Below are 230,686 nucleotides of genomic sequence, written 5' to 3' on the forward strand. Positions count from 1 at the left end.
CCCAACATTTCGGACGGCTCATAAATGTTAATTTCATCTAGTAGCCATTCTTTCGAATCAGGCACAGAGGTCACATACAATTCACCTGTTGACAAGTCGCACGCCGCAAGAGCCAGCATCCCGTCCGTCTCTGTGACACATACCATGTAGTTGTTGGATTTATCACCCAGCACCTTGCCTTCCATTACTGTACCCGGGGTCACAACGCGGACAATATCCCGCCGCACCATCCCCTTCGTAGCTGAGGCTTCCTCCATTTGCTCACAGATGGCCACTTTATAACCTTTCTCAATGAGGCGCTGTATGTAATTTTCCGCTGAATGATAAGGCACGCCGCACATCGGAATTTTTTCCGTGGCGCCACCCTCACGACCCGTAAGTGTAATTTCCAGCTCCTTGGATGCAAGAATTGCATCATCGAAAAACATCTCGTAAAAATCTCCCAGACGGAAAAACAAAAATGCATCTTTAGCCTGCTCTTTTATGGATAAATACTGCTCAATCATCGGTGTATATTTAGACATACCGTTTACTAACCCCCACACTTTGTTCCGTTTAAACTTATAATTATCTCTCATTATATCAAAAATGACAGTCGATAACATGAAACCATTCCTGGTGTCGACACTTGATTTTACGTAAGCTTCCAAAAGGGGCGCAAATCCCGTGATTCATCCCACTGCTTCCCCTTGCGGAGGCTGTCCAGCAATGGCGCTACATAAGCTTCATATTGCGAGTATATTTCCAGTGAAACCATATCCAAAATAAGAGGTTCCATATACTCCTTAAGCACAAATTGATTTCCTTCATAAAAGGCTCTGTGAGCCTCCTCTTCACCCAGCGGCCTACGTTGCAAACGCGGATATTGAGTAGCAATGAGAAACGCCATACCAATCACACCTTTCGCTAGCTGTGGCGAGATAAGAAAACTGGGCAGTGTACGATATTCAAAGCCTCCATACGACTGACGTCGAAAATCACCCAAATTGCCATAATGCGGTCTGCGCCGGGCCGCACGCTTGTCTTCCAGTAGCGCCAAAGGCAGTGCCAAATAGTTATCCAGTGCCCGGAGCAAGGCACCGTTTAGCGCAACCCCGCTGAAATGCAGATGTCCGCCCAGTGGAAAACCCGGTTGCGGCATCCCCCCCGCCTGCCAGATGAGTGTGCGGTCGGTAATGCGCCGGGCTGCGGTTGCAAAAGCTTGACGCAGGTGCTTCAGCAGACGGTCCGGATCTCCACTCGGCGCTGGACGAAGCTCAGCGACTGGATACAGCGTTCGTCCTCGACGCGTAACAGCATCGCAGCCGGCTATGCCGAGACGCCCCAAATATCTTGAGGCCGGCACGACCCGTCCCTCTGGCATACGAATCAGCACAAATTCAGGGTCCATTCCGATGAGTAGTCGATCTCTCCCTCGTTGCGCTGAAAGATTCTCATCCTCAACATCCCCTTCGCGCGCAGCAATTTCATATAGCGTGGCCAAACGTCTATCGTTCAACCATGGCTGTGCCGAGACTTCGCGCACCTGACAGCTACGCTCCCCCAGCGGAGTCAGCGTCACCTCACCACTGTCCAAACCCAGTGTATACAACGCACGTACAGCTAGCCGCTCCATCCGGACATAGAGCGGTGAATGTTGATCCAGTTCAGACAGATCGTATGCGCGGACTTTGGAAGGGCCTTCGATGGCACGCCTACGAATCTCCAACACTCGCAGTTGATGGATTTGCACCGCGTAGCCTATCGCAAAATCTGCTATACTGCTATCCATCCACTGCACCGCTATGCCTGAACGCTCCAGTCTACGCTTTTTTTCATCATTTGGCATCTGCCTGAAGCGTATGAGCGCCTGTCCTGGCTGCTGCATTATATCCCCCCTACGAACTACGTACGGATTTCAATCCAATTTCAACCCGCAACAACAAAAAAGGAGGGCCTTTGCCCCCTGCGCAGAATCAGCCGGCGCAAGAGTAAAGCGGCCCTCTTTTTGGTTGCTTCTGTCAGAGCTCGTCGTCAATGAGGTCGGGGTCGAGCTCCTCATAGTCCCCCTCTTCCGCTCCAAAATCAAAGTCTTTGTCAAAATCATCGCTGCTGCCATTCGGGAATACTTCTACAACAATCTTCGTTTCCGCCACCAGCTCCACCGCAAATTCCCGCTCGACCCGGATCATTACGCTGCCACCTCCAGAAGACACACTGGCCTCGACGCAACTCGGCTCCTGTGTAGCTTCGGCGGATACTTCCACTGTAGACGCCCGGTGCTTCGGATCAAGATACGAGAGCGGCACATTTTCTACGTACGACACCGTTTCCTTGGCAACATCGGTCTGCGAGTTTTTATCGTATGAGTACCAAATATTGATATCATACGTCCCGACGACCTCAATGCCGTCCCCCGCCGCCACAGCTTCATACTGGTGGTTAATAATCCATGCCCCTAAAATGCTCGTCGGATTATTCGGCGGAGTTACGGTATGGGTTACGGTAGAGAATCTGCGACCTTTACCACAGATCGCTTTGGTAATAATCTCTCTACGATTTTTATGACTTAATGCCATTCTTGAACCTCCTCCATACAATCAATCATTCCATACATATGTATGCAGGTTGTGGGCGAATGTTGAGTGAATAGGCGAAAAGGAAAAAATATTATTTGTATAAGCATATGCCGTGATGGCTTGAACTCATGCACGCCAATGTGTTACATGCTGCTCAACGATCTGTAAAAATTCGCTAAGAGCCGGGGATTTCCACTTTTTCGTGTGATAAGCGACCTGAGTAGCCACCTGCTGTTCACTGTCATCCCAGGCTAAACGCGCCATTTTACCTTCTCGTAACTCATTTTGTACCGTTACTAGCGGGAGCAACGCAATACCCAGCCCAGTCATGACACACTGCTTGATGGCTTCAATACTCCAAAATTCCAGGCTAGGGTCTGAAAAAATACCGTGTTTATTCAAATACTGCTCAAAAAGGATACGGTACGTACATCCTGCCTCTGTATGCAAAATGGTTTCATCCTTCAAGTCAGCAGGCTCTACCTGGGTATAGGTAACCAGCGAATGCTCGAGTGGCGCAACCAAGGCCATCGGCTCGTGAATAAGCGTGGTGACATTTAGTTCTCTATCCTCTGTCTCGGGCTGAAGCAAAAAAGCCAAATCCAGCTCACCGGAACGGATCAAATCGCGTAATTCCCAGCATTCGCCGGGTTTGAGGACAATTTTAACCTTCGGATACCGCTCCCTGTACTCACGGATCAGACTCGGTAGACGAAAAGCGGCCAGAGACTCTGGTGCTCCTATTTTCAGCGTGCCTGCCAATTCCGTTTCTGAACGAAGCGCATCCTTAGCCATAGCATGCATCTTGGAAATTTCCTGCGCATAGGGCAGCAGACGTCGCCCGGCATCCGTCAGCATGATTTTCTTGCCAATGCGATCAAAAAGCGGCGTACCCAACTCAGTCTCCAGCGTTTGAATTTGAGCAGTGATACTCGACTGTGCATAATCCAGTATACGCGCTGCTCGCGTAAAACTGCCTGCCTCAACTACATTTAAAAAGGTAAACAAATGCCGCGATTCCATAATCCGCTCCTTCAATCGTTTTTTCCGATGCAAGCAATCGTTATATTCCGTTTTTCCGATAGATTGATTATCTGATAAGCTGGAGAAAATAACAATAGAAAGAAGGCTTTTCTGCATGACAAGTGAAAGTAAACTTCAATCCACCATTGGTCTTCCACAGGCCATTGCACTCTATATCGGAGCTGTACTGGGTTCGGGAATATTGATTGTGCCTGGTCTTGCCGCCCAAATGGCGGGACCGGCATCGCTGCTGGCATGGGGTTTTATGACCCTGCTCATCTTGCCAATGGCACTTTCTATGGGTCTTCTATCCGCCAAATTCCCGAATGCGGGTGGGGTATCACATTTTGTCACGTTGGCCTTTTCACCACGTGCCGGTGCTTATATCGGGTGGTTTTTTCTCATGTCAGTTCCGATTGGGGCACCTGTTGCCGCACTCACCGGAGCCGGCTATATGACCGCAGCCATGGGCTGGGGAGAGGAAAGCCGCATGATGTTAGCCGCTGCTATGCTGGCGGTGGGCCTGATCATCAATTGGATCGGCATGAAGGTTGCGGGACGTATTCAGATCGCAGTCGTCATAGCTATCGTTGCTGTCCTTATATTCGCCATTGCCGCAGCACTTCCTCAGATGAAAACAATCCACTTCACCCCGTTTGCTCCACATGGCTGGCTCTCCGTCGGTCAAGCGGCCGCGATTCTGTTTTGGTGCTTTATCGGTTGGGAGGCCGTGTCCCATATGTCAGAGGAATTCACTAATCCCCGGCGGGCGGCCGTTAGAGGTGTGACCATTGCAGCCGTCATTGTTGGTTTGCTTTATTTCTTAACAGCGCTGGCTACTGTGGGCACACAAAGTTACCTTGCAGGGGGTTCGGATGCTTCGCTCGTATGGGTGATTAGTCGGGCTATTGGGCCATGGGGCGCGATAATTGCAGGCTTGACGGGTATCTTTATTTGTACCGCTACTATTATTGCTTATGTGGGTGCCGCTTCACGTGTCGCTTATGCTTTATCCCGGCAAGGACAGGCCTTTCGCTGGATGGGCATGTTATCCCAACGATTCCACACCCCTATCGGAGGCATTGCTTTTCTTAGCGTCTGCTTCGTGATCATTATGGTGTTGTACGGTAGTGGTACTGTTTCACTCACTAACCTGATCCAGTTCCCGAACGCCACCTTTATTCTGACCTATCTCGGCGGTTGCGCAGCAGGAATTAAGCTTCTACGTGGTAGTCGCTGGGGCGTTGCCATTAGTTGGATATCGTTTATCTCTACAGCGGTCGTTTTCCCCTTTGTCGGATGGGCTATGCTGTATCCTTGCCTGATCACCGCTGTCTTATGGATCACAGACCGAATTCGGCACAAACGGACTTTAAACCATCCGGCTTCTACCGACACTGAACAAGAAAAGGCTACTGTCCGTCATGGATAGTAGCCGCTCAAGGCCTTTACTCTAATTTCTTACTGGAGTAGGGGCCTTGTCCTTTTTCGCAATTTTCAAATACTGATGAAGCTCATGTGTAAGCTGTAATAATGCCGAACGAATCTCAAATTCCTCCCGGGTTGCGGGAAGCTCCATGGCTTTAAATTCTTCACGAACCTGCTCCAGCAGCTTCTCGGTCTGTCCCGTATAATGTCCAGCCAAAACATCATTGCTAAGCTGGTCGAACAGCTCAGCCAGAAGCTTGGCCTGCGGCATATGCTGATACATTTGTGCGATCAACTGCATCATGTTTTGGATCGAATCCAGCTGTTCTTTTCGCATATAAAAATACACATTCCAGCCCTCTTGGGGACGAAGCATCTGATTTTCCAAGGAACGTCCCGCCTCAGTGACCCCTTTGGCTATCACGCTGTTCGCTTCAATAACTTCCTTGCCATCCCATATGTATGCTGGACTGCGCAGCGTATTGGCCATATTTCTGAATATAACAGAAAATGTCCGATCTACCTCCTGCCGAATTTGTTGCATGGTATTATCAGAACCCGGCATGTAGGCTAAATTGACAATCATCGCGGAACCCAGTCCAATCACTAGCAGACCTAGCTGGGTCAGCAGTACCTCCATATCAATCACGCCGCCGCTGAATACGCGAAAAACCACGACCGAACCGGTGACAATCCCTTCTTTAAAGCCCACCCGTACAATGACTGGAAACGCCGTTAAAATATATAATGCCAGTACCCAATCATGGAATCCGAATACCACAAACAAAACACAAGCAAAAAGAAGCCCCACGACGGATGCAAAAAATCTCGCCGAAATAGTACGGAGACTTCTCTTGCGTGTGACATCCACCCCCAAAATCGCTAAAAGCCCTGCTGAGGTAGCACCATGAATGCCAAAACCCTCCGCAATAAGTACGGCCATTAATGCGGCAATAGCCGTTTTAATCGTACGAAAGCCCATGAAAAAATTCTGTCCTCTCTGGATGAAATCTGTTTTAACATTTTCATAAATTTTAAGTATTTTCATTTTTCATGGTACTTTATTTTCACGTTTTACACAAATGTTCAGAACTTTTATTATTACCGATGAGGACGACCGGAAAGCAGACGATGCTCCACATACACGACCGCCTGATACATCAGAGTAGCTACGACAGCAATGATCAACAAACTGGACATAACCAGCGTGAAATTGAATACCTGAAAACCATAGATAATCAAATAGCCTAAGCCGTTTTTAGCCACCAGAAATTCACCAACAATCACGCCAACCCATGCCATACCCACATTCACTTTCAGTGTAGAGACAATTGCAGGAAAGGATGCAGGCAAAATCACCTTTTGAAACGTATCACGGCGTGATCCGCCAAACGTGCGAACCACTTTGATTAGATTCGAATCGACTTCCTGAAAGCTGTTGTATACGACTAGTGTCGTAATGATGACCGTAATGGAGAGGGTTGTCATTAGAATAGCAGTAAATCCCGCCCCAAACATAACGATAAAAATTGGACCTAGCGCCACCTTAGGCATACTGTTGAACACGACCATATAGGGGTCAAGCACCCTCGACAAAAACGGTGACCACCAAATAAGTACAGCCAGCAACGTACCTAACAGTGTACCGAGTAAAAACCCCGCCATCGTCTCTCCCACGGTGACACCTACATGTCCCCATAATTCACCACTGACCGCATCCTTACCGATCTGGGTGAAAATTTTGCTCGGATAGCTGAACAACAGTACATCAATCCACTTCAATCGACCTGCAATTTCCCATAATACAAACAAAAGCAGTAAAATAGCTGTCTGTACCCCTGTCACTAACCATCGTTGCGAACGCCTGCTGCGTAAATACGCCTGATGTAGTCCTTGAATCCAACGTTGCTCAAGCTGATCCGCTTCGTCCTTCATACGTTAACTCACTCCTTTGCTCCCGAAGCCTCCAGTTCACCCCATATTTCATGAAAAAGCTCATTAAAACCCGGCTGCTCGCGTGCATAAAAAGGCTGAGCTTCCCGGATGCAACCCGGAATCTCGAAGGTACGTCGGACATGACCAGGATTTCGACCCATCACTATAATCCGGTCACTGACCGCAATGGCTTCGGCCAAATCATGTGTGACTAAAATAGCCGTCTTCCTCCGCTCGCGCAAGGTTTCCGCAATCAGATCTTCCAGCTGTAGCTTGGTTTGATAATCCAGCGCGGAGAACGGCTCATCCAGCAGCAGCAATCCCGGATTGGTCGCCAGCGTCCGTACCAGCGCCACGCGCTGGCGCATTCCCCCAGACAACTGGGATGGATGCAGATGCTCCTTCCCTCCCAGACCCATGCCTTCCAGTAACAGCCTTGTCTGCTCACGTGCAGCTTCATCTACTCTGTTGGCTAGTTCCAGACCCAACAATGCGTTCTCCATGATCGTCCGCCACGGGAACAGATAATCCTGCTGCAGCATGTAACCGACTTCTGGACTCGGCCCACTTACCGGCTGACCTTGCAACATGACTTGGCCTGCCGCTGGACGCAGTAGCCCTGCGATCATGGACAGGATCGTCGTTTTGCCGCAGCCGCTTGGGCCGACCAAGCTGACAAACTCCCCTATCTCTATGGAAAAATCAATATTCTCAACCGCCAGCGAAGCTTCACGATCCGTTACATAGACATGCGTCACTTGCTCCAGTCTCACCATCGGGCTTGTCGCGTCCGAAGTTAGATCACTCCGTTCCTCCATCATGACGAACCTCCAGAATCGACACCTGCATCCGTAGATTCAGTTGTGCTCTTTTTGACAGGCGACTTAGTATTCCCGGTAGAATTTGACGAAATCGCCTGTTTTGCAAAGCTTGGGTTCACCAGCTTATCTAGTGCAACTGAATTTTTAAGCTCCCCTGCCGAGGTCATGACATCCTGTAAGTTCTTCCATTCCTTTTCCTCAATCATCGGGTTCAAAGCATAGGTGCTCTGTTCCTTATATCGCTTGATACTACTCGTCAAAATAGCTAAATCTGTATCTTTAAAAAAGGGCGTGATTGCTTCGGCAATCTGTTCAGGTGAATGCGTAGCAATCCACTGTTGTGCCCGATATACAGCATTTGTAAATTTCTGTGCAGCCTCGCTGTTTGCCTTCAGGTAGCTTTGCTTAGCCATATATACCGTATACGGCAATTCGCCGCTCTCCACACCGATAGAGGCAACTACCCGCCCACGACCTGCCTTTTCAAAAATAGATGCCTGTGGCTCAAATAGCTGTACATAATCCCCTGTACCCGAGCCGAAAGCAGAGGCAACATTAGCAAAATCAATATTTTGAATCAGCTTCAGATCCTTATGAGGATCAATGCCGTGTTTGCGAAGGGTAAATTCAAGTGACATTTGCGGCATTCCGCCCTTGCGTTGCCCCAAAAAATTTTGTCCTTTCAGCTTTTCCCATGCAAAGTTATCCTGCGTTTGACGGGCAAACAAAAAGGTTCCATCCTTCTGTGTCAGTTGGGCAAAATTAATGATAGGGTCCTCTGCTCCTTGCTGATACACATAAATAGATGTTTCCGCGCCGATGAGCGCGATATCCGCCTGGTTGGACAACAACGCCGTCATCGCCTTGTCCCCCCCGGGAATCGTTGCCAATTGGACATCCAGTCCCTCCTGAGCAAACATTCCCTGGCTCAAGGCTACATACTGCGGCGCATAAAAGACCGTACGGGCTACCTCGCCTAGTCTGATCTCAATTGTCTGCTCCCCCCCTTTGGGGGTGCACCCACTGAGCAACAGTAATCCGAGTAGTGCCGCAGCCACCACAGCTTTGAAACGAGCGCCGTTTTTCATCCTTATTCCCTCCCCACCTTTTTACATCCGTTGACTTCATATATTGTTATGCGGTTGTCGATATATTGGTTAATTGCACAAAAAAAAACCCACGTTCGCCCGGGAACGTGGGGGAGATGCTATATGATTTACAGCTTGTATATGGAGGTATATTTCTCTTCCAGATAGTCTGCGAGATAATCCGGGTTCAGATCCTCACCTGTAATGGCTACAATCAACTCGGAAGGCGTCCGGCTCTTGCCGTAACGGTAAATACGTTCGGTCAGCCATTGCTTGATCGGCTCAAGTTCTCCAGCAGCGATTAATTCATCTAGATTTGGTAACTCTTTGCGTAATGTTGCCAAAATTTGTGCTGCATACATATTGCCAAGCGAGTAGGAAGCAAAATAGCCAAAATCACCACCGGACCAGTGAACGTCTTGAAGTACGCCCAGTCCATCATCCGGTGGAAGTAACCCTAGGTATTCCTTATATTTCGCATTCCATACCTCAGGGAGACGCTTCACATCCAGCTTTTCATTAAACAACATTTTTTCAATTTCATAACGGATAATGATATGTAAATTATATGTTAGCTCATCCGCTTCAATACGAATCAGTGAATTTTCCACACGGTTGACTGCCCGATAGAATTGATCTGCCGTAACCTTTGCCAAGCGATCAGGAAAATGCTTCTGCAAATCATCGTAATACCGATCCCAGAAAGCACGACTGCGTCCGACTTTATTTTCCCACAAGCGGGACTGGGATTCATGAATCCCCATAGAGGTTCCTCCCGACAGTAGTGATCCTGCTAGCTCAGGAGCAATATTTTGTTCGTACAGCGCATGGCCTCCTTCATGCAACGAACTGAAAATAGCACTAGTTACATCATCTTGCAGATAATGTGTTGTTATACGCACATCACCTGGATTTAATCCTGTTGCGAAAGGATGTACGCTCTCATCCAAGCGACCTGCGTCAAAGTCATACCCCATCTGACCTAAAATGAACAGGCTGAACTTCTCCTGCTGCTTCACATCAAACACACCATCTAAAAAGCTCTTATCCGGCTGGTTCGGTGAAGCCTGAATTTTAGACAATAGTGGCACAAGGCGCTTTTTGAGACGATCAAACACAGCATCCAGTTTTTCAACCGTCATCCCCGGCTCATATTGATCCAAAAGCGTGTCATACTCTGTATCCTTAATCCCCCAGTAGCCGATAAATTCACGCTTCATGTCTACGATTTTAGACAAGTAGGGTTCAAATCCGACAAAATCGCTATGTTCCTTTGCGTCCTCCCACTTGCTCTCTGCCTGCGCTGCGAGAATGCTATAATCCCGGTATCGGTCTGCCGGAACCGAACGATTAAGGTCATAATTTTTACGGCATTCCTCCACCAATCTGCGATCATTGTCTTCCAGTTGCTCCAGCTTATCTACTGTGGCAAAAAATTGCAGCAATTGTCCCATTTCATCCGAGATCATCAGCTTGAACATTTCAGTGGACAGCATACCCAACGTCTCCGACCGAATGTCAACACCCTTGCGCGGAGCACCAGTTCGTAAATCCCAGTGCAGCAGACCTACTGCTTCGCCATAACTACTGATTTTGTGTGAAAGCTCCTTTAAAGCCGTCAATTGATCCAACGTCTGTTGCGCCATATTTGAGGTCACCTCTTTAACTTAAAATGGATAAAACTTTACAATACCTATACTTGATGATACTTATATTAAAAAGTATAATCAACTCACAACATGTACGACCAGCTCCTAAGACCTAAAATAAACGTTGGGCTGTACATATCAAACTTTAATAGAATCTGGAGGGAACAATCGTGAATCACATCAAAGAAATTTTAGAGTACAATCGTGTTTTCGTAGAAAACAAAGAATACGAGGCCTATAGAACAGGCAAGTTCCCCAATAAAAAAATGGTCATTATCACTTGTATGGATACACGGCTAACGGAGTTACTCCCGAAAGCCATGAACCTGCGCAACGGTGATGTGAAAATCATCAAAAATGCGGGTGCTATTATTTCACAGCCCTTTGGAAGTGTAATGCGCAGTGTGCTAGTCGCCCTGTATGAGCTGGGAGCAGACGAAGTCGTCGTTGTAGGTCATTATGAGTGCGGCATGGCTGCATTAAATGCAGACCACATGGTCAATGAAATGCTCGATCGCGGAATTTCTCAGGAAGTGCTGAATACATTAGAAAATTCAGGAATTAAGCTAAATAAATGGTTAAAAGGTTTTGACAACATTGAAGAAGGGGTAAGAACTACCGTGAAGCTTATTAAAAATCACCCGCTTCTCCCTCCTAATGCCCCCGTTCACGGCATGGTTATTCATCCAGATACAGGAGCGTTAACACTTCTCGTTGATGGAAATGAACAGTAAATAGGATACGCTTCGGCAGAAGGTACCAGGGTAGTTTAAGCTCGTACATACGAGCTTAAACTACCCTTTTTTATGAAAAAAAGCACATATACGTGGAGAATGACAAGAATCAATTTTGGCTAACCTGTGAACGACCTGACTGAAAGTTGTCAAACCATACAGTTTCAGTGTACACTTTTCATGAAGCTGCAGAATAGCTGCCACAGTGCTGTTACAACCGTTACTATGATGGATGAAGGAGATAAGATCTATGAATTTACTATCGTATGGTCTGTTGGGGCTTCTCGCAAGAGAGGAATCCTCCGGCTATGATCTGATGTTGCGTATCCAGCCTTTTTGGCAGGCCAAGCACAGTCAGATCTATCCGCTACTGGCCCGTATGGAGAGCAAGGAACTGCTAGCCTCCCGTTGGATTCAGCAGTCCGACAAGCCTGATAAGAAAATGTATACCATTACCGACAAGGGAATCCATATGCTTCAGCAATGGTCCCAGGAAGCGTTAGCTGCTCCGGTTACACGGGATGAATTAAGTCTTCGACTGTTCTGTCTTTGGTTAACGGACAAAAGTAGTGCCAATCGTATGCTGGAGGAACGCAAACGTCATTTTATTCAGAAAATCCAGCATCTTGAGGATATCCTGAACGATATTCCCGCAGAGAATTTACATTTTGGCAGTAAGAACTTTGGTGACTATATTTTAGTACAAAAAGGACTTTTGAATGCTAAAGCAGGTCTGGAATGGTGCCAAATGGTTCTGCGCATGCTGCTTGCCGGTGATGTCAGTGCTGACACTAATCCGTTTTCACTTAAGCCGCAAAGCTGAATGTTTTAGCCAATCCATGCATAGGATTTATGGGACGTTATTATTTAATTTTTTAAAAATTAAAATTCTTTGAAACCCTTTTCCATGCCATTCGTATTACTGGTAAGCGGTTGTTTGACCTATAAACAAATTTACTAAGGGGGATTATATTTACATGAAAAAAACATTCACTTTGAAAAATATGATGATGCTGATGATGGCTTTTACCCTACTCATTGCTATGATCGCACCATCTACAGCTGATGCAAGGCGAGGCGGCGGGTTTAAATCCGGACCTAAATCATACCAATCTACACCAAGCAAGGCGAATGACAGCAATGGCATTAATAAGTCAGATAGCGGAACCAAGTCAGGGGCAACTGCTGGTAATACAAGCAGAACTGGTGGATTCCTTGGCGGTGGCGGCGGATTTCTGAAAGGTATGATGCTGGGCGGTTTGGCAGGTATGCTCTTCGGCGGATTGTTCGGTAACATAGGCGCATTAGGCAGCTTGCTTGGCCTTGCCGTTAACGTTCTGGCCATTTACGTCCTGATCATGATCGGAGTAGGTATCTACCGTGCTATTAAAAATCGTCGCAGACCAGATGATTCCCGTGGAGGACGTTACTAAGCTATGATTTTGAGTATGGATGAGATTGTCAACGCTATTTGCTTGCATATGGCTGAACGTAAAGGTGTTCAGCCCACGGATGTGACAGTAGAACTAAGCTGGGAAGAGGATACAGGTTATTCAGCAGAAGTCCATGTACAGGGCCGCAGTCAATATCTGGTGGAAGCCAATATGATTGAAGCCATTCTGAGATACCTATATTCCGAATACAATATTCGTGCCTATCGCGAACAAATCAGATTGGATCTGGATGAAGAAATTACTGCTATCGTCCAAACTTGATTATTTCGCATAGAACAGTCTTATTGAGTCATTATAAAACAAATGAACCGACCTTTGCTTGATGGCAAGGGTCGGTTTTTTGTTGATCGTTTCTCTAATAGATCAAGGTGCTGTAGTATTACATTTAGAAGTCGGCAACCCTAGCTATATAGATTCATTATCTCTATGAATAGCCTGTCTGCTAAATGATGGAACCGGAGATACCTGTACTTGCGGCACTCTTTCGAGTAAGCTACTACCGTACATTTCCCGAAACGGCTGCTCTTCCATATGAATATAGCCGATATAGCAGCCGCATTCTTTCATCCGGCACGGACGTTTGCCACTCAGACCCTTAAGACCATCCCTATATAAGTGTCCAAGCACCCGTCGATCCTGATAGCAGTGTTTTACTCTTCCGTCACCCTGGACATAAAATACATCTTCACCGGCGCGACATGCCCGTCCCTGACTGCTATAATCCTTTAAATTCCATTGAAAATAGGGGTCGATCGCAGTTAATTCAGTGACTTCAGCATCTGTATAATAATGGGGTCGATCCTTGTAGGCATTGACCCACAAATAAACATCCCTTGGAAGTTGCGATCTTAAGGAACGAATAGCTGGGAAGGCTTGTCTTAACCCGACGGTACCGACACTATAGGAAATACCAAGTTCATATAACTTCATAGCCTGCGATATAAAAACTTGCTCTTTCGTCTCTCCAGGGTGATATGTAGCCCACAGCGCAGCAGTCTCCGGGTTCAGTTCTTTCGTCCAATCCAGCTTAGTCGAGAGATTCGTCTGTACCGCCACTTTTTCCACATGCACCATGTGGGAAAACTCAATCATGGTCTTGCGATACCAGGAATGAATCAAGGCTTCTCCATACGGATTAAAAAAAATAGAGAGACGATGCCCCAAAACGCCCTGTTCCCGTACCCAATCAGCAAAACGTTCCAACTGGGCCCGATCCTTGTTCAACGTTTCCCGACTATCAACGTTTTTACTGAACGGGCAATAAGGACAAGCATAATTACACGAGGTCAACGAACCACGATAATATAAGATCGCTCTCATGCTCCTACATATCCTTCCATGCGCTCACGTACTGACGTGGAGATCATCCAGTCCCCAATCGCATCGGAATAGGCCATTCCTTCCTCTGTAAGTCGCAGCGTACCCTCCTCGACGACAGCCATACCGGATTCCAGCAGCAACGACATTCCTGTAAAATCGTCCGACAGAGATACACCGAAGCGCTCTGCATAGGCTGATAGCTCCAAACCTTCCCGATGAAGAAGCGCCTTTAAGATAAAGCGTCGCTTACTCTCATCCACATTTAAAATAAAGCCGTAGTCAGCCAGATCATGACGTTCCGCAGCAACATAATTTGCGATAATGCTACGGGTAGCTGCTGCACTAACCCCATAACGGCTGGCATAGTGGACATTGCGTGTATAGGAGCGTGCACCACACCCCAGACCAGCCATACCTTCCTCCTGGCAACTGTAGGGCAAAAGCTCTTTGTTGGATATACCATCATTTTTAGCAAAACGGCGCATGGAGTATTGTACATATCCTGCTTGTTTGAGCCGTTCGCGCGCCACTTCATACAAGCTAAGGCGAATATCATGATCCAGCCCGGTATAGCCTGGCTTTAAAATCGTATTTTCTCGAATATATAACGGATAAAGAAATATTTCTCCTGGCGAGTAAGACAGGGCTTCCTCTAAAGAATACAGCCAGGTTTCCACCGTTTGACCAGGCAAGCCATAGATCAGATCTACGTTCAGCAAAGGAAAGTTGTATTCCACCAGCCGCTCAAGTGCTTCTCTAACAAGTTTGGGCTTCTGAGGTCGGTATATGGCGGCACTTTCTGATTCCACAAAGCTCTGAATTCCCATACTGACACGATCTGTCCCGCGGCGCTTGAGCACCTCCAACCTGTCCTCAGTCACAGTATCAGGAGAGGTCTCCACCGAAATAGAAGCTCGCTTAGGGTCCAGTCCCATAATATTTTCCGCAATGTCAAACAAGCGCTCCACCAAAGGAGCCTCCAGTAAGGTCGGTGTACCGCCGCCGATCGCAAAACGTGAAAAAGGTCGACGCCCCATAATGGGTGCCCATTGCTTGGCTTGTCTTTCTAGTGCATCCACATACTCCTTATGTACATCCAGACGCTTGTCCGGCAAAGTGAACAGGTTACAAAATCCACAGCGAGCCGCGCAAAATGGAATATGCATATACAAAAAATAGCTTTCTAACTCCTCCTTCTCCCACAACTCCTGTAATGAGAGTGGTGTATCAAACGGACGATAGGCCGTTTTATGCGGGTAAGAGTACAGATAGGAGCGGTAAGGAGCTTCACGGATTGTGCTTGCCCATTCAGCAGGAGTTTCAGGCCACTGAAACCTAGACGGTGCTAAGTTTGTGTCTATCTCCGGGGCTGGCGCATCCGCTGGATGCGAGTGATTCAGATTTATGGCTTTCATTTCTGCTCCTTCCTCACGCTGGATTGATTTCTTGATATTTTACCAGTGCAATCTATACTTCTATTTGCTCTATAAAATAAATTCGCGGTAAGGCACATTCCAGACTACCTCATGCGCCAGACGATGTCCTTCATAGCCGTCTTCCCCATAAGCTGTACCATGATCGGAAAAAACCATGCAAAACGTCTTGCCCCGATTTCGCAAAGCCTCAAACAAACGTCCAAGTTCACCATCCACATACCGCAAGGCTGCCCGTTGAGACTCCACTGAATCTTTGGCTGCGCCCTTCACAAAATAATGATTAGGCCCATGGATCGCTGATACATTCAGAAATAAAAACAAGCGCTGTGACGGGTCTGCATTTTCCAACAGTTTCAGAGCATGATTCACCTGATTCTCCGTCGAACGGGGGTTGGTAACACCAAAGTTCATACGCCAGTAGCTTTCTTGGAAATATCCAGGCAGCACCTTGGCAAGCTTATTTTTCTTTGTGAAAAAAATAACGCCGCCGATACAGATGGTCCGATAACCTTCACCCTCTAGCCCGGATACAATATCCGGGGCATCGAACAGCCACGTATGTGGATGCGTACGTAGTCCCGTATCCTTGGTGTGAAACAGACGGATATGTGAAGTCTTATCCGTATTCGCTGGAGTCGGCAAAAATCCGCCAAAAAAAGCATGATGTGCAGCATAGGTAAAGCTACCCGGTGTATGGCGCTTTTCCCACGACCCGGAGCCGCACAAATTCGGACAGTTCTCTTCCTCCAGCTTTGCTACATCATAACGCAGAGTATCAAGCGTAATCATGACAATATCATGAGAGCCAACAATTTGATTCATATCAGTCATATCTGTCTTTCCTTTCCGTACCCACGCTCCTATTAGCGAGGTGCAGCATTTCCCATTCATACGGGCTCCAACCCTGATGTTCAACCCGGTACAGCAAATCACCGAACGGATTAACATCCAACACATAGGGACGCCCCCCATGAGCCGGAACAAGTACATCCAGCCCAGCGACCATGGACGCCGGAAAAACACTCATAGCGGCTTTCGCAGTAAGCTGGACCGATTCCACCGTATTCTGTGGTAATCCGGCTTCCTTCAGCGAGAGCCGCTCATTACGCAAATGCAAATTGGTAATGGGGCTGTGGCTCAAACGTAAAACCGCATGGCAAGCTTCTGATCCGCACACGAGTTGGCGCACATCATAAACACGCCCATTCAGGGTCGCTTTGGGAATCCAGCGCTCCACATGTACCCCTTCCAGGCATAGCCAGTTAAGGATAGCATGAATGTCCTGCTTATCCGTATAACGACGCAATCGTCCGGCATTATAATACACGCGCTGTCCGTGTATGATTTCCGTTCCAATCGTGGTCACTGCCAGTTCCGCGTGTGTGTGGGGATGTACCTGATAGGCCATGACACCAGAAGCACCGGACCCACAAAATATTTTCACAAATACGCGATGAAACCCGCTCTCCTTCATTGCCGTGTGCAGATCGACAACATCACGAAATGCACCACCTGAAGATGCAAGCACTGGCGGAACCCTTATATCTGCCTTGCCTAAATCGGCGCTACAACGCCGTTTGTCGAACATCACGGCAACTTCCGCCGGGTCATTCATCCAGTGTGACGAGGGCCAGAGCAGAGCCACTTCATTCCGTAGCCAGGCCAGCAGACGGCAATAACCCCGGAACCATTGTGCCGGGTGCCAAATACGACCGTGCTGCTCCTGCAGACATCGCGCTTCTGCCGCCGATATACCTGTGCCTTGTGTCCATTCGGGCCATGGCAACAGAGAATCGTCTCCCTCACCATCCGAGGCACCCAGAGCAATCAACTCACGCTCTACCTCAAAGCTTTCGCCCGGTGCATCCAGACGAAGCAGCGGACCACTGTCCATCTGCCCCGCCAGTAACTGATCAATGCTCTCTTTCACATAGGCACTGCCATTCACGCTGTCTTGTGCAGCTATTCGCACCATCAGCTCGCTCAGACCTTGTTTCTGCCGAATAGCTTCCAGCACATTCTTATAGGAAACCTCCAGAGCGGGCGGAAGCATTAATCTGCTTCTCGCCTCCTGCAGCCCAGTAGTTCGACGATTTCCCGGATTACCGAACAAGATAAACGGCTCGCTGACATTACAGTCTGACATCCTAACCATAGAGCCGCCTCACTTTAGATCAATTTAATTTTGAAAACAGTCCGTTTTTAGAAATCCATTTGTACAAATTACTCAGTCAGTGATGGATAGCGCCAATCATCTTCCTCATCTGCTTCTTGTTGATCTTCCACGTTCACAGATAGACCCGAGCTTTTCCAACGTTGCATCATTTCACTAGACATATAATGATAGCTCAAATCCAGATGCTTCAGCCCTTTTATACTTTCACTAGCCAGTAGCGCTTCTGCACCTTTATCAGACAACGTACCTTGTGAGAGATCCAGCACTTCCAATTGTCCAATCACAGGGGCATTAGCTGCTGCAATAGCAATTTCATCCTGTATTTCACTATCTTTGAGTCCCAAGTATGTAAGTTTGGGAAAAGGATTGCTGTCTAAAAACGGCAAAATATCTTTCAGGCTACCGTCAAAGCCATAGTTCTCGACACCCAAATACAGTTCCAACTTGCGCAGTTCAGGCAGTTCGGCATTACGTATTTGCTGAAGAACGCTCACAGGCAGGCCACCACAGATAATAACCAATTCTTGAAGATGGTTATGACGAAGCGGCTCCAAGCTCAGGTCCTGGCTTCCTTTGATATGAAAGGACTCCAATGCTGGAAACGCTTCTAACAATGAGGATAGATTCGTCTGGTTAATCCATGAAACCTCACACTCATCGTATTCCATATCACCAATAAACAGTTTGCGTATCTTAGGGAATTGATCTTTGAGCTTCACTAACACTGGGATAAAATCCTCTGGTGAACTTTCATAGGCACCGCCCCAATCTCCAATGATGAGATCTGTAACTTGCGCGCTCTCCGGCTTGGCTGCCAGTTCCTCAATAGATTTAGCCATCGTTTGGCCATTCTCATAAGCTTCATAATCCACTACCAATTTCACTTCCATCTTACAATTCCTCCGATCGCTTGTCTGAGATCTCGTAAACTATCTATTTCCAATTTAGTCTATCCTATTCTACCAATGTTCGTCAAAAATAGCCCCATATCGACATTAATCCTATGTAAAATTTGCTGAATGAAATAAAAACAAGACAGCCCGCTAAGCAGGCTGTCTTTGCATATTCATAATAAACTTCTACTATTATATTGTACGTAAGTTTAGAACCTAATTATTGGCTAATTGTAATCGGTGAGTTATCGGACAGCAATGCCAGATTATTCACGATCACATTCTCCTCATTGCTCAAGCCACTGGTAACGAGTGTTTGTGAACCTGCCGTCTGAACAGTCTTCACTTCCTTACGTTTCGCATGGTCTCCGTTTACAACATATACATATTCTTTACCTTGATCCTTTTGCACTGCCGCAGTAGGAACAACGATGCCTTCTTGCGCATTGGCAGCGACAAAGCTGATATCAGCCAACATGCCGGATTTCAGTTTTGTGTCTGGATTCGCTACTGAGATTTTTACAGGATAGCCTTTTCCACTTGCATCCAACGGGCTTACATTTTTAACTGTACCTGTTGTTACAATGTTGGAAGCAGCAACACGAACCTGTACCTTGTCACCTGCTTTTACATTGTTAATCTGTTCCGCTGGAACATAGATCAATGTATTGACCGTACTCAGATTAGCGATGACCAGCGCAGGAGACTGAGCGGATACCATTTCGCCCACTTCTGCATTTTTCGTGCCCACAATACCATTGATCGGTGACGTTACAACAGTATCATCCAATGCGTCCTGAGCAATGTTCACATTCAGCTGAGCCTGCTTAAGAGATTGTTGGCTGGACTCGATAACCGCAGTATTTTGAGATACTTTGAGCTGATTTTGCGCATTACTGTAACCGCTATTTGCATTACTGTAGCTATTTTTTGCTGAATCATAGCTGTTGCGAGCTGTAGTTAGAGCCTTCTGCGCAGCTACCAGCTGATCTTGCGCGTTAGCCTGCGCATTTTGTGCATTATTGTAAGCCGCTTCCGCATTCACGACTGCTGTTTTGGCTTGTTCTAATTGAGCTTGGGTGCTCGCACCTGCATCAAATAGACTTTGTGTACGTGTTACATTCTTCTGTGCATCTGCCAAAGCTTGCTGTGTTTGTTTCACCGTATTGGCTGCCGAGGAGACACCATGTGTTGCTTGTTCTACGGCTGTAGTGGCTTGATTAATAGCTCCCTGTGCCTGATTGATTGCACTTTGGGATTGAATCACGCCACTCTTGGACTGCACTAAGCCCGAGTTTGCCTGAACCATCGTAGATTCGTGGGATGCTTGAGCGGTGCTTACTCCGGCTGCTGCCGCAGCTGCTGCGGCGCGGGCTTTCGCAACATTATTCCGCATATCCTTATCATCAAGCTTGAACAGTACTTGACCCTTTTTAACCTCGGAGCCAATATCCACAGGCAGCTCAACCACTTTACCGCCCACTTTAGGCACGATGTTCACCGTCTCCGAAGGTGTTACGGTTCCTGTATAAATATTTCCCTGTCCGATAATTCCCTGCTGTGCTTGGCTGATTTTAACCGGAACGACCATATCCTGAGCCGCCCCGCTATTACTGGAGCAGCCTGCCAGCACTGCGCCGCCGAGCACTAAAGCCGCTAATGTACTTTCTACTCTCAATATTTTCATGATAATTCCCTTTCTTTCTGTCCGTGGAAATAATGTAAGCCATCCAGTCGTATTTTATAGTTCTTTGATTAAGCTTCCGGCTGTGTCTTTGCTTTCTTCCTCTGAATAAACAAAAAGATTAGTGGAATCGTGCAAAACAGCGGTATGGATGAAATGAGGAACGTATCCCCAATCCCTCTTGATGTGGCATCTAGTGTGATTAAACTACTTATGGATGACATCCATGAGCTGCCCAATGTCGCTTGTAGCGTATGAGCCGAGTCTGGTGTAATGGACTCCGAAATTTGCTGGGCATGAGCAGCCGAACGGCTTTGCATAATGGCGGTTAGCACTGCAATCGCCATAGATGCAGCCACAGTACGTACCAGATTGGATGCTGTAGATGCATTGGCTACCTTGCTCGGATGAACGGCATTCATACCGACCGTGGACAATGGCATCATGCAAATACCAATTCCCAGACCCCGTAATGCCATTACGGTTTCCAACCAGGCATGCGAAGTATCTGGCGTAAGCTGGTGAAGATGATAGGTCATAAAGCTGGTTAGCGTCAGGCCCACAAGCCCCAAAGGCACAATTCCGAACTTATCGAACAGCTTCCCGGCAATAGGCATCATAGCCGCCATGGCAATGGCCTGTGGAATGAGGATAATACCAGTATCAATCGGTGACACCCGCTGGATATTTTGCAAAAACAACGGTGTTAGGAACGTTCCTCCGTACATCCCCATCATGACCAGACTAGAGGCAATAACACTAATCGTATACTTTGAATTCTTGAATAATGAGATTTCAATTACAGCATTATCCTTGCCGCTTTCTACATAGATCAGAAAAACAAGTGCCCAGAAAGCAATAAACAGCAGGGATACAATTCCAAAAGAAGTCCAGCCATCACGCTGGCCGTTTGTCAATGCGTACAAGAGCGTTCCAGCACAAGTCGCGGCCAGCAAAAAGCCCGGTAGATCAAACGGCTTCGGCTCTACTTTAGGCGGCTCTTTGATTAGAAGAATAACCATTAAAATTGCAAATAAAGCAACCGGCACACTGACAATAAACAAGAACCGCCAGTTAAACCACTCAATCAAATATCCGCTAAGCGTAGGTCCCACAGCCGGCGCTGCCATTGCGGCGATCCCCCAAATACCAAGGGACATACCGATTTGTTCACGCGGCATAATTTTGTAAATAATCGTCATACTCAGCGGCATAATAACACCACCGCCCAGACCAGCCAGCACCCGTGCTGCGATCAGGGAAGAATCACTCCATGCAAAAATACATATTCCCGTTCCCAGCGAAAATACGCTGAGCGCTAGAATCAAAAACTTTTTGTATCCGAGGCGCTGCTCCATATATCCGGTAATCGGTACGATTACACCAGATGCAAGCGTGTAACCTGTAATAACCCACTGAATACGTGTCGTCGTAGATCCTAAATCCGTCGTCAATCTAGGAATGGCGACATTGATCAGACTGTTGTTCAGAATGGCGACAAAGGCGCCTAAAACGATAGCGAAAAAGGCAAGCCAGCGTTCTTTGGAAGAATCTGTCGAAGGAGCAGCAGCAATTTCATTGGCAGCCACATGGACCCCTCCTTTTTAAGGTGTATGAATTTTTACTTCCACGTTCGTTCCAGGGATAAGCTTCATATCCTTCGGCTTGTTCACAGCAATCTCTACAGGCACACGCTGAGTCACCTTGTTAAAGTTACCACTTGTGTTGACTGCAGGAACGAGTGAGAACACGGCGTTGGAGGCTTCCCCCACTTTACGAACTTTACCCTGAATCACCTGGTTACCTGCTGCATCAAGCGTAATATCCACAAGCTGTCCTGGTTTAATACGGTTAATGTCAGTTTCTTCAATGTTCGTGGATACGTACAAGCTGTTCATATCCACCATAGTTGCAACAGCACTACCCGGCGATCCGATTTCATGCTCTTTGGAATAAATCTTAATGACGGTTCCGTTGATCGGCGCGCGCAGTACGGACTTGCTGATCATACTCGCATCCAGCCCCGATACATCCTGCTCGGCAATCGGTTCATTACGCTGAACAACATCTCCTTCTTCCACATCAATGTGGCTTATTTCTCCGGAGATTTGCGGCATTACCTTATATTGATCTGCTTGAATGCGCGCATCGTCACTTTTAACAAAGTGTGTTGCTTGATACCAATAATAGTAGCCAATAGCTCCACCGCTCAGAACGAGCAGTACAATGAGGATTGGCAATACAGTTTTCTTACTCACTTCTTCCACCCCTGTTGTCCAAAAAATTTTTATTATTCAACGCTAATATTTTAAAATTGAAATATTAGGCCATTAAACCAAATGGAGAACGTAAATAAACACATGGCAACGTGCCATGCAAAAGACAGGACTTATTTTATGTACATAGGACAAGCTAATCCATGCTCCACAAACCGTCTTTTTATATTTAAATATTTTCATATAACTATTGTACATTGAAATATTATAGATATATTTATCTATTCAGGCAACATAAATTTTCAGTTTTTTCATAATTTTTTTCATAAAAAAGAACCTTGTTTCCAAGGCTCTTTCACGAAAAGGGATAGTTTACAATTAAAGGGTTACACAATAACGTTAAGAGAAAGGCGTAGGTACAGCTAACCGTTGTTTGCAGTTTTTCGCCTCCTGCCCTTCCTTCGTGTTCTTATTCATTCTGTTTCCCTGAGAAACTTGCTCCCCTATGCACCCTCCGCAACGGCAGCGTTCTGTCGTCCCATGTACATCCTCTTTGGAATCCCGTAATAGCCGTACGTAATCCAGAGATTGCTGTAAAGAAGCAGGTCCCGGAATGAAACGGACCTTCTTGCCTTCCAGCAGGCAGTATACCTCAATAAGCTGAGGAAGAGCTCCAAATGCATAATAACAAAATACATTTGTCATATGTTGGAATGTACTAATAACGTTAGGATTATAGTCAACGATGTACTTTTGAATGAGCAGGGAATCTGTTTCTGCTGATAGTTGCCAAGCAGCCTGAACAATAAGTGAAATATTGACCTCTAACTCAGGCACGGACGTACAAAATTGTTCATACAGCATCACAGGCATCATCAAGTCATTATTTAAGCCACAAATTTTTGACAACTCACCTGACACTTTATTTTTGACATCCCAATAATGGAACAAAGATTCAAAGCTGTCTGACTGCTTGGGCCACCATTTCTCCAGCACATACTGGACAGGGACTTCCCGCCGTACCTTTACTTCCATTCCAAAGTATTCGTTGAGCGCATGCCCTACTGCATATTGAACCCGTTGCCGCCAATTCCAGCCCTCACGCCCTCTTTTCCTCTGTGATTGACGGATTGGCTGTGGAGTTCTCCACATCTCCTCCAGCTGATAGTCGTGCAGAAGAGGAAAGCCGCTTAAGCTATCGCTATTGCGCATACCTATCCCTCACTCTCTTCTCAGGACACCCCAATACCAGCCTGTGCAAATTGTCTTCCGTAAGCTCGGCAATTCTCCTTGTCATCATCCAATGGATTGAATTCAATCTTTAGACTCTCCTGAATGACCGATGCGCCGCGTTCTTTGACTTTTTCCTCTACCAAGTCCACTGCACCACAGAATTGCGTATAGGATGTATCTCCACTACCAAATACTGCCGTCTTTTTACCAGACAGATCAAGTTCGTCTAGTTCCTCGTAAAAATCCAAAAATTCATCAGGAAGCTCACCATCTCCCCATGTATATACACCCAGCAGGAACCCGTCATATGCGAGCAGTTCTTGCGCGCTGCAATCATACGAAGCCTTCAATTCAGCCTCATGTCCTGCCTGACGGACGCCCTCGGCGATCAATTCCGCAATTTCCTCTGTATTACCGGTCAAACTGGCATAAGTAATCATGATTTTACCCAAGTTCATCCCTCACCTTTATTTGAAATATGGGATGCTTTCACTCCCTGTTACTCAAATAATATTTGATAATGATTCTCATTGTCAAATGTTAATTTCAAAAACTAGGTTTAATCTTGGGGAAATATACGCAAAACAGCCACATGACATGCGGCTGCTGGCTGAAAACCTATGGATAAGCAAATTAATTAGAGGCCTGTTTAATGAAGTAGAATTTCAGCTGTGTTGATAAAAAAATATTATGTACGTACAATTCATTCCATTTTCATTATTATAATAAAAAACGGATGGTTGTACGTACAAGTGGGATTGGCTTCATTTTAATATGGAAGCGCTATAATTACAAGTACATCCGAGAAAAAATATTTTAGACCAAGTGACTACTTACTTATTTATGTAATCATTCGATTGTTGCTGTGGTTTGTTGTACAATAGACTCCATATGGGGATTTCTGTGCAGCTTGCTGCCTGAATCCTGAATTGACTGCTGAAGGATGGATTGTACATGTATGTAGCACAAGAATGGAAAGACTACGAAGTAATGGATACAGGCGGTGGTGAAAAACTGGAACGTTGGGGTGATATTGTCCTGCGTCGTCCCGATCCGCAAATCATATGGCCTTTGGCCCAAGAAACAGCCGAATGGCGTAATGTTCATGGGCATTATCACCGCAGTTCCTCCGGTGGCGGCAACTGGGATATGAAAAAACCTATCCCCGAGCGCTGGACCATTAGCTATGGACCGCTTAAATTCCACATTAAACCGACCAGCTTCAAGCATACTGGTCTTTTTCCGGAGCAAGCAGCAAACTGGAGCTGGATGATAGATAAAATCAAAGGCGCAGGCAGACCGATTTCCGTACTGAACCTGTTTGCATACACGGGAGGAGCCACTACTGCTGCTGCGTATGCAGGAGCCAGTGTAGTTCATGTGGATGCCGCCAAAGGCATGGTACAGTGGGCAAAGGAAAACGTTCAATTGTCCGGTCTGGCTGACCGTCCGGTACGCTTCATTACGGATGACGTATTCAAGTTCGTGCAACGGGAACAACGTCGGGGCAACCGTTATGATGCCATTATTATGGACCCTCCTTCATACGGACGCGGACCGAACGGGGAAACTTGGAAGCTTGAAGAAAGCTTATACCCGTTTCTCGAATCCTGCATGAGCATCATTTCGGATCAACCGCTGTTCATGTTGATTAACTCCTATACTACAGGTATTTCGCCTACTGTATTGCGTAACATGCTGAGCATGACAATGCAACAAAAGTACGGCGGCCAAATTAGCGCTGGTGAAATCGGATTGCCGATCACACGCTCGGGATTGAATTTGCCTTGTGGTATTCTCGGACGCTGGGAGGCTTAAATTCCTCTTATGACTCAAAATGAACTTACTCGGCATGAACATGCACAGTCGAACATCCCTGTCCTATATGAGGACAATCATGTTTTGGCGGTTGTAAAGCCTGTCAATGTTCCAACGCAAGAGGATGCCAGTGGTGATCCTGATCTGTTGTCTTTACTCAAGGAAGATTTAAAAATTAGACACAATAAGCCTGGTAACGTTTTTTTGGGTTTAGTTCACAGACTGGATCGGCCTGTAGGTGGAGCCATGATTTTTGCTAAGACGTCCAAAGCTGCTTCTCGCCTGTCAGAGTCGGTTCGAAGTCGTCATTTTCACAAACTGTATACAGCCGTTCTGAATGGCGTTCCTACGGCCCCACAAGGCCGTCTGACCCATTACCTGCTAAAGGATAGTCGAACCAACACGGTTCAAACGGTTCGGCCTGGCACGGCTGGTGCGAAGGAAGCCATTTTGGAGTATCGCGTAATCGGACAAACAGATGGACTCAGTCTCGTGCAGATTAAGTTGCACACCGGACGCTCACACCAAATTCGTGTGCAAATGCAGGCGATCGGCTGTCCCCTCTACGGTGACCAAAAATATGGGGGTCATCTGAGTCGGCCCGGTCAACAGCTGGCGCTTTGGTCCTTACTCGCTGGAGCACCGCATCCGGTTAGCAAGGACGATATGAGATTTCACTCGTTACCTCCTGTCCAATTTCCATGGAATGAATGGCCCAGGTCGCTTTACGAGAACATGATTACGTCTGAAATTTGAACCGAAAAGCCCTGCTCCATCTGGATATCTACATCCTCAATCCCCATTTGCACAAAGAACCTGCAATGCATGTTTGTTCACATGCGTTACAGGTTCTTTTTTGTAGAAAATTAAATTAATGCGTCATCTTATCCTTTTATGACGAGGAAGCCACGGACTGCCCCTTCTTGCTGTTTACCAGCTGTTGACGGGGATGGGCGTTTTTTGCATTCGTATTTTTGATAAAAAACGCTAAAATCAGAGCGGCCACACTCAACACTGTTGCAATGATAAAAGCAGAGTTAATCCCATAAATTGTAGCTTGATTGCCTGCAGCCAGCATCCCCGCTTTATCCGTCACGGTTAGTCCCTCAGATGTAACAATCGATGTCAAACGGTTGCTGCTTTGTGTGGACATCACCGTCACCAGAATTGCCGTCCCAATCGAGCCGGAAATCATTCGCAGCGTGTTACTCATCGCCGTACCATGTGCATTCAATCGTTGTGGAAGCTGATTCAACCCGGCCGTTTGGATCGGCATCATTAGCAAAGACATCCCGAACATCCGCACCGTATAATTAATTAATAGTGCCATATAGGTGGTTGTTTCGGTCAACCGTGTAAATTCCCAAGTTGTTATAGCCATGATCAGCAAACCAATTACAGACAACCAACGCGCTCCGATTCGGTCAAAAATAGCCCCCGTTACAGGAGACATGAGCCCCATCAGAATCGCTCCCGGTAACATTAGCATTCCGGACTGGAGCGGTGTAAAACCCCGAATATTTTGCAAATAAATCGGAAGCAATATCATACCGGCGTACAAAGCCATCGTCACAATCACATTAATGATTGTCGTCAAGCTGTACACATCGTATTTAAAGATACGGAACTCCAGCATAGGCTCATCTACCTTCAGCTGGCGGATAATAAACAAAATAAGCGAAATTGTCCCAACGATAAGCGTAGACAGGACCGGAATACTTCCCCAACCTGATGTTCCTGCATCACTAAAGCCGTATAACAGTCCACCGAAACCGAGCGTAGACAAAATGATGCCAGGAATGTCCAACTTAGGCTTGGACTGCTCCGTTACATTTTTCAGAAAAATAAATCCGATCACAATCGAAATCACTGAAATCGGTAGGATGATCCAAAACAATACCCGCCAGTCATAATGCTGTACTATATAACCGGATAAGGTTGGCCCAATGGCTGGAGCAAAACCCAGCGCAATCCCCAAGGTTCCCATCGCTCGGCCACGACGCTCTATTGGGTAGATGTTCAAGATAACGACCATCATTAATGGCATCATGATACCTGCTCCCGCGGCCTGAATAAGTCGACCGATCAGCAATATGCTGAAGCTTGGCGCTATAGCACATAACAGTGTGCCGATTGAAAAAATAGTCATCGCACTAATAAACAGTTTACGAGTAGAGAAACGGGCAATCAAGAACGCGGTCACCGGGATCAGTACCCCATTCACAAGCATAAAGCCCGTGCTAAGCCACTGAGCTATATTGGCATCTATATTCAGATCACTCATCATTTTCGGTAAAGCCACACTGATTAACGTCTGATTTAATATCGCTACAATCGCGCCAATCAACAGAGCGGCCACAATGGGTGCTCTGCGTACATTACCTGGTAGTGTCATTTGAGGACTGCTCAAGTTGATTCATTCCCTTCGGTGTTAATTTCATGATCATTTGTTTATGGATATCCAGGACCATCTCTAGCTGCTCCTTCGGGATGTCCAGAATGGGCAAGACGCGCTCCATCCACATGGCGTCTACCTTTTTCATGATATCTTTTCCTTCCGGTGTAAGCGTCAGCACTAAGGATCTACGGTCATGCTCATGCCGTCCGCGAGCAATATATCCTGCCTTGGTCAAGCGGTCAACCACCCCACTCATAGAGCTGCTTCCCACATGCGCTATGTCTGCCAACTCGGATAACCCGATGTTGGGGCGTTTATTCAGAATTGCCAAAGCCATATGCTGAATGGCCGTCAGATCCAAATGCTGCTCCTCATTCCAGAAGGCATAAAATATCGTTTTGTTAACCTCCCTTACCGATTGAATAATCCGGTACACCTCAAGTCTGTCTTCCTCTCTGTCACTCACTGAAACCATCCTTCTTTCTAATCCCCAATTCACAATCCATATACATAAACTAGCAACTATTTGCATACGAAATGTTATTTATTTATAACTATTATTTTATCATCTCTTATGTAAATGTCAACATTCACCCAAATACCACCTATACTTCAACACAAAAAAGGCGCGGTATGAATACCACGATAGGTATTTATATCCGCGCACTCCTACTTACCTTAAAATGATAACCTGCTGCGTACAGCTACTTTTCATGTAGCCACCATTCTAGTTATTCTGCTCGCTCTATTGGTTCCTTTACTCCCTCATTCTCACTTGCCGATACTGAAGTCTTCGCCTTCGTTGTAATTTTCCCCAACAAATAAACCAGCAAATTTTGATTGTGCTGAGAAATTCGGTTTAGTGCAGAACCCAGAAAATCATCCCGTATTCGTATTCCACGCTCTACTTCTTCTCTCCCTTGATCCGAAATGACAATCCATACAATTCTACGGTCCTTTACATCTCTGAAACGGGTGACCAGTCGATTCCGCTCCATCCGATCCAGCAGCATCGTAACCGCGGCTGGTGTGGTGGCGAGATATGGAATTAGTTGAGACGGTTTCATACGGCCGTATTCGTTCAAAACCTCCAGCACCGTAAGTTGAGCTTCGGTTAGTGATGGAGCCAGCTGCTGCTCCATATGAACCTTATAATCCTTAGCCATTCTGGACCAGATTTTCGCAAATTCGGTCGTTTGCATTTTGCCTCACTCCTTTAAATAACAGGGTCAGTAAAAGCATCAAAGTTACCGTATGGGCCACCGTCCGGATTGTATTTCATCACATTAAATTTTCGCCATTCAGCCCCGGTTTCCTGCCGTTTTTGGAGCATCAAATGAAAAGGGGAAGGAAGTCTCACCTCGGTTTTGAAGGCTGGTCAGAGTTCGACATCATGACGGCAAAAAGGTCCTCATTCGTGCCGGAATGGCACGAGAGGACCTCTCTTTTTCGAGCTAAAGAGCGCTTGACTTTCCTATTATTCTATGGACTGAGAAGCTTGCGGCTCACTACGCAGCAGCACATTCACAATTTCGTCCTTCTTCTCTACTGGAGCTAGCAGCTTGCCTGTATCCTTTCGGTCGGTCAAAGGAGCCTTTTCCGAAAGGAAGGACATCGTTTGTCCTTCTGCTGTGATTGCAAATAATTGAACAGCTTCACGGCAATAGAAAGCTGCCACGATTCGAGTTCCATTCGAACGTACTCGTTTGCCTTCCTTGAACTCAAAGGTGGTGATTCCTTTGCCGCCTCTTCCCTGTGTAGGATAATCCAGCAGAAGCGTACGCTTACCATAACCGGACTCGGTCAGCACCAACACTTCTCCTTCATCCTCATCTACCCATAACGCCGCGATAATTTCATCGCCTTCCGCCAGCTGTATACCTTTGACACCAGCCGAGACGCGGCCCATCGCATTAACCTCTTGCTCCTTGAAGCGTATACTCATACCCGCGCGGGTAATCAGCATAATATCCCGGGTACCCTCGCTTAACGTTACCGATAATACCTCATCGTCCCCTGCTACTTTGCAGGCGGCTACGGCACTAGAACGTTTTGTAGCATATTCTTTCAATTCTGTACGCTTTACTTGGCCCTTCTTTGTTACAAATACCAGACTTTTACCGATTTCCTCGATGTTTTTGAGCGGAATCACACTTACGATACGATCTTCCTTCGATAACGGAATGACGTTGACAATTGGAGTGCCCGGCTCTTTCCACTTATACTCTGGCACCTGATGTACAGGCAATAAAAAGTACTGTCCGCGCTGGGTGAAGACGAGCAATACATCGAGCGTATTCACATCAAGCAATTGGGTAACGTAATCCCCTTCTTTAACACCGGAACTTGAACGTTCCCCACCTGAACGAGTGAATGACAACATACTTGTACGTTTCACATAGCCATCTTTCGAGAGTGTCAGCAGTACATCCTCTGCTCCCACCATAACCTCCAGGTTCACCTTAATCTCTTCTACCTCGCCCTGGATATCTGAACGACGGTCAATGCCGTACTTTTCGCGAATTTCCAACAGTTCCTTGCGAATCAGGCTGATCAGCTTACGATCACTTTCCAGAATAGAACGATATTGCGCGATTTTTTTCTGGATGTCACCCAGTTCTTTTTCAAGCGTGGTGATTTCCAGATTGGTGAGACGGTACAACTGCAAAGTCAAAATAGAATCTGCCTGACGTTCGCTAAAACCAAACATCCATTGCAAATTATTTTGCGCGTCCTGGCGATTTTTGGAAGCTTTAATGGCTGCAATGACCTCATCCAGAATGTTCAGCGCCTTGACCAAACCTTCCAGCACATGGGCACGATCCTCTGCCTTTTCCAGTTCATACTGGATACGGTGAGTAACAACTTCGCGTTGATGAGCAATATACGCTTCCAAAATGGACTTTAGCCCAAGCTGATGTGGCGCTTTGTTCACAATGGCTACCATGTTGAAGTTATATGCCACCTGTAGATCGGTTTTTTTCAGTAAATATGCTAAAATCCCTTCCGCATCGGCTTCCTTCTTTAGCTCGACAACAATGCGCAAACCATTTCGTCCACTCTCGTCACGAACCTCGGCAATCCCTTCCACCTTTTTCTCCAAACGGATATTTTCCATGGCGGTTACGAGCCTTGATTTGACGATCTGGTATGGGATTTCGGTAATGACCAGTTGCTGCTTACCTCCGCGCAAAGACTGAATTTCCGTTTTGGAACGAATATAAATGCGTCCTTTTCCCGTGCGATAAGCGTCCTTGATACCTTCGCCACCCATAATGAGTCCGCCCGTCGGGAAATCAGGACCTTTAATAAAGGTCATAATCTCTTCCAACTCAATCTCCGGCTTTTCCATCACCGCAATACTGGCATCAATAACTTCGCGTAAACTATGCGTAGGGATCTCTGTCGCAAATCCCGCCGAGATCCCACTGGAACCGTTCACCAATAAATTTGGATAACGAGACGGCAATACAACAGGCTCTTTGGCCGAGTTATCAAAATTGTCCTTGAACAAAACCGTACGCTTTTCAATATCGCGCAGCATTTCCATTGCGATCGGAGACAAGCGAGCCTCCGTATAACGCATAGCTGCCGCCGGATCATCATCCTGGGAACCCCAGTTACCGTGACCGTCCACCAGCACGTGACTCATTTTCCAAGGCTGCGCCATCCGTACCATGCCGTCGTAAATCGACGAGTCACCGTGGGGGTGGTAATTACCCATAACGTCCCCAACGGTTTTGGCCGATTTACGATATGCTTTATCCGGCGTATTGCCCGAATCGTACATTGCATAAAGAATACGACGTTGCACGGGTTTTAATCCGTCCCTTACATCGGGTATCGCCCGATCCTGAATAATATATTTGGAATATCGGCCAAAGCGGTCACCGACCACTTCCTCCAGAAAAGCTGGCAAAAACTGCTCCGATAAGCTCATGTATACACCTCATTTGATAGCACTACTCTACGTATTCCGTGAAATCTACGTTTTCCACGATCCAGCGTTTGCGCGGATCCACCTTATCACCCATCAAAGTGGACACCCTACGTTCAGCCTTGGCTGCATCCTCTATCTGAACGCGTAACAAGGTGCGTGAATCGGGATTCATCGTTGTTTCCCATAACTGATCAGGGTTCATTTCCCCAAGTCCTTTATAGCGCTGAAGCTCAAAATTCCGTCCAAATTCTTTCAAATAATTATCAAGCTGCTCGTCAGTCCAAGCATAACGCACCGTTTCGAGCTTACCCGACTTTCGAGTTATTTTATACAATGGCGGTTGAGCAATAAATATGCGTCCTGCATCAATAAGCTCTTTCATGTACCGATAAAAGAACGTCAACAACAGCACTTGAATGTGCGCACCATCTGTATCTGCATCGGTCATAATGATGATTTTGGAATAATTGCTGTCTTCCAGCGAAAACTCTGTTCCTACCCCCGCACCAATAGCTGCTGTAATAGCACGGTACTCATCATTCTTCATAATATCCGCCAGTTTGGATTTTTCCGGATTCATCGGCTTACCCTTTAGCGGTAAGATGGCCTGAATTTTGGAATCCCGTCCCTGCTTGGCTGATCCTCCAGCCGAATCGCCTTCCACAATAAACAACTCATTACGTGTAAAATCCTTGGACTGCGCAGGCGACAGTTTACCATTCAAATTGGAACTTTCACTGCGCTTTTTACCGGAACGCATCTCATCCCGAGCTTTACGTGCAGCTTCACGCGCTCTGGATGCTTGAACTGCCTTCTTGATCAAAGTTTGTGCTATCTGGGGATTTTCTTCCAAAAAACGCTGCATCTGCTCAGATACGATGGCATCCACTGTACTCCGTGCCGAAGCGCTACCCAGTTGATCCTTTGTCTGACCGACAAATTCAACCTCAGCCATCTTGACACTGATTACAGCCATCATGCCCTCACGTAGATCGTTGCCCTCCAAGTTTTTATCCTTTTCTTTCAACATCACCGTTTTGCGCGCATAGTCGTTCATGACACGAGTGTAAGCAGTTTTGAATCCCGTTTCATGCGTACCTCCGCCACGTGTCGGAATGGAGTTAACGAACGAAGCAATCGTCTCTGTATAACCCGCATTGTACTGGATGGCAATCTCTACTTCAATGTCTTCTTTCTCGGCATTAAAGTGAATAACATCATGCAGCACATCCTTGCCCTCATTCAGAAAAGCAACAAACTGACTTGCGCCACCCTCATAAAAATACTCATCTGACTTTCCGCTGCGTTCGTCTTTAAGTTGAATACGAAGGCCCGAATTTAGAAAAGCAATCTCCTGAAGGCGTTCAGCCAACGTATCGTAGTTAAAATGAATGCCTGCCTGAAATACACGAATATCCGGTTTAAATGTAATTTTCGAGCCCGTCTTGTTAGTATTGCCCAGCACTTCAAGGCCTGTGGTCGGTTCCCCGACATGCTCCACGCCCTTCTTGTCCTGCCAATATTCAAACCGCTGACGGTGAATCTTGCCGTCCCGGTAAATTTCTACTTCAAGCCATTCCGAAAGAGCGTTCGTTACAGATGCACCTACACCGTGCAGACCCCCGGACTTTTTATATCCCGAACCGCCAAACTTGCCTCCGGCGTGCAAAATGGTGAATACAACCTGAGGCGTAGGAATTCCCGTTTTGTGCATTCCTGTAGGAATACCGCGCCCGTTGTCTGATACCGTAATGGAACCGTCCTTATGCATTGTAATATCAATGCGAGAGCAAAACTTGGCGAGATGTTCATCCACCGCGTTGTCTACAATTTCCCATACCAAATGATGCAGCCCCGAAGAACTGGTGCTCCCGATGTACATGCCCGGCCGTTTGCGAACTGCCACAAGCCCTTCGAGCACTTGAATGTCGTCCGCGCCATATTCTGAAGCTCCGCTTTGTGTGCCGGACGCTCCCGCAGACAAGTCGATTTTGTCGACCATTCATGCTCCCCCTTTGTCTAATCGTAACCGTGTTTTGCCTTATTCTTGATGATTTTCACCAAAAATGCAAACAGATGTTTTCTTTTACCTTGTCCATTTTAATTCAATATATCCCGTTTCGTAAAGACGGCGAATGAAACAATCAATGCCGCAGCCCCCCAAATGCCCAGTACAGCTAAAGAAAAGGGTAAAGTCATTCCCTCAATCGGGGCGGGGCTTCCAGATAAATAATCGGTTAATTGGAGGTTAACCATAAATAAATATTTAGCACTCTGCCAAGACGAAGCCATGTTTGTCAAAATAGTGCCCGAAATGAGTGCAGCCATCATGACCACGATACTTGCCGCCGTACTTCGTACCAGGACAGATACCATAAAGGCTAACGAAGCTACCACAAGACTGACAAACCAGATTAATCCGGCTTGCAGCATCAGATAATGCCATTGTGGAATCGCATGTACAGCAGACAAATCCACCGTCGATCCAACAATTTGAAATCCGGTAAATACCGGAACATTAAAACCGCGAAAACCAAAAAACAAGCCTGATATCAGATAGCTAATAACAAATACAGCCAAAATGATGAGCGAGACGAACATATACAATGTCAGCAGCTTACTCAGCAGTATTTTCCACCGCCTGACTGGGCGGGTCAGCAACATTTTTATCGTGCCTGTCGTCCGTTCTCCTGAAACCAAGTCGGAGGCAATAGCCATAATCAACAGCGGAACGAACAAATTTATCGAATTATCCATAAACTCTCTGGTAAAAGTGACACCACTCGGCTCATTCGGATTCACATCATTTTCCAAATAATATTGCATCTGCTGCACAAAGACCCGACGGTAGGTCTTCCATTCCTCGGGAACCCGGTCACTTCCCAGCGAGTTTTGATTATCGGTAATCGCCTGACGCAGTTCAAGCCGCCAATCATTGCCGAATTTTTCGCGATTGTTTTCTGCCACTTTCATCTGAGCGTACGTAAAAATTGGCACAAGCACAAGTAAAACTAGTAAAATGACATAAAATCGTTTCTTCTTGATAATTTTGAGTGTTTCATTTTGTACGAGCGGTAAAATGTTATTCAAGTATCTCACCTTCCGTCATTTTCAGGAATAGCTGCTCCAATGTAGGGTTGATTTTGGTTACACCTTTAACGGAAATACCGGAAGCCGTCATTTGTGTCACCAGCTCCGCAATATGCTCTTCATCCATTTCTGTAAAAATTGCATCGGCTCCGCTACCTGCAACAATACTGTCATCAATTAATTCATCGGCGTTCGTAATCATTTGCACATGCGGAGAATTTTGCAATATGGCAAGACCCTGATCACGAGGCTCCAGTTGCCATACGGCCATATGTGAGTGCGTCTCAACCAGTTCTCGTACACCACCTACAGCTAGCACCTTTCCCCGACTTATAATTGCCACCCGATCACATAGCAGCTGGATTTCGCTAAGCAAATGACTGGAAACAAATACAGCCATGCCTTCTGCCGCTAGCAAACGGATAAAAGCTCTCATTTCCTTGATCCCCTTGGGGTCTAACCCGTTCGTCGGTTCATCCAAAATCAGCAATTTCGGTCTACCGAGCAAGGCTTGGGCTATACCAAGACGCTGGCGCATTCCGAGAGAATACGTACTTACTTTATCATGGATACGGCGATCGAGCCGAACCAGCTCAACGACTTCGCGGATACGCTGTTCGTCTACACCAGGCTGCATACGGGCAAAATGCTCTAAATTCTCCCATCCTGTCAGATAGCTGTACACCTCTGGATTTTCCACAATAGAACCAATATGCCGTAAAGCCTGCTCAGGGTCACGATTTACATTATGTCCACAGACAGTAATCGTCCCTTCCGTAGGCTTAATTAAATCGACCAGCATACGAATAGTCGTCGTTTTCCCAGCCCCATTAGGGCCGAGAAATCCGAAAATTTCACCCGCACGAACGTCGAATGTGACATCATGAATGATCATTTTGCGTTTGATACGTTTCTTAACGTGCTGAACAGAGAGAACTGTTTCGTTATTGCTTCTGTCTCTGCCTGTGCTGCCAACCTGATTGGCGGAATGGAAACTGGACACTGCATCCCTTGAGGTCGAATTTTCGGTTATTCCAGTCCCGTTCTTGTCAGCAGATTGGATGCTCATTAGTTGTTCCCTCCCTTTTTAACTTCAGCAGGTTGGCTGCTTGTAGACTGTTGTTCATTATCCACTTTATCGGCATCCTTCGTGTTTGCAACTGCAAACCCTTGCGCGATACGTTCAGCGATTGCCTGATAGCCCTGTCCGTTTGGATGAAAATGATCGGATGATAAATAGACGGGCAAATTTTGCTGGAATAAATCGAAAGTTGGAACCAGAGTCATATTGCTGTTTTGGTTGGTAATTGCCATGGCAGCCAGATTCCATTCTGTTACCACAAGATTACCGGGAATTTTCATTTCCTGCAGATCACTGAATGGATTATATAATCCGACATAGATAATTTTAGCATTCGGATTAATTTTTCCTACCTTTGTCAGCACTTTTTGCAGACGTTTGGCGGCATCAGGCACAGCTTTACGCAAACCACTGAGTGTAGGCGGCTCTTTGCCGGTTTGGGCAGCCTGAGCCCCCTGAAATAAATCATTTCCGCCAATCGAGACCATAATAACGTTAGCCTTTTTCAACACATAAGAAACACCAGGCTCATCCAGCTTGGTCAATAGTCCTTGAGTCGTCAGTCCATTAATCCCCAGATTATTTATGAGCTGAGCCTTATGACCTTCCTGATTATTTAACAAGCTCACCGACCGACGCACAAAACCACTTCCGGAGTCATCCCCCGTGCCTTTGGCTAGCGAATCTCCAATGGCAGCTACCCGAAACTCTCCCGTCTGATTAGTAGCGGATGGCGCAGTTTGTGTCTGCGATGAACCGGAATGTACAGGTTGAGTGCTAACCATTGGCTCTGGAGCCGTGATACTTTGTACTGCTGTAATAAATCCGTACAATAATAGCAATGTGGCGGCAATGGAAACGGAACCGACAGACCGCCAAATCCATTTTGATGAATTCACTCGTGTTCCCTCCTGATAGCTTAGTGAAATAAACATAAAGCTTCTTATATCATTTTGCAAATAAACCGTTCGGAATAAAAGCGCAATAAATGCTTAGAGTCACATATAATTTCCCATGAACATGCAAAAAAAGGATGGCAAATGGCCACCCTTATATTATACTTTCTTGTGCGAACAGTTTATCCTCTCTTCTCTAATCAAACGAATCAAACTATTTGCTATCAGGGATGAAACTTTTGATCCATTGTCCAAAACTGCCCGGATTTCGACTTTGTATCAGTACCGTTCCTTCACCGCGAAAACGGCATACAAGCGCTTCTCCACTCGTTACGCTGGACAACCAGCCTTTTGATGCTTTTTCAATTTTATAATCCATATAATCCGGCCATGCCACCAGATGAGCATTATCAATAATACGCTCCTCTCCTGGCGCGATATAAATGGGATGAATGGCTCCATAAGAGGATAGGAATACCGTACCTCGACCACTGATTTCTACGATAAAAAAACCTTCACCGGAGAATAAACCTTTCATCAGGTTTTGCATTTTGGTGCTAACCTCAATGCCTTCTGTACAAGCTAGAAAACCGTCCTTTTGGACCATCAACCTATACGTGCCATCCAATTCCACCGCTTGTACATCACCTATACTGGCAGGGGCTAACAACACTTCAGCTGGCCCACGGGCTGCCCTCAGTTCTTGAAAAAAGAATTTTTCTCCGCTTAGCATTCTACCTAAACCACGTAACAGTCCACCGTCTACCGTCCCCTTTATATCTACACTGGAAGACATGGAAACCATTGCTCCCATTTCCGCTTTAATCATTTCCCCGGGGTTCAACTGCACCTTGAGCATAGCAAAGGCACCTTCATGCACGATTTCGTAGCTCATTTGTTCACCTAGCTTTCCATAAATAGTCTGCTATCCATTCAACTTGCTGCTATCATACTATAAATACGTCCCTTATGTCTTTTCTGGTATAAAGCAAGGGTTATGCCTGTGGAGGAATAAGAGACACCAAAAGACCCGCTGAACGTGTCAGCGGGTCTCCAGATTAACGTCATGCCACTATCTTTTCATAACAGCGGCATGACGTTTCGAACGTATTTACTATCATCTTAGTTACGTGTGAACTCTTGTACCCAATATCCATTGTAGTAAGCCACACCGATTTGCGTATATTCTGCCTTCAAAATATTCTCACGATGTCCCTGACTGTTCATCCAAGCTTTCATTACTTCTTGTGGTGTTTGTTGTCCCATAGCAATATTCTCACCCGCATACGTATAAGTTACACCGAACTTTTTCATCATATCAAAGGGTGAACCGTAGGTCGGAGATGTATGGGAAAAGTAATTGTTCGTGCTCATGTCCTTCGCCTTGGCTAAGGCTACTTCTGTAAGCTTCGCATTAGATGTAAGGGGCTTCAGACCTTTTTGGCTGCGCTCGTTGTTTACAAGCTTTACAACCTCAGCTGCAAATTGGGACTTGCTGAGTTGTGCATCAGACCCTGCAGACTGACCCGCGCCTGAATTTGTGTTTTGTTTTTGGGCCTGTTGCTTGTTACTAGACTGCGAAGCCTTTTGGCTACCTTGTTTGGTTGTTGTTTGCTTGCCGGATGAAGGATTTGCTGTTTTGTTTTTAGCCTTGTCCTTTTCAGATGCATCCTTAATTACGGTCTTTGTTATCGTAGTCGTCCCGTTGGACATATTGACGGTATATCCGTTATTTTGAAACCACTGTTGTAGTTGGGCAGTCAAATCGTCAGCTGGTGAAGCTGATGCCGGAACGATGAATCCTGCGGATAAAATGGCGCTTAGACTTCCCATCACAAGTGTTTTTTTCAACATATTCTTCATTTCGTCATCTCCTTGGTGTATAAATGCCTTGGTGTGAACGCGTCCGGTTACAACTTTGTAATCTTTACTCTAGCAGTATATCATGTTTTATAGCAGGATCAATGGTATAAAAGTTGGAAAAAAAATAGCCCCGCTCGGAATGAACCATGCGGAACTAAGTTAAAAGTAGTGAGGCTTTAAGTATTAGATTGTCTTGTTGTAGGCTGATTATCTAAGCTTTTTGCTGAAACGGTAGCCTTGCTTTTCAAAGCCGATTCGGTTGTAGAAAGCCCGGGCCTCTACTTGTTTGATGCGGTTATTCGCTCCAGTAATGAATAAATGATAGCATCCTTGCGCACGTCCCCACTCCTCACCACAAGCCACCAGGCGCTTGCCAATGCCCTCGCCGCGATACTCCCCGCTCACGACTAGCATGGTGATTTGTACGGCAGGATCAGGATAAGCCAAGCTTTGAGCCGTATGCATGCCGATAACTCCGACAACACGACCATCCATTTCTGCAACCATCATATTCGCTTGACTGTCCTCCCGCGTTGTTCCCATAACTTCTTTCATTACACCACAAGTCATCGGGTATCCGACTTCTCTTAGTAGTCCTGTTACGGCTTCGCAATCGCCAAGCTCTACGGAACGAATTGTCAGTACTGGAATCATCACATTGTTAGACATGATTTACCTCCACTTTCAGCATATTAGCAGCTTCTTTGGCCGTCTTCCGTGCTGTTTCCACATCTTCTGCAGCGCTAAGCGCTACAGCCATCCGGCGACCCGGCTTGGTTTCTGGCTTCCCGAACACTCGCACCTGTGTCCGGGGTAGCAATAATGCATCATGCAGACCGCTTATTACAAAATCCCGCGTAGCCACTTCTGCCTTCAAAGTAGCTGAGGCTCCTGGTGTAAGCAACGTGACAGATGGCACCGGGAATCCGAGGATGGCCCGCACGTGAAGTGCAAATTCCGACAAATCCTGCGTGATCATGGTCACCATTCCTGTATCATGCGGACGAGGGGATACTTCACTGAATATGACGTCATCAGCCGTTAAAAATAGCTCTACGCCAAACAATCCGTAACCACCCAGTTCATCCGTAATCGTACGGGCAATGTCTTCCGCCTCCGAAAGCTGCTTGTCCGTCATGCCATGGGGCTGCCAGGATTCGACATAATCCCCATCTTTCTGAATATGGCCAATCGGTGGGCAAAAAGTCGTACCCGAAACCGATCTGACGGTCAATAAGGTGATTTCGCTCTCAAACGGGACAAAAGCTTCAACAATGACACGTGTAGTTTTGGCACGCGCGCCTTCCAGCGCCGTATTCCAGCAGGATTCTGCATCTTCGATTGCCCGGCATACAGACTGCCCTTTACCCGACGAACTCATCAAGGGCTTGACCACGCATGGCGTGCCCAGCTCATGAACCGCCGACCGCAACTGCTCAAAGTTATCTGCAAAACGATAGGCAGCAGTCGGAAGCTGTAATTTCTCGGCAGCCAGCCTGCGGATACCTTCCCGGTCCATCGTAAGACGGGCGGCACGGGCCGTTGGTACTACGTGAAATCCTTCTTGCTCTAATTCTTCCAAAGCACCCGTAGCAATAGCTTCGATTTCAGGTACAATTATGTCGGGCTTTTCCTCACGAATTAGTGCCTTCAACCCCTCAGCATCCTGCATATCCAGACAGTGAGAGCGATGGGCTACCTGCATTGCTGGAGCCAGTTCATAGCGATCAACAGCAATACATTCCACGCCAAGCCGCTGAGCTTCAATAATGACTTCTTTTCCCAATTCGCCGCTACCCAGCAGCAGCATCTTCTTAGCCTTGGCAGAAAAAGGAGCACCCCACATCTTGAACTCTTCCCCCTCTGACGAAAATTGCTCTGATCTCTTTTCATCTTTATTTTCAGGGTTTAGCTCCAAGAATGCAATAGTGCTCGGCATTTAAATTTACAAAAAACGCGATTTTTTGATCTTTTTTTTACAAAAATTTGAACTGTGCTTCCACCAGCCCCCGATATATTCCATGTTTTTTCATCAATTGTTCATGATTACCACTTTCTTGGATTTCCCCATGATCCAGTACAACGATATGATCAGCATTTCGAATGGTAGACAAACGGTGAGCGACCATAAAAGAAGTTCTGCCTTCCAGTAAAACCTGAAGAGCCTCCTGAATTTTCAACTCCGTTTCTGTATCAATACTGGCTGTGGCCTCATCCAGAATAAGAATTCGCGGATTAGCCAGCAAGGCACGAGCAAAGGATAAGAGCTGTCGCTGGCCCATGGACAGCATTCCCCCCCGCTCCTCTACTTCTGTTTCATAGCCAGCTGGCAAGTGAACAATGAATTCATGAGCATTGACCGCCTTCGCAGCCGCTTCAATTTCCTCATCCGTCGCATCCAAACGGCCAAATCGGATATTATCGCGTATCGTCCCCGAAAAAATAAATGTATCCTGAAGCACGATGCTAATCTGGCTTCGCAAGCTCTCCACCGTGACATCACGCACATCTTGACCGTCAATCGTAAGCCGCCCTGACGTAATGTCATAAAAACGGCTGAGCAGATTAATAATTGTACTTTTACCTGAGCCGGTATGACCCACAAGCGCTATAGATTGACCCGCTTCGACGGAAAGACTAATACCTTTAAGCGCCTGACGTCCCTTCTCATATTCAAAAATGACCTTTTCAAATTGGATATCGCCCCGAATGGGCGGCAAGGCTATTGCTCCCGGTTTGTTTGCAATATTCGGCTGTTCATCCATAAACTCAAAAATTCGTTCTGACGAGGCCATCGCAACTAGTAACTGATTATACATTTGGCCCAGCCGATTAATCGGCTCCCAAAAGTTCCCAACATAGTTGGCAAACGCAACCAGCAGTCCCACTGTAAGCTGATCTGTCTGAATTAAATGCGCTCCAAACCAGAACAGCACAAGCGTACCAAAACCTCCGGTAATATCAATAAGTGGGCCAAAAACCTGATTCATGGCAGAAGCCTTATCCCACGATTTTTTGCTAGAGCTGTTCATGTCGTCGAAATAAGCCATGTTTTCCTGCTCCTGCGTATATGCTTGTGTCACACGAATCCCCTGAATAGACTCATTCAAATGAGAATTGATACGCGAGTTCTTCATACGCACTTCTTGCCAAGCGCGACGGATGCGAACGCGCAGCTTGGTCGAGATCAAAAACATGATCGGAACGGTCACAATTACTGCCAAACCGAGCTTCCAGTTAATAAGCAGCAAGATGACAATAATTCCGATAAGCTGTACGCAGTCAATCAGGACATTCACTGCACCGTTCGTAAAAAGATCCTGTAGCGAGTTAATGTCATTCGTCACGCGCACTAATACAGAACCTGCCGGTCTCTTATCAAAAAAGTTAAAGGATAGCTTTTGAATATGCTTGAACAAATCTTCACGCAAATCGTAAATAACCCGTTGACCGATAATATTGGTGAATTTAATGCGGTACGTGCTGGCTGCCCATTGAATTAAATATAACAAGAGCACGGCACCCGTGATGAGCAGCAGTAACTTTACGCTGGGTAGTGCAGGCCATGCGGGAGCAATTGCCTTATCAATGGCCAGACTGATCAAATAAGGAACCGTCAGTTTGGTAATGGTACCAAGAATCATCATGACCAGAAGGATCGGCAGAATCTGACGGGCATAGGGCTTCATGTATGCCAGCAAACGTTTGAATTCTGACCAGTTAAACGGTTTGTCAATGACATCATCATCTTGATAGACAAAGCGCTCATTCGTCGGTTTTTTTAACGGTTTGGCTTTTTCTGCGGGTATATTCATGGTCTCACCTGCCCTTCGGATACACCGTCTGGAGCCTGAGCTATGTAATCGGCGTATTGAATATGATACACATCCTGATATGGACCTGGAGTAGCAATAAGCTGTTCATGTGTTCCACGCTGGACGATTCGTCCTTCCTCAAGCACCACAATTTCATTGGCATGGCGAAGCGAAGAGATTCGATGAGCGATTATAAATGTTGTTCGACCACGCATAACCTCTTGAAAACCGGTCTGTATTTCATGCTCTGTTTCCATATCGACCGCACTGGTAGCATCATCCAGTACCAGAATTTTCGGATTTTTGAGTAGTGCGCGCGCGATGGCGATCCGTTGTTTCTGCCCTCCGGACAGTCCCAATCCACGTTCTCCAACGACAGTGTCATATCCCAGCGGTAGTTCAGTTATGAATTCATGCGCCTGAGCCAGTTTGGAAACGCGTATGATGTCATCCATACTGACATGGCTTAAACCATATGAAATATTATTACGTATAGAGGACGAAAACAAAAACGTCTCCTGAAACACAGAAGAAATTTGAGCACGCAAATCACGAATCTTCAAGTGACGTATATCCTTGCCATCCAACTTGATACTTCCTGCATTCACATTATAAGCACGCATGAGTAATTGAATAATGGTAGACTTCCCTGACCCCGTTCCTCCTAAAATTCCAATGACTGATCCTGGCGGTGCGTCTAAATTGATGTCAACAACAGCAGGAAGCTTATTTCCGTAAGCAAAGGTAACATGTTCAAACGTAACATGTCCTTCCACCTGATCGGCATCGAGTGTAAGTGCTCCGGCTTCATCGGTTACATCTATGGACTGATTTAGCAGTTCCAAGACCCTTTCACCAGAAGCTTTGGACTGCGTATAGTTATTGATATGAAAGCCAATGCTCCAGATGGGGCCGATAATATACCAAATTAAGCTAAAGAAAGCGACGAGCTGCCCCAAGGTCATTGACTTCTGAATGACCAGATACCCGCCCATGCCCAACAGAAGGACCACACTGACAGAAGCAATTAGTTCCATAGCAGGGAAGAACCGACTCCATAAGGAAGCAGCTTGAATTTGATTACTTTTGTATTGCTCATTACGTACTGAAAATTTCTCAACTTCATATGATTCGCGGGCAAAAGATTTGACGGTTCGCACACCTGTTATGTTTTCTTGGACCGCTGTCGTCAAGGCGCTAAGGGCAATCCGCATTTCCTGAAAGGTGGGATGAATCCGGGATTCAAACTTGAATGTGACGAAGAGCAGCAATGGCATGCTGATCATCGTAATGAGGGTGAGCTGCCAGTTAATATACAGCATCATCATAGAGCCGAATACGACCATCAGTAGCACATTGAGGAGTTGGGCAAAACCAAACCCAATAAAGTTACGAATTGCCTCCAAATCACCAGTCAGTCGGGACATGAGATCACCCGTTTTGGCCGTGTCATAATATCTAAAGGACAGAAATTGCAGCTTTTCGTAACAAGCATTGCGGAGGCGGTATGCCAGGTAGTTACCTAGCCGTCCACCAAAAAAACCATGTAAAAATTGCATGAACCCTTTGATGATGACTACTCCCAGCACAGTCAGAGCCAGCGCCGGAACTTTCCCGAAGTCACCGGGGATGATAGCGTTATCAATAAGCCTTTGGAGCAGGTTCGGATACACCAGTCCCAGAGCCGTCGCTATCGCAAGGCATAAAATAGAAAGAAACAGATAGTGTCTCCTCTCGCGAAAAAAAACTTGCAGTTGCCTGAGCACTTCCATGTCAATGTCCCTCCATTAGTTGCACGACGTTGTTATATGGCTTAGTGAAGTTTACCATTCGCGTTCCAAGGCGGCAAAGAGGATAACGAGCCGTATTCAGGCAGGTTATCAATTGGTGGCTGATTAGACAAATTAAATCGCTTTCTTATTATTGAATGTGGCTATTTACTCAGTATTGCTTTCTTTTTGGAGCATGCATAAAACACCGGGTTGTCCCACAACCCGGTGTCCTGATCTTTAATCATTGGTGAACATATTTATCTTTACTCCAAAGCCACAATCTTGCCAGCAAGTTCTTTCCAAACCTGTGGCTGCTCACCGCCCATAAGGGCATGCTCCATGCCACGAGTCGTCTCCAGCATTTGCTCTCGAAGCTGAGCTTTCTGCCACAATTGTTCCTCCTGCATGAGCGTAACGTAAAAAGCAGACATTCGTTCACGTTGCTGATCCACAGCTTCCCCGATTCGCTCGCGTAATATCGGCTCCAGTTTGGTTTGTAGATTCGCTCGACCAGTTCCTTCAAAAAATAGCTTTGGATTTTTAAAGCTATTCCAATAATCCTTCCAATGAATGGACTCCTGCAGGGAAATTTCCTTCAGCTCGGGAACAGTCCATTTTCTCGATTCAGGAATTGTGCAATCTAGTCCTGGCAACTGATGGTTCATGTGTTCTACGCACTGTTGTATAGCCTTGTGCACCAAAGTTTGTCCCGTTTTTTCCAGCCGTAGTGTGGTTGCCAGTAATTCCTGAGACAGCTCCAGTTCGATTAAACGCATCAGCTCACGACCACAAGATGCAAAAGCCGAACGAAGATCACCTACTCCTTCACGCAGAACAGATGGATGAAACGCCTCTGCCATAAATTCTCCAGTCCGATAGGACAGCCTTTGACGTACATGATACAGCAGTTCATCGGTCTCGTCCGATAACACAGATGCACCGTTGCTATCAGTCAGGCCTAGGAGCGTATGCTCCAATTCCCCACGGATGCGAGTTAATCGCTCTAATCGTATCTCCCGTTCTTCCACGCTATACCGGGCATCGGCTGCATGTTGCTCTATGCGGTTCCGCAGCCGGGCCAGTTCCTGCATAGCAGAAGCGATGGACAAACCTGCCAGCTCTTCGGCTGCAAATGCCGAGAAATCATCTTCAAATGCATCAAAACGTGAAGCTGAACGCAGCGAAGCCTCCCCCTGTTCGGTAGCTTCCAACGCCAGCATACTGGAAAGCGGATAAATACGTGGTTTTCGGATTCCATTTGCCTGTAGTTGTTCCTGTACATGCCGGGTAACAGAATGCAGTTCTTCTTCAGAAGAAGCCAGATCTGATGCATTAACAATAAAAAACGTCTGATCCAGTGCCATGGTCTCTTTAACTCGACCTAGTTGATTCAGGAACTGCCGGTCGCCTTGCGTAAACGCATGGTTATAATATGTGACAAATACAAGAGCATCCGCATGCTTCATATAGTTGAAGGTCACGCCTGTGTGCCGTGCATTCACAGAATCCGCTCCTGGCGTATCCACTAGCACGATGCCCTGACGGGTCAGAGCGCAATCATAATAAAGGTCAATATGCTCCACAAAGCATGATTTGTGCTCAGACGCGACAAAATCCCGATACTGCTCTAAATTCACCTGAAGCTGTTGTCCCAGCAAGCTTTCAGCTTCTTCCCATCCGGCTGCGGCAGCCTTTAAAAAACTATAATGAGGCCTGCCCGCAGGATGGATGCCTTCCGGAGATAAAGCATGAACGGCTTCTTGCCAGCCCGCTGCCCCTGGCTCTCCCAATCCTAATAACCGAAATGAGTATTTAAGATCTTCCCGCAACGCGTCCACTGATTTCATATGGACGTCAGCCGTGGCATGGCGCTCAGCACTTGCAGGCGGCATTATGCGGTTAATCGCCGCTGTCGTCGGATGCGGCGATACGGGCAACACAGCTTCACCCAACAAAGCGTTGGCGAAGCTGGATTTCCCAGCGCTGAACGCTCCGAACAGCGCCAGCGTAAACTGCCCGCCCTCCAGCGCAGCGGCGCGGGCATGTAAATCCCGTACCGCCGCTTGCATGGCAGGGTACGGACTTACGAGGGCAGCGGCAGCCTTCAATTGGGCCGCTGCTGCATCCAACCGCGTGCGGCGGCCTCCAGCGGCAGGCTGTGCTGCCGCCGTCCCTGCTAGCGGCTGTGCCGATGCGTTGCCCGGGCCAGCGATGCCAGGGCGCGCAACGCCCGTTGGCGCCGCAGCAGCGGCGGTATCGGACGCCGATGCAGGCGCGTCCGCACAGGGCAACCCGCTTGGCGCGGAAGCCTGCGGCAGCAAGCTGCGCAACAGGTTGGCGTACGAAGCCGAGGCCTGCACGCGGGTGCTATAGCGGCTCGCCGCCTCCGCCTGCGCCAACAGCGCAGTGCGCTTCTCTGCGAGAGCCGTGCGGCGGGCTTCGGCTCGCACTGCTAGCTGGGCCAGCAGGCGGTCTAGCAGCGTCAGCGCCTTGCGGCGGCAATCGGCGGTCACAGCAGCGCGTAGGTCCTTGCAATAGTTTAACGTATACTCTGGCGACAACGCATTTTCCTTCACCGTCTGCTCTACCAGTTGCCGGTCTATCACAGGACGGATGCCATCCAGCTCCTGCTCCATCGCAGCGGACCACAACCCCTGACCGTCACCCCAAGACCGCAGAAGCTCCCGTACATGAGGAAGCAATTGTCCCTCCACCTGATCAGTCAGCATTCCTGTCAGCCGTTCCAAACGGCTTTCCTTTTCTCGCTCAGTCTTTCCTCCTGCAAACCATAGTCCTGTTTTGAAGCCCGGCTTGCGGCTCTCTAAGTATTCGCCTGCGGCTTCACGTAGCTCCGCTGGCGTCAAATGTGCGTGTTCCAGTAGATGATCCAGCTCTTGACGCAGCCGTTTACGCTCCTGCTCGGGAAGCATCTTCCAGTGTTCGTCTTCTTGCTGCAAGGTTTTCTGCTCTATATCCAGCCGCAAAACGGCTTCTTCCCCACCCGCTTCTTTTAGCAGTGTGTTCAGTTCCTCTTCTTCAGCTGACTGCACAGTCTCTACATGTTGCTCTACCAAATGGTGCATAGAGGACACTAAACTGTATGCCAAAAGCTCTGTTTTTCGCTCCAGCAATTTCGGAATCAGGTGCGTCAACTGTTTCCACTGGTTCCATGGATGATTCTGCTCCTTCAAGGAAGTAAAAAGGATGTCCGTATAATGAACTTGCCAGGCGTGAAAGCTAGTCTCCACCTCATTACGATAACGTGTAAATGAAAGCTCCCGCTCCCGGTGTTTATCGATTTGATTGATGATCAAATATAACGGCTTGCCCCAATCCGATAAACTTTTGGCAAAGGACAAATTATTTTCAGATTGGACATGGTTGTAATCCATCACATAAAAAACAATATCTGCCCAATGTAAAGCAGAATGTGTCGCCAGCGCATGTCCGTGGTCTGTGGAATCGACGCCGGGTGTATCCAGCAGCACTCCTCCGCTAGATAATATGGGAACATCCTCCCACACTTGAACCGATTCATAGGCTCCACCATTTTTACAATACTCAGCAAGCTCGGACAGGGAGGCTTCCATGCTTTCCGGCTCTGGATTTTCCGCTGTTTGGGCTGGATGAATGAGTGCTCTCGGACGTCCATAACGGATGGACACTACATTAGCGCTCGTAGGCACCGGTCCAGATGGCAGGACGGTTTTACCACACAGGCTGTTAATCAAGCTCGATTTACCCGCTGAAAAATGTCCACAAAAGGCAATGGTCAGCTCCTGCGCATATGCTTTTTCCAGCAGATCCCCTACCGCCTTCGCTCCCGTTTCATCCCCGGCTTTACGCAGTGTATTCTGTATCTGTTCTATCGTATCCAACCACTTTCCCGCATCCCCTGTAATCGTTTGCATCATAAGCTACGGTTCCACTCCTTATCACTTGTCTGCACCAAATAGCTATATTGTAGCATTCCTAAGCCATTGTGAGAATCATCACATCAAAAAAACTAAACAGCGCTCCCCGCCAGTACCTGGCTTTAGGGAACGCTGTTTTCGTACATGATAACAAAAAGTTCATTTTATTCTGTCCAAAACGGATCATTAGGAATAAGTATTTAGGCAACCGAATGCATTTATCAAAGCCCTCAAGGGACAACGACGAAGCAAGATATGTAAACAACGGGTGAGCCTGCTCATCACGTACATTCACCTTTTGGAACATGCGGAACGAGACACCATAATTCAGGGTACAAAATGTATGCACACTTCATTGGAAGAGGCTCTATCCACATCAGGATGGTCTGCAAGGTTCGTGTATATATGCGCCTTCGGGCTGGTTAAACCAGCCGAGCCGCCTATACCGGAACATGCAACGCATGTCGTCCGCTAATTGAACTTAATTGGCTGCAGTCTCAAGCACTGGCAGCAAAATTTCAAATACTTGACCATGCTGTAAAATCGTAATCCCACGGGATTTGTCCTTCATTACGACCACTTCTGGCTTTTGTGACATACGCTCCAGATAATGCTCAGGTACATCACCGGAATGACTAACCGTGATTCCCTCAAGCTCGCGCTCTTCGTTTTCAGCAAATTCTGTTGTTACAATTTGCTCAAAAATATCAGAGAATGCCTCAAAATTGTCTGTATATACCGAAATGCACTTCATACTCTTCATCCTTTTCTACACATAAATGGTTAAACCCTCTTGTTACCTTTGTGGGTCTTTAAGCTCTACGTTCCTTATCTTTTCTGATAAGAGACGTTTTCATACGTTTCTTGCCTTCCCTGCATACATCAAGCAACGGACACACCTGACATTGAGGGTTTTGAGCTTTACAATGGTAGCGTCCGAAAAAAATGAGCCTGTGGTGGGTCAAAGACCATTCATCCCTAGGAACCCTCTTCATCAGCTTTTTTTCCACCTCAAGCACTGAATCATCCCACCCTGCAAAGCCGAGTCGTTTGGAAACACGCTCTACATGCGTATCTACCGCAATAGCTGGTACATTAAAAGCAGTAGATACAACGACATTAGCCGTCTTGCGGCCAACACCGGGTAGCTTAACCAGTTGATCGTGCTCCGAAGGTATCTCTCCCCCGTACTGGTCTATTAAAATACGACAGAGGTTATGAATATGCTTGGCCTTGTTTCGGTACAAGCCGATTCTGCGAATATCCTGCTCCAGTTCCTCAAGAGGAACAGCCAGGTAATCCTCAGGTGACTTGTATTTTTGAAACAGGTCTGCCGTTACTTTATTGACCATCTGATCGGAGCATTGAGCAGACAATAACACGGCGATCGTTAATTCAAAAGCATTGTCATGGTTCAACTCACAATGGGCATCCGGAAACATCGTACCGATGGTGTCCAATATATGACGTGCGGTTGCTGCATTCACGGAAATCCTACCTCCTACCAAAAAAAACGTCTTGATACGGGATAGCCCGCATCAAGACGGTCACTCTAAATAATCATCCGGAAAGAAACGAATACTATTTGTGCATGACTGCCTGCATAGGCGAGAAATACACTCCTATATTATCATTATCTGTCACAGATTGCACGTGAAAAGTGTGCAAATTCCCAAGAAATTTTCATACCGTCTGATCGGTTAGCGACTCATGGGATGATCCAAATCTACATGCCCCATTAAGGACTCTAGAGATTGACCATCTACGAGCAAATCCAGCGTTTTGACTTCCTTGAATTGGAACATCGTTTTCTTCAAGGCATCGATAGCCAATTCCTCGCCGCCAGCTCCCAATCGAGCCTCGTCCGGCAGGGAAATATCAAAAGTCAATGCACCGTTATCCAATTTGATCTTATGCACGGAAATTTTCTCGGACCACAACGGGATTAGAGCAGAATCCCCACTCTTTTGCAGAGCTTCAAACGCTTTTTGCAACTTTTCCAGCTCGCTTGGATAGGTAATTTCCTTTTTCTGTTCTTTCAAGCCGTTCTCTTGAGTATCCGTATAGTACACCGTAATCTGTTGTGTTTGTCGATCTCCTGAATTTTCCGTGTCCGTCTTGGTCTTTGTAGGCTCTGTTGACGGAGATGCAGGTGTTTGACTCGCCCCATTATTTTCAGCAGACTGAGCCGATGGATCAGGGGTCGTCTGTTCGGGTGTGATATTTTGTGCATTAGAAGTTTGTGTTTCCTGAGATGGAGTCGCAGGAGCTGTTGTTTGCTTAGAGGCACACCCTGCACCTGCAATGGCAAACAGTGCCAGCAGACCTGCAATTACGATTTTCTTGTTCATATGTCCCCCTCCTTGCTTGACGTTGACAAGCGATTTGTTGAAGATTTATTTTACGTCGAGATACTCTGTGATTCCATCTGCAATCCCTTGAGCTACCCGGTTTTGAAAATCTTCATCAAACAGTGTGGCTTCCTCTTTTGCATTACTCAGATATCCTACTTCAAGCAATACGGCTGGCATAGTCGTTTCCCGAATTACATGGAAATTGCCATAACGAATGCCGCGGTCTGTCAGGCCCGTCGCGGGAGCAAAGTACTTGTGCATAACGTTGGCGAACGCTTTGCTTGCACTACGCTGGTAATACGTCTCTGTACCGTTGGAAGCTGAGCTACCGCTGCTGTTAGCATGAATGGACACGAACACGTTAGCATTAAGGTTTTCAGCTACTTTTACGCGCTGTTTAAGCTCCAAGAATGTATCATCACTGCGTGTCAGCACAACCTCAAGTTTGGGGTTCTGCTTTAATATGCTTTCTACTTTCAGAGCCATCGCTAAGTTGAAGGTCTTTTCATAGTTTTTTCTCGAAACACCAACTGCTCCAGAATCTTTTGCTCCATGACCAGCATCAATAACAACGACCTTTTTACCATTGCTGTTCGTTGGTGATGTCTGTGTGTCATCCGGCTGTGAGCCATCTGGTAACGTTGCGTCTGGCGTGGTATTCACTGAATCTTTGGAAGCCAGATCGACGATAACACGATTCGAGCCATCATTATATGCGGTATAATTCATGGCATGTTTCAAATCAATAACAACGCGCACCGTTGAAGGTTCCTTTTGGAATAAAGCATAACGGATACCGGACACATCCGCTTCATTCTCAATGTCCAGCGAACCATTTAAGCTGCTATCCAGCTTTTGCTGGTCTCCGAAATTGTCAGCAAACGCAGTCGCTGGCAAATCCACCACTACCCGATCAGGGCCTGTCATCGTAAACGCTTTCGGCTTGACGGCACTGGCTGTTGTGATAGTTAAACGGTTTTGGCTGAAACTGACTCCCTGCACCTGTGTAACACCTGAGTTTGCATTATTCGTTGGTGCAGTTACACTTCCAGTACCTGTACTGTTATTTCCGGACTTGGGAGGTGTAAATTCCCCGTTTCCAGACCCGCTACTGCGGGTATATAATTTTACGGACTTGGAGCTGCTGTCCCATTTTACGTCCAGTCCCATTTGCTCGCCGATAAAACGAAGCGGTACAAGGGCATAATTGGAACGCAGCAGAGGCGAAGCATCCAGACTAATGTCGCTTCCATTGACAGTCGCCGTCTTACTTCCGATTATCATTCGGATCAAGGTACTGTCCTTCTCAATCGTTATGGTTCGCGCCTGCTGCTTCCATGTCACGTCATATCCCAAATTTTCAGAAATTACGCGTAGCGGGACCATTGTACTTCCGCCAATTACTTGTGCCTTAGCACCACTAGGGACACTTAACTGTTGATCGTCGAGATAGATTTGTGTTCCACTCGAAGCCGCATGTCCATAACCCGGAACCGCCCACATGAAGACAAATAATAACAACAAAAAACCAAATTTCTTCATTCGTCACCCTTCCATTCATAATTTTTTTGCCACATGCTCCGGTGCGGCGACCTGATATACGCGCTTATGTAATATCAGACAACCTTTTAGACGTTATCTCACACCAAAAGTTGCGAATATATTCCATCATAACAGAAATATACGTGCCAAAGAACTACTTTTGTCGAATTTTGACTAAAAATATAGATCATTCGCTTTCCGTCAAAAGTCACAGCCGAAAAAACTAAAAAAGCTACTTTTCACCCCCATGAATTTTCATTAAAAAGGTGGAAAGTAGCTTTTATTGTAAACCTCACTTAGTTAAGTGGTTCCGTTGCTCCTGTGCCTGCTGTTCCGAGATACTCCTTCAACCCATCGACAATACCTTCAGCGATCTTCTCTTGTGTTTCTTCTGTGAACATGGCTGCTTCATTTGATAGATTACTAAGGTAGCCACACTCCAGCAATACTGCAGGCATTTGTGATTTTCTCGTCACCACATGGTTTGCCACTTTAATGCCGTTATCCTTGAACTCAGTTGCTGCTACAAGATGCTTGTGCATGATCGTGGCCAGGCTCAAACTTTCCTGACGTGCATAATAGGTTTCTGACCCATTAGCTTTTCCGTTATTAGAAGCTGGCATACTGTTACCATGAATGGAAACAAACACGCTAGCCTGCTGATTATTAGCGAGCTGTGGTCGTTCATCCAGCGTGGGATACGTATCTCCATTACGAGTCAATATGATTTGAATATCGGGATCATTTTGCAGAAGCTGCTCGACCTTTAATGCTACCGCCAATGCAAATTCCTTTTCATGTCGCCCAGTCACACTACCTGCCCCAGGGTCCTTGCCACCATGTCCGGGATCAATTACGACGATTCGCCGTCCTTCGACATTCGTTGGTGTTACCACTGCTGAATTCACACTACGCTCACGCAATTGAAGGGTGATATCACCTAGGCCATTGGTTGAAAGATCGTAATCACGTGTCTGATTTAAAGCAATGACAATGCGTACGCCCCCATCTCGTCCATCTGCGGGAGCAAATCTAATTTCCTGCACATCCTCACTGTCACTATTCGTCAACGCCCGCGTGCCATCGGTGCGAATCGGGAACGGCTGAAGAAAATCAGTCGCCAGTGAAGCCCCGGGTAAATCTACAACAATACGATCATTCCCCGTCACTTTGGATACTTTAGGGGTAACATCTTTATTCAGAGAAATCTTTAACGTTTCACCCTCAAAAGTAATATTTTTTACAATCAACGCATTTGCTGCGGTCTGTTCTGTATTTTGCTGCTTGGTTGGTGAAGATGCAGCTTCAGTATGCTTATCTGCTTCAACTGGGTTTATTGTCGTCGCTGTTGCTGAAGACGTTTTATTGGTGCTTGTTGTACTCCGTGTTGACGTTTGCGACGATGGTTGGGATTGTGACTGTTTATTTGCTTGTTGAGTTGCAGCCTTTTGACTGAGATTTACGGATTTACTTTTATTATTCCAATCTACTTTTAGTCCCATTTGCTCCCCAACAAAACGTAATGGAACCATGGTTGAGCTGCCCCGAAGCACAGGAGGTGCATCCAGACTAACTATTTTTCCATTCACATCAGCCGATGTACGGCCTACATACATAGACATATCGGTACTATTTTTTTGAATTGAGATTTTATAGGATTGTGGTTCCCACTTGAATTGATATCCAAGCTGCTCCCCAACCACCCTTAGCGGTACCATGATTTTTCCATTGACCATTTCAGGCTTGGCATCTGCAGGCGCTTCCACCCTTTTGCCATCTAAAAACAAATCTGCTCCAGCCGCGTTCACATGAGGGGAGGACGGCCACAACCAAATCAAGATAGCCGCTAGTATCACCCAACCATATTTCTTCATCCTCATTCCCCTAACTTATATATGTATTTTTTGGTGCTTCTCACAGACACAGTCCTTCAACCATTTTACATTTACAATACCATGCTGAGTCGAACCGTCAACCCCTTATTTTCCAATTTATTTTTTGAGCATGATAAAAGCCCGCAGGCAAAAGGATTGCCAGTACGGGCTTTCTGTCTAACAAATGAGCAAGCTATATGGCTTCGTATTGAACCTAAACTGGGAATTATGATTATGCGCCTTGTTTCGCAGCGCGTCTTTGTTCATACGCCAGAATTTCAGATTCATGCTGGAGTGTCAGTCCAATATCGTCCAAGCCTTGCAGCAGGAATTGACGACGATGTTCATCCAGATCGAATTCAATTTTCAGGCCATAGTCGTCAGCGATTGTTTTTTCATTCAGGTCTACGTTCAATTGGTAGTTATCATGCTGCGCCGTACGCTGGAACAATTCCTCTACTTGCTCTTCAGACAGCTTGATCGGCAATATACCGTTTTTAAAACAGTTATTATAGAAGATATCTGCATAAGACGGAGCAATTACGCAACGAAACCCATAGTCCATAATCGCCCACGGTGCATGCTCACGTGAGGAGCCACAGCCAAAGTTAGCGCGAGAGATCAGCACAGACGCCCCTGCATAACGAGGCTTGTTCGGTTCAAATTCAGGATTGATATTGCCTGCTTCATCAAACCGCCACTCGTAGAACAGAAACTGTCCAAAGCCCGTGCGCTCAATTCGTTTCAAAAACTGCTTAGGAATAATAGCGTCTGTGTCCACGTTCACCCGATCCACAGGTGCTACAATTCCTTTTAATGTTGTAAAAGCTTGCATCGTAATTCCTCCTCTGTATCCTAGCGGACTACTTCTTCCTGCTTGAATTTCCAATCCCGTACATCAACAAAATGCCCATGAATCGCCGCAGCGGCTGCCATTGCTGGAGATACCAGATGAGTCCGTCCTCCGCGTCCCTGACGACCTTCAAAGTTACGATTAGAAGTCGAAGCACAACGCTGTCCCGGTTGCAGTACGTCTGGATTCATCGCAAGACACATACTGCATCCTGCTTCACGCCACTCAAATCCTGCTTCTTTAAAAATGATGTCCAGTCCTTCTTCTTCAGCCTGAATTTTCACACGTCCCGAACCTGGTACGACGATGGCCGTTACTTTGTCAGAAACCTTGTAACCTTTGGCAACCTCAGCGGCTGCACGCAAATCTTCAATCCGCCCATTGGTGCAGGAGCCGATAAACACATAATCAATCGCAATATCCGTGATCGGAGTACCTGGCTTCAAATCCATATATTCAAGCGCTTTCTCAGCCGCTTTACGTTCGTTTTCGGTTGGCAGTTCTGCCGGAATCGGTACGGTTGAGGAAATATCTGTACCCATACCCGGGCTCGTGCCCCAGGTTACTTGAGGAATCAAAGCATCTACGTCAAACTCCAGCACAACATCAAACTCAGCGCCTTCATCTGTGACAAGCTCTTTCCACTCAGCAACCGCTTGCTCGAAAGCGTCTCCTTGCGGTACATGTTGACGTCCACGCAAGTAGTTGAAGGTGGTTTCGTCCGGTGCAATCATTCCTGCTCTGGCTCCGCCTTCAATGGACATGTTACACACAGTCATGCGCTCTTCCATGCTCAATTCGCGAATAGATTCACCTGTGTACTCAATAACATAGCCTGTAGCGAAATCTGTACCGTATTTGGCGATGACACCCAAAATCATGTCTTTTGCTGTCACACCAGGTTTGCGGGTACCTACAAAGCGAACTTCCATCGTTTTGGCTTTGGCTTGCTGGAGACATTGTGTTGCCATTACGTGCTCTACCTCACTGGTTCCGATACCAAAAGCGAGTGCTCCGAACGCCCCATGTGTGGAAGTATGGCTATCACCACAAACAATCGTTTTGCCCGGATGAGTCAGACCAAGTTCAGGCCCCATAACGTGAACGACACCCTGATCCACCGTATCCAAATCATACAGTGTGACACCGAAATCACGGCAATTTTGAGTTAATGTATCAATTTGCTGCTTGGAAATCGGGTCCGTAATATTGTAACGGTCCTTAGTCGGTACGTTATGATCCATCGTCGCAAACGTAAGCTCTGGACGACGCACCTGACGGCCGCTAAGACGTAATCCCTCAAACGCCTGTGGCGATGTTACCTCATGTACGAGGTGAAGATCGATGTACAAAATACTCGGCTTACCTGCTTCCTGATAGATGACATGGTTATCCCAAATTTTCTCGAACATAGTCTTTTTACTCATCATTATTCACCCCTGTGTTTTTCGAACCTAGTGGAGAGAAGCTGAGCGGCTCTCTCTTGAATGTCAACAATATACCACGGGATGTCTGATTGGTCTAAGATATGATATCTATAGAAGTGATAGGTTAAGGCTATAAGGATGGATAAGGTGAATATAGGCGGTTCATTGCACTGATTTCTCTATCAGCTCTTAATAGTAAAAACACTCAACTAAAATTCGAAGGTTAAAAAATGGATTATTCAAACGGATAAATACAATGAACCATATCGCCTTTTCCAAGGTACTGCAGTTATTACATTAAAGTAATCAAAAATAGGATAAAAAGAGTCGCCTTTTCGGTTAATGGAAAGTACCAATCAATCATTCCAAAAAGAGACGACTCCATGAATCAGTCTACCTTTTTTCAGCTGCTCCGGCATGGATCAGGCGTCGTTAAGGAGTTAATACCCTACCTTCTGAAAAACCGCTGAGGTTCCTTTTGTCTGTCTAAAACGTTTTTCCAGTAATTATGACCAAAATGATAAAAAGTTCAGGGCTAAACAGTAATTCGAAAAAATGCCGGTGGAGCTTAAGAATCTTTATAAATGAATTAATTTCAAGATGATTACCAGCAAAATGAACAGTGCCAAGACAGCAGCTACCGACGTCCAAACTCTTCCGGTGATTCCCGCGTAGTCTCTTTTCATTTCCCCCACACGTAACGCCTCCTTTATTTTAGGGTACTATACTCCATAGGCTATGCGAGGTCTTGGTTAAAGGAAGGGCTTCTTAACAAAAAAAGCTCCACCGACCCATTAAGGTCAGCTGAGCTTTTTGATTTAATCGCTTGGTATGACGCTAAAGATGCTGGTAGAGGTGCTTCATTCTTTGCCATCGATAAACACAATAATAATAAAGGCCCATTCAGCAACCGTAAGGAATATGTAGTATTCAACAAAATACTCACCTTTGAAGTAAGCGAGTATTCGACTAAATAAACAAAAGAAGGACTCTTACGCGGCTACAAACCGTTGGATCCTTTTTTTCCCATCTAATCTAAATTCAAACTGCTCTATAATAAAGAAAATTCCACAGGCCAATTTAAGAGATTAATTCCCTCACTCTATAAAGCGTCAATTTACATTTAATAAAAAAATGCTAATGAGGAATATTCAATTTATAGCCAGTAGGATGTCACCGATGCTTTTGGATCGCACAACGGTGCTTCTGAGTGTTGTAATAAGGATAAATGAGTTGGGTGATTTCTTTCTTTAATACTCATATGTATAGTTTATGCTGATCACATCAAGATAGTTATTCGGTGAATTGTGTAGTAATTCCCGCACTGAAAAAAGCTCTGCTAACCTTTTGGTCGGCAGAGCCTTCTTTTACTTTAGAATCCCCCAATTTGTACAAGGGTCTGAATAAGCTGATCATGATTGTGAGCAGGTACGATTATGAAAACCAAAAAGCTACTCGCAACGATTAACCATTCCATCTTTTTTAACATTACTTAACCACACCTTTTCAATTAGATTGGAAAACTCTGTTTTGATTTCAGGAGTCGCATGGACTTGGAAACGCATAAACAGACCAATACAATTTATAAAGTTTGTTTCATTAGTTATTATATGTGACTTTGCCATTGCATACATCAAGTATTTAAAGCCATCACTATATTTCACCCGATGTAAATAATAATGAGCCATTTCGTAAGCAAACCATGCGAAATAGTCTGGTATTACCTGTTGGGTATATATATCAGATGATGTTGGGAGTTGAGCAAAAGAATTAATATTCGTTTTAAAACGTGAAAGGACATCATCCACATCTATTTCATATCGGTTAGCCGCTATCATTACGTTCAACAGCTTTGAGAGTTTCTCATTTTCATTAGCGGTTGATGTTGCCGCTATATATTCAACATAGTCTGGCAGCACGCTAACATCTCCAGACAGGAGTTTATTTACGTACGTGTTACCTTCTGCCCACTGACTAAACAAGTTTACCCAGTGTCGAGTATCTTCGTCAGTCTCTTTGACCCAATCTAAATTCGCATAGGCGTATGTATATTGTAGAGCTTGTTGATAATCGCCTTGGGCTTCACAAACACTAGCACACAACAAATCGGCGTAAGCAATGTATCCAAATAACGGCCCTCTGGTTTCCTTTTCATGCTCGCTGTTCTTTCGATTCTTCTGCTGATGCTTTATGGAATATTGTACTTCCGCTTTAGCTCTCATTACCCTCGCTATTTCATCAACCTTGTCCCATTTACGCAAAGACCTGTACACATTAGCCAAATCCTTTAAAGCTTCAAGTTGTTCTAAATCATCTAGACGCTCGACATAAGGCTCAAATAGTATAGCTGCCTTGAGGTTGCGGCTTTGGTCGTCACCAATCTGAATCGTGAACATGCGATATTGACAGATCGCCAAACGTTCGGAGTGCTGGTACTTCTCCACTTCTGCTACGTTCTCATAGAGTATCAGTGCCGCACCATATCGTCCTTGTGCTAATAATGTTTCTGCAATATCAAATAGTTTAGGCGAATAGAGTAGGTTGTCCATAATGGTTCCCACCACTCGACGGATCGCATCCAGCTTGTCCAATTCCGCACAACGATACAAAAATGGCTCTATTCGTCTCATATTCGGGGGAGTGTCGATGATGTAGTTTTCTATAAATAGGTCGTAAAAGTAGCCTTCTGGTAAACCCATAGCCTCGGTAATGCGATCTATCTGGTTAACAGACATAGATTTATTGCCTGACACTATGCTACTTATTATCCCCCTATTCATGCCTGCAATATGCCCGAACTCCATCATGCTCAAACCTTCTTGTTTTAGGTATTGTTCCAATTCCGCTCTAATCGTGGGTGTAATTTCCATGGATAAACCACCCTCCATACAGAAGTACCAATATTTATATATTATTGCATTCTATTGTTGTCCATAATTTAACAGTTGTCAATAATTTTTATTTATTTGCATCGAATGTCGAAGTATATAAAATAAGTAGTTCCAAAGAGTATCTTAAATTAGCTTTGTTTCTATAACGCTACGAATTTTAAAGGGAAATATTGTTCGGTGAATATAAAGTTGTAGACGGACAATACGTCATTAAGCTGACGGCAGTTTAACTTGATTGGTGATATTATGCTACTCTAATATAAATAAGCAAATAATTTAATCAAGAGGTGTAATAATGCGGTTTCATGAATTTTATATCGGACAAGTATTTAAAACCAAATCTTTAAAATTAACTAAAGAGGACATTACCAGATTTGCAAGGGAGTTTGACCCGCAATATATGCACTTAGATGAAAAAAAAGCATTACAAGGCAGGTTTAACGGAATTATCGCTTCAGGAATTCAAACATTAGCTGTTTCTTTTAAGCTTTGGGTTGAAACAGGCAGTTACGGTGATGAGGTTATTGCTGGAACTGCTATGAATAATATTAAATTTATTAAACCAGTATATCCAGGCGACGAATTGTACACCATTGTTGAAGTGATTGGAGTAAAAGAGATGAGGAATGGAACAGGACTCGTTACTGTATTGCTGTCGACTTTCAACCACACAGAGGAGCAAGTTTTTGAAGGCGATTTATCTGTTCTGGTTAAACAGTAAAGTTTTATAAAATCAATTATTAAAGGTTTGAAGAGGTCCATGCATTCTAGCACGGACCTCTTCTCTTTATTTATACATGGCTTGACTTGCGGCTTTATGTTCAGCCACACGTTGCAGTAATTTCTTCATTTGGCGACCTTTAAGTTGCCCTTCTACAACTGAATTTCGCATAGATTCTACATCTTGAACCCGCACTTTACCCCATGATGAAAGCGATTGTACAGTGCGATAAATTGCTTTGCTGCCACTTTATTATGGGTCTCGACTTGAAAACCAACGCTGTTCGTCGGGTGCTGTAACAGACAATGGCTTGGGCAATCTGCTTTGGATCTGTGGTTTGTGTACAGACAAATTAGCTTTGGATTGATGACTTTGTGTACCCAGTATTCCTCTTAGCAACTAATCTTCCGGAATTCGCATAACCTGAAGATGATGTTCACGAATACCACTTCCAATCCCACACATATCATGGTAGTTGCAGAATCACGTACGATATCACCCATTTTGGATAACATATTTATATTTTCTGGTGTTCGACTAGCATTTTGTTCAATGTAATAATAATAAATTCATCTACTGCTTTTGTATTAGAACTGTACAAGCAATGCGATAGAACGAGAAGCATCATACAAACCATAGAGGTAAAGCTGCTTCAAGAGGGGGCTAATCCATGTAAAATTTTGGTTCAGTGTAATGAATTTCACATCTTTCCGGGCCAACCTGTTCTACCATAGAAGAGTGATACGCCGTGCTGGGCAGACCACTTTGGTCGGGACGGTTACGTCTTGTTCTAAACTAGCTACACAGGCTGTCTGGCATGCGCGGCAAGTACGCCTTTATTTTGATTCGAAGCGGAGTGTCCAGATGTTGAATACCGAATTGGAATACCGTGAGCGCATCAGGAAGTTGGCCGTATGTATTGTCAAACACTACCGGGGAAAAGGACCGGACAACGTCAAGGTTTCACTGGATTCGCCGCTCCGGATTACGGTAGAAATTCGAGGTACATTGTCTAATCTGTCCGAAATTCTCGTTCATGAAGGGGCTGAGGACAAGGTCAGAGAATATTGGGACGTCCTTCGTCCCTATCTGGAAAAGGAGTTTATGAACGAAGCCGAAAAAACACTCGGCAGTCCCTTCACTTATACTTGGGAGGTCTGCCCCTCCGTCCATGGAGACGGACACATTATCATTACTCTAGAACTACAACACATACACCGGTTGGATTAGCGGGAAGGAGCCTTGTCTCCTCGCTCGCGGATAAGCCAGTACAGGATGCAGCGTAAAGCGGCATTTTTGTATTGGCTTTTTTTATGTTTCGAGTTTCATCTATTTCATATAAAAGAGGTGCTGCACTTATGGCAGACAAGGTATTGACCGTATGTCCCTACTGCGGGAGCGGTTGTCAGCTTCATTTGCTGGTGGAAAAAGGACAGGTAATTGGCGCAGAGCCGGCTGGTGGTCGTACGAATGAAGGAACGTTGTGTCTAAAAGGACACTACGGATGGGATTTTCTGAATGACCCGCAAATTCTGACTGCACGCTTGCGCAAGCCCATGATTCGCAAAAATGGAGTTATGGAGGAAGTGGAGTGGAAGGAAGCCATTCAATATACTGCCGAACGGCTGTCAGCAATTAAGGAAAAATACGGACCCGACTCCATTATGGGAACGGGCTCCGCACGTGGTCCGGGAAATGAGGCCAATTATGTCATGCAAAAGTTCATGCGGGCGGTCATTGGCACGAACAATATTGACCATTGCGCTCGTGTATGCCATGGCCCTTCTGTGGCAGGTTTGACTTACTCGCTCGGAGATGGAGCTATGTCCAACTCTATTCCTGAAATTGAACACTCTGATCTCATTTTCGTATTTGGATATAATGCACCCGAAACACATCCGATCGTCGCAAGACGCATTGTAGCTGCCAAGCAAAGAGGCGCCAAAATTATTGTATGCGATCCGCGCATGACCGAAACAGCTCGTATTTCGAATATGTGGCTACCCTTAAAGGGCGGTTCGAACATGGCTTTGGTGAACGCTTTTGGTCATGTACTTGTGCATGAAGGACTGTACGACAAACGATATGTTGAAGCAAACACAGAAGGCTTTGCCGAATACGTAGACAGCATTAAAAAATATACTCCCGAATATGCGGAAGGCATTACGGGGGTCAAGGCGGCCGATATCCGGGCGGCTATGAGGGAATATGCAAAGGCCCCTACCGCTACCATTTTGTACGGAATGGGCGTATGCCAATTTTCACAGGCCGTTGACGTAGTAAAGGGGCTCGCTTCCCTTGCACTGTTGACCGGAAATCTGGGCAAGCCGAATGTGGGTATCGGACCAGTACGGGGACAAAACAATGTACAGGGTTCCTGCGACATGGGCGCTTTGCCGAATGTGTATCCTGGCTATCAGGATGTAACAGACACCACGGTTCGCAAAAAGTTTGAAAAAGCATGGGGTGTTGAGCTGCCGCGTAAAAAAGGATATCCACTTACGGAGGTACCACACCTCATCCTGAAGGAGAACAAGCTGAAAGCTTATTACATTTTCGGCGAAGACCCTGTACAAAGTGATCCGAACGCCGCCGAGTTGCGTGAAGCCCTAGACCAATTGGAATTTGTCGTGGTCCAGGATATTTTCATGAACAAAACAGCGCTGCATGCCGATGTCATCCTCCCTTCTACTGCCTGGGGCGAGCATGACGGTGTATATTCTTCGGCAGATCGGGGCTTTCAGCGCATCCGAAAGGCCGTCGAGCCACAGGGTGATGTAAAGCCAGACTGGGCTATTATTAGCGAGGTTGCTACCGCCATGGGCTACCCTATGTCCTATGCAAACACAGAGGAAATTTGGGATGAAATGCGTAGCCTCTGCCCATTATTCTCCGGTGCCAGCTACCAAAAAATGGAGCAGCAAGGCGGCGTGCAATGGCCCTGCCCTACTGAGGATCATCCAGGTACACCGTATTTGTATAAAGGAAATCAATTTTCGACACCTAGTGGCAAAGGCAGATTATTCGCCTGCGAATGGCGTCCACCACAAGAACAACCGGATGCAAAATACCCGCTTGTCTTGTCTACAGTCCGTGAGGTAGGCCACTACTCCGTTCGTACCATGACTGGCAATTGCCGTGCGCTACGCCAATTGTCTGATGAGCCTGGCTTTATTCAGATTAGCCCGGAAGACGGAGCAGATCTGAATATTCTGGATGGTGAAATTGTTGCCATATCCTCCCGTCGGGGACGCATCATGGCACGGGCACAAATCAGTGACCGTGTGCAACAAGGTGCGACCTACATGACCTATCACTGGTGGGTTGGAGCATGCAACGAGCTGACCGCTGATTTTCTCGATCCGGTATCCAAAACCCCGGAATTAAAATACTGTGCCATCCGCCTGGAACGAATCGCCGACCAAGCTCAGGCCGAACGTGATGTACATGAATCGTACCAACAGATTCGCAAACAGATGAACGTCCAGGAAGCTGTTTTGGCTGATAAGGTGACAAGATGAGCGGGACAGGGAATATGATGCACCGTCCGACTGATACCCGTTCAGCTTCGATGAGTAGAATGGGAGCAGCCAGTAGAACAAGCGCTGTTGCTTCTTCTTTTGTAGTCGCAGACGCCGGGCAGTGCATCGGCTGCAAAGCCTGTGAACTGGCGTGCTTCGCCGTTCACAGTCAGGCTAACGGTATAGGAGCTTCGGTCGGAACCGTCAGCGTTCCTGTCGTACCCAAGGTGTATGTTGTTCGTACAGGGGATACGTATGTGCCGGTGCAATGCCGGCATTGCGAAAATGCCCCCTGCGCACATGCCTGTCCGGTGCAGGCCATTCGTCAGGAGGACGGAGTCGTCATGATAGATGAGGATCGATGTATCGGCTGTACTTCCTGTGTTTTGGCCTGCCCCTTCGGGGCAATTGAGGTGTCTCCGGTCTACCAGGCCGGACACCTTGTGACGCAGTCCGGCCTGACTCACCGGGCAAATCGAGTGGCCCTTCCCCGCACCGCGGCAAGCAAATGCGATCTGTGCGCGGAAACAGAGAACGGACAGCCTGCATGTGTAGATGCCTGCCCGAATCATGTCCTACGGCTGGCCAAAGGTATATCCGACTCGCCTCCAGAGCCTCGGCGGGAAGTCTTTTTCCCACGCCTGTAAGGTCAAAATCAGCCGCAGAAAGGTAGAAAAACATGTCAACCACTATAGACAAGATCTCTTCACCTCCTTGTATGAAGACGACTGATTGCACAGACCCTGTCATTCATATTGACCCGACGCTCTGCACGGGATGCAGACGCTGTGCTGAGGTTTGTCCAGTAGATGCCATAGAGGGACTGCCTGGAGAACCTCAAACCGTTAATGCAGACCGATGTGTTATTTGCGGTCAATGTGTACAAATATGCAGCGTATACGCATCTGACTGGGCAGGTTCATCTCCACAGGAAGGCGCCGCTAGACGGCTGGCACGTATACAAGAACGCGATATGCCTGCCGACATCAGAGAGCCGCTATTCGCTGCCTATTATAGCTACAACTTGAATAAGGTAAGCGATATGATGACCAAACCTGGACAGTTTCGGATCGTCCAATGTGCTCCGGCCATTCGTGTTTCACTCGCGGAGGAATTCGGTATGCCGTTTGGCACCTTGACGCCTGGGAAAATGGCTGCTGCTTTGCGCCGCCTTGGTTTCGACCGGGTATATGACACCAACTTTGGAGCTGACGTGACCATCATGGAGGAAGGCACGGAATTGATTCGTCGCGTGACTGAAGGCGGTCCCTTGCCTATGTTCACATCCTGCTGTCCAGCATGGGTTCGATTTGCCGAGATTGAATATCCCGATCTGCTAGACCATCTATCCAGCTGCAAATCTCCGATGCAAATGTTAGGAGCGCTTATCAAATCTTATGGCGCACAACTGGACGAGGTGGAACCTGCGAATATATACAGCGTTGCCATCATGCCATGTACTTGTAAACAATTTGAATGTGATCGTCCCGAAATGGAATCTGACGGTTACCGTGATGTAGATGAGGTACTGACCACGCGTGAACTTGCATACTGGATCAAGCAGAGCGGAATTGATTTTGCAAACCTGCCTGATGAAGAATTCGATTCACCGTTAGGGCAATATTCCGGTGCAGGCTCCATTTTTGGAGTCACTGGAGGAGTCATGGAAGCTGCCATCCGTACAGGTTACGAGCTGCTGACAAATGAAAAACTGCCGAAGCTCCAACTCGATTTTGTACGTGGTGAGGAAGGCATTCGAGTAGCTGAGGTTCAGGTAGGCAAGCTACAGCTCAAGGTAGCGGTCGTCGCCGGGCTACAGCATGCCTATCAGCTACTGGATCGTGTCCAGGCGGGCGAATGTGATTATCATTTTATTGAGGTGATGGGCTGCCCTGCCGGATGTATCAGTGGAGGGGGACAACCCAAGATCATGTTAGAAAAGCAACGAATTGAAGCATATCGGGCACGTAAATCCTCCATCTATGGACATGATGCTGCACGCCAGGTACGAAAATCGCATGAGAACCCTCACATCATTAAACTTTATGATGAATTTCTAGGTGAGCCGCTGGGTCATGTGTCGCATCATCTTCTGCACACGACCTTCCAACAACGGGGGCCCGGCAAGCAAAGCCGAAGTAGCACTATTTCTATCAAAGGGGATACGGATTACTCCATTCATTAATACGTTAAGTTTTTTATGCTGTATACATTATATTTGTCGTTAGTTAGAGAGGAGTCGAATTGTATGAACCGTTTTGTTTTAGCTGATCCCGACCAGTGTATCGGATGTCGTACCTGTGAAATCGCATGTGTCATCGCACATTCAGCGGAGAACCCTTTTATCTCACCAGATGATGAGTTTCATTTTCACCCTCGTCTGAAGGTTATTAAATCATTTGGAGTCACTGCACCCGTTCAGTGTCGTCACTGTGAGGATGCCCCATGCGCTAACGCTTGTCCGAACGGCTCCATTACGAACGCAGATGGCTGCATTCTCATTAACAGTGAAAGCTGCATTGGCTGTAAAACCTGCATGATCGCCTGCCCTTACGGCGCGATTACCATGGTACCCGAGTATCGAAACGGGCAGCCTGTCGTTCAAGACGGACTGTACACCAATATGTCAGGCCGTTTGCAACCCAAAGAACGCATGATTGCCAGCAAATGTGATTTGTGCGAAGGTGTGGACGGCGGCCCGGCCTGCATTGGTAAATGTCCAACACAAGCACTCAAGCTGGTCGAGCCAGATCTGGTTCATGCCCGGGTTGAGGAAAAACGCGCTGCAAGTGCACGTCAGCTGCTGCATATGACACGCATTCCGGCAACAGGTCTATGACTGAAGGTTTCCCTCTACCTACAAATACGCGAACCGAGCGGGATGCGTTAGGAGAGATGGAAATTCCCGCAGACGCCTTTTACGGTATTCACACCGCACGCGCGATGAACAATTTTGCGGTCAGTGGCAGGCCTGTGAACCAAAACCTGATCCACGCTCTTGTGTTGGTAAAAAAAGTAGCCGCTCAAGTGAATGGAGAGCAGAAACGGCTTCCTGTCCAACGGGCCTCTGCCATTGTATATGCTTGTGATGAAATACTCGCCGGGAGACACCAACATATGTTTACCGTGGATGCTATGCAAGGCGGCGCAGGCACCAGTACCCATATGAATGTAAATGAGGTCATTGCTAATTTGGCCATCGTACAGCTAGGAGGCAGACCAGGGCAGTATGAAATTGTACATCCGCTGGATGATGTGAACTGCTGCCAGTCTACGAATGATGTCTATCCCACAGCGCTACGAATTGCAGCGATACGGCTGCTTCGGCCTTTATGTGACACAATGTCTTCGTTACAGGATGCTTTACAGCACAAAGAAACAGAATATGCCGACCTACTCAAGCTAGGCCGCACTCAGCTAATAGATGCCCTGCCCATGATGGCCGGGCAGGGCTTTGGTGCCTATGCAAAGGCTATAGCGCGCGACCGCTGGCGTCTCTATAAGGCCGAAGAGCGGCTGCGGGAAATCCCTATTGGAGGCACGGCGATTGGCACAGGTATGAACGCGCCCCGTGCTTACAGCTATCGGATGGTCGAAAAACTGGCGGATGAGACCGGCTTTGGACTGAGTCGCAGCGACCACCCGATGGATCCGATTCAAAATATGGATGTCTTTGTGGAGGTGTCCGGTCTACTCAAAGCAGCCGCCGTGAATCTGTACAAAATATCTGGCGATTTTCGCCTACTGGCCTCTGGTCCTTTCGGTGGTATTGGCGAATACACGCTGCCTCCAGTTCAGGCCGGATCCTCTATTATGCCTGGCAAGGTCAATCCGGTAATAGCTGAAATGGCAGGACTAACAGCCATGCGTGTGATAGCCGAAGATGCGGCTATCACTATGGCCGCTGCCTCCGGTCAGTTGGAGCTAAACGCATTCCTGCCGCTGATTGCCGAATCGTTGCTGGAATCGCTACATATTCTGAACAGCGCGGTTCGACTATTCGAAGAACGATGTGTGCGTGGCCTGATCGTGCGTGAGGAACGCTGTATTACAAATCTACGTAACTCAGCCGTGATGGCTTCTGCGCTGGTCGCGGAGCTTGGCTATGATGAAGCTGCCTCCATTGCATCGGCAGCCATTGCGCAAGGTCGCACACCAGAGGATATTGCAGAAGATCGCGGCCTACTGACCCGTTCGCGGATTGACCAATTATGCCATCCCTATACAGTAACCAAGCCCGGAATTCCGGGGCAGGAAGAAGGAACTCACCATGGGAATGAATGATACCCCTCGTAGCAACCGACCACATATCGTCCTGCTTGGTCGCCGTAACGCAGGCAAATCCAGCATTCTGAACACCCTGACTGGTCAGCCCGTCGCTGTGGTATCTCCTGTAGGAGGAACGACCACGGACCCCGTTTTCAAACCGATGGAGCTGCTCCCAGCGGGTCCCATTGTTTTGGTGGATACCGCCGGACTGGACGATGAGGGTGAGATCGGAGAGCTGCGCCGCAACAAAACGCTAGAAATACTTAATAGTACAGACTTGGCTCTTCTCGTTATCGACGCCACCGTTGGAGTCGGATCATTCGAGCATGAGCTACTCGAAAAGCTCCGTATCAAAAAGATTCCTGTTATTGGGGTATTGAATAAGATAGATACCCTTACAGAATCAGATAAAACGGCTACAAAACTGGCTACTGAACTGGATCTCACCCTGATTCCTTTCAGTGCATCTTTGCTCCGAGGAGACACGGAACTAAAAAAGGCTATCACGAATACACTTCCCCAAAACGAGGATCGTTTCCGTATCGTCGGTGACCTGTTGTCACCCGGCGATGTTGTTGTGCTGGTCGTTCCCATCGACAAAGCTGCACCAAAAGGCCGATTGATCCTGCCACAACAGCAAACAATCCGCGATACACTAGAGAGTGATGCCATCGCCGTAGTGACCAAAGAACATGAACTACGATTGACACTGGAGAGATTGGGACGCAAGCCTCGCTTGGTCATTACCGATTCACAGGTTTTTATGAAAGTAGCGGCTGACACGCCCAAAGATGTGCCTCTCACCTCTTTTTCCATCCTGTTTGCCCGTCATAAAGGCGATCTGGACGAACTGGTACGAGGTGCAAGAGCCATTGATCGCCTCAAGGATGGAGACCGTGTACTTATTGCCGAAGCCTGCACTCACCAATGCCAATCTGACGATATTGGTCGAGTGAAAATTCCACGCTGGCTCCGCCAAACGATAGGCAAACGTCTCATCATCGAGCATGCATCCGGCTCCAGCTTCCCTGATGATCTGAGCGAATACGCACTGGTTATTCATTGCGGTGCATGCATGCTCAATCGGCGTACGATGCTTCATCGAATGTCGGAAACGAAAGCTGCCGGAGTGCCGATTGTGAACTATGGTATTTTCATCGCTTATGTACAGGGGGTCTTTCCCCGTGCTATTGAATGCTTCCCATCTGCTATGCTGGCATGGGAGCAAGCTGTAGAGGCCGGCAGTTATTCCTAAAAGTCCTCATCTCGGTATTCATATTTTTTTCCAGACACACAAAAGCAGTCGCGCTGATTTCAACGCGACTGCTTTTTATTTTCAAGTTCATTATAAATCATGAGATTTCATAGCGTGAAATGATACTACGAATAATATAAATTGCTAAAAATACAAATCGCGTTCGCCTGCTTCCAGTCGTTCCAGTCTGTCAAGCGTCAAACGGCGCGTTGATTCACGTGGTATACGCTCCAGATTTTCTCGCAGAGCGGCAGCTCCCAGTTCACGTGCCTCCTCATCCCCATAATCCAGCAGATATTCTTGGAAGGTCAGCAGCGAATTCGGCTGGCATACATTATGAATTTGTCCTGATTTGGCAAGCTCCATGAAACGATCTCCAGTTCGCCCCTCACGGTAGCAAGCTGTGCAGTAGCTCGGCATATATCCGCCACGGCACAGACTTTTAATAATTTCCGATGGTGAGCGATGATCCCCCACCTCAAATTGAGGCTTATCATCAGTTTCCTGTTTTGCATATGCCCCTACGCCTGTAGCTGAACCTGCACTAATCTGCGACACGCCTAGACCAATGACGCGGTCCCTATATTCCGGCTCCTCGCGCGTGGACAGGATCATTCCAGCATAAGGGACAGCCAGTCGAAGAACGGATACAATTTTCATAAAATCCTCATCGTTGACCAGGTACGGATATCGCTCCAGATCTACATTTTCAGCCGGACGCAATCGTGGAACTGAAACCGTATGGGGGCCACAGCCAAAGGCTTCTTCCAAGTGCTCGGCATGTTTCAGCATCGCTACGGTCTCATAGCGGAAATCATACAAGCCGTACAACACACCGATCCCCACATCATCTATACCCGCACGCATGGCTCTGTCCATGGCGGTAGTATGCCAATCAAAGTCCCGCTTTGGTCCCTGTAGGTGGAATTTACGATAGCTTTCCCGATGATACGTTTCCTGAAATAAAATATACGTACCAATGCCCACCTCTGCCAGTTTCCGATAGTCCTCCTCGGTTGTGGATGCAATATTCACATTGATCCGCCGAATGCTGCCGTTATCCACCTTGACCTCATAGATCTGGCGCAGACAATCGACGATATAGTCAATGGGACAATGGACTGGGTCTTCTCCCGCTTCCAGCACGAGTCGCTTGTGTCCCAGTTCTTGAAGCACTCTAACCTCCTCCACCAATTCCTCCGGTGTCAGACGGCTACGAGTAAAGCTGTCATTGGTATGTTTATAACCACAATATTCGCAGTTATTCACGCAGTGGTTGCTTACATATAAAGGGGCGAACAACACAATCCGGTTGCCATAAATTTGCTCTTTGACTGCCCTCGAAGATTTGAACATCTCTTCCAATAATTCAGGATCATCCACATGCAAAAGAGCCGCCGCTTCACTCGCACTCAGTCCCCGGCAGGCTCTCCCCTTTTCTAAAATTTCTAAAATACGGTGTCGATCTGTTGCCTCTTGTTTCCCCTGCTCCACTGCTGCCATAATCTCTGCTTCATTAATAAAATCCGCCGACACTTTCTCCCGTACTCCACTCACGTATACCCATCTCCTTATTTATGGTTACTGCAATGTTTCCGTCATAGCCTCACAAAGTTTCCTGTCTCATAAGTTGTCGTTGCACCCTCAAACTATCACCGCGCCCCATATCGACTTCAAATCCCGCTCCACGAATCCGCATCTCCAGGCAATGACGACATTGGGCAGACTCATCTCCCAAACATATTTTATTCTCATAAATCGCATACTTAGGCCTCACCGCCAGTGGCGACAAATTGGGCATCACCACATTTGCCCCTGCTTGAAGCGCCTTCTCCCTGCCTTGGGGATGAATCGTTCCCATTGCCGTGGACGCCGGAATAAGTGCATCTGGAACAACCAGTCGGGATAACGAAATAATATCGAGAGCCTTTTCCATGCTCCCCTGACTGGCATCCCGAAGCGGCGTGTTGCTATGCGGTAAAAAAGGACCAATCCCGATCATATCTGGTGACAGGCTATGCAGATAGACCAAATCGTCTGCTAATTCACTATTTGTTTGTCCTGGTAACCCCACCATACATCCGGCCCCGATCTGAAAGCCGATTCGTTGCAAAGCCAGCAGACGGCTGCGCCTGCTTTCCATCGTCATCGTCGGATGCAGCTTGGCGTACAAACGGGGGGAAGCTGTCTCATGCCGCAGCAAAAAACGGTCCGCGCCCGCCTCGTATAATTGCTCATAAGTTTCATCATCCCGTTCACCGATGGACAGTGTGACTGCCACATCCGCGAAACGGCTTTTAATTTCTCGAATCAATTTCGTCAGCCGGGCTGCTGTAAACCAGTAATCTTCCCCACTTTGCAGCACAAAGGTCCGATAGCCGAGTTCATAGCCCTCCGCACAACAGGCCAGAATTTCTTCCGGCTGCAAACGGTAACGATCTGCCTGTTTATTCGAAGCACGCAGCCCACAGTACATGCAGTCCTGACGACATATACTGGAGAATTCAATTAATCCCCGTAAAAAAACACCTTTGCCATAGCGCTCCAATTTGGTGCGAGCTGCCAGGTGCCTCAGTTGAGCCCGCAGCGTCGGCTCATCATCCAAACGTGTCAGCAACTCCATCATTTCCGTATGCGTCCATTCCTTGCCGTCAGCCAGACGCAGTAATAATTCGTCCGTGACTCATCCCTTCTTCCCTCGTCCATCCGGACTTCACATCATCAGCGGCTTGTACCGTACATGTATTATTCTAGCAATATCGAAGAAGATGTAACGTGACTAGTTTCACAAAAAATCCCATTTTATAAAAACCTTCTTCAACTTCCGCCTCAAAAAATACACATTTAGCTCAACACACAAAAAAGCTGTCTCTTCCTCTAATGGAAGAAACAGCCCTTGTCGATGGTTCTGCATATTACTGAATCAAATCAATTGCCTGCTGGGGTACAAAATAATCAACACCGTTAAATACAACTACACCGTTGAGCGTGGTATTTTTACCATTCAGCATAGCAATATTTTTGTATACCGGAAGCTCCAGCTTGTTACTGCCTTTGGTCACTGTAATGACTTTCGTATCCGCAGTAAACTTGGCTCCTTTAGCTTCAAAAGCGGCTTTTGCAGGAACAAAAAGCTGCTTGCTGACTGTATCCAAGTCCAGTCCAAGTACACGTGTCATATACTTATTTACATCCGTATTGTCGATTACACCGGATGGACGGTCTCCGTTCGGCGCGTACGTGTACAACACGACATCGCCTCCTGTATGTCCGCCTGTAGTCCAGCCAATATTCGCACGTTTGCTAATGATCGGTCCGACAGCATAGTTCATGCTGCCTTCTTTGGCATCTTTAATGGTTTTCACTTCTTCGTCTGTCAAATCGGTGATGCCAAAATACGTGGAAAGCACCTCTTTAATATTGCTGCGATCTGCATTCAGCTTGGCTTCCAAGCCTTCACCCGTCAGCTTCGCTTTTTTCAGCGGGTCTATAAAAGAAGCTAAAGGCGTTTTGTCATAATTGCTAGTTGTATCGCTGCTACCAATCGTCAATCCACCGTTTCCGTGGTCTGTCACTGCTACGACGACAGTATTTTGGTTTTGTTTGGCGTAATCCACAGCAACTTTCACCGCATCGTCAAATGAAAGCACGTCACTAATAATTCCGGTTGGATCATTTGCATGGGCGGCCCAATCCACTTTACTGCCTTCTACCATTAAGAAGAAGCCTTTATCGTTTTTGGACAACACATCAATGGCTTTCGATGTCATTTCCGCCAGACTAGGTTCCTTGGATGCATCGCGATCCAGGTTATACGCAAGGGCTTCGGGAGAAAAGCTGCCCCAGAGCTTGCTGGAGGTCGATTTTTTCAACCCTTCAGGTGTCGTGACAAAGTCATAACCCTGGTCTTTAATTTGGGCTACCAAATCTTGGCCATCTTTACGCCCTGCTGCCTCCAAAAACTTGCCGCCTCCACCTAACACTACGTCAACCCCGTTGTAGGCTTGCTGCATGCTGAGTGCATCATAATTTTTACGATCAGGATAATGTGCGGTAAAATCAGCTGGTGTCGCATGCATAATCTCGGAAGTCGCAATAATTCCGGTCGATTTTCCTGCCAGCTTGGAAGCCTCAAGAATGGAAGCTACAGGCTTTTTGGCGTCACCCACTGCAATGGGTTGTTGTCCAGGCATTGTCGCTTCATCAGGAAGGACACCTACATACCCAGTATGTGATTTATGTCCTGTGGCAAAAGCAGTACCCGCTGGAGCAGAATCGGCAATTGGAGCATCCGCAGAATGCGTACGCACCATGCCGCTTGCCATGCTGTCTAACGTTAAGGAGGATCCTTTGTACCATCTAGCCAGTGCAGTGGCGTCATTAGCCATACCGTCTGGAATCAAAATAATTACGTTTTTAATCGACGTGTCCTTTTCGACTGCCATCGCCGTCCCACCGCTTACTGCTAGCATCATCGTCGCTACGAGTGCAGCCACCGATTTTTTCGTATGTATCCCCCAACATTTTAGCATTCATTTTCCTCCCAGACCTTTTTTGTACAACCAGAACTAAGATTAATTATGTTTTATCAGGAGAATGTTAAAGGAATTCATTATCTATATTAAAAGACGATATTTGTGACAAAACGCTTCATCTATATAAAACTTGTGACACATGAGATTCGTCAGGACTGGGCATTTAATTTTATTATTGTATAATCAGTCTATGATGTAATAGGAAAAGCTTATAAGATAAGGAGCATGAAATTCGATGGAATTCAGACAGCTTCAGTACACCCTGCAAATTGCAGCGGAAAAAAACTTCTCACGCGCAGCAGAAAAACTGCATATTGCTCAGCCTTCTTTGAGCCAACAATTGTCCAAACTAGAAAAAGAACTTGGGGTACTTTTATTTCAACGCAACACCAGCACGGTGGAATTAACACATGCAGGAGCAAGCTTTGTAGAAAAGGCAAAAAAAATAGTTGATGCAGTCGAGCAGCTCCGGCAGGAAATGGACGATATTTCTCAGCTGCGAAAAGGGAAGGTCGTCGTTGGCAGTATGCCTATCACAGGCTCCCATTTGCTGCCGCATGTGCTGCCTGTATTCAAGAGGGCTCATCCAGACATTGAAATCGTGTTAGTCGAAGATTCATCCATGAATCTGGAGAAAAAAACGGCAAGTGGCGATACAGATCTCAGCCTACTCTCTCTTCCCTTAGTAGAACCTACACTTTCTTATGTACCCATCGGTGAAGAATGGATTGATCTCGCTGTTCCTCCGGGTCATCCCCTAGCCCTGCGTAAAAATGGTACCCAGTCGCAGCCAGTGCATATGGAAGAACTGAAAGACGAGCCTTTTGTCGTCCTGAAAAAAGGGCAAGGCTTTCGCAAGCTGACGATGGATCTATGTCATCAAGCAGGCTTTGAACCCAATGTGGTGTTTGAAAGCACTAATATGGAGACCCTTCAATCGCTCGTAGCGACAGGTATGGGCGTGACACTCGTCCCACGTTTTATCGCACGGGCCGCCAGTAGCGAGTTTGTTCCAGCATTGCTGCCACTCGCCGAACCTACCCCCAGCCGTACCCTGGCCATTGCTTACCGGAACGGACGTTATTTGTCTAAAGCTGCCGAAGCTTTTATTGATACCTTCCGAGAAACGGTCGAGCAACTTTCTCAAAAGTAGCCTCGAACGTGAAAAGGACCGTCTTCCTCCCCAGCCCAAGCCAGAGAGGAAGACGGTCCTGGGGCTTCGCCCCTATACTTTCAATACTGCAATTAGATCACTGGTTCGATTACACTGTTGCGATGTTGCTTCCATCTGTCTTCAACGAACCACATTTCATGTTCATTTGAAATTCATGTCAGCCTCGCCTGATTACTCTACGCTTGCTCGGAAACTCCACTTTATCCATCCCGCATCACTTCTTTCCTTAAGGTCTCTAGTCTTGGTATCCAAGAATGTCCTACCTCAGTTCCAATGTGCTGTGTGATCCCAAAGTGTCTGTCCTCGCCTTGTTGTGATCAGGGTCTCCCTAGATGTGGTGGACTTTTGTCCTGATCATAGCCCATTTCATAGTTGTTTCCGACAACCTGTCTATTTAAGCCTCTCGGCCGTGACAGGCCATCCCTATTCGCCAGTTCGGATCTACTTTGGTTATCCATCGTTATCAACCTCCTGGTGTCGGGATACTATTATAATACACCTATGGGCTGTATCTGAAACAGGTATCATAAAAAACTTTTTTATGATCGAGAAGAACCAAATGCTTGCTGTACCTCGGCTTCACTCACTTGTGTTTTAAAGACCAATTTCGAAGGATCTTGAGGTGAATAAATGACCTCTATAATGCTTCCTTGCTGCAGCTTGGATAGTTGGGAAGAAAAAACATCCTTTTGCGTGGTTACATTAAAGGTATCGCCGTTGCTTTTCGTTACACTCAGCGTAAATTGAAGCTTAATTTTATTGGATCCCGCTTCACCCATGGGTGTAACATCCAGCACCTTTGCATATGCCTGCTCACCGGTTTTGGCAATTTCCATCAGCTCGGGCGATACGCCCTGCTTAACCATTTGCTCATTCATTAACGCTTGCAAATCCGTCTGCGACACCTGCCCTTTCAGGTCAAGTCCTACTTTCTTTTTGTCTTTCTCCGATATTACGAGTGGAATGATCGAGCCTGGCTGAAATTGAGCCATGGAAGTTAAAGGAATAATCGTCGTCAAAGCAGTATCATATTTGTCTTCTCCCTGTTTGGTTACGGTCAACCCAAGCTTTACCTGCGGCTGATTGTTTACATAAGTCCCTGTTTGCTGAACACTAGTAATGATCCCTACCCCAGGAGCACCCTTCTTGACTTTACCCCCTCCGAAAAACGCACCTATAATACCAGGTAGAAATATAAGCGCAAAGCCTGTATAAATTAACGGCCGATACCACGGAGCATCCATAATCAAAAATGGATCATTCCATAAGTAGTTAGCCAAGAATGGTGAGAAGCCTACACCAAACACTAGAAGTACCCCGATCATACTCAAAAATCCTTTCATCCTTCAAAACCCCTTTTCAATCATCTGTTTAAAATATATGTCAGCAAGATAGGGTGAAACACCTCATTCATTTTACGCTGTCACCAGACCCATATAGATCAGCTCTGATGGATTTATCGGGTTGCTTCCCAGACCCACCGTATCTCCCGGCCGCGGAATTTGCAGCTTGGATACGAGCGTTTCCAACGTTTTTTGGTATCGATTGCCGTTAATTTCTGTCACATCTAGCACTAGCACCACGATCGGATCAAAATTCACGAGCTTCCCGGTATCTGTTACCGAAATAACAACCGCAGTCGCTGCCATCGCCAAACCACCGTTAGCCGCTGTTTGAGCTTGTCTTGCCGAATTTAGGCTTTGGTTGATCTGTTCCCGATGCTCTTTGGGTACTAGACCTTTCATAAATAATCCTGACAGGCCTTTATTCATCAGTTGATCTGCTTGTTCTATCGCATCCTGCTGTTTTTTCTTTTTACCGAAAAAGTTCATCATGTGGTTGCACCTCGTATTTTGTATTGTCGTACCTTATGAATTCAGTATAGAAGACGGTTCCTGACATCACAATACGTTTTGGCGCATACAAAAAAAACCGGAAAAACAGGAGCTTCAACCTGTATTTTGTCGGTTTATTTTTGAACTTTGGCACGGTTCGCACAAAATTTTGCACACTTCCGAGTATTCTTTCGAACGATCTATCCGATAGTTTTGTGAAAAGCGAATGATTTCTGACTATTTTTTTCTTAAAAGATAGACCAATTTACGATAATACGCAGATGATTCTTTATAACGACGACTGTCCTCGGACACCACAGCCAGCGTTTCATATAACTGTTCAAGCCGCGCTGGATGCTGAAGAGCTTCAAAATAAGGTAAGCATTGCAAGGCATGCATCCAAAAGGCGTCCTGATTTCCCTGAGCAAGCGCAAGCTGGCTTTCATAAAAATCAAGCCCCATTTGCTGGTCTGTTGTCAGATTGGTTTGGCGAAGCTGATCCAAATGCTGTGAGAGAAGCCCCCAATTTTTCCGCACAAACGCAATCTCACAACGATATATCAGCGTAACGGGCAGCATCATCTGCTGCATTTCCTCCCGCTCCCGACTCACCAGCGCTTCAAAACGCCCTACTTCCTCCAATGCCTTGTCCAGCTCTCCAATCGATGTCAGCATAATAATCCGGTTGTTCAGGATGGTCGTGAGCATATCTGCCGCATTTTCCAAATAGACCAGATTGGCCTCAGCCATAGACAGCGTTAACAGTGCTTCCTGTACAGAACCCATGGCAAAACAATATCCGCTGTAAGCTACATACAGGCCCGTCAAACGGTGAAAAAGCCGATCATCATACACCCTTCGCATCGTCTGCTCGAATACCTGCTTCGCCTGATCAAATTGCTTAACCTGAATGCAGGCCTCCATCATAATGTTTTGCGCATTGAGCCAGTTTTCCGTCCCCTCTTCCACCAATCGGATTAACTGCGTAACGTTATTCAGCACATCATAATAATGATTTTTAGAGCGGAAATACTGGATTTTATAAAATAAAATTGCTTTTTTTAGCGGTGCGGGCAGCTCCACCTCATCCGAACGACCAAACTTCTCCAAATAAAAATTCAAATAGGTTTGATGTAAATATTCATAGGCCGTTGGGTCATTTAATTGTTGGTAATAAACAGCCTTCATCAAATAAGTCGTCATTTCCACCACAAGCGAATCGTTGCGATCCTCCAGCTGATCCACATAGCCTTCCGTGGCAGGATTAGCCAGCTTGGACAGCTCTGTAAAAATCTTATCCGCTGTAGCCAGCGTTTCCTCATCCTCTGCCGCTGCACGTAAGAGATACGATGGGTTTACACCTAAACGCCCAGCAATTTGCTCGGCCAGATCCTCTGCCAACGGGTAACGGTCAGCCAGTATATTCGCAAAATGTGCAGGTGTCACCAGCCCGTCTACCAGCTCTTTACGGGACAGGTTTTTCTTTTTACACAAAAATTCAATGCGTTCCTTAAGCATGGAGTATTCCTTTCTACACTGATTATCGGTCATACAGTGAGGGACGCCGATCTTCAAACACCGGAATACGACCACGCACGTCCTGCACCAAGCCAGACTCAATCGTTCCTGTGAGAATCTCCTCCTGCTCTCCGCCCTCAGCAATGATTTCTCCCCATGGATCAATAATAAGCGAATGCCCGAAGAAATCAGTATCTCCGCTGCGACCTACCCGGTTACAAGCAATGACATACATTTGATTTTCTATAGCACGTGCGGTCAGCAAGGTGCGCCAGTGATGCAGCCGAGGATGAGGCCATTCTGCGGGTACGATCAGCAAATTTGCGCCCGACAGGGCCAAACTGCGGGCTAGTTCAGGAAACCGGATATCATAGCAGATCGACGCACCTGCCTGAATCCCATCATCCAATGCGAATAAAACCTTTTCTTCGCCAGGCTGCAAATATTTTTCTTCATCCATAAGTCGGAATAGATGAATTTTGGAATATGAAGCAACCTCTCTGCCTGTTCGGTCAAAAACAAGCATCGTATTATACACATGACCGTCGCTTTTTTTCTCTGCGATCGACCCAGCTACTACGTTCACTTGGTGGGTGGCAGCGAATGCTGCTATCCATGCCCGGGTCTCCGTTCCTTCCTTGTCCGCCAGCTCATGAATGCGATCCAAGGCATAGCCTGTGTTCCACATTTCTGGCAGGACAATCAGATCCGGCTTCAGTTCGGCTTTCATCGCTTGTTCCATTAAAGCTCGGATATGACTGCGGTTTTCCGGGGGATTTCCTATCTCTATGTGAGCTTGTATGAGTGCAACACTGAACGGCTGAGCTTCCTGATACGTCAAAATCCTTCATCCTCCTTGTGAGCCGGAGCTTCTCGTGACCCATTGTCCGGTATTTTCTCCCATCATAGCCCGACCAGTCTGGATTACGCAACCATGCAAGCTTAATTCCCCCTATACAGCTCGGTAAAATCGTGATAGATTATTTCTTAAACTATTCCAAAAGGTCGTGTGAATTGATGGCTCATTTTTCTATTCCTTCCTCTGACGTCATGAAACAGTTACCCACTCAATTTTTTGCCACACTTGTACAAAATGTAAACCGTGAAATCGCGGCGGGGCATGATGTCATTAATCTCGGACAGGGGAACCCCGATACCCCCACTCCTTCTCATATTGTAAAAGCTTTGCAGGAATCAGCAGATAACCCGCTATATCATAAATATTCGCCATTTCGCGGTTATAGCTTTCTCAAGGAAGCCGTTGCCCAGCGCTATCAGGAGGATTACGGTGTAACGCTCAATCCTGAAACCGAGGTCGCCATCCTGTTTGGCGGAAAAACGGGTTTGGTTCAGCTCCCACAAGTCCTACTCAATCCCGGTGATGTATGTCTCGTCCCTGATCCCGGTTATCCGGACTACTGGTCAGGTGTAGCCTTGGCTAAAGCGGAAATGTCTTTTCTGTCATTAAAGGAAGAGAATCGTTTTCTGCCCGACTATGAAGCCATTTCCGCGGAAGACCGCCGCCGCGCTAAGCTAATGTTCCTTAACTATCCGAATAATCCTACCTCGGCTACTGCTCCACTTTCCTTTTACGAGGATACGGTTGAATTCGCGCAACGTAACGGCATTGTGGTTGCCAGTGATTTTGCCTATGGCGCTATTGGATTTGATGGCGAACGTCCGGTAAGCTTCCTACAGGCTAAGGGTGCTAAAGACGTGGGGATTGAGTTCTATACCTTGTCCAAAACGTACAATATGGCGGGCTGGCGTGTTGGTTTCGCGCTCGGTAATGCCGAAATCATCTCGATGATTAACCTGCTGCAGGATCATATTTATGTAAGCTTGTTTGGCGGCATTCAGTCAGCGGCTGCGACAGCCTTAACGGCCTCGCAGAACTGCGTAAGCGAGCTGGTTGCCCGTTATGAATCGCGCCGTAACGCTTTTTATGATGCACTTGGGCAAATCGGCTGGAAGGCGACACGCCCAAGTGGCTCCTTTTTCAGTTGGTTGCCTGTGCCGCAGGGCTATACTTCTACTTCTTTTGCCGATCTGTTGTTGCGGGAAGCCAAGGTGGCTGTCGCTCCAGGGATCGGCTTCGGGAGTGGCGGCGAAGGATATGTGCGAGCGGGGCTGCTGAGCTCAGAAGCTCGACTGACCGAGGCGGCTGATCGAATTGGCAAGCTAAACCTGTTTGGTTAATCCGTATTTTCCAGCTACAACTTCTTTGCCAAACCTGGTCTTTTCGTGGTATTCTGTATCCAATATCATTTAGCGCGTTGAAGGGACTATTAAGAGAGACCCGGTCCTGTTCAGAGAGTAAATTCCGATAGGCTGCAAGAATTTACCTGGACTCTCTCCCAACTCCTATCCCCGAGCGCCCTGCGCAATCAGGCGGCCCCTGCCGTTAACAGGTTTCAAGTGGGATGATCATGAATCATCAATGAAGGTGGTACCGCGGAAGCACAAACTTTCGTCCTTTGCATACAAAGGATGGAAGTTTTTTTGCATTAAAAAGAGTAAAATTAAGGAAGTGGACGTCATGTCAACACGTATCGTCATTAAAATCGGTAGCAGCTCTCTAACTGGAGTGGAAGGTGGCTTGAATAGGGAAGCCATCGCTTATTTTGCCCGGGAAATCAGCTTGCTTCGCGCAAAAGGTCATGAAGTGCTGCTGGTTACATCAGGCGCAGTAGCCGCGGGATTCAGAGAGATTGGGTACCCGTTTCGCCCTAAGCTGCTACATGAAAAGCAGGCGGCAGCGGCTGTTGGCCAAGCTCTTCTCATGCAGGCCTATGAGCAGGCTTTTAAAGATTTTGACCTAGTGATCGCGCAAGTTCTGCTAACCCGTAGTGACTTTTTGAGCCGCAAACGGATGAACAATGCCGGAATGACCGTAGAAGAATTGCTGCGCCAGCAGGTTATCCCGATCTTTAACGAAAATGACACGGTATCAATTGACGAATTGAAATTCGGCGATAACGATATGCTGTCCGCGCTGGTTGCCAATCTGGTCAAAGCTCAGCATCTGATTATCATTACGGACACCGATGGCGTATATACGGCAGATCCGCGCAAGCATCCGAATGCCGTACGTTTTGAACGTATCGAAGAAATTACAGAGGAGATTTATGCATTAGCTGGAGGTTCTGGATCGTCAGTAGGTACTGGCGGCATGCGATCCAAGATCGAAGCTGCCAAAGTCGCTACACGCGGCGGTGTGCCTGTATATGTGGGACGTGTAAGCGCGAATGGCGATCTAGACGCAGCCGTTGAAGGACACGGACCGGGAACATATTTTGACACTCACCTCTCTTCACTTCCGATGAAAAAACAATGGCTTGGATTTATGTCCACCCCTCTGGGCGCGGTGCATGTAGACGAAGGGGCCGAGGACGCGCTGGTTCACGGAGGACACAGTCTACTTCCGGTTGGCGTACGACGTGTCGAGGGCAGTTTTCATGCCGGAGATGTCGTTGAGGTGCTCGGATCGGAAAATAAAGTGTTAGGACGCGGCATCGTCAATTATGACGATGAACAGCTTCGAATGGTACAAGGATTACCGAGCGGTGAGGTTGTGGGCAAAATTGGTCCCATTCACCGGCTTGAGGTGATTCACAGGGATGAATGGATTACATTATGTATGTAGGGAGGCCGTAACATGAGTGATTTAACGACAAACACAGCTACAACCGAGGAGAATCAGTTTAGCGAAGTACGAACCAAAGCGAATCTTGCCAAAAAAAGTGCCGGGGTCATGAACCGCCTGACTACAGCACAGAAAAACGAAGCATTGCTTGCTATGGCTGAAGCTCTAGTAAATCATACTGAAGAGCTGATTGCAGCAAACCATAATGACCTGAAACATGGACGGGAATTGGGAACATCGGAATCGCTGCTCGACCGCCTCACGCTGACCGAGGACCGAATCGGGGCAATTGCCGAAGGATTACGCCAAATTGTGGCACTACCTGACCCGGTCGGCGACACCCTTGAGCAAATTGAACGTCCAAACGGTCTGCGAATTGAGAAGATACGTGTGCCGCTGGGTGTCATCGGCATCATATATGAAGCGCGTCCAAATGTAACCGTGGATGCCGCGGGCCTGTGCTTGAAAACAGGTAATCCGGTTGTGCTACGCGGTGGTTCGGCCGCCCTCTTCTCCAACCGCAAGATTATCGAAGTACTCCAGCAGGCACTAGACGCAACAGCTGTGCCACGTGAGGCACTTCAACTTATTGAAGATTCAGACCGTGCCTCGGTCAACGAAATGCTCACCTTGAACGGCTTGCTGGATGTAATTATTCCACGTGGCGGGCGTTCACTCATTCAAAATGTTGTTCAGAACGCTACCGTACCTGTCATCGAAACCGGAGCAGGTGTGTGCCATACCTTTTTGGACGCTACAGCGGATGCAGCAATGGCCGAAGCGATTACACTGAATGCCAAGGTGCAAAGACCGTCCGTGTGTAACTCGATGGAAACATTGCTCGTACACTCGGATTATGCAAAAGCACACTTAACAGGATTGGCAGAACGCTTTCGTGATGCAGGGGTTGAGCTACGCGGCTGTGCACGCACACGAGAATTGGCTCCTTGGGCTGTTCCTGCCACAGAAGAGGACTATGGCACCGAGTATAATGATTACATTATGAACGTCAAGGTCGTGGACAATCTGGACGAAGTACTGGAGCACATTGCCCGTTACGGTACGATGCATTCTGAGTGTATTGTCACCGAGGACCAAGCCCATGTCGAGCGTTTTCTGCAAGAAGTGGACGCGGCAGCCGTGTACCACAATGCCTCTACCCGCTTCACGGATGGCTTTGAGTTCGGGTTTGGTGCCGAGATCGGAATCAGCACACAAAAATTACATGCCCGTGGTCCAATGGGATTGCCTGCCTTGACTTCAACCAAATATCGCGTGTACGGTACTGGACAAATCAGGGAATAATAACAAAAATCAATCCGTATCCTTGGAGGTTATGAATCTATGTGTGAATCACAAACAAAAGTTTTAATTAACGAGCAAATTACGTTTTTCGGGGCAGGATCAATGGCAGAGGCTATTATTCGTGGAATGACGGCTCGTTCTGTCGTTAAACGTAGTGGTATTACCGTTATCAACCGCAGTAATCAGGCTCGTCTTGAGGAACTTCAAAAGCAATATGGAGTCTTGTACCAAACCGAGGATGCCGCCAAAACCGAGCTTCTGCGTCGTTCTCCGGTCATTGTACTTGCCATGAAGCCCAAGGATGCTGCACAAGCACTTGGACAGCTCGGCCCACTTCTGTCTGATGAGCAGCTGATCATATCGGTCATCGCTGGATTGTCCATTCGTACGATGCAAACCTTACTGGGTCGCAAGCAGCCGATCGCACGGACGATGCCCAATACATCCAGCTCGATTGGGCTGGGAGCTACAGGCATTAGCTTTTCCAAAGAGATCAGCGAAAACCAGCGTAAAAATGTGCTTACGATGTTCGAATCTGTAGGTACGGTGACGGTTATAGAGGAAGAGAAAATGGATGTTTTGACCGGGATATCTGGAAGCGGCCCTGCCTATGTCTACTATCTGATGGAAGCCATGATTGCCGGGGGAATCCGTGGTGGCTTGACCCCTGAGCAAGCGCACGAACTAACGGTGCAAACCGCGCTTGGAGCGGCACGCATGGTACAGCAAACCGGAGAGGAGCCTTCTGCCCTTCGCCACAAAATCATGTCTCCTAATGGCTCTACAGTAGCTGCATTGGAAATGCTGGACAAAGGTGACTTCTACGAAACGGTGATTGCGGCGGTGCAGCGGTGCGCTGAACGATCCCGCGAGATGGGAGCTGTACTCAAGGAGGGAATTGAATGAGCTATTGCTTGGCGACCTACCGTGTATACGATGACAAAGCCGATTTTAACCAAAAGGCCCAATCTATTGCCATCGGCATGACGGTGGGCAGCTGGACTGAGCTCCCGCAAGCCAAACGGGACGCGATGCAAAAGCATCTTGGCTCGGTTCATTCTGTGGATATTCACGATGGAGGTCCCGGTGAACGGTACGCGGACCTGACCATCGCTTACCCGGATGTCAACTTCAGCCGGGATATTCCCGCACTGCTGGTCACAGTCTTCGGCAAAATTTCGATGGACGGCCGAATTAAGCTAACGAAGCTGGGTTTCTCGGAAGCCTTCCGCTCTGCTTTTCCGGGACCGAAATTCGGTATCAGCGGCTTGCGCGAGCAGCTCGGCGTGCATGATCGCCCTCTGCTCATGAGCATTTTCAAATCTGTGATTGGCCTCGATTTGGACGAACTTCGTGAACAGTTTACCCGGCAGGCTCTGGGTGGCGTTGATCTGATCAAGGATGACGAGATCTTGTTTGAAAATGCGCTGACACCAATTGAGAAACGTGTCGAAGCCTGCATCAAAGCTGCCGAAGCGGCTGAGCGTGAAACCGGTAAAAAGCTGCTGTATGCGGCTAATTTAACGGGGCCGACCTCGCAGCTTAAGACGCAAGCTCTCAAGGCCATCGACGCGGGTGCCAACGCGTTACTGTTTAACGTGTTGGCCTACGGTTACGATGTGCTGCATGAACTTAGCAGCGATCCCGCCGTCTCGGTGCCAATTGCTGCCCATCCTTCGTTAGCGGGAGCTGCTTATCCGTCGCCACATTATGGTATATCGGCGTCCGTTCTACTTGGTCAGCTTATGCGGCTGGCTGGCGCTGACCTCGTCCTCTTCCCTTCTCCCTACGGCTCAGTGACGATGCCGCATGAGGAAAACATGGCGATCCGCGATGAGCTGATCACCCCTGATCTACCGCTGAAGGCCAGTATGCCTGTCCCTTCCGCAGGGATTCACCCGGGCCTCGTGCCGTTAATTGTACGTGACTTTGGTACTGACGTTGTTGTCAACGCCGGGGGTGGGATTCACGGCCATCCGCTGGGTACAGAAGCTGGTGGGCGCGCCTTTGTGCAGGCGATTGAAGCCGTACAGCAGAATGTCCCGCTGGCAGAATACGCCCGTACTCACCCTGAGCTGCAATCTGCGCTCGACATATGGGGAGGTGAACGATGAGCACAGCAAAGAAGCCCGTCATTTTTTGCGATTTTGACGGGACAATTACGAACAGCGACAATATTGTCGCCATTATGAAGCATTTTCAGCCTGCAGGCTGTGAGCCCATCATGCATCAGATCGTAAATGGGCATACATCCATTCGTGAAGGCGTAGGTGCGATGTTTGCCTTGATGCCTTCGGAGCAAAAGGACGAAATTATCTCATATGTACTTGGACAAGCTGGTATACGCGAGGGCTTTGCCCGCTTTTTGGACTATGTACAGGAGCAACAGATTGAATTTTTTGTTACCAGCGGCGGCATTGATTTTTTTATTGATCCATTGCTAAAACCATTCGATATTCCACACGACCACGTCTATTGCAACAAAGCAGATTTTTCCGAGGAGCGCATCCAGATTACGTGGCCGCATCCATGTGAGGAGCCGTGTGCAAATGACTGCGGCATGTGTAAAACGACTGTGATTCGTCAATACCCTTCCGAACAATATGAACGGATTTTGATCGGCGACAGCCTAACCGATTTTGAAGGAGCTAAAATTGCCGATCTTGTGTACTCCCGTTCGCATCTGACTTTAAAGTGTCAAGAACTTAGCGTACCACATGTACCCTTTGAAACATTTGATGACATTATCGAGGATTTAAAGCAAAAACAGGAGCAAGGGGTGCTGTAAATGAGTTTTAACTTGGCAGACATTTCATTGGAAGAAAAACGCCGCGCACTGGAAGAACTCGCTGATGTCAAAGAACTATTCGCATCTCGCAACTGGTTCCCAGGCACAAGCGGCAATTTGTCGATCCGAATCGGTGACTTTCATCCCGAACAATTTTATTTTGCAGTTACCGCCAGCGGCAAAGATAAAACCAAGCGCACTCCGGAAGATTTTCTGTTCGTAGACCAGCACGGAAAAGCGGCAGAAGCGACAAACCTCAAGCCAAGCGCAGAGACCCTTATACATTGCGAAATTTACCGCCTGACAGGTTGTGGAGCCGTTTTTCATGTGCATACCGTGTTTAACAATCTGATTTCCGAATATTATGGTGAGCAAGGCGCTGTACCTATCCAAGGTATTGAGCTGATCAAGGCTTTTAACATTTGGGAAGAAAATGCTGCGATTGATATTCCTGTGCTGCCTAATTACGCGGATATTGCCTCGATTGCCAGGCTGGTGCCTGGTGTACTGAATGATCAGGTGCCTGGAATTTTATTGCGTAACCACGGCATTTATGCGTGGGGCCGTGATGTATTTGAGGCTAAAAAGCATTTGGAGGCGTTTGAATTTTTGTTTGAAACGACGTATCGCTCCCTGCTGCTGAAAACTTTGAAGTAAATAAACTCATAAATCTCAAAGATGTGTATCATTATTTGTAAAAACGGTTATTGAATATCGAGAACGGGGCCTGAGTGAAAAGCACGGTACGTTCTCTTTTTTATTAAAAAAGTTTCCTATCCTAGTGGTGACATAAAATCTTAGTTGAGGTGATAGGGCTCTTCGGGTAAAAAATACGACAAATCATTGCAATTAATTTTTTTAAATGATAGAGCTCCTTTGAACTACATACCATTTATAATTACCAACTTTAAAATAAAGTTGTTGTCGTCAGATTTTGTACATTCAACATACTGTACTAAATCGATTGACGATGGAAATAGGTCATTAAGAAGTTCCATTTGGAAACTAAACGATGGTCAATGGCAAATGTTTTTTCATCAGGGAACTCCAACAAAATAGGGACTCATTTTAAACAGTTGGCTCTCGAAACACCACAATAATATCAACATTCAGATTAAACATAGCCTTCATAAAGGAAATGTGATGAATAAGAATCCTTCCGATGTAATTTTAGGCGTGCTGTAAAAAAAGCGCCCCCTATTGGGGACGCTCCAGCGTGAATTGCTCTCCTAGCTTCGCATAATTGTTCCCAGCCAACCGACTTACTGGACGCAACTCCTTAGCAATCACATACGTATTTTGGTACGCTTCCTCGGATAAATGATACTGTACTACGCGTCCGATTAACAGATCACAAGCAGGTGTGTCCTCCTTGCCTCCTAGCGGTATCACCTGTTCCAGAATACATTCCATGCGTATTTTCGCTTCTGTCACACCGGGAACTGCGATTTTTGTACTTTTTATCGGGGTAAGCCCTGCCAGTGTAACCTCACTCTCCTGCGGCGACAAACGGGAAGCCGTCACATTCACCGCTCCCACATTGTCCTCGTCTGTGATATGTACGACAAAAGCTTTATGCTCCATCGCATTACGTGCTGTATCTTTGGATACTCCATCGACACGTTGTACGGATACAGACAGCAGTGGCGGCTCGGAGGCAACGATGGAAAAATAACTGAACGGCGCACCATTCAGCACCCCTTCGCTGCTCAAAGTCGTTACAAAGGCTACCGGCCTTGGGATAATACTTCCGGTCAACAGCTTATAATTTTCACGCCCTGTAAGCGTATCAGGATTCAACGAAATCATTTTTCTCCCTCATTTCCGATCACAATCGCTATTCGACTGCACACCATCAAGTTTCGCCTGACAAGCAAATGCACCATTAGTTAGCGACATGGATGACATCTCAGGCTTCCTTTTCAAGTATCGCGTGAATGATACAAAATGTAAAGTTGGAGCCGGAAAATCTCCCTATTTTTCAATTATATTTCCTCGGCTATCGCGCACAGTAACCGTAATTCCCTCAGGTACAGCAATCGTAACATCAAGCTGCTGCTGAGTCTGCATGAACCGTGTCGGAATTTGACCCAGTAATACATACAAGGTATCGCCGATTTGCTTGGTCTGATATAAATCTTGACCCTTTATTTCGTCCTCTTTGCCTGTGTATACATAACTTCCGAACACATGCACTTCCGGTGAGCTGGTTGCGTCAATTTTGACCGCATAAGGATCTTCTCCCTGTACAATCACTTTGTTCACTTCGGCAGGCAGTTTTTCATGCCAGTCTGGGAGAACCCTTGTTTCCTGAACCGAACTCATTATTTCTCTGACTTGCGGAGTGATCCCCAATGAACTGACCAAGGCAAATCCGATACAGCAAAAAACCAATACCGCCGTAATAAACATACTGAATACATCATAACGAATACGCTCACGCGTCCCCTTCCAAGCAGTATACATTAAAATTTCCAAACCCAGCAAAACAAAAACGACAGGCCACCAGGTCAAAGCCTGGTCCAGTATGCCCGCTCCCCAAAACTTGGAGGCAAACGTTATGCTCCCCAGCAGGACGAGGAAAAGTCCCATGGACAGCCTTCCGACTTTCCACACCCCTGCCGGAGCGTTTGACGCTTTAGAGGAATTATTTTTGTTAGATGATGTACCCAATATACCTGTGGAGCCTCCTCCATCGCTCTGAGGATGATGGGCTCCCTTAAAGGGAGCCTCACTCTTTGAAAATTCAGTATCCATTCTATTGCTTCTCCTTTACTCGTTTAGATTTGGAATTCCCGATCATCATCCAAATACCACCGCCGATCAACAATAAGGATACGATAATCGTTCGTAGATACATGTCAACCAAATTATAAATCTCTCCATTCGGAAACAGACGATCCAAAGTAGGAACTAATACGTTGATTAAGATGTAATAGGCTCCTAGCAATAGCAACCCCAAGCCTACCCAGCGGTGATATTGTGCAAACATACCGATCACAGGCTTGTCGATCAGCGGCTCCCGTCCATAACGGCTTACTTGCTGCAACGCATCAAAAAAGCTATAAAACCAGACCACCGGAATCAGGAACAAAAAGAGTGAAAGATGCAGCACGTCCAGTACATAGATGCCTCCTAAAAACAGAAGCATGAGCTGGAGTCCACGCTTTTGCAAACCGATATACATATGTCCGGCACCGGGAAATACCGATAAAATGGTAGCCAGCATTTTACTCCGCCGTCCCTCGACTCTTCCATATTCCAGTTCCTCAAACAAAGTACGGTCCTGAAGCATTTCTCCCGCTTGTTTGCGATGTACATGCTGCACCGCATCAAACATGCAATACAGCCAAATGATCGGTAACACGCCCGCAAACGCCAAAAATCCGGATTCGTTTGTAACGCTGGTAATAAAAACGAGGATCGCTCCAAAGCCAAAGAAAGATAGCAGAAAAGACAAACCACGCTGCATCAGCCCCAAATGAAGGTGTCCCAATCCAGGAATGAACGACAGCAAAATCGTAAAAAAGCGTTCATTGTCCGATCCCTTTTGAAAAGCTGGTGATCCTGCCATACCATAGTGTCCTTGTTGATAATAGTTATAGCCCGGACCATATCCCATTCCTGCTCCCGGCGCATCCGTATCTGAGTGTGTTGCCTCCTCCGGTACCTCTCCTGTTAAACCAGCCTGTCCATAAGGTCCGCTTTGCGAGTAAAAACCATATGGGTTGGGTCCTGCATGAGGGGGATATGGAACAGGGGCTGCACGAGGATCATAACGCAACAAGCTAATGATGATATGCAGCATACTCAGCCCCCATAAAAGGGCAGCAATAAACAAACTCACCACAAAAGGCGCTCCGTCACTTGCTATCACTGAAAAAAATATTCCTCCTGCCAGACATCCGAAAAACAAAATGGTGTATACAAACGCATTGGCTTTTCTGGTCCAGTAATAGTGTCCTACACCCGGAATGATGTTCAATAGAAATGCCAAGAGCTTGCTTCTTTCCGTATAAGGCATCGCTACACTTCCTTTCTATTTATGGAATTTTAATGAAGTTCCCATCTGAAGGTTGTTGTTTTTGAGTTTTTCGTCTCACCCTTTATCCGAAGATTTAGGGCTTTAATTTATCGAGCCAGGTCGTGGTAGCTTGCATGACTTCTTCACTGTAAGAGACGCGTTCTTTTGGAGGAATCGGCTTTCCGTCTGTTTGCGGCATCATTTTGTCAAAGGCTCCACTGGACAACAAGATCAACGTTAGACTTGCGGCGACAACATAGTGAAACGCAGATTTTTCAAACCAGCGGCGTTTTTTGAACATAACTTGACTCGGTTCAGCTTCTAGCTCGGGAAGAACGGCCATTACCTGATCTGTGAAGCGATCCGTATCCATCCAGGCAGAATAATCTTTCATAGTTGACTCCAGTTGCTCCAGAGCGACAAGATATAACATCAGCGCCTGTTCGTCTTCCAGCAGGAGCCTTTCCAGCCGGGCAGATTCCTCTATCGTGCAAGTTCCTGCAATGTAAGCATGCCAGTCATTCGATTTCCCTTCAATCCACGGTTTATCCTGTTGGTCAGTCATTGCCATTCCTCCTCCTTCCAGTGGTTTCGAATCCATAGTCGCGCCCGGTAGAGTCTCGACTCTACCGTTTTTAAAGCTACCTGCGTCTCTTCTGCAATTTGGTCGTAGGTTTTGCCCTGCATATAGTAGGCTTGAATAATATCCCGATGTTGCTGGGGCAACTGAGCGATTTTTTGCGATAGTTCTTTAATTTGCTCCTCGCGGATGAGACGAGCCAGCACATCCTCATCCCGGGAAGGGAGCTGTACAAGGGATTGTGCGACGTCTATTAGCTCTGCGGGGCGTCTGTCCTGTTTGCGCTTAATATCCAGCGCTTTGTGGAGCGCAATTCGGCTCAGCCACGTTTTAAAACCTTCGTTCCGGTACTGGGGGAGAGACTTGTACACCTGAACGAATGCCTCCTGCGCGGCATCTTCTGCTTCCTTGCTGTCATGCAGCACCGAATAGGCGATATGAAATACATGCTTGCTGTACAGCTCTACGATCTCACGGAACGCCTGCCGGTCACCAGACCGTATTCGTTCAATGATTCTCTCTATATCAATGACGCTCTCCCCCTTCCCAATACTATAGACGCCAGGAAATTTCCTTCCCCTGCATATTTCGAAAAAATAATTTAAAAAGGACACACCCTCCTGACGGAATGGTGTGTCCTCTATCATTAAAGCTATTTAGACCGATACATTAATTGCGTCCGCCACCACGGAATCGCTGGGTGTATTCTTTGGCATCCTGTGCATTACGGACACGGTTTCGGCTCCACTCCAGCAAAATACGGTCTATATACCGGAAATGTACCTTCCCTGCAAATACCGCTTCTTTCAAAGCCAGCAAAATCAACTCCTCGGGATACCGATCCTGATCCACCCAGCTGGTGATCGTCTCGTATTCCATCGGTGATAATGGTCGCCCGAATTCTTTCTCAAAAATCGTGAACAAATTCCGTTCTTCTGTAAGTGGGGATTCTGATATTCCATTCAGTAAATCCAGCTTTCCGGCAAACAAAATGTCATCTTCATCGTGCTGCTCGTTACGCTCGGCAATCATACATTCTGCCAACTTACGATACAGCCCCGTCAAATTGTAACGTTCGAATTGTACGGACGAGCTGCGGTCTTCTACAGAATCGATTCTCAAAAATCCTTCTTTCATGAGCTTACTAAAATAGAGTGCGATTTCGTTCGCAGTGCATCCGATACGGGCCTGCAATTGTTCCCATGTCGGAAATTCATTACGTTCCGCTTGTTTGAAGGCAAGCAACTGCATCAGTAGCAGCATTTCGCCATCTGCCAGTCGAAGTGTTCGATAATGCTTGAGCAGGGCGTAGGGAATCTGGACCATTCCGGCTTCCATAGCAAAGGCTACTCCCTCCGCCCATTCTGCCGCTGATGTCTTGTCGAATGATCCGGTCATCGGTTACGGATACAAACGATACAGCATACGTGGGAACGGAATCGTTTCACGTACATGATCGAGTCCACAAATCCATGCTACTGTACGCTCCAGGCCCAGTCCAAAACCAGAATGCGGAACGGTACCATAGGTGCGCAGATCCATATACCATTGGTAGGCTTCACGAGCCAAGTTATGCTCGTTAAAACGTTCTTCCATCAATGCTGGATCATCAATCCGTTGGGAACCCCCGATAATTTCGCCATAGCCTTCAGGAGCGATCATATCGGCACACAGAACAACCTCTGGACGGGTCGGGTCTGGTTTCATATAGAATGCCTTAATGTGTGTCGGCCAATGTGTAATGAACACAGGCTTGTTATATCTTTCGGCAATCGCCGTTTCATGAGGAGCACCAAAGTCTTCCCCCCATGGGATATCAAATCCTTCACCTTGAAGGAAGGCAATCGCCTCATCATACGTAATACGTGGGAATTCGCCTTGAATTTGCTCCAGCTTCGAAACATCGCGTCCGATAGTTTCAAGCTCCTTCGCACAATTTTTCAGAACAGATTGCACGATATGACTTACAAACTGCTCCTGTACGCGCAAGGATTCTTCATGATCCACAAAAGCCATCTCAGGTTCGATCATCCAGAACTCAATCAGGTGACGACGTGTTTTGGATTTTTCTGCACGGAAGGTTGGACCAAAGGAATACACTTTGCCCAGCGCCATTGCTGCGGCTTCCATATACAACTGTCCGCTTTGTGTCAAATACGCATCTTCATCAAAATATTTAATGTGGAACAACTCTGTTGTGCCTTCTGCAGAGGAAGGAGTCAAGATGGGTGGGTCCACCTTCGTAAAGCCGTTGCCGTTAAAGAATTCCTGTACAGCACGGATAATTTCCGCCCGTACGATCAGAACAGCACGTTGCTTGGCGGAACGCAACCACAAGTGACGATGATCCATCAGGAAATCTACACCGTGCTCTTTGGGTGTAATCGGGTAGTTTTCGGTCAAATGAATAATCTCAATGCCTGTAACCGTTAATTCAAAGCCCGATTGGCTACGCGGTTCTTCACGCACCACTCCAGTAACGTAAAGGGAGCTCTCTTGAGTCAAGGATTTGGCGTCATTCCAAATATCCTCGGACACTTCGCTTTTCACGATAACCCCTTGAATATACCCGCTACCATCGCGCAGTTGCAGGAACTGAATTTTACCACTAGATCGTTTATTGTTTACCCAAGCGCCGATTGTAACCGTTTCCCCTACATGGCGACCCACTTGGGCAATCGTACTTTTATTCGTCATGACCGTCTCTCTCCTCTTAACCGAAAATCAAACAGCCCTTCCCCCTGGGTCAGGCTGTTTGCTCTCGCTGTTTGGTGTATGTGGAACTCAAACAATAGTCCACATGCATAAAATTTACAATTTCGAACCGAACTACTGAACCAGACGGAACGTGTCGCGGGCAATAACCAGTTCTTCGTTCGTTGGAATGATCAGTACTTCTACCTTTGAATTTGCAGTTGTAATTCGGCGAGGCTCGCCAGAACGAATAGCATTCAACGATTCATCCAGCTCGATACCGAGGAATGTCAATTGCTCCAACACTCTCTTACGCAGAACGATGGAGTTCTCGCCTACACCTGCTGTAAATGCAATTACGTCTACCCCGTTCATTGCGGCAGCATACGATCCAATGTATTTGCGCAGACGGTATTCATACATTTCAAATGCCAATGTAGAATTAGCTTCGCCTTTTTCCATACCTTCTGTGATTTCACGCATGTCACTGCTGATACCGGAGATAGCTAAAAGTCCACTATGCTTGTTCAGCATGGAATTGACTTCATTGACAGTCAATTCTTCTTTGTTCATGACATAAGGTACAATTGCTGGGTCCAAATCACCACTACGAGTACCCATCATAAGGCCTTCCAGTGGAGTCATCCCCATGGAAGTATCAACAGACAAACCGCCTTGAACTGCTGTTACACTACCACCATTACCGATATGACAAGTAATAATCTTCAGGTCTTCCAAAGGACGACCAAGGAATTTGGCTGCTTCCTTACTCACAAAGTCATGGGAAGTACCGTGGGCACCGTAACGACGAACCTTGTACTTATTGTACAACACTCTTGGAATGGCGTACATATAAGCTTTTTCAGGCATGGTTTGATGGAACGAGGTATCGAATACTACAACCTGCGGTACATCTGGCATATTCAATTCAGCCGCTTTAATCCCCATCATGGAAGCAGGGTTATGCAGTGGCGCCAGGTCAAACAAGCGGCGGATTTCACTCTTCGCTTCAGGCGTTACAACTGCTGACTGTTTGAAGATTTCGCCTCCATGAACCACACGGTGGCCCACAGCCTGAATTTCGCTAGTACTGGAGATTACACCATGTTCAGCATCTGTGAGTGCGTTCAGCACTTTACGGATGGCTGTAGTATGTTCCAAAATTTCGCTAACTTCGGTGTATTCTTCTTTATTGGTTGGCTTATGCGTCAGAATGGAGGAATCCATACCGATGCGCTCTACCAATCCTTTTGCCAGAACGGACTCGTCCGTCATATCATACAATTGGTATTTCAGGGAAGAACTCCCTGCATTGATTACGAGAATTTTCATATCCGGTCACCATCCTTGTCGTACTTAAAGAAGCCTTCGCCCGATTTCACGCCCAGATTACCTGCACGCACCATTTTCTTCAGAACGATGGACGGACGATATTTCAATTCGCCGAATTCACGGAACATACGCTCCAGAGCAGCCAAAACGGAATCCAGACCAAAGCGGTCAGCCATTTCCAAAGGACCGCTTTGGAAGCTATAGCCGATTCGCATAGCGTCATCAATATCTTCAGCGGAAGCCACGCCCTCTTGAAGTACATGGGCCGCTTCGTTAATCAGCAGACAGATAATCCGGCTTGTTACGAATCCAGGAGATTCATAAATCATGACTCCTTTTTTCTCCACTATTTCTTCCACGAACATCTTAGTGTGTTCAAAGGTATCATCCGAAGTTTTCAAACCACGAATAATTTCTACAAGATCAATACGGGATACTGGATAAATAAAGTGCATACCAATAACACGCTCAGGATACTTGGTCGAGCTAGCAAGCTCGGTCAGGCTCAGCGTGGATGTATTACTTGCAAGAATAATATTGCTTGGACACACATAATCTAGCTCTTGGAACACTGCTTTCTTCTCGTCCAGATTCTCTGTAATAGTCTCAATGACCATATCGCAGCTGCCGAGCTCCGCCAAATGAATTACTTTTTGAATACGGGATAAGATCAATTTTTTCTCAGCTTGAGTAATTGCCCATTTTTCCAGTTGTTTGTCCAGACTCGTTTCAATCATATTGTAGGCGTAGTCTAGTTTCTCTGGTGTCTGCTCTACCAGCAGCACATCGATTCCTTTGGACGCGAGCATTTCAGAAATCCCCTGTCCCATGGTGCCGCCGCCGATGACGCCGATTTTTTTAAATTGCATGATTCTTAACTCCACCCTTTCCTGGTCACTCTCATATATTGTATCCTTCTTTGTCGAAAAATACATGTTTATGTCCCAATAGATAATAATATCTTAGCACGGACTAAAAGTAAAAAAAAATAACCAGCATAAAAAATTATGCTGGTAATAAAGCATTTTCACTAAATTGACATCTAAATTGGTCTCCAGACAAAGTTTCTTCCTTCATCAGGATGTCAAGTGAGTTGTCGAACACAGGACGATGCTTTTCCAGCAGTTCCAAAGTTCGGGTATGCAGGTCAGCCATAATCTCGCCATTTTCCCGCATGAGTTCTTCTTTCGTTACCATTTCCATGTTAATAATGCCAAGTGAAGTCAAACCGGAAGTCATCATCGTATGGACGATGTTCAGCGCCTGCTCAAAATCATTACTAGAGCCGGTACTTCGACCGCCATAGTACATTTCTTCTGCCGTAGCCCCTGCGAGCGAGATCATAATCTGCTCCTCCAGATACTGCTTGGTGTATAAATAATGCTCTTGCTGTGGATTGTGGCGCACATATCCAAGCGCTTTCCCACGTGGGCTAAGTGCTACCTGGCTTACGCTACCAGGACGAACAATTTCGGCCATAATAGCATGTCCTAGTTCATGAATCGCTACACGTTTTTTCTCTTCCAGGGTCGATTCTCGATCTGTCTTTTCACCCATCATCACTTTGTCAATTGCCATCGACAGATGTTTCTGCGCAATCATTTTCTGATCCTGTCTCATCGCATAGATTGCCGCTTCATTCATTACGCTCTCCAGCTGTGCGCCAGAAAACCCGTAAGATTCCTCAGCAATTTTATCCAGATTCGCATCTTCCTGAATCGGTTTGTTTTTGGCATGAATTTTAAGAATATGAAGACGGCCCTTCTTATCAGGCAAATCCACTTGAATATGACGGTCAAAACGCCCTGGACGCGTTAAGGCGCTGTCCAGCATTTCTTTACGGTTTGTTGCCGCAATGATCAAAATCCGCGGTGTATCTACCGAATAAATACCATCCATTTCTGTCAGCAACTGATTCAAAGTCTGATCATATTCTCGTTGCTGTCCACCCTCACGTTTACCACCAATAACGTCGATTTCGTCAATAAAAATAATTGCATTTTCCTTCTTTTCCTTGGCTGCACGAGTACGTGCCTCCCGGAACAACTCACGCACACGACCTGCTCCAACACCAACGTACATTTCAACAAATTCACTACCTGAGGCTGCAACAAAAACAGAATTAGTATAGTGTGCCGCTGCCTTAGCCATCAGTGTTTTTCCTGTTCCCGGAGGACCTGTGAGCAAAACGCCTTTTAAGGGACGGATACCAAACTTGGAGATTTCATCATGTCGATTCAAAAAATCCAAGGCCTCACGCAGCTCCTGCTTAGCGCTTTCTTGCCCACCGATTTCCTCAAAAGTCAGCTTGTCCGGACCATTTTTTTTACGTTTACGTTCTTGCCCAGCACCTACGGCCAAGCCCCCACGAGCATGCATGAGCATTAACAAGCCGCTGAACATCACACCAGCAACTAGAAGAGGGATAATATTTACCCCAATAAAAACGAGAAATATAATGGTTACCGGCACAATGCCGATTAATATTTCCTTGATCCATCTAGGCATTAGGCCATACCCCCATCTGCTGAGATTGACGTGGCAAAACGATAAACTTGGTCGCTTTCCCTTCGCTGAGTCGGATATAGACATTGTTCGAATCCATGTCGGTATCAGCTTTGATACTCGTCTTTTTCTTTTTCATATGCTCAACTGTAGATGAAATTTGAGTATACTTTCTATTTTCCATCGCTTCGGCTACAGGAAACATAGCCTCAGACCACCATTGATTCAGTGCTGAATTGGAACGGTCTGCAATATCGAGCTTAATGGTGCGGCTGCCAATGATGGATTGTCCTTTTTGCTTAACTACATCGACCAATCCGGCCACATCCGCCTGCGGTTTGAGATCTAGTTTCAATACAACCTGATCCTGTTTAATATCTATTTGAGCGCTTGTCACGCCTGGATATTGAGAAACCAGTTTTTCCAGAGGACTTTGCATTGTAACCTGACGGTAAATGAACCATCCTCCAAATAGCAGCAAAGCTGCCAAAACTGCCGCCACAACGATAGGAACTGCACGCAATTTCAAACAACATCCTCCTCTCAAAATGTAAAACTCAGAAGAAACGGGACGAATGTCAACAAACAACCAAATTGCATGATCTTACAGTGATCAGCAATTCTTTTTTCTATCATTTTTGTCTATCACTTATAAAATATAGTATATCATAACGTATATCTAAAATCGAAGGCAATGTGTGGAGGAGTTGTGATGAGGCAAAATCTTTGGTTATGGTGGAGGTGGGACGCTGCGTGTAGGATTTGATCTTACGATCGCTGTTGCCCGCCATAAAGATGAATTTGCCTTAGGAGAGAAGTTGGGTAGGTAAAGATGCTTCGCTGGCATTCAGCTCATCTTTACGGCATAGCAAGACTAAAAGACGTAAATACGAATTTCATCGCATTTACGTCTTTTTCTTGAGCTTTTAATCATTTACTAGTCATTCATTCCACATCTGCTGATCCTCAACCAGCTCAGTTATTGGGCAAAGTATACTTTACCCCCGTCGCTCCCCCATCTAAAAAACGGTAAAAGGCATAGTAATGATGGCTTCCATCATCGTAAAACAGCTGCCACACATATTCGCCATTGAACACACTCGGCTGGAGGCTTACAATTTTTACACCTGGAAGCTGCTGCTGAATTAGCGACGTCATTTTTTGCTCGTCGACTCCGTTCTTCAGCAGCTCGGTATGAACACCGCTATTATCTGCGGCAGGTACGTTAGGTTGTCCCTCCACTTTTTGAAAAGGAACCCATACCATTATATTTTCATTCTGTGCATTTTTCCCTTGAACCACCCAATAAACCTGATCCCATACAGACTTCCATGTTTGAGTCGTGCTAACCAGGCCACCTGATTGCTTGGCCTTAATGATAGCGGCATTTTTCTCAGCCACCTGGTCTTGAGTAACATAGGAATAATACCAGAAAATGCTGACCAGGATCAGTATCACGGCCAAAATGGCGACCGCTATCCATTTTTTCTTATTTTTCAAACCCGTGCTTCCTCTCTAAGGGGATGTGACACCTGAATTAGCGCGACAGCAGCCCTTCAAAGGCGGCTTGTGCCTCATGTTTGATACGTTCCTCGTCCATAGTCAGGCATTCGCCGTTTTTCACAACCTGACGACCGTCTACCCACACATGAGCCACGTCCTTGGCGCTTGCAGAGTATACCGCATGGGAAATAAGATCTGTACGCGGCAAGAAATGTGCCTGATTCAGATCCAGCGCGATAAAGTCAGCCTTGTTGCCTGCTGCCAACGCTCCTACTTCTTTTAAACCAATCGACTTTGCACCGTATTCTGTTGCCAGACGCAACGCTTCACTTGCAGGAACTGCCGTAGGGTCACCGGATACACCCTTGTGAATAAGTGCTGCCAGACGCATTTCCTCGAACATATCCAGGTTATTATTGCTGGCAGGACCATCCGTTCCGAGAGAAACCGTAACCCCTGCACGCAGCAATTCAGGCACTCTTGCCACACCACTTGCCAGCTTCAAGTTGCTGCCAGGATTGTGCGAAACCGCTACACCACGTTCTGCCAGTAAAGCTATTTCTTCGTCGTTCAAATGAACGCCATGGGCAACAAGCGAAGGACGGGAGAAAAAGCCAAGCTTATCCAAGTGTGCAACCGGGCGCAAACCGTAGTCGCGAACGTTTTGCTCCACTTCGGCGATCGTCTCGGACATGTGCGTATGCAGTGGCAAGTCCAGATCATGCGCAGCTTGTACGAATTTTTCAATAAACGCAGGTGGACATGTATATGGCGCGTGCGGAGACATCATCGTAGTAATACGCCCGTCTGCTTTACCGTGCCAGTTACGTGCAAAAGTCACGGCCTCTGCCAGCTTGATTCGCTGTTCTTCCTCCGAACATAGTCCAATTGCTCCACGCATCAGACTTGCACGAATACCTGACTCTTCAGCCACACGAGCCACCTCATCCATATGATCGTACATATCGAGGAAGGTTGTTGTTCCACCTTTCAGCATTTCCAGCACAGACAAGGACGTACCCCAGTACACGTCTGTAGATGTAAACTTGGCTTCCATAGGCCACATTTTTTCCTGAAGCCATACTTGAAGTGCCAAATCATCTCCATGCCCACGCAGTAGAGACATCGCCGCATGACCATGAGTATTAATCAGACCAGGTAAAAACAATAGACCCTTACCATCGATCGCTTCCGTCTCTTCCTCACCCGCAGGCAAGGTCTCACCAATATAAGTAATACGACTATCCTCCACAATCATAAAACCATGGATTACCCCAGCTTCTGATCCATTTACGGCAAAAGATCCGTTTTTAATCATCCATTTATTCACTGTCATATTGTGTTTCTTCCTTTCCGTCCTCCAAATAATAAGCGAGGCTAAGCAAATCAGTTGTAAAGTCTGTGGCATGAATCCGAATGTTGGCTGGTGCCTTGAGAGTAGTCGGTGCAAAGTTCAGGATCGCTCCAATTCCGCTCTCAATAAGCCTGTCAGCCACGTGCTGTGCTTCAAAATCAGGTACGGTAATAATCCCGATTCGAATGTGTTTTTCTTTCACAGTCGCTTCCAGTTCATCCATCGGTTGCACGACCAATGTATTGATCTTGGTTCCTACCTTATCCGGAAACGCATCAAATACCGCTACAATCTTCATATTGTCTTTTAAATAAGCGTTATAATTCGAAAGGGCTTGCCCCAGATTACCCGCTCCGACCAATACTACATTAATTTGTTGGTCGATTTTCAGGATATGGCGTATTTTCTCAATGAGATAAGAAACATCATAACCGATACCCTTCCGACCAAAATCTCCAAAATAAGCAAGATCTTTACGGATTTGGGCCGGGTTCAAATCTAGCCTCTGTCCCAGCTCTTGAGAAGAGACCGTAGCCACCTCCCGTTTGTGCAGTGCATTCAGATAACGTAAATATACGGGTAACCTCCGTACGACAGCCTCTGAAATTTTATCTGATTTCATACTTGCTCCCCCTAATTGTAACGAACATACTTATGTCCGTCCGTTATGCCTCGGTCTCCGGGGCGGATTGGAGCCATTCGGCGATGCGGGGCACCATTTGCTCCGATGGCATATGCTCCATTTTTGGTCCCGGTAACGAGTACAAAAAGTGCTTTCCGTAATAGGATTCAATCACACGCGTATCATAAACGATAACGACCCCGTGGTCGTTCGCTGTACGTACCAACCGACCAAATCCCTGTTTGAAGCGAATGACCGCTTGCGGTACAGACAGTTTCATAAATGGATTCTTCTTCTGCTGCTGGAGCAGTTCGCTTTTTGCCTCCAGCAGCGGGTGATTCGGCGGTTGAAACGGCAAGCGAACAATGGCTAGACAAGTCAGAGCCTTCCCCGGAATATCGACGCCTTCCCAGAAGCTGCTGGTCCCCAGCAATACAGAAGCTTTCGCTTCCTGAAAACGGCGGGTTAGCTTGCTGCGACTTCCACTGTCCACGCCTTGTCCCAGCACAGTAATTTCGCTGGATGCTAAGGCCTCTTTGAGCGGCTCATACACTTGCCGGAGCATCCGATAGGACGTAAACAGAACGAGCATTCTCCCACGTGTCGCCTGAGCAGTCGCTCCTACAGAGCTAACGAGCATATCTACAAAATGCGCATCTCCTACACTGCCCTTCACACTTGGGAAATCCCGTGGAATAACCAGCAACACCTGATCCCTGTAATTAAAGGGTGACGGGAGCTGCGAAGTCATCAGCCGCTCTTGATCTGCGGCCTCCTGTAAGCCGAGCTGATCGATCATGTACTGAAACGACTTATCTACCGATAAGGTAGCAGACGTCAGAATAATGCTTCTTTTTTTGTCAAAAAACATTTCTTTCAACTGGCGGCTCACATCGACGGGCACCGCATAAAATTGCAATGATTTACTACGGAATTGTCCGCTCGCCTCGAGCCAGTATACGGTTGTTTCATCATCGAGTCGGATAAAAAAGCGCAAATTTTCTCGAATCCCCGCCAAATCCTTGAGCAGACCCGTGATATCTGTAATAAGGCTATCCGCCGCATAATCGTCATGTTCTTCCTTGACGTCCAGCATCAGCTTGTCGCCCTTGCGCAAAATTTCGCTCATCGTTACATATAGCTGATTTTCCAAAGCTCCCGCCTGATCCCACTTTGCAGGCTTGGCCGAAGGTTTGAGACGGGAAGAAAACTGTCCTGTTTCACCCGGTGTCGCATCACTTCGCTCCGGCAACATGCCAAACAGCTTGTCGCTTAGCAGGTCCCAAGTTTCCTTCACCTCTAACACGAGCGGATACAGCTGATCGATGGTTGAGGCCCAATCTGCCGACTTCTCGTGCCCCGATTTCGCCAACTGTTGACGAAGTGAGGGCAGTTGTCCATTCTTGCTGTCTTTGAACAGTCGCGTCAGTGTATGCACGAGTGTGAAATATTTCATATGCATACCTAGGTGTTTACCAGCTACTTCCTCCAGGTGATGGGCTTCATCTATCACCAGATGTTCATAGCTCGGCAACAACTGATGACTGGCTTTGACGTCTGTGAACAACTTAGAATGATTCGTAATAACAACATCCGCTATTCCTGCTTCATGGCGTGCACGATGATAATAACATTTGCGGAACCATGGGCAAGAACGACCAAGACAGGACTCTGAATCACTCGCCACTGTTTCCCAGAAATCCCCTCCACGGTTGCTCAGATTCAGTTCTTCATCATCACCGGTTTCTGTTAACGTCAACCAGACGATCATCTGAGCCGCTGTAATTAAATCTTCCTTCGGTGTAGCGAAGTCTCTTCTGTTTATTTTATGTTCAAACTTACGCAGACACAAATAATGTCCCCGACCCTTGAAAATAGCTGCCCGGAACGGAAACGGAATCACCTTGGTCAGCATCGGAATGTCGCGCTCGCGTAATTGTTCCTGCAGGTTGATCGTATGTGTACTCACCATAACGCGCTGTCCCTTTTTCACACTGTGATACAGCGATGGGAGCAAATAACCCAGAGACTTCCCTGTTCCTGTACCTGCTTCAATCAGCAGATGCTTGTCTTCACTCAGTGCCTGATTCACACCCTCAATCATCTGTATCTGCGCCTCGCGCTCCTCATATTGACTCAAGGATGAACGCAAATTGTCCCGCACATCATCCATGTACTCCTCAAAGGTAACACCTGACAGTGGATTCGGGTCATCTTCTCTACGCGGAGCAGCTAGCTCCGTCCAATCTTCCACTTTTAGCGCAAGCTGACGAAAAAACTGATGTCCCTCCAAATCCTGAATAGGATCAAGCTCTTTCTCTTCACGCACCCCATCAAGAAACCATCCAAGGTCACTGTCTTCCTCTGCAAACAAATCACTAAGCCGCTGTATCGTTATCAGAGGTAATGCTTGAAGCTCACCCAGACACTTTAAAAACACCTCGGCCGTAGCCAATGCGTCGCTGTCTGCTTGGTGAGGGCGATCATGTGCCAGCCCGAACTCAGAAGACACAAAACCCAACTGATACGAAGATAGCGATGGAAACATAATTTTCAGAAAATCCATTGTATCCAAGATTCTTCCGCTAAATGGCAAGTATCCGCACCGATCCAGAGCGTTTTGCAAAAAATTAAAATCAAACGCCACATTATGACCGACCAGTACAACATCGTCCAGCATAGGCACAAGCTCCATCATCATTTCTTCAAGTGCAGGTGCATCCTTCACGTCATCGTCTGTAATTCCGGTCAATCCAGTGATAAAAGGTGGAATAGATCTGCCAGGGTTTACATAAGAGCCGTAAACACGGGAAATGCTGTTATCATGATCTATAATTGCAAGTCCGACTTGAATGATGTCATCCGCGGACTGGGTGCCTGTCGTTTCAAAATCCAATACCGCAAATTTCATTCGGGCTTAATCCTTTCCTATGACACTTACAAAAATAATAACTCCGTATATTAGCATAGCAGAAGATCGCGTGTTTGGAAATTAAGACAGCCAAAAAAGACGATGCATACGCCGCCTCAGGAGGTGGGCATGCATCGTCTTACTCGGTGTCTGACAACTACATCCAGGTCATTATGGAGCTGTCGTATCGAAGCTTTTCGATACCGGACAAACAGGCTTCCATATTGTGCAGCGGCTCGGGTAACGCAGGATCGAACTGATGTGCGAGAGCAAAACATTTTTGCGCCTCCTCTACGTCAGCCTGCTTTGCTAACAGACAGCCTAGCGCATTATAGATGACCGCTTTTAGTCCCGCCTGCTCAGTCAGGTCCAGCACCTTCTGAAAATGGTATACAGCCTCTGCTGGATCATCTAGTTGAAAATAGGCCATTCCCATATACATGCGACTCTGCCAACTGTCCGGAAAATGCTGTAGTACCTGCTCAAATTGTTGGATCGCCTCAGGGTACATAAGTAATCGATAATACCCTTGCCCCCGACTAAAAGCCGGCAGCTCTTTTTCAGGCAGCTCCGTGTCAGACATATCGGTCTCCGCGGAAAAGCCGGCCGCACGCAGGCAAACCATTTTTTCCTCAAAGGCCAGCCACTCATCCATAATTCCGTCACTCATTCTCCGCAGCAGACTCCAGTGCTGTAGCAGCTCCTGCCTGCGGGAGCCCTGGGCTGATGGGTAATGCTTCACGATATCATCTAACATGCTGTTCATTTCTGCGAATACATGCTGGAACATGTGCATCCCGCCCTTATGAAAGATGGATTAATACACTCACATTTTTCGCTTAAAAGACGGGTTTCATCCGCACTCCCATTCATTACATGATCGTCGCATGTACTTCTTTGTTCATCGTTTGGGCTGGTTTATTATGTTCATCAACAAATACCACTGTTGGTTTGTATGTTTTGGCCTCTTCATTTGACATGGAAGCATAGGAAATAATAATGACTGTATCACCAGGCTGCACCAAACGAGCTGCCGCACCGTTGAGACAGATCACACCGCTCCCACGCGGTCCGGGGATAACATAGGTTTCCAGTCGAGCTCCATTGTTATTGTTTACAATTTGAACCTTTTCATTCTCCAACAGATCCGATGTCTCCATGAGATCTTCATCTATAGTGATACTCCCCACATAGTTCAGGTTAGCTTCCGTAACCGTAGCGCGGTGAATTTTGGATTTCATCATGGTTCTAAACATGGGAAAGCACCTCCGCCTTCTGTATTCTTATATTGTCAATCAGTCGGGTACTGCCAAATTTCACAGCCAGCGCTACGATGACGTCTTCCTGAACATCACATAGCCGCTGCTCGGGAAGAAGGGGCTCCAGACCGGGAAAAGTTAAAATTTCAATGTAATCAATGTCTGCTAAAGGAGAGGAAGTAATGGTGGACTCCACCATTTGATGTAACTGACGAATGGTAATTGTGTTTGTTACAATATCTTCGCTCACTTCTTGCACCTTACGCAGTGACTGGGACAGCACCAATGCCTGCTCGCGCTGTTCTACACTTAAATACACGTTACGGGAGCTGAGGGCCAAACCATCCGCCTCTCTGACGATGGGACAAGGTACGATAGTCACGTTCATATTGAGATCAGTCACCATCTGCTGGAGCACAGCAACCTGCTGCGCGTCCTTCATCCCAAAAAAGGCCAAATCAGGACCTATCATGTTAAAAAGCTTGGCTACCACCGTAGTCACACCATCAAAATGGCCGGGACGGGAAGCACCGCACAAGCGATCTGTCAAAGCGGATACACGAATTTTGGTTTGGGTTGGTTGTGGATACATTTCTGCTACAGTTGGCAAAAATACAATATCCACGCCTTCGCGCCGCGCTACCTCCAAATCACGAGCTTCATCGCGCGGATAGCTATCTAGATCTTCATTTGGTCCAAATTGAATCGGATTTACGAAAATGCTTAGCACCACCGTATCTGCCATTTCACGCGCCTTGTGCATCAAGCTCGCATGTCCTTCATGCAGGTATCCCATCGTTGGTACAAAGCCGACTTTATGTTGCAGTAAAGAGGCAGAATCGTGTACCGTTTTTGCTCCATTGGCTCCAAGTTGCCGACGTTCGGCAATAACCTTGCGTAGTTGAGCCACTTCTCTTACGATGATCATGACTGAGATTCCACCTTTTCCTTAGCTTGTTTCTGCGCTTGTCCTTTTGCCTGTCCGTACAAGGACTCCAGGGACTCCACAACACGGTCATCCGCGCTGAATACATGCTCTGCGGCCGGGAATGCCCGCCCTTTCACATCACTCACATACTGCTCAATGCTGCTACGGATCAAGCCGCCTACATCGGCATAGGTTTTAACAAAGCGTTTGCTGAAATAAGGAGATGCGTACTGAATCAGATCGTGATAAACAAGTACTTGACCGTCACATCCACGTCCTGCACCGATTCCAATGGTTGGAATGGAAAGTTCTTTAGAAATCGCCGTTGCCACTTCCTCAGTCACCAATTCCAAGACAATACCAAAGGCACCCGCCTGCTCTAATGCCTTGGCATCTGCCATCAACCGGCGTGCGTCTGCTTCGTCCTTACCTTGAATGCGATAGCCACCAATTTGATTAACTGATTGCGGAGTAAGCCCGATATGTCCCAGCACAGGTACACCTGCCTGAACAGTCGCTTTTACGACATCGGTAATTTCAGCTCCGCCCTCCAATTTAACAGCATGCGCATGTCCTTCTTGCATCAGACGGCGGATGCCTTGAAGACTTTCGGATATGCTGCCGTGATATGTCATAAAAGGCATGTCCGCTACGATAAATGTATGCTCAGCGCCTCTTGCAACTGTCCGGGAATGGTACACCATATCATCCAAGGTCACAGGGATGGTCGAATCGTAACCAAGAACTACGTTACCCAGCGAGTCCCCCACGAGAATGATGTCAATTCCCGCCTCCTCGGCTATCTTAGCCGATGGATAATCATAGGCGGTCAGCATACTGAGCGGAATGCCCTCCTGCTTCATTTTTTTCATTTTTACAATATTCAGCGCTTGTTTTCCTGCCATCGCGAATGGCTCCCTTCCATCTTTTTTTGGCACAAAAAATAACCTTTTATGAACGCCTGTACATCTGCGTCATCAAAAGGTCCGAACAGCCAAAAAAGACACTCATTTTGAGATCGTCCCTTCTGTCTCGGTCCTGTTCGGCTCAGAGCAGAATCCAACGTAACCTTCAAATGAAGTTATGATGGTCTTACAAACTTGCTAAAGTAGAGCAATGTGCCCTTGGAGTGCAGCTCGGACCGTCCGATGCCGCCTCCTGCACAGTATAACAAAAAACATCAGCTTTTTCACGTGAAGTTTCACACAGGAAACAGAAAGATTGTGGTCGTATACTCAGCTAGGGTCGCTTCTACAATTGTATATCCCCTGAAATAACCTGAATCCGCTCACCCTGGTTCGTTTCTATCACTAGTGCCCCTGAAGGGTCCAAGCCCACCGCTGTACCTTCTACCGCTATCCCTTGTCCCGTATGTGCCCGAACGCTGCGGTTCATCGTCACGGATAACGCCTCCCACAGCATGGCTATGGGCTGGAACCCCTGCTCGGCATACAACTTACTTAGCAGCTCCATTTCTTCCAGAACTGCAGCAATCAGTGCAGTACGGTCAATTTCAAGCCCTGCTTCTATTTTCAAGGATGTCCCTACATGGGATAGCTCTTCCGGGTAATCTTCTTTATTTAAATTTACGTCAATGCCGACCCCTGCAATACAGTAGCGGACCCGTTGATCCTCTGTTGCAGATTCCAACAGAATACCGGATACTTTGCGACCATGAATCAACAGATCGTTTGGCCATTTGATTCCCGCCTCCACACCCGTCAGCCGACGAATGGCTCTACACACTGCTACACCTGTAAGTAGCGTTAGCTGGGGGGTAAAAGCTAAGGGCTGGGTGGGGCGCAATACAATGCTCATCCATATCCCTTTGCCGCGAGGGGAATACCATTTCCGTCCCTGACGTCCCCGACCCGCCGTCTGTTCTTCTGCCAGCACTACCGTTCCCTCCGGCGCACCCTCTTCTGCTAAACGCATAGCATCCTGCTGAGTGGATACCGTCGAATCCAGCACTATGATACGCTGGCCAAACGATTGTGTAGTTAATAGATCTGCCAATTTGGATACTTCCAATCGGTCAGGCCGAGATATCAACCGATAGCCCCGGCGCGAAGAGGCATCGATATTATAACCCAGCTCACGCAGTTTGTTGATTTGCTTCCATATTGCTGTGCGACTAACGGAGAGGCGTCGGCTAATCTCCTCACCAGATACGTAATCGGATGAACCTTCCTCCAGTATGCCTAACAGTCTATCATGATTATTCACTACTCATCACCCGTTTCACTTCCTGAAGCAATGTTTCTGTTTCATTCGGGATATCTCCGCAAGCGACCGCTTGTAAAAGCCGTTCCATCATCTGCCCCAGCCAAGGTCCACCTGGTCGATTCATTGCCTGAACCAGTTCATTTCCAGTAATATTTAAATCTTTGATACGAACGACGGCAGCCTGCTGTGTCCACGAGTTTGCCAGTTCGGCAATCTTCTTCACATGCTTTTCTACCCACGGCGGTAATCCACGGAACGAAGAAGGCAGTGTCTTGTGAAGCTCCAGCCAGTCTGAAGCTGTATCCTTTCCCAGCTTAATTAACAATCGAATCCAGTTACGACGCAGTACCTCGTCGTTGATAGGGTCAGAATCTCTCGAAACAGAGTTGTCAGCTATGGCAACAGCATGGCTGATGAGCTCGGTCTCCCATTCCAATAAATGAACCAAACGCAAACGTACGGCGTTGGAGAAGGTCCAAGCTCTTAATAGCTCGTCCGCTGCCTCGGAGCTAAGTCTACAAGACATAAGGAGCAAACCCCACCGTAGCTCTGCTGGCAGCTGCACGATCTCCTTGAGCGCCTGTGCGTCACATTGTTCCCAGGGAACCGGAACCTTCGTACAGCCAAGCAATCCGCTACGTACCAGCATCTCCAATCCACGTAATGGGTCAGGCCCCGCTAGCATCTTTTCTAACTCGACTCGTACCCGTTCCATGGCTATATATCGAAGTCCCTCTCTGCGACGGATCATACCTTTCCAGGTATTGTAGGCCACTCGGAACCGAAATACAGAGGCAAAACGGATGCAACGCAGCATTCGCAGCCCGTCCTCCTCAAAACGTTCCTCAGCTCGTCCAACACAACGAACGAGAGCAGCTCGCAAATCGGCTTCTCCCCCAAACGGGTCCACCCGCTCTCCGTGTTCTGCCATCGCAATCGCATTCATAGTAAAATCCCGTCGCATCAGATCCTCACGGATATCCTTCACGAAGGCAACTTCCGTTGGACGGCGGTGATCGGCATAACCGCTTTCTGTACGAAAAGTGGTCACCTCGAACGCATGGCCACCCTGCATAACCGTTACCGTCCCATGCTGGATTCCTGTCGGAATAACATGAGGGAATAGCGCTAAGACCTGTTCAGGCTCAGCCGAAGTGGTCAGATCCATATCATGAATAGCTCGTCCTAATAGCTCATCCCGCACACAGCCGCCAACCCAGTAAGCTTCGTGGCCTGCTGCTGTTAGTGTATGTATGACTTCTCTGCCATGAAGTGCCATCTCTTGGTCAGCACATTGCCAAGTATTTGTATTCATAGGGTTTCCCCCTTTGCAAGTATTCAATATAAAAAACGGACGCGAGTCCGCCCCCTTAAACGCTGATCGGTTTAAGATCCGGCACCTCGCGTCCCAACACACGGTAATAGATTTCTTCATATTGACGGGTAATCAGCTCATCACAAAAAACGGTACGGGCGCGGGTCAGACACGCTTCACGGAAACGTTCCGCCATCGCTTCATCGGACAACAGCTCAACTGCATAATCAGCCATCGCCTCAGTATTACCAATTTCAGCAAGATACCCCGTACTTCCATGCACAACGAGTTCAGGAACTCCTCCGGCCTGAGAACCGATTGTCGGCACTCCACAGGCCATTGCTTCCAGCGCAACCAAACCAAAACTTTCTTTTTCCGAGGGAAGCAGCAGCACATCCGCCATAGAAATCACTTCTGCGATCTGATCCTGCTTACCTAAAAAGAAGACCTTGTCTTGAAGACCTAAATCCTCAATTTTGCAACGGATTTTTGGTAGATCCGGTCCTTCCCCCACCAGCAGCAGCTTCGCAGGAACTTTTCGTTGCACTCTTTCAAATATATCCAACACATCGCCCACCCTTTTGACAGGACGGAAATTGGAAATATGCATCATTATTTTTTCATGCGGTTGGGCAAAATCTCTTCTAAGCGCAGCGGCATCTCGTGGATAATACACCCGTTTATCTACAAAATTATAGGTTAAATCAATAGGCCGTGTAATTTCCAGCGCATCTATCGTCTCCCGAATCAAATCTTTGGAAACCGCCGTCACAGCGTCACTTTTGTTAATAGCCAGCCGAATCAGGTCCTTCAACGACTCATCCTGTGCCAACACTGTAATGTCCGTACCGTGCAGGGTGGTTACCACCTTCAGATGATCACCCACCATTTCCTTCGCCAAGTAAGCGCACACTGCATGTGGTACCGCATAATGAACATGGAGTACATCCAAATTCTTCATTTGTGCGACTTGGGCCATTTTGGTCGCCAGTGACAAATCATAGGGCGGATATCTAAACACGTAATAATCGTTAATTTCAACCTCATGATAAAAAATATTTTTCTGAAACGTCCCGCCTAATCTGAACGGAATGCTATTGGCAATAAAATGAACCTCGTGCCCTTTTTCTGCCAGCAACTTGCCCAGCTCAGTAGCCACTACGCCGGAACCACCCAGCGACGGATAACAGGTAATTCCAATTTTCAGTTTGTCATTCAAGCTAGCTGCCTCCTTCCGCTCACCAGTGATAACTTTTCTGCCGATTTATTTTAACACTCTGCAAAATGCTCAAGTATAGAATTCTTATGTGAATAGCTTAACCAGATATGGCGTTTTGGACGCAAACCCTTCTGCATACGTAATCAGTTTGCGCTGACCCAACAACGAGTCGCGAGCTTTTACGCGTTCCACATATCCCTGATTTAATGGAGTGGATACTGTATCCTTTCCAGGCGCTGCCTGAAATTGCGAAGCATAACTCAATAATGACTGTTCCTTGACTTCATAATGCTCGGTGATATCCACAATCAAATCCGTTCTGCCAATATCATTGATAAAATAAAAATATAATTGCTCTACCTGTACCGCAGGATTTTCTGGCATAAAACGTCGCAACTTCGCGTTAAATACCGCTTCCTCCACCAACTTGCTACACATGACATGGTCTGGATGCCGATCCTCCCAATAAGGAGCGAATACGACTTTCGGTGCATGGCGCCTGATTTCTGCTGTAACTGCAGCTACATGTTCAGGAGTTACATATAATCCACGATCAGGCAGACCCAAATTCGTCCGCACAGCAAGCCCGAGCACTTTCGAAGCATGTTCAGCTTCTGACATACGAGTATCCACATCACCATTGGATGACATTTCAGCCCGCGTCAAATCGCACACGCCCACCTTTAAACCAACGGCTGTATGCTTGGCAATCGTGCCTCCCATTCCTATTTCTGCATCGTCGGCATGAGCTCCGAAAATCAGAATATCCAGCGTCATTATATATCACCCTGCTGGTCAATGCCCGGTTTATATTTATGTACCAGCTCACGCCAAGCAAAATCGCCTCGGTCTAGCGCTTTCACCAGTATTTCAGCAGTTGCAACGTTTGTTGCCAAAGGAATCCCCTGCACGTCACACAAACGTAACAAGGCACTAATGTCCGGCTCATGCGGTTGTGCCATGAGCGGATCACGCAAGAATATAATCAAGTCCATGTCATTTTGCGCAACCATAGCCCCGATTTGCTGATCTCCTCCAAGCGGCCCGGACATGAAACGGTGAATTTCAAGCTTGGTTTGCTCCATAATGCGCAGACCTGTTGTACCTGTTGAAAATAACTTGTGATCTGTAAAAACATGCTCATAGGCCGTTATGAAATTTACCATTTCATCCTTTTTTCGGTCATGCGCTATAAATGCAATCTTTAACATTCGAAGTTCCTCCTGCCTCATTCTATAATTTCATTCGTCCAATCATTCGCGTATTCTTAATCGATGTAATGCTCAAATCCATATACAAGCCCTGGCTGCTCCATGACCTTCTGAATACCGATTTTAACACCCGGCATATAGCCCGCCCGTTCATAAGAATCCTGACGAATCTTCAGAGATTGTCCAAACCCTCCGAATATCACTTCTTGCTGTGCGAACACACCGGGAAGACGGACACTGTGGACACGAAACCCTTGATAGTAACCTCCCCGTGATCCTTCTAACGTTTCTTCCTCTTCCGGGTTACCCTGTCGCAGCTCTTCACGCTGTTCGGCGATCAGCTCTGCGGTCTTAATGGCTGTGCCCGATGGCGCGTCCAATTTTTGGTCACCATGATATTCGATAATTTCCAGATGTGGGAAGTATTTCGCTGCCTGAGCCGCAAACCGCATCATCAAAATGACGCCAATTGAAAAGTTTGGCGCGATCAGACCACCAATTTGCTGCTCACGACACTGCTTGTCCAGTTCATCAATCTGTTCGGGAGTAAACCCTGTTGTTCCGATAACCGGACGAACTCCATGCTTGATAGCAAGCGCTGTATGTGCATATGCAAAACGCGGCCCCGTAAAATCGACCATGACATCCGCTCGGCTATTCAGTAATGCCTGCTCCACATCCTCCACAATAGCGATACCCGATTCCGGTAGTCCGACGAGAAGGCCGGCATCACTGCCGGCATGTGTTCTGTTCACTGCGGCCACAAGCTGTAGTTCCTCATCTTGAAGAACCAATTTGACAACTTCACGGCCCATACGCCCTGCTGCTCCTACAACAGCCACTTTTATTGGTTCTGACATATCCCTACAACTCCTTATGCATCCATTTGTGCTAGATCTGTTCATTCATCTGCTGGCATAACTTCTTCATGAGGTTGGCAAGCTGCACATTGTGAGGAAACAGCGCAGCCGCCTCACGAGCAGCCTGCACAGCCAGCTTATACTCATTCATTTCGTCATAAATCAATGCGAGCAGCAAAAAAGCATCCCCACATAACGGATCGAGGGCTATTGCTCGTTCCAGTAGCAAAATCGCATCCTGACGCACCTGCGGCGTAGCTCTGTCGACATCCAGCATTTTTCTGGCCTTCTCCGTATGCTGCCTGGCTTCCTGCGCATGCAGATGGAGAACATATTCATCCTGCTGTGGAGCGAGACGAACCGCATGCTCTGCGTATGCGAGAGCCTGCTCCAAACGACCACTACGAGCATAGGTAACCGAGCACCGGAAATAATGCTCCGCATGATCAGGCTGAGCTGAAATTGCTTTTTCAAACCATTCCACGGCCTGCTCAAAATCGTTCTGCAAAATGCACTGATAAGCTTTCTGAACGTATTCCTCCGCCTTCATGACACTGCACCTCCGGGTAACCGGTTTGGTACAGCATATGTACAAAGCGCCTAATCGGTGTCCTTTTTAGTCCAGCGATTCGCATCACGCGTGTTAAATTTATGCATAACCTTATCATGTGCCTCGGTCAAATTTATACCTAGCGAGTTCGCAAAGCAGATGGTGATGAACAAAATGTCCCCCAGCTCCAGCTCAATGGAATTGTCCGCCTCATCCGTTTTTTTCGGTTTCTCGCCAAAGGAGTGATTGACTTCCCTCGCCAGTTCCCCGACTTCCTCAGACATCCGGGCCAACATCGCTAAAGGGCTAAAATACCCTTCCTTAAATTGAGATATATACTGGTCTACCTCACGTTGAATTTCATCTAATGATTTTTCCATGAAACACGCAATCCCCCCATGTGCAGGTTTATTCATATGTTATCGTAAAGCACATTTTAAAACAAATTTTTTTTAATTGTGAACTTATGACCCCAACTTACTGTCATCAGTCTTTTAAAGCTACCGTAAAAAGGTATACTACATATAAGGAGCTGCGATTAGCAAAATCAGCATGAAGTCGTTCTTCCTTAAACTGCTACTGCGAGGGATTATATGAAGATATCCAAGTCCATGGAACAGCTTAAAATGATTTTACCCATTGTGCTCGGGACCGCCATCTATGCATTCGGTCTGCTTTATTTTATTATACCCAGTAAACTGATGGAAGGTGGTATTACTGGGATCACCCTGCTGCTCAATTATGCTTTTTCGATTTCACCCTCTCTCTCCACATTGCTTCTGAACATTCCTTTATTTTTAATTGGATGGAAAATGCTTGGGGGCAAGCAAATTCTATATACAGGGGTAGGTATTGGGTCGCTCACTTTTTTTCTGTGGTTGTATGAAAAAATGATTCATCTCGGATGGATGGGAACATTTCAAACTGAACACGATTTTATACTTTCTTCATTATATGCGGGGGTTACGCTTGGGGCCGGATTAGGTATTGTGTTCCGCTTTGGCGGCACCACGGGCGGCTCGGATATAATCGCTCGTATTCTAAACCGGAAGTTTGGCTGGAGTATGGGAAGGATTATGCTGGTAATTGATATCGTCATTATCGGTGCTTCACTACTTTACATACCAAAAGGAAAAATTCTATATACATTAGTAGCCGTGTTCATCGCGTCCAAGATTATTGATTTTATACAAGAAGGCGCCTATTCCGCCAGAGCCTTTATGATTATCAGCGACCACACGATGGACATTGCAGATATTATTATTAGAGACATGGATCGCGGAGTTACTATTATTCCGGCTGTAGGTGCATTTTCCAAGCAGGCCAAGCATGTTGCCTATTGTGTCGTGCCTCGTCAGGAAATACGACGTTTGCACCAAATTGTTAAATCGGTTGATCCACGGGCGTTTATTATCATACAGGATGTGCATGATGTACATGGAGAGGGGTTCAAAGAGGAATAGCCCGGAAATCCGGGCGATGGGCTAACATATATGGATGGCTCAGCAGCCAACGACGCGAATGTTCGAATTTGCATCGTTATCCAGAGAAACCAGCTCGATATTTACGATAACCTGCATAGACCAGCGCCAGCAGAACAATCATGCCGATTGCCAATTCTGCCCGGCGCTCACTTTCACGCGGGATAAATGGCGCCAGGGCTGTGGCGTCTTTTTCACGTCCAAACAAGGCATTAAACGTCGGATTTCCCTGATCCAACGCCCCTCTAATCGCTGAGGCATCTGCATTTTGCTGATCCCCCAATCCTATGACATAGGAAATCCATGAATCAGCTCGGACAACTTCACTTGTTCTGCCATGAATCAATGCTGCTGTACGGATCGTCTCATAGTGGTCCTCCAGCACTGCGGCTCCAGCTTTGAAACCCTTCATGTTGCCTTTAGCAAACTGGCTGTTCAAGCCACTAACATCTTCTTTTAAAATCTTATAATACTGCTGCCATAAGGGCTGGCGCGGATGTGCAAGCGCATCTGTCGCAAGTCGTAAATTGGCCGCAGCCTTCACCCATTCATCCGGTGATGCTTGGACGGACTGTGTAGCTTGCTGCACCTCAAGGATACTGCCGGACAAAGCATGAATGGCCTCTACAGATAACGCTGCCTGCACCTGTCCAGTACCAAACCATCGACTCACCTCGGCTACATCCGCGCGCGCTTTTTCAATGTTCCCGTCCATCACATCCCGGTACAGTATCGCAGCTGCATGATCCAGTTCCTCAATTTCTTTTGTATTTCCTATGGGTTTTGATTGATCACGCGCTTCTGCCACACTTGGAGGGACGCAGACGGACAGCAGCAGGACCATAGATAATACAACACTCGAAACAATACGTATCGTAATTTGAAACGTCTGACCCCTAATCATGGGACATCCCTCCTCACCTTACTGTATGGCAAGGTTACCGGGACTAGAACTTTCTTCAAAATCAAAACCAAAACTTTGTGTAGCTAAGTGATTAAAGCTCTTTCTTATTTTATGATCATCATGGATTCCTTTTTTAAATTTATATTTTTTGATTTTTAACAATGTTCATCTCTATTTCTTCACTTCTACTCCCATTCGATTGCGCGCAAACATGGCAAGCCATGCCGCTACGATACTGACAAGGGTTAGCATATAGGTAAACGCACGCACTTGCGGTACATTATCCGTTAGCGTCTTTGGAAGATACGGATATATACCAAATGTATAATCCATCGTATCATTTAACAATGTCCAGAGTGCGGCTAGGCATAAAGCAGTCCATTTGCAGGTGAAAAAACGCACGAACAGTAACGCTTCGACCGCCATTGCCGTGTGAGATGCCACCAGCATCCAATCCTGCCATATCATATGCCCCCCCTGCGCAACTCCCCAAAAAATAATAGCTGAAGCCCATATGCCATATTTTACACTCGTGACAACAGCCAACGCCTCCATGATCTGTCGAATGACCTTCAAGCTCTTGAGACGCGGAGAATAGAGCAAAAATGCTATAGAGATCGTAAAAAACAGACTCGCCGTCGGACTATCAGGCACAAATACAATCTGCCACATCGGATGATAATTTAGAGTATATTCCAACTGCCCCCCATACCATATGTACCCATACACTGTTCCTACCAGATTACACCAGAACAGCAGCCATAAAAAAGGCCGGCTCGTCAAGAACGACCGGCTCCACAAATAAGATAACGACACGCCCTTCATCCTCCGTTCATACGACGGTTGCCTTGTACAGGCCCATCCTACAAAAACTATATCATATCCAAGCGTACCAAAAAAACCTGACCTCCGCTACAGTCAGGTTTGATGATTATAATCTCGAACTAAAAATTGGTCTGAAATCCAACTTAGGGTTCCTAAGATTATTCTAACTCATTGCTTTCAGCTCATCCGTAAGATGACGAAAAGCTACTTCATCTCCGGAGGCTAGCGCCTCATCAATATCCTTGTAGAGTTTTTCACTCCGGTGTTTACGTAATGCCTCGTCCAAAACCATTTCAGCAGACAGGCCCAACATTACTTCATAAGTAACCTTCATTTTATCCATAGGATGCACCTCCAACATGAGTTTAAGAGATCCTATATTCTTTTCCTTTCGCCACATAGCTGAGTGCCGTTCGTGACATCCGCTGCAAATCTGCATCTGTCAATTCGCGCACCACTTTGGCAGGTGTACCGAGAGAAAGAGTATAGGGTGGTATTTTGGTATTTTCCGTAACGACCGACCCTGCTCCTATTAAAGCATATTCACCAAGCTCCGCTCCGTTGAGTACAATGGCCCCCATACCGATTAAAGTGCCTTTGCCTACCGTACAACCGTGGATTATTGCAGCATGACCTATCGAAATGTCATCCGCCAGCAACAGGGGCTGATCCGTGTTCACATGTCCCACGACACCGTCCTGAATATTGCAGCGTTCACCGATGATAATAGGCGCCATATCTCCGCGCAGTACGGCATTAAACCATACAGAGGAATCTTGGCCGATCGTTACTTTTCCGACAATTTTTGCTCCTTCTGCCACATAGACAGATGAATGGAGCTGTGGCATGTTTCCGGTATAGTGAATCAGCATCAACTTCACCCTCTCTTTTTGGGTGAAATTCTAGCAACATGTGTGTTGCTTGTCAATGGAGCCGTATACCCGAGTCGTTCCGCCCAATGCGGCACTCTCCCGCCAACTTCAGCCCCCAGGCCGTCATCTGTACAGAGGGTCCCGTCGGATGTTCACCCTGACGAAGCATACCCAAGTGAAGCATCATTCGTATAATTCTCTGATCAAAGACCGAACGGGGCGTATCATAGTAAAACGGTCGAATCAGTGGGCCGATATGTACAAAAAGCGACTCTGAGGACGTCCACGGTCTGGCACATTCTCCAATCCAGTAGACTAGAGAAAGCAAATTAGGAACGGCTCCTTTATACAGTCTTAACCAAAACCTGAATAGCTGTATCATTTCTTCCTCAATTGTATGCTCCTGATGCGCTTCCCCCTTTGCCGTCAGCACAACCTGGTCCCCTTTCTCCTCGATGTACTTGGAGTGTCGGGCATAATCATACAGTAGGGCCATTCGGTCTGGATAAAACTTAAAAGAGGAACCATACCCGAAACGCCATCCTCCCTTACCCAAAAGCGGCTCCGCAATGTGCAAATGCTCCATCAGCTGCTGCTGATTGCGACGGTACCAAGCCCCCTCGGGATTTAGCGGAACCTCATGCTGCCCCATGTATTGAAGGAAAAGCCGTAAATCCTCTGCCAGTAGATGCCCTTCATCCCGGTACGATGACGGTTCGCTTACCCGTGTCATTCCGCTTTGGAAGTCATGTACCATAACACGTCGAAAGCGCTCCTTCATATCCAACGGAATTTGGAACAAATACCTCGTGTTGTGCGTCGAACCGTTGAACAACCAGCCACTAGAACGCAGACGGGTCACAATATCTCTTGGCCGCTCACCAGGATTTTCGTCCTCCTCAACAGACTGTTTGGCTATTGCAATCAATTCCTCCATGCTGAAATACGGTCGGTCATCGAACAGCAGTGCGTTCAAAAACCTTACCTCTGACAACCTCAGCTCCTTGACCTGCGCCTCAAAAAAACTACTGCTGCCGAGCTTCGTCAAAATCCCCTGGATCAACTCATGCTTGGAATTAGGTTTACAGTCACAATCGTAATACACCGCGATTCTGTTCAAATGCACAATATCCGCAAATGTCAGCATATCCGCCAGATTCATTGTTCCATCGCCTCGTCACTGGACTGTCATCCGGAATTGATTCTTACCTGTTGTACCCACAGCTTTGACGGATTGTTCAAACTCTAAACCTCTTTTTTTGCAAAGGTATAATTAAAAAACAAAAAAGACCACGACTTCTACGATGAGTAGAAGCCGTGGTCTTTTACTAACTTTTTGAGTTACAGTCACTTTTCTCTTGCAAATGCTTCGTGCAATTATATAAAAGTGGTGTCCAATCCATATCCTCACGCTGAAGTATACTAAGTGACAAATTGCCGATTCGTTCCGTGAATTTTTCCTGATACAGAGCCTTATACAAATTAGCCAAAAAACCGCCGTGGGAAACGACCAGCAGATTCTTGTCCCGATTTTCCGTCCAAATAGCCTCCATAAAAGCTAGCCCGCGAAGCTGAAGATCCGCATCGCTTTCCTGCCCTAGATCCAGCAGATGCCAGTCGACTCCCCACTTCTCTTCACGCTCGGCCTGTGTCATGCCCTCGACCTGACCATAAGCACGTTCTCTTAGTCGATCATCAGATTCTAGCAACGGAAGATGCAGAGCAGAAGCAATAATCTCCCCGGTCTCTTTCGCTCTGGAGAGACTACTTGTAATAAGCCCGTCCCAATGATAAGACTCTTTCTTTAATCGTTCTGCAAGCAAGCGTGCCTGCTGGCGTCCTTCCTCATTTAACGGAATATCACTGTGGCCCTGGATTTTCCCTACCGCATTCCAATCCGTCAATCCATGTCTGATCAAGCCAATAAGCATCGTGTCTTTTCCTCCGCTGTTTTGTTATTCAGGCATTGTTATGAATTCATATTGGAGTCCAGCTGTCCTGCTAACTTCTGACCCTTCTCGTCCGATGGATCCAGCCCAGAGAAAATAAAGCAAGCGCAAGTGCCAATACAGACAACAGCATCCAGTATTGCGGATAAGTAGGAACAATGCTAGCAACCAGCGGGTCCATAATGCCACTATTCACATCTTTAATGTGGTATTGATATTGTGGAGATGTACTTGTAGTTTCCAACAGGCCTGTCGGTAAAATACCCGTATCCATGACAGGAGCTGCTTGAGGGGGATTTTCCTTAGAGGAGCTTCCATTCCAGTTCAAAAACAAAAAGCTGCATAAAAATACGGCCAAGAAGCCAGCGATCCATACAGACATATACTTACGGGCTGCTGGGTTCACACGCGCACGTCGATGCTCACCCGGAACAAGCCACGGTGATTCTTCATAAATTCGATCCATGACTCTGCGATTCATGGCCTCTAGCTTATCATCTGTTATTTCAAAGGAAATATCACGAATAGCGGATCGATTTTCTTTTGACAAATCCCACTCTTTTTCTTCCGAACCATGTTCCCACCCAGCAGACGAGCTTTTGGCCCGTCTGCGCTCCGAGTCTTGTTTCGATACATTTTTGCCTGTAGCGAACAAATCCTCAGTGTCCCTGGATTTCATTGGCTGCTCATCCCTTCGTTTTCCTCATAGAGAGGCTCAAAAAAATAAGGCTCCAACTGCGTCTTCACACTGGTTCTTGCCCGGAAAAGCAACGACTTCACCGCACTGACGGTCTGTCCTAAAATAGTCGCAATCTCCTGATAATCTAATTGCTCATATTCACGCAAAATCAGCGCAGATCGCTGCTTCTCAGGCAATCTATTGATCGCTTCACGAACCATCTCTACCTTCTCACCGCGAAGGACAGCCTGCTCCGGAATTACATCCGATGGAGCTACCGGTACATAACCGCTCTCCTCCAATGGAACCTGACCGCTACGGTGCTTGCGAAGCTCACTTAGCACCGTATTGCGTGCAATTGTATATAACCAAGTGGAGAACGATGCGTCTACCTCGCGAAAAGAGTGCAGGCTCCGATACGCTTTATAAAACGTCTCCGAGCATAAGTCCTCAGCAATCATTTCCAGGTTCGAACTTTTCAGCATATGATAAACAAAAGCTAAAATTTTACGTTGGTGACGCCTCATTAATTCTGAATAAACCTCAACATTACCTTGTTTGATTTCCTGAATCATCTGGGAATCTGTCATCATCCGAGTGAGACCCTCCTCGCCCATACATGTGCTGTTTTCCCGTTCGATTCTGTCTATATATACCGAACAGGTCAAAAAAAGTTGCGCCCTCTGCGCAAATGGATGAAACAGCATCATGGAACATTTGTTATTTTCTTACCCTATGTAGTGCCAACATTAACGGTGCTATCCCCAACAATATTCAACGTCCAAAATGGACTTACCCATTGTACCACAAAATGACCGCCAGTAAAAAAGTCCAAAATCCCCACGATTTCCATCAATGCCTCCCTAACGCTGGCAACTAATTCATTTATACAGCTTTTCAATGGATTTTAAATTTTTTCAAGATTAATTGATACCCATTGAAAGCGTTCCATTTCAATACACCAATAAGGATAATTACACAAAAAAGAAAACGCTTTAAAAAAATATTGACAAAATGAAAACGTATACATATAATAAAAGTACAGTATGGTTTCTCTCCACTCCTATCCTACTCAGCTACTTCACTAAAAGTAGCTACCACCCGGGGCTTTACCCGGGTGGCTTTTTTTATTTTCCAATACTCCTCTTTACCTTACTCACCTACCCCATATGTGGGTTAATAAAATACATCAATATTTTACCAATTATTTGGTTGTCCTATTAAAACACATTATTATATAATTAATTTTTTTAATAGATAGGGGGCAGGAAATGAATAATAAGTGGAACAAGGCTGTATATAAGATTTGGTCTCCAATTTATGATAACTTTTTCAATTCAGGTAGCTTCCTCAATTCTAGAAAGATCATATTTCAAGAAAAGTCATTTAATAGCGAGCAAAAAATACTTTTTGTAGGTGTAGGAACTGGAGCAGATTTAGAATTAATAAATCACTACGGGCTGGATATTACTGCCATAGATTATTCACCTGAAATGCTTAACAAAGCAAAAGGTAAATTTGCCAACACCTCCATAAAATTCTTGGAAATGGATGCTCAACAAATGAATTTTATGGATGAGCAATTTGATATAGTAGTAGGAAGTTTAATTCTCTCAGTAGTACCTAACGCAAATAAATGCTTCGATGAGATGGTGCGGGTTTTGAAAAAAGACGGGGAAATTATTATTTTCGATAAGTTTTCTCCTAAAGGAAAAAAGTCCTCATTATTCAAAAAAACGATAAGGCCCGTTATTAAGGTGTTAGGAACCGATATAGGGTTGAATTTTGAAGAACTGTTTGAAACCCAAAAAACAAAACTGCGGATCAAAGAGGATGCACCTATAATGTTCAACGGTATGTATAGAAAGATAGTAATTACAAAATAACGCGTAGCTCCACTATCTCTTCAAGTAACAAAAAAGCGAGCGAAGAGAACCTTCACCCGCTTTAGATCTTTTCTTACTACTTCACTCCCAGAAAGTGTGGTGCTTTTAAGGCGGTCCATAGCGTAGAGGTTCATTTGAATCTGGAGAAGCGGAGCGTAGTCCTTCCTTTAACGAACACTCATACTTTCTTCACCCTTTATACCACCACTTTATAGCCCATCGAATCCAGCAGTGTCTTGGCACGCTCCCAATCCTGCTCTTGACGGAAGGAAAGCCGCATGATGCCTGGGACATCCTCCCGGCTTTCAATGATTTGCATATTGCTCAGATTAATGCTGTGATTCCCCAGTTCCATAGCAATTCGCCCGATAATCCCTGGGGTATCCGGTACATCAATATACAGATCAAACGTGGAGACGATGACTCCTTTACGACGCTCTGGCAGTTCACTGCGGAAGTGCCCAGCTGTTAAAAACTCGTCAGCGATTCCCTCACCGTCTTGTATTCTCAGTAAATGGGTAAAACGCTCAATCTGTCCGTTCCATTCTTCCAACAGACCTAGTAAAACTTCACGATTGCTCAGTAAGATGTCCCGCCACACAACCGGATCACTAGAGGCTATCCGTGTAATATCACGGAACCCACCGGCAGCCAATGTACGGTACAACGGATTTTCATCATTGTGCTTTCGCACCTGATTCACCAGCGCTGCTGCAATAATGTGCGGAAGATGGCTAATCGCACCGACAATGTCATCGTGCATAGCTGGTTCGACACGCACAACATGAGCATTAGTATATTTTAATAAACGTTCCAGCGAGCAGTATGCTTCCTCAGGCACACCCTCTGCCGGGGCAAGCACATAATATGCATTTTCAAACAGCAACGCGGAAGCAGCCTTTACACCGGAACGCTCCGAACCGGCCATCGGATGACCACCGATAAAGTAAGCATTGCGCAAAGAAATTTCTGATGCTTTTTTGGCAATTGCCGATTTCGTGCTGCCTACATCAGTGATAATACAACCCGCTTTAAGCGGTAGCCTGCTTAACAGTTCGAGATAATACTCCAATAAGCCCACAGGTACGCATAAAAAAATAAAATCGGCATCCTCTGCCGCTTCTTCAACCGAAAGAGTCGCGGTGTCCACGACACCACGGCTTAACATCGGTTCCATCAGTTCAGGGAGATGGGCATGGCCGACAACCGAAATATCCGGCTTCCCTTTAAAACAAAGTGCGAGGGACCCACCTATCAGTCCCACGCCGAAAATGGCAATCTTCATCAATTATCAAATCCCATCTGCGGAAATTATAGGCGTACTTTCGCCGCTTCCGCCCCCAGGACCTGTTCCAGCGCACGAATAAACAACTCATTTTGCGGTTGTGATCCAACGGACACTCTAATATATGTCGGATATTTGTGATGACCTGCGCGAATAATCACACCTTTACGAAGCAACTCCTGGAATACCTCACCGGATGGACGACGTACATCCAGCATAATAAAATTACCATGTGCTGGGAAAGACTCCAATCCCAGACGCTTCAGCTCATTTTGCAAATAAGCTCTGCCCTCTGCATTACGATCCCGGCATTCTTGAACAAATTCCTGATCTTCCAAAGCAGCAATAGCCGCAGCCTGTGCTACCCGTGAAGTATTAAACGGTTCACGAACCTGATTTATCAAGCGAATAATTGACTCAGCTCCCATACCATAACCAATGCGTAGCGAAGCAAGGCCATAGATTTTGGAGAAGGTGCGAAGTACAACCAGATTTTCATACACTGGCAACAAACGAATGCCGTCGGGATAAGAACGATCCGTCACAAACTCGGCGTAAGCTTCATCCAGCACAACCATGATATGCTTTGGTACTTGGTTCAAAAACGCAATCAGCTCCGCTTCGGGTACAATCGTGCCCGTCGGGTTATTTGGATTACATATCCAAATAATTTTTGTACGGTCATTGATGTGGGACAGCATAGCATCCAAATCATGTACACCATCACGCAAAGGCACCTCAACTGCAACCGCTCCCTCAATTTCCACGTTACTTTTATACACGGAAAATGTCTGATCGGCCATGATGCTTTCTTCTCCAGGAAGGAGGAAAGCACGCGTAATCAACGCAATAATTTCGTCAGAGCCACAGCCATAGATAAACTGTTCCTCTTTTAAACCCGTCCGTTTAGCTAGTGCCTGTGTCAAAGCTACCGCACTTCCATCAGGATACACACTAATGTTAGCAAACTCCTGCTGAATAGCCTGCAATACTTTAGGAGAGCTACCATACGGATTCTCATTCGAGGCGAGCTTGATGACTTCATCGAGTCCCAGCTCACGTTTTACGTCTTCAATCGGTTTACCGGGCTGATATACTGGCAAATGTACAATATGCGGTTTAGGTTGCATGCCCCTACCTCCTCTACCCAATCAGAACATATTTGTTACTATCAATTTTGACACCCATTACTGCTTTAATTGTGCCACAAAATTATGAATTTGCAAAAGACCTTCTTGCCTACGCGCAGAATCATCCAGCAATGGAATGGCCTCCTCCACCTGCCGTACAATAGCACTGCCGACTACAACTCCATCACAAATGTTTGAAAACCGGGCTACCTGTTCTTGAGTAGAGATCCCGAAGCCCACCGCTACCGGAATATCCGTATGCCGTTTGACCTGCGCGATAAAGCCCTCTATACCTTCAAAAAAGGAAGCTCTTTCCCCAGTTACACCCAGCGAAGATACACAGTATACAAATCCACGGGCCTGACGGACAATTCGTTCGATCCGCTGTTCAGAAGTTGGAGCCACCAGAGGAATCAGATGCACACCCACCTCTGCTGCCCGTCCTCCCAGCTCCTCCGCTTCCTCAAGCGGAAGGTCCGGAATAATCAGACCGCTGATACCGTGCTCCTGCAAGCCTACAAAAAAAGCATCCATCCCCATCTGTAATACAGGGTTATAATACGTGAACAGAATAAAAGGCAGGTTTGAACCTGCCGCTCTAGCCAGAGAAGCTGTTTCCATGCACGTGCGGATAGAAATTTGCCGTTTCAGTGCTCGCTCAGATGCGCGCTGAATTACAGGTCCATCAGCCAGCGGATCGGAATAGGGTACACCCAGTTCCAATATGTCAGCTCCGGCCGACTCTAACTGGCGAATGATCTCTATCGTCGTATCCACATCCGGGTCGCCTACCGTCAGAAAAGGAATTAATGCCGTTTTGCCTTCATTTTTAAGGCGATCAAACGCCTGATCAATTAAATTCATGACGGATTTCCTCCCAAATACTTGATAATGGAGTCCACATCTTTATCCCCGCGCCCAGACAAACAAATAACGATAATATCATCGGCCGTCAACGTAGGTGCCAGCTTGACGACCTGTGCAACTGCATGTGCCGACTCTAATGCAGGAAGTATTCCTTCGGTACGACAGAGGAGCTGAAGCGCATCCAGCGCTTCCTGATCGGTAATCGGAACATATTTGGCCCGCTCAATATCTTTCAGGTATGAATGCTCGGGTCCAACACCTGGATAATCCAGTCCAGCTGAGATGGAATGCGCAGGCTGCACTTGTCCATACTCATCCTGAAGCAGATAACTCATAGAGCCTTGGAAGACCCCTTGTGTTCCCTTGGTCATCGTAGCTGCATGGAATTCTGTTTCGACACCTTTTCCAGCGGCCTCCACGCCAATCAAAGCGACACCCTGATCCTCAATAAAAGGATAAAACATGCCGATAGCATTGCTTCCGCCACCGATCGCTGCCACGATGACATCCGGAAGTCTGCCTTCCTTCTCTAGGATCTGGCGACGTGTTTCATCACCAATCACGCGTTGGAAGTCCCGCACCATCATTGGATACGGATGCGGGCCGACAGCTGAACCCAAAATATAAAACGTATCATGGACATGGCTGACCCAGTAACGCAAAGCTTCATTCCCAGCATCCTTAAGTGTACGTGTACCCGATGTCACCGGAATGACCTCTGCACCCAAAAGCTGCATCCGAAAGACGTTCAACTGCTGGCGCACAGTATCCTCTTCGCCCATAAACACCTTGCATTCCAATCCGAGCAACGCAGCCACAGTTGCTGTCGCGACACCATGCTGTCCTGCGCCTGTTTCAGCAATAACCTTCTGTTTACCCATACGCTTCGCCAGCAATCCCTGAGCTAATGCATTATTGATTTTGTGAGCACCGGTATGATTTAAATCTTCGCGCTTCAGGTAAATTTTAGCCCCGCCCAAATGCTGGCTCAGACGCTCCGCATGATAAAGCGGCGTTTCCCGACCAGAATAGTCCTTTAGGAGCCCGTTCAACTCTGCTTTAAACTCGGGATCATCCGCGTACTTACGGTAGGATTCCTCCAATTCAATCAGTGCGTTCATCAACGTTTCCGGTACAAAACGTCCTCCAAATGTTCCAAAACGTCCGTTGTTATCAGGTAATTGTGTCATGCCTGCTTCACCCTTTCTACGAATGCTGTGATTTTTGCAATGTCCTTGACTCCGTTCGTCTCTACACCGCTGGATACATCCAGCCCTTCGGGATGATACTCATGAACCAGCTTTTCCGCATTATCAGCAGTCAGCCCGCCGGCTACAAACAAAGGAATTCCATGTTGATGGGTCCAAGCCTGATAGGCAGGAATTCGATCCCACGCAAACGTTTTTCCAGAACCGCCACCATACAGGGGATCGTATGTATCGAGCAGTAAAGCATCAATTGTTCCGACATAGGCATCCAATTCGTCCGCCGAGCGTTCTCTCTGTCCTTGACTGTCCACAGACCATGCCTTGAATACCTGTATACCAAAATACTCCCTGATTTCCCGACAGCGCTCTGGACTCTCCTGTCCATGCAGCTGTATGACATCCAAGGGTGCTTTCTCCATCACATCATTTAACAGTGCATCACCTGGGTTCACAAATACGCCCACGCTGCGCGGTCTGCTGCCTGAGGTCCATTCATCCAATACGCGAAGCAGCTCTCCAGCCTGTACGCCGTCAATCCGGCGCTTGCTGTCGGCAAACACAAAACCTATATAATCGACCGGTAAGTTTACCATAGATTTTAGCACTTCAACGCTTTGAAGTCCACAAATTTTTACGCCCGTTTTGTTCATACTTTAATCCCGTCCATCAATTCGGTTACAGCCTGTCCCACATCTTCCTTGCGCATCAGATGCTCCCCTACCAGGATGCCGTGTGCACCCACCGAATGCAGATACTTTACGTCTTCCGGTCCAGCAATTCCGCTCTCACTGATGAACGTAATCCCTTTAGGAATTAGTGAGATCAGCTCCTCCGTCGTCTGGAGACAAGTCTCGAATGTTCGCAGATTTCGGTTATTTACGCCAATCAAGGTTGCTGTCCCCAGCTCCAGTACCGCTTTAAGCTCCTCACTGTCATGCACCTCTACCAATGCGTCCAGCCCAAGGTTCTTGGCGATTTGTAAAAAGGACCCTAATACACGCGGTTCCAGTATAGCGGCAATCAACAGCACCGCATCCGCTCCCAGCAAACGAGCTTCATATATTTGCCGTTCATCAATGATAAAATCCTTTCGCAACAGCGGAATCTTCACCTGATCGCGAATCTGCTGTAAATATTCAGGACTTCCCTGAAAATACGTCACATCTGTCAGTACAGAAATGCAATCCGCTCCTGCTCCCTCATATGCACGTGCAATGTCCACCGGATGGAAATCCGGTCGAATCAGTCCTTTGGATGGGGAAGCCTTCTTCACCTCAGCAATCAGTCCGAGCGGACGGTTGCGTCCGCTCGCGATCGCATTTTCGAATCCTCTCGTCGCAGGTAAATCAGCAATTAATCGTTCAGCTTTACTTATTTGAAAATGCTCCTTAAGCTGCTCCACTTCTTGTCGCTTCGTCACCACAATTTTATCAAGATACATATTGATATTCCCCCGTTGCCTGTATTAATTGGTCCAGCTTGGAAAGTGCCCGTCCAGAGTCAATGGCTTCGGCCGCTCGTGCTACTCCGTCCGTCAAGGTAGCTGCTGTGCCTGATACATAAATGCACGCTCCTGCATTCGCTAACACAACATCCCGATAAGCTCCATGCTCTCCGTTTAAAATTCGTCGTATGATATCTGCGTTAACCTGTGCGTCACCGCCCAGTACCTGATCAAGAGAATGCGTCTGCAAGCCCAAATCCGACGGATGAAGCTCGAACGTGTGAACCTTGCCGTCCCTTAGCTCGGATACTCGTGTCGCAGCTGAAATGCTAATTTCATCTAGTCCATCCAGACTACTGACAACCATGGCCCGTTTGGAGCCGAGCTGGTTCAATACCTCGGCAATGACTTCCGTTTTGCTGGCGTCATAAATGCCCAACAACTGCCGATCCGCACCAGCCGGATTCGTCAATGGACCCAGCATATTGAATACCGTCCGCACACCCAGTTCGCGGCGCGGCGCGGCGGCATGCTTCATAGACGGATGATACAGCTGTGCGAATAAAAAGCAGATGCCGATTCGGTCCAGACATGACCTAGCCTGATCACTCGTCAAATGAATATTGACTCCCAATGCCTCCAGGACATCAGCGCTCCCGGCACGGCCACTTGCAGAACGATTGCCATGCTTTGCTACCCGTACAGACATCGAAGCTGCGATGATCGCAGATACCGTGGAAATATTAAACTTGTGAATACCCGAACCTCCGGTTCCACATGTGTCCAGCAGACGACCGCTGCCTTCTTCAGCTTGCACTGGACTAGCGTAGCTACGCATAGCCTCGGCAAAACCAGTGATTTCATCTACCGTTTCCCCTTTGAGGCGAAGAGCCGTCAGCAGCCCGCCAATTTGCGCCTGTGTAGCACTTCCACTCATAATCTGTTCCATTACGCTCCGGGCCTCCGTACGCGAAAGATGCTGTCCCTCCATGATCCGGCTTAACCCCACTTGCATCATGTCATGTCGTTCCATTGTCGTCTCCTCCTCAAAATCAGATTTTTGCGTGTTACGGAGTGTACAAATAATCCTGGTTGATGACGCTGTTATAGGGCTGTGTCGTTGCCGGGAACATCACTTCTGCCGTGCGGATTGCCTTCAGCAATGCCTTTGCTTTGTTCACCGTCTCCTGATACTCGCTTTCCGGAACTGAGTCCCACACAATTCCAGCGCCTGCCTGGACATAAGCCCGGTTCTTTTTAAACACAATCGTGCGAATCGTAATGCAAGCGTCCATATTGCCCGAGAAGCCCAAATATCCAATTGCCCCTGCATAGGGTCCACGTGCTTCCCGCTCCAACTCAGCAATAATCTCCATGGCCCGCAGCTTTGGTGCCCCTGATACGGTGCCAGCTGGCAGACAAGACAGGAAAGCATCGAAGAAATCTTTGTCCTCACGTAGCTCACCTGACACATTGGATACAATGTGCATGACATGAGAATAGCGTTCAATTTCCATAAACGTATCACATTTGACTGTCCCAAACTGTGATACACGGCCCAAATCATTTCTTCCCAAATCGACCAGCATCAGATGTTCTGCACGCTCTTTTTCATCGTTTAACAGTTCTTCAGCAAGTGCCGCATCTTCTGTCTCCGTTACCCCACGCGGTCTCGTTCCTGCAATAGGACGGGTTTCTACCCGGCCGTTTTCCACCTTGACGAGTGCCTCAGGCGAAGTGCCTACGATGATCTCGTCATCCATTTTCAAATAATACATATATGGCGACGGGTTCATCGTGCGCAGCACGCGGTATACCTGTAAAGGAGAGGCCTCTGTATCAATGTGAAAACGCTGGGATAGTACAACCTGAAAAATATCACCGGAGCGGATATACTCCTTCGCCTGCTCTACGTTTGTAATAAATTGTTCCTTCGTCATATTGGATTGGATCTCACCTAGTTCCACATCATCAGGAATGGAAGCCGATCCTAATCGCTCAGGCTGAGGCTGCTTGCGCAGATACTGTGCCGTTTCCTCCAACTTGCGTTCTACATCAGCATAAGCAGCACGAATGTCCTCATCACGGAACCCTTCGCCTATATGGACATTGCCGACCAGCAAAATTTGCTGTTTCACATGATCAAAGACAATGACTTGATCGCAGAACATAAAACGAATATCATCCATATTCAAATCATCTACCGAGTGCTCTGGCAGCTTTTCATAGTATTGAAGTAGGTCATATCCAAAAAATCCGATAGCCCCGCCTGTAAATGGAGGCATTTCTTTCAGTTTCGGACTACGGTATTTACGAAGCAATGTTTTGAGCGCTTCAATCGGCTTGTCGTTTAATATTTGCCGTTTACCGTGTTGTTCCAATATCAAACGTCCTTTTTTACCCGAGACCATTAGAAACGGGTCTGTACCGATGAACGAATGTCGCGCCCACTGCTCGCCTCCCTCTACACTCTCTAGCAGAAAGGCACGGTCCCGCTCGGCATACCGACGGAAAATCCGAATCGGCGTCTCCATATCAGCCAGCACTTTTTTGTACACAGGAATCAGGTTAAATTCACTCGCCATCGTTATCACTTGCTCCACATGCGGCGTTAACATGAGATCACTTCCTTTCCAAATTGGCGCAGAACCAAAGGAGAGAATATAAGAAAAACGTCTATCGACGTACCTTCACGGAAGCCAGACCGCGTGTAGCGGAAGTTTTTCTTGCGATTATAGAATTGTTCAGCTCCGCTGAAAATTTTATAAATTCTATAATCGTAAAAAAGCCTCTACCGGTAAGGTAGAGGCTGTCAGTTATTGAAATTATAAGAATGCTCCATATGTAAAATGACTACAGCAAATTGATAAGTATACACTCATCCCTTTGGTTTAACCGCGCAGGTTGCCTCAAATAAGCTTCTCTGTAGAAGAATATCTCTTCATAGACAAAAGCTTACCCGCTACCGCCGATCTCTGTAATCTCATATGGAATTGGCTAAGGCTGCACTCTTCTCATCTCAACTCTGTCTCTGGCTAACTCTACTCTACTTAACTCTGCTACACACACTATATCTCATGGGATGTTACTTTGGCAACCATCAACTTAAAAAACAGGCACTTATTTCCCTTGGGAAGCTAGATCCGGTCTTAAGGCCTGCGCTCCGTTCAAATATACATGTTTAATTTCCCGCTGGGATTTATCAGTGTTCACCTGTACCATCAGACGGATGCACTTGGGCAAACTACCTGCCACAGGAACTTCTAATGCACACATGAGCGGAACCATATCCCAGCCATCAAGCTGACGAATGGCCTTGGCTGGAAAGGCAGTATCCAGATCATGAGTCACCGTAATCCATACGTTACTAATATCCTCTGGCTGAATTTCATTGTAGGATACAATTTCCTCCAGTAGTTGGCTTGTTGCTTCCAAAATTTCATTTTCTTCATTATTCGCTACGGTCGTCGCGCCACGAATTCCACGATTGTACATCGTTACACCCCCTCTTTTAACTGTTCAATAACTCTTCGGATGTAAGAGACGGAAATATCCTTCACAACCTCCACGTGCCCGATGCTACGTGGGACGACAAAAGTAATGCTGCCTTCTTTGAACTTTTTGTCATGCATCATCGCGTCCAGTAGCCGATCTGTATCGAGATGTGACGGAAGGGAGGTCGGTAGCCGTAGTGAAGACAACATATCCTTCGTTGCATCTACCAAAGAAGGATCTGCCCCCAGCTTCACGCCCAAAAGTGCGGAGCCGACCATTCCAATCGAAATGGCTTCCCCGTGTAAAAACTCACCATATCCCGCAATAGCTTCAATCGCATGACCAATCGTATGACCTAGGTTTAAAATAGCGCGCAAATCATTTTCTCGTTCATCGCGTGACACCACTTCGGCTTTAATGGAACATCCCTTTTCCAGACCGTACTCCAGAGCTGTCGCATCCAGTGCAAGCAAATCAGTCGCATGGTCACGGCACCACTGGGCGAAATCAGCATCCCAGATCAAGCCGTGCTTGATCATTTCAGCAAGCCCCGCAGATACCTCACGAGGAGGCAGTGTAGACAACGTATCTACGTCATACAACACAAGTTCCGGTTGATGGAAAGCTCCTATCATATTTTTCGCCAAAGGATGGTTGATGCCGACCTTACCGCCCACGCTACTGTCATGGGCCAGAATCGTAGTGGGGATCTGTACAAACTTGACACCTCTCATATAAGAAGCTGCCACAAATCCAGCCAAATCACCCACGACACCACCCCCAAGTGCAATAACGGCTGAATTGCGATCCAAGCCGCCCTCAATGGCTGCTGTTATGACCTGCTCAAATACAGCAAGCGACTTGGAGGTTTCACCTGGCTTAACGACAAAGGACACTGTCTTGTAGCCAGATGCCTGAAGATTGCTCTCCAATGTTGCCAAGTAGAATCCCGCTACATTTTCGTCAGAAACAATCAACAACGGGCTTTTTTGCGCAATTCCTCGTTCCTTCAACAACTCTCCGGCTCGATATAACAGTCCTCGTCCAATATGAATAGGATAAGAACGTTCGCCAAGCTGTACCGTCAGCGTACTCATTTTAGTACCGCCCCAATTGTTCTTCGTAGGATGCAATATTCGCACGAATCTCTTCAATCGAATCCCCGCCGAATTTTTCTAGCAAAGCTTTTGCAATCTCCCAAGCTACCACATGCTCCATAACTACGCTAGCCGCAGGTACTGCACATGCATCCGAACGCTCAACCTGTGCAGTAAACGCCTCCTTCGTATCAATGTCGACGCTTTGCAGAGGCTTGTAGAGTGTGGGGATCGGCTTCATTACGCCACGAACCACAACTGGCATTCCATTCGTCATGCCCCCCTCAAAACCACCCAAACGATTGGTACGACGGTGATATCCACGTTCCTCATCATATAGAATCTCGTCATGCACCTGTGAACCGCGCAACTCTCCTGCTTCAAAACCGATGCCGATTTCCACGCCTTTAAATGCATTAATCGACATGACGCCTTGTGCGATACGTGCATCCAGCTTCCGATCATACTGTACATGACTGCCCAGACCAATCGGAACACCTTCTACAATACATTCCACTACCCCACCGACTGAATCACCTTCTTGCTTGATCAGATCAATATATGCTTCCATTTTCTTTTCGGTTTCTGGATCGGTTACTCTCACCGAGGAAGCTTCTGTCACCGCAATCAGCTCATCAATCGGCAAATCGCGGTAAGGAGCTTCGATTTCCCCAATACGAATGACCTGACCTGCCACCTTGATTCCGAACTCAGCCAGCAATTGACGAGCCAAACCGCCGCATGCCACACGAATTGCTGTTTCACGTGCGCTGGAGCGCTCCAGCACGTTACGAAGATCCTTCAGGTTGTATTTCATTCCGCCATTCAAATCCGCATGACCCGGACGTGGCCGGTGAACCCGACGCTTTTCTTCATCACTGCCTTCAATAGGTTCAATATTCATAATGTTCTGCCAGTGCTTCCAATCGTTATTTTCCACAACCAGCGCAATCGGTGCACCCGTGGTGTATCCGTGACGTACGCCTCCAGCAATCTTCGCCGTATCTTTTTCAATCTGCATACGCCGACCCCGTCCATATCCTTTCTGACGACGGTGCAGCTGAAAATTCAATTCCTCAAAATCCAATTTTAAATTGCTCGGCATACCCTCTACAATGGCAGTTAGCTGGGGACCATGCGTTTCCCCCGCGGTTAAATAACGTAAACTCATGACGCGTTCCCCCTTTAAACTGTTAAACTGTGCATCGCTAAAATCTTTAACTGTGCTTCATTATAGTATACGCACCTTTCTTTGACAAGAAAAGCCACGTGTATGCAGATAAACAAAAACACGCCTCTTAGCCAAAGGGGCTAAAGGACGTGCTTTGCTAATAAGCCAACCATCAATTACTCAAAGATATAAATAAGTCCCTATAAAACTTTGGATGATGTTTGCAGGCTTATGCTTTTTTGCGATAAAAAAAGGTTTCCGTCGATTCCAGACCATATTGGTTAGGAGAAAAGATTTGCTCTGTGCTACCGACAAACAATACTCCGCCGGGACGAAGACTGGCTGCAAACTTTTGATACAACGTATGTTTGGCCTCTTCTGTAAAATAAATCATTACATTTCGACAGATAATGAGATCATAGCCATCCTCAAACCGATCCAACAGCAAGTTTTGCTTTTGAAATTTCACGGCTTGTTTCAAACGGTCATCAATTCGATACATCGCACCATCCGGCTTGAAATATTTGCTAGCTACCTGCTCAGGTACATCCTTGAGCGAACGCTCCAAATATTTACCTTCCTTGGCTTTTGCCAATGCACCATCATCAATGTCGGAAGCCGTAATGGAGCAATTCCCCAAAATCCCTTTACCGTCGAGAACCATAGCCAAGCTATAAGGCTCTTCACCAGTCGAGCAGGCCGCACTCCACAGCTTAAGCTTCTGCTTTCCCATAAGCAGCTGTGGCAAGATTGTATCTCGCAGCACTTCCCACCGATTGGGATTACGCCAAAATTCCGAAACATTGATCGTCATCCGATCCAGAAATTCATAGAATAGAGGTTTTTCCTTCATCATGGCATCATAAAAAGAAACAAAACTGGGAAACCCGTTTTTGTTGCGAAGCGTAGTTAACCGCCTTTTCATCTGTGCTTCTTTGTATTGTGCAAGATCAATACCTGTGCTGTCCTTGATTTTGCGGATAAACGCTGTGTAATCGGGGTCCGTCTGACCCAGTTCCATATCCGTCATGCTACCATCCTTCTTCATACGTAATTAAACTTACATCCAGGTCGCCACACTTTTTTCATACCGAACGGATTCTTCCGGCATGAAAAAATTTGCAATCTCGCGCTCTGCGCTCTCCGGTGAATCTGAACCATGAATGAGGTTAAACGGTGTATGTGCTGCAAAGTCTCCACGAATTGTGCCCGGAAGAGCTTCGGTTACTTGTGTTTTACCAATCAACAAGCGGGAAAGCGTAACGATGTTATCCCCTTCCCATACCATAGCAAACACAGGGCCTGATGTGATAAAACCTACAAGCTCTTCAAAAAAAGGCTTGCCCACATGCTCCGCATAATGCCGTTCTGCCTGTTCTCTTGATACTTGTACAAGCTTGCCAGCCGCCATTTTAAAGCCTTTGTCTTCCAGACGACTAATGATACGTCCAATCAATCCACGTTGTACACCATCCGGTTTAACCATCAAAAAAGTACGATCCATCGGCTCACTCCCAATCCAATCTAATGTATTTATACAGTACTAAACTGTATTGTAACAGAAAGCTTGGAACTGGTTAAAGCATTTTGTCACAGCAAACCCAAAACACAACTTTAGTAGGAGCGGCGTGTTACAAAATGAGCAATATCGCGTAGCGTCTTTTTTGTTTTGACATCTGGTAGTAAGTCCAGCGCGTTTAGCGCTTTATTAATATATCGGTCGGCGAGAATTTCAGCTTTAGCGATTCCTTCACTTTTTTTGATTATATCCACCGCTTTGCGTGCGTCTCCTTGCCCATCCCCATCCTGAATGCGGCGGATTTCAGCCAGTAGATCTGCACGCAACTCAGGCTGTTCGAGCGCATAAATCACCGGAAGCGTAATATTCCCCTGTCTCATGTCGCTGCCCGGCGGCTTTCCGATCTTTTTTTCTGTTCCGCATAGATCGAGCAGATCATCCTGAATTTGAAAAGCCATACCTACGTTATAGCCGTAGCTGTAGAGCAGGGAATTGACACTTTCCCGTGCCCCTGCAGCCATAGCTCCCAGCTGGCAACTAACCGCAATTAATAAAGCCGTTTTGCGCCGTATGCGAAGCAAATAATTACGCACACTCTGATCCACATTAAAAAAATCACGAATTTGTTCCATTTCACCAATGGACATCTGCACCAGCGCTTTAGACAGTACCCGGTGAATGTCGGGATTCGGCAATCCAGCAGCAATAGACAGCGCACGTGCATATATGTAGTCTCCGGTGTACATAGCCACCCGATTGTCCCATTTGGACTTCACGGTGGGTTGACCGCGTCTCATTTCCGCATCGTCAATCACATCGTCGTGAACGAGAGAGGCAGAATGAATCAGTTCCAGAGGTACCGCTATACGCTTGAGCTTGTCCAGATCATATTCTCCAAACTTGCCTCCCAGCAATACAAATACGGGACGCAAACGCTTGCCCCCTGCTTTAAGCAGATGAAGCGACGTATCATTAATCAACGGCTCCGTACTATCGATACTGCGGTACAACTCTTCTTCTATAAAGTTCATATCCTTCTTTAATAAACCGAACAAATCCAATCGTTTCATTCTTTCACCCGTGTCAGCGTATTGTCACTCCAGAGAAGCGGCTTTACTCGTCGGTCAAGCAGCCCCAGTTCATGCGCATACTGAAAATAAAGCTCTAAACCTTGTTGTTGCTTCTCTCCAAAATCATAACACAGATTAGTAAAGTAGCGCTCCCAATAATCTCGCAGACCTCCAATTTCCTCGCATGCTTCAGAAATAACAGACGTCAAGTCCGACAGACTACGCTGCTTGCTTGCGCGGAACGCACTCGCAGTTTCAGCCACCGCTGCGGGATTTTGAGCAGCAACAGCACGTCGTACTGCCCATACAGCAAAAGTCATACTGTAGCCCGTCCAGCGCTTCCACTCTTCTCCGAGGTCCGTAACATACAGACCTTCGTTTCGCCAAGATGCCTTAATCGCGTGATCTCCAATCAGTAGCCCTGCATCTGCCTGTTCCAGCATCAAGTCAAGATCCGGTTCACAGTCAAAATAGGAAGGCTGACCTTCCCATGCCTTTTGCATCAAAATTTTCAACAAATTCACGGATGTAGCAGACGTATTCGTTAAAGCAATGGTTCCGTTTTTGATTTCGTCAAGCGGCTTGCGTGAAAATAGTAAAATGGATTGCACAGGACCATCTGCACTGACGGATAAATCCGGCAACAGTAGCATTTTCTCAGCACCGGATGCATACGCAAAGGAGGACATCGCACTGATATCCAAACTCCCATTCAACATACCTTGATTCAATTCAGCCGGAACTTTAGAAACCATCTCCGCCGAATGGAGAAGCTCAGAAGGATTAAAATAATGAAAAATAGGCCAAGCGTTTGTATATTTAATTTTTCCGATTGTGATTGTCTTGGTGTCCGGTGTCGGCATCGGAATCCCCCCATCTCGTAAACAGTTGATGTTCTATACGCAAGCTGTCCAATACTTTGCCTACGAGGAACAGCACAATATCATCCAGCGTCTTCGGATGAAAGTAAAAAGCCGGCATAGCCGGAATCATTTTGACGCCAAGTCTCGCAAGCTTAAGCATGTTTTCCAAATGAATGGCATGTAGAGGCGTCTCACGAGGTACAAGGATCAGCGGACGACCTTCCTTCATCATCACGTCCGCTGCCCTCGCCATGAGATTATCGGACGAACCGTGTGCTACTGCTGACAACGTCCCCATCGAGCATGGCATGATAATCATCGCATCCACCAAATAAGAGCCGCTCGCAATCGAAGCTCCAATATCTGTGAACGGATGGTATACAAGAGAACCGGGACGGCCTCCGAATTGTTCATTCAAAGCCCCTTCCCGGTCAGTCACATTCCAGCCCAACTCCTCTTTCAACACCCGCCAGCCAGCATTAGACACGATCAGGTGAACTGTGTATTGCAAGTCCAGCAGAGTCTCTACCAGTCGCACACCATAAATGCTTCCGCTCGCGCCTGTAATGCCAATAATGATTCGTTTGCCTTGATGTTCGCTCACCTGATTATTCATTAGTTTTAACGCACCACCAAATCAATCAGTGTAAAGGCAAATACGACAGTGCTAAGTACACCGTTCATAGTAAAGAATGCTGTCTGCAAACGACTCAAATCTTTTGGAGATACGATATAGTGCTCATAAAATAAAATAATGTACGAAATAATCATGCCCGCCAGATACCACCAGCTTAAATCTGCAATAAAGAACAGTACAATAAATCCGATCGCCGTAATGACGTGAAATGCCCGAGCGATGTTTAATGCACCTGCTACACCAAAACGGGCAGGAATAGAATAAACTCCTTCGTTTTGGTCAAAATCTATATCCTGACAAGCATAAATAACATCAAATCCAGCCGTCCAAAATGCGATCGTGAGATACAGAACGATAGCGGTCAAATCTATTTGTCCCGTTACCGCAACCCACGCGCCTAGTGGCGCCAAACCAATGGTCAGACCAAGTACAATATGGCAAAGCCAAGTGAAACGCTTGGTGTAAGAGTAAAAAACGAGCATAAAAAAGGCCAGCGGGAACAGCTTGAACGCCAGCGGACTTAACTTGAATGATGCCCAGAATAACAACACCAGACTGACGATAATGAAAATTACCACTTCGCTTGATTTGAGCAACCCTGCCGGGATAGCGCGTCCTGCTGTGCGCGGATTTTTCCCGTCAATCACCCGGTCGATCATACGATTGAAGCCAAAAGCAGCGCTGCGTGCGCCAACCATAGCTAGCAGGATCCAGCCGATCTGCGGCCACGAGGGAAGGTTGCCTGTCACGACAACTGACCCCAATACAGCCCCCATGAATGCAAATGGGAGCGCAAATAACGTATGTTCAATTTTAATCATTTCCAAAAAAATAGCAATTTTCTTAAACATGCTGACTCTCCTTGATTCCAATGTGCAATGCCGCAATGCCTCCGGTGAGAGAATGAGCCTGAACATCCTTCAATCCGACTTCACGGAAGATGCCAGCCAACTCATCCCTTCCTGGAAAAAGCGCCAACGAATCAGGGAGCCATTTATACTGCTCATAACGTTTGGCGAACAATTTGCCGAGCATGGGCAAGATGTGTTGAAAATATGTGTAGTAAATTCCCTTGAACGGCTGCCAAGTAGGTTTGGACAATTCTAGACATACGACCTGCCCGCCAGGTTTGACGACTCGTTGCATCTCCTGTAACACGTGGCGCAGATCAGGTACGTTGCGCAGACCGAAACCAATCGTTGCATAATCAAATGAATTATCTTCAAAAGGCAGTTCCATCGCGTTGCCCTGAACAAGCTTAATTTGCTTTTCACGGGATTCTGATATAATTTTACGCTCGCCAACATTGAGCATGTTCTGACTAAAATCGAGTCCTACGATGTGACCACTTTCACTTGCTCGCGCCATCGCAAGCGTCCAGTCACATGTACCACAGCAAAGATCAATTGCCGTATCGCCGCGACGCATGTTCATTTTTTTCATCGTAAATTTCCGCCAAGCCTTATGTCTGCGAAAGCTCAGTATATCGTTCATCAAATCGTATTTACCTGCTATGCTTTCAAACACGCCATGAACGAATTGCTCTTTCGGCTTGGTGTCGCTTGATCCCATCACGTTCACCTAACCTTCCCTCACAACTGGGTGCGGACTATTTAGCAGCTTTAGGAAAGGCTCAAGCATGCGTTCAAATTCCTCGATCCCTGTATTTTGATCATCTGACAGGATCTGCCGGATGTGTGTAACTGCCGTGCGAAGCTTGTCCAGTATCGCATCCTCGGCTTTGTATTTCAGAACAAGCTTACGCCATGCTTCAGTGTCAGTACCACTCTCTGAAAGCAACGCTTGCTCGTTCCGGTCCCCGTTACCATAAATATGCCAGAACATATATCCGAAACGGGACTTGTCCGGTTCTGTCCGCTTACCCCATTCCTCCACCAAGGTATCACAGAGGGCAAATTTGTTAAGAAGCTGCTTCCAAATTTCCTGATCCTGTTCTGCTACAAGTGAAGTGAATGATAAAAAAAGCTCCTTTTTGAAACGAACCATCTGAGTTAAATACTGAGTTGCATCCAAGCGGAATTGCCTCATTCCCCAGTACAGACTCATTTTCCCTGCGTTCACTTCACATACAGCATCACTCAGCTTCGAAATGGCCGTAATGCGGCCTGCCAGTGCAAGCAGCTGATAAAAACGACTGCTAAAATAGTCCCCAGCTAACACTTTCAGCTGTCTGGAACGCATCTCCTCCGGGCTCCGTATACCGGATAAAGTATCAATCATATCATGCGTATCCAGCCCCATCTGCACAAGTGAGGTTACCAATGCGTACAGTTCGTCCTCACTGGCATGCAGCTCCTGCGCATTCCGGTTCAAAAACACAAACATCAAACGGGTACGGCTGTCAGGAAAAGCCGGCATTTCCGTATGTTGTTGAATCATGTCGTATTCCACATATTTCCTTGCTAATTGGGGTACGCGATACGGTTTCATCCTAAGCCTCCGAGACATGACTTTCTGCTATACTCAAATAATTGCAATGCCTTATATTATATCACAATTTAAAATGATTCGCGACTAAAGTACTGTAGGTCCACCGGCAGAAACATCTAATCTGTATATACACCGTTAAACCTGTTTTGCCACATGGGCGTTACTGTAATGCGGAAACGGGATTTCAAATCCTCTGGCAATTCCGCGCCTTCCCGGCTTCTCAGCTGTTCCAATGCCTCGTTCGTCCACTCGTTCCGGCGTATATCGGATGCAAGCAGCAAATGACGTTCTCCTGACCATTCGTCCTGCGTCACCACCCGAAGCAGCAATTGCCGCACATTCGTCGTTCCGTAAAAGCTAAAAGCGGCAATCTCCGCCATGTTTTGATAAATCTCTAGCGGGGCAGTTTCTTCCTTGGACAGTTTGACATCCAGGGTCAGGACAGAATGTTCCCAGCTTGCGCTTGCAATCGGTGTAGTCAACGGTAGCTCGTTCAGCGTATCCACCAGATTGTCATCTGACAGCAGCACCCGTTGCTGAGGCGAAATCGTCGCCTGTGTCTCACGAACTGCTGCGGTTCCTGAGTCCAGCACCTGTAAAGACGGCAGCAACACAGCTGCTGCGATGGTTATGAGAATGGAGCCACCGAATACAATCCAAGGTTTCATCAGAGCCTCCCCTGACCTCTACCTCATAATGTGGGTTTGCTACGGTAAAGGTCCTCACTCTCATTCTACAACAAAAAAAAGCAGGCTATGCCTGCATTTTAATCCTCCGTATCTACTACCCCGTGCTTAGTCATCACAACGGCTTTGCCGCGAATTTTAATAGCAGAAGTATGATCCGTAAATTGGACGATCAGTACCTCGCCCTTGTCCAATTTTTCTGAATGATGTAGGCGTGTATCCTGACCTCTGGTCAAACCAAAAACCTGACATCCGTTGCTTTTCGCTTTAATTACGACGTACTCACTGCTACCCGTCACGTTATCTTCCATATCCTTTTCCTCCCTGAGAGCCGAAGCTATACTTTTTATGATGGAGATTCAAGCTTGTTTTGTCAACTACATGCTTCCCGTGCTCCTGCAACAATTAGCATGTCCCGAGCCATACTATCCGTGCAGTCCCATCTATTAAAGAAAGGAACGGATCTGATGAAAAACTACCTTCCCGCCAATCTCAGTCCTGCCCAAATCGAACGGCTTCAACAGCTGGAGCATGAATTTGCCGAGCTAACAGGTGAACCCCTAGTGCTGATCGCTTATGCCTCGCGAAACGGCAGGACAGCTTCCTCTTCTCCAGTCCATAGCACCCCTACCACGAAGTAAACAGGACAAAAAGAAAAGGCCGTGAATTAAATTCACGGTCTTTTCAGCGCATTGGGAATATGTAAGAAATCTTATTTAATTCCGTCTTTAAGCGCTTTACCCGGTTTAAATGCCGGAATTTTGCTCGCAGGGATTTCGATTTCTTCTCCTGTTTGCGGGTTACGTCCTTTACGTGCGGAACGTTCACGAACCTCAAAGTTCCCGAAACCTACCAGTTGCACTTTATCTCCGCTTTGCAACGCTCCAGAGATCGCCTCAAATACTGCATCGATTGCTTTGGTTACGTCCTTCTTGGACAATTCAGTGCTTTCAGAAACCTGATTGATCAAATCCGTTTTATTCAACATATTCACCTCCCAATTCAAGTGTAGTCCAGCATTTAGGTTATCGGTGTTAATGACCGATATGAGGTCGCCTGTATAAAATAACCCGGGCGGCGTACTGCCTTCCATAATGTTATCATCTGTTTCCGTTTCGTCGTTAAATATACATAGAATATACCTAACCTCCGCAATATAGGCCGAAACTGGCGTTTTATGGCACCCTGCTTGCGTGGAACAAGGTTTATAGTAATACAGTCCACAGACAATTTCAAGTACGACGACGGTTTAACACATAAAAAGTAACGGCCAGCGCAAGTACCAGCACTACTCCTTTGACAATATCATGGGCGAAATATTGCACATTCATCATCGTTAGTCCATTAACCAACACACCGATCAAAACTGCACCAATAAATGTACCAATGACATTGGGTTTACCAGCACCAAAGACCGAAAAACCGACGAATACTGCAGCTACCGCTTCCATGAGCAAGGGGGAACCCGCGTCAATTTGGCCTGAGCCTACGCGCGAGGCATACAAAATACCGGCAATCGCCGCAAATACGCCTGAAGCAACATAGGCCAGTGTACGGACTTTTTTTACCCGTATACCCGACAGACGAGCAGCTTCCTTATTTCCACCCGTTACATACATTTGACGCCCATGCTTTGTATAGGTCAAGAAAACATGCACCGCCGCCACAGCCAGCAACAGTAAAATAACCGAAATCGGGATACCCAACCATTTACCTTGCCCCAGCAAAAGAAATGCAGGAGATATCTCCCCCGGCGCCTTGGTACCATCGGGAAACTGCATATGATTATATATGGTATAGCCCTGGGCGTACGTTTTGTGAATCCCGCTTACAATATACATGATTGCAAGGGTTGCGAGCAAATCAGGAATACGCAGTTTAATGATCAATAATGAATTCAACAGTCCTACCAAAGCGCCGACAATCAGAGACACAATAATGACCACCGCAACAGGCTGCTCATACCAGACCATTAAAGAAGCGGAAACGACCGTTGTCAAAGATACTGTAGCTCCCACCGACAGGTCAAAACCGTCCACGATAAGTGACAATGTCACACCAATGGCAACGAAAGTCACAATGGCAATCGAGCCAAGAATGTCCATTAAATTATCATAAGTCCAGAAATAAGGTAATGTAGATGAAAAAAACGCCAACACACCTATAATGACAACTACGGCACCGTAACGAAATGAGACGTTTAACCATTTTTCCTTCATGAATGCACCTCTTCACCCCCGCTGGCATACAACAGAAGCTGTTCCTGTTCCACTTCGCCCCGAGCAAATTCCTTTATAATTTTGCCATCATACATCACTGCAATCCGATCACCAATGCCAATCCCTTCAGCAAATTCACAGGTTAGATAAATGATCGCTTTTCCTTGCTCCGCCAACTCGCCAATGATACGAAAAATATCACTTTTTGCCCCTATATCTACACCCTTGGTTGGCTCGTCAAAAACAAATACATCCGCTCCGGAATGCAGCCATTTCCCAATAGCAACCTTTTGCTGATTCCCGCCACTTAAATATTTAACATTCTGACGGAGCGATGGTGTCTTAATACCGAGAGAGGCGACAATCCCATTACCGTTATTTCGTTCTTTACGCCGACTGATGAAACCAAGGACACTCAGTTTGCCCAAAAGCGGAAGACTAAGGTTTCTTTCCACACTCTCCTCAATTAGCACCCCCTGCTTCCGTCGCTCCTCGGGTATGGACACAATTCCTTGAGCTACCGCATCCGCTGGTTCTCTCAATCGAATGGAGCGACCTTTAAAGGTCAGCTCTCCCTTATCCGGCTTGTCTGCTCCTGTAAGAAGTCGTGACAACTCTGTCTTGCCTGCACCAACCAAACCTACAATAGAGAGAATTTCACCACATCGGACCTGTACATCAATGCCGTGCACTCGTAATCCTTTGTGAAGCCCTTTCGCTTCCAATACCGTTTCACCAATCGGTACCTCTGTTTTTGGGAATTCCTCCTCAAATGTTTTCCCAAGCATATGCGTAACGATGTCGCCTACACTTAAATCAGACGCAGGTCCCGTGAACACGCGCTCACCATCACGCATCACCGTAACACGGTCACTGTGTTCGATAACCTCCGGCAATCGGTGTGTGATGAGGATACATGCAACTCCCTCATCCTTGAGTGTATGGATTGTGCGGAACAAACGTCGCGTTTCTTCCTCGCTGAGCGGCGCCGTAGGCTCGTCAAAAATGATGGCATTGGCTTGCTGTGTCAGAATGCGTGATATAAGTACAAGCTGTTTTTCTGCCAACGTTAATTCAGACACATATCGTCGCACGTCAATATCTACCTCCAGACGTGCTAATGCCTCACGCGCTCGTCTGCGCATAGAAACCGGTGCAGTCCACCATCGACCATCAGGGGCTGACAAATCGTCCATTACAATATTTTCAGCAACAGTTAACTGTGGTACAAGCGCTGAATCGACCTCCTGATACACACAGTGAATTCCCGCTCTTTTGGCCTCCCACGGTGAACTAATGTTCAGTTCCTTGCCACCAACTACGATAGCTCCCTGATCGGAATGATACGCACCGGACAGAATCTTCATCAATGTACTTTTCCCTGCCCCGTTGGCGCCCAGCAGAGCGTGAATCTCGCCACCCTGCACTGTAAAATCCACGGCTCGCAGCGCATCTACACCAGCAAACTGTTTGCTAATTTTTTTCATTTCCAATGTATATACTTGTGAACTCATGGTGCCCCCTCACGCCTGCTTATGATAAAAGCGCGCCGAAGCGCGCCTTTGCGTTATGCAAACATTTTATTTGGACGTTTCATATTCCTTCATCCAATCCTTATAGCCCTGTTCGCTTTGGCCCCAGCCCTTCACATATTGGGACAGCTCGGATGTGGAAATTTGCTTATCCGGCAACGCTTCGCGTTGCACATATACAGCCTTCAGTACGACTTTCTCCTCCGGATTATCCCCATGCAGCTTCTGATATGCATAGCGCACTTGTACGCGCCCGATATCTGTTGGATCTACGGCTGCCGAGGCCACCCAAGGATTTTTCGGGTCTTGGATCATTTGCAAGTCCTCGTCGCTCATGTCAATGCCGTAGACTTTAATTTCCGTACGTCCCGCTTGTTGTATGGCACGTGCTGCGCCTTTGGCAAATTCATCCCATGCCGCCCAGACGGCTGTAATTTCGCCCTTAGGATATTGCTTTAATACAGCTTCCATTTTGGCTTGCGTATCCAACGCAGGATTCTGAGCCGAACCAAAAGTCGCAATTTCTTTAATATCCGGATTGGATTTCAAAAATGCACCATAAGCAACCTGACGACGTTCCATCGGCGCAAATCCGGCAACCCATACTTTCACAATGTTGCCTTTGCCACCGATATCCTTCTTCATTTGCTCCAGCGTCAGCTCAGCCATGCTTTGGTCATCCTGTGAGAGCACTACCGCACCCGGAACATTGACGGCAGCATCGAACACGATAACTGGAATATTGCGGGAAACTGCTTTTTTTAGCCCTGTTTCCAGTAATGCATCACCGTGATCAGTCAAAATGACATCAAACTGCTGGTTAATCGCACTATCAAGCAGAGAAGCCATTTTAGCCTTATCGTTATCTGCCACAAACTTAGTCAGCGTACCGCCAAATTTTTTAACTTCCTCTTCCACACCTTGAACATACTGTTGCGAAAATGTGCCCGTGTTAAACTCCATGATCAACGCAACCCGTTTACCCTTTAGATTTAAGTTGTCCGTTTTTTCGTTTGTTGTATTCGATTCCGCAGTGCTTGTCCCTTGAGTGCCGCTCTCTGTTTTCGGCACGCCACATGCAGTGACCAGCAAAACCAGCACCAGTAGCATGATACCTCCCAGTCCTAGCTTTTTGTGTCTTTGGAACTCTTTTTGGATATCCATGATTTCATTTCCCCCTCGTTCAACCACAAAATGATTCAAATTTGATACTTAATATATCGCTTTAAACCAAGTATGTAAATAGGTTTTATAAAATATAGAGAAATTTCTGGTTTTATAGGCCAGAACACAAAAATCAACCGTCCCCGATTGAATACCGGAAAACGGTTGCTGTTTAAATTTGAAATCAAGGCGGAGCCTGGGTCGAAGATACAATCTGTCTGTTTATTTTAAATAGGAGAACGCTCACATCTAACTTATTTGGAGCACTGCTTTACCGGAAAATTTCCGATCTATCAGTTGTTGGGCTACAGCTCCAATTTCCTTCCACGATGCCTCCACTTCGATTTTTGCTACTAACTGGCCTTTTGATACAAGCTCACCTAGTAATTTTAGATCTCCCGCTGGGGAATAACGATTTATTTCCTCACCTAGAAAGAAGCAATACAAAGTTCTACCACCTAAGCCCCTAATATTAATCGTTGCGTAAGGTGAGGACGAATGTCCCATGGACACACATATCCCCTCTGGCATAAGCTGAGGTAGTAATGCAGCTAGCGTATCCCCACCTACTGAATCCACAATGAGATGATAAGGTCCGAATGTATCCAGCGAGGAAATCGCCGGATCGCCAACGATAACCTCATTAGCACCAGCCTCTTGAACAAGTAGAGCTTTTTCCTCTGTTCTGGCTACACCTACTGTAAAAGCTCCTGATTGCGCCGCTAGCTGATGTGCAAAAGTCCCAACTCCGCCAGTCGATCCAGATATCAATATTCGCTTACCGAGCAGCATTCCTCCTTTTCGAAGTGTATAGAGCGCTGACAGACCGGCTACTGGTAAAGTAGCAGCCTGGGCGAAGGTAATATCATCAGGAAATTCAGCCACTAATGAAGTAGGAGCGGCAATTTGTTCGGCCCATGCTCCCATCGGGAGAAGTCCTACGACACGGCTTCCTTGTTTCGGGCCCGTGCCATCTTTGGCTTGCTCGATGACAATCCCGGCAAAATCCCATCCTGGTCTGCTCTGTCTTCCATGATTTCTTGCATCTACAACTTCACCCCGATTCAGAGAGAAGGCCTGTACTTGAACGATCGCTTCCCAAGGCTGGGCCTGCGGGACGGAAACTTCCTTTATTGCGAAATATCCTGAAGCAAACGGATCTGTTACAATTGCACGAACCATATGATCTCCCCCATCATTCTCATTGAGAAACCCTTGTAAATAGCTCCCCTTTTTCACAATGTAGTATACTGTAGGGAACTATCTGCACCAAGTGTAGAACTACACCTCATTATGAAAAGGATTGAAAAAGGATGACCATGCACAAGGACTTCCGATATAAAACATTAAAAAACGTTTTGGGAGAGATTGAAGCTGTTCGCATGAAGCGTCAACGGGAATATACTGAGCTATCACACCCGTTATTAAAACGATTTACTCAGCAGGAGCTTAATGATGAGGCATGTCCTACGTATAAAAATCTATTGGTTGGACGGTCTCGTCGAATACCGGATCGGCAAACGATAATCCATATTGCTGAGTATCTGGAGTGTACTTCACATGAGCGCAATGACCTTCTCCTCGCCGCTGAATATCTTCCGATCCATTACGAACTCGAAGGACGTTCTCTAGAGCTGGCGCTGGAGCAAACACAGCAAATCATGAGTAATTTGCCATTTCCGGCAATGATTGTTACTCATACCTTAGATATCAAAGGGTTAAATGAACCGTTTCGCCATTTATTTGATATTCCTTCCGATTCTTTTATGAATGGCAAACTGAATAAAGTAGATTTTCATTTTAACTCCGATTTTTCCATTCGTCCCCGTTCTACCTTCGATGCTGAGTCGTTCGAACAGTGGGAGTCTCATGCTATTTTTGGGATACAAGCTTTCAAAAGATATAACATGTTGTCCCGATACGACCATTGGTATACGAAGTTAATAGACAGATTTCAAAAATACGATGATCTTAATAAATATTGGAATATGCAGCCAAAGGACTCAGCAAGTGAAATTGAGCAACCCAAAATTATTTTGGCCAGAATGGGAACCGCGGACGATTTAGTCCCTATTCGCTACAAGCAAATTCATCTTTCTGTAAGTAGCCACATGTATCCTGGAATTGAAGTATACTTACCGATTGACGATCCTGCACGCATAGTATTTCAATATTGGGGTTGTCCAGCCGAATATCAGAACTACGCTTTTAATGAATAGGAAAAATTCGCCTACAGCACTTTACGAGTAACAAAAGCTCAATAAAAAAAGAGGTAATCCAGGACTTTATTTTCTCGTCCATGGCTACCCCTGTCTGGTTTTGGAGGTCAGTCTAATATTTTGTTTTTGCGAACCGTAGAGAGCAAATTGCTCTCCACGATATTTCTCTTATACATTTTATAGGGGTGTGACTTTCCCCTTTAAAGAATTATAGCAATGAGACCGCCGGAGCCTTCATTAATGATACGACCCAGCGTTTCCTGCAGCTTATAGCGTGCATTGTCCGGCATCATGGCGATTTTACCCTGAATGCCTTCCCGTACAATGGAATGCAGCGAACGTCCGAAAATGTCTGACTCCCAAATTTTGATTGGGTCATTCTCAAAATCTTGCATCAGATAGCGCATAAGCTCTTCACTTTGCTTCTCTGTTCCGATAATCGGAGCAAATTCCGATTCCACATCTACACGAATCATGTGTATAGAAGGTGCTGTCGCCTTGAGCCGCACACCAAACCTTGTACCCTGACGAATCAACTGCGGATCGTCTAGTGCCATCTCAGATAACGACGGCGCGGCAATGCCATATCCCGTTGTCTTGACCATTTCCAGCGCCTCGGCGAAGCGGTCGTACTCTCGTTTGGCATGGGCAAAATCCTGCATCATTTGCAGCAAATGATCCTTGCCGCGAATCTCTACCCCGACGACTTCGACCAAAATCTGGTCATACAGCTCATCGGGAGCATACAGATCAATTTCAGCTACACCCTGCCCCATATTCATCCCGCTCAATCCGGCCCTGTCGATGAATTCATATTCCATAAACTGGCCAACCACTCGATCTACATCACGCAGGCGTCGAATATCTTTAACCGTATCGCGAACGGAATTTTCATAATTGCTACGCAGCCAGTGCTCTTCGTTCAGTACCATGACCCAGCTCGGCAGGTTTACATTCACCTCATGCACTGGAAATTCATACAATACTTCACGAAGTACGCCTGTAACATCATCTTCCGTCATCGTCGCCGCGCTGAGTGTCATGACTGGTATATCGTACTTGGCAGCCAGCTCACTACGAAGCTGGAGTGTTTCATCACTGCGCGGATGTGTGGAGTTGATAACCAAAACAAATGGCTTGCCAACTTCCTTCAACTCCTCAATGACGCGTTCCTCCGACTCTACATAAGAGCTGCGCGGGATTTCCGCAATCGTGCCGTCTGTAGTCACTACTACACCAAGCGTCGAATGCTCTTGGATAACCTTGCGTGTACCAATTTCTGCCGCTTCCTGAAAAGGAATGGGTTCTTCGAACCATGGTGTGGAGATCATCCTCGGACCATTTTCATCCTCGTACCCTTTTGCTCCTTCTACTGCATATCCTACACAGTCAACCAGACGTACATTCACATCCAGTCCTTCCGTTACTTTGATCTGGACGGCATTATTCGGTACGAATTTAGGCTCCGTCGTCATGATCGTCTTGCCTGCCGCACTTTGCGGCAACTCGTCTACGGCGCGGGCACGGTCCGCCTCACTTGTAATGTTTGGCAGAACAATCGTCTCCATAAACCGCTTGATAAACGTTGATTTTCCTGTTCGGACTGCGCCGACGACCCCAAGATAAATGTCTCCTCCGGTGCGTTCGGCAATGTCTTTAAAAATGTCCACTTTCTCCAATGAAATCCCCTCCTCAAAAGTCTCCGAAGGAAAAATGCTTAAAGAGCATCCGCTTCGTGTTCAACCAACTGCTTGATCCCAGATGCGGCAGAACAGCCTTTAAAATGCCCGGAAGTCGTCCGCCGCCGAGATTCAGGAGACTGATGGAATCGGCGAAACGGCGTAAACTCGTACATGCATTTGGACTGATACCATCATATGTATCCCCTCCGTAAAATATGTTTAGTTTTTTGAAAAATAGATTACGACAGAGCGATCATTGCAGAAACGATATTTTACGTTTGGTTCCACTCACCTAATATATGCGGGGCAAGACTCTCCCATGACTTCGTCGCTAGATTAAATAATAAAAGGATGTTTCTCCTGACCGTTTAGAGTCGTCGGAAACATCCTTTTTCTATTCTCCTGATATAATCGGCATTACCACAGTTCATCATCCAGCGCCTGACGCTCCAGTTGCCGTCTGATAGCCGCCTTGAGCCTATCCTCCGGTATGGTTACCTCCATATCGCCTTGGACACGTGCCTGGCAGGATAAGCGCATTCCTTCATCCAGTAAAGGCCCCAGCTTACGCTGCTCTGCATCGCTGGGTTGGTCTGCGAATTCAGCCCATTCCGGTGATATTTGTACCTTACACATCAGACAGGCTGCTTTTCCGTCACAACGAGTGGGGATATATACACCCGCTTTACGAGCAGCCTGAAGCAATGACGTACCCTGACCGACCTGTACGCGCCTACCTGACGGCCTAAACGTAATCTGCACATTCATGAATGGTCCTCCAGTTGTCTTTCTCCTAACACACACAACTTATACTTCATTGCCCATCTGGATGACGGAGTGCAACTCTGGCCAAGGCAGAAGTTCTACAAGCTTGTCCAATTGCTCCTCATTCCAAATATTACTGACTAGTAGCTGCTTCAGTACAATGATATGACGTCGCGGGTCGCGCTTCATGACTTCTGCAATCGCTTTATATCGGTCGGGTCGATTTCGCAATATATTGAATAAAAGTTCATGACTGAGCGGCATCAGACGCAGTGAAGCACTCCCCAGCTCAAGCTGAGCACCAGCCGACCAAAGTAGTCGCTCGATCTCTAAGCGGTATAACGCTCCGTCACATAATACTTCAAATCCCCCCACCAACTCGACTGGAAATCCCTCCAGATCATAGTGGCTCAGCAATGAAACGTAAGAGCCGCTACGATCAACCTGCTGTCGATCTATACTTATACCCAGGGGGTGCGCATGAAGTTGCTTTGCTGCATGAATATCCGCATAAATATCAATGTCCCGAGGCAGGCGATCCAGTTCAACTTCATGTACAAGTAGTGAACAACTCCCGCCTAGCATCCACGGAACCGACACTGTTGACCAGTTCTCAGCCAAGCTACTCAGCGCAACTGCCAGATGGTGAGGAAGCCTGTCTACTAACACCGATGATATTGCCTCCTTCAACATTGTTTCCTCCTTTGCTGTCTTTCCTTCCGTTTCCCGATGGGCATCATTATAACATGTTCGACAGGGCAGTTCGATATTTTGTGTACTGTAAAAGCGGTTACCCACTCCAAAATATAAAAAAACCGCGAACCTTCCCGGTCCACGGTGAATAATACTAACTGGCGTGCGGCCAGCGGTCTATTTTTTCATCATCATTTTCATCAACGCTTCCATATTGGAAGGATTCATTCCGCTCTTTTTGACGGCACCAACAATATCCCTTACTGTATCTTCCGACACCGGAATGTTGGCCATCGCAGACACCTGCTTGATAAGCTGACGCAGTTGCGCTTCGCTTTGAAGCGTGTCCGCCTTTACCGTGCCTGCCAGCTTTTTCACTGCATTTTCGGATATGTTTTTGCCGCCTTTTTTGTTAATGGCCTTCAATGCATCTTTCGGAAAGTTTTTATTCATAATCTCCCCTCCTCCGCCATTGCTCAACTCAGTCTATGAGTGGCGGAGACAAAAGGTGATTAAGCATACATAAGACATGCCAAACGCCTAACTAAAAAAGGCTATCTCATTATAGAAAAAATCTACCATGAGACAGCCTTTATATTATTAAAGCTCATCTGAGCCTTTAAGAATGCCATTGCTCCCAAGTCTGAAGTGGCATGACTTCCATCTCGGTCTTAGGGTCGCGACCCATCAGCGCCTCAACGGCCTTACGGACGTCACGTCCTTCAAACAGTACTCCATACAGTACCTCTGTAATAGGCATCTGAACACCTAATTTTTGAGAGATGGCGTATGCCGCTTTTGTCGTTCGAATCCCCTCTACGACCATGCCCATAGATTCCAGCACATCATCAAGCTGTTGGCCCTGTCCCAAAAGTGACCCTGCGCGCCAGTTGCGACTGTGACGACTCGTTGCCGTGACCACAAGATCGCCAATACCAGCCAGGCCGGCAAAGGTTAATGGATTAGCCCCCATCTCAACTCCGGCACGGGTAATTTCAGCCAACCCACGGGTCAATAAAGCTGCTTTGGCATTATCACCGAAACCAAGTCCATCTGACATTCCCGCACCCAATGCGATAATGTTTTTTAGCGCCCCGGACAGTTCCACGCCTAGCAAATCGCGGTTTGTATAGACACGGAAATAGGAGTTCATGAACAGCCCCTGAGCAGCCTGTGCAGCCTGCTCATTAGAGGAAGCTACAACGACCGTTGTAGGACATTTCCTCACCACTTCTTCCGCATGACTCGGACCAGACAGCACGGCAATATCGCCCTCCGCGACTTCTAGTTCTTCCGAGATCACTGTGGACATACGTTTAAGCGTTTCTGTTTCAAAACCTTTAATGGCATGCACTACCAGCATATCCTTGCTAAAATGAGCTTTCAGACTACGTGCTACCTGACGAGCAGCAGCAGAAGGAGATACGATTATCACTGCTTTAGCACCAGATACCGCAGTCTGCATATCAGTTGTAGCTGAAATGCGATCAGACAAAATAGAGCCCGGTAAATAATGCTCATTTGTATGCTTCTCATTGATTTCAGCTGCTTGCTGCTCGTTTCTCGTCCAGACAGAGACATCGTTGTTATTGGCCGCAAGAACGGAAGCCAGGGCTGTTCCCCAACTCCCCGCGACCAGCACAGCTATTTTCTCAGACAAGACGATCTCCTCCTTTGGAGCCAAGCTTATTCTCATTCCCCCGTACCAGCTTGACTATGTTGGTACGGTGTCTCCACACAGCGAACAGACAAATGATTAGAGCCGTCCAGAATAACGGCCATGCAAAACCAAGCACGAGTAATATCCAAGGGGTCAAAATGACAAAAATGAGCGATCCAAGGGATACGTAACGCGTCATTACGATTGCAAGTATCGCAATGATTCCGGCATATAGTGCGGGCAGTAAGGCAAGCGATGCCAATACACCAATAGCAGTCGCAATACCTTTTCCTCCACGGAAGTGAAAATATACCGGCCAGTTATGGCCCGCAATCGCCGCAATGCCGCACAAACCCGGTACCCAGGATGATTCCCCACCTAACCAGTGCCCTATTAGTACCGCAATAACCCCTTTAAGTACGTCCAGCAGCAGTACCAGAATAGCTGGGCCTTTTCCAAGCACACGCAGCGTATTCGTCGCACCGGCATTGCCGCTCCCATGTTGGCGAATGTCGATTCCTTTTAATTTTCCATACAGCAAACTAAAGCTGACAGAGCCAAGCAAGTAACTGAGTACGATGGCAACGATTTGTAAAATCAACCTATTCGCTCCTAACTTTCGTCAGACTTGCGCCGTGTAAAGATTCGAATTGGAGTTCCTTCAAAATTGAAGGCGGCGCGGATTTTGTTCTCCAGATAACGCTCATACGAGAAGTGCATTATTTCTGGATCGTTTACGAATACAACCATCGTAGGCGGCTTAACAGCAACCTGGGTCACATAGTTAATGCGCAGACGACGTCCCTTGTCTGTTGGTGGAGGATTGATGGCAACCGCATCGGAAATTACATCATTCAGCAAATGTGTCTGAATACGCAACACATGCTGCTGTGCCACATGCTGTACAACAGGAAGCAGCTTTTGCAGGCGTTGCTTCGTTTTTGCAGACAAGAACACAATCGGAGCATATGTCATAAACAAAAAGTGATCGCGAATTTTCGTTTCAAACTGGTGCATCGTTTTGTCGTCCTTGTCCACGACATCCCATTTGTTAACGACAAACAGCGATGCTTTACCCGCTTCATAAGCATAGCCAGCAATGTGCTTATCCTGTTCAATAATGCCTTCCTCGCCGTTAATAACGACCAATACAACATCTGCACGCTCAATGGCACGCATGGCACGCATTACACTATATTTTTCGGTCGTTTCATATACCTTACCACGTTTACGCATACCTGCCGTATCAATCAGTACATACTTTTGACCGTCTTTTTCAAAAGGTGTATCAATTGCATCACGTGTCGTACCTGCAATGTCACTAACGATAACCCGCTCTTCTCCCAGAATGGCGTTAACCAGTGAAGATTTACCTACATTCGGGCGGCCGATCAAGGCAACACGAATAACGTCTTCATCATAGTGATCTTCTTCCAGCTCAGGCAAATTGGATGTAATGGCATCTAGCAGATCGCCTATCCCTGTACCATGGCTACCAGAAACAGCGATTGGATCACCAAATCCATAAGAATAAAACTCATAAATCAGATCGGCGCGACTGAGGTTGTCCACCTTGTTGACAGCTACGATGATCGGTTTACCCGAACGATATAGCATTTGAGCAACCTCTTCATCTGACTGTGTAATTCCTGCTTTCGCATCACTCATAAATACAATTACATCTGCTTCTTCTATTGCAAGTTCGGCCTGCATACGGATGGATTTTAAAATGACATCCTCACCATCAATCTCAATGCCGCCGGTGTCAATAATACTGAAGGATTTACCATTCCACTCCGATATACCGTATATACGGTCACGAGTGATTCCGGGTTTATCTTCCACGATGGACAAACGATCCCCGATTATCCGATTAAAAATAGTGGACTTGCCCACATTCGGACGACCAACGATAGCCACAACGGGTCTTGCCATAAATTCACTCCTCCTGTCAATTCTTCCGCTATCATCATAGCAAAAAACATACCTATTGGCGATATGGTCATGTAACAACAATCGGCGAACCCTCTGGGTCCGCCGATGGTGTACGTTATGCATATTATAAAATGTATTGATTTAAACTCATTTAAATTTGTTCAGCTTATCGCCAAAACGCTCGCCGAGCGTAATGCTCAGACCGGAATTATTGAGGGAAACGTTAGGATTATTCAGTTCCTCACGAGGTGCACGAGATGCACGTGGTGCTCTTTCTGCTTTAGGAGCAGCTTCAGGAGCTTCCTCAGTTTCTTTAATGCTCAGGCTAACACGTTTTTCGGAAGGATTCATTTCAAGAATTTTAACTTTCACTTCTTGCCCTTCTTCCAGAACTTCTTGTGGAGTTCCAATGTGTTTGTGGGAAATTTGGGAAATATGAACCAAACCTTCCACGCCAGGAGCGATTTCAACGAATGCGCCGAAGTTAACCAGACGTTTTACAACACCTGTTACGATGTCATTGTTGTTGAATTGTCCAGCAGCCGATTCCCAAGGACCAGGCTGTGCAGCTTTCATGCTCAGGCTGATTTTTCCTTTTTCAGGATCTACTTTCAAGACTTTTACTTTCACTTGGTCTCCTTCAGAAACTGCATCAGAAGGCTTATCGACATGAGTCCAAGCAATTTCAGATACGTGAACAAGACCATCCACGCCGCCAACATCTACGAAAGCACCGAACTGAGTAAGACGTTGAACCGTGCCTACGATTTCTTGGCCTTCTTTCAGCTCAGCCATTACTTTAAGCTTGTTGGCTTCGAATTCTGCTTCCAGAACGTCTTTTTGAGAAAGGATCACTTTGTTATTTTCACGATCCAGTTCTTTTACAACAACACGCAATGTGCGGCCTTTGTAATCACTGAAATCTTCTACGAAGTGACGTTCTACCATGGATGCAGGGATAAATCCGCGCAGACCCACGTCTACCACGATGCCGCCTTTAACGACATCATTTACAACGACTTCAAATACTTCTTTGCTTTCGAACAGTTGCTCCAACTTTTCCCAAGCATTTTCACTGTCGATTGCACGTTTGGACAGAACAAGTTTTTCCTTGCCATCGTCAATGCTGATAATTCTAGCTTCAACCTCTTGACCTACTTGTACTGCTTCTTCTGCGTTATCCAGACCAGAAGACAACTCGCGAATTGGAATAATTCCATCGTATTTATATCCAATGCTTACTACCGCTTGGTTATCTTCCAATTTCACGATTGTACCCTTAACGGTGTCACCTTTTTTCAGGGAGACGATTTGATCGAGCTCGTCTTGATTTGCCGCTTCAGCAGCCTCTTGATTTTTAATTTCTTCCGACATGTCAATACCCTCCTCAATTCAAAAAAAACCATTTATTTAAACCTGCGCATGGCAGAGTTCAAAACATAAATAAACTTTTGTTCTAGTTTTCCGAGCTTAGACACAATTCATACAAGCCTTTCAGTTATTCGTAGGCTTACCCGTTTCCTTCATCGTGCGAATACGAGACATAATTGCTTCTGTTGCCAGTTCAAGTGGATCTCCTTCGATATCGACACCCTTTTGGTAAGCGTCCAAATTGACAGGTTTACCGTATAACACTTTCGTTTTACGGAAAAGCTTGTAATCACCAATAATGGCGACCGGAACGGCAGCCGCTCCACTGCGTAGCGCAAAGCTTGCAGCACCCTTTTTACCGATTCCCCCAGCTCCTCTGGAACCTTCGGGAAAGATTCCCATAACCTTACCATCACGCAAAATGTTCAATGCCAGCTTAATGGATTCCTTACTTACACCGCCACGTTTGACTGGAAAAGCTCCCAGTTTCCCAATTAGTGGACCCAGTACAGGAACATTAAACAGCTCGGCTTTTGCCATAAAGTGAACCTTTCGCTTCAGCAAAATACCAACTGTAGGAGGGTCAAGATTACTAATATGATTAGAACACAACAGCACTCCACCCTCAGCAGGAACATTTTCCCTGCCTACCGCCTCAAGTCTAAACAGAACGCGGTAAATGAGACGCAAAATACTGGCGCATACAGTATATATCATTGGCTGATCTCTCCATCCTTCTCCGTTAAGCAATAAGATACGATCGTATCAACGACATCCTGAATGCCCATTTGGGTCGTATCGAGCACGATGGCGTCCTCACTGCAACGAAGCGGAGATACCTCCCTCTCCTCGTCAAGCTTGTCACGTGCCGCAATGTCACGTTCCAGTTGCTCCAGAGTGATATCATCAGTTTCGCTCAGTTCTTTAAAACGGCGGGAGGCACGTTCCTGAACACTTGCGGTCATGAACACCTTGACTTCCGCATCGGGAAGTACAGTTGTTCCAATATCGCGACCATCCATAACGACACCCTTGCGTGCAGCCATCTCACGCTGGTTTTCAGTCAAACGAGTGCGTAAACCGGCAATACTTGAATACTGTGACACGTTGCTAGTCACTTCCATCGAACGGATCACAGTGGTTACATCTTCCCCGTTACAATAAACCTTTTGGCCTGTGGGGTCCGGTACTAATTCAATCACCAGCTCAGGTACATGTTGAAGCACTTTTTGTACATTTTCTGCAGGAATTTCCTTACGCATCATGTACCACGTTGCTGCTCGGTACATGGCTCCAGTATCTACATATACATAAGAAAGTGCTTTCGCCACCAAGCGGGCCACTGTACTTTTCCCTGCACCAGCAGGTCCATCAATGGCTACATTTATTTTGTTAATTGAAGATACATGTTGCCTTGCCAACAGGGAATTCCTCCTAACCTAACCTCAAGAAAAAAGCAGGCATTGCCTGCGACGTGAAAATTATACCACACATTTATAGGCGATGCAAAATAAGCGACAGGTTTACTAAAAAAGAAAAATTTCGGATGATTAAGATTTCCCCCGGAATTCCAGCTGTCTTTCAAAGCAATATTTAATCAGTTTTTGGCGCTCCTGATCAGCGATTTCCTCATATTTCAGCATAATGAGTTTGCGACCGTTTTCCATCTGCTGAATGCGCACAATTTCAGATTGGAACGGAACATGCTCCTGAGTACCGTTTTTATATGGAACTAAAATCCAGCAAGACAATGATTCTCCTTCTTCAAGATGATGAGTTCCCTGGGTGTGAAAAGAAACACCCCCGCCTCCTACATCATGTGTCTCTGCTACAAATCTGGACTCGTTCGCACCATGCTTTACAGCAATTTCCAAGTTGGCCTTAACCCGAAGAAAGTTTCGACGCTGAATTTTGCTGATGCTGTCTGGAGCAGGTTTGTGGATACGAATCATCCGGAGGATATCCTCTTTAAAACCCGTAACGTGGGTATTAAAGTAATTTTTAATCCCACCCTCGCTCATAAAAAATATAGACAGTTCTTCCCCTAGAAACAATTTTTTCAAATGCCCACTTGTTTGTGACATAGGAATTTCAATTAAAAAGTTCTGTGACTCCTCTTCTGCAATACGAGACTTAAATTCAAAAATCTCGTCCTTATGGTCAGTACCTGCCACTTGTATGTATAACACATCATTAATTTTGGGAAACAAATGATCCACCATCCTTGTCCATTAAAAGCTCTAATTAAGGTATATAATACCACGACTTTGTGCCTATATTAAGCATAATATTTGTTTGAGCTATGACTAAAGCACAAAAAACCTCCTTCATGAAGGAGGTTTAGAGTGACTATTGATTCATTTTCATGTAATCAACTACGCATTACTTGCAGTAACCTGAGGTTCATCTGAATCTTTAACCTCTTCAATCGTTTCTTCCATCCCCGTATTGGCGTTAATGTATATCCGGTAAACGGAACCATTGATTTTACCACCAAATTCATAACAGAGAACTTCATTCGAAAGTTCATTTTCAATTAAGGCTTTACGGTGGTAAGTTTCACGAAACTCAGGATTCAATTTTGCTCGTGCTGCATTCAAATTCAATTTCGCTTGCGGAATGCGGCGGAGATGACTATGCTCATACACATAATCACTGGATTGAAAACCGATCACTTGTCCGTTATCAAGGCCTGATCTGACTGTGATTTTTTCTGGATAGATAATCACATCCCCTTGCTGGCTCGCAAATGTAATGTTAGCTAAATTCCCGCTTTCATCATACGCAACGGGCTTCATGTCTTTGTAACCTTTTTGCTCAAGATATTCACTAGCATAGCGAATCGCCTCATTGCGTGTTGCTTTTTTAGGACCTACTGCCCTCATGTCATGATAAGAAATAAGCTTGCCGCCTTTTTTCGTAAAATCCATACTGGCCACGGGCTGCTTCTTATTTAGCAGGGTAGCTGTATAAGATGCCCATTCCGTTCCTTTACCGTTTTCGTTCACCCGGATCTGACTTTCCGGTTTTCCTGTAAATTCAGCAGCATTTCGTTTAATTTGTTCTGCATTTACTGGCGGGAGACTCAATTTTTTCACAGAGCGTTTATCATAGATGCTGGCTACAGACGGTCCCCAATCCAGCTCCTTATAGTTTTCCACCTTTTTGTCCACGGTTTTAAAGCCATCAATAATGGTGTTGTCCTTCGGCCCAGTTTGAGAACCTGCCGCCATATCGACATCCATCCAGCGCAAATTTTTGCTAAGGACTTTTTGCTGCACTTCGTGCATGTTTTTCGAAATTTCCTTGGAATTGTTATACAACGTTTTCAGGTTCGAAATTTCTTTCTCGTTTAAAGGCTCGTGATCCAGATCACGAACAGCGGTCTGATACGAAAATGCAGATAGATGTGACAGCAAATCCTTGGCATGATTAAAAGGCATTACATTGAGGGGCAACTGATTAACCTCATTTTGAGCCTCACTTGCAATCCTCCACACGTTCATCAAACATTTGCGGTGCATCGCGTGTGAAGTATTATGGACAGCAACCGCGTTACCGAGTTGAGAATGCAGCTGATCCATATGAAACGACAAATCGTGAAACGCACGCTGGTATTGATTTTCCGCTTTTATCGACATGCTATTTGCCTGAAGAGACACCTCTTTTCTCATCTGGCTTTGCTGATAACCCCACACAAATGCTCCTATCATCATCAGGGTAACCACCGGGAACAATACGGAACTAAGTCGCTTATACATATTGGGAGTCTCCTTTCTTCAAGTACACTACCGATAGTGTGACAAGAAGAAAGCTCTCTTATGCATGGTTTTCCATGACTTCAACAATAAACTCACAGTTATCGCAAATACAGCGTTTAAAGCCGGTCTGAATCTGTCCTTGCTCTATGCGTCCTCTCAGCACAAAGCGTTCTCCGCATCTTTTACAATGAATTCTAACTTTTATACGCAAAAAAGACACCTCTTTCTCTAACAGGTTTGTCAGATCAGTGTGTCCCATTTTGTTACATGTTAACCTTTTCTTCCCGTTTTAACAAACGAAAAGGAGAACGGTTATTAGCTCGACTGATCTTCGCCATTCCTCCATACCATAGAAAGGCCATAAGTGGAATGATAAACCAGATCCAGTCATGCGAAAATTTCGTTAAAATCAAATCGTATACTCCGTGCCAGAACCATGGAAGCACCAATGACAGCAGCAACATGTATTTGCTCCTCAAGCCTTCTGAAAACTTGGCCTTCCCCATGTAGTAGCCCATCATTACGCCAAACATCGCATGACCGGATACCGGTAGCAATGATCTCATCAGCATCATGCTAACCGAAGCATGGCCCGCCCAGGCATATAACAGATTTTCAACCGTTGCAAATCCGAGTGAGACTGCGGCCGCATACAAAATACCATCATAAGGCTCGTCGAACTCGGTATGATTATAGATGATGTGATACAACAGAAACCATTTAAAAAACTCTTCCACTCCGGCTGAAATGCCGAACGCCTGGATTAACGTGTGATCCCCTAGCCAAAGCAGCAGCCCTCGTTGAAAAATCATGACAGGAAGAACCACCAAAAAGCCGAGCAAAAACACTTTAATAACCATGTGCAGTGGCTCCGAATCATACCTGTCCTTCAAGTAAAAATACATCAATAAGGCGAGACCCGGCGCTGTGGCTGCCGCTAAAACTGAAAACAGAAGCACCGATCATCCCTCCATAAAAATGAGTCGGCTCTGCTTTCAGCGCAGAGCCGACAAATTTACTTCGATATCACTTTTGATAAAACGAATCAAGAACGGCTGTCAAAATGAGTGCAGATGACAGCAACTGCCTGTTCAGGAATGACCAGTTTGCCGTACTCTTCCAACATAGCTGGTGTAACGGATGAGCCTTCTCCAAATTCAGCAAGAACCGCGATTAAAGCGGCAAGCTTGGACTCCTCTACTTCTTCTGGTTCCAAATGCAGAATCCATTTTCCTCTATAATGATACAGCTTACCTGCTTCCGTAGTGTTGCTACGAAGCATATGAGCCGCTTCTATGAGTACTTCGAAATCGCTAAACGCATAAACGATGGAATCACTATGCTCCAACGTGACTTCCATTTCGTAGACTTCCTCTGGAAGCTCCTCATCGGGACCCGAACCATACTGTTGATGGTCGTATTTACCCCGAGTGACGATAACAACCATTCCTTGAGCAGGAAGCGCAAAGACTTCGACAGCTAACGGTCCCGTGGCGTCGAAGCCCAGCTCGCTGTAAGCCTGATCCATCATTTCGGTAAACAGCTCATGAACTCTAGGAATTTCTTGCCACATATCGTCTTTTTGAATACCGCGTTCGCTCAAATCGTCAAAGGTAAGGAAAATCCGTATCTTGTCCTGACTTAATCTTTCTATTTTCATACTGGACCCTCCTCCTGGCAGCCGAGTGTTATTAACAGATTATGATGCAATTATGATGCCTGTGATGAAAATGGTTCTATGTAATCATGTTATCATTTTATAATCGTAAATGCACGCAATAAAAAGATAAAAAAAAGAATCATTTGAACGGCTTTTACAAAAAAGCCGCAAAATGATTCGGAATAAAGGTTTCTGGGTTACAATCCCGGTACGGCTGTATGAGTTTCTTTCAAAATTTGCTCGACCTCACGTTTAACATCGGGACTTGTGCTGATGAAGTCTTTAATCAACTTCATATTCTCTTCTTTGTTCTTGGCAGTATGGGCGTTATAAGCGGTTTTATCTGTTTGTGAATGATGGTCTTGATCCTTATGGGTGTCTTCTTTATTGAGCGTAATCTCGCTCATCCCGGGGAATGCCGCGTCCATCATTTTAGTACGGGCTTGCTGCACTAAATTGCCGCCTTTTTTTCCACCTATGTCCATAGATAAGCCCAACATGTTGCGGTTACGGGAGATCATAGAGCTTGCGACAGCGCCCAAAACGATTCCCAGGAAAAATGAAGATGTTTTCACAATTAGAACCTCCCTTTGTGGTAGAATCAAGCATAGTGTTCGTCAGTAGTGACAAACTCATACGGTATAAAATACAGGAAGGTGAGATGAAATAATGGGTACAAAAACAGCAGCCATTTTGTTCACCGCATGTCTGCTGCTTAGTGCTTGCACTGCAACCAAGCCTGAATCTGCGGCAACAAGCAACCAGCTGGATTCGGTAGCGTCTGACTCAAGTAACAGCGCCAAAGATCAGAGCAACGTCTCTTCCCCAAAAAGCAGCAGTAAGCAAGCAGGCAGTGATGATCACAACTCAGCGGATAAAACCAATGCACAAAATGATAAAACCAGCGAAAGCAACGAAACAGGAGCTGCGACATCTGCAACTACCAATAACAAAATGTATCACTTGGACAAAGCTTACAATGTAATCCCTAACCAACAAGGTACCGAAAAAAAAGTCGTGTTATTGACCTTTGATGATGGTCCTAAGGAAGCAGCCATGATTAACAAAATCATAGATGTACTGGACAAACACAACGCGAAAGCGATTTTCTTCGTAAACGGTTACCGTGTAAAAGAGCATCCTGAGTTGCTTAAGCTTATCCATGACCGTGGACAGCCCATCGGCAACCATAGCTGGGATCACATCGTGCTGAAGAATAAATCTGAGCCCGAGGTCAAAAAACAGATTGAAACGGTACAAAAAGCTGTTAAGGACATTACAGGTCAAGCCCCCTTCTTCTTCCGCCCCCCTCATGGTGCAGGCGGGGACGTAGGTCGCAAGGTCGCTAAGGAAAACGGTCTCCTATACATGACATGGTCCGTCGGTTCTCTGGACTGGACCATGAAAAAGAATCAGCCTAATAAAACGGAGGCACTTCTCAAAAATGTAACAGAACAACTTCATCCAGGCAGCAATATCTTGATGCACGAACTGCCATGGACAGCTGAGGCGCTGGACAGTCTATTGACGCGCCTTGAGCAAAAGGGTTACCAATTTGTCGATCCGCAAGGGATTGAGGTTCCTGCCAGCTAGTAGACACTTGCGTATACTCCGGATTAACTATAGATGATGCAATAAAGGCCTCCATTCTCCGTTATTCATGCGGAGATGGAGGCCTTTTCACCGTATCATTACGCGCCTTGACCTAAGTACAGACGTCCATAATAACTTTATATTACCAAAGCATTTCACTGATGGGTGGTGCACCCTTGACGCCCCACCACAGTAATGCTGCAGTAATTAGCACAAAAAGAGTGCTCAAAAAATTTAAAAACCACTTGCTTACCCGAATACGGCGGGACGGAAACATTTCTGCCCGCGTTCGGTACTCACTGGCAGGAGTGTCACCCTCCATCGTCACAGCAACTTCTGGTGCAGCGGCAACGTGAGCCAATTCTGGCACGGGCCGTGAAGCACGGGAGCGAACTGGTTTAGATTTGGACCTGTCCTCCTCCTTGCCTTTGCGACCATTTCGACGGCTACCATAGGTCTGCACTCTGCTAAGTTCCTGATTCATTCTTCATACCTCCGAAAACGTAACACTAAACCAGATATAAGGTCAATTACAAAATGACAAATGATCGGTGCCCACAGACTACCGGTCTGCACATATATGTAGCCCAATCCATAACTGCTAAGAAAAACCCAGCCAGTGGGAATCCAATGCCGTAAATATCGGATATGAATCACCGCAAATAAAATGCTTGTCCAATAAGGACCAAAGCTGTACTGAATCGCACCTCTGAACAAGAGTTCCTCACAGATAGAAACGATAGCTGCTATACAAATAATATGCCAAACCGGACGATTTTGAAACAGCATTTGGTTAATACCACCGTCATCCATAGCATCCTCAGGCATAATCCGGGATAGCAACAGATCCACAAGTAACATAGCGGCGGCCAATCCCAATCCCCACCATAAGACGTGCAGAGTGTTCGGCAATGCAAATAGTTCTAACAAATTTCTTTTCTGAAAAAATATCCAGATTGCGCCAATCAGCAGGGTCAGCCCCTGAGTTAGATACAAATTGTAAAGCAGCAAGCGGTCGTTCAATTCATGAATTTGCGCTCTTTTCCATTTCACTTTAAGCTTTTTCATAGTTAGTTAGTCCTCTGCATAGTCTTCTTTAGCATCATAGCCAAAAAGTCGGGCGGATTCAAGAAGACTTAAATCTTAATTTTCCGCATTCTGTAGCTATATATCTAGCCTGCTATCCTCACATGTCGCATGTCCTATTGACATGCCCATGTAAGCCATGATACATTATGAAAAAATTATTAGCGACAACAACAATGATGGAGAAAAGGTATTGATTTCGTCCTCAGAGAACCGGTGCTTGGGTGGAAGCCGGTGACGAAGTAACTACTTTCAGCGCTCCTGAGTTATTGCACCGAGGTCTGGGGAATATTTCCCGGCATTAGATGCAATCGGCAGAAAACCGTTATCCTTTCGGTCATTTTATGACCGCTGAAGGCAGTCCATTGCGAAATGGCTGCGAATTAGGGTGGTACCACGATAACTCTCGTCCCTTACTATGGAGATAGTATGTGATTCGGGGGTTTTTTTGATGCCCGAAAACCGCAAAGCGTCTCCGCACAAGACTTTTGGTCGTTAGTTTGGTGCATAATGCTATTCCATCCCTTTTCTGCGTCAATGCGTTATCACACTAGTATTTCACACCGCTCTCCTGTACTTTTAGAAGCATTTCAAGTTTTTTCATGTTCTTTATGGAATGTATTTCAGTTTGAAGTGCATCCTGTCCATAAAAGAAGTTAACTTTGAGGAGGAAACCAAATGTTTAAAGTGTTAGTATCCGATCCAATCAGTGACCTGGGCATCCAGCAACTGATGGATGCAGACGATGTCACGGTGGACAAGAACACAGGTCTCAGCGAGGATGAATTGGTTCAAATTATTGGTGACTATGACGCATTACTCGTTCGAAGCCAAACTCGGGTAACCGAACGCATCATGACGGCAGGTAAGAACCTCAAGGTTGTAGGGCGAGCTGGGGTCGGAGTGGATAACATCGACCTCGAAGCAGCAACAAAACGCGGGATTATCGTTATTAACGCTCCTGACGGCAACACGATTACGACATGTGAACACACTTTTGCAATGATGATGGCTCTAGCACGTCATATTCCACAGGCATATGCCAAAACCATTGGCGGTACATGGGATCGTAAAACATTCCTCGGTGTCGAACTGCGTAACAAAACACTTGGAGTCCTCGGCATGGGACGTATCGGCAGTGAGGTGGCTAAACGTGCCAAAGCATTTGGCATGAGTATCCTCGGCTATGATCCATTTCTAACGGAAGAACGCGCTGAGAAGCTGGGCATTAAGCTGGCGAGCGTGGACGAAATTATCCGCAACGCAGATTTTATGACCGTACACACACCATTAACACCGGAAACGAAACATATGATTGCTCGTCCACAGTTTGAAGTGATGAAAAAAGGAATGCGCATCATCAACTGTGCCCGAGGCGGAGTTATCGATGAAATGGCGCTTGTTGAAGCCATTGATGAAGGCATCGTTGCCGGTGCAGCCTTTGACGTATTCGAGTCAGAGCCGCCAGCACAGGATCACCCATTCCTGAGTCATCCTAAAATTATCGTCACACCACATCTGGGTGCCTCGACTGTCGAAGCTCAAGAGAATGTAGCTATCGATGTTTCCGAGCAAGTGCTGCATATTTTGCGTGATGAGCCTTTTAAAAATGCGGTCAACATGCCTCCAGTACCATCCAACGTTATGACGCAATTGCAGCCATATTTCTCGCTTGGAGAGAAGCTGGGCAGCTTTGCCGCTCAGATCACGAATCAGGCTGTACGTGAAATTCAGGTAGATTACGCTGGCGATTTGTCCTCTGTGGATACACAGCCGCTGACACGGTATATTTTGAAAGGCGTACTTAGCCGTCATCTGGGCAGCGATGTGAACATTGTAAACTCTGTACATCTGGCCAAAACACGTGACATCCATCTTGTCGTATCTCAGGCGCCCGCCACCAAGGGTTTTACCAACCTGATTACCGTTACACTCAAAACGCAGAGCGGCGAAGAGCAACGTGTATCTGGCACCCTGCTGGCAGGCTATGGCGAACGTATTGTTCGGTTGAACCAGTTCCCAGTAGACGTGGCACCGGAAGCTCATTTCCTGCTCATCTCGCACAATGATAAACCAGGCATTATCGGTCGTGTCGGCACCTTGCTTGGGGAGAACGGCGTCAATATCGCTTCCATGCAAGTAGGGCGTAAAATTGTCGGCGGAGAAGCTATCATGATCCTGACCGTCGATAAAGCCGTGCCGAAAGACGTACTGATTCAACTCGTTGGTTTGCCAGAACTAAATACTGCCCAAGAAGTAGTGCTAGATTAGTTCCAGACCCTATTGAGAAGTCCATGGTTTTATAATAAAGAGAGGCGCCTGGCTACCCAGGCGTCTTTTTCTTATACCGTTATCTATCATGTGAGTAATCATTTTGAAACAGGATGTTCCACGTTGAACAAGATAAATGTTGATTTTTCAACAAAAAGCACCCTCTTCCGAGGATGCCTGCAAACCGGGGTATATCAGCTTGGGCTTATAAGCCTGTTACAGACCCAGCTTAGTTTTGCTGGAGATGGGCAGCAAAATAGTAAATTCCGTCCCTTCCCCCAATACGCTGGCAGCAGAGACAGAGCCTCCGTGAGCCTCTACAATATTCTTGACAATAGCAAGCCCCAAGCCAGTCCCTTTATCCTCACCACGTACTCTGGCTTTATCTGCCTTGTAAAAGCGGTCGAAAATATAAGGTAAATCCTCGCTGGCAATGCCTACACCTTCATCCTTAATCCGAATACAGATTAACTCATGCCGTTCTCCCAAAATTCGATCCGCCGCAATAGTAACCTTTTTCCCACCGGGTGTATGCCTGAATGCATTATCCAGCAAATTGGTCAATACCTGTTCCAATCGGTCTTCATCTGCCTCAGGCAGCAGCAAACGTTGGCCATGCTCATGGTAATCGAGTGTCAGTCCCTGTTCCTTTGATCGTACCGTAAATTTACGGTGAACACGCTCGATCAACTCATTCACATCCACTTCCTGTCGGTGCATGTCTGTATGACCAGCCTCCATTCGGGCCAGATCAAGCAGATCCTTGACTAACCTTCCCATGCGTAATGACTCATCATGGATGACCTGCACCAGTTCCTCGGATTCTTCTGGTGAACCCGCCATACCATCCAGCAACGCCTCACTGTAGCCCTGCATCATAGATAAAGGTGTACGGATTTCATGAGATACGTTGGCCACAAAATCGCTCCGCATCTTCTCTAGCTTCACTTCTTCCGTAATATCTCGAAGCACAGCTACTGCACCGCGGATTGCATTATCCGTATACAGAGGCGCCATCTGCACCGACCAGGAGCCCTTCTTGACATGGATATAGTCTCCGACATCCTCTCCCCTGTCCATAACGGTATGGAACAGAGACTGCAAAGGCTCAGGTACAGAAGCTCCAAACTCCTCCAGATCACGTTCCTGCCACTCCAGCTTTTTCCAGATATCCAGCAAACTTTGTGCCGGCGGATTCGTCAAGATGATTTGTCCGCTTCTGTCGAAGGTGATTACTGCATCAGACATGCTTCGCAGTACGCTGGATAAATGGTTTTTCTCCTCATTCAGACTGCGGATCGTTGCTTCCAGTTCCGTAGACATATGATTAAAAGTTTTCGCCAGTTCTCCAATTTCATCACTGGTCACCAGCGAAAGCCGAGTATCATACCTTCCCTCACGAATGGCATTCGCCGCCTGAATCAACAGCTGCATAGGCTGTGTGATTTTAGTAAAAAGAAATAGGGCAAAAAAGGTCGTCAATAAAAATCCGACTATACATGTATAGGTGAACAAATGCTTGATTTCCGTCGATTCATACGCCGCAAAATTTCTGTTGATGTACGGCAATAAAAAAAGCCCTAAAAAAATAAGCACAGAGCCTACAAGGCAAATGATGGTGATCCACAGCTTGCCTACCAGCGATCTCCAGAAGTTCACGTTATTTTGGAACCTCCAGCTTATAACCTACGCCCCACACGGTCGTAATCATAGCCGCTGCCTCTGGCGATACCTTATTCAGCTTTTCACGAAGCCGTTTCACATGCGTATCCACAGTGCGCAGATCACCAAAAAATTCGTAATTCCAAACGTCTTTCAGCAGTTCTTCGCGTGAGAAGACTTTATCTGGTGACACCGCCAAATAATGCAACAGCTCGTACTCTTTAGGCGTGAGACTGATTTCAATCCCGCCCGCAGTTACCCGGTGCGCATCATGCTCAATGATAAGATTCGGAAAAACAATACTATTGCTTGGTACCGCTTCTTTCGTTAAAAAGGCAGTTTCCGACGAACGGCGTAAAATCGCCTTCACCCGGTAAATGACTTCTCGCGGGCTAAAGGGCTTAACCACATAATCATCAGCTCCGACTTCAAAGCCTTGTACACGGTTCACTTCCTCGCCTTTGGCAGTCAGCATAATCACAGGTGTAGCTTTGGTCTGACGTAGCCGTGTACACACCTCAATCCCATCCATCCCCGGAAGCATCACATCGAGCAAAATAATGCTGTAATCGCTTGCAGTCGCTTTTTGGAGGGCAATCTCCCCATCCTCAGCTTCGTCAATTGCATATCCTTCTTTTTCCAGATACATCCGCAGAAGGCGTCGAATGCGTTCTTCATCATCTACAATTAATATGCGGTTGCTTTGTTCTGACATATTCCCAGCCCCTTCGCTAAAAAAAGCATTCTCTCTATTTTACTATTTTCCCGTGCTTGGTCAAACTTTACTCTCATCCAACAGTCTCTTTACACCAAAAAGGCCGGGGTTATGACCCCCGTCCTGTCCGTTTCTTTTTCGTGTTGTCTGATTTGGCAAGTTGAATGAGACGGTTGATTTCGTCCTTGGTTAGGGGTCTGGTCAGACCGCGCTTCAAGTTTTGTAGCAAAAGATCTCCGAAGGCTATCCGCTTGAGTCTGATGACTGGGTGTGAAATGGCCTCAAACATCCGTCTTACTTGGCGATTTCTGCCTTCATAAATGGTAATTTGGATCACAGACTCCTTACCATTCGGATCTACATCTTTATATTCTACCTCGGCTGGTGCAGTAATGCCATCTTCCAGCACGATTCCCTTTTTCAGCTTGTCCAGCTCAGTACCATGTGGAACACCTTTGACTGTTGCCACATATGTCTTGGGCACATGATGCTTGGGATGGGTGAGCAGATTGGCGAACTCGCCATCATTGGTAAGCAACAGCAGTCCTTCGGTGTCGTAGTCGAGACGTCCTACCGGATATACGCGTTCCTTAACGCCTTTCAGATAGTCTGACACGATTTTACGGCCTTCCGGATCGGAAGCGCTCGTAATGACCCCTTTAGGTTTGTTCATCATCAAATAGATTTTTTTCTCGGTTTTGATCGGGCGTCCCTTTACCGTAATCATATCTTGATCAGGGTCTGCCTTCGTTCCCAGTTCAGTTACGACAACCCCGTTCACTTCCACGCTACCCGCCTGAATAAGCTCCTCACATTTACGTCTGGAAGCTACACCAGCTTGGGCCAATATTTTCTGCAATCTTTCCATGTTCGCTAATTCACCTCATGCTAATGATACCCATCCATGAGCAAAATCACAACCCCCGTTCAAAAAACGATGCAGAAATTAAAATACAAGCAGGCAAATCGCAATAGCTGCCACAAAACCAACCACATCTGAAAATAGTCCTACCTTCAAAGCATACCGTCCATTGCGGATACCTACCGCACCAAAATATACAGTTAGTACATATAACGTCGTGTCTGTGCTGCCCTGAATCGTTGAAGCGATCCGACCGATCATGGAATCCGGGCCATAGGTGCGAATTAGATCCGTCGTAAACGCAAGTGAACCAGTGCCCGTCAATGGACGAAGCAAGCCTAAAGGCAATACCTCGCCCGGTACACCCCAGTGTTTAATCCAAGGGGTAACCCAAGAGATCAAATAGTCCAAGGCGCCGGATGCTCGAAAAATGCTAATCGCCACCATCATGCCTACGAGATGAGGAATAATGCTGATGGCGGTAGAAAATCCGTCTTTGGCTCCATCCACAAAAGAATCGTAGACAGGGACCTTTTTAGCATATGCATATAAAGGAATAAAAGCGAGAATAACCGGAATGGCCCAAGTCGATACGAGGTTTATAAAATTAAGCATGCCTCCCTCATCCTTTCCAAGTGGTGTCCCTGCCCTTGGCAGCCGTGATTCCCGTTCGCGGAACGGCAGGTAAAGATGCGGGCAACGTAGTTGAAGAGGCAGCAGATGTTGGTGCTGGTGGGGCGAGTGGCGCCAAGGATGACTGGGACGGCGGAATCGCCGGAGGACGGCGGCGCAATTCTCGACTACGGTACCAACGATCCGCCGCAATTGCAGCAAAGGTGGCTATTGCGGTCGCTACCAGTGTCGTACCGACGATTTCTGCCGGATGTGCGGAATGGAAATTTAGCCGTATCGCGATCAACGTCGTAGGAATAAGCGTAATACTGGCTGTATTCAGGGCGAGTAGCGTACACATGGCTGGTGTGGCGGTTTGCTTATCTGGATTGAGCGTCTGCAGCTCTTGCATCGCCTTGATTCCCATCGGTGTGGCTGCATTCCCCAGGCCCAGTAGATTGGCGCTCATATTGGACAAAATGTAACCCATAGCGGGATGATTACGCGGAACATCAGGGAAGAGAAAGACAACTAAAGGAGAAAGAAACTTGGATATTTTCTGTAAGAGCCCGCCATCTTCAGCCAGCCGCATCATACCCATCCAGAACACCAGCACACTTATCAGTCCAAAGCACACTGTAACCCCCGTAGTTGCCCCGTCAAAAGCCGCTTTCGTCACCACCTCAATATTTCCCTGCGCGGCAGCAAATACAAATCCAATACAAATCAAAGCCACCCATATGAGATGAATCATGGCTGATTCCTCCTTTTCCCAATGATGTGACACGTACAGCTCTATTTCCTGGTTGCCCTATGCTCCAAACAAATTTTTAAGGATTTCGTTCCATCTGCTCGTCCAATCTCGTTGCTGAGTATTGTTCGCAGGTTCTTGTGCAGTTGGAGCCTCCTGCTGTGGCTGTACGGTATTTTGAGTAGGCAGCTTACTACCTTTTGCATACACAGGAACAGAACCGATAAGCTTACCTTCCAAAAGGAATTCAACCCGTCCTCGTAAGCCAAATGATACGTCCGCTCTGTCTTCAGAAGCGGAATTTTTATACAACACCAGTCTTTTGTGCAACTGGGTTTTCTCGCCATCATGTAAAGGATAGGCAAAGCTTGTACCTGTTAATAGTGGGTAACCATCGATAGGTTGCTGCTTGTCCGTAATCGGAATGAGCGGATAATATCGGAATCCGTAATCAAGCATACGGGCATGATCGTTCCAATCGTCCCCGTCATTCAAGGTAACAGCAGCGAGCTGGCGACCGTCCCGTGTAGCCGAACTGACCAGACAGCGAAACGCTTTTTTGGTAAAGCCTGTTTTCACCCCGTCAGCTCCGTCATACAGCCGCAGCATTTTGTTTTTATTGTGCCATGAGTAGTCCCAAGAGTCGTTGGGATTCGGTGCTTTTTTCAATTCTGTTTTTACGATACGGGCAAAAGTTGGATTATGCAGCGCATAAGCAGTAAGCCGGGCCATATCATTGGCTGAGGAATAATGTCCCTCGGCATCCAGCCCGTGCGGATTAGCAAAATGTGTATGGCTTAGCCCAAGCTGAACCGCCTTGTCGTTCATCAAATGAACAAATCCCTCTTCTGTCCCCCCCACATGCTCAGCAATGGCAGAAGCGGCATCATTACCAGAACGGAGCATTAAGCCGTACAGCATATTTTCCAATGACATTTGTTCACCCATTTGCAGAAAAAGCGAGGACCCTTCTTTGGCATACGCGGTTGGGCTCACCTTTACCCGGTCCTGCAAGCGTCCATGTTCAATAGCCACGATCGCTGTCATAATTTTGGTCAGGCTGGCAATACGTAGCTCCCGGTCACCTTCGGTAGAATAAATGATTCTTCCTGATGTGACATCAATTAAAGAAGCAGCCTGTGCATGGGTTCCTAATGCGGGCGGCGCTACTTCTGTTTTTATCGCTCCCCGAACGGGCTGCGGACTTAGCAACGTAAGCGGCAATGACAAAATAAGCAGTAGTACCAGCGGCAAAACAAATGCGCGTGCCTTATTCAAGAAATGGCTGTGGTCCGCGTGAATGTGTTGCTTTTTTTTAAACATTTGGATTCCTCCGGTTTTGAGCAAGTCTTGTACCATTCTATGTCCAAGCTGTTCAAAGTATGTCCACCTTTATAACAGAAAATTCCTTTACAGGACTAGCCATTAGCTGCTCCTTTTTCGCTTTCTTTCTACAAAACCAAGCAACATGCCCTCCTGAGCACATATATATTAGTTACTAAACGTTAAATATGGATCGAGGGGTTATAACATGCAGCGACTACAGTTTGAAATGATTTTAAGATCGCGGATTGTAGAGTCCGCAGAAGCATTGCATCGAAGCGGTGTATCCTTTGCCACTTTTGCTACCGCACGTTGCAACCCGCAATTCTGGAATATAACGGAAAAGGGTGGCTTTCAGATCAAAGCAGGTGTCACACCGGCCCAAGGCATCAGAGATATCTTTTTAAACAGTCATCAATACGCTTTTGAATGTGCAACAGCTATGGTTATTGTGCTGTACAATGGAGTGCTGGATTCCATTCTGGAAAGTGAGTTTAATCGGATTTTTGCTGATATGCTGCTGTATGACTGGCACTATGATAGCGACCTTAGGCTCATACAGCAGAAAGGAAGTCATAAAGCGGCTCCTGGCGATATTCTGTATTTCAACAATCCGGATGTGTCATCTGAAACATTGGAATGGAAAGGAGAAAATGTCGTTAAGCTAAAGGAAGACTTGTTTTACGGCCATGGGATTGGTATCTTGCCGGCGAAAGGTATTATCGATTCCCTGAATCAACATCGTCGGCCGGAAGCCACGGTATCTGCTTATTTGACGGATGAAGTGATCTATCCGGACTACATCTACCTATCGCAGTTTGCTGCCGAAGGAAATCGAAAAAATGAAATCTCGCTGCATACTTTGTATCAACAGGAATACAGTCACCAAATACATGCTGTCATTGGGGGAAGACAGTATATTCGGGGATAGGTCCGAGTACAAGCAGAAAAGAAGGTATTCCTTAGCCTATACTCGGCTTTGGGATACCTTCCTGAGAGAACGCTTTTAATTTCAATAACTTTTACAAGTAAGCCGGGCCAGAATTACTGTGATCCGTAGCAACATCTACAGGTACCTGTGAGGTTGGAGTCTGTAAGTTGCCGCCTGAATTCCGGAAGATAGACTGAACCTTATCAATCAGGTATGGCGTGGAGTCAATGAGCTTCTCAATCAGATGCGTTTGATTGTCCAATGGAACGATCTGTGCCCCCTGTTTACCAACAACCAGAAAAGCAATGGGATGAATAGATACACCACCACCGCTACCGCCTCCAAAAGGATGCCCTTCCTTCCCGCTATGATTACCCGACGCCGAGGAAGTATGAAGTGCCTCTTCGTCTACATTAAAATCACTTCCCCCGGCAGCGAAACCAAATCCCACCTTACTGATTGGCAAAATAACAGAACCATCGGGTGTTTCCACTGCGTCTCCTACAATCGTATTCACGTCTACCATGGCTTTGATGTTTTCCATTGCGGTTTGCATGAGCCCTTGAATCGGGTGATCTGACATGATTTATTCCTCCTCTGCTTATCTCAAGCGTAGACTGCCTTTTCTTTCGCTATTGTGCGCAGGGGTTCAAGGAAATATGTATGTCTTTCGATTCGGTTATGCCTAATTCTGGAGAATACTGAATCTCAAAGTTCAGAAAGGATTGAGTCTCACCTCTCTCCACTGCTTATCATTCATTGTTAGCTTGATGATCCGCATTTTTTTTGGAAAAAACCCGTTTCCATGCCTCCGGTCCACCCGGAACGCGCCATATGCGGTAAGATAAGATGAGCATGGAGAACATTAAATAGCCGAGCGATACGTTTGCTTCACAGTTCAAAGTGGTGGTAAAACGCAAGCGATCCACCCAATAGGGCACAACATACAGCTTAGGGGTACAATCCATGCGTACAAAGCTTGAAGCATAACCGATCAAGGTTGTTTTTAATCCCCACAAAATACCAGTTGAGGTAGCTGTATATGCCGCGTCAGCAAGACTAATGTTGGTAGACCATTCCATTTTGGACATCGTCACATGTGCCAATGTATGTCGCAACCATCTATTAAAGGATTTCGTTCCCTTGAGCAAAACCCGTATATCATGTATAAATTGTTTGATTTTTACTGTATCAATATTACCACTATCCACGGAAGCATCCGTTTTATGTATGTTTTTGTTGCGATCAAGCCGATAGAGAAGCCCTTTTTTCAACCCTGTTATGAGAATGGCCGGCACATCGTAATTCATTTTTATCATCCCGTATAGAAATCTGATCTCTAGATGCGCCCGATCATCATTGTCATGTTTGGCAATATTCAGCTTCAAACGAATACGAGAGAGCAGAACTGCCAGTACAAGTAATATAACGACGATGATGGCGATACTGATCCATTTCCACACTGGCGTGTCCTCCCTACCTTTTTGCTATAGAATATCATGGCAAAAATAGTATGACCGTTCGCCGGAAAATCATGCATCTTAAAATACCAACAGCCAGCCCCCAACTATATGAGGACTGGCTGTCTGTTTGAACTTTTACATAAGTGAGCCGCAAGATCCGGAGCAGCTTTATTGGGATTCAAGATCTAGATCATTCGCCGCAGGCTGGCTGCTCTCCAAACGCTCGAACAATAATTGAGTCTCTTCCTCCAAGTTGTCCGAATTCTCGAACAGCTCCGGTTGCGGTAGATCTGCCAGAGAGCCCAGACCGAAATAATCCAAAAATGATTTCGTCGTTCCGTACAATATCGGCCGTCCGATAGCTTCCGCTCGACCTTTCTCTTCAATGAGCTCCTTGTTGACCAGTGTATGTATGGCCCGCTCGGATTTAACACCCCGAATCTCTTCGATTTCAACTCTTGTAATGGGCTGGCGGTAGGCCACAATGGCCAACGTCTCCAAAGCAGCTTGAGACAGTGAGGCACGTGCCGGAGAGTATGCGAGCTTTTCAAAATAAGGTGCATGTTCGGATAAAGTTGCAAGCTGATAATGACCGGCAATACGGACAAGTTGCAGGCCTCTTCCCCCCTGCTCCATGTCCTGCTTCATATCTTCCAGGCACTGCTCAACCAGCTCTTGCTGCTGCTCTACAATGTCGGCGATCTGCTTGGTGGATAACCCTTCCTCTCCTGCTAGAAACAGCAGTCCCTCAATAATTGATTTCAGCTTCAGATAATCCATTAACCCGTAAATCCCCTCTCCACTCCATTACAATATCATCGAAAAGCTTCTCCTGATAACAGAAAATTTGTTTCATTTTCATCAGTTCAAGGATAGCCAAAAAGGTCACAACCACTTCATGCCGATACATATCCTCATGCATCAGCTTGGAGAACAGCAGCCGTCCTCCATTCCCCACCATCTCTAAAGCCCCGATAACTTGCCGGATACGGTCCTTGACTGAAATTTCGTCCCGATGAACACGGGTTACTGTCGTACGTCGTTCTGCTTTGCGCAAAGCACGCTGAAAGGCTGCGACCAAATCGCTTGCATGCAGCCCGTGCACCGGATTTACGGGTTCAGTGGGCAGGAATGCACTCAGATCTTCTGGCTCCTTGCCATAAATTAGACTCCGCTCCCACTCACGTTCACTTAGATGGCGAGCAATCCCTTTATATTTACGATACTCCACCAGCTTGCGGACCAGTTCCTCACGTGGATCATAATCCTCTTCCTCATAAAAATCCAAATCGTCATATTCCATCACAGGTGGCTTGGGAAGCAACAATTTACTCTTAATAGATAAGAGCGTCGCCGCCATCACCAGAAACTCGCTCGTAATGTCCAGTTCCAGCTCCTGCATACTGTGCAAAAAAGCCATATACTGATCAGTAATATCGCTAATCGGGATATCCTGAATGTCGATTTCGGCTTTATCAATCAGATGCAACAGTAGATCCAGCGGACCCTCGAATGTTTCCAGCTTGTAGTTTACGACTGTCAATGTGCTTCCCCCTGCCTTACTCCAATCATCATTCAACAATACCTTTCCCTATAGCACTTATGCCCTGCGTTATCAATCCCTCTTTCTGTAGTATATACGTCATCGCCTTGCTTAACAATCCAATCCCTTTTTTCCCCTTGCAGTTTATACCGTTCTATTCAGCTATTCCTATCATTAAAATTGCTTGCCGAGATTGGCCATTTCAATCGCAGCCAGTGCTGAATCCCAACCTTTATTACCAGCCTTCGTACCTGCTCGTTCAATAGCCTGTTCAATGTTTTCTGTAGTCACTACCCCAAAAATAACAGGTACTCCCGTTTTTAGGCTGCTCGCAGCCACACCCTTGGCCACTTCATTGCAGACGATATCATAATGTGAAGTAGAACCACGGATGACCGTACCCAGCGTAATTACGGCATCATATTTGCCGCTTGCAGCCATTTTTTGCGCAATTAGTGAAATTTCAAATGCACCCGGAACCCAGGCTACATCAATTTCATCTTCCTGTGCACCATGTCGTTGAAGTGCGTCAATTGCACCGCTTAACAGCTTGCTCGTAATAAACTCATTAAATCTGCCCACCACAATACCATATTTTAAACCGTTCGATACGAGATTACCTTCTAGAAAACGTGCCATATTAATCAACCTCTCTTAATTTAAATTATTTACAATGACAAACGACGACGGTAGTCCACCAAATGCTGAATACTGATCAGTTTCAATTGATGTCGCTTGGCGACCACTGCCAGATCAGGCAGGCGGGCCATTGAGCCATCTTCCTTTATAATTTCACAAATGACTCCAGCAGGCTTGAAACCACTGAGTCGAGCCAGATCAACAGCCGCTTCCGTGTGACCAGCACGCTGCAAGACACCCCCATCGCGAGCAATCAGCGGGAACATGTGACCAGGCTTGCGGAAATCACTTCCTGTGACTGCTTCGTCTGCCAAGGCGCGTACAGTCAAGGAGCGCTCGGCCGCTGAAATCCCCGTTGTTGTCTCCATATGATCTACCGATACCGTAAAGGCAGTACCGTGGAAATCTGTATTTTGCTCTACCATAGAATGCAATTCCAAGGCCTCGGCTCTTTGTCGTGTGATCGGCACACAGACCAACCCGCGACCTTCTGTAATCATGAAATTAATGACCTCAGGCGACGCTTTTTCAGCCAAAGCGATAAAATCGCCTTCATTTTCGCGCTGTTCATCATCCACTACAATGACGACCTTACCGTTTTTTAAGTCCTCCAACGCTTCTTCGATGGAATCCAAACGAATCTCTTCGTCATGTTCCAACTCGCCATGCTCTATGACGTTTGCCATTGCACTTGTTTGGCTACCTCTATCCATAACACTTTCCTCCTTATGTCTTGTGCCACGAATGCTCCTAAACAGGGTTGCCATTCAATATCAGGCAAAGCCGTGTTTCGCCAAATAGTCCAAACTGAGAGGAGCTTCTTCTACTCTCTCCGCCTCCGCTGCACCTCTGTAACTTAAAAGCTGTTCTACATATTTGCCCAAAATATCGCATTCGATATTGACGGTATCCCCCTCACGTTTGCCTTGTAAGGCCGTTTCGGATAAGGTGTGGGGAATAATGGATACGGCAAAGGTCTCTCCCGTACGCTGTGCGACTGTGAGGCTTATACCATCAATTGTGATTGACCCTTTGAGAAGAATATATTTAAATAATGTTTGATTTTTAGGCTCAATTTCGTACACCACTGCATTCTGGTCTGATGTCACCCCGCGAATCGTTCCCGTCCCGTCCACATGTCCTTGCACAATATGTCCTCCGAACCTTCCACTCGCCGCCATCGCTCGCTCCAGATTGACTCGGCTGCCGGATCTCAACTCTTTCAGATTAGTGCTACGAAAGGTTTCCGGCATCACATCAACCTTAAAGTCTTTCGTACCGATCTGTATCGCCGTCAGGCAAACGCCATTCACTGAGACACTGTCTCCTATTTTTAAATCGCCCAACACCACGGAACCCGAAATCCCCAGCACCATCGCTTCACCGCTTTTGGAAATGGTTTGAATACGACCCACTTCCTCGACCAATCCGGTAAACATGCCTTCACTCCTTTCCACTACATCTCAGTTTATCCCTAATTCATCAGCTATAAGCGCAAAAAACCCCCAGTTCGGATTCAATCCGTCATGGGGGTGATGAGAGTCACATTTGTAGTATACAAGCGCAGTTCATATGCATCTTAAGACGACATGAAATCATAGGTTTGCCAATAGAAAGCATGACTGAGGATACAGCCAAATACGCTCAGAACACCCATCAAAAAGAAAGCTTAAGAAAGCTATCGCCCGATGCCATCCTACAACGAAATAAGCCGTACGCACAATTGGGTATGCTAAAAATCGGCACATGTCACGTCATGCACATGCGCTTCGTATCCTTCTCCCATCCAGACTATACTGTCGGTCCCGGATTTGCACCAGGTCCACCTTCTGCTGATCATTCAGCATCCGGGTCACGGACTAAGCCATGCTGTTTCTCACAAAAACGATCCACAAACATGTCATCACCGCCGGTGGGGAATTTCGCCCCGCCCCGAAGGATCTTGCTCTTATTCTTGAATTAACATTAAACTTGTTACGTATATTAGCACCGACTTCTAAAAAAAGCAAGTTATCAAATAGAAGCTCCTGCTTTGGTTTTGACATATTGGCTGGAGAGTTCTTCAAACCAGGTTTTATCGTTCATATGAAGCGCCAAGTCAATCAGATCGGCCAGTTCCTCGACTCCCAGCTCTGTTGCATGATCAAAGGTAATTACGGCTGAAGCAACCGGTCCTCGCCCTTCCTCAGAACATGCTTCATAATCCAGTCGTACATCAACATGTCCGTCAATAAACTCGCATTTTAGAAAATAAATAATTTCGCACATTAAAATGGGGCGTACTTGTGTTTCTAACACGCAATCCATCACCTTGGCAGAATAATGCTGGTTCGTCAGCGTAAATTTGTGTTCTGTCGCTGCCAGCGAGGTCCGTCCAAAATCATCCGTAAACTTGAGTTCCACTGGCTTGATGTTCATAACCTTAGGGATCTGTTTCTTTATAATTTCGATTATTTCAACTGTATTCAGCTTAATCATTACCTGCACCTCATTGCATCTTAAAATTCAGAAGAAAACTTTTTAACGTGCCTCTTATAGGCCTCCACTCCTATATCGGAAATCATTACCTGTTTTTTTATGCTTCAACCCATAAACGACAAAAAAGATTCTTTGCGCAATAAGCGCAAAGAATCTTGACTGAACTACTACAGTAACAGCGGCTAACAATGTTAATCGATGATTATGCAAAAAAAAGGAATTATAGTTCTGAAATTTCATGTTTCTTTTTCAGGATAGTCCAACGACGCTCTATCTCCTGCTCAAAGGTAGCCAGTGTAGCTTCCTCCTTGAGTAGATGCTTCGTTTTACCCATTAATTTTAACCATTCTGCAGCTGGAATCCGTTTTCCTTTGTCTTCCGGATTGTAGGTAATGGTCGTACTGCCTTGTTCTATTTCGTACAAAGGAAAGAAACAGGACTCGACAGCGGCGCCCACAATACTGGTGCCCAGTCTGTCTTCGGATTTCCAATTCAGCGGGCAGGCGCACAGGATTTTACCATAGGCCGTACCCACGTTGTTTGCATACCATTGAGCCTTGGCTGCTTTGCGCAGCATATCCTGCGGATGACTTTCAGCAGCGGTAAAAGCATACGGAATGTTACAAGCGGCCATGATTTGCACGGTATCCTTGTGATGCCCTTGCTTTCCTTTTTGCATTTTACCTACACCCGACGTACTGGTCATGTGACCGAGCGGAGTGGAGTAAGATTGCTGTGAACCTGTATTCATGTACCCCTCGTTATCATATTCCAGCATGATTAGCTTATGATTACGCAGAGCCGCACCAATCGCAGAACCCATACCAATATCCATCCCACCGTCACCACTAATCATGATAAAGGTCGGATCGTCCGACATCTCAATTTCATTACGCCGTTTCATTTCCATGTAAGCTTCTAGCGCTCCTGAAAGGGTAGCGGCCCCGTTTTGAAAAAGATTGTGGATCATCGGTTGTTTGTGTGATGTATATGGATACCCTGTCGTCGTCACATATACGCAGCCTGTCTGGAACAGCACGACAATATCCCCTTCAATACCTTTGAAAAACAGTTCCAGCGCAGACAATGCCCCACATCCTGGACAAGCTCCGTGGCCTGGTGAAAGACGCCGTGGTTTGGTTGTCAACGACCGCAAAGGTGGTACCTTGACCTTGAGCTTCCCGGTCTCCTCGTCCGGCGTAACCTGAATCAGACCCGTACGGTAATCATTACCACGTGGCGGCTGCATAACTTGCGGCATCACCTTGTCCGGTGAACCCGAATTAATTCCGTAGTAATCAAAGGGCTTCTCTACTCGTCCGGCCTCTGCCGCCTCGATTGCAAGCTGGAAGAACGCCTCTGCATCTTCTGCATAAAAATCTTTGCCGCCCAAGCCAAAGATACGGCTCAACACGAGTGTCTGATTCAGCGGGTCCTCCTGCAAGGCCGCTTTAATTTCATGTGTTAAATTACCGCCGTCCGCCCCATACGAGTCTGCACGTTCACCTACCAGCAACGCCTTGACATTGCGTAATGCTTCCCGCAGTTGTGCGGCTGGGAACGGTCGGATGATGTTCGGACGTATCACACCAGCTTTAATTCCGCGCGCGCGGAGTTGATCCGCCACATCCTTGGCCGATTCAGCCGCCGAATTCAACAGAAATACCGCAACCTCAGCATCCTCCATTTGATACAGATCTAAAATCGGGTATTCCCTACCGGATAAAGCGGCATATTCTGCTGCTACCTGCTCATATACTCCTTCTGACAGCTTCAGTGCTTCGGACAGCTGAACATGATTATTCGTCAAGTCATCGCCGTTCATATGCGCGCCCACAGTAACAGGATGATCAAAATCCGTAATATTCGGATAATTTAAGTTCGGGTTAGGACCTACAAAACCACGCACGGTCTCAGCATCGGCAAAATATTGCACTTTACGTTTTTGATGGGACGTATAAAAACCGTCATATGCGACCATTACAGGCAGCCGAACATCGCTGTGCTCTGCAATTTTTAGTGCCATAATGTTCATATCATACACAGCCTGTGGTGTACTTGCCGTCAAAATGACCCAGCCTGTATTCAAACCATAGTACAGATCCGAATGATCTCCGCGAATATCTAGGGGACCACTGACAGCTCGTGTCACCAGATTCATAACCATAGGAAAACGGGTACCTGACTGAACAGGTAACTGCTCCAGCATGTACAGGAAACCTTGCGAACTAGTGGCGTTCACCACCCTCGCTCCCGCTGCGGCAGCTCCATAACAAATCCCTGCCGATCCGTGTTCTCCGTCTGCTGCAACCAGCTTAATATTATGCTGACCTCTCGTTCTCATCTGATCTAGATACTGCGCTACCTCGGTAGATGGAGTAATCGGGAAATATCCCATCATATGATAATTAATCTGCGCAGCCGCCGTTGCTGCCATTTCATTACCGGATTCGAACGTTGTCACTTGCGCGGCGCCTGTCTGTTTGAGTTCTTCCTCCAGTTTTGCCATTACGCACGCCCTCCTTCATATACCGGAAATTGGTGGGCAACTCGATTCTGTTCAGCCCATCCCCATTGCTCGCGACGCGAGCTTAGTGCCCCCGATGGGCAAATATCTACACATTTCAGACATCCTTTGCAATACTGGTAATCAATCCCTTGCAAAAATGGCATCATTCTTCCGCGTTTGTCTGCTTGCTCTTCCCATACAAAACAGTAATCCGGGCAAATCGAATCACACTTGGCACAATGGGTACATTTATCAACTTCATATTCAGGCACATACCCCTGACGTGAACCACTAACATCTCTCGTTATGCTGTTTCCCTGAGTTGCAATAACGCCCCCCAGTAATTGCGTTTCGTATCCCAGCAATGGCTGCGGACGTTCAAAAACCCGATCCTGCGCGTCATCAGTAACCGGATATACGTGCAGTTCCATTTCATCATAACCACGGTTAAACGTACGCAGATTAGGTTCCACTAACAGTGGATTTTTCTTTTCAAAGGTACTGCGTATAACCGATCTCATCGCTTCCGGGTCCAGGAAGTCACAGACACGGAACAAGGCACCGAGCATGGACGTATTAAGTTTGGTTCGCTCTTCCAGTGCGATGCCCATCGCATCCACCACCGCTAATGTTCCGGATACCAGTCCCAAATCAGCCCGTATTTCTTCTGCTGGACGCGTGGAATTTACCACTACAATCCCATCCGCTGGCAGTCCGCTGATTACATTTACCGTTTTGTATAACGTTTCATGGAAAATGCCTACCACATGCGGTTGCTCAATCGGACTGTGATCCCGAATATCGACTTCTGGCTCACAGAAACGGACGAAACTTTTAACCGGAGTTCCCTTTTTTTCCGAACCGTAGGACGAAAAATTTGAAGCATTCAGACCCAGACCAAGCACCCCGGTTTCGGCCAACATTTTGCCAGCCAGATTAGCGCCGAGTCCACCAATGGATTCCAGCCGGATTTCAAAAAATCCGAGTCGATTTGTGCTCGTTAAAATAGACAATGTGATAAGCCCCCTTCTTTTCCAATCCTTAACGAGTTTGAATACTCATATAAAAAAAATTGGAAATTGCATTCTTATGAAAAGGCTATCACAACACTTACTTTTCGAATGTGATCTTACGCACTGTAATGCCTACGTGATTGCGAAAATCAATAAACCGTCAAACAAAAGACAACAAAAGCCGCCCTGTCCAAAGACAGAACGGCTTAGGTGCAACGCTATTTAAAAAAGATCATGTAATTAACGGTAAAATTACACGTCAAATACTTTAACCTCTTTCATTTTGTCGCCTTGTTTTACAGCATCAATGAATTCCATACCTTTGGTTACTTTACCAAATACAGTATGTACTCCATCTAAATGTGGTTGTGGAGCGTAGCAGATAAAGAATTGGCTGCCACCTGTGTTGCGACCTGCATGAGCCATGGACAGAACGCCTTTGGCATGCTTTGTTGTATTCGTAGCTGTTTCACAGTCAATCGTGTAACCAGGACCGCCTGTACCGTTACCGATCGGACAACCACCTTGAGCAACAAAGCCAGGAATGACACGGTGGAAGCTCAAACCGTTGTAGTAACCGCTGTTTGCCAGCTTTTCAAAGTTAGCAACGGTGTTTGGAGCTTCTTCTGGGAAAAAGTCAATTTCGACGATACCGCCGTTTTCAAGATCTATTCTACCTTTTTTCATTGTTTGTATCTCCTTTTCAACCTGTTTTGAGAACTAAATAACATCAAGTTCCAGTTTACTATGAATTGCCGCGCTTAGCAAAGTCTTGTCCAAAAAAAGGGCCATTGACCCCGGTATATGATTACCGACTCAATGGCCTGCTTGATCTTACAATGCTAAAATCAGAACGAAACCGTAATCTTGGCGTTGGGCTGAACCGCCGGACTGGCTTGCTCACGAATCAAGCGCTGTGGCACAACATCGTTGCGTACGATATCTTCGTAGGTTTCCCGACGCACCACCAACTCGGCCTCACCGTTGTTGACAAATACAACTGCTGGTCGACGTATTCGGTTATAATTACTCGCCATCGAGTAATTGTAGGCTCCGGTTGAGGCAACAGCGAGCAAGTCGCCGCTATTTATACGAGGCAGCTCTACATCCCAAATCAGCATATCGCCGCTTTCGCAGCATTTGCCCGCGATGGACACCGTCTCTTCGTTCGTATCCTGCGCTCGATTAGCCAGCATCGCTTCATACTTGGCCTGATACAATGCAGGGCGTGGATTATCTGTCATCCCACCATCTACCGAGACATATTTACGTACTTGCGGAATATCCTTGATGCTTCCTACCGTATATAAGGTCGTGCCTGAATCGCCTACAATACTGCGTCCCGGCTCAATCCAAATTTCTGGAAGTTCGTCGTAAAGTCCTGAAAAATAAGTTTTCACTGCTTCGCCGATAGCCTGCACATAGGTAGAAACTTTCAGCGGTGTGTCCTCCTCTGTGTAGCGAATGCCAAATCCCCCACCCAGATTAATCACTTTGAAAGAAAACTGAAGCTGTTCCTTAATTTCTCTGGAAAAAGCTGCAACCCGTTCAGCAGCCATTTGGAAGCCATTCACTTCGAATATTTGCGAACCGATATGAGAATGTACCCCCAGCAGGTTAAGATGATCTAGCTTGATAGCCTGTTCCACTGCTTGGCGTGCTGTACCGTTCCCAATGTCAAAGCCAAATTTCGAATCTTCTTGACCTGTGGCCATATATTCATGCGTATGCGCCTCAACCCCTGGTGTAACTCGCAATAAGATATTCACCTGCTGTTCTTTCTCAGAGGCAAGGGCCTGCAACAAATGCAACTCCATTTCGCTATCGACGACGAAGCAACCAATTTGCGCATCTAACGCCATTTCAATTTCTTCCGGTGTTTTATTATTGCCGTGAAAATGGATTCGCTCTGCCGGGAACCCTGCTTGTAGCGCAGTAAATAATTCTCCACTGGAAACTACGTCAAGCGACATCCCTTCTTCAGCAGCTAAAGCGCACATCGCCATAACACAAAACGCTTTGCTTGCATAAGCAACTTGAAACTTCAATCCAGTTTCACGAAAAGCTTCTATGAATTCCCGGCAACGCCGGCGGACTAACTGTTCGTCAACAATATATAGCGGCGTGCCAAAACGCTCTTTCAAAAGCGTTGTATCACAACCGCCGATCTCCAAATGTCCATTGCTGTTAATTTTACTGCTTCCATGCAAATACATGTTCTGGCGCCTCTCTTTCTGGAACAAGCTAGTCATATTCCATCGAATGTTTACACCAGTATAGCAAAAAAAACATCAAGAACAATGGATTTTTATGCAGATCATTTATATTAATGCTCCTGTCCATTGCCTGAGTTCGAATCTGTGTCGGCATCCGTATGGGGCATACGCGTATTGTCCCTCGTTTTGTTAGATGACGGGCGGTTAGCCGCATCTAGTACAGGCATACGGAACAAGATGGAAGCTAACGCTTTGGCATTAAAAGGAATGAACGGCCACAAATACGAAGAATTATATGACCGATGCAGCGTCAGCATCAAAATGATCAGTGTCGTACCCACGACAAAGCCTGGTACGTGAAAAATTGCAACAGCAACCAGCAGGAATAGTCGAATTAGTCTATTTGCCAGCCCCAGCTCGTAGCTCGGTGTTGCGAACATTCCTATGGCAGCGACAGCCATATATAGCACAACCTCATTCACGAAAAGTCCCGTCTGAACCGCTATGTCACCGACCATAATGGCTGCGATCAAGCCCATAGCGGAAGCCAGTGGTGTCGGAGTATGCACAGCCGCCATTCGCATAAGATCGACCCCTAGTTCCACGATGATAAACTGTACAATCAGCGGAAGATGTGCTTCCTTTTGAGGACCGATAAAATCGAGAAACGCTGGTTTTAACTCGGGATTGATGACCATTAGCAGCCACATCGGAAGCAAAAACATTGAGGCGAATATGCCTAAAAAACGTACCCAGCGCAAATAACTTCCCATAAAAGCGGTTTGCCGATTTTCTTCTGCATGCTGACACAGGTCAAAAAAAGTGGTAGGCAAGATCATCACGCTGGGTGAGGTATCTACGAAAATAACGAGTCTTCCTTCCATAATATGCGATGCCACAACATCTGGTCGCTCCGAATATCGTACTAATGGATATGGATTCCAACCTTTATTGATAATCGTCTCCTCTAATTGCTTATCGGCCAGCGGAATACCATCCAAATTAACATTTTTAATTTTGTCTCGTACAGTATCCACCATCACCTTATCCACAATATCGTCAATGTAGCCCAAACAAACGTCCGTTCGGGTTCGACGTCCGACCTGCATAGCCTCAAATTTAAGTCCTGGGTCCCGCAAACGCCGGCGCACCAGACCTACATTTGTAAGCATTGTTTCAGTAAACCCGTCGCGGGCACCGCGCACAACCCGCTCCAAAGAAGGTTCCTCCGGACTACGCACCGGATAATTACGGGTATCCAGAATAAGGGAAAAACGTTCACCTTCCATGAAAAAGGCACTCATCCCCGTCAGTACCTTGTTAATGACGACTGACATCTTATCTGTCTTCTCCACCTGAATATGTGGAATAAAGTTTTCGAAATACGCTTGTAGTCCATCTGAAGAGAGATTATCCGGCGTCAGATAGGTGAGCCGCTTTAGCACTTCAAGCATAATTTGATCCTTCGCAAAGGTATTCAGGAACAGATATCCGGTATGACGCCCTCCCAGTGTCATTTCCCTGAATACGACATCAAAGGTCTCCCCCAAACCTAATACTGTTTCAAGTGTATTCTTGTTATCCTTCATCCTCGGCGATATATTATCTTCGGCCTGCCAGTAGCGAACGGACTCCTCTACGTTATCAGATCGCTCACTCTCTTTTTTGTGTTTAAAACGTGCAGATTCCTGCGCCTGCTTTTCCTGCCATGGACTCAACTTTTCTTCGCCAGTATGATATTCCCTTCCGATTACCCCATCTTCTTGATGCTGCTCCTGATGCTCTTGATCCGCTCTGTGATCCATATTCCTTGCCCCCTTCGCTTTCGTTGTTAACGATTGTATACAAACCAGTCAAATAAGGAACCCGTCACCTTACCAAGCACCATTGCCATTAGCAGACCGAGCATATACACGGTCATGTGGAGTCGCTTGGCGAGTATAGGCAGGAGATTTAATACCTCCGTTAAAGCCGCGGCGAGCAAACCAATAAACACTCCGCAAAATAGCCCAGGTATCCATGTACATATGCCCGGTAGTGGCAAGCAAATGTTCCAAAAATCGATCACAGTCCCCAGCACTGAACCTATAATCATTGCCTTTTCGTATGCACGTGATTTTTTATACGTACGGGTGAGTTGTGCTAATCGCGGCATGATATCTAGCACAATAAAAAAAGCAATTACACCGCTACCCACCGCAAGGCCCCCAGCAATACCTAAAATAATCTGAAGTGCAGCCTGTACAAATATCATGGTTTCTTAGCCTTTGTCTGCAGACGGGCCATCTTTTCATATTCCTCTGCCACAACATACTGATCCACATTTTCCTGGTACAGATACATTTCCACCTCCAGCGGTGTCGGCTCCTCGTTCCAATTTTTCTTGAACAAGTGATTAAAAAAAACGATCATGCCAAAGCCGATGCCGATTGAGTAAGCAATTTGAAACAGGTACGGATGCTCATCCTTATGTCCCGTAATCATCTCCACAATCCGAACCTGTACTTCCATCATGCTAACGTCGGCATGAAAATTCATAATTGTCAGCGCAGAGCCAAAAAACAGAAGCACCCATACCAAAACAAACAGTATTTTGGACGGCTTACGGGGTTTCTCCACGAGTTCGACAAGTACATGCGGCTTCCCAAGAGATTCAACTACGACCCCCGGAATATGATCTCTAATTTTTGCTATGATCTGCAGCATATCTATCAGTATCAGATTACCGTCCTGGTGCTGCGGCCGCTTGAGAACAAGCTCAAGCAGTTCCTTTTCCCATTCAGGATTAGTCAGCAAATTGGCTACATCACCCAAATGTAAATCCTGTCCTTGTATCATGCGGACACGGCTGCGGAGCCGCAAGTAGACAATAGGAGCTACTGTAGGAGCCGGAGTATGAGTCATCCGATCCCCTCCTTATCCTCGTAATTATCAGTTAGTATGGAACGAAGCAAGGAAACCTATTCTGTGTATTGTCTTTTATCCCACGCAAAAAAGAGTACCCCTGACCATTAAAATGGCTTTGGAATACCCTTTAGAATTACGTAAGCATAAGGATTTCACTAAGATCCTGACTGTTATTATTGGGCAATCTGATCGCGGATCAGTTGTAAAATCTTTTTTTCCAGCCGTGATACCTGCACCTGAGAAATACCAAGCCGACTTGCAACCTCTGATTGCGTCTGATCCCGGTAATAGCGCAGGTACACAATCAACCGCTCCCGCTCAGATAGTCCGCCAATGGCCTCATTGAGTGCCAGCTTGTCAAACCATCTTTCCTGTGATTCGTCAGCAATCTGATCCATAAGTGTAATCGGATCACCGTCATTTTCGAACACCGTTTCGTGAATTGAAGTAGGCGGCTTATTGGCCTCCTGCGCAAAAACAACGTCCTCTGGCGTCACTCCCAGTTCATCAGCAACTTCCTTGACTGTAGGCAGACGGTTGAGCCGTTTGGATAGCTCGTCTTTCATTTTGCGGACCTTATTGGCCGTTTCCTTCAAGGAACGGCTAACCTTGAGTGTACCGTCATCACGCAGGAACCGTTGAATCTCACCGATAATCATCGGTACTGCATATGTTGAAAATTTAACTTCGTAGCTGAGATCGAATTTATCCACCGATTTTAACAAGCCGATACAACCAATTTGAAAAAGATCGTCAGGTTCATACCCCCGGTTCATAAAGCGCTGCACGACAGACCAGACGAGCCGGATATTACTATTGACCAGTGTCTCACGAGCCTCATTATCACCGGATTGACTCAATGCAATAAGCCGCTTGACTTCCGCATCCTCTAAATAGCTGTGCGAAGTTTTTTTTCCTCCTGCTTCCATAGGATCAACTCCTAATTATATAAAGCTTTCTTGGATTCAATCCTTTTCTTCATCCGGACCGACGTGCCTCCGCCCGGCTCACTGACTGCTTCAAACTCATCCATGAAATTTTCCATAATCGTAAAGCCCATGCCGGAGCGTTCCAATTCAGGTTTGGACGTATATAAAGGCTGCTTGGCGAGTTCTAGATCCTCAATTCCTCGGCCTGCGTCCTCAACAACCAACGTGATCACGTCCGCTTCAATCCCGACTCTAATCGTTACGACACCTGACGGGTCGCTGTCATAGCCGTGAATGATACTGTTTGTCACCGCTTCAGACACCACGGTTTTCAAATCACTTAGCTCATCCATTGTGGGATCAAGCCTGGAAATAAAGGCCGCGACAGCCACACGAGCAAATGCTTCATTCTCGGATTTTGCAGCAAACTGCAAGCTCATGAAATTGTTACCCGTGCCTTCTCTCATGACACTACCTCCAGTTCCGTGAGCGCATTTCCCTCGTTGTCATAAATGGGCATGATTTTGAACAGCCCTGACATATCCAGCAGTCGGTGTACTGGCGGATTGACATCACAGACTGCCATTTTTCCGCCCTTTTGCTTGATCAGTTTGTACCGTCCCAAGATAACGCCAAGGCCGGAGCTATCCATAAACTGAAGATTCTTCAGGCTGAGCACAATATGCTCGCATTGCCGGCGCTGAATCGCCTCATCCATTTGCATACGGACCATGTCCGACGTATGGTGATCAAGCTCACCAGACAGCCTTACAATCAGTACCCCCCGGTGATGCTCCATTTCAATTTGCAGGTTCATGCTTGCTCACTCTCCTCCCGGTCTTGGACAAGGATTTCTACGTAGCCGCAGACGATTCCTGCCCTCCGACAAAACTAGAAGAAAACCCCGTAAAATCTACAAAGAAAATAGGTTCGACATGGTACGTTTAAACAATTTCCACCATCCGGCCTTCTCGATAGCCACAGGCGAAGTGATATTAAACTCCTTAAGCCGTTGTCCATCCTGATAGACGACCAGCTTACCAACTGGGTCACCAGCCTGGACAGGAGCTTTGAGGCTTGGGGCCAGTTGCAATTCATGACGCAACGTTTGTTTGTTGCCACCTTTTTTCACCAGCACACTGTAAGAACGGTCAGCCTGAATTTTCAGCTCTGGCAACACGCCTTTTTCAACTTTTACGCTGCCCAGCAATTCACCCGGCTTGTATATGGATTTCATTGTATATTGGGAAAATGCATAGTCGAACATGGAAGACACTTCATTGTTGCGTATCTTCGTATTTGGCTCCCCGAGCACGACAGCCACGACACGCAAGCCATCACGCTTCGCGGTAGCGGAAAGACAGAACTTTGCTTCTGCCGTATAGCCTGTTTTCAGCCCGTCTGCTCCAGTATAGAAACGGACAAGTTTATTCGTATTCACCAGCCAAAAGGGCTTGACTGAGGACTTACGCAAATAGTCCTGATAGGCTCCCGTATATTTCGTAATTTGCGGGTATTTCAACAACTCCCGACTCATAACCGCAATATCATGCGCAGAAGAATAGTGATTCTCTACGGGTAAACCGTTGCAATTGGCAAAATGCGTATCCTTGAGCCCGAGTTGCTGCACCTTGGCGTTCATCATCTCAACAAATGCCTGCTCAGACCCTGCAAGTTTCTCAGCCATCGCCACAGAGGCGTCGTTGCCTGAAGCCATCGCAATTCCCTTCAGCATCTCATCGACCGTCATTTCTTCTCCCGGCTCCAAGAAAATTTGCGAGCCCCCCATTGAAGACGCATATTCGCTGGCCCGAACTTTATCGGTCAGCTTAAGCTTGCCATCCTGAATGGCCTCCATTGTCAGCAACATCGTCATAATCTTGGTGATGCTCGCTGGAGGAAGCTTTTCACGACTGTTTTTTTCATAGATGACTGTGCCCGTATCTGCATCCATCAGGATCGCCGAGAGAGCCTGGGGAGCTAGCTCAGCCGCTGATCCCTCTTTGGTTTTGCTTTCAGGTATACTTTCTTCGGCCCAACCGCCGACAGGGACGGCAGTCAAGGCTACCAGGCAAGCCAGGATGAACGCCACCACTTTTTTCTTCACAATCGGTTCCCTCCTCAACATATTGGCGTAAACCACCGGAGCCTATTTACTTACTCCTCCGGCCTATTCGCGTGCTGCTAACCATTGTCGTCAGAATGAAAGAAAAATATTCCATATGACTAAAAACATCAAATAGCACCAAGCTGAGTCAGCATGGTGCGCATTTTCCAATATCTAAAATGACAGAACATCTATCGTCTGTGAAATAATTGTTTAAATTCGGCTTACGGTGAGATATGTGATACCTCCACCTGGTAGAATATCCATTGCATTTTGACTGAACACCCGTATATCAATAAAAGAATTCGCTTCCAGTCTAAGTTCCATTGCTCCACTCAATGCACTATAATTCAGTCCGCCAATTACCCTGTCATCGAGATAAGCATAGGCGGAACTCCCGGCAAGTTGCTCATCATTCAAGTGAAGTGCTAACCGTGTACGGTTTCCATCCACTTGGGGATCGGTCGAAATGTAGACTTGTATTCTGTATTTCCCAGCTCGCTTGGCTCGCCATCGACTATTCACCGCATCGAATTCGATCAGCTCATCCTGGTTGATTTGATTGAACTTCACCTTCTGCCAGCTACCTGCCGGAAGATTTTGCCTCGCTCCCAGGTAGGCTTTAACAAAGGTTTCGTCCAAATGCTCAATTCCGTTGTTCGAGTATTTCTCGACCAGCAGCAAAGCCTGCCCTGTCCCATTATTCTCGTCATAACGATTATTGTTATAGTTAAAATCCAAATGTGAGCGAAGTGTCACCTGCTGTGTGGAAGAGCTACCAGAGAAAGAAATAAGCTTTTTTAGATTACGGGGATACCCTCCCACCTCGTCCACCAAAACTTTTTTGCCAATGACCACATCTACAAAATAGTTACATACGGATTGGGTATCATTGAATTTATCCGCTATCGCTAAAATGGAGTCACGCAATGCCACATTTTTGGTTTCTTTAGTAGCACCAATTTGAATAAAAGAAGGTACTGTCATCTTATGCTCTCTGCTTAGTCCCTCAAACCAGCAGCCTATAAATTCAGCGTTCATAAAATCATTAATTAGAATGGGAATATCATTGGAACTTCCATCCTTAATGTGCTGGCTAGCCAAAAATCTGGCCCCGTTGGAGCTATTCAGATCCAATGCTGTATCGTTCCCCAATGTAAAAAGCGCTATGCTAGTAAACTGTGAACTTCTGTTCTGCAAGTGAATCCCTGTTTTATTGTAATTAATCTCTGTGCATTTAAATAAATTGACATCACTTTCGTAGCCCCAAAAAGCCGTTTCAAAATGCTCAATTAGGACATTATCCAGAGCAACTCCGCCGCCCTTCCAATCCTGAATACCCAAAGTACCTTTACCATAATATCCACGCTTCACCGACTGCGAAAACGGATTATTTAATGTGGCTCTGTCAGCCCCCTCGTACCGGATCGATAAGTCATGAAACTGCACATTTTGAAATCCGCTAAACGAAGGTAGACTTTCATCTCCAATTTGGAAACAAGGGCCCGTACCATAATATTCAATCGACGTAACCCCTTTGCCTTGTCGATATCTGCCCTTATGAATGCCAAAAATGCGCACACCCTGCTTGTGAATCTGTAGGGTAGAGGTTATTTTGTATCGTCCACTGGGAATGTGAAGAATAGAATAATCGGGGGTCTTATTAATCAATTCCTGCAAAGCTGCCGTGTCATCCTGAATACCATCACCAGCAGCTCCAAACCAGCTTACGTTTACACTGCGTTCAATGAATTCTTTTTCAATGGTTTTAAAATTTTCATTTAATTGCTGCGGCGTTAACTCTTTGCCCGTACCACTCAAATTCAACTTCAAACGGTCTGTAAAAAAATGATCCGCCACCCGAACACCCCCATGTTTAAAAACGTAAAAAGTTCCTCTTTGACCAGCCGAAGAATCCTTCATTTTCTTAGCATGGACTGAGTATATGCACAAGAGAGCTTGCTCTAGGCTTGGGAAAAATGAAAATAAATATTTTATTATTATTGTACAAGAAGATACGTTTTGTATATTATAGATACATAACGTATCTAGGCGGTGGAACCGTGAAACATATACTTACAGTAGCTGGTTTACTGGCTTTTTCGATTCCCTATGCTTGTCAGGGTTTGTCTCCCAGAGTTATCACGATTTCCCTGCTCATCTTGTTGTTCAGCTATATCATGCTACTACCTTCACTCAGATCATTGATCGCAACCTTAGCAGACAATCCGTTGCTGACTTTACTCATGCTTTACATCGCTGCCTCCTGTTTGTGGGCTGACCAAGAGCAGACCTCTTCCTTGCTGATGGTTCTCAAATTTCTTGCCTTCTCTACCTTTGGGCTCTATTTGGTCACCCATTATACAATACAGGGCTGCATTCGCCTCTTAGTCGTTACGTTAAGTATTTTGAGCATACTCAATCTACTCGCCGTTTTGCTCGTTCCCTCCTTTGCTATTCATGGTGGCGTGGAACATACTGGGCTATGGAAGGGCATCTCTGGTCATAAAAATACACTCGGAACTCTCTCTCTGTTAGGTTTTGTTTCACATGTCATTTACTTTTTCAGGGGTAAACATAAAGTTTTGCATATTGGCTTCATCTTACTCAATGCCTTATTGCTCATTAAGTGCCAATCTACCACCTCTTTGATGCTGACATCTTCGTTCTTCGTATTTATATTGTTTATATTGCTATTCAAGAGAATCCAAAGCATTGCGTTGCGTGGTTTCTTCATTAGCTGTTCCTGCTTACTCGTTCTTTTGGGTTTGGTGTTCACTTTTACTTATGGAGATGCGATTGCGTCGGAATTCGGAAAAACAACGACCTTAACTGGAAGAACGGAAATCTGGCAGGGGATTGCTGGTGCGATTCAGAGCCATTACTGGTTCGGACATGGTTATGGCTCCTACTGGGCAGCCCGGCCCAGTATCTATGCGAATGGAATTCGTTTTGATCTGACAAGCAGCCATAGCGGTTTCCGAGATCTGTGGATCGATGTGGGCCTTACAGGACTACTGGCAACCATTACACTCGCCATAACCACTTTATTTAAATTTAGAATTGGCAAAGCAGATATGTATACATGGCTGACGGCAGCTGTTTTTTTCCTGTTTATCATATTGAACAATATAACGGACAGCCGTTTCCTAAACTCGCTATCCATTTACTGGATTATTTTTATGGTTATTGTGATTAAGGTGCAAGAACGACATAAACTGGCTGTAGCAGAAAAAGCGAATTCAACTGCATTGAGCACACAGCCTCTCCATTAGGATATGATACTCAAATCAACCGCTGTATGTTAAAAAGAACCCCATACCCACGCCATCAAAAGGCGTTCGATATGGGGTTCTTGGGATATATGTCCACCGCTTCGGTTGAACATAATCCCCAATCTACATTTGTGGAATAATTGCTAGCACAAGTTTTAAAAATTGCTCACGTACCTTCTCTGCCGTCTCCATCACTTCACCATGGGACAAAGGCTGATCCAGAATGCCTGCGGCCATATTCGTGATACAAGAGAAGCCCAGTACCTCAATTCCTGCATGACGGGCTACAATAACCTCAGATACGGTCGACATACCCACTGCATCTGCACCCAGTGTACGCAGCATGACGATTTCAGCAGGCGTTTCATAGTTAGGTCCCAGCAATCCAGCATATACACCTTCCTGCAGGCTGAAGCCCTGTTGGTTAGCCGTTTGCTTGGCAATTTCACGCAAACGGCGGCTGTACGCCTCCGACATATCTGGAAAACGAACGCCCAGACCGGCATCGTTTGGTCCAATCAGCGGATTTTGTCCTGTCAGATTAAGATGATCCGAGATGACCATCAGATCGCCTGCTTCGTAGGAAGTATTTGCACCACCTGCTGCATTCGTCACCAGCAGACTTTGAATCCCCAATTGCTTCATCACCCGAACTGGGAAAGCCGTCAGCTGCGGGCCATAGCCCTCATACATATGGAAGCGCCCTTTCATCATGACGACAGCGCGACCTTCAATCGTGCCTAACAGTAATTCACCCTCGTGACCTTCTACCGTCGATACAGGAAAATGGGGAATATCCTGATAAGGAATACTAATTCCATCCTGAATTAAATCGGCCAGAATACCGAGACCCGATCCCAGAATAAGGCCAATCTCTGGACGTATTCCGCTCTTGGCACGGATATAATCTGCTGCTTCCTGAATTGTAGCTTGGTTGGCTGTTGACATTAATATCTCTCCTGACTTGTACAATCGTAAAGTTATAGTCATTATCACATTTTCTATGAAACCACAGTATCGTTACGTTCGATCTTTGCTTTCATGAGAAGTGCGGTTGCCGCCGTGCGGGTGATGCTTTTCATATACTTCCTTCATATTCCGTCTGGCCGTCTGCGCATATACCTGCGTCGTTGACAGATCAGCATGACCCAGCATTTCCTGTACAGAGCGTAAGTCCGCTCCGCCCTCCAGCATATGTACCGCAAAGGAATGCCGCAGCGTGTGGGGCGTGATATCCTCGCTTATGCCTGCTTCCTGGCCGTACTTCTTAATCATTTTCCAGAAGCCCTGTCTACTGAGACGCTGTCCAGATACGTTCAGGAACATGGCTTCCTGCTCTACCTGAGCTTCTTCACCCTGCCCGGATCTCAGCAATAATAGACGCTGCTCGTCCATGTAGGCTTGTGCCCACTGTGATGCCTCACGGCTGATTGGTACAACACGCTCCTTGCCTGCCTCGCCGCCACAATGCACAAAGCGCAGATCGGTGCGCACATCACGCACGTTTAAGGCAATCAGCTCCGATACGCGAATGCCCGTCGCATACAGCAACTCCAGCATCGCCTTGTCTCGCACCCCTTGCGGGGCAGTCACATCTGGCGCGGCCAGCAAACGCTCTATCTCATCCTGCGTTAGCACCGAGGGCTTCTTTTTAGTCGCTTTGGGCAGCTCCAGCAGAACAGACGGATCATGGATCGTAATTCCCTCCCGAATAAGAAAATGAAAAAAGGAGCGAATGGAGGCGACGCTACGTGATATTGTCGCCGCAGCCTTTCCCTGTTCCTTCAAATGGCCCAAATACAGTACCAGATGTGACCGTTGGACATTATCCGGCTGCTCAATACCACAGCTTTCTGCGAACTCGACAAACTGCTGTACGTCTCGTTGATACGCTTCCAAAGTGCTGCGCGACAAACCCTTTTCCTCTTCCATAAATTGAACGAAAGGTTGAATGTACATTTTCATGAGTTCCAAAAGTCTCCTTGTTCTGCATACAGCGGTTCAGTCTCAGCGCCTGCTTCTTCGTGTGCTGCCTTCATCATTTCATAAGCTCATCAAGACCGATTACTTAGACTATTCACCATACCAGTAAAAGAAACGTAAACGTTCCAACACTGCTATTCGATGCTCGGACCCTTCATTTACTTTTTGTCCGCCAAATACCTTCACTGCATGTCCTTCCGGTATTCGGTAATGATCTACAGGTGTTATCCAATCTGTAAACAGCCTGAGGCTAAAAAAGAACATACATGCCAGCACCCCGAACAAGATTACCAAACGCAGCCATTTTAGTCCTCTCCGCAACGATAGTACCATGTGGATCAGCCGCCTTTTCCCCAGAATATGGTCCTAATTAGGACTCTCTATGGAAGGGTATGACAAGCTATTCCTTTTTATACCGCTTAATCCCGAACAACAGGCTCCGAACCAAAAAAGCTCTCCCGAACGCATCTTCGTCGGTGAGAGCTTGGGTAGTCAGCTTTTAGTCCTGAGATTTGTTTTTTCTGGATTTGCCCAAAGATTTCTGAGCGGTCGTATCGTTCTTCGCCTTACAACGATAACAAATACCGTGGAAGTCCAAACGATGGTCCACTACGGTAAAGTTATATTCCCGTTCCAAGCGCTCCTCCAATGGTCCAAGCCAATCTTCCAGTATTTCATCTACACTGCCACACTGCACACATATCAAATGGTGATGGTGATGTTTGGTTGTATCGCCGCGCAAATCATAACGCGCAACGCCATCACCAAAATTAATTTTCTCCACGACATGCAGTTCACTTAGCAGTTCTAGGGTACGGTATACGGTTGCCAGACCGATTTCGGGAGCTTTCTCTTTGACGAGCATAAATACATCTTCCGCACTCAGATGATCATCTTCGTTCTCAAGTAAAACTCTGACGGTGGCTTCCCGCTGAGGCGTTAGTTTGTAGCCCTGGGATTGCAGCTGCTGCTTAATTTTTTCGATCCGTGCTTCCATGTGTCTCCCTCCCCCTGCAAAGCTACTGCCTACTGCACTTTTTTCACTCCTATTATTATAGGGGGTCTATACAAATAAAGTCAAACATTTTGAAACGGATCAAGATGACACGGAAGCTGTCAGCATAGGAGTGACCCATTGCATCATAACCGGGGTGATCCAAGTTTCAAAGGACGCGCTACCAATAAGAAGCACGATCATCACAGCAGTCAATCCTGCGTAAGACAGCAACGGACGCAGCATTCCGTCTGACGGCCGGGTAGCGAGTATTTTGGTTTTGATCATATGGATGGAAAAAGTCATCGCAGCCACGCTGCAGACGAGCAGTACCGGAATCACGAGCAGGTTATGGGGAGCAACTGAAACCAAAGAAAATAGCAGTCCTTTCCACGAATATTGCCCCACCAGATAACCTACTGAAAATCCGATTAGCACACCCTTGAGGAAATTCAATACAAGAATACCCGGTAGACCAATAACCGAAAGGCCACACACCCAAATTAGGCCGACCCATTTCAGATGTAAAGATACGCTATCCCAAAAGGTCGAAGCCGCCTGCGAATCAGCGAAGCCCTGTTCGTTTTGATTGACCGTTACAAAAAAATCCTTCAGGTAACGGGACAAATCCTGTAACTGCTCCAGCGAGAGTGCGTTTACCATAAGTGCGCCAAAGACGACTCCCACCAGAAACAGCACAGCCAAGAAAACATAATACGGCGTCTGATCCTTTAACGTATGACGAAACCATTGCATCGGCGTCCTGCCCCTTTCATCTGCTTGTTTGTCCAAAAAACAACCGTAATCCGACGGCTGATGGCTAGAAATGGGGCAGCTTTCGCTGCAGATCAAACATCACGAATGATGTGCCAAAGCCAGCGGCATAGATAATTTATGGTTATGAACAAGCAGACACTGATATGCCTTTAGAGGGACAAGACTTTACTAGGACTTAGCTATTTTGCCGTATGTTCCACCACCACCGGATACAAGCGACAGTCGCCCCTCGCGTGAAAGCACAATTTGCTCTGCCAGCACTTTTCCGACGACTGCTGCTAACTCCTCCTGTGTAACCTCATGTAAAATATTCATTTCTGTTCCAAATGCATCCAATAGTTGGTTCAGCTTGGCTTTACCCAGACCTGGAATAAACTCCAGTGGAATCTGGTAAATGTACGGCGGGCGATGGGAGGGAATCATGGGTTGCTCACGGTCGGCAATGCTCCATATTCGATCCAGTACTCCTCGCACCAGCTTGGTATGACCACAGTCAGGACAACGTTCATCCGCCATCTGTTGCTCGTCAATAATCGTACCGCAGCTTTGACAGTAAGAGCGATGGTATTTGCCCAATTTTGGATTTAATCCGTAGTTGGCACGCACCCGTCGTCCTTCCCGTCGCTCCAAAGCCATTCTGAATTCATCAAAACACGGCTTCGCCAGTGATAATTTATTGTATTCTCGTCCGATTTTCCCGAGTGAATGGGCATCTGAATTCGTGAGAAAGCTGAAGCGATCCAGTTCCGAAATCAAACCGGCCATAGATGAATCTGCGCTCAGTCCCAGCTCCACCCCACTAATGAGCTCCATATCCAGCAGTTCCTCCATACGGGCCGCTGAACTGCCGTATATGCCCTTATGAGGAGTAAAGACGTGCGCAGGCACCATAATGCCTCCACGTCCGTAAATTTGCTGCTGCAACTCGCGTGGCGGTGCATAGATTCGTTGTGAGCTGAGATTAACATTTTTCATATGCCGGGCCAGCCATTGGGTAAAATCCTCCATCGCCGCCAGATCTGGAAAGTAGGCCAGTACGTGCGCCTCAGGGCGACCTTCAGCACGTATTTCCAGCTCCGTGCCAAGGAGAATAACCGTATCCTGGTATGCGATACCGCCACCGCTGATTTCCTTCATTTCACCCGTATGTAAATAGGTACGAATATCCTCCTGTACATTAGGTGCATGGCAGTCAATGATACCGATCAGTCCAATTCCTTTGCGACCAGAGGCTTCCTTAGCTATGTTGGCAAAGGTCAGATCGCGGCTGCCACTAATTTTGACCGGATTTCCCTTCTCTGTCCTGCCAATATGAATATGCAGGTCTGCAAAGTAGTCGTTAAGTTCTACTATATTTTCATCCATACGCTTAGAAGCTCCCTGTAAGTTGGCGGAGTTGCCATGCATAGACGGCCAGAATCGTTTTGGCATCACTAATCCGTCCTTCACGAATGAGCGTCTGTGCTTCTTCCAGCGTCACCTCAAACAGCTCCAGAAATTCATCCTCATCCGGTTCCATCTCACCTAACTCCAGCTCTTCGGCCACATACAGATGAATGATTTCATCTGCAAAGCCAGGAGAGGTATAAAAGGAGTGCAGCAGCTTCAACGACTTGGCAGTATAACCTGTCTCTTCTCTCAGCTCACGCCCCGCTGCTTCCATCGGGTCTTCACCCCGCTCTAGCTTACCTGCAGGAATTTCTACCTCACAGCGCCCCATCGCCTGTCTGTACTGGTCCACGACCAGCATTTTCCCTTCATGTAGAGCCAAAACAGCAACCGCACCTGGATGTTTTACGATCTCACGCTTTCCAGTGGAGCCGTCGGGAAGCTCTACCGTGTCTACCTGTAATGTAATAACCTTTCCCTCAAAGATAGGCTGTGTGGACACGGTCTTTTCCTCCAGCGCAGGATTTGAATAAGGCTTGCGATGTGCATCGTTTGTTGGATTGTTCAATTGTCCGTTCGTTTGCTCGTTCATCGGTAAGTTTCCTCCTTCATATCTATCTTTCTTTATTAATTATCACCAAAGTTAGTCTAACTTGTCCACTTTGTACATAAGCTGGTGGTAGAATAACAAACTTCCTGTCATGAGGAGATGCAGAAATGAAAAGCTACCGTACTGAAAGCACCCTCCATATCGTCGGTAAAGCTTGGCAGATTCAAGCACTCTTGCGCCAATGGCAAAAGGAACACGGACCTACAGCCACTATCGCTTCGCTAGTTGTTCCAAAAAAGGTTCAGGTCTAAAGACGAAGGAACGCTGTTCCTGTCTTTAACCTGAACCTTTTTTCAATATATTGCAAGTGTATGATACAAGTTTATTTTGTGGTTTCTTGAATCAGAGCTACAACAACTTCAGCAACCTTCACCAGGTCATCGGCCTTGATCTTTTCCTCTGTTGTATGGATGTTCTGGTAGCCCACAGCCAAATTCACCGTTGGAATTCCAAGCCCGTTGAACACATTTGCATCTGAGCCACCACCGGAATGAAAGGTTGGCGTTGCCAGTCCCAGTCCTTGAATTGCACGCTGTGCAACCTGTACAACTTCATCATGCTCCGTAAAGCTGAAAGCCGGATAGATGACTTCACTGCGGAACTCTCCCTGTGCACCAAATTCACGTGCGGTGGTTTCCAGCGCTTCACGCATATGCTGGATTTGATGATTAACCTTTTCCTGCACAATACTACGTGCCTCTGCACGGATCAACACAAAATCGCATACCACATTCGTCGCACCGCCGCCCTCAAAACTGCCGATGTTAGCGGTCGTTTCCTTATCAATCCGTCCTAGTTTCATTTTAGAAATTGCTTTAGAAGCGACCTGAATGGCACTAATGCCATCTTCGGGATTTACCCCCGCATGAGCGGACTTCCCAGTAATCTTCATTTCAATACGTGCCTGCGTGGGGGCAGCTATACAAATAGAGCCGACCTCACCATTCGAATCCAAAGCATATCCGAAATCAGAATCTAGCACGTCTGGCTTCATCGCACGTGCCCCCATCAAACCAGATTCCTCGCCAGCCGTAATCACGAACTGGATTTGACCATGGGGAATATTCTGCTCACGCACGACACGAATCGCCTCGAACAAAGCAGCAATTCCCGCCTTATCGTCAGACCCCAGAATCGTTGAACCGTCACTACGAATCCAGCCATCCTCACCCAACTGCGGCTTAATGCCTTTACCCGGAGTAACGGTATCCATGTGGCAGGTAAAAAATAATTTGGGTGCTTCCTCTACACCTTCCGCTTTCCAGGTGACGATCAGATTGCCTGAACCATGTCCAGTTCTTTCACAAGAATCGTCTTCCATTACTTCCAGCCCGAGAGCATTAAACTTTTCTTTTAGGACGCGTGATATTTCCTGCTCATTTTTCGTTTCGCTATCCACCTGTACGAGTTCCATAAATTCCTGTACGATTCGGTCTTTTACTACTTTTACTGTCATTAAACTTTCCTCTCTTTCCCGATTACGCTACAATACGGATAGATGTTCTTATCTATGACTTAAACCTATCCTAAAGGAGTTACACATGTCGAACAAAAAATGGGTTCGTTTTTTCGTCTACATTATGCTCGCAGCTATGATTGGTTCTACGCTGTTCATGGTAATTGAGCCGTTTATTATGCCACTATAATAAATATACCGCTCAAGGTATCCCGCTGCTCTAAGGCACTATTGAAGCCTTGAGTGGACGAACTGTTACGTAAAGGAAACAGGCGGGCTTCCGTGTAGATACACAATAGCCCGCCTTACTTTATTGGAAAGAATGCGTTTGCCAATGCGCAACAAATGAAAATTGCTGTTCAAAGTACGGTACAATTTCCTTCGCAATCTGCTCCACTGACACAGGCTTCTGTATGCAGTCCTCCAATGATGTCACACCGTATTCCTGAATTCCGCATGGAACAATGCCCTCAAAGCCCTCATGCTGTATCCCTGATTTGATGTTAAAGGCAAAGCCATGGCTGGTTACGAAGCCCCGACGGTGCTTACACTTGTTGAATTTGACGCCAATGGCCGCAATTTTAAGATTCCCGATCCATACCCCCGTATATTCAGGCTTACGGCTTCCCTCAACCCCATAAGATGCCAACAACCGAATGATCACTTCCTCCAGACTTCGAAGGTATCCATGCAGATTCAGCGCCTCCCGGTTGCCGAGCATAAGTAGAGGATATCCGACAAGCTGTCCCGGCCCATGATATGTAATGTCTCCCCCACGGTCAATCTGAAAAACGCTGATTCCCTGCTCCTTCAGTTGCTCTGGTGTGAGGAGCAAATGCTCAGGATGCCGCTGAGAGCCAATCGTGTAGGTCGGTGGATGCTGGAGAAGCATAAGCGTTTCTCTTGCCTCTCCCGCATCCAGCTTTCCCACAATCTCCTTCTGGACATCCCATGCATGGGCATATTCCATCCTATTCGTATAGGTTACATCAAGCGGTCGTCTGTTCACGGCCTGTCACTTCCTCTCCGTACATTTCCTCAACTGTTCGGATGATTAGTACAGCTTCGTATCCAAAGTGTAGCCTTCAAGATTTTCTTTAACCCGTTGCAAGAATCGTCCACAGATCACTCCATCCAAAATACGATGATCCAGCGACAAGCACAGATTAGCCATTGAGCGAACTGCAATCATATCATCGATAACCACGGGTCTTTTGACAATGGATTCAAAGGTAAGAATTGCAGCCTGCGGATAGTTAATCACCGGATAAGATAAAATGGAACCAAAGGAGCCTGTGTTGTTTACAGTGAACGTTCCGCCTTGCATGTCGTCCAATTTGAGCGTGCCTTCCCGGGTTTTACGTGCCAAATCGTCAATTTCACGAGCTAAACCAGCAATATTTTTCTGGTCCGCTTTTTTAATAACAGGGGTAAGAACGGAGTCCTCTGTACCCACGGCTAGCGAAATATTGATGTCTCTTTTGACGATAATTTTATCCACTGCCCAGACCGAATTCATAATCGGATATTCCTTGATTGCATTCACGACTGCTTTCATGAGGAAAGCCAGATACGTAATATTAATTCCTTCTTTTTGCTTAAATTCGTTTTTAATCTTGTTGCGGAGCATCACCAGATTGGTCACATCCACCTCAATCGTCGTCCATGCATGTGGAATTTCGGAAACGCTTTGTCGCATATTGCGAGCAATTGCACTGCGAATGGGTGTAACATCAATAAAATACTCGGATCTGTTATTGTTGCCACCCTCAACTTCGATCACAGGAGCTTTTGGAGCCTCCGTCAAATGAATCCCACTGTTACGAACCGGAATAGCAGGGTCCATATTTTGAATCGGTGTACTGTACTGAGGGGCAGACTGCTGTCTTCCTGCAAAAGGAGAGCCTTGTCCTGTTGCCGTCACAGTCGGCTGTCCAGATGCTCCAGTGGGAGCGGAACTGCCCTGCTGCACATAATTCAGCACGTCTTTGCGGGTAATTCGTCCCCCCATGCCCGTGCCTGGTACTTGGCTTAAGTCCACATTATGCTCAGCAGCCAGGGTTTGCACCGCTGGGGAAAACCGTCCTCTCATGGACTGATCCGATCCAGCACTCTGCGGAGATTGTGTTTGTACGGTGCTTTGAGATGCTGGTGCAACAGGTGTCGCTCCTGATGCCGCCGCAGGTGCAGCCGACTTCGTCTGAATACGGCAAATTAACTCGCCTACCGCTACTGTCTGACCTTCCTCTGCTAACAGATCACCCATAATGCCGTCCAATGTGGATGGGATTTCTGCATTCACTTTATCTGTAATAACCTCGCAAATCGGCTCGAATTGCTCTACCGTTTCCCCAGGTTGTTTGAGCCATTTGGCAATTGTCGCCGATACGAGCGATTCTGCCAGTTGTGGCATGGTCACGTCGTTCCATTGTGTTTGGTCTGACATTTTTTCAACTCCTTAACATCATAGAAGGGCGCGTTTTACCGCTACCCCGCTACACTTTTAGAATGCTTTCGTCCAATCTTCCCTATATTAATACATTGCAAGACGGCGCATGGCTTCCTTCACTTTATCCTTGTTTAACATATAAAACTTCTCCATCGGTGGGCTAATCGGCATGGCTGGCACATCAGGAGCACATAGGCGCTCAATCGGTGCATCCAGCTCGAACAGACATTCCTCATTAATAATAGCCGATACCTCGGCACCGATGCCGCCCGTTTTGTTGTCCTCATGCACGATTAATACCTTACCCGTATGTCGTGCAGCCTCAACAATGGCTTCGCGGTCCAGCGGTTGGAGTGTGCGCAAATCCACAACCTGTGCAGTAATGCCCTCTTCCTTCTCCAATTCCTCAGCAGCCTGCATGACAAAATGCAAAGGCTGGCTATAACCGATGACCGTAATATCGTCACCCTCACGTAATAGATTAGCCTTGCCAATCGGAACGATATAATCATCCTCAGGCACTTCACCCTTGATCAGCTTGTAGGATTTTTTATTTTCAAAAAATAGCACTGGATCAGGGTCACGAATGGCTGCTTTCAGCAATCCTTTTGCGTCATAAGGTGTAAATGGAGCAACAATTTTCAAACCCGGCGTACCAAAAAAGATAGATTCTGGACACTGAGAGTGATACAAACCGCCAAAGATCCCTCCACCGATTGGTGCGCGAATTACAACAGGACAGTTCCAATCGTTGTTAGAGCGGTAGCGGATTTTAGCTGCTTCACTAATAATCTGATTCGTCGCCGGAAGCATGAAGTCCGAATATTGCATTTCAGCAATCGGCTTCATTCCGTACATGGCTGCACCAATCGCTACCCCGGCAATAGCCGACTCAGCCAATGGCGTATCCATGACACGTTGCTCACCGAATTGGTCCATCAGCCCCTTTGTCGTTGTAAAGACACCGCCCTTCACCCCAACATCCTCACCTAATACAAAAACTGTTTCATCCTGCTCCATCTCTTCTTTCATCGCAAGACGAATCGCATCAATATATTCCATAATCGCCATCGTTACAGGCCCTCCCCATCGCTATCTGCATACACATGCAGCAGCGTATCTTCGGGCTTTGGAAAAGGCGCATTATCTGCATATTCAATCGCTTCCTTGATTTCGAGCAGCAGCTCAGCCGACAGATCCGCATCCTTGGCCTCATCCCAAATGCCGCATTCAATCAAGTAGCTTTTCATACGGGCTACGCCATCCTTGGCCCAATTCTCATCCACTTCCTCCTTGGTTCGGTAAGCCAGATCATTATCCGAGGTGGAGTGAGGAGACAGACGGTACATCATGGCTTCGATCAACGTAGGACCTTCACCACGGACAGCACGTTCCCGTGCTTCTTTCACCGCCGCATATACGGCCAACGCATCATTACCATCGACTCGAATCCCTGGGAATCCATATCCCAATGCACGGTCGCTTACCTTGCCTGCCAACTGTTTATGAATCGGAACCGATATCGCATATTGATTGTTCTCGCACATAATGATGACTGGCAGCTTCTGTACACCAGCAAAGTTACAGCCCTCGTGAAAATCTCCCTGATTGCTGGAGCCTTCCCCAAACGTAACAAATGATACAAAATCCTTTTTCTGCATTTTGGCAGCCAAAGCTACACCCACTGCATGCGGAACCTGTGTCGTTACTGGGCTGGAGCCTGTCACAATACGTAGCCGTTTACTACCAAAATGACCTGGCATCTGGCGACCACCGCTATTGGGATCATCTGCCTTAGCAAATGCCGACAGCATCAGTTCGCGCGGCGTCATTCCTACCGCAAGCACGAATCCATAATCCCGATAATAGGGAAGAAAATAGTCCTTTTCCCGGTCAAGGCCGAAAGCTGCACCTACTTGTGCCGCCTCCTGTCCAATGCCAGAAACGTGGAAATTAATTTTCCCTGCCCGTTGCAGGAGCATGTTGCGCTCGTCAAATCTTCTTGCGAGCAACATATATCTGTACATATCAATAACTTGTCCGTGAGTAAGTCCCAGCTGCTCATGTCTGAAGCCAGCGTCTACAGCGCCTTTAGAACTCATTGAGGCACCTCCTTAAGTGTCAAACATCCTACTTCCAGTACCTAGTACCATCTTGTCTTAAAACCTGGTACTAAACTCTGGCTAACCCCATTATAATCCTTTTCTGCCCAAAAAGAAAAGCACCGATTTATTTGAAACGTCTATATGCCTATCGCCTGTCCATCAACGGCCAACATCGCTTCTCCCAAAATCTCCGACAACGTCGGATGCGGGTGAATAAGCTGTCCGACTTCCCACGGCGTAGCATCCAGCAATTGCGCAAGAGCGGCCTCGCTGATCAGATCCGTCACATGCGTACCGATCATATGTACACCTAGAATATCATGGGTCTTCTCGTCGGCCACTACTTTGACAAAGCCGTCCCGACTGCCGTATACTAGCGATTTTCCGATAGCTTGAAAAGGGAACTTCCCTGTCTTCACCTGATGTCCACGCTCACGGGCTTCTTGCTCCGTTAAGCCGACACTCGCGGCTTCAGGACGTGTATAAATACACCGCGGAATCAGATGGTTAGGTACACTGTGAAACTCCTCGCCCGCCAGATGATGTACCGCCTGCAAACCTTCATGGCTCGCCGCATGCGCCAGTTGTAAGCCGCCGATGCAATCTCCAATGGCGTAAATATGTGGTTCATTCGTCTGCAAATGCTCATTAACCGAGATAAAGCCATGCTCTACGCGGATATCCGTATTTTCCAGCCCGATATTTTCCACATTGGCCTGACGCCCTACAGAAATGAGCAATTTGGAAGCGCTGAGGGTTTCGGTTTCTTCCCCTTTTTGCACGTCAATCTGTACGCCTTCCTCATCTTTGCCGTATGTTTTAGCCAGCACTTGTGAACCCGTCAGCACCTTGACACCACGCTTGGTTAACAAGCGCTGCATTTCACGCGAAACGTCTTCGTCTTCCGTGGGGATAAGCCGATTCGCGGCTTCAACTACCGTAACCTCTACGCCAAAATCATTTAGCATGGAAGCCCACTCCACGCCAATCACACCACCGCCCACGATAATCAGGGATGCGGGAAGCTCCTCCATCGTTAACGCTTCGTCACTGCTCAGAATAAATTCGCCATCTGGCTCTAGCCCGGACAGCACACGCGGGCGTGATCCCGTTGCAATAATGAGATGTGCAGGAACAATCGTCTCCATCTCGCCATCTTCTAGTTCCACAGCAACTGCCCCGCTTTTTGGAGAAAATATAGACGGCCCAATCACGCGTCCCTTACCGCTCAGCACCGTAATTTTATTTTTACGCATCAAAAATTGAACGCCCTGATGCAGCTGCTCCACAACGGCTTCCTTACGCTCCTGAACCTTGGGAAATACAAGCTGTGCTCCCGATGTCTCAATACCGTATTGTGCACTTTCCTTAATTGTCGCATATACTTCCGCACTGCGTAGCAAGGCCTTACTCGGAATGCAACCACGGTGCAGACAGGTTCCGCCAAGCTTGTCCTTTTCGATGATAACCACTTCTTTACCAAGCTGGGCGGCACGAATAGCTGCTACATACCCCCCGGTTCCTCCACCCAAAATAGCGACATCACAATGTATAGTCATGTTTCTCCTCCATTAGCAATTGATTATATATAGCTTATTGTACTCTCTTTATTTCACTGTACAAAATATAGCGTTTAGGCATAGGCTACAAAAAAGTTAACCATTTAATCCAGATCTCTTTCCATATCATTCATACAGCGCATCTCGTAATTTGGTAGACATCCTTGGACTTTGTGCTGATTTGGCTCGCAGCGCCTTGCGAAATGATTCATTTTGCTTGCGCAGAAAGTTCAGCTCTGTCTCCAGCTCAGTGATGAGTTCTAGAGCTTGCGGGCTGATAAGCCCTTGCTCCAGTAATGCTCCTTTTTTGGCACTATAATCCGTATTTTTTTCGTCCATGCCTTTCACTCTTCCCTTCATTCCACTACGCTTCACCATATCATGCCCGCGGCGGCAGAGCAATGACGACCACATTTACGTTTTAGGAATGGACATACAAAAACATGTCGAAAATCAATATATTTTCTCTAGTCTGTATACGGCTGTTATGGTAATCTATAATGGCGTTTTCTTTCGGAGAAGAAGATTAACAGTGTTATGTACATGTTAGAGAGAGGGGAATTCGCTTTGCCTACAGGACGAATTACGATTATTACAGGCCCCATGTTCAGTGAAAAATCCGGCGAATTGATTCGCCGCTGTCAAAAACTAATCCAATACGGGCATCGTAAAGTGGTCGCTTACAAACCCGCTGAAGATAACCGTTATGCCGAGGACGAAATAGTAAGCCGGATCGGATATCGGCTGCCCGCTATCTCTATCCCAAGAAAACTCACAGATGAGCTCGTTCAGCGTATTTTGCAAGAAACACAAGATGCCGACGTGGTTGCCTTTGACGAAGTCCAGTTTTTCAGTCGTCATATTATGTCGCTCGTACAAGAGCTAGCTTATTGCGGCAAGCATGTCATTGCTGATGGGCTGAATTTGGATTACCGAGGCAAGGAATTCGGCTATGTCGGTGGTCTGCTCGCCATGGCGGATGACATCGAGAAGCTGACTTCCTTTTGCGCTGTATGTGGCAGCTCGGAAGCAGTATTTACGCAACGTATGGTAAATGGTAAACCTTCCACTGTGGGACCTATTGTGATGATCGGCGACTCTGAGGCTTATGAGCCTCGTTGTCGAAATTGCTTTATACCTCCTCATAAAGTGAACTGCGATTAGTAGACAGATGGATCGACAAGCTGCAATATGCCTACATGAGTACCAGTGACTTTTTTCTTGCATTTTTTTGGAACGATTCGAATCATTGCCCCGTATATCCGGTTAAGCTGTACAAGTTTTTAGTCTTCGTTTGTATATCATGACCATGAGACTATATGGGGGGAAGGAATAATGAGTTTTTTTAACAAAATCTTAGCAAGCGCAGGAATCGGTTCAGCTAAAGTCGATACGCTGGTGGATCAAGCCGTATATGTGCCTGGGGAAGAACTTAGTGGCGTCATGCGCATCAAAGGCGGTAAAATTGATCAGGAAATCGGCAAAATTGACATCGAGCTCAAGACTCAATATATCGTGGAGCACGATGATAAAAAAACTACCACCACCTGCTGCATTGCACGAATTAAGGTATCTGACGGCTTTCATCTAGAGCAAGGACAAGAGCTTGAAATTCCCTTTTCCTTCAGATTGCCGTTGGAAACTCCTGTTACTCACGCCAAACAGCCCGTCTGGCTGGAAACAGCATTAGATATTGGCATGGCTTTGGACCCGACCGATCGTGATTCACTCAAAATCGAGCCACATCCCTATATGAATACAGTGTTTGAGGCGGTTCACCTGTTGGGCTTCCGATTCCGCTCCTCCACCTGCGAACGTCACCCTAAGCTGGGACGCGGTGTTCCATTCGTACAGGAGTTTGAATTTACGCCCGGCTCGGAATATGCACGGGATATCGAGGAACTAGAGTTGGTTATGCAGTTGGAACCCGAGGGTGTGCATGTGCTTGTAGAAGTAGACCGCAGGGGCAGAGGGTTGTCTGGTTGGCTGGAGAGTGCCTTTGATATGGATGAGCGTCATGCCTGGTTGAGCTTAAGCCGGGAAGAGCTATCTTATGGACCAGATCACATAGCAGATGCGCTTGAGGAATTAATTGACAGGCAACTTAGATAACAATGTAGAACATAGGCAAAAAACTCCTAACCAATTACTACATGGGTTGGGAGTTTTTATTAGGTTTAAGAATTCTCTTAATGATGGTCCTCAACAGTCTGTATAGACTAAAGTGGCAACATATCTTGTCTTTCCGCCTTATGTTTACACTCTTTGCAGACCCCATACAGCGATCCATTGTCATCCGCATAGAAGGTTAATTTCTCTTCTTTTTTACAAAAGGAACATTTTTGCTTGCCAGTGCCCTGGATTGAGTCAGACAGTCCAAATCCAGTTTGGGCCTGAATACCTGCTGCTTTTGTATTCACGCGTGAACCGGAAGACCCTTTAGACTTAGATTCATTTCCAGTGCGGGATTGTCGAGCAGACTTACGAGGACGAAATTCAACGACATTACTGCCCCGCTGTTCATTCACTTGTTTGTTGCTGCTGCGATTACGCCTTGCTTTAACAATCCAACCCAATGCCACCAACAACACGCCGAAGAACACCCAAGTCAGACTATTCCACATGCTCTCATCCCCGCCTTTGCTTTAGAATCAATTGGGTTAATACCACTAGCCCGTTCAATGCGATGACTTAGCCTATAGTTTTATTCATTAAAATATACCCGTGTGTACAGCCTCTGTGCTGTTCATCCAATGCCTACCCACATAAAAACCGTACCCTCCAATGCAACATCCGACTCGCCTCTTAGCAAGAAATTGAGCATGTTAGGTAAATCATCTTCTCCTGAGGAGTACATTGACCGTTTTACAAATTGTACATCATCCTTTTGAAAAACGATAATATCTACTCTAGGGAAATCGTTCTCCTTATCAAAATGCTTATCTACTGCTCAATGGTGAGAACAAGAACAAAAATGCCTCAGATGGCTACATTACTCCCCTTGATAATAAAAATCAATGAATCTTTTCGTCAACGGATTAAACTTATCAAAGCGTTTGCGATGCGGTAAAAAACCTGACTTATGTACTTGTTCTGCTAGTGTTTCTACATGTTCAAATCGCTTGAAAAAAGGCAACGCGAAAGTGTAGATATCTTCAATAATCTCTTGGATCACGCGCTCTCTTTCTGCTTCTGTGGACACAAGGTAATCCCTGTTTCCCGTATATTTCTTAGTCAGAGCAATCAACTCACTCTGAAAACAAGCCCCCGTACTATACTTCTTTTTTATTTTTTTAGATTCCACGATAATATAAACTTTTAATGCACTATATTTAGTCGCACCAAAATAAATTTCAAATATAAATTCCTTGGTGTCTTTTTTCAAAACTTTTCTGCTTTTCAGATACTTAAAATCATTCAAAAATGGTGTGGCTATGATTTTATCTATCGCTAACTGACGTAGGTCACTTGCTTTAAGTTCAGTCTTATTGTCCATGATGTCACTCCAACCCAAAGAATTTCCCACCATTATATCATATCGTTCCAATTACAGGCTCTTCTTATCTCCACTCTTTAATCGCAATGTATTAATAAAAAACAGAAAAAAGCCGCTCACAATAGAGCAGCTATTCCTCTGAGACATAAAAAGCAGTATATGAATTATACTTTGAATTTACCAATTTGCCCTTGCAGATCTTCTGCCATTTTGGACAGGTTTCTTGCAGAGGAAGCAATTTCCTCCATCGATGCCAGTTGTTCTTGAGTCGCAGCAGACACGTGCTGTGTCCCGGCTGCAGCCTCTTCAGCAATTGCTGAAATTTGTCTGACAAAACCAACAATCTCATCAGTACTTGCAGACATTTGTTCTGATCCGGCAGAAACCTCTTCAATTTCACTGGCCACTTTATTTACGGTTTCCTGAATGAGTTCAAAGGATGCGCCTGCATTTTGTACAACTTCACGACCTGTCATGACATCCTTCCCGTTGGACGCTACCGCCTCAATAGCATGGGTAGTATCCTTTTGAATCAATCCCACAAGCTCCGTAATTTGTTGAGCAGAATGAGCCGATTGTTCAGCCAACTTGCGAACTTCGCCTGCAACTACAGCAAATCCGCGACCATGTTCTCCTGCACGGGCCGCTTCAATCGCAGCGTTCAAGGCAAGAAGGTTGGTCTGACTAGAAATATTGGTGATAACATCAATGATCTTGCCAATTTCGTCTGAGCGCTCTCCCAATCCAGCCATGAGATCTGCCAATCCATTCATCGAATCATTCACGGCGTTCATCTGCGTAACTGCCTGTTGAATCATCTGGTTACCTTCAGCCGATTTATGGGCCGCATCTTGCGCAGATGCGAATACATTTTGTGCGCGGATGGCGATTTGCTCAACACCGATAGACATTTCCTCAATAGCTTGGGACGATTTCGTCACCATATCTACCTGGTCTCCTGTTCCAGTAGCTACTTCTTGCACCGTTTCGGTTATTTGTGCAGAAGCTTGGCTATTTTGCTCTGCGCTGGCCGTCAATTCTTCTGAGGAAGTGGTTACCAGCTCAGTCGTCTTACTCACAGATTGAATCAGTTCACGAAGGTTCTCAACCATGACATTGAAAGAATGTGCCAACGTACTGATTTCGTCCTTGCCCTTCACAATGATAGCTTCACTTGTAAGATCACCCGATGCGATACTTTCAGCAGCACGACTGATTCGCAAGATAGGTTTAGAAATAATTTGGGCTATGATGATTGCCATGATCAATGCTAATATAACGGCTGCTATACTCAAAACGATGACCAATTGTCTCCCTGAAATAAAGTTATCAACAGCTTCTTTCGTAGTCTGTTTAGATCCATCTGCATTCAATTTAATGAGCTGACTGATCATATCGTTTGAACTATACCATAATTTATAGGACTCCTGATGAAGGATGCTTGATTGAGTGTAATCATTAGCTTTCCCCGCTTCAATCATTTCTGGCAACTTAGCCAAATACTCCGCATAATTTTTGGAGAATTCTTCATACATTTCACGTTCTTTAGGGGTAGCAATTAATTTTTCGTATGTTTTTCGACCGTCCTCAACCTTTTTTAAAACCTTATCATATTCGGCCTGAACCTTCTCCATTTCTTCTGGGTCACGTTCTACAATAATGTTTAATGAGATCCGCTCTACATCAGATATATCACCATTTAGTGTTCCCAGGATAGTCACACTTGGCATCCAATGGCTATCGATTGCCATCGAAGTGTCACCTAATTTTTTCATTCTGGAGATAGATGTTGTACTAATGACAATCAATAATATTATTACCGCAAGAAAACCCAATATCAATTTTGTTCGAATGTTAAATTTCATATATTCGCTCCTCAGTTCTCTTCATAATTAGATACTATATCGACAAGAAACGACACATTGTTTATATCAAATTTAAAGAGAATTTCAGAACTGTTTACAAAAGGGAGATTTCTCTTCGTGATAGTTAGTGCAACTGATTCAGGTTCATATTATATACCTCTTGTAGAGCATTATGTTTTATAATTCCCAACAATTGTACCGTCATATATAGCAAGAGAGATGCTGAAAATCTTTATTCACTTATTGCATCAAACTTCTAAGTTTAAAAAAAAGATACCCAAAACGGGTATCTCTTTATGTTTTACTTCCTAGCAATCACCATAAATCGTTCTGAATTTGTCCTTATTCCTATTTCGGTTTGGTTCTCCAAAATAAATTGTTGGAGTATTTGAAAATCAATTTCTTCTTCTCCGAAGTTAGGAACTATTGGAGTGTGTTTCAAGAGAAATATTAAGTCTGCAGGAGCCTGATAATACTCGGTTGCATTGAATTCAAATGACTGTATGTCGTTAAAGCCCGCATCACTTAATTCCGTAATATATTTAGCTTTTAATGAGTCTTTCTTAGTCCCCCATGCCTGTCCTCTTCCAAATGCTTCTTTAATATTTAATTTGTCGTTTTCGCTTACTTGCTGTGTCAGGAACATACCACCCTTTACTAACACCTTTTCTATTTCTTTTGCATAAAAACATGAATGTCGAGAAGAGATTACATTAAAGAAGTTCTCAGGAAAATTTAGATTTTCAGCATCCATCTGGAGAAAACGAACATTTGCTATGTCTGATTCAGCAGAATTCTTGGCTGCCGTTTCGATCATTCCAGTGGAATGGTCAATCCCAACTAGAAGTAATGCAGAATCTGCTATTGATAAAATGGCTTCCCCGCCGCCAGTACCGATGTCAAGCAATATGTCCGACTTCTTGCATGTCTTCGCTACTTCATTGTAGAAGTCCCATTTTACGCCTTTGGAGATACATTTCACGTTACTGAAATCCCATCCGTTGATTTTTCCAATCTTATCATAAAACTCTTTATACTCTATTGAATTCATTTACTTTTCACCTTCCAATTAAGGATAAAAACTACGGGCTAGCAGACCGATATCATTCAAAATTTTAGTTTGTGTAGTCAAAAGGATAGACTCCCCCCTTGACGGCTGGTACGCGTTTTTTCCAACCCGGAAACTAAATACTTCGAACAATGCGGAAAGACATCCGATTCACCTCATTTGAAAGATTGTTTTAATTATAAAAAATACCGCTCCTTTACTGGTCTCTGGAAGAACCAATAAAAAGGCGGTATTAGTTGTCCACTATTCAGAAGTATATCGGTATCGGGACGGCTGTTATGGAGATTCGTAGCCGTCCCTACAATTATCATTGATAAACGTCAAAACCCAAGAATTCCTTGCTTCATCAATCATTCTGGCCCTTTCAGGACACCTTGTTCTCAATTCTCAGCTTATCTGCCACCATCGCTATGAATTCACTATTGGTTGGTTTGGACTTACTGATATTAATGGTGTAACCGAACAGGTGTGAAATGCTGTCGATATTTCCGCGGGTCCATGCTACCTCGATAGCATGACGAATGGCGCGTTCTACGCGAGATGCCGTCGTTTTGAACTTTTCGGCGATTGCCGGATATAATGTTTTGGTGATGGCTCCTAAAATTTCGATATTATTGTACACCATCGTAATGGCTTCACGTAAATATTGATAGCCCTTGATGTGAGCTGGTACACCAATTTCATGTATGATGGCCGTGATACTGGCATCCAGGTTTTTCGTCTTACCCATAGGTACAACGTTGGACCGCATGGATGAAATGGTCACCGGACTGCTGCTAACTAACTGAGGTCCCACCAATTGGCGAACACGGTTAGCCAGCACTTCCATGTCAAACGGCTTCAAAATATAATAAGATGCCCCGAGCTGTACGGCCCTCTGTGTAATATTTTCTTGACCGAATGCAGTCAGCATAATGATTTTCGGCTGTGGAGTCAGGTTCATTTCTCTCAAACGCTCCAATACACCCAGACCATCCAGATGAGGCATAATAATATCCAAAATAAGTACATCAGGTATGTTGCGGGATTCTGCGATGCGTTGGAGCACTTCTTCGCCGTTATAGGCGATTCCTGTAACTTCCATATCCTCCTGATCGGAAATATATTCAGCAAGCAAATTCGTAAATTCCCGGTTGTCATCAGCCAACAATACCTCAATTTTTTGCAATGTACTTCCTCCTCATTGAGTGATATTCCATTGTGATATCTGTTTACAGTATATAAATATTTCTTGTCGGAGTATATGATTTCGACATCGAATTATGAATTCCTTCTGTCGAAAATTATTTTTATTTATTTTTTTTATAGTTTCTATTATAATTGATTCTTTATCTTGCAATTATGAGCTATTCCCCTGCTTTTCGACAAAAAAATCTTAAGGCCACTAGCTCGCCTTAAGATTAGAAGATGATTTCAAGCTTACGTTATTCTGCATGATTCCTGCATCGCGCAGCATCCATTCGATAAAACAACCGTAACCTGATTTAGGATCATTCACAAATACATGTGTCACAGCCCCGATAAGCTTACCATTTTGGATGATCGGACTACCGCTCATTCCTTGCACGATTCCCCCGGTCTTATCCAACAGCTTTGGATCTACAATACGAATCACAAGTCCTTTGGTTGCCGGTTTGTCCTGCTGAGAAATGTGTACAATTTCCGCCTGAAACCGCTGAATTTGTTGACCTTCCAGTACAGTCAAAATTTCTGCAGGTCCTTCCTTTACTTCATTCGCAAGAGCCACCGGAATAGGAGTCGAATACAATCCATATTGCGGCTCATCTGACATTTTCCCAAAGATTCCGAAATTCGTATTTCGTTCAATATTTCCTAATACCCGATGATCTTTGAGAAAATGAGCGCGTTTTTCTCCTGGTTCCCCACTTTGGCTTTTCGCAATTGATGTCACATTGGACTGCACAATCTCTCCGCTTCCCACGACAATAGGGGTTTGGGTATTCATATCGGTAATTACGTGGCCCAAGGCCCCGTATACACCTTGGTCTGGTGCGTAAAACGTTAATGTACCTACACCTGCAGCCGAGTCCCTAATATACAACCCAAGCCGCCATGCTTTATCATCCTGATCATATGCTGGTGTTAACTTGGTGGAAATGGTCTGCTCACCTCGACAAAGCGTAATGTCGAGCGCCTTTTTATTCTTACCTGCTTCGTCTACTACTTCAGCAACCCTTGCCAGGCTATTGAGTGGTTTGCCGTTCATGTGTGTAATTCGATCCCCTAGGCGAATCCCCGCTGTTTCACCAGGTGATACCTTACGATCATTACTTTCCTGAATGATATGGTGACCGACGACAAGCACTCCTGAAGATTTTACTTTAACCCCAATCGTCTGCCCTCCCGGGTATACTTTTAAATCGGGAATTACACTTTCTTGGGTTGTCCTTACGCTTTTAGAACCGAACAAATCCAAAGAAGCTTGTGGAGGCAGCGCTGCTTGCACATGCTGAGCGTTACCGATAGAACACATAAGAAAAACAAGCAAAAGACCGAGCAATTTGATCCTGGAGTAAAAATTCAATGGCTGTCACGCTCCCTTTGCTTCTTTCGCTTGACGAGTAAAGGTGGTCGCCAATTGCGTACCTATAAGGTAACCTTGCCCCCAGGCTTTTATAACTGTTAAACATTACGCCGGCCGCTCTTTTCAGGCTTTCTTTCCTTCCGCCAAATTCAGCATTTCCTGTGCGTGATGCAATGTTTTTTCGGTAATTTCCACACCGCCCAGCATCCGTGCCAATTCTTTGACACGCCCGTCCTCCGTAAGTCCCTCAATTTGAGTCATGGTCCGTTCGTCATGAACATTTTTCTCAATAAGGTACTGATGATCTGCCATACATGCCACCTGTGGCAAATGAGTAATGGAGAACACCTGACAAACGGAAGATAAACGATATAGCTTCTCGGCAATGGATTGAGCTGCACGTCCACTCACCCCGGTATCCACCTCGTCAAAAATGAGTACTGGAATTTGATCATGACGCGCAAAAATACTTTTCATCGCCAACATGATACGTGATAGCTCACCGCCTGAAGCGATCTTACCAAGTGGACGTAATGGCTCACCTGGATTAGGGGAAATAAGAAATTCCGCATTATCAATGCCCTGCTTGGTAGGTCTCACCTTTAGACCTTTGTACTCATATCCGCGTGGATCTTCAATTGGATCAATGCGCACCTTGAGTGACGTTCTTTCCATCTGTAGGTCTTTTAACTCTTGCTCCACTTGCTCTGCAAGCTCTTCAGCGCAAATTTCGCGTGCTTCTGTAAGCTCTTCCGAAATCTCAAGCAAATCGAACAGCAACTCGTCCCGTTTTGCAATGAGCTGCTCCAGCCGCTCATCTTTATTTTCCAGCAGATCGGTTTCCTGCTCAATACGGCTATAGTATTCCAAAATCTGCTCTATACTATCACCATATTTCCGCTGTAATCCGGTAATTTGATTCAAACGTTGTTCCACTTCATGCAGCTTGCCTGGATTAAATTCAATATCCTCACGATAAGAACGTAATTGGAATGCTGCGTCCTCCAACTGGTAAAAAGCAGACTGAATCTGCTCTGCAATGGGCTGAAGGCTTTTGCTGTCATAGTTTTGGACATCGTTCAATCTGGACAACACGTTATTGATCGTATCCAGTCCACCTCTGCCGCTTAACAGTTCGTATGCTCCTGATATCCCATCCATCATTTTCTCACTATGGGATAGCTTGACCCGTTCTTCTGCCAATAATTCATCTTCTCCCAATTTCAACTCCGCCGCAGCGATCTCTTCTAGTTGAAATCGGTACATATCCAAAAGCTGATAAGCCTTTTGACTGGAGCTTTGCAGTTCTCTTACTTCTTTTTCCGCTTTGACAAAAGCATTGTAACGCTCCCGATAAAGCGTTTTGACCGGACCGATCACCGAATCACCGAACGTATCCAGCAGCGCCAGATGGCGATCTGCACGTAGCAGGCTTTGATGCTCATGCTGCCCGTGTATATTGACGAGTTGCTCACCTACCTCACGCAGCATCGTTAAATTAACCATCTGGCCGTTAATTCGAGAAGAGCTTTTCCCCTGAACCGTAAGTTCGCGACGAATCAGCAAATGCTCCTCCGCATTAGCCTTAATTCCTTGTTCCTCAAGTGTATTCCAAACGGGATGTTTTACTGGCAGTTCAAACAAGGCTTCCATCTCTGCTTTATCACAACCGTAACGCACTAAATCAGCAGAGCCCCTACCGCCTGCAATTAGCCCGAGCGCATCGATAATAATGGATTTACCAGCACCTGTTTCCCCGCTCAACACATGGAACCCTTTATAAAAATGAACATCGACGGCCTCTACGACCGCCAAATTCCGTATAGACAAAGTGACCAGCATCGTTCTTTCACCTCTATGATGTACAAATTAAAACGCCTAATATGCGTAGCCATTATAATTAGGAAATGTAGCCCATAAGACGATTCACGATAGCTTCGCTGTTTTCTTCCGATCGGCAAATAATCAAAATGGTGTCATCTCCGCTAATCGTACCCATAATTTCGGACCATTCAATATTGTCCAATAAAGCAGCAATCGAGTTGGCTGTTCCCGGCAGACACTTCATCACAATCAGATTGGTTGTGTAGTCAATATGCAAAAAGTTATCAACCAACGTACGTTTCAGTTTCTGCGCCGGATTGTAGCGCTGATCTGAAGGCATCGAATATTTATATCTGCCATCGTCCATTGGAACCTTGATGAGCAGCAACTCCTTGATATCACGCGATACGGTCGCCTGCGTGACCTGAAAACCAGCCTTACGCAATGCTTCAACCAGATCATCCTGCGTCTCAATCTCATGTTGTGAAATAATTTCCCTAATTTTAATATGTCGTTGACCCTTCATATAATCCTCCTATGGATTAACCTTCATATTCCTCTTCTTCGAGGTCTTCCACTAATGTAATAAGGCGAATACTTCGCTCGTCCGTATCAACGTACAATACACCCGCGCAACCCGGATAGAGCAATAAATACGGCATGAGCTTGTCCCTTAAATCAGGACCACTCCACTCCATTGGTTTCTTGCGGCGTGACGTTTTGACCATATATGTCGAACCGTTTCGTACAGCCACGTAGTCTATAAACAAACGGCTATACACGGTATGTCCGTTCACTTTAAAAGCAAGCGGTATTTTCATCTTCCCGCCCACTACTTCATATCCTGCTTCTTCGAGTAGGTCTGTGGCAGGTCCTTCGTCCAAGTCCTCGTTAATCGGTATCGTCTTTAGCACAAGCGGCTCTGGCTCCTTCAACCAGGCACGTAGGCTATACAAAGCCCATATTCCTAATATCACCCCGATCACAGCGATGATAACCGTATCATATCTTGTGTCCATGGACCGATCACCTCATGGACATATTCTAGGACAAGATGTAAAATCCCTTTTCCTTTGTACATCTCATTATAGGCGAACGTGAGTTCTATAATCAATCCCTCACACCAAAAAGAGGTTCCCTTAAGTTCACAGAACTCATGGAGAACCCCTGAATGTTACTTACGCGATGGACCATTATTAAAAGTCTGACCTGCTTCCTGAACGGTATGTTCAATCAGTGGTCTGAAATCCATCTTCTCCAGCTGCGATTCTGCAGCAGGAAGCCCATCCAAACGCCAATGCGCTAAAAATTCAATATTGCCTTCTCCACCTGTAATAGGCGAATAAGCCAAACCTTGCAGCGTAAGTCCAAGCTCATGTGCAAACATCAGAATGGTCTGCAACACTTCTTTATGCGTAGCAGGATCACGGACCACACCGGATTTTCCGACCTTTTCGCGTCCAGCTTCGAATTGCGGCTTGATTAGAGCTACAATATCAGCAGGTTGATGCAACAAGGCAAGCAACGGGGGCAAAATAATACGTAATGAAATAAAGGAAACGTCAATACTAGCGAAATTCGGCACGGAACCATTCAAATCCGCGGGTGTCATATATCTGAAATTCGTTTTCTCCATTACGCATACTCGTTCATCATTACGAAGGGACCAATCCAGCTGATTATAACCCACATCAATGGCGTATACGTATTCAGCTCCATGCTGAAGCGCACAATCCGTAAAACCTCCAGTGGACGAGCCAATATCCAGCATTGTCCTGCCCTTCATATCCAGCTCAAATTGACGGATGGCCTTCTCCAGCTTCAATCCTCCACGGCTTACATACGGATGCACCGAACCCTTAACTTTAAGCTCGCTGGCGCGTGGTACCTTCATCCCCGCCTTCTCGATCCGTTCGCTGTCCGCCAGCACTAGCCCAGCCATAATCGCAGCTTTAGCTTTTTCACGGCTTTCAAAAAAGCCTTGTTCTACAAGTAATACATCAATGCGTTCCTTCGGAACAGACATGTTAATCTCCCTTTAGGCAGCCAGGCTGCTCTTGTCATACTTTTTATAAACGTCATGGTCTTCACTTCAAGTTACCCTATACAGATTGTCCCATGCCATATGCTGGCTCAGCAGCCCATTTACGCAACTTTAAGCATACATCTTCAATGGTAAGACCTACTTCAGCACGCTGCTCTTTGATGGAGCCATGCTCCACGAACAGATCGGGAATCCCCATTAGGCGCACCTGTGCCTCTTGTATTTCGGCTTTAGCGTAAAATTCCAGTACAGCGCTACCCAAGCTTCCTGCCTCAGAAGCTTCTTCCAATACGATCAGCTTCGTGTGCTGACGAGCCAGCTCACGCAACATATCCTCGTCCAAAGGCTTCAGGAAACGAGCATTCACGACGCCCACTTGCAAACCTTCCCGTTTCATCGCCTCCGCAGCCTCTGTCGCCACCTGGAGCATCGGTCCTGATGCGATTACAGCAAAGCCCTCGCCTTTACGCAGGAGCTCCCAACTGCCGATGGGAATAGCCTGTAATTCTTTATCCATCGGCACGCCAACCACATTAACACGCGGGTAACGATAAGCAATTGGACCATCTTCATAGTCGAGTGCTGTTTTCATCATATGACGTAGCTCGTTCTCATCCTTTGGCATCATAAGCACAAGATTCGGGATATGACGTAAGAATGCCACATCAAACACGCCATGATGAGTTTCCCCGTCAGCCCCAACAAAACCTGCACGGTCAATCGCGAACATCACATTCGCATTATGACGACAGATATCATGCACAATTTGGTCATAAGCACGCTGCATAAAAGTGGAATACACCGCAAACACCGGCTTCATCCCTTCCATTGCCAACGCAGCACACATGGTAGCTGCATGCTGTTCAGCAATACCGACGTCAATCATACGGCTAGGAAACTCTTTACTAAACGGTACCAGTCCTGATCCACCAGGCATAGCAGGCGTGACTGCGACGATGCGCTCATCCTGCTCAGCCAACTCAATCAGCGTTCGGCCGAAAATTTCCGTATACATCGGATTACCCACAGCTTTGAGTACCTGGCCCGATTCAATCTTGTAAGGACTGATCCCGTGCCATTTGTGTGAATCTGCCTCCGCAGGTTTATAGCCCTTGCCCTTGGTGGTTACGACATGCACCAATACAGGGCCAGTGACATTATCAGCCTGCTGGAAGGTTTCGATTAGCTTCGGCAAATCATGTCCGTCCACTGGACCGAGATACGTAAGTCCCAGCTCTTCAAACAGTACACCAGGCACCATCATATATTTAAGACTGTCCTTGACACGGCCAGCCGATTTGGCAAGTTTACCGCCGATCGCGGGTATTTTTTTCAGCAAAACTTCCAGCTCATCTTTTGCTCGCAAATAATGACGGTCCGAGCGGATTTTGCTCAAATAATTATGCATGGCCCCTACATTAGGTGCTATGGACATTTCGTTGTCATTCAGAATGACCATTAAATTTTTGCGCTCATGTCCGATATGATTCAACGCTTCGAAGGCCATCCCCCCAGTCAGCGCGCCGTCTCCGATCATTGCAATGACTTTATTGTCCTCGCCCTTCAAATCTCGAGCCAAAGCCATTCCCATTGCGGCCGACAGAGAAGTGCTGCTATGACCGGCTTCCCAAACATCATGCTCGCTCTCACTTCTTTTTACAAAACCACAAAGTCCATCACGCTGACGAAGTGTATCAAAACGGTCCATTCGCCCTGTCAATATTTTGTGTACGTAGGCTTGGTGCCCAACGTCATAAATCATCTTGTCCTTCGGACTGTTATAGCAATAATGCAGGGCGATCGTGAGCTCAACCACTCCCAGATTCGATGCCAGATGCCCCCCAGTCACGGACAGCTTCTCAATCAAAAAGCTCCTGATTTCCTCGGCTAGAGAAGCCAACTCCTCAACCGACAGTGATTTCAGATCGCCTGGTTGCTTTATGTGTGGAAGCAGCACGCATATCTCCCCGCTTTCCTTCAAGTTTGTGAGTAAAGTTAACAAGTATTATATCACACTTTTTGACTGTGCTTAAACGCAGACAAGTCAAAACAGCTCTAACGCAACTAATGATCACGCTTCATCAGGTAATCGGCTATCTCCAGCAAACGAGAAGAATCGGGGATACCACTCTCTATTATCACTCTTTTAGCAGATGCGGTGAGTTCCTCTACCTGCTGCAAAGATGCGTCCATACCAATGAAATACGGATAGGTGACCTTCTCTTGTTCAACATCACTTTTCGTTTTCTTACCCATTTTACTCTCATCGCCTATGAGGTCCAGTATATCGTCCTGTATCTGAAAAGCCAGCCCCAAGTCTCGTCCAAAGCGGCGAAGCGCCTCTAATTGACCCTTGTCCGCCCCACCAATCCGTCCACCTGCCAAGAGCGAGAAAATAATCAAATCAGCAGTTTTATGAAGATGGATATATTCCAGTTCCTCGATCCCCGTCATTCCTTGCTCGCCTGACATATCGGCGACCTGTCCGCCTACCATGCCCCGCGCGCCACTCATTTCGGACAAATCCTCAACTATGGACAATAGCGAATCAGACGAAACACCGTGACGTCGTCCTGCTTGCACAATACTGTAAAAGGCATGGGTCAACAAAGCATCACCCGCAAGGACGGCAACCGCCTCGCCGTATACCTTATGATTCGTCAGCTTACCTCGCCGATAGTCATCATCATCCATGGCTGGCAAGTCGTCATGAATGAGGGAGTACGTATGTACCATTTCTACCGCACATGCCACTGGCAGCGCAGCTTCCCTGCTTCCACCGAATGCTTCAGCAGCAGCGATCACAAGCAGAGGCCGCAGCCGTTTTCCGCCTGCGGTGAGTGAATAATTCATGGATTCTCGAAGAACATCGGGAATGTCCCAATCGGCCGGGAATTGCTCGGTCAGTGCGGACGAAACCGCATCCGTCGTCCCGGTCAAATATTCCTTGAACGACGGTCTATTCAAGTCCTTCACCGCCGTTTTCATCCAGTCCCCCACCAAAAGGCTTCTTGCGCAAATCTCCATCCTCTTCCACGATCATTTCAATTTTACGTTCAACCTGCTCCAGCTTCTGACTGCAAAGTTGAGACAACTTCATCCCCCGCTGGAACAAATCAATGGCTTGCTCCAGAGGAACGTCTCCATGCTCCAGTTGTCCGACAATTTCTTCAAGAGCGGCCATAGCCGCTTCAAAATTCAATTCCGTTTCATTCGCCACCGTGCTTCGCGTCCTCCTTCATTCCCCATACTTGGCAGTCCAACTGCCCATCACTCACTTTAATCTTGATGGAATCTCCCGGCTGTACGTCTTTGAGCGACTTAATCAGCCGTTTTTCCTGCTCATCGTATACCAAGCTATAGCCTCGGGCCATGACTTTGAGTGGGCTCAGCGCATCCAGTTGACGAATTCCCGTGTGCAACTGCTGCCGTCCCGTTTTCGTAATAGCACGCATCGCAGACTCCAGCTGACGTTGCGCCATATCCGTCTGCTTGCGTGCTGAACGAATTTGTTCACGCGGATTAAACCGTTCTAGTACCTGACGCATACGTGCGTTCTTTTCTGCGTTCAAACGAGAACGGTTACGCGCTGCGCGGATTAGACGCTGATGCAGCATGTCCATTCGCTCTGCATGCTGTAGCATATAGCGGCGTGGGTGCAGCAGGACTGGTGAACGCTGAAGCCTCGCCAAGCGTACACGGCTGGTTTCCAGCCGCTGCCGGAGGGCGTTACGCAACCGTTGCTCCCGCTGGAGCAGCTGATCCCGTAGCTCTGCCTGATTAGGCACGGCCAACTCGGCTGCTGCGGTTGGCGTTGCCGCACGTAAGTCAGCCACAAAATCGGCAATGGTAAAATCCGTTTCGTGTCCAACTGCCGAAATAACCGGAATGACCGATGCGTAAATGGCGCGCGCAACCGCTTCCTCATTAAACGCCCACAGTTCTTCCAATGAGCCACCTCCCCGTCCGACAATCATCACCTGAACCTCTTGCATACGATTCATAGCTTCAATTGCCTTGACGATCGAGGGGGCGGCACCTTTTCCTTGTACAAGCACAGGATACAACACAATTCCAGCCTGCGGGTATCGCCGTTGAAGTGTCGTAATAATATCACGCACAGCCGCTCCAGTCGGTGACGTAATCACGCCAATGGTTACTGGATGGGCAGGGAGGTTACGCTTACGAGCAGTATCAAACAGTCCCTCTGCATCCAGCTTTTGCTTGAGCTGCTCGTAAGCTAAATAAAGGCTTCCTATACCATCAGGCTGCATTTGAGTCGCATAAAACTGATATTGTCCATCTCGTTCGTACACGGATACGTTTCCCCGGGCAATAACACGCGTACCTTCTTTCGGTACGAAAGGGAGCCGCTGATTATGGGTTGCAAACATAATCGAACGTATGCGGCTCCCCTCATCCTTGAGCGTAAAGTACATGTGACCACTTGAATGATGCGTAAAATTAGAAATTTCCCCGCGTATCCATACATCAGACAGCACCTGATCCGACTCCAATTTCATCCGGATATAACGATTCAGGTCCTTTATAGAGTAAATACGTTGTTCAGCCACAGGCAGCTGTCCTTATGCCAAACCGTGCGACCGCTTGGCCGCTACGAGCGTATTTTGCATCAGCATCGTAATTGTCATCGGCCCTACTCCGCCGGGAACAGGCGTAATCGGACCAGACACTTGCTTCACGCTCTCAAAATCAACGTCCCCCGCCAGCTTTCCGTTCTCCAGACGGTTCATCCCTACATCTATCACTACCGCTCCGGGCTTCACGAACGAAGCATCAATAAAGTTGGCTTTGCCGATCGCAACGACTAAGATATCTGCTTGTCGACTTAGGTCCGCAATATTCGCTGTACGGGAGTGGCACATCGTAACCGTAGCATTTTCACGCTGCAACAATAAAGACACTGGCTTGCCCACGATATTACTGCGACCAATAACTACCGCATGTTTACCGGCTATCTCCACTCCAGCACGCTTAATTAACTCAATGACTCCAGCAGGAGTACAAGGCAATAGACTATCGTCACCGATGACCAAATTCCCTACGTTCACCGGATGGAATCCATCCACATCCTTCTCCACTGCAATCGCGTCAATGACAGCTTTTTCATGAATATGCTTTGGCAACGGCAGTTGCACCAAAATTCCATGGATGGTACTTTGATGGTTCAGCTTGTTTACCAGTTCCAGTAATGCTTCCTGCGAAGTATCTGCTGCCAGCCGGTGAACCTCGGAGTAATAGCCGAGATCATGGCATGCCTTTTCCTTGTTTTTAACATACACTTGCGAAGCGGGATCTTCGCCTACCAATACAACAGCCAGTCCGGGTTGAAAGCTGTGCTCTTTCAGACGAATGACCTCTTGCTGAATGCTTGCGCGAATATCCTGAGAGATTTGTTTACCATCAATGATCGGTGCTGACATGTTTTACCACTCTCCAACCTGATTCAGTAGTCTCTACTTAAAAACGTGCTTTCAATTGCTCCAGTTCTTGTATCACTCGCCCCAGTACGCCATTAACAAATTTACCGGATTCCTCGGTACCAAAGTGCTTCGACAACTCAATCGCTTCATTAACAGCTACCTTGGCTGGAACATCCTCACGGAAAATCATCTCATATGCCGCAAGCCTTAAAATTTGACGATCTACACGTGAAAGTCTGCTGATCTGCCAGCCTTTAAGATAATCCACCAACAGTCCATCAATGGCTTCCTTGTGCTCCCACGTACCCCGCACATGCTCCAAGACATACGCTCTTAACACTGCTGCATTTTTAACGACAACTTCCGCTTCGTTTTCCTCAGCGGCCTCCTGAAGCAACATGTCCACGGCTGCTGCCGCATCCACTTCATTCATTTCCATATGGTACATACTCTGTACCGCTAATTCCCTCGCCAGACGTCTTTTCATGCCCTGCCTCCTACGCTTGCCTATATCTATTTTTCATTCTAACCAATTTCCACAAAAAAACCTGTGAACGCATCCTCCAAACGTTGGGCGCAAAGAAGCTACAGCTCTATTTTGGAGAACACGTATCACAGGGTTCATTTAAAAGGACGCCAACGTTGCGACAACCAATCGCCCCATTCCTTCCAAGGGAGGAATGAACCGAGCGCTGAATCGCTACGTCTTCCTAGCGTATATCCGATGAACACCATCAATGCAAAGAACAACATATTCCAAAAGCCTGCCCACAAATAAATAAAACCGAAAAAAATACCAGCCGTGATCCCCATGATCCGGCCCTTGTAACTTCCCCATATTTCTTTCCAGGGCATCAGGGAAAATCACCTCTATTCCACACGACTCTTAAAGCTGGGTGACTGAGAAACATTAGCGATGTACACCGATACATTGGACACAGGAATTCCTGTAATTTCTTCCACATGATCGTGTACCCCCTTTTGTACCTCGGAGGTTAACACCGGAATGGAGCTTTCCCCGTCTACAACCGCCCGAATCGTAATATCAAGTCCCGAATCCAACACACGAACGCGTGCTTTCAAATCCTGCATCCCGCGAAACCGGGAAGCTGCTTTGAGGCACAGATTTTCAATGGTATCCACTGAAATCTGAATGTCACCGTATTCCGTTCGTTGATCAATAGAATGCTGTACGGTTTGGTTCCGTCGAATAGAGATATAAAAAAAACGAAGACTCAACAACAACAGAACCCCTGCAATAATCAGGCTGGTAAACCACACTACTCGCTCATCCTCAATACTTAAAACATACGGAATGGCCCCGCTCAGGAGGAGGATGGCGAGAATGGAAATAATTCCGATACTTAAGCTGTACAAGAACAGCAGAAGTCTGTCCATAACTTTAGCCACGAAACGCACAGCCTCCTTAAATTAGAGTAAACCCTCGACCCATAAGGGTCGGGGGTTTGTACAAAGTATCGCTCTATTTAACCCGTCCGGCGCCCAGCACTTCCGGCTCTTCTACTTTATCGGCATTTTTGAATTGAACATCATGAATTTGCACGTTCACTTCAACAACGTTAAGACCTGTCATGTTCTCAATCGAACGCTTAACATTATGCTGAATAGCAGCAGCCACCTCAGGCAGACGGTTACCGTACTCAATAATGACGGAGACGTCTACAGCAGCTTCACGCTGTCCGACTTCCACTTTTACACCTTTAGATAAATTTTTGCGGCCTAGCAGTTCGGCAAACCCACCAGCAAATCCTCCACTCATTCCCGCTACGCCCGGTACCTCAACGGTAGCCAGTCCGGCAATGACTTCAATAACTTCTGGGGCAATTTGAATCTCCCCAATTTCTGTACGTTCGAATTCGGTTGGCACTGTGCTCATACCTTCAACACCTTTCGGTCAAAATAAGTTTCATTCCAGCTTTGGATTTCAAAGCAGACATGCTCACTTATTATCCATACTATATCATTTGGCGTTCATTATGACAAACGGAGGAAATATACCGGTTAAACTTCGTTTTCCTCCAAAAATTTAATATCAAAATCGCCTTTAATAAAGGTCGGATGCTCTAGCAAACGCTGATGAAAAGAAATCGTTGTGGGTATGCCCTCAATAGCAAACTCAGTCAAAGCCCGCTTCATTTTGGCAATTGCATCCTGCCGTGTAGGTGCCCATACAATCAGCTTGGCGATCATAGAGTCATAATAAGGAGGAATGCTATAACCTGGATATACTGCACTGTCTACCCGTACCCCAGGACCGCCTGGAGGCAGATAAAATCCGATTTTACCCGGTGCAGGCATAAAATTTCGATCCGGATCCTCAGCGTTAATACGGCACTCTATCGCCCAACCATTGATGGTGACTTCTTCCTGCGTAAAGGAAAGCGGATGCCCTTCAGCGACAGAAATCATTTCCTTAATCAGGTCTACACCAGTAATCATTTCTGTTACGGGATGTTCTACCTGAATACGTGTATTCATTTCCATGAAATAGAAATTGTTGTCCGGGCCGAGCAAAAATTCGAGAGTACCTGCACCAGAATATTGAACGGCTAAAGCTGCACGAACAGCTGCCTGACCCATTTCTTCACGGACATCCTGCGAAAGTACAGGACATGGTGCTTCCTCCAACAACTTCTGACGACGACGCTGCACAGAGCAGTCCCGTTCGCCCAAATGGGCAACATTACCATGCTTGTCCGCTATGATCTGTATTTCCACATGTTTCATACCGGTCAAATATTTTTCTAGGTACACACCCGCATTGCCAAATGCCTTTTGCGCCTCCTGCTGAGCAGTAGTGATTTGCTGAATGAGGTTATCCTCATCTTCGGCGATACGAATACCTTTACCTCCGCCACCTGCTGTGGCCTTGATAATTACCGGATATCCGATATCACGTGCGATGCCGATCGCATCCTGCAAATCCTCAACCAGCCCGTCTGAACCCGGAATAACTGGAACTCCGGCATCCTTCATGGTCTGCTTAGCTACGGCCTTATCTCCCATTTTGTTAATGGCTTCAGGAGAAGGACCAATAAACGTAATATTACACGATTCGCAAATTTCAGCGAAGTCTGCGTTTTCCGCCAAAAATCCGTAACCTGGATGAATGGCATCACATTCAGTCAATGTAGCAACGCTCATCAGATTCGTAAAATTAAGGTAGCTGTCCTTAGATAGCGTCGGTCCGATACAGTAAGCCTCATCTGCGAGACGCACATGTAACGAATCCTTGTCAGCTTCCGAATATACAGCAACTGTCGAAATATTCATTTCGCGGCAAGCGCGAATGATACGAACCGCAATTTCTCCACGATTCGCAATCAATACTTTTTGAAATGTCATGACTTTATCCTCCCTGGGAGCAGTCTTGCCGAACCCTCAAAAGAGGGTGCAAACAAGCTTTTTACTCCGGTTTCACAAGGAACAATGGCTGGCCATACTCGACCAACTGTCCGTTTTCGGCCAAAATTTCCACAATTTCGCCCTTCACTTCAGCTTCCAGCTCGTTCATCAGCTTCATCGCTTCAATGATACATACCGTTGTTTTTTCGCCCACTTTGCTGCCGATACTCACATACGGAGCCGTATCCGGTGATGAAGAACTATAGAAAGTGCCTACCATCGGAGATACGATTTTATGTAGATTGCTTGCATATTCCATCGGTTCTCCAGCAGTTGTAGATCCAACATCGGACTGTACTTGTGGATTTGGAATAACAGCTTGTGGTGCCACTGCATAAGCAGGTGGTGCCACAGGAGCCTGTACCGTAACGATCTCGCTTTTGCCAGGTTTCCGGATCAACAGGCGAGTTCCTTCATTTTCAATTTCAAGCTCATGCACAGACGTTTCATCCACCAGCTTGATCAATTCCTTAATCTCGCTTAATTTAAACATCTCTATTAATCACTCCTTCAGCATTTTGCCGGTTGCTGATTACATTGTTGAAACAGCTTTATGTATTATATCACAATCATTAAAAATAGAAAGAGCCCGGAATAATGCAGAAATCCGGGCTTTTTCGCGTTTTTTGTCTTATTGTGTAACATATTGGACACTGATCTTATCCTGCGTTACGTTCAGTTCCTTCATGACTTTGTCGACAATAGTTACCGCTTGCTTAGCATCCAATTTTTCACTCAGAACCACTACTTTGTATTTATCAGCATCTTCCTCACGGACGACCGCATTGGCGAACTGCTGCTGAAGCTCTTCTTCAATCCCAGTAATTTTGGCCTGCTTATCTTCAAGTACATGTAATTCCTTTTGAGCCTCCGCGGCTTTCTTTGGCGTGCTGTCGTTCATTGCGGTAGTCAGTTCATCATTTTTCTTCTGATTTTCCACATCCCGTTCCAGCAAATAGTTGTCAATCACAGCTGCTGCTGTAGGTTGGGCAGCTTGTTCGGTTGCCACTTTATCCAGTATCTGCTGGTCGGTTTTGGCTGTGGAGGCTGCTTTGTCGTCACTTTGTGCTGTCGCGTCCGTCTTAGTCGCGGTTGTGTTTTGATTGGATGTAGCCGGTTCAGTAGTAGAGCCAGCTGCCGTGTCTTTATCACCTTTTGAGTTTTCTGTTGCCGGATCAATTGTGGAAGCCGTATCCGACTTTGTGGAAGTTGCTGATGCTCCATCAGTTACTTCTCCATTCGTCACCACTTCATTTACCTTTAATTCGTTCAATTGTTCCTCTGCCTTCGTCGTTGCTTCCTGTGCGGCATCCTGCTTATCCTTGCTCACTTGCTCGCTATCGGCTACTGGTGGATTTGCAGGGCTTGAGTCCTCCGTAAACAAATAATACGCAGACAGCACGACCATTAAACTCAGCATGGACACCAGCCAAACGGTTTGTCTTTTATTATTCATGTTCCGTCCTCCATTTTCTTTAATGGTTTAAAATATAAACTTCTTTGTTCCTGAATTCCAAATTATCCCTGCTTACGCGGAACGACTGAAATTTTATAGGAAGGTACATTTAGTCCCTTCTGTACAGCATCGACAATTAGCTGCTTCACTGTAGGGTTTTCTGCCCCCATAGCCACAACAAGCACTCCCCTCACCTGCGGTTTTACTTTTTTGGTCACAATCGGGGTATGCTGACCACCTGATGACTCATAGGTGACAATCTCGCCATCACGTGTATATTGAGTAGTGTGCCGT

The 230,686-nt window shown here is 46.5% G+C and carries 229 protein-coding genes, 1 pseudogene, 1 riboswitch and 1 other annotated feature (2 of these 232 cut by a window edge); of the genes and pseudogenes, 35 read left to right on the top strand and 195 right to left on the bottom strand.

The genetic code is table 11. The features are described from left to right. From mutS to MKY35_RS14455, 4 genes are all read right to left on the bottom strand, one after another. Positions 1-524, bottom strand: partial view of a DNA mismatch repair protein MutS gene (gene mutS / locus MKY35_RS14440; RefSeq protein WP_342444086.1) — the beginning only. The gene continues 2,296 nt to the left of window position 1, outside the view; the window shows 524 of its 2,820 coding nt (coding positions 1-524); its start codon is at positions 522-524; the stop codon falls past the left edge of the window. Between the two features lie 110 nt (positions 525-634). After that, on the bottom strand, positions 635-1,867 hold the full coding sequence (locus tag MKY35_RS14445; protein ID WP_342444087.1) for a hypothetical protein: 1,233 nt from the start codon (positions 1,865-1,867) through the stop codon (positions 635-637). A gap of 133 nt (positions 1,868-2,000) precedes the next feature. Further along, a complete protein-coding gene (locus MKY35_RS14450; protein WP_013310588.1) occupies positions 2,001-2,558 on the bottom strand; it encodes an outer spore coat protein CotE in 558 nt (185 codons plus the stop codon). 126 nt (positions 2,559-2,684) lie between these two features. Next, positions 2,685-3,581: a LysR family transcriptional regulator gene (locus MKY35_RS14455; protein WP_342446653.1), complete on the bottom strand. Its 897-nt coding sequence runs from the start codon at positions 3,579-3,581 to the stop codon at positions 2,685-2,687. Positions 3,582-3,696: 115 nt separating this feature from the next. Between MKY35_RS14455 and MKY35_RS14460 the strand changes: the two genes are divergently transcribed. After that, positions 3,697-5,013 (top strand): amino acid permease, encoded by a 1,317-nt coding sequence (locus tag MKY35_RS14460; RefSeq protein ID WP_029518124.1) that lies wholly within the window; start codon positions 3,697-3,699, stop codon positions 5,011-5,013. A 21-nt stretch (positions 5,014-5,034) separates the two neighbouring features. Here MKY35_RS14460 and MKY35_RS14465 read toward each other — a convergent pair whose 3' ends face one another. The 5 genes from MKY35_RS14465 to MKY35_RS14485 form a co-directional block, all read right to left on the bottom strand. After that, positions 5,035-5,991, bottom strand: coding sequence for an aromatic acid exporter family protein (locus tag MKY35_RS14465; protein WP_029518125.1), 957 nt, complete (start codon positions 5,989-5,991; stop codon positions 5,035-5,037). 119 nt (positions 5,992-6,110) lie between these two features. After that, the gene (locus tag MKY35_RS14470; RefSeq protein ID WP_013310592.1) at positions 6,111-6,944 is read right to left on the bottom strand and encodes an ABC transporter permease; all 834 of its coding nucleotides are present in this window, start codon (positions 6,942-6,944) and stop codon (positions 6,111-6,113) included. Between the two features lie 8 nt (positions 6,945-6,952). Continuing rightward, a complete protein-coding gene (locus MKY35_RS14475) occupies positions 6,953-7,765 on the bottom strand; it encodes an ABC transporter ATP-binding protein (protein WP_342444088.1) in 813 nt (270 codons plus the stop codon). Continuing rightward, positions 7,762-8,853, bottom strand: coding sequence for an ABC transporter substrate-binding protein (locus MKY35_RS14480; RefSeq protein WP_342444089.1), 1,092 nt, complete (start codon positions 8,851-8,853; stop codon positions 7,762-7,764). Before MKY35_RS14480 ends, MKY35_RS14475 begins: the two co-directional genes overlap by 4 nt. Before the next feature lie 128 nt (positions 8,854-8,981). After that, on the bottom strand, positions 8,982-10,499 hold the full coding sequence (locus MKY35_RS14485; RefSeq protein WP_342444090.1) for a carboxypeptidase M32: 1,518 nt from the start codon (positions 10,497-10,499) through the stop codon (positions 8,982-8,984). A 173-nt stretch (positions 10,500-10,672) separates the two neighbouring features. Here MKY35_RS14485 and MKY35_RS14490 point away from each other — a divergent pair, with 173 nt between their 5' ends. The 4 genes from MKY35_RS14490 (at position 10,673) to MKY35_RS14505 (ending at position 12,951) form a co-directional block, all read left to right on the top strand. After that, positions 10,673-11,236 carry a carbonic anhydrase gene (locus MKY35_RS14490; protein WP_029518130.1) on the top strand — a complete coding sequence of 188 codons (564 nt, stop codon included), beginning with the start codon at positions 10,673-10,675 and terminating at the stop codon, positions 11,234-11,236. A 250-nt stretch (positions 11,237-11,486) separates the two neighbouring features. After that, positions 11,487-12,059 (top strand): PadR family transcriptional regulator, encoded by a 573-nt coding sequence (locus MKY35_RS14495; protein ID WP_013310597.1) that lies wholly within the window; start codon positions 11,487-11,489, stop codon positions 12,057-12,059. Between the two features lie 154 nt (positions 12,060-12,213). After that, entirely contained in the window at positions 12,214-12,669 is a 456-nt protein-coding gene (locus MKY35_RS14500) for a hypothetical protein (RefSeq protein ID WP_342444091.1), read from the top strand. A 3-nt stretch (positions 12,670-12,672) separates the two neighbouring features. After that, positions 12,673-12,951 carry a YxcD family protein gene (locus tag MKY35_RS14505; RefSeq protein WP_013310599.1) on the top strand — a complete coding sequence of 93 codons (279 nt, stop codon included), beginning with the start codon at positions 12,673-12,675 and terminating at the stop codon, positions 12,949-12,951. Between the two features lie 144 nt (positions 12,952-13,095). Here MKY35_RS14505 and MKY35_RS14510 read toward each other — a convergent pair whose 3' ends face one another. The 10 genes from MKY35_RS14510 to MKY35_RS14555 all read right to left on the bottom strand — a co-directional run bounded on the left by MKY35_RS14510 (position 13,096) and on the right by MKY35_RS14555 (position 24,106). Further along, a complete protein-coding gene (locus tag MKY35_RS14510) occupies positions 13,096-14,010 on the bottom strand; it encodes an STM4011 family radical SAM protein (RefSeq protein WP_342444092.1) in 915 nt (304 codons plus the stop codon). Continuing rightward, positions 14,007-15,425: an STM4012 family radical SAM protein gene (locus MKY35_RS14515; protein WP_342444093.1), complete on the bottom strand. Its 1,419-nt coding sequence runs from the start codon at positions 15,423-15,425 to the stop codon at positions 14,007-14,009. Before MKY35_RS14515 ends, MKY35_RS14510 begins: the two co-directional genes overlap by 4 nt. A gap of 69 nt (positions 15,426-15,494) precedes the next feature. Then, on the bottom strand, positions 15,495-16,277 hold the full coding sequence (locus MKY35_RS14520) for an STM4013/SEN3800 family hydrolase (protein WP_342444094.1): 783 nt from the start codon (positions 16,275-16,277) through the stop codon (positions 15,495-15,497). Continuing rightward, positions 16,270-17,601 (bottom strand): STM4014 family protein, encoded by a 1,332-nt coding sequence (locus MKY35_RS14525; protein ID WP_342444095.1) that lies wholly within the window; start codon positions 17,599-17,601, stop codon positions 16,270-16,272. Before MKY35_RS14525 ends, MKY35_RS14520 begins: the two co-directional genes overlap by 8 nt. Positions 17,602-17,669: 68 nt before the next feature. Then, the gene (locus tag MKY35_RS14530; RefSeq protein ID WP_342444096.1) at positions 17,670-18,512 is read right to left on the bottom strand and encodes an STM4015 family protein; all 843 of its coding nucleotides are present in this window, start codon (positions 18,510-18,512) and stop codon (positions 17,670-17,672) included. Positions 18,513-18,735: 223 nt separating this feature from the next. Continuing rightward, positions 18,736-20,202, bottom strand: a complete 1,467-nt coding sequence (locus MKY35_RS14535) for an efflux RND transporter periplasmic adaptor subunit (RefSeq protein ID WP_039271208.1) — start codon at positions 20,200-20,202, stop codon at positions 18,736-18,738. A 68-nt stretch (positions 20,203-20,270) separates the two neighbouring features. Continuing rightward, the gene (locus tag MKY35_RS14540) at positions 20,271-21,788 is read right to left on the bottom strand and encodes a DHA2 family efflux MFS transporter permease subunit (RefSeq protein ID WP_039271206.1); all 1,518 of its coding nucleotides are present in this window, start codon (positions 21,786-21,788) and stop codon (positions 20,271-20,273) included. 15 nt (positions 21,789-21,803) lie between these two features. Beyond that, complete coding sequence (locus MKY35_RS14545; protein WP_342444097.1) at positions 21,804-22,457, bottom strand: HlyD family efflux transporter periplasmic adaptor subunit; 654 nt, start codon at positions 22,455-22,457, stop codon at positions 21,804-21,806. 357 nt (positions 22,458-22,814) lie between these two features. Beyond that, positions 22,815-23,627, bottom strand: coding sequence for a hypothetical protein (locus MKY35_RS14550; RefSeq protein WP_342444098.1), 813 nt, complete (start codon positions 23,625-23,627; stop codon positions 22,815-22,817). Positions 23,628-23,647: 20 nt separating this feature from the next. Next, positions 23,648-24,106, bottom strand: coding sequence for a flavodoxin (locus MKY35_RS14555; RefSeq protein ID WP_049817022.1), 459 nt, complete (start codon positions 24,104-24,106; stop codon positions 23,648-23,650). Between the two features lie 496 nt (positions 24,107-24,602). On the opposite strand from MKY35_RS14555, the gene MKY35_RS14560 reads away from it, so the two are divergent. Together MKY35_RS14560 and MKY35_RS14565 are read left to right on the top strand one after the other, a co-directional pair. Further along, entirely contained in the window at positions 24,603-25,466 is an 864-nt protein-coding gene (locus tag MKY35_RS14560) for a class I SAM-dependent methyltransferase (protein WP_342444099.1), read from the top strand. A 9-nt stretch (positions 25,467-25,475) separates the two neighbouring features. Then, positions 25,476-26,222: an RluA family pseudouridine synthase gene (locus MKY35_RS14565; RefSeq protein WP_342444100.1), complete on the top strand. Its 747-nt coding sequence runs from the start codon at positions 25,476-25,478 to the stop codon at positions 26,220-26,222. A gap of 136 nt (positions 26,223-26,358) precedes the next feature. On the opposite strand, the gene MKY35_RS14570 is transcribed toward MKY35_RS14565, so the two are convergent. The 25 genes and pseudogenes from MKY35_RS14570 to MKY35_RS14690 all read right to left on the bottom strand — a co-directional run bounded on the left by MKY35_RS14570 (position 26,359) and on the right by MKY35_RS14690 (position 59,155). Beyond that, complete coding sequence (locus MKY35_RS14570; RefSeq protein ID WP_342444101.1) at positions 26,359-27,861, bottom strand: DHA2 family efflux MFS transporter permease subunit; 1,503 nt, start codon at positions 27,859-27,861, stop codon at positions 26,359-26,361. After that, entirely contained in the window at positions 27,845-28,330 is a 486-nt protein-coding gene (locus MKY35_RS14575) for a MarR family transcriptional regulator (RefSeq protein WP_342444102.1), read from the bottom strand. Before MKY35_RS14575 ends, MKY35_RS14570 begins: the two co-directional genes overlap by 17 nt. A gap of 265 nt (positions 28,331-28,595) precedes the next feature. Further along, entirely contained in the window at positions 28,596-29,066 is a 471-nt protein-coding gene (locus MKY35_RS14580; protein ID WP_165146821.1) for a MarR family transcriptional regulator, read from the bottom strand. Between the two features lie 275 nt (positions 29,067-29,341). Further along, positions 29,342-31,804, bottom strand: coding sequence for a DNA gyrase subunit A (gene gyrA / locus MKY35_RS14585; protein ID WP_342444103.1), 2,463 nt, complete (start codon positions 31,802-31,804; stop codon positions 29,342-29,344). A gap of 22 nt (positions 31,805-31,826) precedes the next feature. After that, on the bottom strand, positions 31,827-33,806 hold the full coding sequence (gene parE / locus MKY35_RS14590; RefSeq protein WP_039271190.1) for a DNA topoisomerase IV subunit B: 1,980 nt from the start codon (positions 33,804-33,806) through the stop codon (positions 31,827-31,829). Positions 33,807-33,904: 98 nt separating this feature from the next. Continuing rightward, complete coding sequence (locus tag MKY35_RS14595) at positions 33,905-34,894, bottom strand: ABC transporter permease (RefSeq protein WP_039271187.1); 990 nt, start codon at positions 34,892-34,894, stop codon at positions 33,905-33,907. Beyond that, a complete protein-coding gene (locus MKY35_RS14600; RefSeq protein ID WP_029518152.1) occupies positions 34,887-35,963 on the bottom strand; it encodes an ABC transporter ATP-binding protein in 1,077 nt (358 codons plus the stop codon). The genes MKY35_RS14595 and MKY35_RS14600 overlap by 8 nt, the downstream gene beginning before the upstream one ends. Further along, positions 35,963-36,910, bottom strand: a complete 948-nt coding sequence (locus tag MKY35_RS14605) for a GDSL-type esterase/lipase family protein (protein ID WP_039271184.1) — start codon at positions 36,908-36,910, stop codon at positions 35,963-35,965. The genes MKY35_RS14600 and MKY35_RS14605 overlap by 1 nt, the downstream gene beginning before the upstream one ends. 175 nt (positions 36,911-37,085) lie before the next feature. Further along, positions 37,086-37,766, bottom strand: a complete 681-nt coding sequence (locus MKY35_RS14610; RefSeq protein WP_029518154.1) for a TIGR00266 family protein — start codon at positions 37,764-37,766, stop codon at positions 37,086-37,088. A 227-nt stretch (positions 37,767-37,993) separates the two neighbouring features. Continuing rightward, a complete protein-coding gene (locus tag MKY35_RS14615; RefSeq protein ID WP_029518155.1) occupies positions 37,994-38,734 on the bottom strand; it encodes a CAP domain-containing protein in 741 nt (246 codons plus the stop codon). A 207-nt stretch (positions 38,735-38,941) separates the two neighbouring features. Beyond that, on the bottom strand, positions 38,942-39,403 hold the full coding sequence (locus MKY35_RS14620) for a GNAT family N-acetyltransferase (RefSeq protein ID WP_013310623.1): 462 nt from the start codon (positions 39,401-39,403) through the stop codon (positions 38,942-38,944). Continuing rightward, positions 39,396-40,580 carry a formate-dependent phosphoribosylglycinamide formyltransferase gene (gene purT / locus MKY35_RS14625; protein WP_342446654.1) on the bottom strand — a complete coding sequence of 395 codons (1,185 nt, stop codon included), beginning with the start codon at positions 40,578-40,580 and terminating at the stop codon, positions 39,396-39,398. Before purT ends, MKY35_RS14620 begins: the two co-directional genes overlap by 8 nt. Positions 40,581-40,710: 130 nt before the next feature. Continuing rightward, positions 40,711-42,549, bottom strand: coding sequence for an ABC transporter ATP-binding protein (locus MKY35_RS14630; protein WP_342444104.1), 1,839 nt, complete (start codon positions 42,547-42,549; stop codon positions 40,711-40,713). Further along, entirely contained in the window at positions 42,546-44,321 is a 1,776-nt protein-coding gene (locus MKY35_RS14635) for an ABC transporter ATP-binding protein (RefSeq protein WP_029518158.1), read from the bottom strand. The genes MKY35_RS14630 and MKY35_RS14635 overlap by 4 nt, the downstream gene beginning before the upstream one ends. Positions 44,322-44,584: 263 nt before the next feature. Then, on the bottom strand, positions 44,585-48,235 hold the full coding sequence (locus MKY35_RS14640) for a dynamin family protein (protein WP_342444105.1): 3,651 nt from the start codon (positions 48,233-48,235) through the stop codon (positions 44,585-44,587). Positions 48,236-48,452: 217 nt separating this feature from the next. Beyond that, positions 48,453-48,587 (bottom strand): annotated as a pseudogene (locus MKY35_RS14645) (glutathione peroxidase); the annotation flags it as partial. Positions 48,588-48,716: 129 nt separating this feature from the next. Then, positions 48,717-48,989, bottom strand: a complete 273-nt coding sequence (locus MKY35_RS14650; RefSeq protein WP_013310628.1) for a hypothetical protein — start codon at positions 48,987-48,989, stop codon at positions 48,717-48,719. A gap of 58 nt (positions 48,990-49,047) precedes the next feature. Continuing rightward, positions 49,048-49,722, bottom strand: a complete 675-nt coding sequence (nth, locus tag MKY35_RS14655) for an endonuclease III (RefSeq protein ID WP_029514969.1) — start codon at positions 49,720-49,722, stop codon at positions 49,048-49,050. 213 nt (positions 49,723-49,935) lie between these two features. Then, the gene (locus MKY35_RS14660; RefSeq protein WP_342444106.1) at positions 49,936-50,586 is read right to left on the bottom strand and encodes a GerMN domain-containing protein; all 651 of its coding nucleotides are present in this window, start codon (positions 50,584-50,586) and stop codon (positions 49,936-49,938) included. Between the two features lie 45 nt (positions 50,587-50,631). Next, entirely contained in the window at positions 50,632-52,131 is a 1,500-nt protein-coding gene (locus MKY35_RS14665; RefSeq protein ID WP_342444107.1) for an N-acetylmuramoyl-L-alanine amidase family protein, read from the bottom strand. Positions 52,132-52,427: 296 nt separating this feature from the next. Then, complete coding sequence (locus MKY35_RS14670) at positions 52,428-54,005, bottom strand: N-acetylmuramoyl-L-alanine amidase family protein (RefSeq protein ID WP_342444108.1); 1,578 nt, start codon at positions 54,003-54,005, stop codon at positions 52,428-52,430. Positions 54,006-54,237: 232 nt separating this feature from the next. Next, the gene (gene leuD / locus MKY35_RS14675) at positions 54,238-54,840 is read right to left on the bottom strand and encodes a 3-isopropylmalate dehydratase small subunit (RefSeq protein WP_342444109.1); all 603 of its coding nucleotides are present in this window, start codon (positions 54,838-54,840) and stop codon (positions 54,238-54,240) included. A 20-nt stretch (positions 54,841-54,860) separates the two neighbouring features. Next, positions 54,861-56,285 carry a 3-isopropylmalate dehydratase large subunit gene (leuC, locus tag MKY35_RS14680; protein ID WP_322252554.1) on the bottom strand — a complete coding sequence of 475 codons (1,425 nt, stop codon included), beginning with the start codon at positions 56,283-56,285 and terminating at the stop codon, positions 54,861-54,863. A 578-nt stretch (positions 56,286-56,863) separates the two neighbouring features. After that, on the bottom strand, positions 56,864-56,980 hold the full coding sequence (locus MKY35_RS14685; RefSeq protein WP_342446717.1) for a YjcZ family sporulation protein: 117 nt from the start codon (positions 56,978-56,980) through the stop codon (positions 56,864-56,866). 756 nt (positions 56,981-57,736) lie between these two features. Next, positions 57,737-59,155 (bottom strand): transcriptional regulator, encoded by a 1,419-nt coding sequence (locus tag MKY35_RS14690; RefSeq protein WP_342444110.1) that lies wholly within the window; start codon positions 59,153-59,155, stop codon positions 57,737-57,739. Between the two features lie 316 nt (positions 59,156-59,471). Between MKY35_RS14690 and MKY35_RS14695 the strand changes: the two genes are divergently transcribed. The 8 genes from MKY35_RS14695 to hydF all read left to right on the top strand — a co-directional run bounded on the left by MKY35_RS14695 (position 59,472) and on the right by hydF (position 68,942). After that, positions 59,472-59,897 carry a MaoC family dehydratase gene (locus MKY35_RS14695; RefSeq protein ID WP_342444111.1) on the top strand — a complete coding sequence of 142 codons (426 nt, stop codon included), beginning with the start codon at positions 59,472-59,474 and terminating at the stop codon, positions 59,895-59,897. A 693-nt stretch (positions 59,898-60,590) separates the two neighbouring features. Next, positions 60,591-61,127 (top strand): hypothetical protein, encoded by a 537-nt coding sequence (locus MKY35_RS14700; protein WP_230585033.1) that lies wholly within the window; start codon positions 60,591-60,593, stop codon positions 61,125-61,127. Between the two features lie 128 nt (positions 61,128-61,255). After that, positions 61,256-63,418, top strand: a complete 2,163-nt coding sequence (gene fdhF / locus MKY35_RS14705) for a formate dehydrogenase subunit alpha (protein ID WP_029517400.1) — start codon at positions 61,256-61,258, stop codon at positions 63,416-63,418. 50 nt (positions 63,419-63,468) lie between these two features. Continuing rightward, a complete protein-coding gene (locus MKY35_RS14710) occupies positions 63,469-64,065 on the top strand; it encodes a 4Fe-4S dicluster domain-containing protein (protein ID WP_342444112.1) in 597 nt (198 codons plus the stop codon). A gap of 71 nt (positions 64,066-64,136) precedes the next feature. Continuing rightward, positions 64,137-65,603: a [FeFe] hydrogenase, group A gene (locus MKY35_RS14715; protein WP_342444113.1), complete on the top strand. Its 1,467-nt coding sequence runs from the start codon at positions 64,137-64,139 to the stop codon at positions 65,601-65,603. Between the two features lie 63 nt (positions 65,604-65,666). Then, positions 65,667-66,257 (top strand): 4Fe-4S dicluster domain-containing protein, encoded by a 591-nt coding sequence (locus MKY35_RS14720; RefSeq protein ID WP_013310648.1) that lies wholly within the window; start codon positions 65,667-65,669, stop codon positions 66,255-66,257. Continuing rightward, the gene (locus tag MKY35_RS14725; protein ID WP_342444114.1) at positions 66,254-67,702 is read left to right on the top strand and encodes an aspartate ammonia-lyase; all 1,449 of its coding nucleotides are present in this window, start codon (positions 66,254-66,256) and stop codon (positions 67,700-67,702) included. Before MKY35_RS14720 ends, MKY35_RS14725 begins: the two co-directional genes overlap by 4 nt. Then, the gene (gene hydF / locus MKY35_RS14730) at positions 67,689-68,942 is read left to right on the top strand and encodes a [FeFe] hydrogenase H-cluster maturation GTPase HydF (protein ID WP_342444115.1); all 1,254 of its coding nucleotides are present in this window, start codon (positions 67,689-67,691) and stop codon (positions 68,940-68,942) included. Before MKY35_RS14725 ends, hydF begins: the two co-directional genes overlap by 14 nt. 144 nt (positions 68,943-69,086) lie before the next feature. Here the strand turns inward: hydF and hydG are convergent, their stop codons facing one another. The 3 genes from hydG to MKY35_RS14745 form a co-directional block, all read right to left on the bottom strand. Beyond that, positions 69,087-70,499 carry a [FeFe] hydrogenase H-cluster radical SAM maturase HydG gene (gene hydG, locus MKY35_RS14735; protein WP_013310651.1) on the bottom strand — a complete coding sequence of 471 codons (1,413 nt, stop codon included), beginning with the start codon at positions 70,497-70,499 and terminating at the stop codon, positions 69,087-69,089. Positions 70,500-70,548: 49 nt separating this feature from the next. Further along, a complete protein-coding gene (hydE, locus tag MKY35_RS14740) occupies positions 70,549-71,601 on the bottom strand; it encodes a [FeFe] hydrogenase H-cluster radical SAM maturase HydE (protein ID WP_342446655.1) in 1,053 nt (350 codons plus the stop codon). A 256-nt stretch (positions 71,602-71,857) separates the two neighbouring features. After that, complete coding sequence (locus tag MKY35_RS14745) at positions 71,858-73,474, bottom strand: alkaline phosphatase (protein WP_342444116.1); 1,617 nt, start codon at positions 73,472-73,474, stop codon at positions 71,858-71,860. A gap of 238 nt (positions 73,475-73,712) precedes the next feature. Here MKY35_RS14745 and MKY35_RS14750 point away from each other — a divergent pair, with 238 nt between their 5' ends. Beyond that, positions 73,713-74,630, top strand: a complete 918-nt coding sequence (locus tag MKY35_RS14750; RefSeq protein WP_342444117.1) for a LysR family transcriptional regulator — start codon at positions 73,713-73,715, stop codon at positions 74,628-74,630. Between the two features lie 338 nt (positions 74,631-74,968). On the opposite strand, the gene MKY35_RS14755 is transcribed toward MKY35_RS14750, so the two are convergent. The 5 genes from MKY35_RS14755 to MKY35_RS14775 form a co-directional block, all read right to left on the bottom strand. After that, complete coding sequence (locus MKY35_RS14755; RefSeq protein ID WP_165082404.1) at positions 74,969-75,109, bottom strand: hypothetical protein; 141 nt, start codon at positions 75,107-75,109, stop codon at positions 74,969-74,971. An 81-nt stretch (positions 75,110-75,190) separates the two neighbouring features. Beyond that, positions 75,191-75,994 carry a hypothetical protein gene (locus tag MKY35_RS14760; protein ID WP_318627179.1) on the bottom strand — a complete coding sequence of 268 codons (804 nt, stop codon included), beginning with the start codon at positions 75,992-75,994 and terminating at the stop codon, positions 75,191-75,193. 72 nt (positions 75,995-76,066) lie between these two features. Next, on the bottom strand, positions 76,067-76,486 hold the full coding sequence (locus tag MKY35_RS14765; RefSeq protein ID WP_209947399.1) for a hypothetical protein: 420 nt from the start codon (positions 76,484-76,486) through the stop codon (positions 76,067-76,069). Between the two features lie 237 nt (positions 76,487-76,723). After that, on the bottom strand, positions 76,724-78,004 hold the full coding sequence (locus tag MKY35_RS14770; protein ID WP_039271150.1) for a helix-turn-helix transcriptional regulator: 1,281 nt from the start codon (positions 78,002-78,004) through the stop codon (positions 76,724-76,726). 22 nt (positions 78,005-78,026) lie between these two features. Beyond that, a complete protein-coding gene (locus MKY35_RS14775; protein ID WP_342444118.1) occupies positions 78,027-78,845 on the bottom strand; it encodes a carbon-nitrogen family hydrolase in 819 nt (272 codons plus the stop codon). A 176-nt stretch (positions 78,846-79,021) separates the two neighbouring features. Between MKY35_RS14775 and MKY35_RS14780 the strand changes: the two genes are divergently transcribed. The 7 genes from MKY35_RS14780 to MKY35_RS14810 all read left to right on the top strand — a co-directional run bounded on the left by MKY35_RS14780 (position 79,022) and on the right by MKY35_RS14810 (position 86,400). Next, positions 79,022-80,203, top strand: coding sequence for a pyridoxal phosphate-dependent aminotransferase (locus MKY35_RS14780; protein WP_342444119.1), 1,182 nt, complete (start codon positions 79,022-79,024; stop codon positions 80,201-80,203). 241 nt (positions 80,204-80,444) lie between these two features. Beyond that, positions 80,445-81,650, top strand: coding sequence for a glutamate 5-kinase (gene proB, locus MKY35_RS14785; RefSeq protein WP_342444120.1), 1,206 nt, complete (start codon positions 80,445-80,447; stop codon positions 81,648-81,650). Between the two features lie 12 nt (positions 81,651-81,662). Continuing rightward, entirely contained in the window at positions 81,663-82,955 is a 1,293-nt protein-coding gene (locus tag MKY35_RS14790) for a glutamate-5-semialdehyde dehydrogenase (protein WP_039271142.1), read from the top strand. A gap of 39 nt (positions 82,956-82,994) precedes the next feature. Continuing rightward, complete coding sequence (proC, locus tag MKY35_RS14795) at positions 82,995-83,861, top strand: pyrroline-5-carboxylate reductase (RefSeq protein WP_029517386.1); 867 nt, start codon at positions 82,995-82,997, stop codon at positions 83,859-83,861. Then, complete coding sequence (locus tag MKY35_RS14800; protein ID WP_039271138.1) at positions 83,858-85,069, top strand: 2,3-diketo-5-methylthiopentyl-1-phosphate enolase; 1,212 nt, start codon at positions 83,858-83,860, stop codon at positions 85,067-85,069. The genes proC and MKY35_RS14800 overlap by 4 nt, the downstream gene beginning before the upstream one ends. Then, positions 85,066-85,743, top strand: a complete 678-nt coding sequence (locus MKY35_RS14805) for a 2-hydroxy-3-keto-5-methylthiopentenyl-1-phosphate phosphatase (protein ID WP_039271136.1) — start codon at positions 85,066-85,068, stop codon at positions 85,741-85,743. Before MKY35_RS14800 ends, MKY35_RS14805 begins: the two co-directional genes overlap by 4 nt. After that, positions 85,744-86,400 (top strand): methylthioribulose 1-phosphate dehydratase, encoded by a 657-nt coding sequence (locus tag MKY35_RS14810; protein WP_039271134.1) that lies wholly within the window; start codon positions 85,744-85,746, stop codon positions 86,398-86,400. A 540-nt stretch (positions 86,401-86,940) separates the two neighbouring features. Here the strand turns inward: MKY35_RS14810 and MKY35_RS14815 are convergent. The 27 genes from MKY35_RS14815 to MKY35_RS14945 all read right to left on the bottom strand — a co-directional run bounded on the left by MKY35_RS14815 (position 86,941) and on the right by MKY35_RS14945 (position 113,216). After that, entirely contained in the window at positions 86,941-87,552 is a 612-nt protein-coding gene (locus MKY35_RS14815) for a flavin reductase family protein (protein WP_029517382.1), read from the bottom strand. A gap of 165 nt (positions 87,553-87,717) precedes the next feature. Next, positions 87,718-88,500: a hypothetical protein gene (locus MKY35_RS14820; protein ID WP_069011514.1), complete on the bottom strand. Its 783-nt coding sequence runs from the start codon at positions 88,498-88,500 to the stop codon at positions 87,718-87,720. Between the two features lies 1 nt (position 88,501). Then, a complete protein-coding gene (locus tag MKY35_RS14825) occupies positions 88,502-89,767 on the bottom strand; it encodes a multi-tm2 domain protein (RefSeq protein WP_342444121.1) in 1,266 nt (421 codons plus the stop codon). 94 nt (positions 89,768-89,861) lie between these two features. Continuing rightward, on the bottom strand, positions 89,862-90,332 hold the full coding sequence (locus MKY35_RS14830; RefSeq protein WP_342444122.1) for a hypothetical protein: 471 nt from the start codon (positions 90,330-90,332) through the stop codon (positions 89,862-89,864). Then, positions 90,329-90,994 carry an RNA polymerase sigma factor gene (locus tag MKY35_RS14835; RefSeq protein WP_029517378.1) on the bottom strand — a complete coding sequence of 222 codons (666 nt, stop codon included), beginning with the start codon at positions 90,992-90,994 and terminating at the stop codon, positions 90,329-90,331. The genes MKY35_RS14830 and MKY35_RS14835 overlap by 4 nt, the downstream gene beginning before the upstream one ends. 22 nt (positions 90,995-91,016) lie before the next feature. Next, positions 91,017-91,745, bottom strand: a complete 729-nt coding sequence (locus MKY35_RS14840; RefSeq protein WP_342444123.1) for a DnaD domain-containing protein — start codon at positions 91,743-91,745, stop codon at positions 91,017-91,019. A gap of 3 nt (positions 91,746-91,748) precedes the next feature. Beyond that, a complete protein-coding gene (asnS, locus tag MKY35_RS14845) occupies positions 91,749-93,044 on the bottom strand; it encodes an asparagine--tRNA ligase (RefSeq protein ID WP_013310674.1) in 1,296 nt (431 codons plus the stop codon). A gap of 132 nt (positions 93,045-93,176) precedes the next feature. Then, the gene (locus MKY35_RS14850) at positions 93,177-94,373 is read right to left on the bottom strand and encodes an acetate kinase (protein ID WP_013310675.1); all 1,197 of its coding nucleotides are present in this window, start codon (positions 94,371-94,373) and stop codon (positions 93,177-93,179) included. Beyond that, positions 94,370-95,242, bottom strand: a complete 873-nt coding sequence (locus MKY35_RS14855) for a 3-hydroxyacyl-CoA dehydrogenase NAD-binding domain-containing protein (protein WP_069289809.1) — start codon at positions 95,240-95,242, stop codon at positions 94,370-94,372. Before MKY35_RS14855 ends, MKY35_RS14850 begins: the two co-directional genes overlap by 4 nt. 136 nt (positions 95,243-95,378) lie before the next feature. Continuing rightward, a complete protein-coding gene (locus MKY35_RS14860; protein ID WP_029517373.1) occupies positions 95,379-96,881 on the bottom strand; it encodes an AAA family ATPase in 1,503 nt (500 codons plus the stop codon). Beyond that, the gene (locus MKY35_RS14865) at positions 96,874-97,407 is read right to left on the bottom strand and encodes a hypothetical protein (RefSeq protein WP_342444124.1); all 534 of its coding nucleotides are present in this window, start codon (positions 97,405-97,407) and stop codon (positions 96,874-96,876) included. Before MKY35_RS14865 ends, MKY35_RS14860 begins: the two co-directional genes overlap by 8 nt. A 446-nt stretch (positions 97,408-97,853) precedes the next feature. After that, on the bottom strand, positions 97,854-98,378 hold the full coding sequence (locus MKY35_RS14870; protein WP_342444125.1) for a DUF5590 domain-containing protein: 525 nt from the start codon (positions 98,376-98,378) through the stop codon (positions 97,854-97,856). Between the two features lie 37 nt (positions 98,379-98,415). After that, entirely contained in the window at positions 98,416-99,717 is a 1,302-nt protein-coding gene (locus MKY35_RS14875; RefSeq protein ID WP_342444126.1) for an amidohydrolase, read from the bottom strand. Then, on the bottom strand, positions 99,704-100,357 hold the full coding sequence (locus MKY35_RS14880) for a redox-sensing transcriptional repressor Rex (RefSeq protein ID WP_209947380.1): 654 nt from the start codon (positions 100,355-100,357) through the stop codon (positions 99,704-99,706). The genes MKY35_RS14875 and MKY35_RS14880 overlap by 14 nt, the downstream gene beginning before the upstream one ends. Positions 100,358-100,400: 43 nt before the next feature. Continuing rightward, entirely contained in the window at positions 100,401-103,268 is a 2,868-nt protein-coding gene (gene dinG / locus MKY35_RS14885) for an ATP-dependent DNA helicase DinG (RefSeq protein WP_342444127.1), read from the bottom strand. A gap of 157 nt (positions 103,269-103,425) precedes the next feature. Continuing rightward, positions 103,426-104,058 (bottom strand): tetratricopeptide repeat protein, encoded by a 633-nt coding sequence (locus tag MKY35_RS14890; protein WP_342444128.1) that lies wholly within the window; start codon positions 104,056-104,058, stop codon positions 103,426-103,428. 82 nt (positions 104,059-104,140) lie between these two features. Further along, positions 104,141-104,524 (bottom strand): aspartate 1-decarboxylase, encoded by a 384-nt coding sequence (panD, locus tag MKY35_RS14895; protein WP_013371641.1) that lies wholly within the window; start codon positions 104,522-104,524, stop codon positions 104,141-104,143. Further along, entirely contained in the window at positions 104,517-105,455 is a 939-nt protein-coding gene (panC, locus tag MKY35_RS14900) for a pantoate--beta-alanine ligase (RefSeq protein WP_342444129.1), read from the bottom strand. The genes panD and panC overlap by 8 nt, the downstream gene beginning before the upstream one ends. After that, complete coding sequence (gene panB / locus MKY35_RS14905; RefSeq protein WP_165146943.1) at positions 105,452-106,360, bottom strand: 3-methyl-2-oxobutanoate hydroxymethyltransferase; 909 nt, start codon at positions 106,358-106,360, stop codon at positions 105,452-105,454. Before panB ends, panC begins: the two co-directional genes overlap by 4 nt. Positions 106,361-106,706: 346 nt before the next feature. Beyond that, on the bottom strand, positions 106,707-107,681 hold the full coding sequence (locus MKY35_RS14910) for a biotin--[acetyl-CoA-carboxylase] ligase (protein ID WP_342444130.1): 975 nt from the start codon (positions 107,679-107,681) through the stop codon (positions 106,707-106,709). Next, positions 107,674-108,996, bottom strand: a complete 1,323-nt coding sequence (locus MKY35_RS14915) for a CCA tRNA nucleotidyltransferase (protein WP_342444131.1) — start codon at positions 108,994-108,996, stop codon at positions 107,674-107,676. Before MKY35_RS14915 ends, MKY35_RS14910 begins: the two co-directional genes overlap by 8 nt. A gap of 55 nt (positions 108,997-109,051) precedes the next feature. After that, the gene (gene bshA / locus MKY35_RS14920) at positions 109,052-110,215 is read right to left on the bottom strand and encodes an N-acetyl-alpha-D-glucosaminyl L-malate synthase BshA (RefSeq protein ID WP_029517362.1); all 1,164 of its coding nucleotides are present in this window, start codon (positions 110,213-110,215) and stop codon (positions 109,052-109,054) included. Between the two features lie 84 nt (positions 110,216-110,299). Then, positions 110,300-110,992 (bottom strand): bacillithiol biosynthesis deacetylase BshB1, encoded by a 693-nt coding sequence (gene bshB1 / locus MKY35_RS14925; RefSeq protein WP_341039512.1) that lies wholly within the window; start codon positions 110,990-110,992, stop codon positions 110,300-110,302. After that, positions 110,992-111,426 carry a methylglyoxal synthase gene (gene mgsA, locus MKY35_RS14930; protein ID WP_029517360.1) on the bottom strand — a complete coding sequence of 145 codons (435 nt, stop codon included), beginning with the start codon at positions 111,424-111,426 and terminating at the stop codon, positions 110,992-110,994. Before mgsA ends, bshB1 begins: the two co-directional genes overlap by 1 nt. A 56-nt stretch (positions 111,427-111,482) precedes the next feature. Beyond that, on the bottom strand, positions 111,483-112,286 hold the full coding sequence (gene dapB / locus MKY35_RS14935; RefSeq protein ID WP_342444132.1) for a 4-hydroxy-tetrahydrodipicolinate reductase: 804 nt from the start codon (positions 112,284-112,286) through the stop codon (positions 111,483-111,485). 31 nt (positions 112,287-112,317) lie between these two features. Then, on the bottom strand, positions 112,318-112,836 hold the full coding sequence (locus MKY35_RS14940; protein WP_029517358.1) for a tetratricopeptide repeat protein: 519 nt from the start codon (positions 112,834-112,836) through the stop codon (positions 112,318-112,320). Between the two features lie 50 nt (positions 112,837-112,886). Beyond that, the gene (locus tag MKY35_RS14945; RefSeq protein WP_029517357.1) at positions 112,887-113,216 is read right to left on the bottom strand and encodes a nucleotide pyrophosphohydrolase; all 330 of its coding nucleotides are present in this window, start codon (positions 113,214-113,216) and stop codon (positions 112,887-112,889) included. A 213-nt stretch (positions 113,217-113,429) separates the two neighbouring features. On the opposite strand from MKY35_RS14945, the gene MKY35_RS14950 reads away from it, so the two are divergent. Next, positions 113,430-114,299 (top strand): YitT family protein, encoded by an 870-nt coding sequence (locus MKY35_RS14950; protein ID WP_342444133.1) that lies wholly within the window; start codon positions 113,430-113,432, stop codon positions 114,297-114,299. Positions 114,300-114,375: 76 nt separating this feature from the next. On the opposite strand, the gene MKY35_RS14955 is transcribed toward MKY35_RS14950, so the two are convergent. From MKY35_RS14955 to MKY35_RS14995, 9 genes are all read right to left on the bottom strand, one after another. After that, positions 114,376-115,221 (bottom strand): sporulation protein YpjB, encoded by an 846-nt coding sequence (locus MKY35_RS14955; protein WP_342444134.1) that lies wholly within the window; start codon positions 115,219-115,221, stop codon positions 114,376-114,378. 18 nt (positions 115,222-115,239) lie between these two features. Next, complete coding sequence (locus MKY35_RS14960) at positions 115,240-115,383, bottom strand: hypothetical protein (RefSeq protein WP_342444135.1); 144 nt, start codon at positions 115,381-115,383, stop codon at positions 115,240-115,242. 9 nt (positions 115,384-115,392) lie between these two features. Further along, positions 115,393-116,037, bottom strand: coding sequence for a DUF1405 domain-containing protein (locus MKY35_RS14965; RefSeq protein ID WP_342444136.1), 645 nt, complete (start codon positions 116,035-116,037; stop codon positions 115,393-115,395). A 172-nt stretch (positions 116,038-116,209) separates the two neighbouring features. Continuing rightward, a complete protein-coding gene (locus MKY35_RS14970; protein ID WP_013371655.1) occupies positions 116,210-116,389 on the bottom strand; it encodes an IDEAL domain-containing protein in 180 nt (59 codons plus the stop codon). A 22-nt stretch (positions 116,390-116,411) separates the two neighbouring features. After that, a complete protein-coding gene (locus MKY35_RS14975) occupies positions 116,412-116,918 on the bottom strand; it encodes a gamma carbonic anhydrase family protein (protein ID WP_039271101.1) in 507 nt (168 codons plus the stop codon). Positions 116,919-116,970: 52 nt separating this feature from the next. Then, on the bottom strand, positions 116,971-118,080 hold the full coding sequence (locus MKY35_RS14980; protein ID WP_069012435.1) for a hypothetical protein: 1,110 nt from the start codon (positions 118,078-118,080) through the stop codon (positions 116,971-116,973). A gap of 166 nt (positions 118,081-118,246) precedes the next feature. Next, a complete protein-coding gene (locus tag MKY35_RS14985; protein ID WP_342444137.1) occupies positions 118,247-118,849 on the bottom strand; it encodes a histidine phosphatase family protein in 603 nt (200 codons plus the stop codon). A gap of 70 nt (positions 118,850-118,919) precedes the next feature. Next, positions 118,920-119,546 carry a hypothetical protein gene (locus MKY35_RS14990; protein ID WP_029517350.1) on the bottom strand — a complete coding sequence of 209 codons (627 nt, stop codon included), beginning with the start codon at positions 119,544-119,546 and terminating at the stop codon, positions 118,920-118,922. Beyond that, positions 119,543-120,139 carry an RNA polymerase sigma factor gene (locus MKY35_RS14995; protein WP_013310707.1) on the bottom strand — a complete coding sequence of 199 codons (597 nt, stop codon included), beginning with the start codon at positions 120,137-120,139 and terminating at the stop codon, positions 119,543-119,545. The genes MKY35_RS14990 and MKY35_RS14995 overlap by 4 nt, the downstream gene beginning before the upstream one ends. A 678-nt stretch (positions 120,140-120,817) precedes the next feature. Between MKY35_RS14995 and MKY35_RS15000 the strand changes: the two genes are divergently transcribed. Continuing rightward, positions 120,818-121,432, top strand: coding sequence for a class I SAM-dependent methyltransferase (locus tag MKY35_RS15000; protein ID WP_342444138.1), 615 nt, complete (start codon positions 120,818-120,820; stop codon positions 121,430-121,432). Between the two features lie 196 nt (positions 121,433-121,628). Here MKY35_RS15000 and MKY35_RS15005 read toward each other — a convergent pair whose 3' ends face one another. The 21 genes from MKY35_RS15005 to mtrB form a co-directional block, all read right to left on the bottom strand. Beyond that, on the bottom strand, positions 121,629-122,717 hold the full coding sequence (locus tag MKY35_RS15005; RefSeq protein ID WP_039271091.1) for a prephenate dehydrogenase: 1,089 nt from the start codon (positions 122,715-122,717) through the stop codon (positions 121,629-121,631). Positions 122,718-122,743: 26 nt separating this feature from the next. Next, positions 122,744-123,847, bottom strand: coding sequence for a histidinol-phosphate transaminase (gene hisC / locus MKY35_RS15010; protein ID WP_069012432.1), 1,104 nt, complete (start codon positions 123,845-123,847; stop codon positions 122,744-122,746). 57 nt (positions 123,848-123,904) lie between these two features. Further along, positions 123,905-124,711, bottom strand: coding sequence for a tryptophan synthase subunit alpha (trpA, locus tag MKY35_RS15015; protein WP_342444139.1), 807 nt, complete (start codon positions 124,709-124,711; stop codon positions 123,905-123,907). After that, positions 124,708-125,904: a tryptophan synthase subunit beta gene (gene trpB / locus MKY35_RS15020; protein ID WP_013310713.1), complete on the bottom strand. Its 1,197-nt coding sequence runs from the start codon at positions 125,902-125,904 to the stop codon at positions 124,708-124,710. Before trpB ends, trpA begins: the two co-directional genes overlap by 4 nt. Continuing rightward, complete coding sequence (locus MKY35_RS15025; protein ID WP_165146976.1) at positions 125,901-126,572, bottom strand: phosphoribosylanthranilate isomerase; 672 nt, start codon at positions 126,570-126,572, stop codon at positions 125,901-125,903. Before MKY35_RS15025 ends, trpB begins: the two co-directional genes overlap by 4 nt. Next, positions 126,569-127,363 (bottom strand): indole-3-glycerol phosphate synthase TrpC, encoded by a 795-nt coding sequence (gene trpC, locus MKY35_RS15030; RefSeq protein WP_342444140.1) that lies wholly within the window; start codon positions 127,361-127,363, stop codon positions 126,569-126,571. The genes MKY35_RS15025 and trpC overlap by 4 nt, the downstream gene beginning before the upstream one ends. After that, positions 127,353-128,399, bottom strand: coding sequence for an anthranilate phosphoribosyltransferase (gene trpD, locus MKY35_RS15035; RefSeq protein WP_069012428.1), 1,047 nt, complete (start codon positions 128,397-128,399; stop codon positions 127,353-127,355). Before trpD ends, trpC begins: the two co-directional genes overlap by 11 nt. 34 nt (positions 128,400-128,433) lie before the next feature. After that, entirely contained in the window at positions 128,434-129,984 is a 1,551-nt protein-coding gene (gene trpE, locus MKY35_RS15040; RefSeq protein ID WP_342444141.1) for an anthranilate synthase component I, read from the bottom strand. A 502-nt stretch (positions 129,985-130,486) separates the two neighbouring features. After that, positions 130,487-130,861, bottom strand: coding sequence for a chorismate mutase (gene aroH / locus MKY35_RS15045; protein WP_029517339.1), 375 nt, complete (start codon positions 130,859-130,861; stop codon positions 130,487-130,489). A gap of 2 nt (positions 130,862-130,863) precedes the next feature. Then, the gene (aroB, locus tag MKY35_RS15050; protein WP_039271072.1) at positions 130,864-131,958 is read right to left on the bottom strand and encodes a 3-dehydroquinate synthase; all 1,095 of its coding nucleotides are present in this window, start codon (positions 131,956-131,958) and stop codon (positions 130,864-130,866) included. 1 nt (position 131,959) lies between these two features. Then, positions 131,960-133,129 carry a chorismate synthase gene (gene aroC / locus MKY35_RS15055; RefSeq protein WP_013310720.1) on the bottom strand — a complete coding sequence of 390 codons (1,170 nt, stop codon included), beginning with the start codon at positions 133,127-133,129 and terminating at the stop codon, positions 131,960-131,962. Between the two features lie 229 nt (positions 133,130-133,358). Continuing rightward, the gene (locus MKY35_RS15060; protein WP_039271068.1) at positions 133,359-134,159 is read right to left on the bottom strand and encodes a protein-glutamate O-methyltransferase CheR; all 801 of its coding nucleotides are present in this window, start codon (positions 134,157-134,159) and stop codon (positions 133,359-133,361) included. A gap of 30 nt (positions 134,160-134,189) precedes the next feature. Beyond that, a complete protein-coding gene (gene ndk, locus MKY35_RS15065) occupies positions 134,190-134,633 on the bottom strand; it encodes a nucleoside-diphosphate kinase (RefSeq protein ID WP_039271067.1) in 444 nt (147 codons plus the stop codon). A gap of 110 nt (positions 134,634-134,743) precedes the next feature. Next, positions 134,744-135,718 (bottom strand): polyprenyl synthetase family protein, encoded by a 975-nt coding sequence (locus MKY35_RS15070; protein ID WP_307346146.1) that lies wholly within the window; start codon positions 135,716-135,718, stop codon positions 134,744-134,746. Then, positions 135,715-136,581 (bottom strand): menaquinone biosynthesis protein, encoded by an 867-nt coding sequence (locus tag MKY35_RS15075; RefSeq protein ID WP_342444142.1) that lies wholly within the window; start codon positions 136,579-136,581, stop codon positions 135,715-135,717. The genes MKY35_RS15070 and MKY35_RS15075 overlap by 4 nt, the downstream gene beginning before the upstream one ends. Further along, positions 136,538-137,197: a flavin prenyltransferase UbiX gene (locus MKY35_RS15080; protein WP_039271063.1), complete on the bottom strand. Its 660-nt coding sequence runs from the start codon at positions 137,195-137,197 to the stop codon at positions 136,538-136,540. The genes MKY35_RS15075 and MKY35_RS15080 overlap by 44 nt, the downstream gene beginning before the upstream one ends. A gap of 5 nt (positions 137,198-137,202) precedes the next feature. Continuing rightward, complete coding sequence (locus MKY35_RS15085) at positions 137,203-138,069, bottom strand: UbiA-like polyprenyltransferase (protein WP_029517333.1); 867 nt, start codon at positions 138,067-138,069, stop codon at positions 137,203-137,205. Continuing rightward, on the bottom strand, positions 138,062-138,790 hold the full coding sequence (locus MKY35_RS15090) for a demethylmenaquinone methyltransferase (RefSeq protein ID WP_039271329.1): 729 nt from the start codon (positions 138,788-138,790) through the stop codon (positions 138,062-138,064). Before MKY35_RS15090 ends, MKY35_RS15085 begins: the two co-directional genes overlap by 8 nt. Before the next feature lie 9 nt (positions 138,791-138,799). Continuing rightward, positions 138,800-139,669 carry a heptaprenyl diphosphate synthase component 1 gene (locus MKY35_RS15095; RefSeq protein ID WP_342444143.1) on the bottom strand — a complete coding sequence of 290 codons (870 nt, stop codon included), beginning with the start codon at positions 139,667-139,669 and terminating at the stop codon, positions 138,800-138,802. A 116-nt stretch (positions 139,670-139,785) separates the two neighbouring features. Next, on the bottom strand, positions 139,786-140,337 hold the full coding sequence (locus MKY35_RS15100; RefSeq protein WP_029517330.1) for a hypothetical protein: 552 nt from the start codon (positions 140,335-140,337) through the stop codon (positions 139,786-139,788). 98 nt (positions 140,338-140,435) lie between these two features. Then, complete coding sequence (gene mtrB / locus MKY35_RS15105) at positions 140,436-140,666, bottom strand: trp RNA-binding attenuation protein MtrB (RefSeq protein ID WP_013310730.1); 231 nt, start codon at positions 140,664-140,666, stop codon at positions 140,436-140,438. A gap of 54 nt (positions 140,667-140,720) precedes the next feature. Here mtrB and MKY35_RS15110 point away from each other — a divergent pair, with 54 nt between their 5' ends. Next, the gene (locus MKY35_RS15110) at positions 140,721-140,996 is read left to right on the top strand and encodes a hypothetical protein (protein ID WP_342444144.1); all 276 of its coding nucleotides are present in this window, start codon (positions 140,721-140,723) and stop codon (positions 140,994-140,996) included. 71 nt (positions 140,997-141,067) lie between these two features. On the opposite strand, the gene MKY35_RS15115 is transcribed toward MKY35_RS15110, so the two are convergent. The 5 genes from MKY35_RS15115 to MKY35_RS15135 form a co-directional block, all read right to left on the bottom strand. After that, complete coding sequence (locus MKY35_RS15115) at positions 141,068-141,340, bottom strand: HU family DNA-binding protein (RefSeq protein ID WP_013310732.1); 273 nt, start codon at positions 141,338-141,340, stop codon at positions 141,068-141,070. A gap of 247 nt (positions 141,341-141,587) precedes the next feature. After that, on the bottom strand, positions 141,588-142,574 hold the full coding sequence (locus MKY35_RS15120) for an ABC transporter permease (protein WP_342444145.1): 987 nt from the start codon (positions 142,572-142,574) through the stop codon (positions 141,588-141,590). Then, positions 142,571-144,088: a sugar ABC transporter ATP-binding protein gene (locus MKY35_RS15125; protein ID WP_341039526.1), complete on the bottom strand. Its 1,518-nt coding sequence runs from the start codon at positions 144,086-144,088 to the stop codon at positions 142,571-142,573. The genes MKY35_RS15120 and MKY35_RS15125 overlap by 4 nt, the downstream gene beginning before the upstream one ends. A 66-nt stretch (positions 144,089-144,154) precedes the next feature. After that, positions 144,155-145,270: a sugar ABC transporter substrate-binding protein gene (locus MKY35_RS15130; RefSeq protein WP_340885733.1), complete on the bottom strand. Its 1,116-nt coding sequence runs from the start codon at positions 145,268-145,270 to the stop codon at positions 144,155-144,157. A 249-nt stretch (positions 145,271-145,519) separates the two neighbouring features. Further along, positions 145,520-146,452: a zinc-binding dehydrogenase gene (locus MKY35_RS15135; protein WP_342444146.1), complete on the bottom strand. Its 933-nt coding sequence runs from the start codon at positions 146,450-146,452 to the stop codon at positions 145,520-145,522. 131 nt (positions 146,453-146,583) lie between these two features. Between MKY35_RS15135 and MKY35_RS15140 the strand changes: the two genes are divergently transcribed. Beyond that, the gene (locus MKY35_RS15140; RefSeq protein ID WP_069012700.1) at positions 146,584-147,489 is read left to right on the top strand and encodes a hypothetical protein; all 906 of its coding nucleotides are present in this window, start codon (positions 146,584-146,586) and stop codon (positions 147,487-147,489) included. 200 nt (positions 147,490-147,689) lie between these two features. Here MKY35_RS15140 and spoIVA read toward each other — a convergent pair whose 3' ends face one another. The 16 genes from spoIVA to MKY35_RS15220 all read right to left on the bottom strand — a co-directional run bounded on the left by spoIVA (position 147,690) and on the right by MKY35_RS15220 (position 161,591). Further along, positions 147,690-149,168, bottom strand: a complete 1,479-nt coding sequence (gene spoIVA / locus MKY35_RS15145) for a stage IV sporulation protein A (protein ID WP_023989182.1) — start codon at positions 149,166-149,168, stop codon at positions 147,690-147,692. Positions 149,169-149,206: 38 nt separating this feature from the next. Further along, positions 149,207-149,344: a hypothetical protein gene (locus MKY35_RS15150; protein ID WP_013371690.1), complete on the bottom strand. Its 138-nt coding sequence runs from the start codon at positions 149,342-149,344 to the stop codon at positions 149,207-149,209. 244 nt (positions 149,345-149,588) lie between these two features. Continuing rightward, positions 149,589-149,939, bottom strand: a complete 351-nt coding sequence (locus MKY35_RS15155) for a 2Fe-2S iron-sulfur cluster-binding protein (protein ID WP_069012701.1) — start codon at positions 149,937-149,939, stop codon at positions 149,589-149,591. Between the two features lie 39 nt (positions 149,940-149,978). Beyond that, positions 149,979-150,629, bottom strand: a complete 651-nt coding sequence (locus MKY35_RS15160) for a hypothetical protein (RefSeq protein WP_342444147.1) — start codon at positions 150,627-150,629, stop codon at positions 149,979-149,981. A 177-nt stretch (positions 150,630-150,806) separates the two neighbouring features. After that, a complete protein-coding gene (locus tag MKY35_RS15165) occupies positions 150,807-151,082 on the bottom strand; it encodes a stage VI sporulation protein F (RefSeq protein ID WP_013310741.1) in 276 nt (91 codons plus the stop codon). A 166-nt stretch (positions 151,083-151,248) separates the two neighbouring features. Continuing rightward, the gene (locus MKY35_RS15170; RefSeq protein WP_029517324.1) at positions 151,249-152,289 is read right to left on the bottom strand and encodes an NAD(P)H-dependent glycerol-3-phosphate dehydrogenase; all 1,041 of its coding nucleotides are present in this window, start codon (positions 152,287-152,289) and stop codon (positions 151,249-151,251) included. Next, positions 152,282-152,890: a glycerol-3-phosphate 1-O-acyltransferase PlsY gene (gene plsY, locus MKY35_RS15175; protein ID WP_029517323.1), complete on the bottom strand. Its 609-nt coding sequence runs from the start codon at positions 152,888-152,890 to the stop codon at positions 152,282-152,284. The genes MKY35_RS15170 and plsY overlap by 8 nt, the downstream gene beginning before the upstream one ends. An 11-nt stretch (positions 152,891-152,901) precedes the next feature. Beyond that, positions 152,902-154,224, bottom strand: a complete 1,323-nt coding sequence (gene der / locus MKY35_RS15180) for a ribosome biogenesis GTPase Der (protein ID WP_013310744.1) — start codon at positions 154,222-154,224, stop codon at positions 152,902-152,904. 147 nt (positions 154,225-154,371) lie between these two features. After that, entirely contained in the window at positions 154,372-155,598 is a 1,227-nt protein-coding gene (rpsA, locus tag MKY35_RS15185; RefSeq protein WP_029517322.1) for a 30S ribosomal protein S1, read from the bottom strand. Positions 155,599-155,718: 120 nt separating this feature from the next. Next, a complete protein-coding gene (locus tag MKY35_RS15190) occupies positions 155,719-156,312 on the bottom strand; it encodes a lysophospholipid acyltransferase family protein (RefSeq protein ID WP_342426405.1) in 594 nt (197 codons plus the stop codon). Beyond that, positions 156,309-157,016 carry a (d)CMP kinase gene (gene cmk / locus MKY35_RS15195; RefSeq protein WP_322251811.1) on the bottom strand — a complete coding sequence of 236 codons (708 nt, stop codon included), beginning with the start codon at positions 157,014-157,016 and terminating at the stop codon, positions 156,309-156,311. Before cmk ends, MKY35_RS15190 begins: the two co-directional genes overlap by 4 nt. A 129-nt stretch (positions 157,017-157,145) precedes the next feature. Next, positions 157,146-157,805: a flagellar brake domain-containing protein gene (locus tag MKY35_RS15200; RefSeq protein ID WP_322251810.1), complete on the bottom strand. Its 660-nt coding sequence runs from the start codon at positions 157,803-157,805 to the stop codon at positions 157,146-157,148. Between the two features lie 165 nt (positions 157,806-157,970). Next, positions 157,971-159,356: a germination protein YpeB gene (gene ypeB, locus MKY35_RS15205; RefSeq protein WP_307346202.1), complete on the bottom strand. Its 1,386-nt coding sequence runs from the start codon at positions 159,354-159,356 to the stop codon at positions 157,971-157,973. Between the two features lie 263 nt (positions 159,357-159,619). Continuing rightward, a complete protein-coding gene (gene prsW, locus MKY35_RS15210) occupies positions 159,620-160,315 on the bottom strand; it encodes a glutamic-type intramembrane protease PrsW (protein WP_069012703.1) in 696 nt (231 codons plus the stop codon). A gap of 86 nt (positions 160,316-160,401) precedes the next feature. Further along, entirely contained in the window at positions 160,402-161,016 is a 615-nt protein-coding gene (locus MKY35_RS15215) for a genetic competence negative regulator (protein ID WP_013310751.1), read from the bottom strand. A 197-nt stretch (positions 161,017-161,213) separates the two neighbouring features. Next, positions 161,214-161,591 (bottom strand): hypothetical protein, encoded by a 378-nt coding sequence (locus MKY35_RS15220; RefSeq protein ID WP_342444148.1) that lies wholly within the window; start codon positions 161,589-161,591, stop codon positions 161,214-161,216. Positions 161,592-161,685: 94 nt separating this feature from the next. Here MKY35_RS15220 and MKY35_RS15225 point away from each other — a divergent pair, with 94 nt between their 5' ends. Further along, a complete protein-coding gene (locus MKY35_RS15225) occupies positions 161,686-162,609 on the top strand; it encodes a polysaccharide deacetylase family protein (RefSeq protein ID WP_342444149.1) in 924 nt (307 codons plus the stop codon). A gap of 142 nt (positions 162,610-162,751) precedes the next feature. Here the strand turns inward: MKY35_RS15225 and MKY35_RS15230 are convergent, their stop codons facing one another. After that, positions 162,752-163,093: a hypothetical protein gene (locus MKY35_RS15230; RefSeq protein WP_029517314.1), complete on the bottom strand. Its 342-nt coding sequence runs from the start codon at positions 163,091-163,093 to the stop codon at positions 162,752-162,754. After that, a complete protein-coding gene (locus MKY35_RS15235) occupies positions 163,090-163,677 on the bottom strand; it encodes a type II CAAX endopeptidase family protein (RefSeq protein ID WP_342444150.1) in 588 nt (195 codons plus the stop codon). Before MKY35_RS15235 ends, MKY35_RS15230 begins: the two co-directional genes overlap by 4 nt. A 185-nt stretch (positions 163,678-163,862) precedes the next feature. Next, positions 163,863-164,112 (top strand) — a binding site (T-box leader). A 261-nt stretch (positions 164,113-164,373) separates the two neighbouring features. On the opposite strand from MKY35_RS15235, the gene serA reads away from it, so the two are divergent. Beyond that, positions 164,374-165,966, top strand: a complete 1,593-nt coding sequence (gene serA / locus MKY35_RS15240; RefSeq protein ID WP_342444151.1) for a phosphoglycerate dehydrogenase — start codon at positions 164,374-164,376, stop codon at positions 165,964-165,966. A 216-nt stretch (positions 165,967-166,182) separates the two neighbouring features. Here serA and MKY35_RS15245 read toward each other — a convergent pair whose 3' ends face one another. From MKY35_RS15245 to MKY35_RS15270, 6 genes are all read right to left on the bottom strand, one after another. Next, entirely contained in the window at positions 166,183-167,625 is a 1,443-nt protein-coding gene (locus MKY35_RS15245; protein WP_342444152.1) for an ATP-binding protein, read from the bottom strand. A 1-nt stretch (position 167,626) separates the two neighbouring features. Beyond that, positions 167,627-168,343: a response regulator transcription factor gene (locus tag MKY35_RS15250; RefSeq protein WP_029517311.1), complete on the bottom strand. Its 717-nt coding sequence runs from the start codon at positions 168,341-168,343 to the stop codon at positions 167,627-167,629. A 109-nt stretch (positions 168,344-168,452) separates the two neighbouring features. Further along, a complete protein-coding gene (locus tag MKY35_RS15255) occupies positions 168,453-169,211 on the bottom strand; it encodes a pseudouridine synthase (RefSeq protein ID WP_023989197.1) in 759 nt (252 codons plus the stop codon). 78 nt (positions 169,212-169,289) lie between these two features. Next, positions 169,290-169,820, bottom strand: a complete 531-nt coding sequence (locus MKY35_RS15260) for a spore maturation protein (RefSeq protein WP_013310760.1) — start codon at positions 169,818-169,820, stop codon at positions 169,290-169,292. Positions 169,821-169,827: 7 nt separating this feature from the next. Continuing rightward, positions 169,828-170,571, bottom strand: a complete 744-nt coding sequence (locus tag MKY35_RS15265) for a nucleoside recognition domain-containing protein (RefSeq protein WP_342444153.1) — start codon at positions 170,569-170,571, stop codon at positions 169,828-169,830. A gap of 57 nt (positions 170,572-170,628) precedes the next feature. Next, on the bottom strand, positions 170,629-171,891 hold the full coding sequence (locus MKY35_RS15270) for a D-alanyl-D-alanine carboxypeptidase family protein (RefSeq protein WP_342444154.1): 1,263 nt from the start codon (positions 171,889-171,891) through the stop codon (positions 170,629-170,631). 208 nt (positions 171,892-172,099) lie between these two features. On the opposite strand from MKY35_RS15270, the gene MKY35_RS15275 reads away from it, so the two are divergent. Then, the gene (locus MKY35_RS15275) at positions 172,100-172,822 is read left to right on the top strand and encodes a protein-glutamine gamma-glutamyltransferase (RefSeq protein WP_342444155.1); all 723 of its coding nucleotides are present in this window, start codon (positions 172,100-172,102) and stop codon (positions 172,820-172,822) included. 91 nt (positions 172,823-172,913) lie between these two features. Here the strand turns inward: MKY35_RS15275 and ytfJ are convergent, their stop codons facing one another. The 20 genes from ytfJ to MKY35_RS15375 all read right to left on the bottom strand — a co-directional run bounded on the left by ytfJ (position 172,914) and on the right by MKY35_RS15375 (position 192,486). Continuing rightward, entirely contained in the window at positions 172,914-173,405 is a 492-nt protein-coding gene (gene ytfJ, locus MKY35_RS15280; protein ID WP_342444156.1) for a GerW family sporulation protein, read from the bottom strand. A 169-nt stretch (positions 173,406-173,574) separates the two neighbouring features. Next, complete coding sequence (locus MKY35_RS15285; protein ID WP_342444157.1) at positions 173,575-174,285, bottom strand: DUF2953 domain-containing protein; 711 nt, start codon at positions 174,283-174,285, stop codon at positions 173,575-173,577. A 168-nt stretch (positions 174,286-174,453) separates the two neighbouring features. Continuing rightward, on the bottom strand, positions 174,454-175,065 hold the full coding sequence (gene scpB / locus MKY35_RS15290) for an SMC-Scp complex subunit ScpB (protein WP_029517305.1): 612 nt from the start codon (positions 175,063-175,065) through the stop codon (positions 174,454-174,456). Next, a complete protein-coding gene (locus tag MKY35_RS15295) occupies positions 175,034-175,828 on the bottom strand; it encodes a segregation/condensation protein A (protein ID WP_029517304.1) in 795 nt (264 codons plus the stop codon). The genes scpB and MKY35_RS15295 overlap by 32 nt, the downstream gene beginning before the upstream one ends. Before the next feature lie 174 nt (positions 175,829-176,002). Further along, positions 176,003-176,467 carry a 6,7-dimethyl-8-ribityllumazine synthase gene (gene ribE / locus MKY35_RS15300; protein WP_023989205.1) on the bottom strand — a complete coding sequence of 155 codons (465 nt, stop codon included), beginning with the start codon at positions 176,465-176,467 and terminating at the stop codon, positions 176,003-176,005. A gap of 29 nt (positions 176,468-176,496) precedes the next feature. Next, positions 176,497-177,180: a 3,4-dihydroxy-2-butanone-4-phosphate synthase gene (ribB, locus tag MKY35_RS15305; protein WP_342444158.1), complete on the bottom strand. Its 684-nt coding sequence runs from the start codon at positions 177,178-177,180 to the stop codon at positions 176,497-176,499. 60 nt (positions 177,181-177,240) lie between these two features. Continuing rightward, positions 177,241-177,906, bottom strand: a complete 666-nt coding sequence (ribE, locus tag MKY35_RS15310) for a riboflavin synthase (RefSeq protein ID WP_029517302.1) — start codon at positions 177,904-177,906, stop codon at positions 177,241-177,243. Between the two features lie 331 nt (positions 177,907-178,237). After that, positions 178,238-178,411: riboswitch (FMN riboswitch) on the bottom strand. A gap of 69 nt (positions 178,412-178,480) precedes the next feature. Continuing rightward, positions 178,481-178,945: an IDEAL domain-containing protein gene (locus MKY35_RS15315; RefSeq protein WP_029517301.1), complete on the bottom strand. Its 465-nt coding sequence runs from the start codon at positions 178,943-178,945 to the stop codon at positions 178,481-178,483. A gap of 220 nt (positions 178,946-179,165) precedes the next feature. Continuing rightward, positions 179,166-181,454, bottom strand: a complete 2,289-nt coding sequence (locus MKY35_RS15320) for a thiamine pyrophosphate-dependent enzyme (protein ID WP_322251798.1) — start codon at positions 181,452-181,454, stop codon at positions 179,166-179,168. Then, positions 181,454-182,467: a 2-oxoacid:acceptor oxidoreductase family protein gene (locus tag MKY35_RS15325; RefSeq protein WP_029517299.1), complete on the bottom strand. Its 1,014-nt coding sequence runs from the start codon at positions 182,465-182,467 to the stop codon at positions 181,454-181,456. Before MKY35_RS15325 ends, MKY35_RS15320 begins: the two co-directional genes overlap by 1 nt. 252 nt (positions 182,468-182,719) lie before the next feature. Next, the gene (locus MKY35_RS15330; RefSeq protein ID WP_013310775.1) at positions 182,720-183,154 is read right to left on the bottom strand and encodes a peptidylprolyl isomerase; all 435 of its coding nucleotides are present in this window, start codon (positions 183,152-183,154) and stop codon (positions 182,720-182,722) included. Positions 183,155-183,315: 161 nt separating this feature from the next. Continuing rightward, a complete protein-coding gene (gene lysA, locus MKY35_RS15335; RefSeq protein ID WP_342444159.1) occupies positions 183,316-184,683 on the bottom strand; it encodes a diaminopimelate decarboxylase in 1,368 nt (455 codons plus the stop codon). Between the two features lie 110 nt (positions 184,684-184,793). After that, complete coding sequence (locus tag MKY35_RS15340; RefSeq protein WP_342444160.1) at positions 184,794-186,488, bottom strand: spore germination protein; 1,695 nt, start codon at positions 186,486-186,488, stop codon at positions 184,794-184,796. A gap of 26 nt (positions 186,489-186,514) precedes the next feature. After that, complete coding sequence (locus MKY35_RS15345) at positions 186,515-186,937, bottom strand: stage V sporulation protein AB (RefSeq protein ID WP_342444161.1); 423 nt, start codon at positions 186,935-186,937, stop codon at positions 186,515-186,517. Next, positions 186,934-187,587, bottom strand: a complete 654-nt coding sequence (locus MKY35_RS15350; protein ID WP_029517295.1) for a stage V sporulation protein AA — start codon at positions 187,585-187,587, stop codon at positions 186,934-186,936. The genes MKY35_RS15345 and MKY35_RS15350 overlap by 4 nt, the downstream gene beginning before the upstream one ends. Before the next feature lie 176 nt (positions 187,588-187,763). Next, complete coding sequence (sigF, locus tag MKY35_RS15355; protein WP_023989213.1) at positions 187,764-188,519, bottom strand: RNA polymerase sporulation sigma factor SigF; 756 nt, start codon at positions 188,517-188,519, stop codon at positions 187,764-187,766. Positions 188,520-188,530: 11 nt separating this feature from the next. Beyond that, positions 188,531-188,986 carry an anti-sigma F factor gene (gene spoIIAB / locus MKY35_RS15360; RefSeq protein WP_029517294.1) on the bottom strand — a complete coding sequence of 152 codons (456 nt, stop codon included), beginning with the start codon at positions 188,984-188,986 and terminating at the stop codon, positions 188,531-188,533. Further along, positions 188,983-189,336: an anti-sigma F factor antagonist gene (gene spoIIAA / locus MKY35_RS15365; RefSeq protein ID WP_013310782.1), complete on the bottom strand. Its 354-nt coding sequence runs from the start codon at positions 189,334-189,336 to the stop codon at positions 188,983-188,985. The genes spoIIAB and spoIIAA overlap by 4 nt, the downstream gene beginning before the upstream one ends. Before the next feature lie 96 nt (positions 189,337-189,432). Then, positions 189,433-190,626, bottom strand: a complete 1,194-nt coding sequence (locus MKY35_RS15370; protein WP_342444162.1) for a D-alanyl-D-alanine carboxypeptidase family protein — start codon at positions 190,624-190,626, stop codon at positions 189,433-189,435. A gap of 213 nt (positions 190,627-190,839) precedes the next feature. Continuing rightward, the gene (locus tag MKY35_RS15375; RefSeq protein WP_342444163.1) at positions 190,840-192,486 is read right to left on the bottom strand and encodes a glycosyl hydrolase family 28-related protein; all 1,647 of its coding nucleotides are present in this window, start codon (positions 192,484-192,486) and stop codon (positions 190,840-190,842) included. A gap of 203 nt (positions 192,487-192,689) precedes the next feature. Here MKY35_RS15375 and MKY35_RS15380 point away from each other — a divergent pair, with 203 nt between their 5' ends. Continuing rightward, a complete protein-coding gene (locus MKY35_RS15380; RefSeq protein WP_342444164.1) occupies positions 192,690-193,901 on the top strand; it encodes an O-antigen ligase family protein in 1,212 nt (403 codons plus the stop codon). 123 nt (positions 193,902-194,024) lie between these two features. Here the strand turns inward: MKY35_RS15380 and MKY35_RS15385 are convergent, their stop codons facing one another. From MKY35_RS15385 to MKY35_RS15415, 7 genes are all read right to left on the bottom strand, one after another. Beyond that, entirely contained in the window at positions 194,025-194,849 is an 825-nt protein-coding gene (locus MKY35_RS15385) for a purine-nucleoside phosphorylase (protein ID WP_342444165.1), read from the bottom strand. A gap of 72 nt (positions 194,850-194,921) precedes the next feature. After that, the gene (gene xerD, locus MKY35_RS15390) at positions 194,922-195,866 is read right to left on the bottom strand and encodes a site-specific tyrosine recombinase XerD (protein ID WP_342444166.1); all 945 of its coding nucleotides are present in this window, start codon (positions 195,864-195,866) and stop codon (positions 194,922-194,924) included. Between the two features lie 108 nt (positions 195,867-195,974). After that, the gene (locus MKY35_RS15395; RefSeq protein ID WP_043882230.1) at positions 195,975-196,217 is read right to left on the bottom strand and encodes a YqzK family protein; all 243 of its coding nucleotides are present in this window, start codon (positions 196,215-196,217) and stop codon (positions 195,975-195,977) included. 166 nt (positions 196,218-196,383) lie between these two features. Continuing rightward, positions 196,384-196,881 (bottom strand): Fur family transcriptional regulator, encoded by a 498-nt coding sequence (locus MKY35_RS15400; RefSeq protein ID WP_013310789.1) that lies wholly within the window; start codon positions 196,879-196,881, stop codon positions 196,384-196,386. A gap of 99 nt (positions 196,882-196,980) precedes the next feature. Further along, a complete protein-coding gene (gene spoIIM / locus MKY35_RS15405) occupies positions 196,981-197,634 on the bottom strand; it encodes a stage II sporulation protein M (RefSeq protein WP_029517288.1) in 654 nt (217 codons plus the stop codon). Positions 197,635-197,823: 189 nt separating this feature from the next. After that, positions 197,824-199,020: an endonuclease Q family protein gene (locus MKY35_RS15410; protein ID WP_342444167.1), complete on the bottom strand. Its 1,197-nt coding sequence runs from the start codon at positions 199,018-199,020 to the stop codon at positions 197,824-197,826. Positions 199,021-199,024: 4 nt separating this feature from the next. Next, entirely contained in the window at positions 199,025-199,636 is a 612-nt protein-coding gene (locus MKY35_RS15415; protein WP_061829249.1) for an NUDIX hydrolase, read from the bottom strand. A 125-nt stretch (positions 199,637-199,761) separates the two neighbouring features. Between MKY35_RS15415 and mciZ the strand changes: the two genes are divergently transcribed. Beyond that, the gene (gene mciZ / locus MKY35_RS15420) at positions 199,762-199,905 is read left to right on the top strand and encodes a Z-ring formation inhibitor MciZ (protein WP_080658620.1); all 144 of its coding nucleotides are present in this window, start codon (positions 199,762-199,764) and stop codon (positions 199,903-199,905) included. A 71-nt stretch (positions 199,906-199,976) separates the two neighbouring features. Here the strand turns inward: mciZ and MKY35_RS15425 are convergent, their stop codons facing one another. Continuing rightward, positions 199,977-201,110 carry a tripeptidase T gene (locus tag MKY35_RS15425; RefSeq protein ID WP_342444168.1) on the bottom strand — a complete coding sequence of 378 codons (1,134 nt, stop codon included), beginning with the start codon at positions 201,108-201,110 and terminating at the stop codon, positions 199,977-199,979. An 85-nt stretch (positions 201,111-201,195) separates the two neighbouring features. Here MKY35_RS15425 and prli42 point away from each other — a divergent pair, with 85 nt between their 5' ends. Continuing rightward, positions 201,196-201,300 carry a stressosome-associated protein Prli42 gene (prli42, locus tag MKY35_RS15430; protein ID WP_023989226.1) on the top strand — a complete coding sequence of 35 codons (105 nt, stop codon included), beginning with the start codon at positions 201,196-201,198 and terminating at the stop codon, positions 201,298-201,300. 120 nt (positions 201,301-201,420) lie between these two features. Here prli42 and lipB read toward each other — a convergent pair whose 3' ends face one another. The 6 genes from lipB to MKY35_RS15460 all read right to left on the bottom strand — a co-directional run bounded on the left by lipB (position 201,421) and on the right by MKY35_RS15460 (position 207,583). Then, complete coding sequence (gene lipB, locus MKY35_RS15435; RefSeq protein ID WP_342444169.1) at positions 201,421-202,119, bottom strand: lipoyl(octanoyl) transferase LipB; 699 nt, start codon at positions 202,117-202,119, stop codon at positions 201,421-201,423. A 45-nt stretch (positions 202,120-202,164) separates the two neighbouring features. After that, complete coding sequence (locus MKY35_RS15440; RefSeq protein ID WP_342444170.1) at positions 202,165-203,556, bottom strand: dihydrolipoamide acetyltransferase family protein; 1,392 nt, start codon at positions 203,554-203,556, stop codon at positions 202,165-202,167. 87 nt (positions 203,557-203,643) lie between these two features. Beyond that, positions 203,644-204,630 carry an alpha-ketoacid dehydrogenase subunit beta gene (locus tag MKY35_RS15445; RefSeq protein WP_029517282.1) on the bottom strand — a complete coding sequence of 329 codons (987 nt, stop codon included), beginning with the start codon at positions 204,628-204,630 and terminating at the stop codon, positions 203,644-203,646. A gap of 2 nt (positions 204,631-204,632) precedes the next feature. Continuing rightward, positions 204,633-205,661: a thiamine pyrophosphate-dependent dehydrogenase E1 component subunit alpha gene (locus MKY35_RS15450; RefSeq protein WP_029517281.1), complete on the bottom strand. Its 1,029-nt coding sequence runs from the start codon at positions 205,659-205,661 to the stop codon at positions 204,633-204,635. Between the two features lie 140 nt (positions 205,662-205,801). Further along, positions 205,802-207,223: a dihydrolipoyl dehydrogenase gene (lpdA, locus tag MKY35_RS15455; RefSeq protein WP_069012719.1), complete on the bottom strand. Its 1,422-nt coding sequence runs from the start codon at positions 207,221-207,223 to the stop codon at positions 205,802-205,804. A 126-nt stretch (positions 207,224-207,349) separates the two neighbouring features. Continuing rightward, the gene (locus MKY35_RS15460) at positions 207,350-207,583 is read right to left on the bottom strand and encodes a hypothetical protein (protein WP_013310799.1); all 234 of its coding nucleotides are present in this window, start codon (positions 207,581-207,583) and stop codon (positions 207,350-207,352) included. A gap of 207 nt (positions 207,584-207,790) precedes the next feature. Here MKY35_RS15460 and MKY35_RS15465 point away from each other — a divergent pair, with 207 nt between their 5' ends. After that, positions 207,791-208,387 carry a thymidine kinase gene (locus MKY35_RS15465; protein WP_029517279.1) on the top strand — a complete coding sequence of 199 codons (597 nt, stop codon included), beginning with the start codon at positions 207,791-207,793 and terminating at the stop codon, positions 208,385-208,387. A gap of 171 nt (positions 208,388-208,558) precedes the next feature. Continuing rightward, complete coding sequence (locus tag MKY35_RS15470) at positions 208,559-209,335, top strand: sporulation protein (protein ID WP_342444171.1); 777 nt, start codon at positions 208,559-208,561, stop codon at positions 209,333-209,335. 107 nt (positions 209,336-209,442) lie between these two features. Here the strand turns inward: MKY35_RS15470 and MKY35_RS15475 are convergent, their stop codons facing one another. From MKY35_RS15475 to spoIIIAG, 23 genes are all read right to left on the bottom strand, one after another. Beyond that, the gene (locus MKY35_RS15475; protein WP_069012721.1) at positions 209,443-209,847 is read right to left on the bottom strand and encodes a hypothetical protein; all 405 of its coding nucleotides are present in this window, start codon (positions 209,845-209,847) and stop codon (positions 209,443-209,445) included. A 368-nt stretch (positions 209,848-210,215) separates the two neighbouring features. Continuing rightward, positions 210,216-210,719, bottom strand: coding sequence for a hypothetical protein (locus tag MKY35_RS15480; RefSeq protein WP_342444172.1), 504 nt, complete (start codon positions 210,717-210,719; stop codon positions 210,216-210,218). A gap of 164 nt (positions 210,720-210,883) precedes the next feature. After that, a complete protein-coding gene (locus MKY35_RS15485) occupies positions 210,884-212,584 on the bottom strand; it encodes a methyl-accepting chemotaxis protein (RefSeq protein WP_342444173.1) in 1,701 nt (566 codons plus the stop codon). 301 nt (positions 212,585-212,885) lie between these two features. Next, positions 212,886-213,635 carry a class I SAM-dependent methyltransferase gene (locus MKY35_RS15490; RefSeq protein WP_342444174.1) on the bottom strand — a complete coding sequence of 250 codons (750 nt, stop codon included), beginning with the start codon at positions 213,633-213,635 and terminating at the stop codon, positions 212,886-212,888. A 382-nt stretch (positions 213,636-214,017) separates the two neighbouring features. Next, positions 214,018-214,821: a sporulation transcription factor Spo0A gene (gene spo0A / locus MKY35_RS15495; RefSeq protein WP_023989239.1), complete on the bottom strand. Its 804-nt coding sequence runs from the start codon at positions 214,819-214,821 to the stop codon at positions 214,018-214,020. A 216-nt stretch (positions 214,822-215,037) separates the two neighbouring features. Then, complete coding sequence (gene spoIVB / locus MKY35_RS15500) at positions 215,038-216,198, bottom strand: SpoIVB peptidase (RefSeq protein WP_069012724.1); 1,161 nt, start codon at positions 216,196-216,198, stop codon at positions 215,038-215,040. A 123-nt stretch (positions 216,199-216,321) separates the two neighbouring features. After that, entirely contained in the window at positions 216,322-218,040 is a 1,719-nt protein-coding gene (gene recN / locus MKY35_RS15505; protein WP_342444175.1) for a DNA repair protein RecN, read from the bottom strand. Between the two features lie 58 nt (positions 218,041-218,098). Next, positions 218,099-218,548 carry a transcriptional regulator ArgR gene (argR, locus tag MKY35_RS15510; RefSeq protein ID WP_013310809.1) on the bottom strand — a complete coding sequence of 150 codons (450 nt, stop codon included), beginning with the start codon at positions 218,546-218,548 and terminating at the stop codon, positions 218,099-218,101. Between the two features lie 16 nt (positions 218,549-218,564). After that, positions 218,565-219,041, bottom strand: a complete 477-nt coding sequence (locus tag MKY35_RS15515) for a hypothetical protein (RefSeq protein ID WP_342444176.1) — start codon at positions 219,039-219,041, stop codon at positions 218,565-218,567. Positions 219,042-219,196: 155 nt separating this feature from the next. Then, entirely contained in the window at positions 219,197-220,048 is an 852-nt protein-coding gene (locus MKY35_RS15520; RefSeq protein WP_342444177.1) for a TlyA family RNA methyltransferase, read from the bottom strand. Positions 220,049-220,124: 76 nt separating this feature from the next. Next, positions 220,125-222,023 (bottom strand): 1-deoxy-D-xylulose-5-phosphate synthase, encoded by a 1,899-nt coding sequence (dxs, locus tag MKY35_RS15525; protein ID WP_039270954.1) that lies wholly within the window; start codon positions 222,021-222,023, stop codon positions 220,125-220,127. Positions 222,024-222,130: 107 nt separating this feature from the next. Continuing rightward, positions 222,131-223,054, bottom strand: coding sequence for a polyprenyl synthetase family protein (locus MKY35_RS15530; protein ID WP_342446656.1), 924 nt, complete (start codon positions 223,052-223,054; stop codon positions 222,131-222,133). After that, positions 223,026-223,286: an exodeoxyribonuclease VII small subunit gene (xseB, locus tag MKY35_RS15535; protein WP_013310814.1), complete on the bottom strand. Its 261-nt coding sequence runs from the start codon at positions 223,284-223,286 to the stop codon at positions 223,026-223,028. The genes MKY35_RS15530 and xseB overlap by 29 nt, the downstream gene beginning before the upstream one ends. Further along, entirely contained in the window at positions 223,276-224,640 is a 1,365-nt protein-coding gene (gene xseA / locus MKY35_RS15540) for an exodeoxyribonuclease VII large subunit (RefSeq protein ID WP_342444178.1), read from the bottom strand. Before xseA ends, xseB begins: the two co-directional genes overlap by 11 nt. Positions 224,641-224,652: 12 nt before the next feature. Beyond that, complete coding sequence (gene folD / locus MKY35_RS15545; RefSeq protein WP_029517261.1) at positions 224,653-225,510, bottom strand: bifunctional methylenetetrahydrofolate dehydrogenase/methenyltetrahydrofolate cyclohydrolase FolD; 858 nt, start codon at positions 225,508-225,510, stop codon at positions 224,653-224,655. Between the two features lie 37 nt (positions 225,511-225,547). Further along, a complete protein-coding gene (gene nusB, locus MKY35_RS15550; RefSeq protein ID WP_013310817.1) occupies positions 225,548-225,997 on the bottom strand; it encodes a transcription antitermination factor NusB in 450 nt (149 codons plus the stop codon). Positions 225,998-226,131: 134 nt separating this feature from the next. Further along, entirely contained in the window at positions 226,132-226,365 is a 234-nt protein-coding gene (locus tag MKY35_RS15555) for a DUF2273 domain-containing protein (RefSeq protein WP_023989248.1), read from the bottom strand. A 15-nt stretch (positions 226,366-226,380) separates the two neighbouring features. Next, complete coding sequence (gene amaP / locus MKY35_RS15560; protein ID WP_029517260.1) at positions 226,381-226,920, bottom strand: alkaline shock response membrane anchor protein AmaP; 540 nt, start codon at positions 226,918-226,920, stop codon at positions 226,381-226,383. A 73-nt stretch (positions 226,921-226,993) separates the two neighbouring features. Further along, positions 226,994-227,407, bottom strand: a complete 414-nt coding sequence (locus MKY35_RS15565; protein ID WP_029517259.1) for an Asp23/Gls24 family envelope stress response protein — start codon at positions 227,405-227,407, stop codon at positions 226,994-226,996. Positions 227,408-227,532: 125 nt separating this feature from the next. Next, positions 227,533-228,876 (bottom strand): acetyl-CoA carboxylase biotin carboxylase subunit, encoded by a 1,344-nt coding sequence (gene accC, locus MKY35_RS15570; RefSeq protein ID WP_029517258.1) that lies wholly within the window; start codon positions 228,874-228,876, stop codon positions 227,533-227,535. A 61-nt stretch (positions 228,877-228,937) separates the two neighbouring features. Further along, positions 228,938-229,429, bottom strand: a complete 492-nt coding sequence (accB, locus tag MKY35_RS15575; RefSeq protein ID WP_342444179.1) for an acetyl-CoA carboxylase biotin carboxyl carrier protein — start codon at positions 229,427-229,429, stop codon at positions 228,938-228,940. Positions 229,430-229,567: 138 nt separating this feature from the next. Next, positions 229,568-230,392 (bottom strand): SpoIIIAH-like family protein, encoded by an 825-nt coding sequence (locus MKY35_RS15580; protein WP_342444180.1) that lies wholly within the window; start codon positions 230,390-230,392, stop codon positions 229,568-229,570. A 62-nt stretch (positions 230,393-230,454) separates the two neighbouring features. Further along, positions 230,455-230,686, bottom strand: partial view of a stage III sporulation protein AG gene (spoIIIAG, locus tag MKY35_RS15585; protein WP_029517255.1) — the final stretch only. It continues 410 nt past the right edge of the window; the window shows 232 of its 642 coding nt (coding positions 411-642); the start codon falls outside the window, past its right edge; its stop codon occupies positions 230,455-230,457.

The organism is Paenibacillus sp. FSL L8-0638 (assembly GCF_038593075.1).
Taxonomy (GTDB): domain Bacteria; phylum Bacillota; class Bacilli; order Paenibacillales; family Paenibacillaceae; genus Paenibacillus; species Paenibacillus polymyxa_D.

What these genes read in the sequence shown, in the direction of transcription:
- MKY35_RS14445 (WP_342444087.1), bottom strand. Translation starts at nt 1,867, where the DNA reads ATGCAGCAGCCAGGACAGGCGCTCATACGCTTCAGGCAGATGCCAAAT.
- MKY35_RS14450 (WP_013310588.1), bottom strand. Translation starts at nt 2,558, where the DNA reads ATGGCATTAAGTCATAAAAATCGTAGAGAGATTATTACCAAAGCGATC.
- MKY35_RS14455 (WP_342446653.1), bottom strand. Translation starts at nt 3,581, where the DNA reads ATGGAATCGCGGCATTTGTTTACCTTTTTAAATGTAGTTGAGGCAGGC.
- MKY35_RS14460 (WP_029518124.1), top strand. Translation starts at nt 3,697, where the DNA reads ATGACAAGTGAAAGTAAACTTCAATCCACCATTGGTCTTCCACAGGCC.
- MKY35_RS14465 (WP_029518125.1), bottom strand. Translation starts at nt 5,991, where the DNA reads ATGGGCTTTCGTACGATTAAAACGGCTATTGCCGCATTAATGGCCGTA.
- MKY35_RS14470 (WP_013310592.1), bottom strand. Translation starts at nt 6,944, where the DNA reads ATGAAGGACGAAGCGGATCAGCTTGAGCAACGTTGGATTCAAGGACTA.
- MKY35_RS14475 (WP_342444088.1), bottom strand. Translation starts at nt 7,765, where the DNA reads ATGATGGAGGAACGGAGTGATCTAACTTCGGACGCGACAAGCCCGATG.
- MKY35_RS14480 (WP_342444089.1), bottom strand. Translation starts at nt 8,853, where the DNA reads ATGAAAAACGGCGCTCGTTTCAAAGCTGTGGTGGCTGCGGCACTACTC.
- MKY35_RS14485 (WP_342444090.1), bottom strand. Translation starts at nt 10,499, where the DNA reads ATGGCGCAACAGACGTTGGATCAATTGACGGCTTTAAAGGAGCTTTCA.
- MKY35_RS14495 (WP_013310597.1), top strand. Translation starts at nt 11,487, where the DNA reads ATGAATTTACTATCGTATGGTCTGTTGGGGCTTCTCGCAAGAGAGGAA.
- MKY35_RS14500 (WP_342444091.1), top strand. Translation starts at nt 12,214, where the DNA reads ATGAAAAAAACATTCACTTTGAAAAATATGATGATGCTGATGATGGCT.
- MKY35_RS14505 (WP_013310599.1), top strand. Translation starts at nt 12,673, where the DNA reads ATGATTTTGAGTATGGATGAGATTGTCAACGCTATTTGCTTGCATATG.
- MKY35_RS14510 (WP_342444092.1), bottom strand. Translation starts at nt 14,010, where the DNA reads ATGAGAGCGATCTTATATTATCGTGGTTCGTTGACCTCGTGTAATTAT.
- MKY35_RS14515 (WP_342444093.1), bottom strand. Translation starts at nt 15,425, where the DNA reads ATGAAAGCCATAAATCTGAATCACTCGCATCCAGCGGATGCGCCAGCC.
- MKY35_RS14520 (WP_342444094.1), bottom strand. Translation starts at nt 16,277, where the DNA reads ATGACTGATATGAATCAAATTGTTGGCTCTCATGATATTGTCATGATT.
- MKY35_RS14525 (WP_342444095.1), bottom strand. Translation starts at nt 17,601, where the DNA reads ATGGTTAGGATGTCAGACTGTAATGTCAGCGAGCCGTTTATCTTGTTC.
- MKY35_RS14530 (WP_342444096.1), bottom strand. Translation starts at nt 18,512, where the DNA reads ATGGAAGTGAAATTGGTAGTGGATTATGAAGCTTATGAGAATGGCCAA.
- MKY35_RS14535 (WP_039271208.1), bottom strand. Translation starts at nt 20,202, where the DNA reads ATGAAAATATTGAGAGTAGAAAGTACATTAGCGGCTTTAGTGCTCGGC.
- MKY35_RS14550 (WP_342444098.1), bottom strand. Translation starts at nt 23,627, where the DNA reads ATGCGCAATAGCGATAGCTTAAGCGGCTTTCCTCTTCTGCACGACTAT.
- MKY35_RS14555 (WP_049817022.1), bottom strand. Translation starts at nt 24,106, where the DNA reads ATGAACTTGGGTAAAATCATGATTACTTATGCCAGTTTGACCGGTAAT.
- MKY35_RS14560 (WP_342444099.1), top strand. Translation starts at nt 24,603, where the DNA reads ATGTATGTAGCACAAGAATGGAAAGACTACGAAGTAATGGATACAGGC.
- MKY35_RS14565 (WP_342444100.1), top strand. Translation starts at nt 25,476, where the DNA reads ATGACTCAAAATGAACTTACTCGGCATGAACATGCACAGTCGAACATC.
- MKY35_RS14570 (WP_342444101.1), bottom strand. Translation starts at nt 27,861, where the DNA reads ATGACACTACCAGGTAATGTACGCAGAGCACCCATTGTGGCCGCTCTG.
- MKY35_RS14580 (WP_165146821.1), bottom strand. Translation starts at nt 29,066, where the DNA reads ATGCAAACGACCGAATTTGCGAAAATCTGGTCCAGAATGGCTAAGGAT.
- gyrA (WP_342444103.1), bottom strand. Translation starts at nt 31,804, where the DNA reads ATGAGCTTATCGGAGCAGTTTTTGCCAGCTTTTCTGGAGGAAGTGGTC.
- parE (WP_039271190.1), bottom strand. Translation starts at nt 33,806, where the DNA reads ATGGTCGACAAAATCGACTTGTCTGCGGGAGCGTCCGGCACACAAAGC.
- MKY35_RS14600 (WP_029518152.1), bottom strand. Translation starts at nt 35,963, where the DNA reads ATGAGCATCCAATCTGCTGACAAGAACGGGACTGGAATAACCGAAAAT.
- MKY35_RS14605 (WP_039271184.1), bottom strand. Translation starts at nt 36,910, where the DNA reads ATGTTTATTTCACTAAGCTATCAGGAGGGAACACGAGTGAATTCATCA.
- MKY35_RS14610 (WP_029518154.1), bottom strand. Translation starts at nt 37,766, where the DNA reads ATGAGCTACGAAATCGTGCATGAAGGTGCCTTTGCTATGCTCAAGGTG.
- MKY35_RS14615 (WP_029518155.1), bottom strand. Translation starts at nt 38,734, where the DNA reads ATGAAGAATATGTTGAAAAAAACACTTGTGATGGGAAGTCTAAGCGCC.
- MKY35_RS14620 (WP_013310623.1), bottom strand. Translation starts at nt 39,403, where the DNA reads ATGTCTAACAATGTGATGATTCCAGTACTGACAATTCGTTCCGTAGAG.
- purT (WP_342446654.1), bottom strand. Translation starts at nt 40,580, where the DNA reads ATGTGGGGTGCTCCTTTTTCTGCCAAGGCTAAGAAGATGCTGCTGCTG.
- MKY35_RS14630 (WP_342444104.1), bottom strand. Translation starts at nt 42,549, where the DNA reads ATGAATATACCCGCAGAAAAAGCCAAACCGTTAAAAAAACCGACGAAT.
- MKY35_RS14635 (WP_029518158.1), bottom strand. Translation starts at nt 44,321, where the DNA reads ATGGAAGTGCTCAGGCAACTGCAAGTTTTTTTTCGCGAGAGGAGACAC.
- MKY35_RS14640 (WP_342444105.1), bottom strand. Translation starts at nt 48,235, where the DNA reads ATGATGCAAACGATTACAGGGGATGCGGGAAAGTGGTTGGATACGATA.
- MKY35_RS14650 (WP_013310628.1), bottom strand. Translation starts at nt 48,989, where the DNA reads ATGAAGTGCATTTCGGTATATACAGACAATTTTGAGGCATTCTCTGAT.
- MKY35_RS14660 (WP_342444106.1), bottom strand. Translation starts at nt 50,586, where the DNA reads ATGAACAAGAAAATCGTAATTGCAGGTCTGCTGGCACTGTTTGCCATT.
- MKY35_RS14665 (WP_342444107.1), bottom strand. Translation starts at nt 52,131, where the DNA reads ATGAAGAAATTTGGTTTTTTGTTGTTATTATTTGTCTTCATGTGGGCG.
- MKY35_RS14670 (WP_342444108.1), bottom strand. Translation starts at nt 54,005, where the DNA reads ATGAAGAAATATGGTTGGGTGATACTAGCGGCTATCTTGATTTGGTTG.
- leuD (WP_342444109.1), bottom strand. Translation starts at nt 54,840, where the DNA reads ATGCAAGCTTTTACAACATTAAAAGGAATTGTAGCACCTGTGGATCGG.
- leuC (WP_322252554.1), bottom strand. Translation starts at nt 56,285, where the DNA reads ATGAGTAAAAAGACTATGTTCGAGAAAATTTGGGATAACCATGTCATC.
- MKY35_RS14690 (WP_342444110.1), bottom strand. Translation starts at nt 59,155, where the DNA reads ATGGAAATTACACCCACGATTAGAGCGGAATTGGAACAATACCTAAAA.
- MKY35_RS14695 (WP_342444111.1), top strand. Translation starts at nt 59,472, where the DNA reads ATGCGGTTTCATGAATTTTATATCGGACAAGTATTTAAAACCAAATCT.
- MKY35_RS14700 (WP_230585033.1), top strand. Translation starts at nt 60,591, where the DNA reads ATGAATTTCACATCTTTCCGGGCCAACCTGTTCTACCATAGAAGAGTG.
- fdhF (WP_029517400.1), top strand. Translation starts at nt 61,256, where the DNA reads ATGGCAGACAAGGTATTGACCGTATGTCCCTACTGCGGGAGCGGTTGT.
- MKY35_RS14710 (WP_342444112.1), top strand. Translation starts at nt 63,469, where the DNA reads ATGAGTAGAATGGGAGCAGCCAGTAGAACAAGCGCTGTTGCTTCTTCT.
- MKY35_RS14715 (WP_342444113.1), top strand. Translation starts at nt 64,137, where the DNA reads ATGAAGACGACTGATTGCACAGACCCTGTCATTCATATTGACCCGACG.
- MKY35_RS14720 (WP_013310648.1), top strand. Translation starts at nt 65,667, where the DNA reads ATGAACCGTTTTGTTTTAGCTGATCCCGACCAGTGTATCGGATGTCGT.
- MKY35_RS14725 (WP_342444114.1), top strand. Translation starts at nt 66,254, where the DNA reads ATGACTGAAGGTTTCCCTCTACCTACAAATACGCGAACCGAGCGGGAT.
- hydF (WP_342444115.1), top strand. Translation starts at nt 67,689, where the DNA reads ATGGGAATGAATGATACCCCTCGTAGCAACCGACCACATATCGTCCTG.
- MKY35_RS14745 (WP_342444116.1), bottom strand. Translation starts at nt 73,474, where the DNA reads ATGCTAAAATGTTGGGGGATACATACGAAAAAATCGGTGGCTGCACTC.
- MKY35_RS14750 (WP_342444117.1), top strand. Translation starts at nt 73,713, where the DNA reads ATGGAATTCAGACAGCTTCAGTACACCCTGCAAATTGCAGCGGAAAAA.
- MKY35_RS14755 (WP_165082404.1), bottom strand. Translation starts at nt 75,109, where the DNA reads ATGGATAACCAAAGTAGATCCGAACTGGCGAATAGGGATGGCCTGTCA.
- MKY35_RS14760 (WP_318627179.1), bottom strand. Translation starts at nt 75,994, where the DNA reads ATGAAAGGATTTTTGAGTATGATCGGGGTACTTCTAGTGTTTGGTGTA.
- MKY35_RS14765 (WP_209947399.1), bottom strand. Translation starts at nt 76,486, where the DNA reads ATGATGAACTTTTTCGGTAAAAAGAAAAAACAGCAGGATGCGATAGAA.
- MKY35_RS14770 (WP_039271150.1), bottom strand. Translation starts at nt 78,004, where the DNA reads ATGCTTAAGGAACGCATTGAATTTTTGTGTAAAAAGAAAAACCTGTCC.
- MKY35_RS14780 (WP_342444119.1), top strand. Translation starts at nt 79,022, where the DNA reads ATGGCTCATTTTTCTATTCCTTCCTCTGACGTCATGAAACAGTTACCC.
- proB (WP_342444120.1), top strand. Translation starts at nt 80,445, where the DNA reads ATGAAGGTGGTACCGCGGAAGCACAAACTTTCGTCCTTTGCATACAAA.
- MKY35_RS14790 (WP_039271142.1), top strand. Translation starts at nt 81,663, where the DNA reads ATGAGTGATTTAACGACAAACACAGCTACAACCGAGGAGAATCAGTTT.
- proC (WP_029517386.1), top strand. Translation starts at nt 82,995, where the DNA reads ATGTGTGAATCACAAACAAAAGTTTTAATTAACGAGCAAATTACGTTT.
- MKY35_RS14800 (WP_039271138.1), top strand. Translation starts at nt 83,858, where the DNA reads ATGAGCTATTGCTTGGCGACCTACCGTGTATACGATGACAAAGCCGAT.
- MKY35_RS14805 (WP_039271136.1), top strand. Translation starts at nt 85,066, where the DNA reads ATGAGCACAGCAAAGAAGCCCGTCATTTTTTGCGATTTTGACGGGACA.
- MKY35_RS14810 (WP_039271134.1), top strand. Translation starts at nt 85,744, where the DNA reads ATGAGTTTTAACTTGGCAGACATTTCATTGGAAGAAAAACGCCGCGCA.
- MKY35_RS14815 (WP_029517382.1), bottom strand. Translation starts at nt 87,552, where the DNA reads ATGATTTCGTTGAATCCTGATACGCTTACAGGGCGTGAAAATTATAAG.
- MKY35_RS14820 (WP_069011514.1), bottom strand. Translation starts at nt 88,500, where the DNA reads ATGGATACTGAATTTTCAAAGAGTGAGGCTCCCTTTAAGGGAGCCCAT.
- MKY35_RS14825 (WP_342444121.1), bottom strand. Translation starts at nt 89,767, where the DNA reads ATGCCTTATACGGAAAGAAGCAAGCTCTTGGCATTTCTATTGAACATC.
- MKY35_RS14830 (WP_342444122.1), bottom strand. Translation starts at nt 90,332, where the DNA reads ATGACTGACCAACAGGATAAACCGTGGATTGAAGGGAAATCGAATGAC.
- MKY35_RS14835 (WP_029517378.1), bottom strand. Translation starts at nt 90,994, where the DNA reads ATGATAGAGGACACACCATTCCGTCAGGAGGGTGTGTCCTTTTTAAAT.
- MKY35_RS14840 (WP_342444123.1), bottom strand. Translation starts at nt 91,745, where the DNA reads ATGACCGGATCATTCGACAAGACATCAGCGGCAGAATGGGCGGAGGGA.
- asnS (WP_013310674.1), bottom strand. Translation starts at nt 93,044, where the DNA reads ATGACGAATAAAAGTACGATTGCCCAAGTGGGTCGCCATGTAGGGGAA.
- MKY35_RS14850 (WP_013310675.1), bottom strand. Translation starts at nt 94,373, where the DNA reads ATGAAAATTCTCGTAATCAATGCAGGGAGTTCTTCCCTGAAATACCAA.
- MKY35_RS14855 (WP_069289809.1), bottom strand. Translation starts at nt 95,242, where the DNA reads ATGCAATTTAAAAAAATCGGCGTCATCGGCGGCGGCACCATGGGACAG.
- MKY35_RS14860 (WP_029517373.1), bottom strand. Translation starts at nt 96,881, where the DNA reads ATGCCTAGATGGATCAAGGAAATATTAATCGGCATTGTGCCGGTAACC.
- MKY35_RS14875 (WP_342444126.1), bottom strand. Translation starts at nt 99,717, where the DNA reads ATGACAGTGAATAAATGGATGATTAAAAACGGATCTTTTGCCGTAAAT.
- MKY35_RS14880 (WP_209947380.1), bottom strand. Translation starts at nt 100,357, where the DNA reads ATGAAATCAGATAAAATTTCAGAGGCTGTCGTACGGAGGTTACCCGTA.
- dinG (WP_342444127.1), bottom strand. Translation starts at nt 103,268, where the DNA reads ATGAAATTTGCGGTATTGGATTTTGAAACGACAGGCACCCAGTCCGCG.
- MKY35_RS14890 (WP_342444128.1), bottom strand. Translation starts at nt 104,058, where the DNA reads ATGTTCCAGCATGTATTCGCAGAAATGAACAGCATGTTAGATGATATC.
- panD (WP_013371641.1), bottom strand. Translation starts at nt 104,524, where the DNA reads ATGTTTAGAACCATGATGAAATCCAAAATTCACCGCGCTACGGTTACG.
- panC (WP_342444129.1), bottom strand. Translation starts at nt 105,455, where the DNA reads ATGATCATCGTAAGAGAAGTGGCTCAACTACGCAAGGTTATTGCCGAA.
- panB (WP_165146943.1), bottom strand. Translation starts at nt 106,360, where the DNA reads ATGGCAGGAAAACAAGCGCTGAATATTGTAAAAATGAAAAAAATGAAG.
- MKY35_RS14915 (WP_342444131.1), bottom strand. Translation starts at nt 108,996, where the DNA reads ATGAATACAAATACTTGGCAATGTGCTGACCAAGAGATGGCACTTCAT.
- bshB1 (WP_341039512.1), bottom strand. Translation starts at nt 110,992, where the DNA reads ATGACGCTGGATATTCTGATTTTCGGAGCTCATGCCGACGATGCAGAA.
- mgsA (WP_029517360.1), bottom strand. Translation starts at nt 111,426, where the DNA reads ATGTTAAAGATTGCATTTATAGCGCATGACCGAAAAAAGGATGAAATG.
- dapB (WP_342444132.1), bottom strand. Translation starts at nt 112,286, where the DNA reads ATGTCAGAACCAATAAAAGTGGCTGTTGTAGGAGCAGCAGGGCGTATG.
- MKY35_RS14940 (WP_029517358.1), bottom strand. Translation starts at nt 112,836, where the DNA reads ATGAAGGCGGAGGAATACGTTCAGAAAGCTTATCAGTGCATTTTGCAG.
- MKY35_RS14945 (WP_029517357.1), bottom strand. Translation starts at nt 113,216, where the DNA reads ATGGAAAAATCATTAGATGAAATTCAACGTGAGGTAGACCAGTATATA.
- MKY35_RS14950 (WP_342444133.1), top strand. Translation starts at nt 113,430, where the DNA reads ATGAAGATATCCAAGTCCATGGAACAGCTTAAAATGATTTTACCCATT.
- MKY35_RS14955 (WP_342444134.1), bottom strand. Translation starts at nt 115,221, where the DNA reads ATGATTAGGGGTCAGACGTTTCAAATTACGATACGTATTGTTTCGAGT.
- MKY35_RS14970 (WP_013371655.1), bottom strand. Translation starts at nt 116,389, where the DNA reads ATGGATAAAATGAAGGTTACTTATGAAGTAATGTTGGGCCTGTCTGCT.
- MKY35_RS14975 (WP_039271101.1), bottom strand. Translation starts at nt 116,918, where the DNA reads ATGCTGATTCACTATACCGGAAACATGCCACAGCTCCATTCATCTGTC.
- MKY35_RS14980 (WP_069012435.1), bottom strand. Translation starts at nt 118,080, where the DNA reads ATGAATCTGGCGGATATGCTGACATTTGCGGATATTGTGCATTTGAAC.
- MKY35_RS14985 (WP_342444137.1), bottom strand. Translation starts at nt 118,849, where the DNA reads ATGCTTATTGGCTTGATCAGACATGGATTGACGGATTGGAATGCGGTA.
- MKY35_RS14990 (WP_029517350.1), bottom strand. Translation starts at nt 119,546, where the DNA reads ATGAAATCCAGGGACACTGAGGATTTGTTCGCTACAGGCAAAAATGTA.
- MKY35_RS14995 (WP_013310707.1), bottom strand. Translation starts at nt 120,139, where the DNA reads ATGATGACAGATTCCCAGATGATTCAGGAAATCAAACAAGGTAATGTT.
- MKY35_RS15000 (WP_342444138.1), top strand. Translation starts at nt 120,818, where the DNA reads ATGAATAATAAGTGGAACAAGGCTGTATATAAGATTTGGTCTCCAATT.
- MKY35_RS15005 (WP_039271091.1), bottom strand. Translation starts at nt 122,717, where the DNA reads ATGAAGATTGCCATTTTCGGCGTGGGACTGATAGGTGGGTCCCTCGCA.
- hisC (WP_069012432.1), bottom strand. Translation starts at nt 123,847, where the DNA reads ATGCAACCTAAACCGCATATTGTACATTTGCCAGTATATCAGCCCGGT.
- trpA (WP_342444139.1), bottom strand. Translation starts at nt 124,711, where the DNA reads ATGAATTTAATTGATCAGGCGTTTGATCGCCTTAAAAATGAAGGCAAA.
- trpB (WP_013310713.1), bottom strand. Translation starts at nt 125,904, where the DNA reads ATGACACAATTACCTGATAACAACGGACGTTTTGGAACATTTGGAGGA.
- MKY35_RS15025 (WP_165146976.1), bottom strand. Translation starts at nt 126,572, where the DNA reads ATGAACAAAACGGGCGTAAAAATTTGTGGACTTCAAAGCGTTGAAGTG.
- trpC (WP_342444140.1), bottom strand. Translation starts at nt 127,363, where the DNA reads ATGTATCTTGATAAAATTGTGGTGACGAAGCGACAAGAAGTGGAGCAG.
- trpD (WP_069012428.1), bottom strand. Translation starts at nt 128,399, where the DNA reads ATGGAACGACATGACATGATGCAAGTGGGGTTAAGCCGGATCATGGAG.
- trpE (WP_342444141.1), bottom strand. Translation starts at nt 129,984, where the DNA reads ATGTTAACGCCGCATGTGGAGCAAGTGATAACGATGGCGAGTGAATTT.
- aroH (WP_029517339.1), bottom strand. Translation starts at nt 130,861, where the DNA reads ATGTACAATCGTGGAATTCGTGGCGCGACGACCGTAGCGAATAATGAA.
- aroB (WP_039271072.1), bottom strand. Translation starts at nt 131,958, where the DNA reads ATGAGTACGCTGACGGTACAGCTTGGCGAACGTTCTTATCCTATTCAT.
- aroC (WP_013310720.1), bottom strand. Translation starts at nt 133,129, where the DNA reads ATGAGTTTACGTTATTTAACCGCGGGGGAAACGCATGGTCCCCAGCTA.
- MKY35_RS15060 (WP_039271068.1), bottom strand. Translation starts at nt 134,159, where the DNA reads ATGACGGATATGGAACTGGGTCAGACGGACCCCGATTACACAGCGTTT.
- ndk (WP_039271067.1), bottom strand. Translation starts at nt 134,633, where the DNA reads ATGGATCGTACTTTTTTGATGGTTAAACCGGATGGTGTACAACGTGGA.
- MKY35_RS15070 (WP_307346146.1), bottom strand. Translation starts at nt 135,718, where the DNA reads ATGAAACGATTGGATTTGTTCGGTTTATTAAAGAAGGATATGAACTTT.
- MKY35_RS15075 (WP_342444142.1), bottom strand. Translation starts at nt 136,581, where the DNA reads ATGCCGACACCGGACACCAAGACAATCACAATCGGAAAAATTAAATAT.
- MKY35_RS15080 (WP_039271063.1), bottom strand. Translation starts at nt 137,197, where the DNA reads ATGAATAATCAGGTGAGCGAACATCAAGGCAAACGAATCATTATTGGC.
- MKY35_RS15085 (WP_029517333.1), bottom strand. Translation starts at nt 138,069, where the DNA reads ATGTTTAAGAAAATTGCTATTTTTTTGGAAATGATTAAAATTGAACAT.
- MKY35_RS15090 (WP_039271329.1), bottom strand. Translation starts at nt 138,790, where the DNA reads ATGGGATCAAGCGACACCAAGCCGAAAGAGCAATTCGTTCATGGCGTG.
- MKY35_RS15095 (WP_342444143.1), bottom strand. Translation starts at nt 139,669, where the DNA reads ATGAAACCGTATCGCGTACCCCAATTAGCAAGGAAATATGTGGAATAC.
- MKY35_RS15100 (WP_029517330.1), bottom strand. Translation starts at nt 140,337, where the DNA reads ATGAAACCTTGGATTGTATTCGGTGGCTCCATTCTCATAACCATCGCA.
- mtrB (WP_013310730.1), bottom strand. Translation starts at nt 140,666, where the DNA reads ATGGAAGATAACGTGACGGGTAGCAGTGAGTACGTCGTAATTAAAGCG.
- MKY35_RS15120 (WP_342444145.1), bottom strand. Translation starts at nt 142,574, where the DNA reads ATGAAGGAAAAATGGTTAAACGTCTCATTTCGTTACGGTGCCGTAGTT.
- MKY35_RS15125 (WP_341039526.1), bottom strand. Translation starts at nt 144,088, where the DNA reads ATGAGTTCACAAGTATATACATTGGAAATGAAAAAAATTAGCAAACAG.
- MKY35_RS15130 (WP_340885733.1), bottom strand. Translation starts at nt 145,270, where the DNA reads ATGGATATCCAAAAAGAGTTCCAAAGACACAAAAAGCTAGGACTGGGA.
- MKY35_RS15135 (WP_342444146.1), bottom strand. Translation starts at nt 146,452, where the DNA reads ATGGTTCGTGCAATTGTAACAGATCCGTTTGCTTCAGGATATTTCGCA.
- MKY35_RS15140 (WP_069012700.1), top strand. Translation starts at nt 146,584, where the DNA reads ATGACCATGCACAAGGACTTCCGATATAAAACATTAAAAAACGTTTTG.
- MKY35_RS15150 (WP_013371690.1), bottom strand. Translation starts at nt 149,344, where the DNA reads ATGTACGAGTTTACGCCGTTTCGCCGATTCCATCAGTCTCCTGAATCT.
- MKY35_RS15155 (WP_069012701.1), bottom strand. Translation starts at nt 149,939, where the DNA reads ATGAATGTGCAGATTACGTTTAGGCCGTCAGGTAGGCGCGTACAGGTC.
- MKY35_RS15160 (WP_342444147.1), bottom strand. Translation starts at nt 150,629, where the DNA reads ATGTTGAAGGAGGCAATATCATCGGTGTTAGTAGACAGGCTTCCTCAC.
- MKY35_RS15165 (WP_013310741.1), bottom strand. Translation starts at nt 151,082, where the DNA reads ATGAATAAAAACTTTCCGAAAGATGCATTGAAGGCCATTAACAAAAAA.
- der (WP_013310744.1), bottom strand. Translation starts at nt 154,224, where the DNA reads ATGGCAAGACCCGTTGTGGCTATCGTTGGTCGTCCGAATGTGGGCAAG.
- rpsA (WP_029517322.1), bottom strand. Translation starts at nt 155,598, where the DNA reads ATGTCGGAAGAAATTAAAAATCAAGAGGCTGCTGAAGCGGCAAATCAA.
- MKY35_RS15190 (WP_342426405.1), bottom strand. Translation starts at nt 156,312, where the DNA reads ATGATATATACTGTATGCGCCAGTATTTTGCGTCTCATTTACCGCGTT.
- ypeB (WP_307346202.1), bottom strand. Translation starts at nt 159,356, where the DNA reads ATGTATAAGCGACTTAGTTCCGTATTGTTCCCGGTGGTTACCCTGATG.
- MKY35_RS15215 (WP_013310751.1), bottom strand. Translation starts at nt 161,016, where the DNA reads ATGAAAATAGAAAGATTAAGTCAGGACAAGATACGGATTTTCCTTACC.
- MKY35_RS15225 (WP_342444149.1), top strand. Translation starts at nt 161,686, where the DNA reads ATGGGTACAAAAACAGCAGCCATTTTGTTCACCGCATGTCTGCTGCTT.
- MKY35_RS15230 (WP_029517314.1), bottom strand. Translation starts at nt 163,093, where the DNA reads ATGAATCAGGAACTTAGCAGAGTGCAGACCTATGGTAGCCGTCGAAAT.
- MKY35_RS15235 (WP_342444150.1), bottom strand. Translation starts at nt 163,677, where the DNA reads ATGAAAAAGCTTAAAGTGAAATGGAAAAGAGCGCAAATTCATGAATTG.
- serA (WP_342444151.1), top strand. Translation starts at nt 164,374, where the DNA reads ATGTTTAAAGTGTTAGTATCCGATCCAATCAGTGACCTGGGCATCCAG.
- MKY35_RS15250 (WP_029517311.1), bottom strand. Translation starts at nt 168,343, where the DNA reads ATGTCAGAACAAAGCAACCGCATATTAATTGTAGATGATGAAGAACGC.
- MKY35_RS15255 (WP_023989197.1), bottom strand. Translation starts at nt 169,211, where the DNA reads ATGGAAAGATTGCAGAAAATATTGGCCCAAGCTGGTGTAGCTTCCAGA.
- MKY35_RS15260 (WP_013310760.1), bottom strand. Translation starts at nt 169,820, where the DNA reads ATGCTTAATTTTATAAACCTCGTATCGACTTGGGCCATTCCGGTTATT.
- MKY35_RS15265 (WP_342444153.1), bottom strand. Translation starts at nt 170,571, where the DNA reads ATGATTCATCTCATATGGGTGGCTTTGATTTGTATTGGATTTGTATTT.
- MKY35_RS15270 (WP_342444154.1), bottom strand. Translation starts at nt 171,891, where the DNA reads ATGTTTAAAAAAAAGCAACACATTCACGCGGACCACAGCCATTTCTTG.
- MKY35_RS15275 (WP_342444155.1), top strand. Translation starts at nt 172,100, where the DNA reads ATGCAGCGACTACAGTTTGAAATGATTTTAAGATCGCGGATTGTAGAG.
- ytfJ (WP_342444156.1), bottom strand. Translation starts at nt 173,405, where the DNA reads ATGTCAGATCACCCGATTCAAGGGCTCATGCAAACCGCAATGGAAAAC.
- scpB (WP_029517305.1), bottom strand. Translation starts at nt 175,065, where the DNA reads ATGGATTATCTGAAGCTGAAATCAATTATTGAGGGACTGCTGTTTCTA.
- ribE (WP_023989205.1), bottom strand. Translation starts at nt 176,467, where the DNA reads ATGGCACGTTTTCTAGAAGGTAATCTCGTATCGAACGGTTTAAAATAT.
- ribB (WP_342444158.1), bottom strand. Translation starts at nt 177,180, where the DNA reads ATGGATAGAGGTAGCCAAACAAGTGCAATGGCAAACGTCATAGAGCAT.
- ribE (WP_029517302.1), bottom strand. Translation starts at nt 177,906, where the DNA reads ATGTTTACCGGATTGGTCGAGGAAGTGGGTCGTATTCAAACCATTTCC.
- MKY35_RS15315 (WP_029517301.1), bottom strand. Translation starts at nt 178,945, where the DNA reads ATGATTAAGCTGAATACAGTTGAAATAATCGAAATTATAAAGAAACAG.
- MKY35_RS15320 (WP_322251798.1), bottom strand. Translation starts at nt 181,454, where the DNA reads ATGGCAAAACTGGAGGAAGAACTCAAACAGACAGGCGCCGCGCAAGTG.
- MKY35_RS15330 (WP_013310775.1), bottom strand. Translation starts at nt 183,154, where the DNA reads ATGAAAAAAGGTAGAATAGATCTTGAAAACGGCGGTATCGTCGAAATT.
- lysA (WP_342444159.1), bottom strand. Translation starts at nt 184,683, where the DNA reads ATGTATTTGCATGGAAGCAGTAAAATTAACAGCAATGGACATTTGGAG.
- MKY35_RS15340 (WP_342444160.1), bottom strand. Translation starts at nt 186,488, where the DNA reads ATGGATCACAGAGCGGATCAAGAGCATCAGGAGCAGCATCAAGAAGAT.
- MKY35_RS15345 (WP_342444161.1), bottom strand. Translation starts at nt 186,937, where the DNA reads ATGATATTTGTACAGGCTGCACTTCAGATTATTTTAGGTATTGCTGGG.
- MKY35_RS15350 (WP_029517295.1), bottom strand. Translation starts at nt 187,587, where the DNA reads ATGACTCATACTCCGGCTCCTACAGTAGCTCCTATTGTCTACTTGCGG.
- sigF (WP_023989213.1), bottom strand. Translation starts at nt 188,519, where the DNA reads ATGGAAGCAGGAGGAAAAAAAACTTCGCACAGCTATTTAGAGGATGCG.
- spoIIAB (WP_029517294.1), bottom strand. Translation starts at nt 188,986, where the DNA reads ATGAGAGAAGGCACGGGTAACAATTTCATGAGCTTGCAGTTTGCTGCA.
- spoIIAA (WP_013310782.1), bottom strand. Translation starts at nt 189,336, where the DNA reads ATGAACCTGCAAATTGAAATGGAGCATCACCGGGGGGTACTGATTGTA.
- MKY35_RS15385 (WP_342444165.1), bottom strand. Translation starts at nt 194,849, where the DNA reads ATGTCAACAGCCAACCAAGCTACAATTCAGGAAGCAGCAGATTATATC.
- xerD (WP_342444166.1), bottom strand. Translation starts at nt 195,866, where the DNA reads ATGAAAATGTACATTCAACCTTTCGTTCAATTTATGGAAGAGGAAAAG.
- MKY35_RS15395 (WP_043882230.1), bottom strand. Translation starts at nt 196,217, where the DNA reads ATGGTACTATCGTTGCGGAGAGGACTAAAATGGCTGCGTTTGGTAATC.
- MKY35_RS15400 (WP_013310789.1), bottom strand. Translation starts at nt 196,881, where the DNA reads ATGGAAGCACGGATCGAAAAAATTAAGCAGCAGCTGCAATCCCAGGGC.
- spoIIM (WP_029517288.1), bottom strand. Translation starts at nt 197,634, where the DNA reads ATGCAATGGTTTCGTCATACGTTAAAGGATCAGACGCCGTATTATGTT.
- MKY35_RS15410 (WP_342444167.1), bottom strand. Translation starts at nt 199,020, where the DNA reads ATGGATGAAAATATAGTAGAACTTAACGACTACTTTGCAGACCTGCAT.
- MKY35_RS15415 (WP_061829249.1), bottom strand. Translation starts at nt 199,636, where the DNA reads ATGAACGAGCAAACGAACGGACAATTGAACAATCCAACAAACGATGCA.
- mciZ (WP_080658620.1), top strand. Translation starts at nt 199,762, where the DNA reads ATGAAAAGCTACCGTACTGAAAGCACCCTCCATATCGTCGGTAAAGCT.
- MKY35_RS15425 (WP_342444168.1), bottom strand. Translation starts at nt 201,110, where the DNA reads ATGACAGTAAAAGTAGTAAAAGACCGAATCGTACAGGAATTTATGGAA.
- prli42 (WP_023989226.1), top strand. Translation starts at nt 201,196, where the DNA reads ATGTCGAACAAAAAATGGGTTCGTTTTTTCGTCTACATTATGCTCGCA.
- MKY35_RS15440 (WP_342444170.1), bottom strand. Translation starts at nt 203,556, where the DNA reads ATGTCAGACCAAACACAATGGAACGACGTGACCATGCCACAACTGGCA.
- MKY35_RS15445 (WP_029517282.1), bottom strand. Translation starts at nt 204,630, where the DNA reads ATGGCGATTATGGAATATATTGATGCGATTCGTCTTGCGATGAAAGAA.
- MKY35_RS15450 (WP_029517281.1), bottom strand. Translation starts at nt 205,661, where the DNA reads ATGAGTTCTAAAGGCGCTGTAGACGCTGGCTTCAGACATGAGCAGCTG.
- lpdA (WP_069012719.1), bottom strand. Translation starts at nt 207,223, where the DNA reads ATGACTATACATTGTGATGTCGCTATTTTGGGTGGAGGAACCGGGGGG.
- MKY35_RS15460 (WP_013310799.1), bottom strand. Translation starts at nt 207,583, where the DNA reads ATGAAGGGAAGAGTGAAAGGCATGGACGAAAAAAATACGGATTATAGT.
- MKY35_RS15470 (WP_342444171.1), top strand. Translation starts at nt 208,559, where the DNA reads ATGAGTTTTTTTAACAAAATCTTAGCAAGCGCAGGAATCGGTTCAGCT.
- MKY35_RS15475 (WP_069012721.1), bottom strand. Translation starts at nt 209,847, where the DNA reads ATGTGGAATAGTCTGACTTGGGTGTTCTTCGGCGTGTTGTTGGTGGCA.
- MKY35_RS15480 (WP_342444172.1), bottom strand. Translation starts at nt 210,719, where the DNA reads ATGGACAATAAGACTGAACTTAAAGCAAGTGACCTACGTCAGTTAGCG.
- MKY35_RS15485 (WP_342444173.1), bottom strand. Translation starts at nt 212,584, where the DNA reads ATGAAATTTAACATTCGAACAAAATTGATATTGGGTTTTCTTGCGGTA.
- MKY35_RS15490 (WP_342444174.1), bottom strand. Translation starts at nt 213,635, where the DNA reads ATGAATTCAATAGAGTATAAAGAGTTTTATGATAAGATTGGAAAAATC.
- recN (WP_342444175.1), bottom strand. Translation starts at nt 218,040, where the DNA reads ATGCTGGTCACTTTGTCTATACGGAATTTGGCGGTCGTAGAGGCCGTC.
- argR (WP_013310809.1), bottom strand. Translation starts at nt 218,548, where the DNA reads ATGAAGGGTCAACGACATATTAAAATTAGGGAAATTATTTCACAACAT.
- MKY35_RS15515 (WP_342444176.1), bottom strand. Translation starts at nt 219,041, where the DNA reads ATGGACACAAGATATGATACGGTTATCATCGCTGTGATCGGGGTGATA.
- MKY35_RS15520 (WP_342444177.1), bottom strand. Translation starts at nt 220,048, where the DNA reads ATGTCTGTTCCGAAGGAACGCATTGATGTATTACTTGTAGAACAAGGC.
- MKY35_RS15530 (WP_342446656.1), bottom strand. Translation starts at nt 223,054, where the DNA reads ATGAAAACGGCGGTGAAGGACTTGAATAGACCGTCGTTCAAGGAATAT.
- folD (WP_029517261.1), bottom strand. Translation starts at nt 225,510, where the DNA reads ATGTCAGCACCGATCATTGATGGTAAACAAATCTCTCAGGATATTCGC.
- nusB (WP_013310817.1), bottom strand. Translation starts at nt 225,997, where the DNA reads ATGAAAAGACGTCTGGCGAGGGAATTAGCGGTACAGAGTATGTACCAT.
- MKY35_RS15555 (WP_023989248.1), bottom strand. Translation starts at nt 226,365, where the DNA reads ATGCCCTGGAAAGAAATATGGGGAAGTTACAAGGGCCGGATCATGGGG.
- MKY35_RS15565 (WP_029517259.1), bottom strand. Translation starts at nt 227,407, where the DNA reads ATGAGCACAGTGCCAACCGAATTCGAACGTACAGAAATTGGGGAGATT.
- accC (WP_029517258.1), bottom strand. Translation starts at nt 228,876, where the DNA reads ATGACATTTCAAAAAGTATTGATTGCGAATCGTGGAGAAATTGCGGTT.
- accB (WP_342444179.1), bottom strand. Translation starts at nt 229,429, where the DNA reads ATGTTTAAATTAAGCGAGATTAAGGAATTGATCAAGCTGGTGGATGAA.
- MKY35_RS15580 (WP_342444180.1), bottom strand. Translation starts at nt 230,392, where the DNA reads ATGAATAATAAAAGACAAACCGTTTGGCTGGTGTCCATGCTGAGTTTA.